This is a genomic window from Microbacterium sp. CFBP9023 (genome assembly GCF_034045055.1).
GTDB lineage: Bacteria > Actinomycetota > Actinomycetes > Actinomycetales > Microbacteriaceae > Microbacterium.
The window spans coordinates 681,618-904,118 of record NZ_JAXCWI010000001.1 but is presented as its reverse complement, the minus strand read 5'-3'; the positions used below and the strand labels follow the sequence as shown (position 1 = coordinate 904,118).

Here is a 222,501-nt window from a genome sequence, read left to right as displayed (position 1 = left end):
GGCAGCAGACATTCTCGGAGGTGCGCCCAACACAGAGATCAGGACGCTGCTAGCGCATGCCGACGGGCTTCCTTTGCGCGTGACGAGCTATGCGCGCGAGCTACGCGACGCCGGCGTAACGCAGCTTAGTGAGGGGGTCGTTTCTCTCGCGGTCGACTATGCGGGGGAGCACGATTATTTCGCGGACCCCGTCGAGCGACGTTTCGGGCTGCTTAGCTTGCCTGCACGTCAGCTCGCCCTGTCTGCGTCGGTCCTTGGGCTGCAGTTCACTATGACTGAGGTGCTCGCACTTACCGGTCTGCGGGCGGGGCAGATCCTCGAGCCAGTAGAAGAGCTCCTTCGATCGGGAATTCTGCATGATTCCGGTGGAGCTCTCGAGTTCGAGCATGAGATTGTGAGGAGTGCTGCGGAGGCGCAGCTGGACGAGGGGAAGCGCAACCTTCTGCGTCGTGCAGCGTATGCCCTGAGTAGGGACGACGGCGGTCGCCCCACCACCCTGGGTCAACGTGCGCTTCGCGCTGTCGAGCACACCGAGTTCGAGGAGGAAGGAGCGCCGTCGCGCGTCGACGCGCTTGCGATCGTCGAGGACGCGCTGACCATCGTCCTCGATGAAGATGCATCTCTGGCTGCAGATCTCATCGAACGGCGTCTGCAGCTGCTCGATGTATCGGGAGCTGGACTGCGGGCGGCGATGGCCGACGCGATCCCCGTGATGCTGCACGCTGGGCGAATGGCCGAGGCCCGTGAGCTCGCGCGTCGAGGGATCGCCGCGAATATGGACCCTGACGAAGAGGTAGCGGCCCGTCTCGCTCTTGCTCAGCTGACAACGCTGGATGAACCGCGCGCAACCCGCGAGAACCTCGATGTCGCCCTGCGGTTGCCGGTCAAGTCTCCAGTTTTGAAGGCGCGCCTGGCCGCGCTCAGCACCCGACCGTATACCACCGACTATCTCTACGATGCGCTGGAACTGGTGCTACCGGCGGTTCGCGAAACCGTGCTGGCAGCCAAAGACGATGTTGCGCTCTCGACGTTCGAGCATGTGGAAGCGATCGCGGCGTTCCACCGACACGAGTGGGCGTTCGCGCGTGAGGCGATCAGCAGAGCTGAAGAACGAGGCCAGCGCACCGGCGGATCAGAGACATGGTTCGCGAGTCTCATCAGGGTCTCGTTGTTGAGATCCGTGGGGCGTCCGCTAGATGCACTGCTTTCGATCGACCGAGAGATCCGAGCGGCGGATGAGCGGCGGCAAGCACTGGCACTTCTGCATCTGCAACTGGTGCGGGCGAACATCCTGCTGGACCTGGGCCGACTCGACGAGGCGGAGATTCAAGCTGAGGCGGTGCGCGAGCTCGCTGAAGACATCGGTGCCGAGTGGACGGTTGATGTGGGGGCAGTGTCGATACTTGCGCAGATCGCTGTGCACCGCGACACTCCAGATGTGAGGGACAGACTCGGTCCAGCGGCCGCGCGGTTCGCAGAGGACAAGGTAGCCCATCAACGCCTCGGGGGTGAGTGGACTGAGCTGCTCCTCGCGGATATCTCAGGGGATCGGACGACGATCGAGATGCGGACGCGCGGAGACCATTACCGGTCGCGTATCCTCGGGCCGCCAGTGGGCGGCGCGTCAGACATCCTCGACGACGTGTACTTCACGCGGCTGGTACTCGAGAACGGCATGCCGGAACGGGCGCGCAACGTCGAGAGCATGGCGCGCGAGCGCGCGCGCATCACTGAGGCTCCGATCGCGCACGGGGTGTTGGACCACGTCGTAGGACTGATTGATGGAAACCCGCGACGACTTGAGTCTGCTGCCAGGGTGTACAAGGAGATCAGTCGCCCGCTGGCGGAGGCTGCGGCATGGGAGGACCTCGCTGTTGCACAGAGCGTCGCCGATTCCGTAACCTCGGCCGACGCGCTGCGGCGCGCTCACACGCTGTTGTCGTCTTGTGACGCTACCCGATCGCTGGCTCGCGTCGAAGGGCGACTGAGAGATTTGGGGGAGCGCCCCCCGGTCCGTGTCAGTACACGGAATGCACTCGGTCTGACGGCCGCAGAGCAGCGAATCGTAGATCGCGCGGTAAGAAACGAAACCGCGGCTGAGATCGCGGCGTACCTATACCTCTCCAGGAATACGGTCACCGCGCACCTCCGTCGCATCTACGCCAAGCTCGATGTGAGATCACGACAGCAAATGATCGAGGTCGTCAGGGCCCATGGCGTCGCCCCGCGGTGACGCCGCCTCATGCCATTGACGTAACTCGTCGCGCGAACTGATCCCAAGTTTGATGTAGACGCTTCGCAGATGCGCCACGACTGTGTGGCGCGAGAGCAAAAGGTCTGCAGCGATCCGCGTCATGGAGGGCCCAAGGACGGCGCGTTCAACGATCTCCTCCTCCATCCAGGTCAGACCGCGGCCGCCGTGTGTCTCTCCGGTCGGAGACTGCCGGATCGTGCGCCCGCTCGCGCGCAGCTGTCGTCTCATTCGTGCCGCACGTCGGGTCGCGCCGGCGCGGTAGTACAACCGGTGCGCTGACTCCAGATCAGGTACGCCCGATCGTGCGGCAAGCGTCTCAGAGAGCTCGCCGGCGGAAGCGAGCGCATCCGCTTCCAGCAACGGGCGCGTGAGGCGTTGCCACAACGCAGCCGCTGTCCTCAGCTGATCGGGCCGACTGAACATAAGCCCCTCCACGTGCGCAGCGATCGCCCGGGCGATCGCTGCTTGCGGGTTTTGCCGTTTACGCTCTTTCGCTGAACGAAGGCATCGCTCAGCCAGATCTGAGTACTTCAGGTTCACGCAGGTCTGCATCAGGAACACGTCGTCCTCGGGATCAGTCCAGGGCAGCACCTCGTGTCCGTGCTCAAGGGAGGCCCTCAACTCTGACGCGGCGATCGTGATCGCGTGCTCCTGCTCGAGCTCCTCTGCTAGGAGAAGTCGCCACGTGGCGCGCCGAACCGCGGCGTCGTCGTTCCCCGCTGCAGGCGGGGCGAGGAGCTCGTCGACCTCTGCGAGCATCTCGCGATCTCCTCGGAATAGTGCGGCATGCAGCTTGGTCCGAATAGCGACAGACTGCATTCTGTCCTCGATGCGAGGCGCGTCAGAGTCCTGCGGGTGAAGAGGAAAAGAAGTTGCGTGATCCAACCGACCGAGCGACATCTCGACGGATGCCCGAAGAGCTGCGAGCGGGCGGAGTACGACCGTCTTGCCTTCGGTGTTCGCACGGGCAGTGACGTCGTCGTAAAGGGCGAGCGCTCCCGCCGAGTCGCCAAGAAGATGTTGCACGTGCCCCTGCCACAGAGCCGGAATCCCCCAGTAGCCGAGCGGTATGTCTGCGGACCGTAGCCGAGCGACAGCAACCCCAGCCAGGGCCCTGGCCTCATCGAAGTGTGAGGCCTGCATCCGGGCGGACGATAGCGCGAGGTGGAGAAGGCCCAGAGACTCAGAGTCCTCCAAGAAGGCCGCAGCCACAAGCGCTTCGGGAGCCTCAGCGGAGACTATCTCGTCGAATCCCAGACGGGCGAGGTAGAACATCCGAAGCGCGCGCAGCCTGATGTGCGTCGCCGAGTCCGCGGCCGCGAGTGTGAGGCCTTCTTCGGCCAGACGAAGGGCGTCCTTGGCGAGTGGCTCGATCCTCGCGAGCCACACCATGCCGTGTGCATCGAGTTCGTCATTCGTTCGACCGATGAATACGCGCGCTACAACCTCCACGGCCTTTTGTGTCTGCGAGGTCTGCCAAAGCAGCATCAGTAGGGAATCGGCTACCGGTCTCAGGCGGGGGTCGTCGTCGTCGGGGAACAGGGACATCGCGTGCTCCCCGAACTGAATCGCCTCACGCGGACTCACGTCTTTCAGTTCGTGCATGGCATCGACCGCCATCTCGCGTAGCCCGGTGTCGATGCTTCTGGTGCGGCTCAGAGAGAGATTGGTCCCCTCTGTAAGGGCTTCTCCGAGAAGGAGCGCTGCGGGTACACCTCGATCTCGCAACGCCCCGACAATCTCTCGACGCAGACCGATGCGGACGGCAGGAGAAAGGCTCTGCTCGGCTTCCTCTGATGTGAGTCGGCTGGCAGGTAGGATCAGCTCTCCTCTGTTCCACAACAGCCCCCGCTCGACCGCGGCGCGAACATTGACGCGAACCTCGGTTTCGCTGGTAGCTATCAACACACTGAGGACCTCCACCGAGAGCGCAACCGGTGCGACGGCGGCGAGGGCAACTAGCGCGTGAGAGTGGGCGGGCAGCTCGTGAGTCCCGGCCACTGGCTCGCGGCCATGCGCTCCGGACGCAGCCGCATCCGTCGGCGAAAGTCGCGTTGTCTCCATCACTGCCCAGACCGCGTGCCGGGGGCCCTGCCGTCGCGAGAGCGATCGGTACACCTCGGCGATGACAGGGTCCTCGTTCGAGCGGGGCGAGACGATCAGCACTGGCTGATCTCTGGCGAGATCATCGAGCGCCTCCACGATCATCCTCGACAAAAGACGCTGGTTATGGTCCAAGAGACGCCAAAGCGGAACGGCGGCAAGCGGGGTCGGCAGGAACCGGTTGATCGCGAGAAGAAGATTGCCGCCCGCGATGAGATGGCAGTCTGAATCGTCGTCCGCACGAACAACAATCGCACCCGAAGCAATCGCGGCGTCAACGAGCATCCCGGTATCTGTCAGGCCCGGGGGAGCGGTGAAGACCCCGCCTGCTCCCGAGATGAGCGCGCTCAGAACATCGCTCGTCCAGCGAGCGAGCCCATCCTCGGGTGCCATCATGCGTGTGTCAGCGGTCCGTCCCGACCGGCGCATCGATCCCGTCGCGGGACCCTACGATCTCCGCAGTCGGCAATGCCTCACGAAGCTGCCGGCGATCAGCGTCGCTCAGAACAATGGATGCCGCCTTGACGTTCTCCTCGAGTCGGCGGCGGTGGCGCGTACCAGGAATCGGCACAACGCCCTCGGAGATCACCCATGCGAGAGCGATCTGGGCGACGGATGCGCCGTACCCCTGCGCAATTGACTCGACCTTGTCGACAAGGCGCCTGTTCGCTTCGAACGCATCCGGTTGGAAGCGAGGAAGACCACGCCGCGCGTCACTCGGATCAAGGTCGTCCAAGGACTTGACTCCGTCAGTGAGAACTCCTCGACCGAGCGGAGAGAAAGCCACGACGCCGATACCCAGTTCGTCGGCGACGGCCTTCTCATCGTTCACGAGCATGTCGCGCGCGAACAGCGAGAACTCGGACTGCACGGCAGCAATCGGATGCACTGCCTGAGCGCGTCGAAGAGTGGGCGCTGATGCTTCGGAAAGCCCGATGTGGCGAACTTTCCCCTCTTTCACCAACTCAGCAAGACCCCCGACGCTCTCTTCGATTGGCACCGCTGGGTCGACGCGGTGGAGATAGTACAGATCGATGACGTCCATCCCCAGGTGACGTAGCGAGCGTTCGCATGCGCGACGGATGTATTCCGGGGTGCCGTTGCGACCGTGGATCGTGCCATCGTCGTCCGTCTCTGCTGATGCCTTTGTTGCGATGATGATCTCGTCGCGGCGGTTGCCGAGCGCCCGACCGATCAGCTTCTCGTTCTCAAAGGGGCCATAGGCTTCGGCAGTATCGATCAGAGTGACGCCGAGATCGACGGCGCGGTGCAAGGTGGCAATCGCCTCGGTTTCGTCCGTGGCGCCGTAGTAGGCGCTCATTCCCATGGCGCCCAGGCCGATCGTCGATACGCTCAGCCCGTCGCCGAGATTGAACTCCCTCATTTGATCCTCTTTTCATTCTGCAATGTGGCCCGGTGTTCGACCACGTCGCGGTAGGCGTCGATCTTCGTCTGCAGCGCTGCGAGGTGACGGTGGGTTCGGGTCAGCACGTCAAGGACGGACTGGCGATGCTCCTCGAGCACCCTCAGCCTCTCCGCCTCCGACCCTTCGCGACGAGAGAGATCGGCAAGCACCCGCATATCTCCGATCGACATGCCTGTCTCTCGGAGCATGAGAAGACCATTGATCCACTCCATGTCGTGTCGGCCGTAGCGTCGATGGCCGGAGGGGTCTCTGCGAGTCGGGTCAAGCATCAACCCTTCGCGCTCGTAAAAACGAAGCGCTTGAACGCTGAGTCCCGTCACCCGCGCAACCTGGCCGATCGTCAAGCCGGCATCGGGGATGTCGACATCGATCGTCGGCAAGGTGATCGCGTGCATGTTCCTATCCTGAAACCTATAGTGCGGTAGAGGTCAAGTCGTGAGACGCATCGAATGTCGGGTGAAGCGTGCGCCGCACACAAATAACGCGCGGCGCACGCCCCAGATCACCGTGTGGCGTGGAAGGCCGAGAGGATCGTCTTCGCCACAGCCGCCGGCTGAGACACGGCGAGTGCATGCGACGCGCCATCGATCACCGTCGCCTCGCGCGCCCCCGCACGCTCGGCGAGGAAGGCGATGGCTTCAGCGGGGATGTTCCGATCAGCGCCGGCGTAGATGAACCACGACGGCACGGACTTCCACCCGGGCTGCGCTGCGGGCAACGGTTCGTTGAGCGCTGTTTCGGTGATCGGCCTCTGAGTCTGGGCCATGAGTCGCGCGGTGGCATCGTCCACGTCAGCACAGAACTGTGCGTGGAAGACGTCCTCGCGGATCGTGAGGTCCACCTGCCCTGACGTCAGGACGTTCGGCTGCAGTGATTCTCCCAGGGTGCTCCCGGGGAACTTGCCGGCGAGATCGGCCGCGGATTCGCCGGTGTCAGGAGCGAAGGCTGCGACGTAGACGAGCGCGCGCACGTTGTCTACGAGCGACGATGCCTCCGTGGCGACGACTCCGCCGTAGGAGTGCCCGACGAGCACCACCGGGCCATCGATCGAGCGGATGACATCCGCCACGTACTCGCCGTCGGAGGTGACCGAGCGAAGCGGATTCGCAGCGGCGATCGCGTGGACTCCTTCAGCAGCGAGGAGCGAGATGACGTCGTTCCAGCTGGCGGATTCGGCGAAGGCGCCGTGGATGAGTACGACAGTTGCTTCCTGAGACATGGTTTCAGTCCTTCCGGTTGGTGCCGAGTGCTTTGCGGAGTACGTGGACGGCGACGCCCACGGCCGCGGTGGACGCTGCGCTTGTGCGCAGCGGGTTGAGCATCATGAAGTCGTGGATGATGCCGTTGAATCGAATCGACGTCGTGCGGACGCCTGCCTCGATGAGTCGGCGGGAGTACGCCTCACCTTCGTCCCGCAACACGTCGTTCTCATCGACGATGACCAGCGCTTCCGGCAGACCGCTCAGTTGCTCGATGCTCGCCCGCAGGGGCGATGCGGTCACCTCGTTGCGGACCTCGAGATCCGGAGCGTATGCGTCCCAGAACCACGCCATCGACTTGGCGGTGAGGAAGGGCCCGTCGGCGAACTCGGCGTAGCTGGCGGTGTCCTGTCCGGCATCCGTCACGGGGTAGTACAGCGACTGGTGCACGAAAGAGACCTCGCCGCGCTGTTTGGCGAGGATGGTCACTGCGGCCACCATGCATCCGCCAACGGAGTCTCCCGCGATCGCCATCCGCGAGGAGTCGATTCCGTGCGCATGACCCTCGGCAGTGAGCCACCGGGCCGTCGCGTACGCCTGCTCGATGGCGACGGGGTAACGAGCTTCCGGCGAGCGGTCGTATTCCACGAACGCGACGGCAGCATGGGCCCCGACCGCGAGCTCACGTACGAGCCGGTCGTGCGTTCCAGCGTTGCCCAGGATCCACCCGCCACCATGGATGTAAAGCACGACTGGGAGTTCGCCGGTCGCGCCTTTCGGGCGGACGAGGCGCACCCGAACGTCACCGACCTTCGCGAGAACGGTGACCCATTCCTCGTCGATCTCGTGCTTGTCGATCGGCGCCGACTGCACGTCGTCGAGAACTTTGCGTGCCCCCTCCGGACCGAGCTCGTACAGGAACGGAGGTTTCGATGTCGCGTCGGCAAAGGCTTGCGCTTCACTCTCAAGGACATGAGGTTTCATGACAGAACTCCTTCAGTCGGAATATCACTCTCTGAAACGAGGGCGTGAGGCGATCGTGCTCCTCACGGGGTCTTGGATGAGAGAGTCGAATGACTCAGGCGAGTCTGCTCAGAGTTCCATCCAGCCACTGCGCTTCCTCGGAACGGAGCGGATACCTAGGTACGAGGTCACTGCACCGGCGAACATCAGTGCAGCGGTGACGATTGCAGCGCGATGAAAACCGTCGAGGTCCAACGTTCCGCCGACGACAAGGGCGAGCAGCGCAACGACAATCAGTCCCGCCACGCGGGAGACGGCGTTGTTGACCGCTGATGCGATGCCGGATCGGTCCGGTCGGGCTGCGCCCAGGACTGCAGACGTAAGTGGCGTGACGGTGAGGGCGAGTCCCAATCCGGTCAGGATCATGCTGGGCAGCATCTGCCACCAGTACGAGAACTCCGAACCCACGGTGAGCAGAAGCAAGGCGCCGAACCCCATGAAGGCCGGCCCGACGGTCATGAAGATTCGTGGACCCCAGCGCCCGCTGAGGACGCCGATGCGTGAGCTGAGGAAGACGAGAAGTAGAGTCATCGGCAAGCTGGCAAGCCCGGCCAATGTTGCCGGAAAGCCTGCGTTCTGCTGCAGGTGAACAACGACCACGAATCCATTGAGTGAGATCCCCGCGTAGACGAAGGCCGTTGTCAGGTTCCCGGCCGTGAAGTTCCGCTTTCGGAACATGTCCAGCGGAAGGATCGGTTGCGGCGTGTGAGCCTGGCGGACGATGAAAGCGATGAACAAGATCGCACCGCCCGTAAGTGGTATCCAGATGGCGGGGGCGTTCCAACCGAGCGCAGGTTGCTCGATGAGCGCGAACACCAATGCGCCGAGGCCGAGAGTGCAAAGGGTGGCGCCGATCCAGTCGATTCCGGATCCTCGTTGCCGGGAGTCTCTCAGGCGACCGCGCGCGAGCAGAGCAAGCGTCGCAGCTATGGGAACAACGTTGACCACGAACGCCCAACGCCACGAGAGTAGATCCACGAAGACGCCTCCGATGACAGGGCCGACGATCATGGCGGCAGTGGTCATCGCAGTCCAGATTCCGATAGCCCTCCCGCGGTCCGTCCCGGAGAAGTTCGACGTGATGAGCGCCAGAGAACTCGGAACGAGAAATGCCCCGGCTGCGCCCTGAACAGCGCGCGCGACGATGAGGAACTCCGCGGTCGGCGCAAGCGCGATCCCGATCGACGCGACCCCGAAACCGAGAAGGCCGATGCGAAGAACAAGGACTCGGCCGAAGACATCACTGATCGAGCCAGCAACGAGTATGAGCGCGCCCAGAGTGATCAGGTAGGCGTCCACAACCCACTGCTGCGTACGCAGGCCTCCGCCGAGCTCTTCGCTGATTGATGGGAGCGCGACATTCACGATCGTGCCATCCAGGAAGGCCACGAACGAACCGAGTACTGCAACCCAGAGAACAAGCCGCTGAGTAGAGGTCAGCGGTCCTGAGGAGAGTGGGGTTGAGTCAGCGGAGGTGGCGGTCATGGCGATCACGGTAGTCCGACGCCGCCCGTGCGCGGTGCGTGTCAGCTACTCGGCTGAGTCGAATGACCTAACCCCGGATCGGAGCGGACCAACACACTTGCAAAGTGGATCGAATCATGAAGATCAAGAGCCTGGCGATGAACGCACTCATGCGCACGAGGTCGTCCTTGTGAACCCGCCGCTGAATGCGACAAACCGCATCCAGGCGGGAGAGCTTTCCATCGCATACGTCGATGAGGGCCGGCATGACGCGGAGCCGGTTGTTCTCCTCCACGGCTTCCCCTACGACATCCATAGTTACGACGACGTCGTTCCCCTGCTCGTCGAAGCCGGCTTCAGGGTCCTCGTACCGTACCTGCGCGGACACGGCCCGACGACGTTCCTGAGACCGGACGGCCCTCGTTCAGGCCAACAGGCTGCGCTCGGTGCCGACCTGCTCGCGTTCATGGACGCCCTGGGGCTGGAAAAGCCGATCCTCGCCGGGTACGACTGGGGCGCGCGTGCGGCCTGCGTCGTCTCGGCACTTTGGCCGGACAGAGTGCGCGGCCTCGTGTCGGTCAACGGGTATCTCATCCAGGACATCGCGACTTCTCAGTTGCCGATACGTCCGGACCTCGAGGCGGGGCTGTGGTACTTCTGGTACTTCAGCACAGATCGTGGACGCGCCGGACTATCAGAGAATCGCAAGGCGATCGCCGAGGTGATCTGGAAGCGGAACTCCCCGGAATGGCATTTCACCCGAGACCACCTCGACCTCGTCGCAGAGTCGTTCGAGAACGCCGCATACGTCGACGTCGTCATCCATTCGTACCGGCATCGGTTGGGGCTCGCTCCCGGAGATCCTCAATATGAGGAGATCGAATCGGAACTCAGCAAACGACCGGTGATCACGGTACCCACTGTCACCCTCGACGGGCAGGCAGACGGGAATTTCCCCGCGACCGATGGAAGTTCCACCGCTCACCTGTTCTCCGGGCCCCGCTTGCATCGTCAGGTCCCGCGGGCAGGCCATAACCTCCCGGCAGAATCCCCGCGTAGCTTCGCGGAAGCCATCCGCGATGTCGCCGACCCTTCCGGACTCGGCAAGGGAACCCCATGACTGTCGCAGAGCAATCACAAAGCAAGGAGCATGAAATGAAGATCGTCGTTTTCGGAGGCACGGGCCGCATCGGATCGCAAGTGGTGGAGTTGCTTCGTGATGAAGGTCACGAAGTTGTCGTCGCGGCCGTTCCAGAGGTGGACGCCCTGAAGGGCACGGGCATCGCAGCAGCGCTCGCGGGCGCAGATGTCGCCGTCGATGTGACGAACGCCATGATCTTCGACGAGGAAGAGATCGTCTCGTTCTTCACGACGACCAGCCGCAACATTCTTCAGGGAGAGATTATGGCCGGCGTCGGTCGCCACGTCGTGCTCTCCATCGTCGGTGTCGATCGTATGAATGCGACCTCGTACCTGGCCGGCAAGGTCGCTCAGGAGCGCACGGTGGCTGAAGGCGGAGTCCCATACACGATCGTCCGTGCCACTCAGTTCCAGGAGTTCCTTCCGGGGATCGCAGACATGAGCACCGTCGACGGTGTTGTGAGAGTGCCCCCGATCCTTCTCCAGCCCACGGCAGCAATCGACGTCGCACGAACAGTCGCAGACGTCGCGGTTCACGATCCCGGCACCACCGTCGTCGAGGTGGCGGGGCCGGAACGGGCACGGATGTCCGAGTTCATCGAAGAGGCGCTTCGTCGCGCAGATGACGAGCGCACGGTGGTTGAGGATCCGGAGGCGTTGTACTCCGGCGTCTTCCTCCCGGAGGACGGGTTGGTGCCGGTCGGCGACGCGCGGATCGGTGAGATCTCGTTCAACCTGCGCGGACAGAGCTGACCGATGAACGGGACTTCGAAAGTAGGCGCGCTTCAGTACTCCGCCTTGATCGCAACCGTGATCATCGCCGCGGTTGTGGGAGTCTGGTCCTTCGCGTTCCCGCAGTCGTTCTACGACCATTTTCCTTCCGTTCTCGGGGAGTGGATCTCGCAAGACGGCCCGTACAACGAGCACCTGGTGAGGGACCACGGGGCGATGTACCTCGCTCTCGGAGCAGCCAGCGTGGCGGGTTTCTTCTGGCGCGAGCAGGCTGTCTACCGGGTACTGGGCATCGCGTGGACCGTCTTCGGCGTTCTGCACTTCTCGTACCACGTCACCCACCTCGGCCACATGTCAGCTTCAGACGCGACCAGCCAGGTCATCGTTCTCATCGTCGCGGTGGTGCTCGGCGTCGGACTGTTCATCCCGCCCCGGGCGCGACGGTCGAAAACCGGTGGCTGAGCGATGAGGATCGCCATAGCCGGAGGAACAGGCACGGTCGGGAGTCACGTGTCACGAATCGCTGCGGAGCGGGGCCACGAAGTCGTGGTTCTCGCGCGCAGCCGAGGAATGGACTTCTTGACGGGCGCGGGGCTGACGAAAGCCCTCGAAGGAGTGGACTGCGTCATCGACGTTTCCAACATCACGACGCTTTCCGCTGTGACGGCGACACAGTTCTTCGTTGCCGTCACAGGAAACCTCGAAACGGCCGAGACGGAAGCTGGCGTGGGACACCACGTACTGCTCTCCGTGGCTGGTATCGATGCGATCAACTCTTCGTACTATGCGGGCAAGCTGGCACAGGAGCATGCCGTGCGTGCAGCTCGGACTCCTCACACGATCGTGCGGACTGCGCAGTTTCACGAGTTCGCCGAGCAAGTCGTCCGGCAGACATCATTCGCCGGTCTTGCCCTAGTCCCGAGGACTCTTACTCGGCCGGTCGCCGCTCGAGACGTCGCTCGCAGACTCGTGAATTCTGCAGAGGCGGGGCCGCGCGAGAGCCTTCCCGATCTTGTCGGCCCGAAGGACGACACGCTCATCAGTATGGTGCGGCGAATGATCGAGTTCGATGGCGCTTCAAGAAAAGCCATCGAACTGAGACTCCCCGGTCGCTATGCGCGCGGGCTCGCCTCTGGTTCCTTGCGCGGATCCGCTGATAGGGAACAGTCCGCTCTCACGTTCAACAAGTGGCTCACCACCCCAGACCACACCCGAATCGATTGAAGAGCTGAGCCGCACGGCAACGGGTCGATCGAACGGGCTGCGAACGAGGAAAGCAGAGGTGCGACCGATGGATCAGGTGGTTGTCGCTTTCGGTCTACTTCTCGCGGTGGTGGCCGCTTTCGTCACGAATCGCCTTCCACCGGTCCTCGTTGCAGCAGCCGTGCCGATCGCGCTGTGGGCAACCGGGCTGTTGACGCTGGAAGAGTCGTTCGCTGGTTTCGGAGATCCGCTCGTCATCTTCATCGCTGCCCTTTTCATCGTCGGGGAAGCACTCGTTGCCACCGGTGTGACGGCGTGGCTCGGGAAGCAGATTCTGAGGCGGGCGGGGAGACGTCGTGGTCGTCTCACCCTCGTGATCGGCTTCGCAGCCGCAGGCCTAGCTGCTTTGATCAGTATCAACGGCGCCGTCGCCGCGCTGCTCCCGATCGTGGTTGTCGTCGCGGTTCGAGCGGGCATCGTGCCCTCGAGGATGCTGATTCCACTTGCATTCGCCGCGAGCGCCGGCTCCCTCCTCACGCTTACCGGCACTCCCGTAAACGTCGTCGTATCTGACATCGCGGCACAATCCGGTGAACGCGAGTTCGGCTTCTTCGAGTTCGCGCTGGTGGGGGTTCCGCTCGTTGTTTTGACGATCGGCTTCACGGCTGCGCTGGGAGGGACCCTGCTGCCGCATCGAGTGGCAGAACGTCTCGACGAACAGGTGAGCGATCCCGAGGAGAGCGCTAGAGCATGGGGCGCAACGTATGACGTGGACGTGAGACCTGGTCATCATTTCGGCCCGGATGAGGGTGTCATCGAGATCCTGATCGCACCTCGATCAACACTCATCGGACGCCGCGTGAGCCCGGGTATGCGCACCCGGGATGAAAACTTGGTGGTCTTGGCCCACAGCAGGTTGGGCGACGGCAGGGCATCGGACCCTGATACTGACGGTGTCGTCCTCCGTGCTGGTGATTCGGTGCTTGTCCATGGGCCTTGGGAGTCGTTGCACCGTTATGCTGCATCGTCAGATGTCATCGCGGTGACGTCCCCGCGATCGCTTCAGCGTGGTGTCCCTCTCGGACATGGCGCTCGTCGCGTGCTGACCATTCTGGTGACGATGATCGTGCTTCTTGCAACCGGACTCATACCGGCCGTGATGGTCGGACTACTCGCCGTCGGCGCGCTGATCATCACTCGAGTCCTCACACCGCTTCAGGCGTTTCGCTCGGTGTCATGGGAGTCGGTCGTCCTCATCGCCTGCATGATTCCGTTGTCAACCGCGTTCATAACCACCGGGGCGGCCGATGTCGTCGCGACCGGTCTTCTGGCGCTGGTAGGGACCGCCGCCCCACAGCTCGCGTTGCTGGCGATCTGCATCGCGACGGTTCTGCTGGGAATGTTCATGTCGAACGTCGCGACGGTACTTGTCGTCGCGCCTGTGGCCGTCGCTGTCGCCGCCACACTTGAACTGAGCATCCTTCCGTTCATGATGGCGTTGACTGTCAGCGGCGCGGCGGCCTTCTTGACCCCGGTTTCTACGCCCGTAAACCTCATGGTCATGCAGCCGGGCGGGTACCGCTTCGGCGACTACTGGAGGGCAGGGCTGCCGCTGACGGTCCTGTACGTCGCTGTCGCCGTCCTCTACGTTCCGCTCGTCTGGCCGTTCTGACGCACCGTCCTCACATCTGCGGCCGCTGCGTCGTCACATATTTGAGAGAGAGAAGGTAGCACCGTGAAGGACATCGTGATTGTCGGCGGCGGGTATGCGGGCTTTTACACCGCCTGGAAGTTGGAGAAGAAGCTCCGCTCGAGCGAAGCACGCGTCACAGTCATCGACCCTCGGCCGTACATGACGTATCAGCCCTTTCTTCCCGAAGTAGCCGCGGGCTCAGTGGAAGCGCGTCATGTCGCAGTTCCGCTGCGACGGCACCTTCGACGCACGCGACTCATCGCCGGAGCCGTCACGCGAATCGATCATGCGTCTCGCACCGTGACCGTCACTCCCAAAGACGGCGGACCGTTTCCGATCAGTTACGACATCATCGCGGTAACCGCTGGTGCCGTCACTCGTACCTTCCCCATCCCCGGTCTTCTCGAGGAGGCGATTGGGTTGAAGCAGATCGAGGAGGCGGTCGCAATCCGTGACCACATCATGACTGCCTTCGATCGAGCGTCTGTTTTGCCGGCGGGACCAGAACGCAGCAAACTCCTCACCGTCACGTTCGTTGGCGGCGGCTTCTCCGGCGTCGAGGGCTTCGGGGAGACGCTGTCTTTGGCTACGGCTCTCCTGAAGTCTTACCCTGAGCTCGCCCCCACCGATATCTCCTTCCATCTCGTCGAAGCACAGGGCCGGATTCTCCCTGAGGTGACCGCAGGCCCGGGGCGTTGGGTAGTGCGTCACCTGGAGAAGCGCGGTGGCCGGATCCACTTGAACGCTCAACTGCAGTCTGCTGTAGGTGGGCACGTCGTGCTCTCCACCGGCGAGCAATACGACAGCGGACTCATCGTCTGGGTCGCAGGCAATGCAGCGAACCCGGTTGTCGCGACTCACACCGATCTGCCTCTCAACGAGCGCGGTCTCGTACGCGTTCGAGCCGACCTTCGCGTCGAGGACGCCGACGGTGTCGTCGTAACGGATGCGTGGGCGGCCGGGGATGATGCGGCTGTGCCCGACCTGGTGGCTCCGAGGGCAGGAGCGCTTGCTGTCCCGAACGCTCAGCACGCTGTGCGCCAGGGCAAACGTCTCGCCAAGAACCTCATCGCGACGCTCAGAGGGCAAGAGCCGGCCGACTACGTCCACCACAACCTTGGCGTTGTCGCCACGCTCGGGCTGGGGCGGGGAATCTTCCAGTACAAGAAGATCGTCATCACCGGATTTCCGGCATGGGTGATGCACCGCGGTTATCACGTGTTGGCGGTTCCGACGTGGGAGCGGAAGTTCCGCGTTCTTCTCATTTGGATCAGTGCCGTCTTCGCGGGTCGAGACATCACCTCTCTCGCGTCTGTGAAAGACCCTCGCCGCGCCTTCCTCACCGGTGGGAAGGTGGACGAGTGACGGCCAGTGGGGATCCTCATCGCATGTCCGAGCCAGATGGGCAGGACGAGAGTCTGCTCGATGTCTTCGCGGAGCGACGACGACTCGTAGCGATCGGCTACCGCATGCTCGGAACGATCGCCGAGGCAGAAGATGCCGTGCAGGAGACGTACATCCGCTGGTACCGGATGACTGATGCGGAACGAGCCGCGGTCGCCAACAAGCAAGGATGGCTGACACGGGTCATGAGCCGAGTCTGTCTCGACGTCCTCGGTTCCGCACGCGTTCGGCGGGAGAAGTACATCGGCGAATGGCTGCCGGAGCCTGTTCCCTCCGACTTGTTCTCGGGCCACGCGCTTGCGGCATCGAGCGCGAACGCGGATCCGCTGGACAAGGTGTCTCTCGATGAAGAAGTCAGCACGGCGCTGTTGATCGTCATGGAGAGTATGACTCCCGCGGAGAGGGTCGCCTTCGTGCTGCACGACGTCTTCGCCGTGCCGTTTGATGAGATCGCCACCATCGTCGGACGCAGCACTCCGGCCGTCCGGCAACTAGCCGCTTCAGCACGTCGACGTGCACGCGAGCACGATGTCGTTCCCGGTCGCACACGCGAGCACGACGAGGTCATCGTGGCTTTCGCGGCAGCATGCGCGGACGGGGACCTGGTGCCATTGATGGCGATGCTGGACCCGTCTGTCACCCTCCGGGCAGATGGCGGAGGGATTGTGAACTCTGCCCGCCGTCCGGTTCTCGGAGTGTCGAACGTGGCCCGCTTCATGATTGGGATGCTGCAGAAGCGGCCGTCGCTCGTCATGGATCAGCAGAGGACCGGTGACGGCATCGCTCTCGTGATGAGAGATCAAGGGCACCCCAGAGGCGTGATGAACATCAAGGTCAGAGGCGGCTTGGTTACCGACGTATGGCTCCAGGTCAATCCCGCGAAGCTCAGCGCGTGGCGAGCGAGGCACTGACCTCACAAAACCGCGCCCCGGATCGTCATGATGATGAGCCGACAGGTGTCGGACGGGAAGGGAACATCCAATGAAGATCCTGATCATCGGCGGCAACGGACATGTCGGCACACGCCTCACTGCGCGCCTCCGCGAACTCGGACACGAAGTCACGGCCGCCTCGCGCGGGAACGGTGTCGACGCTCTCACCGGTCGAGGCCTGGGAGAGGCGATGGAGAACGTTGACGCCGTCGTCGACGTCCTCAACACGATGGAGATGGATGCCGCGGCAGCGACTGCTTTCTTCCGTGGAACCACAGAACGCGTCCTCGCCGCCGAGCACTCTACCGGCGTACGCCACCACGTGCTGCTCTCCGTGGTGGGCGCCGACCGCGCGCTCGCGAACGGATACTACGCGGGCAAGGTCTCTCAGGAAGACGCTGTCCGCGACGGCGACATCCCGTTCACGATCGTCCGCGCAACTCAATTTCATGACTTCGTGCCGACGATCGCCGACTGGCTCACCGTCGACGGAGCGGTCAACGCGCCGCGGATGAAGCTTCAGCCGGTTGATGTGGACGACGTGGTCGAGCTGCTGGCTGAGATCGCTCAGGGCGCACCGCTCAATGGCACCGTCGATCTGGCCGGGCCAGAAGTTTTCACTCTCGACGAGCTCCTGCGCTCGTCGCTTTCGCTGGCAAACGATGAACGTCCGGTCGTGACGGTAGAGGGTACGGCTCTCGGCGCTGACGCTCTTGACTCCCTCGTGCCGCTCGGAGACCATCGCAGCGGCAAGACCCGCTACCCGTCCTCGACATCGCTGTGAGGCGAACGCCAGTTATCCGGAATAGATTCCGGATAACTGGCGTTTCCAGTTCATGTCCGCATGACGCGGCCACTGACAGGAAGAAGCAGCATGTACGACAACGACCACCAGTCCCCGCGCGACATCCTTGTGATCACGGGTGCGAATGGGTATCTGGGAAGCCACCTTGTGGCCCAAGCGCTAGACGCTGGATACCGAGTGCGCGCAACGGTTCGTGAGGATCGGCGCGGCGATGAACTACGTGAGGATCTGACACGCGCAGGACAGGCCTCGCTCGAGAACTTGGAGATCGTCCTCGCGGAGCTTGATGCAGACGCGGGGTGGGCCGGCGCAATGGAAGGGGCCAGATTCGTGCTGCACGCCGCGTCACCCTTCCCTGCATCCGCGCCCGCTCATGAGGATGAAGTCATCGCTCCAGCACGAGACGGAGCGATTCGTGTCCTTCGAGCTGCGCGAGACGCCGGTGTAGAGCGGACGGTTATGACTTCGTCGTTCGCTGCGGTCGGATATTCACCGAAGGAGTCTGCGTCTTACACGGAAGCTGATTGGACTGATCCCGAGGGGGATCTCCAGCCCTACATCAAATCGAAGGTTGTTGCGGAACGCGCGGCATGGGACTTCGCTACGACGAACCCCGGGTTCGATCTCGTCGTGATCAATCCGGTCGGAATCTTCGGGCCTGCGCTCGGGCCGAAGCTCTCGACGTCCGTGGGGTTCGTCAAGGCGATGCTCGATGGCGCCATGAAGAGCGTGCCGAGGCAGCACTTCGGTGTGGTGGATGTGCGTGACACAGCTGCGCTGCATCTGGCCGCGTTGACCCACCCCGCTGCCGCCGGCGAGCGATTCCTCGCTGTCGCCGATGGACCGTCCGTGAGCTTCTTGGACGTCGCAAGGATGCTCAAGGAGTCGCTCGGTGAGCGCGCATCTCGCGTCCCCGATTTGGAAGACAGCATGAGCAGCGACGGATCGGATGCCGCAACGATTCCGTTGATCAGCAACGCCAAGGCGAAGCAGCTTCTCGGATGGGTGCCGCGTCCGGTGCGAGAAACCATCGTCGCGACAGCGGATTCACTGACGGGACTCGGTCTCCTCGATCAGTGAGTCGCGGGCGAGCGGTGCTATAAACGGGCTACACCCTTTGCCCAGACGAAAGCGGACGCATGAGCTCGACCAGCCGACCACTTCGGGCGGACGCGCGTGCAAACCGAGCCCGTGTGCTCGAGGCCGCGCTCCGAGTGTTCGCGCAGCGTGGCGGCGACGCCAGCTTCACAGATATTGCTAAGGAAGCTGGCGTGGGGGTCGGCACGGTCTACCGTCATTTCCCGACGCGAGAGGATCTCATCGATGCCGCTTACGCGGACGAGATCCGATCACTGACCGATGCCGTCCCTCAATTACTCCTGCAGATGGAACCGCGGCAAGCCCTGAGACGCTGGATGGACCTGTTTGCCGCGTACCTCGGAGTGAAGAGCAACCTGATCGCGTCCGGAGGATCCAGCGCCTTCGCAAGTGGCACCCACGCACACAGCCGCGAGCAGAACATCGCGGCTGTGGCGATGATCCTTGACGCGCGAGACGATGCGACACCGAGGCTCACGGCCGAGGAGTTGCTGTTGTCGACAGGGGGCATCATCTTGACCACTGACTCCCCGGATCTGGTGACCCAGCGAGCAAGGATGCTGGACTTCTTGGCAGAGTCGGTCTGGACTAAGTCGCGCGCGTAAGTGCGGCCGACGGGTGGGCCCGCATCGGCGAGTGGCTCACTCCGGACATGGCTCGTTGCGATCAGGATGGACTTACAGCGGCGCGAGCGCCGTCAAAGCGAGTGAAGAGGAATGCATTGATGCCAGGCCTACCCGAGCACAGCTCCGACACTGCGGCGCGCATCCTTGCGGCCGCCAGCGATCTCCTTCTCCGACGAGGCGAACGTGCCGTAACCATCGCGGAAGTCGCCCAGCGCGCGAAAGTCGGCAAGGGCACGGTCTACCTCTACTGGGCGAGTCGAACGGACCTGATCTTTGGATTGATCGCTCGCGACTTCTTGGCTTTAGCTGAGGAGTTCACTCGGAAGTTCAGCGCCGATCCTGATCTCGCGCGCCCGTCTCGTCTTTTCCCGGAGTTGCTGAGAACTGCGCCGGGACGGCCTTTCGTTCGTGCCGTCCTGTTGGAAGACGAAGACCTTCTCGGGGTTCTGGCTGCCGACCCACGGTCGAAAGCCATCACGGATGCGCTCGGCCCGGAGAAGTTGATGATGGCCGTCCTGCCATCGTGGCGCGCAGGCTCTCTCGCGAGCGACGACTGGACATTGGAAGACCAGGCCTACGCTGTGCTGGCCGTGTTCCGAGGATTTCTCTTCAGTCACGAACTTGAGGCCGATGGTGACGCACAGGTTGATACACCGGAGATCTTCGGAAGAAGTATGGCGGCGGTTCTGGGGGAGAAGCGTGCGGCTCGCGGTGAGGTGACAGCGGCAAGTGAAACGATCATCCGCTACCTAGAAGAAGGTACGGATCTCGTGCTCAGCAAGATCGCCTCGTAGGCCAGAAGGAGAGTAAACTGACCATATGACCAAAACAGTCAGTTACTCAGAATCCATCCAACTTCCCCAACGTCGTGCTCTCGTGGTGGGAATGGGGGTGACTGGACTTGCTACCGCGGGGCGCCTGGCCGCCGCCGGGTGGGAGCCAGTCCTCATCGAACGCTCCGCGGATCGTAGGCGTGGCGGGTACTTCATCTGTCTCTTCGAAGCGGGACGGTACGCCGCCGAACGACTCGGCATCCTTCCGTTCCTCCATGACCGCAATCCGCAGGGGCGCACTTTTCTCACGGATCGGAAACTGCGGTCCCAGCGTGCGCTCGGACTCAAGGACCTTCCCGGTTCGCCTTGGATGCTGTTGCGCAGCGATGTCGAGGACGCGGCTTTCGAAGCGCTTCCTGACGACGTCGAGATCCGGTACTCGACCGTTCCGGTGTCTGTGGACGCCGATGGAGATGGGGTCGACGTCACTCTCCGCAACCTCGCGAACGGTACGGAGCGAACCGAGAGGTTCGACCTAGTGGTCGGAGCTGACGGCGTGAGGTCGTCCGTGAGACGGCTGGCGTTCGGACCCGACGAGGATTTCCTGCAATCGTTCGGGTACATGATCTACGCCTTCCAGTACGAGGGTCAACCTCGCGGGATGCGGACGGGTCAGAGCCTCACCCTCGTGGAACCGGACCGTGCCCTGTGGGGGTTCGGGTTCGCCGACCACGACCCGACCATGATGCTGAGCTATCGCACGGACGACCCCGCGGGAGAACGCGCCAAGATGCCTGCTGAACGGCTACGCGAGGTGTTCAGCGACAGCCCACTCGGCGAGACTCTCAGCGATGTGCTCGAAGCGGCGGAACACGCGCCTTCACCTCTGTGGGACACGGTCGAGCAAGTACACATGCCGAGCTGGCACCGCGGAAGAGTGGTTCTGGTCGGCGACGCCGCGTGGTGCGTGACTCTGTTTGCGGGGATGGGAGTGTCCGCGGGACTGATCGGGGCCGACGTCCTGGGATCTGCTCTAGAGCGGCACCCGGAGGATGTCGACCAAGCCCTCTCCCACTGGGAAGAAACGATGCGCCCGACGATCGAGAACTATCAGCAGATCGGCGTCACCCAGCAGGCTCTCTTCGTCCCGAGAAGCCGTCGCCAGATCGCCCTCCGGCACATGATCGCGTGGTTGTCGCGTCGACGCTACGGGCACCTCGTCCTCGATCGACTGCTGCACAGTGAAGCCGACTCGCGTACCACTGATGTCGTTCTCCCTCCGGCGCCCTCATCCAACAACGGAGAGCACATGCTCGTCGCCTGATCGTGCACATCGGCCTCATGTGGGGGTGAGGGCGAGCACACCTCACACCTGTGGTGCCTGTGTCGTCAATACTTCGAGGCACACCTCGATCGCCTCACCACGAAGGGAAATCCATGAAGATCGCAATCGCAGGTGGAACCGGCACGGTCGGGCGTCACGCCGTGAGCTCGGCGCAGCAGCGCGGCCACGAGGTCGTCGTCCTCTCGCGCAAGAACGGTGTCGATGTCATCGACGGCGCCGGCCTAGATCAAGCGCTCGTCGGAGTGGATGTCGTCGTCGATGTCCTCAACACGACCACGCTTTCCACCAAGAAGGCCGTGGACTTCTTCAGCACCGTTACGCGAAACCTTCTGGCCGCAGAAGCACGGGCCAGCGTCTCACATCACGTGGCGCTGTCGATCGTGGGCATCGATTCGATCGACACCTCGTACTACGCCGGAAAACTGGCTCAAGAGCGCCTCATCCTTGCGTCCGATGTGCCGCACACCATTGCTCGCGCGGCGCAATTTCACGAGTTCGCCCAGCAGATTGCCTCTCAGACGACAGTAGGACCCGTCACCCTCGTTCCGAGAACTCTTTCGCGTCCCGTGGCCGCGTTCGAGGTGGGCGCCCATCTCATCGAGGTCGCCGAGTCGACGCCTGCAGGGCGCGCGCAAGACCTGATCGGGCCTCAGAACGAGACGCTCGTTGGCATGGTGCGTCGTATGTATGCCCACGACGGCATCTCTCGTCGAGCACTGGACATTCGCTTCCCGGGCTCGTACGGCGCTGGTCTCGCATCGGGGGCGCTGCATGGTGACGAAAGCGTGTCGCGCATCAGCGCAACCACCTTCGACGACTGGCTGGGATCCGCCACCAGAGTCAGGTAAATCGCTACTCCTCTCGTCGCGGCCGACTTAGGCCGTACTCCCATCGGTCGGTGCGAAGCGCAGGCAGCGATTTCACGTGCTCTGTGAGTCGATTGACTCTCTCGCTGCACGAGTTCCGATCGGGATACTGGCGTCGGAGGTTGTGACTCATGGTGATACTGCTCTGGATATTGAACGGCGTGCTGGCGATAGTGTTCGCCAAGACTGGTTCTTTCAAGCTAAGTCGGTCAAGGGATGATCTTCGCGCTGCCGGTATGGGTTGGGTAGACAGTTTTCCGCGCGGATCCGAGAAGGTAATCGGGTTCGCGGAGATCTTTGGGGCGATCGGATTGGTTGCCCCGCTGGTCACTGGAATCGCGCGAGTTCTCGCTCCGATCTCGGCGCTCGCGCTCATGTTCTTGCTTCTCGGCGCGATCGGGACTCACCTGCGCCGCAAAGAACGCGCGACGTTCCCGCTCGTGCTGGCTGCGTTCTGTCTGCTCAGCGCCCTTCTTGGCTTCGTGGTGATACGCGACTAAGCAAGGCAGCAGAGAACAGAGCACGCGATCTCGAGGCCCGTCTACCGTGATCTGGCGGTAGACGGGCACTCGATATACCGACGAGCTCTAGAGCTCAGTCCGCGGTCGGGATGTCGCGAACCGGGTAGAGCACGCTCCCCATTCGATACTCGCCGCGAGGGACCATGGCATCGATCGGCCCGTCGCTCTCGACCGTGATCACCTCGCGTGTGTCACCGGATGCGGCGAGGGTTCCACGCAGCAGGTCGTCCATATGGAAACGCTCCGGCCCCGCGATCTCCACTTCGCCCAGCGGTGCTGCAGCCAGAGCGACCTCGCCCAGCAGCGCTACAAGTTCATCGAGTTCCACGGGCTGAATCAGATCGCGAGGCGCCATCACTTTGCCCTCCACCGTGTGCTGGTCGGCGAGGACCGGAACGTAGCTCTGGAACTGGGTAGAACGCACGATCGTGTAGGGAAGCGTTCCCTCCTTGAGTGCGCGCTCCTGCGCCACCTTGCCGAGGTAGTAGCCGATCTCCGACGCGTCACCTTCTCCGACACCGACGATGGAGAGAAGGATGTGATGCTTGACGCCAGCTCGCTCACCCGCCGCGGACAGTGCTTTAGTCGTCCCCTCGAAGAAGTCAACAGCACCTTCTTTATCGAAACGCCCGGTATTCAGGACGTTGATTATGGTGTCAACGCCTTCGAGCACTTCCGCGACCCCTGTGCCCTGGATGTAGTCCACGCCGTCGTCGAGTCCGCCGGAGACCACCTCCACGCCGTTCTGCTCCAACAGATCTGCGACCTTCGAGCCGACTCGTCCTCGCCCGCCCGCAATTAGCACCTTCACGACTTAATACTCCTTCCGTGAAGCGGTGGTTCCGCCCACAAAGGAGTGACGATTCACGTCGGGGTAATGTGAGGACGCCTCGCTCAGCTCGTCAGCGCTGCCGAGGTCAGTATCGACTGTGAGCGCGAGTTTACGTGTTCTGACGTGTCGACTCGTCGTGTCCGGCAGGCCCTAGGGAATGATTGAGTCGATGTAGCCGCCGTCGACGCGTACCGCGGCACCGGTCGTTGCGGACGCGAGTGGGGATGCGAGGTACGCGACCATGTTCGCGATCTCCTCGGGCTCGATGAGTCGCTGCAGCAGCGACTGCGGACGGTGCAACTTCATGAACTCGCGCTGCGCTTCGTCCCACGGCAGATCCCTGTCGACCAGCTCGTAGACGAAGTCCTCCACGCCGCCAGTGTGGGTCGGGCCGGCGAGCACGGAGTTGACCGTGACGCCGGTGCCCGCAGCGTCCTTCGCGAATCCGCGGGAGACGGCGAGCAACGCCGTCTTCGACATCCCGTAGTGGATCATCTCCGCCGGTATGACGACCGCCGAGTCGCTCGCGATGTTCAGCACCCGACCCCAGCCGCGCTCCTTCATCCCGGGAAGCGACGAGCGGATCAGCCGAACGGCTGCGAGCACGTTCACATCGAAGTAGCGCCGCCACTCGTCGTCAGTGATGTCGAGGGCGGGCGCCGAGCCGAAGATGCCGAGGTTGTTGACGAGGATGTCGACGCTGCCGACGGCAGCGAGCACTGCATCTGCACCATTCGGATCCGTGACGTCACCGGGAGCCGCGATCAGGTCACGATTCGGATCCTCGCTTTCGAGATCAGCGACGACGGACGCAACGGTTTCAGGTGAGCGCCCGTTGATGGCGACACGAGCTCCCGCGTCCGCCAATGTCGCTGCTATCGCTCGCCCAATGCCCTGGGTAGAGCCGGTGACCAGGGCGGCCTTGACTTCGAGGTCGATGCGCATTTTAGGGTCCCTTCCGCCATTGTGCTGTCTCGTCCGACAACTGGAGTAGCGCTCACGCATATCGGAGACGATTGATGAGCAACGTTACGCCGAAGGTCGTTGTGCGTGTGCCGTGCCGGTTCTGCTCTTCCGGTTAGGGACGAGGTGGCCCGGAACTGATTGCACCTCGACCGGTCTGCACATGGAGCAGCTTTCCGGCGTTCTCCACGGTCGTTGGGACGGCGGCAAAGCGTACTGATGGCGCACTCGTATGGTGTTTCGATGTCCGAGCCAGCCGAGACCAAGGATCTGAGCGAGAAGATGCTGACAGGCAGTCGTGACAGGGCACGCGGGTGAGGCGCGATCTGCGTCTTCTCCCCATCGCCGGGGCGGTATGGGTGGTCGCGCTGCTCGGCGTGTTCGTACCCCCCTCGGCGGGGTGGTGCGTGCTCGTCGGGGTCGTCGGGGCATGCGTGGTGCTGGGTGCGATGCTGCGGCGCCGTGCCGTTCGAGCATCGGCGGCGGGCGTGGGGCTCGTCGTGCTCGCAGCTGCGGCGGCGGTGTCGATCACAGTCATGGTCGCGACACCGGCGCGCGAGGGCGCCGCGTCGTGGGACGGACGTGTGGTCGAGGTGACGGGGGAGGTCAGCACCTCGGCGTCGGTCGGTCGGGATGGGCGCCTGTGGATGGAGGTGCAGCTCACGGGCATCGGGTCGCCGGGGTCGGTGCGGGCGGCATCGGCTCCGGTGCGGATTGGCATCGATCCGGCCGAGGGGTTCGATCTCGGTGCCACGGTCCGGGTGAAGGGCGAGGCGGCGGCGACGGATCCGGGGGAGAGGGCAGCGCTCGTCGTGTTCGCGAGCGAGGCGTCGGTCGAGGAGCCGGCATCCGGGGTCTTCGCGGTCGCGGCCGGATTGCGCAGCGCTTTCATCGATCGGGCGCAGCGACTTCCCGAGCCCGGAGCGGGTCTGCTTCCCGGACTCGCAGTCGGCGACACCCGCGCGGTGTCGACCGAGCTGAACGATGACATGCGCACCAGCGGTCTCAGCCACCTGACGGCGGTCTCCGGAGCGAACTGCGCCATCGTCGTCGGGGCGGTGTTCTGGCTGGCTGCGCTGTGCGGCGCCGGACGGGGGACTCGAGTCGTCGCGGCCGCTCTCGGTCTCGCGGGCTTCGTCGTCCTCGTGACGCCGGAACCCAGCGTGGTCAGGGCGGCGGTCATGGCGGGTGTCGCGATGCTGTCACTGCTTCTCGGGCGGCCGAGCGCGGGTGCGGGGATGCTGGCGCTCAGCGCGAGCAGCATCCTGATCGCCGACCCGTGGCTGGCCTCGACTGCGGGATTCGCGCTCTCGGTCGCCGCATCGGGTGCGCTGATCCTGCTCTCGCCGTCGCTCACCCGCGGACTCGCGCGATTCATGCCGCAACCTCTCGCTCTCGCGATCGCCGTGCCGACGTCCGCACAGCTCGTGTGCGGCCCCGTCATCGCCCTCTTCGCAGAGCAGCAGTCTCTCGTGGGGCTCGTGGCGAACCTGCTGGCTGCGCCCGCGGCGCCGATCGCCACTGTCATCGGCCTCCTCGCGTGTCTCGCCGCTCCGGTGGGCGTTCTCGCCGACCTTCTGGCGGCGTCGGCATGGTTGCCCGCCGCGTGGATCGCGCAAACGGCCAGCATCACGGCCAGGCTGCCGTTCGCTCAGATCGCCATGGTGCCCGGCATCGCCAGCGCCGTGCTGGTCGGCGTCGTGAGCGCGGCGATCGGGGTGATTCTCGCCGATGGGTACCGCGCGGTGCCGGTCGTCAGGGGTGTCGCAGCCGCCGTGCTGGCAGTCGCGCTCGGACTGGGCGGTGCGCATGTGGTGCTCAACGGTCCGCTGGCGAGCGCGACCACTCCCGACGAATGGTCGGTCGCCGCCTGCGATGTGGGCCAGGGAGACGCACTCGTCGTGCGCTCGAAGGGGGCGATCGCCCTGATCGATACCGGGCCGGAACCGGAGCCGCTCGCCTCGTGTCTGCGCGAACTGGGTGTCGAACGCGTGGATCTGCTCGTGCTCACGCACTTCGATCTGGATCACACCGGCGGGGTCGAGGCTGTTCAGGGGAGAGTCGGCGCGGTGCTGCACGGGCCACCGGGGGAGAGCGGTGACGAGCGGATGCTGCAGCACCTCGCCGACGGCGGTGCGACGGTCGGTCAGGCGGCAGCGGGCATGCGGGGTGACCTGGGCGCGGCGTCCTGGCAGGTGCTGTGGCCGCAACGTGGGTCGGAGGCGTTCCCGCCGGGCAACGACCAGAGCGTGGTTCTGGAGATAGGTGGCGGCGGCGTACCCCGCTCGCTTTTCCTGGGCGACCTATCGGGGGAGGCGCAGCGGATGCTGGAACGCACCGCGCATCTCCGAGGCGGCTACGCGGTGGTCAAAGTCGCCCATCACGGCAGCGCCGACCAGGACTTCCCGCTCTATCAGGACCTGCACCCGAGTGTCGCGCTGTTCAGCGCAGGCGTCGACAACGACTACGGGCATCCGCGAGCGGAGACTCTGGCATCGCTCGAAGCTGCCGGTGCGCGAGTGCTGCGGACCGACCAGCAGGGCCGTCTCCTCGTCGGCCTCGCGGGAGAGGAGCTTCAGCTGTGGGCCGAGAAGCAGCCACCCTGACGACGGGGTCGACGTCTGTGGCCCCCGGTAGTCTGGAGGCATGGCTGCTTCTCGTACTCCTTCCCGCGGTGGGACCAAGGCAGCCAAGGTCCCGCAGGTGTCGTGGCGCGATCCGCGTCCGGCGCCGGTGGTGCTCGTGTTCGGCCCGGAGGAGGTCTGCGCAGAGCGCGCGATCGCCGGAGTCCGCGACTACCTCCGCACCGAAGACCCCGCGCTCGAGGTGACCGATGTCCGCGCTGATGACTACGCGCCCGGGACTCTCCTCGCGCTGACCTCGCCGTCGTTGTTCGGGGAACCCCGGCTGGTGCGTGTGTCGGGGGTGGAGAAGTGCTCGGATGCCTTCTTGCAGGAGGCTGTGTCCTACCTCGACCACCCGCAGGAGGGTGCGACAGTGATCCTGCGCCACACCGGGGCCAGCGTCCGAGGCAAGAAGCTGCTCGATGCGGTGCGCGCCGGGACGGGCGACGGCATCGAGATTCCGTGCCCGGCCATCAAGCGCGACGGCGACCGCGTCGACTTCGCTGCCGGCGAGTTCTCTGCGGCGAAGAAGCGGATCGCCCCGCCTGCGTTGCGCGCTCTGGTCTCGGCCTTCGCCGATGATCTCACCGAGCTCGCGGCGGCATGCCAGCAGCTGATCGGCGACGTCGAGGGCGATGTCACCGAAGAGGTCGTCACCAAGTACTACGGCGGGCGGGTCGAAGTCTCTGCCTTCGTCGTCGCTGACACGGCGATCGCCGGACGCTATGGCGAGGCTCTCGTGGCCCTGCGCCATGCCCTCGCCTCCGGCGCCGACCCCGTGCCGATGGTCGCGGCGTTCGCCATGAAGCTGCGCACCATGGCGCGCGTCGCCGGAAACCGCGAGCCGAGCCGTCAGCTCGCGCAGCGACTGGGAATGAAGGACTGGCAGGTCGACCGTGCGCGACGCGACCTCGCCGGATGGAACGAGCGTTCGCTGGGAATGGCCATCCAGGCGACGGCGCGCGCCGATGCCGAAGTCAAGGGTGCCGCCCGCGACCCGATCTTCGCTCTCGAGCGGATGCTCACCGTCATCGCCACCCGCCAGCCGTTCGGCGAGTGAGCGCGGTCTGACGCGCGGCAGCTGCCTCGTCCGTCGAGATCGCTGGCACATACGGTTCCGAGCACGCGAAAGAGCCCGCCCCGCGAACGGGACGGGCTCTTGTCACACCGTCAGGCGTGGAATCGGCTCAGAGAGCGGAGACCTGCTTGGCGATGGAGGACTTGCGGTTCGCAGCCTGGTTCTGGTGGATGACACCCTTGCTGACGGCCTTGTCGAGCTTGCGGGAGGCAGCCTTCAGAGCAGCCTCGGCTGCAGCCTTGTCACCGGAGACGACAGCGGCGCGGGTCGCGCGGATGTGCGTCTTCAGCTCGCTCTTCACGGCCTTGTTGCGCTCGTGAGCCTTGTCGTTGGTCTTGTTGCGCTTGATCTGCGACTTGATGTTTGCCACGTGTGGACGCTTTCTGTACGGAGTTGTTAGGAAATGCCGGCAGAAGAAGAGGGCTTCCACTCGGCGGTCGTGAGGGAAGAACCCACACGCAAGCCAAGAAACAACTCTACCAGCATCCGGGCGGTTCACCCTAAACGAGCGAGGTGTCCTCGTCACTGATGCGGTGTCGGTGCGTGTGGGTGCACAATCATCAGTATCCCGACACTCGCGTCGCGACCCCGACGTCAAGGAGCGACATGAGCCCCGCCCTCCCATCCGGATCGCCGGTGTCCGCTCTGCGGAGAGTCGGACCGCCATGGATGACCGTCTTCACGCTCGCCTGGCTGGCGATCTGGACGGTGCAGCTCACTCCGGTCCAGTTGCTCCTCCCCTTGCAGTTGAACACGTCTGAGAAGGACTGGATACCCGGCGTCATCTCGTCCGGGCTGGTGCTCGGCATCGGCGGTCTCGCAGGGATCGTCGCGGGCCCGCTGGCCGGGACGCTGTCGGATCGCGCGGCCGTCGGACGGCGGCGTCGGCGACCATGGGCGATCGGTGGCGTGCTCGTCACCGCGCTGTTCCTCGTGGTGACCGGTTTCAGTGACGGGCCCTGGGCCGTGGGAGGAGCCTGGGTCGGGGTGTCGATCGGCGTCGCGGTGTCGTCGGCCGCCTTCACCGCACTGATAGCGGACCAGCTCCCGGCGACCCAGCGTGGCGCCGCGTCCGCCGCCGTGGGCTCCAGTCAGGCGGTGGGCATCGTGCTCGGCGTCGGGCTCGTGGTGCTCCTCGGGCTCGGTATCCGTGAGGGGTACCTGCTGCTCGCCGCGATCATCGCGACGGTGGGAATCGGCGCAGCGCTGCTTCTGCCCGATCCGCCCGCGGCTGTCGACGCGACTCCGGTGACGCGTGATCGTCATCTGCTGGCATCGCTGCGCGATCGGGATTTCGCCTGGATGCTGTCGGGCCGGCTCGTGACCAACATCGGCAACGCGCTCGGCACTGCACTGTTCCTCTTCTTCCTGCTCCATGGTCTGCACCAGGAGACGACGGTGGCGCAGGACAACCTGCTGCTCCTGATCGTGGTCTACACGCTGTTCGTGGTGCTCGCATCGGTGTTCACCGGTGTGCTCTCCGATCGCACGGGCAACCGGCGTTCCCTCACGATCCTGGCGACCCTGGTGCAGGCGGCCTCCGGCGTCGTGATCGCCGTCGTGCCGACCTTCGAGGCGACGATGGTCGCCGCCGCGCTCATGGGGCTCGGCTACGGTGCGTTCTCGACCGTCGGGCTCGCCTTCGCCGCCGACCTGCTGCCCGGCGAGAGGGACCACGCCCGTGACCTCGGCATCGTCTACGTCACGGCGGCACTCGGCCAGCTGATCGGCCCGGTGCTCGGGGCGGGGCTCGTCGCGCTCGTCGGGGGATTCTGGCTGGTGTTCGCAGCAGCCGCCGTGCTGTCGCTCGTGGGCGGTGCGCTCACGGCTCTGGCGAGGCAGCCGGCGCGGGAGCCGCGGCCTCACCCGTAGCCTCGGATTCGATGGTCGCGACGGCCAACCGCAGGACGGCGTTGAAGATCTGCGGACGCATCGCCGTGACGAGGTGCGTGGTGCGCGGCACGACGATGAGCTCTGCGTGAGGCGCGAGCCGTCGGAAGAGGGCCTCGTTGACTCGCAGCTGATCCCACTGTCCGTTCACGAACCACAGCGGCACGCGGATGCGGGCGACCGCTGTCGCGAGATCGAGCGTGGCGAGATTTCGCAGTGCCGTGTCCTGGGTGTCCAGCGCATAGCCGCCGGCGGCGAAATCGGAGCGCGTCTCTTCGGGGATCGTCGCTTCGAGGATGCGCTTCGTGATCCACATCCCGCGATCGGGCAGCCGATCGACGGCGCGCGCGATCGCGCGATACGCCGCGAGACCGGCGCCTCGGGGGAGCGACGTGCACGACGCGGCGACGAGCCCCGCGACCCTCGGTGCCTCCGCTCCGCCGACGTAGGCGAGTGTCAGCAGGCCGCCCATCGAGTGCCCGACGAGCAGCACGGGACCTCGCGTCGCTGCGTCGCGCACCGCGACGTCGATGGTGTGGAGCGCCTCGTGCAGGGTGAAGTCCTCCTCCATCCGGGTGCCATGCCCGGGAAGGTCGACAGCGACGGCCCCGATGCCCTGCTCCTCGAGGAAGGCGAGTTGCGACCGCCACATCGTCGCGGACGTACGGATGCCGTGCACGAAGACGATCTGGACGCTCACGCGTTCAGCATAGAGAAAAGCGGGGCCGGTGGATGGACCACCGACCCCGCTGCGAAGCTCTGACGAGTCAGGCTCCGAATGGATTACTTCTCGTATCCCACGTTCTCCACCGGCGTGATGCCGAAGAGGTCGAGACCCACGTAGGGCTCGGGCGTGAGGTTGGCGAGGCCTTCCTTGACGGTCCAGATCTCCGGGCCGTTGAGGACCGGGATGATGCCCCAGGTCTTCGCGAAGATCTCGGACTCCATCTCCATGGCCTTCTTGGTCTGCTCGACCGGGTCCGAGATCGTCTCGAGCTCCTCGTGGATCATCGTGTCGATCTCCTCGGTGCCGGTGCCCGACAGGTTCAGGCCGCTGTCCGAGCAGTACAGCTGGCAGAACCAGGCGGCACCGAACGGGTCGGACGACGTGAAGTTGAGGAAGAAGATGTCACCGTTCTGCGTGGTGTAGTCCTCGGCGAAGTCAGCGGACGGGCGGGTGTCGATCGTCACCTCGACGCCGACCTCCTTCAGCTGCGCCTGAACGGCGAGCGAACGCGCGCGTGCGGTCTCGGTGTCGGAGTGCACGGGGAAGACGAGCGACAAGCGCTGGCCGTCCTTCTCGCGGATGCCGTCGGCACCGGCGACCCAGCCGGCCTCATCGAGGAGCTTGTTGGCACCCTCGGTGTCGCCGTCCTTGCGGCCGGCCTCCTCCAGCGCGTTGACATAGTCAGGCTGGAACGAGAAGAGGGTCAGGGACCCTGCGGGCTCCTCGGTGTAGTTCAGACCGTTGAAGACGATGTCCTTGACCTGCTCGATGCTGATCGCCTCGAACACGGCCTTGCGGACCTCGAGGTCGGACAGCACCGGGTTGGTCGAGTTCAGCGTGAAGATCGCGTTCGCGGTCGCCTGACCCTTGTAGGTCTTGACGCCTTCGAGACCCTCGACCTGTGCGAGCAGCTCGGCGCTGCCGGTCTCGGCCATGTCGACCTCGCCGTTGCGCAGTGCGTTGACCGCCGCGGTCGGCTCCATCTGGATGAAGGAGACCTTGTCGAGCAGCGGGGCGTTGCCCCACCACTTCTCATTCGGGACGAGCGTGACGACGCCGCCGGTCTTGTCGAAGTTGTCGACCGTGTAAGGGCCTGCGGCCCATTCCGGGTGCCAGTCGCCGAGGAACGCCGTGTTGAACAGCTCAGGCGTGTTGACGGCCGGGTGCAGCAGCTGCGAGTAGACCATCTCGGGCCAGGCGAACTCGCCCTTGAAGGTCACGATGACGTCGCGGTCGTTCTCGCCGGCCTCGACGGACTCGATCTCCTTCCAGCCGTCGGTCGCGTTGGGCTGGTACTCCTCGTTCTCGCCGCTCTGGGCTTCCCAGGTGGCCTTGAACGCGGTGACGTCGATGGGCGTGCCGTCGTTCCAGACGGCCTTCTCGTTGACCTTGAAGTGCAGGACGGTCTTGCCGTCTTCGACACCGAAGGAGTAGTCGTCGAGGTATGCGTCGTTCTTCTTGACGGTGCCGTCAGGATCCATCAGCAGGATCTGGGGGCGGAACCACGTCCCGATCTGGGTGACGCGGGCGTCACCGTCGCTGTGGAAGTAGTTCAGCTGCTCGGCGATGTTCGAGACGGGGATGCGGAGTTCGCCGCCCTCTGCGAGGTTCTCACGGGGCTGCGGGTTGTAGTCCGCGCCCTCGACCGTCTGAGCTTCGCCTTCACCGCTGTTGCCGCCGCCGTTGCCTGCCGGTGCGCACCCGCTCATGACGAGGGCGAAGGCGGCGCCGAGAGCAGCGATGCCCATCAGCTTCTGATGCCGTTTCATGGTACTCCTTAGTGCCTGTCGGCCTTACTTGGGATAGGGGCAGACTAACCCCGCAACTCTCGGGCGAAACCCCAGTGACACGGAACCGTTATCGGACTGTGCACATCGGTACACAGGTCAGCTGACGGCGACGGCCTCTGCGTCGAAACCCTCGACGGGAAGGATGATCCGCTCGCGCGTGCGCTCGATGTCGGGGTCGGGGATCGGGATCGCCGAGAGCAGCGCCTTCGTGTAGGGGTGCTGCGGATCGTCGAACACCTGATCGACGTCTCCGTGCTCGACGAACGAGCCCTTGTACATCACCGCGACCCGGTCGGCGATGTGGCGTACGACGGCGAGGTCGTGCGCCACGAACAGGTAGGACAGCCCGAGCTTGGCCTTCAGCTCGTCGAGCAGGTTGATCACGCCGGCCTGGATCGAGACGTCGAGAGCCGAGACGGGCTCGTCGAGCACCACGATCTTGGGGTTGGTCGACAGCGCTCGTGCGATGCCGATGCGCTGACGCTGACCGCCCGAGAACGCCTGGGGGAACCGGTCGCTGTGCGCCGGGTCGAGACCCACGAGCCCCATGAGCTCCTCGACGCGATCGAACACGTCGTCCTTGCTCATGCCGATCGCGAGCATCGGCTCGGCGATGATGTCCCAGACCGTCATGCGAGGGTCCAGCGCCCCCATCGGGTCCTGGAAGACGATCTGAAGATCACGACGGAGCTTTCGCTCCTCCGCTCGGTTCTTGATGTCAGCGACGCTCGTGCCGCCGATGCGGATGTCGCCGTCCTCTTGGGCGACGAGATCCATGATCTGGAGGAGCGTCGTCGTCTTCCCGCTGCCCGACTCGCCGACGATCGCGAGGGTCTCGCCCTGGCGGATGTCGAAGCTGATCCCCTTGACGGCGTGCACCTCGCCGACCTTGCGCTTGAAGAGCGCACCCTTCATGAGGGGGAAGGTCTTGTTGAGGTTGACCGCCTCGAGGGTGATGGGACGATCCTCGCGGGGCACCTTCGCCAGCCCGCTCTCGGGGATCTCCGGGACGGGGAAGACGGGGAGCCCGCCGATGCGTCCGTCGTCGTCGATGTCGTTCGCGCGGATGCAGGCGACGGAGTGGTCGGAGTGACCCTCGGTGGAGATGGGGAGCAGATCGGGCTCGCGCTGCAGGCACGCGTCGATCGCGATGGGGCATCGCGCCGCGAACGGGCACGCATCCGGCAGATTGATCAGGAGCGGGGGGTTGCCCTTGATCGGGATCAGCGGCACCTTCTCGGTCTTGTCCACCCGCGGGATGGCACCCAGAAGGCCGATCGAGTACGGCATCCGGGTGCGGTAGAACAGCTCGCGCACCGGGGCCTGCTCGACGGGCTTGCCGGCGTACATCACCAGCACGTCGTCGGCGGTCTTGGCGACCACCCCCATGTCGTGCGTGATGATGATCATCGCGGCGCCGGTCTCCTGCTGCGCCTTCTCCATGAGCTCGAGGATCTGCGCCTGGATGGTGACGTCCAGCGCGGTCGTCGGCTCGTCCGCGATGATGAGCTTGGGATTGTTGGCCATCGCGATCGCGATCACGACACGCTGACGCATGCCGCCGGAGAACTCGTGCGGGAAGGCCTTCATGCGGCGCTCCGCCTCGGGGATCCCGACGAGCTTCAGCAGCTCGACGGAGCGATCCCAGGCGTCCTTCTTCGACAGCCGACGATGCACCGTGAGAGCCTCGATCAGCTGGTCGCCGATCGTGAACACGGGCGTGAGCGAGGTCAGCGGGTCCTGGAAGACCATGGCCATCCCGTTGCCGCGGATCACCGAGAGCTGCTTGTCGGACTTGCCGAGCAGTTCCTGGCCGTCATAGATGATCGACCCGGTGACCTTGGCGTTGTCGTCGAGCAGGCCCATGATCGCGAGCGAGGTGACGGACTTGCCCGAACCGGATTCGCCGACGATGCCGAGGGTGCGACCCTCTTCGAGGTCGAACGAGACGCCGCGCACGGCATCGACTCGACCGGCTTCCGACGGGAAGCTGACCTTGAGGTCTCGGACGGAAAGGACAGTACTCATGCGCGACCTCCAGCCGCAGAGGTCGGATCCAGGGCGTCGCGCAGACCGTCGGCGATGAGAGCCATCGAGACGGTGAGCAGGGTGAGCGCCGCTGCAGGGAAGTAGAAGAGCCACGGTGCGCTCACCAGAGTGCTGGAGCCGTAGCCGATCAGGGCCCCGAGCGAGACGTCGGGCAGCTTCACACCGAAGCCGAGGAACGAGAGCGCGGTCTCGGTGAGGACGGCCGACACGACGCCGAGCGTGAAGTTGATCACCAGCAGCGACCCGATGTTCGGGAGCATGTGACGCAGGACGATCCGCATCCCCGAGAGCCCGGCGTAGCGAGCGGCATGCACGTACTCGCGCTCGCGGATCGACAGCGACAGGGTCCAGATGATCCGGGCAGGGAAGAACCAGCCGACGACGAAGATCATGACGAGCGAGATCACCAGCCAGTTCCCGCCGGCGTCGTTCGAGATCATCGCGAGGATCAGGAAGTTCGGGACCACCATCATGAAGTGGATGATCGCGAGCATGATCCGCTCGTACCGGCCGCCGAAGTAGGCGGCGGTGGCACCGATGAGTGCAGAGACGACCGTGGTGCCGATGGCCACGAGGGCAGCGATCATCATGGAGCGCTGAAGACCGACGGCGACCTGGGCGAAGTTGTCGTTGCCCGAACCGTTCGTCCCGAACCAGTGCTCGGCCGAGGGAGCCTGGCGCAGCGCGAGGAAGTCGAGGTCGGTGTGCGAGTACGGCGCGATGAGCGGTCCCACGATCGCGAACACCACCAGAAGCGCGAGGATGACGACGCCGATCAGGGCACCGCGGTTGCGCAGGAACCGACGCGTGTACAGCGTCAGCATCGAGGTGCGCTTGCGGTTCTTCGGCTTCTCCGGCTCGGCGATCTCGGGGGACACCCCGATGGCTTCCAGGGACATCAGCTCACCCGCACTCTCGGATCGAGGACGACCACGGCGACGTCAGCGAGGATCGCGCCGATCGCCGTCATCAGGGCGCCGAACGCCGCGACTGCGACCACGCCGTGAATGTCGTTGTTGTTCAGGGTCTGGATGAAGTACCGACCCATTCCGTTCCAGTTGAAGATCGTCTCGGTCAGCACCGCTCCGGTGAAGACCGCGGGGATCGTGAACGCGACCTGCGTCGTGACGGGGATCAGCGACGTCCGCAGCGCGTGCTTGCGGATGGCCTGCTGCTTGGTGAGTCCCTTGGCACGGGCGGTGCGAACGTAGTCCGCCTTGATGTTGTCGAGCAGCAGCGAGCGCTGCAGGAAGTGGATGGACGCGTAGCCCGTGAGCACCAGGCCGAGTGTGGGGAGCGTCAGATGTTGGAGGACGTCTATGAGGACGGGGAAGAATCCCTCGACCCCCTGACTGGAGGATCCGACGACGTAGAAGACGGTCGTGCCGACCGCGTTGTTGAAGTTGATCGCGAGCAGAACCAGAGCGAATCCCGCAACGACCGTGGGGATGTTCATCGTGATGATGCTCGTGCCCTGACCGATGCGGTCGGCCAGTTTGTACTGACGGGATGCCGTGTAGACACCGAGTGCGATGCCCAGGATGGTCGTGATGATCGTCGCCCCGAGCACGAGCTCGGCGCTGATCCAGACGCGGTATGCGACCTGCTCGTTGACGGACTCGCCTGTGGGGCCGACTCCCCAGTCCCAGCGGAAGAGGATGCTGGAGAACCAGGTCCACCATCGTTCGATCAGGGGGACCGATTCGCTGAGGTTGCGAGGCTTCAGCAGCGCATCGATCTGATCGGGCGAAAGCGGAGGTCGACGTCCGACGTAGTTGTTCTCGGGATCGAGATACAGCCACGCGAGGAAGTAGGTGATGTTCGTCGCGATGACGATCATCAGCACCCATCCCAGCAGGCGGCGCAACAGATACTTGATCAAGGTGATGATTCTTTCTCTTTTACAGACGCGCGCGGGATCCGCCGACGCAACGCTGAGCCGGGAAGACAGTCAATCACCATCAGCCGATCTGCGCGACACGACGCCTGCACTTGGTCTGTGACGGAGTCTTATCGCTCACGGGATCCGGTGTCACGGATGGCTCCCGGGCAACCTCGGCAGAATATCACCGGATCGCACGAAGCGGGCATAAGCCTCACCTCACCGTAGAATCGTCAGGACATGTCACCACGCGCTCTCACTCCGCTTCAGCCTGCCGCGACGCCTTCGGCGCAGATCCGCAACTTCTGCATCATCGCGCACATCGACCACGGCAAGTCGACCCTCGCCGACCGCATGCTCCAGATCACCGGCGTGGTCTCGGATCGCGACATGCGCGCGCAGTACCTCGACCGCATGGACATCGAGCGTGAGCGCGGCATCACCATCAAGAGCCAGGCCGTGCGGATGCCGTGGGAGATCGACGGCGAGACATTCGCGCTCAACATGATCGACACCCCGGGGCACGTCGACTTCACCTACGAGGTGTCCCGGTCTCTCGCCGCCTGCGAGGGCGCGATCCTGCTCGTCGATGCCGCCCAGGGCATCGAGGCCCAGACTCTGGCGAACCTCTACCTCGCGCTCGAGAACGACCTGCACATCATCCCGGTGCTGAACAAGATCGACCTGCCGGCGGCCGACCCCGACAAGTACGCCAAGGAGCTGGCATCGCTCATCGGCGGCAAGCCCGAGGACGTGCTCCGTGTCTCGGGCAAGACCGGTGTCGGCGTCGAGGAGCTGCTCGACCGACTGGTCAAGGAGATCCCCGCACCCGTCGGAGACGCCGATGCTCCGGCCCGCGCCATGATCTTCGACTCCGTCTACGACGCCTACCGCGGGGTCGTCACCTACGTCCGCATGGTGGACGGCAGCCTGTCGCCCCGCGAGCGCATTCAGATGATGTCGACGGGTGCCAACCACGAGGCGCTCGAGGTCGGCGTGTCGAGCCCCGAACCGGTGCCGTCCAAGGGGCTCGGCGTCGGCGAGGTCGGCTACCTCATCACCGGTGTGAAGGACGTCCGTCTGTCGAAGGTCGGTGACACGATCACGACGGCACGCAGGCCCTCGACCCAGGCTCTGCCGGGCTACACCGACCCGAAGCCGATGGTCTTCTCGGGGATCTACCCGATCGACGGCAGCGATTACGCGGAGCTCCGGGAGGCGCTCGACAAGCTCAAGCTCTCCGACGCCTCGCTGCAGTACGAGCCTGAGACCTCCGTCGCCCTCGGTTTCGGCTTCCGCTGCGGGTTCCTGGGACTCCTGCATCTCGAGATCATCACCGAGCGTCTCGAGCGAGAATTCGGCCTCGATCTCATCACCACCGCACCCAGCGTGATCTACGAGGTGCTCACGAGCGACACGGGCGAGACCGTGACGGTGACGAACCCGAGCGAGTACCCCGACGGTCGCATCGGCTCGGTGTCGGAGCCGATGGTGAAGACCGCGATCCTGCTGCCCAAGGACTACGTGGGCACGGTCATGGAGCTCTGCCAGTCGCGTCGCGGAGCACTGCTGGGCATGGAGTACTTCTCCGAGGAGCGCGTGGAGCTCCGCTACATGATGCCGCTCGGTGAGATCGTCTTCGACTTCTTCGACCAGCTCAAGTCCAAGACCCAGGGCTATGCCTCGCTCGACTACGAACCCGCCGGACAGCAGGAGGCGGACCTGGTCAAGGTCGACATCCTGCTGCAGGGTGACAAGGTCGACGCGTTCAGCTCGATCGTGCACCGCGACAAGGCCTACGCCTACGGCACGCTGATGACGGAGCGACTGCGCAAGCTGATCCCTCGCCAGAACTTCGAGGTGCCGATCCAGGCCGCCATCGGCGCCAGGATCATCGCCCGCGAGACGATCAGGGCGCTGCGCAAGGATGTGCTCGCCAAATGCTACGGCGGTGACATCAGCCGCAAGCGCAAGCTCCTCGAGAAGCAGAAAGAGGGCAAGAAGCGCATGAAGATGGTCGGTCGTGTCGAGGTGCCGCAGGAGGCGTTCATCGCAGCGCTCTCCGGCGACGTCGAGGGCAAGGACAAGAAGTAGGACCTTCGGGCCGGGCTGTTCCCGGCGTGGAGGGTGATCGTCCAGGGAACGGGAAGTAGGCTGGAACGCATGCGGCGCGGGACTTTCCGAGACGACACGGTTGACTATGCGGCCGTGGGTGCGACCCACGCGCCCGATCTGATGCAGTACCCGCCGGAGCGCAGCATCCCGGCGGAGAACTCCTGGCGGATCGGCAGCGGTCATGACCGCTTCCAGTCCGCGGGCGAAGCGCTGCTGACCTGGACCGCGCAGCGCGCGGCGGGCCTCAGCATCGAGGATGTGCGTCCCGCGCCCGGTCCCGCCTACGCCGGTGTCAGCTTCGACGCCGAGGGCACTCCGATCGCACCGAGCAAGAACGACGTCGAACAGCGCTTCGACGCGGAAGGCACCCCGTTCGCCGGCCCGGGCATGACGTTGCGTCTGCATGGGCGGGTTGCCGGCATGCGGGCGGATGCCGAGCTGCGCGTGATCTCCGTGACCGAGGAGAAGCGCCGGATCGGATTCGTGTTGGGCACGGTCGGAAGCTCGGTGGTGCGCGGCGAGGAGTCCTTCGACATCGACTGGCGTGAGGACAACGACGAGGTGTGGTTCTCCGTCCGTGCCTTCGACGCGCCGAACTCCCTGCTCTACCGCGTCGTCCCGCCGCTGGTGAAGCGCCGTCGCCGGGAACTGTTCGCACGCTATCTGCGGGCGATCTCGCCGCTGTACGCGACTCCGGTCTGATGGTCGCACCTCTCTGATGGCCGGTCCGCTTCCACTCGGCGATCCGGCACCGGCAGACGGACATCTGCCCTCCGATCTGCCGATCGATTCGTCCGTGCCCTTCTCCGCATATCTGCACGTCCCCTTCTGCCGGGTGCGGTGCGGCTACTGCGACTTCAACACCTACACCTCGGGAGAGCTCCGCGGCGCGAAGCAGGAGGACTACGCCTCGACGCTCATCACCGAGATCGCCCTGGCGAGGCGCGTTCTCGCGGATGCGGGCGCGCTGCGTCCGATGGACACCGTGTTCTTCGGCGGCGGCACGCCGACTCTTCTGCCCGCGGGAGATCTCGCCCGGATGCTCGGTGCGGCGACCGACGCGTTCGGCCTCGTCGATGGCGCCGAGATCACGGTCGAGGCGAACCCCGACACGGTGACGCCCGAGGTCGCGCGGACCCTCGCGGATGCCGGCGTCACGCGACTGTCGATCGGCATGCAGTCGGCAGTGCCGCATGTGCTCGCCGCTCTCGACCGCACCCATCGCCCCGAGAATGTGACGACAGCGGTCGCCGCGGCGAAGGACGCAGGCCTCGCCGTGAGCGTGGACCTCATCTACGGCGCCCCCGGTGAGTCGATCGGTGATTGGGAGGCGTCGCTCGACGCGGCGCTCGCACTCGAGTCGGACCACATCTCGGCGTACGCGCTGATCATCGAGGACGGCACGAAGCTCGCGCGACAGATCCGCCGAGGCGAGGTGCCGGCGCCGGACGACGACCTGCAGGCCGACATGTACGAGCTCGCCGATGCGCGTCTCGCAGCGGCGGGCTTCGACTGGTACGAGATCAGCAACTGGTCTCGCTCGCCCGAGCAGCGTTCACGGCACAATCTCGCCTACTGGCGGGGGAGCGACTGGTGGGGATTCGGTCCCGGCGCGCACAGTCACGTCGCCGGCCTGCGGTGGTGGAACGTCAAGCATCCGGCCGCGTATGCACAGCGGCTCGCCGCAGCGGAGTCTCCCGCCGCCGGCACGGAGCGGCCGGACGAGCAGTCGACGACGCTCGAGCGCATCCTGCTGCTGAGTCGCATCCGCGAGGGCATCGCCGTCAGCGACCTCGCCGCGGACAAGAGGACACGCGTCGCGGGTCTGATCGCGGATGGGCTCGTCGACCCGGCCGCTGCCGTTCGCGGACGCGTGCAGCTCACACTGCGGGGGCGCCTGCTCGCCGATGCCGTCGTGCGTGAGCTCACCGACTGATCGGCGACCGCTGAGTCCGGACATCGTGCCGGATCAGCACGTGGTCGGCGTCGGCGGGTAGAATTGGCACTCGTAGCCAGTGAGTGCCAAGAGGGAGGGAGTTGCGATGGTCAGCGAAAGAGGCCTCCAGGTTCTCCGCGCGATCGTGCAGGACTACGTCGAGACCCATGAACCCGTCGGCAGCCGATCGATCGTCGACCGATACTCCTTCGGCGTGTCCGCGGCGACGATCCGCAACGACATGGCACTGCTCGAAGACGAAGAGCTGATCGCCGCCCCGCACACCTCCTCCGGTCGCGTTCCCACCGACAAGGGCTACCGCGTGTTCGTGGATCATCTCGCCCAGCTGCGGCCACTGTCGGTCGCGCAGCGCACGGCCATCGAGTCCTTCCTCACCGCTCCCTCCGACCTCGACGACCTGATGGTGCGCACGGTCCGAGTGCTGACGCAGCTCACGGGGCAGGTCGCGCTGGCGCAGTACCCGTCATTCGCGCGCGCGCATCTCACGCATCTCGAACTCGTGGCGCTGGCGCCGAATCGTCTGCTCATCGTGCTCGTCACCGACGCGGGCGGCGTCTCGCAGCGCATCGCCCCGCTGCCCGTCGACGTCGACGACGCCGACATGGCGCTGCTGCGTGCTCGTCTCTCCGCCCTGATCACGGGCCGGGCGGTGAGCGACGCCGCTGAGCGGCTGCAGGCGCTTCTCGCGGACGACGCACACAGTCATGACGTCGTACTGCGCGCTCTCGCGACGATCGTCATCGACGAGCTCGGCGCCTTCCGTCAGGAGCGCCTGGTGATGGCCGGAGCAGCGACTCTGGCTCGACGCGAGCAGGACTTCCGCGGCAGCATCCACCCTCTGCTCGAGGCGATCGAGGAGCAGGTGACGCTGCTGCGGCTGATGAGCGAGATGGAGGCGGACTCCCACGGTCTCGCCGCCAGCATCGGCACCGAGAACGCGTCCTTCGGCCTCGGCGAGGCATCGATCGTGGCCAGCAACTACGCCGCCCCCAGCGGCACGGCGCGAGTCGGCGTGATGGGGCCGACGCGCATGGACTATCCGAGCAATCTCGCGGCGGCGCGGGCCGTGGCCCGCTATCTGTCTCGGATGCTCGACGAAGACGAGGCGGCCCGCTGACGCGGCCGCCCAGAGAACAGCACACGCAGAAGGGCCATTGTGGCAGACCACTACGAGGTACTCGGCGTCTCTCGTGACGCCTCCACCGACGAGATCAAGAAGGCGTACCGACGCCTCGCTCGTCAGCTCCACCCCGATGTGAATCCGGGTGAGGACGCGGCCGAGCAGTTCAAGCTCGTCACGCATGCATATGACGTCCTGAGCGACGACGATTCGCGTCGCCGCTACGACATGGGCGGCGGAGACGGCGCCGCCGGCAACTTCCAGGGCTTCGGCGGCTTCGGGGACATCTTCGAGACCTTCTTCGGCGCGGGCCAAGGCGGTGGCAGGGGCGCGCGTCCGCGGTCACGCCGCGAACGTGGACAGGACGCCCTCGTCCGGGTGACCCTCGATCTCGGCGACGTCGTCTTCGGTGCGCACCGCGACATCGAGGTCGACACGGCCGTGCTGTGCGAGACGTGCAACGGCTCGTGCTGCCAGGAGGGCACGTCGCCCGTCACCTGCGACATCTGCGGCGGGTCCGGCCACGTTCAGCGTCAGGTGCGGAGCCTGCTCGGCAACGTCGTGACCTCCCAGCCCTGCGGCACCTGCGAGGGCTACGGCACGACGATCCCGTATCCGTGCGGCACCTGCGGCGGCCAGGGGCGGGTGCGCTCGCGTCGCACCGTCTCGCTCGACATCCCCGCCGGCGTCGAGACCGGGCTGCGCCTGCAGCTGCCGGGCTCTGGCGAGGTCGGCAAGGCGGGTGGCCCGAACGGCGATCTGTACGTCGAGGTCACCGTGAACCCGCACCCGTCTTTCAGCCGCGACGGCGACGACCTGCTGGCGACGCTGGAGGTGTCGATGCCGGATGCGATCCTCGGCACCGAGACCACGATCCAGGGTCTCGACGGCGAGGTCGATCTCGAGATCCGCTCGGGCGTCCAGTCCGGCGACGTGCTGACGATCAAGGGCCGCGGCATCACGCCGCTGCGGGGCAACCAGCGCGGCGACCTCCGCGTCGGCGTGCAGGTGGTCACCCCGACCCGGCTCGACTCCGCGCAGCGCGCGCTCATCGAGGACTTCGCGAAGAAGACCAAGGCACCGGGCCCGCAGCTGGCGCAGTTCCAGCAGGGGCTGTTCTCGAAGCTCCGCGACCGCTTCCGTTCGCACTGATCCGGGCGGCGCTCATGGCACTCCACTTCCTCGTCGAGAACTCCTCGGATGCAGCGGTCGGCGACCTCGTGTCGCTCACCGGCGCCGAGGCGAAGCACGCCGCCGTCGTCCGACGGCTCCGCGTCGGCGAGGCGGTGACGGTCGGCGACGGCTCGGGGGTGTGGCTGACCGGCGTCGCCGAAGAGGTGTCTCCGTCCCGCGTCGACGTGCGCGTGGCCGAGCGATCGGTCGACCCCGCGCCCAGCCCTCGCATCGTGCTCGTGCAGGCTCTCGCGAAGGGCGATCGCGACGAGCTCGCCGTGCAGGCGGCATGCGAGCTCGGCGTCGATGAGATCGTGCCGTGGCAGGCGAGCCGAAGCGTGTCCCGATGGGATGGTCCCAAGGCCCTCAAGGGGCGCGAGCGGTGGGCGACGATCGTCCGCGAGGCGGCGAAGCAGGCTCACCGGGCGTGGGTCCCGGAGGTGGCGCCTCCGGCGTCGACCGCCGACCTCGCGAGACGCGCCGCATCTCAGCGGGTGCTGCTTCTGGACCCGACCGCCCCCGTGCGGTTGTCCGAGCTCGAGCCGGACGGCAGGGACATCGTCCTCGTCGTCGGGCCCGAGGGCGGTATCTCCGACGACGAGCTCTCGAAGCTGTCGGACGCCGGCGCCGAGCGTGTGCTGCTCGGAGACACCGTGCTGCGCACGTCCACGGCGGGCCCGGCTGCGATCGCCGTGCTGTCGGTCGCACTCAGCCGCTGGTGATCAGGCTACGGACCCGGCAGTGCTGCGGTCAGTAGACTGGGAGCATGTCCGAGCCCTCGATCTTCACGCGCATCCTCAACGGCGACATCCCGGGTGAGATCCTGCTCGACACCGGCCGCGTGTTCGCGATCCGGGACATCAACCCGCAGGCACCGCTGCACGCGCTCGTGATCCCCAAGACCGAGGACTACCGCGACGTCACGGAGCTCGCCGAGGGCGACCCCGGTCTGCTCGCGGAGATCGTCGCGGCTGCGAAGCAGCTCGCCTCCGAGCATGCGAACGGCGAATACCGCCTCATCTTCAACAACGGCGCCAGCGCCGCCCAGTCCGTCTTCCACGTGCACGCCCATGTGCTCGGCAACATCGAGGAGAGCAAGCTCGTTGGCTTCTGACGAAAACGACCTGACCGCATCCGACACCGCCGTCGAGAAGATCTACGCCGACGGCGTCGCCATGGTGCAGCTCCTCGGTCCGCAGGATCGACTGCTCCGGATGCTCGAGAAGGAGCACCGCGACGTTCAGGTGCTCGTGCGCGGCAACGAGATCACGCTCACCGGCGCGCCGGAGGCAGTCGCGAAGGCGAAGACCCTGGTCGACGAGCTGATGACCATGACCAAGGCAGGCCACGACCTCGCCCCGAGCGACGTGACGAGCTCGGCCCGCCTGCTGCGCAACGACGGCGGCCCTCGCCCGAGCGAGGTGCTCGGAGAGGCGATCCTGTCGACCAGGGGCAAGGTCATCCGTCCCAAGACGCTGGGGCAGAAGGAGTACGTCGACGCGATCGAGGAGAACACGATCGTCTTCGGCATCGGCCCGGCCGGTACCGGAAAGACCTACCTCGCGATGGCCAAGGCCGTCCAGGCCCTGCAGCGCAAAGAGGTCACCCGCATCATCCTCACCCGCCCCGCGGTCGAGGCTGGAGAGCGGCTCGGATTCCTGCCCGGCACGCTCACCGACAAGATCGACCCGTACCTCCGCCCGCTCTATGACGCGCTGAACGAGATGATGGACCCCGAGATCGTCCCTCGTCTGATGGCGACGGGCACGATCGAGGTCGCCCCTCTCGCCTACATGCGCGGCCGCACGCTCAACGACTCGTTCGTGGTGCTCGACGAAGCGCAGAACACGACTCCCGAGCAGATGAAGATGTTCCTCACGCGTCTCGGCTTCGGGTCGAAGATGGTCGTCACCGGTGACATCACCCAGGTCGATCTCCCGCAGGGATCCTCGGGACTCCGGCTCGTCACCCGCGTGCTCGACGGCATCGACGACATCCATTTCGCGCGGCTCACGAGCGACGACGTGGTGCGTCACTCGCTGGTCGGACGGATCGTCGACGCCTACAGCGAGTATGACGAGCGGCGCACCGCCCAGCGCTACGAGCGCGAGCAGGCGGCGGAGTTCGCCAACCGTGCCGACCGGCGGGGCGCACAGCGACCAGGACCCCGAGACCGGATGCCGAAACGAGGCCTCTCCTGATGAAACGAGCACAGCCATGATCGAGATCAACAACGAGTCGGCCATCGACGTCGACGAGACCGTGCTGCAGCGCCTGACAGACTTCAACCTCGCGCAGATGCATGTCAGCCCGGACGCCGAGGTCGCGATCGTGCTCGTCGACGAGGCTGCCATGGAGGCCCTCCACGTGCAGTGGATGGATGAGCCCGGTCCGACCGACGTGCTCAGCTTCCCGATGGACGAGCTGCGCCCGGGCACCGAGGATCGCCCCACGGCCCCGGGGCTGCTGGGAGACATCGTGCTGTGTCCTCAGGTCGCCGAGGCTCAGGCCCAGGCCGCCGGCCACACCCTGATGGACGAGCTGATCCTGCTCACCACCCACGGTCTGCTGCACCTCCTCGGCTTCGATCACGCCGAGCCCGACGAGGAGCGCGAGATGTTCGGACTGCAGAAGGAGCTCATCCAGGGCTTCGCCGCGGCTGAACGTCGACGATGACCGCGGCCCTCCTGCTCGCAGGCGCTGTCCTGCTCGTCGCCTTCGGCGGCCTGATGGCGGCGATCGACGCCGCCTTCGGCGTCACGTCCCGGTCGGACATCGAGGAGATGGGCGCGGAGGGGCGCAACGGCCCCCAGCTGGTGCGCATCGCCGCCGACCCTGACGCACACGTCAACGCCGTCGCATTCATCCGCGTGCTCGCCGAGACGGCGGCCGCGGTGCTCGTCACGGTGGCGTTCAGCATCCTGTTCGACAACATCTGGTGGGCGATGCTGGCCGCAGCGCTGCTCATGACGGGTATCAGCTTCGTGCTGGTGGGGGCGAGCCCTCGATCCTTCGGGCGGCACCACGCCGAGGGCATGCTCCGGGCCAACGCACGCATCGTCCGCGGGCTGCGCATCATCCTGGGCCCACTCGCTCACGGACTCGTGGTGCTCGGCAACCGGGTGACCCCCGGGCGGGGACGCAGCTCGTTCACGTCCGAGGAGCAGCTGCTGAGCATGGTCGACGAGGCCGCCTCGAACGATCTGATCGAGGCTGACGACCGCGACCTCATCCACTCCGTGTTCGACTTCACCGACCAGTTCGTGCGTGCGGTGATGGTGCCGCGCACCGAGATGGTGACGGTCGATGCGACGGCGACCACGAGCGAGGCGATGACGCTGTTCCTGCAGCGGGGCGTCTCCCGAATGCCTGTGGTCGACGACGACGCCGATGACGTGGTCGGAGTGCTCTATCTGAAGGACCTGGTGCTGTTCGCCTTCCGCGACGAGAACGCCTGGCGAACCGCATCCATCCGTCCGATCTCGCGACCCGCGACCTTCGTGCCGGAGTCCATGCGCGCCGAGACCCTTCTGCAGCAGATGAAGCGGGACGCCGTGCACGTGTGCCTCGTGATCGACGAGCACGGCGGCATCTCGGGGCTCGTGACCCTGGAGGACCTCATCGAGGAACTCGTGGGCGAGATCTCCGACGAGTACGATCAGGTATCGGCAGAGGTCGTCGAACTCGGCGACGGACGCTATCGCGTGAGCTCCCGACTCTCGCTCGAGGATGTCGGCGATCTGTTCGGCCTCGAGCTCGAGGACGAGGACGTCGATTCCATCGGCGGTCTGCTGGGCAAGGCACTCGGACAGGTCCCGCAACCGGGATCCACAGCGACGGTCGAGGGATTGACCCTCACCGGCGGCGCGTCTCGAGGACGAGGGCGCGGGATCGCGACCGTCTTCGTGGAACGAGCGGCAGACGACGCGGGTCATGCCGCAGATGAGAGAGACGGAAACGATGACTGAGCAGACGCGGAGCGGGTTCGTGACCTTCGTGGGACGACCGAACGTCGGGAAGTCCACTCTCACGAATGCGCTGGTGGGCGAGAAGATCGCGATCACCAGTGAGAAGCCGCAGACGACGCGGCGGGCGATCCGCGGGATCGTGAACCGTCCGCAGGGGCAGCTCGTCATCGTCGACACCCCCGGCATCCACAAGCCCCGTACGCTCCTCGGCGAGCGCCTGAACGACCTCGTCGAACAGGTGCTCGGCGACGTCGATGTGATCGGCTTCTGCGTGCCGGCGACCGAGAAGGTCGGGCCCGGCGACCGCCGCATCGCGACGTCCCTCGACGGATACCGTCGTGCCAAGAAGATCGCCATCGTCACGAAGACGGACGCGGCCAGTCGCGACCAGATCACCGAGCGACTGATGGAGGTCGACGCGCTGCGCGAGGACTGGGACGCCGTGATTCCGATCTCCGCGCTCACGAACGACCAGCTGGAGGTGCTCGCCGACGAGGTGCTCGCACTGATGCCCGAGGGACCGGCTCTGTACGGCGAGGGTGTCACGACCGATGAGTCGGAAGAGGACCGGATCGCCGAGATGATCCGCGAGGCCGCGCTCGACGGGGTCCGCGACGAGCTTCCCCACTCGATCGCGGTCGTGATCGACGACATCGCCCCGCGTGAGGGAACCGACCTGACCGATGTGCATGCATCCATCGTTGTGGAGCGTGACAGCCAGAAGGCGATCATCATCGGCCACAAGGGCAAGCGTCTGGCCGATGTCGGACGCCGGGCACGTGTCGGGATCGAAGAGCTTCTCGGCACGAGGGTGTTCCTGGGCCTCCATGTGAAGGTCGCGAAGGAATGGCAGCGCGACCCGAAGCAACTCGGCCGCCTCGGCTTCTGACCCTCGACACGAGAGACGGCGAGGATCCGGCGCTCCAGCGGCACGGCCGCAGGACTCTCCCGCAGGGGTAGGGTCGCGATATGACACTCGCACAGCACTGGATCGCATCGTCGTGGGGCGCGCCTGAGACATGGGAGTTCGTCGACTACGAGGTGCCGTCTCCCGGCCGCGGTGAGGTGACGATCCGCGTGGAGGCCGCCGGGGTGAATCCCGCGGACGCCAAGCACGTCGCGTCTGCTCACCAGGGCGTGCAGCTGCCTGTGCCGATCGGCTACGAGGTCTCGGGCACGATCAGCGCGATCGGACCCGGCACGCGGATCGGCTCGGGGGATGCGAAAGAAGGGGACGAGGTCGTCGCCTTCCGCGTGCGCGGGGGATACGCGACCGAGCTGACCGTGCCCGCCGCGAAGGCCTTCGCGAAGCCGACCACACTCACGCACGCGGAGGCCGCGAATCTGCTGCTCGCCGGCACCACGGCCGCTGAGATGCTCTGGGTGACCGGCGCGGCACCGGGGGAGACGATCCTCCTGCACGGCGCGTCCGGAGCGGTGGGAGTGAGCGTGCTGCAGCAGGCCGCGCTGCGGGGGATCCGAGTGATCGGCACCGCGAGCGCCGAGCGGTTCGACGTCGTCCGTCGTCTCGGGGGAGTCCCCGTGCGATACGGGGCCGGCCTGGCGGAGCGGGTCCGGGAGGCCGCGGGCGAGGCGGGCGTCTCGGCAGCCCTCGACGCGGTGGGCACGGACGAGGCCGTGGACGTGTCCCTCGAGCTGGTCGCAGACCGCCAGCGCATCGTCACGATCGCAGCGATGGGCAGGGCCGCCTCCGACGGCATCCGGGTGATCGCCGGTTCGATGCCCGTCAGCGCCCGATTCCGGGACGAGGTGCGCGGGGAACTGATCGCTCTCGCTCAGAACGGAGATCTGATCGTTCCCGTGGCGCGGACGTTCGCCCTGGAGGAGGCTCCGGCGGCACTCGCTCTGCTCGCCGAAGGGCACCCCGGCGGAAAGCTCGCTCTGATCCCGTCGTCCTAATCGATCTCGCGCAGCGCCGAGGTCACGACCACGACCCCATCGCCGTAGGCCGCATCCATCGCGTTCTGCACCGACCCGTCGTCCCACACGACCTGCATCCAGACATAGCCGCGTTCGGTCCACAGGGTGAGCGCATCGCGTCCCACGGCTTTCGACAGCTCGTCGGACACCTGCGCCAGCTCAGCCTCGGAGCTCGCGCCTGGGACACCGCCCGTGGGATCCTCCGGTCGGACAGGGTCGTACAGGGCGAGCATGATCGGAGGATCGGTGACCGCATATCGCTCGCCGTCGAAGGTTCCGTACACCGCGTAGGTTCCCCACGTGGTGCCGCCGCTGGATTCGCTCCCGTCTACCCCGTCCCAGGTCCAGCCGTCGAGGGGAAGGCCCGAGCACTGCGGTGGATACGACTCGGCGACGATTCCGAGGCAGAGCCGAGGCTCACCGTCCACATCGAGCACCGTGCCGGTGCCGATCACCCGTCCTTCCGGCGGTGGGACGCTCGCGGCATCCCAGGTCGGTGAGGCCGAACTCGTCGGCGCGGATGCAGCTCCGGAACCGGACGAGCAGGCGGCGAGGCCGCACATCCCGATGACGGCGACGGCGGCGAGTAGCATGCGGCTGTGCGATGTGCTCATGCCTGACAGTGTCTCGTGACGGGTGATCGTCTCACGGCGGCTCTGAGCGGATCGGCATCCCTGCTACCATGGCCGCATGCCTTTCGGCGGTCTGCTTCTTCTTAGCTGCCGCGACGAGTCCTAAAGCTAGGGCCTTCCTCGTCGCGGCGCTTGTGTTGGCCCGTTCACAATTCTGACGAAGAGAAGAAGCCCCATCATGCAGAACACTCAGCGCCCGTCTGCGATGCCGATCCACAAGTATCGGCCGTACCACGAGCAGATCACGGTCAACCTGCCCGACCGCACCTGGCCGGACGCCCGCATCACCGAGGCGCCCCGTTGGTGCGCAGTCGACCTCCGCGACGGCAATCAGGCGCTCATCGACCCGATGTCGCCCGAGCGCAAGCGCGTCATGTTCGAACTCCTCGTCAGCATGGGGTACAAGGAGATCGAGGTCGGATTCCCCTCGGCGAGCCAGACCGATTTCGACTTCGTCCGTCAGCTCATCGAAGAGAACCTGATCCCGGATGACGTCACCATCCAGGTGCTGACCCAGGCGCGCGAGCATCTGATCGCCCGCACGTACGAGTCGATCTCCGGGGCCAAGCAGGCGATCGTGCACCTCTACAACTCGACCAGCGTGCTGCAGCGCGAGGTCGTCTTCCGCACCGACAAGCAGGGCATCATCGACATCGCGCTCGAGGGTGCTCGGCTGTGCCGTCAGTACGAGAAGACCATCCCCGACACGAAGGTCTACTACGAGTACTCGCCCGAGAGCTACACGGGAACCGAGCTCGAGTTCGCCGTCGACGTCTGCAACCAGGTGATCGAGGTCTTCGAGCCCACCCCCGACCGCAAGGTCATCGTCAACCTGCCGGCGACCGTCGAGATGGCCTCGCCGAACGTCTACGCCGACTCGATCGAGTGGATGAGCCGCAACCTGGCGCACCGCGAGAACGTGATCCTGTCGCTGCACCCGCACAACGACCGTGGCACGGCGATCGCGGCGGCCGAGCTCGGCTACATGGCCGGGGCCGACCGCATCGAGGGCTGCCTGTTCGGCAACGGCGAGCGCACCGGAAACGTCGACATCGTGGCGCTGGGCATCAACCTCTTCACGCAGGGCATCGATCCGCAGATCGACTTCAGCGACATCGACCAGGTCAAGCGCACCGTCGAGTACTGCAACCAGCTGCCGGTGCCCGAGCGGTCGCCGTGGGCGGGCGACCTGGTCTTCACCGCGTTCAGCGGGTCGCACCAGGATGCGATCAAGAAGGGCTTCGAGGCGATGGCTGCCCGTGCCGAGGCTGAAGGCGTCACGGTCGACGACATCGAATGGGCCGTCCCCTACCTGCCGGTCGACCCGAAGGATCTCGGACGCTCCTATGAGGCCGTGATCCGTGTGAACTCGCAGTCCGGCAAGGGCGGCGTCGCCTATCTGCTCAAGGCGGACCACGCGATCGACCTGCCGCGCAAGCTGCAGATCGAGTTCTCGGGCGTCGTCCAGAACAAGACCGACGCCGAGGGCGGCGAGGTCACGAGCGAGCAGATCTGGTCGATCTTCAACGACGAGTACCTGCCTGCCACTGACACCGAGGCCAAGTGGGGGCGGTTCGAGCTGCTCTCGACGCAGACCCGCAGCGACATGTCGGGTGACGTGGTGCTCGACGTGACACTGCGCGACGACGATCAGCAGGTGTCCGTCGCCGGTAACGGCAACGGACCGATCGCCGCGTTCATCGAGGTGCTGCGCGGTCAGGGCTTCGACATCACTCTCTACGACTACGTCGAGCACGCACTCAGTGCAGGTGGCGACGCGCAGGCTGCGGCGTACGTCGAGCTGCAGGTCGGCGATCAGCGCCTGTGGGGCGTCGGCATCGACGGAGACATCTCGACGGCATCCCTCAAGGCGATCGTCTCGGGCGTCAACCGCTCGATCCGCACGCGCCAGCTGGAGCTGGCAGCGGTCTGACGGTCGACGAGAACGCCCCCGCGGTCATCGACCGCGGGGGCGTTACGTCTGCCCCGTGCCGAGGATCGGTCACTCAGGGCTCGGCTTGACGACCTGGATCACTCCGGTCTCTGCGGCGACCTTGCGGCGATACAGACGACGTTGCTCCGGAAGAGAGACGTCGAAGCTCACGGCGAGCACTCGGATCACCGCGGTGACGACGATGCCGAGCACGGCGGCGAGCGTGATCGACATCCCGAGTCCGTTCGCGGTGGCGATGAAGACGCAGCCGGCACCGGCGGCGACGGCGTAGAGCGAGCCGACATGCATGATCGAGGTCGGCAGGCCCATCAGCATGTCGCGCAGCACGCCGCCGCCGACCGCTGCGCAGACGCCGATGAACACCGCGGGAACGGGAGGGATGCCGAAGGCGATCGCCTTGCTCGTGCCGAACGCGCCGAACATGCCGATCACCACGGCGTCGAGCACCACGATGACGGTGTTGAGACGGTTGAAGAGTCCCGCGAGCAGCATCCCGAGCAGCGAGGCGCCGGTGGCCGTGAGCAGGTACCAGTTGCTCTGCAGCGTGGCCGGCGTCTGGCCGAGCAGGATGTCTCGGATGAGACCGCCGCCCATGCCGATCATGATGCCGATGATCGCGACGCCGAGCCAGTCGAGTCGTCGCTGCCCCTGGAACCCCGACGCGAACATCGCGCCCTGAACGCCGCCGAGGCCGACGCCGAGGAGGTCCGCCCAGAGCGGAATGGTGAAGAGCGGTTCGGTCACGCCTCTATTCTCCCGCACGGAGGATAATCGAACGGTGCCCACCTACCGAGACGAAGCAGTGATCCTGCGCACCCACAAGCTGGGTGAGGCGGATCGCATCGTCACCATGCTGTCGCGTCAGCACGGCAAGATCCGTGCGGTGGCCAAAGGCGTCCGGCGCACGTCGTCGAAGTTCGGGTCGCGCCTCGAGCCGTTCATGGTGGCCGACGTGCAGCTGTATCAGGGACGCTCGCTCGACATCGTGCAGCAGGCGGAGTCGCTCGGCTCCTACGGTTCCGACATCGCGGCCCACTACGACCGGTTCACATCGGCGAACGCGATGGTCGAGACCGCCGATCGGCTGAGCGACTCCGAGGCGACGCCCGAGCAGTACCTGCTGCTGGTGGGCGGGCTGCGTGCGCTCTCGCGGGGCGAGCATTCCCCCAGGAGCATCCTCGACTCCTACCTTCTGCGCGTGATGGCGCTGTCGGGATGGGCGCCGTCTCTCGGCGACTGCGCACGATGCGCCGCCCCCGGCCCGCACGCGCACTTCGTCGGTCAGCTCGGAGGCGCCGTATGCGTGAACTGCGCGCCGGCCGGAAGTCCGAAGGTGGCAGAGAAGACCCTGTCGCTGCTGCGATCCCTCATGACCGGAGAGTGGGAGGCGATCGATGCCGCGCCTCACGCGGACAACGCCGCGGCATCAGGTCTCGTCGCTGCCTATGCGCAGTGGCACCTGGAGCGCGGCATCCGCTCGCTGGCCCACCTCGTGGCCGACATCCCTCGAGAAGGAGCACGGTGAGCCCCAAGCCCTACACCCACAAGGATGCCGTCGCCTATCGTCCGCTCGACTGGACGGGCGTCCACCCGCCGGCGTTCCGAGCGGTGCCCGAGCACGTCGCCATCGTCATGGACGGCAACGGCCGCTGGGCGAACCGCCGCGGACTGAACCGCGTCGAGGGGCACAAGGCGGGGGAGGAGGTGCTCCTCGACGTCGTCGCCGGTGCGATCCAGGCAGGGGTCAAGCATCTCTCCGTCTATGCGTTCTCGACTGAGAACTGGGCCCGGTCTCCCGAGGAGGTGCGCTTTCTCATGGGGTACAACCGCGACGTGCTGCACCGTCGACGTGATCAGCTCAACGAGTGGGGCGTGCGCGTGCGATGGGCTGGACGCAAGCCCCGGCTGTGGGGCAGCGTGATCAAAGAGCTGCAGTACGCGGAGCAGCTCACGAAGAACAATGACGCGCTCACCCTCACCATGTGCGTGAACTACGGCGGGCGTATCGAGTTGGTCGACGCGATGCGCGCGATCGCCGCCGATGTCGCGGCGGGACGGGTGAAACCGAACGCGATCACCGAGAAGATGATCCGTCGCAACCTCTACGTGCCGGACATGCCCGACGTCGACCTGTTCCTGCGCAGCTCCGGCGAGCAGCGCACCTCGAACTTCCTGCTCTGGCAGGCGGCGTATGCCGAGATGGTGTTCCTCGACACGCTCTGGCCCGATTTCTCTCGCGAGGAGCTCTGGCGCGCGATCGGGGTCTACCTGTCCCGCGATCGTCGTTTCGGCGGGGCGATCGACACCCCTGACGCTTCCGCCTGAGCCCGCAGCCATCGTTCCGTCTCTCGCGGGTGGCGCAGCCGGACGATGAGAAGATGGGGCTGTTCGCTCACGACGCCGGGCATCCGCTCGGTCCACTTGTGCAGCGTTAGCGTCTGCCAGGCGATGATGTTCTCCTCGGGATCTCCCGAGAACATCCGCCAGATCGGCTTCTCGACGTTGCCGTTCCACATGCGGGTGCGCAGGATGCTGCGCCCGAGCGTGCGCCGCAGCAGACGTCCCCGGACCACGCGATACGGGTAGTCCAGCCAGATCACGACCTTCGCACGAGGAGCGAGGATCTCATCGGTTCCCTTGCTCGTGTACTGCCACTCGGTGACCCAGCGGTCCTCCGCAGCGAAGGCGCGGACATCGTCGAGGAAGGACGGCCGTGGAGTCCAGTTCTCACCGTGGAAGAGTCCGTCGATCTCGACGTGACGCAGATCCCAGAGGTCGGCGATGCGTCGTGCGAGCGTCGTCTTGCCCGATCCTGTGACACCGGCGATCAGCACTCTCTCCGGCCGAAGCGGCAGCGGATCGTCGGCGGAGAGCATCTGAGAATCCTAACGACGGAATAGCCCATAGGTGCATACGGTTGGATGTCAATGTGAGTGAAGCCATCTCGATCGACATCTGGTCCGACATCGCCTGCCCGTGGTGCTACATCGGCAAGCGCAACCTCGAGAAGGGTCTCGAAGCCGTCTCCGGCGACGACGACGCGCCGCAGGTGAACATCACCTTCCATTCGTTCGAGCTCTCGCCCGACACCCCGGTCGACTTCGACGGGGATGAGATCGACTTCCTCGCCGGTCACAAGGGGATGCCGCGCGACCAGGTCGAGCAGATGCTGTCGCACGTCACCGGAGTCGCCGAGAACGCCGGGCTCGCGTACCGCTTCGACCTCCTCCAGCACACCAACACCGTGAAGGCGCACGAGCTCCTTCACTTCGCGAAGGCACAGGGTGTGCAGCACGCGATGGAGGAGCGGCTGATGTCCGCGTACTTCACCGAGGGCAAGCACGTCGGCCGTATCGACGACCTGGTCGACCTCGCGGTCGAGGTCGGACTCAACCCGGATGACACGAGAGAAGCACTGGTGTCCGCTCGTCACCTCGCCGACGTCCGCCAGGACCAGGCGCAGGCCCAGGCCTATGGGATCCAGGGCGTGCCATTCTTCGTGATCGACGGTCAGTACGGCATCAGCGGAGCGCAGCCGCCCGCAGCGTTCGAGAACGTCCTGCGTGACCTCTGGGCCAAGCGCGGTGAGACCGAGCCGGAAGCCGAAGCCGAGACGGCCGCGGTCTAGCGGGTCAGCGCGGCTTCGATCGCGCCGACGATCTCGGGGTCGTTCGGCTTCTGCTTCGGGCGGAAGCGGACGACCTCTCCGTCGGGAAGCACCAGGAACTTCTCGAAGTTCCACTCGACGCGACCCGCCTTGCCGCCGGCATCCGGGGTCTCCTTGAGCGTCTTGTAGAGATCGGTGGCGTTCTTGCCGTTGACCTTCACCTTGTCGTTGATCGGGAAGGTCACACCGTACGTGGTCGAGCAGAACTCGAGGATCTGATCGACCGATCCCGGCTCCTGCCCGAAGAACTGGTTGCAGGGGAACCCGACGACGCTGAACCCGCGGTCGCCGTACAGGCGCTGCAGCTCCTCGAGCTGCTCGTACTGCGGAGTGAGGCCGCACTTCGAGGCGACGTTCACCACGAGGACGACATCGGCACCCAGATCATCGAGTGTCTTCTCGTTGCCGTCGGCGTCTGTGAAGGGGATGGAACGGACTGCGGGATCGGTCATATTCACAGCTTAGGTCGATGCGCCGAGACCGGCTCCGTGTCTGGGAGAATGGAGGGGACATGACTCTCGCCACCGCCTCAGCTCGCACCCTCAACATCGGTCCGATCGCCCTCGACGTGCCGGTCGTCCTCGCACCCATGGCGGGTATCACGAACACCGCGTTCCGCAGGCTGTGCCGCGAATACGGTGCGGGGCTCTACGTGAGCGAGATGATCACCTCGCGCGCGCTGGTCGAGCGCAACGAGACCACGATGCGACTCATCCGCCACCACGAGTCCGAGACTCCGCGGTCGATCCAGCTCTACGGCGTCGACCCGCACACGATCTCCGAGGCCGTCCGCATCATCGTCGCCGAAGACCACGCCGACCACATCGACCTGAACTTCGGATGCCCGGTCCCCAAGGTCACGCGCAAGGGCGGGGGAGCGGCGCTGCCGTGGAAGAGCTCTCTCTTCTCGCAGATCGTCACCCAGGCGGTCAAGGCGGCGGGCGACGTGCCCCTGACCATCAAGATGCGCAAGGGCATCGATCCCGACCACCTCACGTTCCTCGACGCCGGGCGCGCTGCCGAAGACGCCGGTGTCTCGGCCATCGCGCTGCATGCGCGGACGGCGAGCGAGTTCTACTCCGGCTTCGCGGACTGGAACGCGATCGGCGAGCTCAAGCAGGCTGTCACCAGCGTCCCCGTGCTCGGCAACGGCGACATCTGGTCTGCCGACGACGCCGTGCGCATGATGCAGCAGACCGACTGCGACGGAGTCGTCGTCGGACGTGGATGCCTCGGTCGTCCCTGGCTCTTCGGCGAGCTCGCGGCGGCCTTCGGCGCGGAATCGCATCCGGTCGACGCGACCCTCGGGTTCGTGGCCGATGCCTTCCGTCGCCACGCCGAGCTGCTGGTCGAGTTCTTCGAGGATGAGGACCGCGGATGCCGCGATGTCCGCAAGCATGTCGCGTGGTACTTCAAGGGCTATCCGGTCGGCGGCGACATCCGGACGGGGCTCGCGACAGCATCCAGCCTCGCCGAGATCGACGAGCTGCTCGGCCAGCTCGATCATTCGGCGCCGTACCCCGGCGCCGATGCCGAAGGACAGCGCGGTCGGTCCGGTCGCCCGAAACGCCCGGCGCTGCCGGACAAGTGGCTGGAGTCGCGGGAACTCGCGGCGTCGGCCTCAGAGATGATGCGAGGGGCGGAGATCGAGAACAGTGGCGGCTGATCCTCAGGCATACCCGGCTCGCGGACGCTCGGACGGATACGACCCGCGCGATGCCGAGCGATTCTTCGCCGAGACCCATCGATCCGAACGAGACGACTTCGCCCGCGACCGTGCGCGTGTGCTGCACTCGGCGGCTCTGCGTCGACTGGCCGCGAAGACCCAGGTGCTCAGCCCGGCCAGCACAGCCGATTTCGCCCGCAATCGTCTGACCCACTCGCTCGAGGTCGCCCAGGTCGGACGCGAACTCGCCACCGCACTCGGAGTCTCGGCCGATGTGGTCGACACCGCGTGCCTCAGTCACGATCTCGGACACCCTCCCTTCGGGCACAACGGCGAGCGTGCGCTCAACGAGTGGGCCGAGCCGATCGGCGGGTTCGAAGGCAATGCGCAGTCGCTGCGCATCCTGAGCCGTCTCGAGGCCAAGGCGATCGACGACGACGGCCGCTCTGTCGGACTCAACCTGACGCGAGCCAGCCTCGACGCGACCTGCAAGTACCCGTGGACCGCCGACAGCCCCGTGCCCGACCCGGGAGGTCGACTCAAGTTCGGCGTGTATCCCGAGGACGAGGCGGTCTTCCGGTGGCTGCGCGAGGGAGTCCCCGGACGCCGACGCTGCATCGAGGCGGAGATCATGGATCTGTCCGATGACATCGCCTATTCGGTGCACGACTTCGAGGATGCGATCGTCAACGGCTACGTCGATGTCGCGCAGCTGTCCGATCCGCGTCAGCATGAGGCGCTCATCGACCGCATCCAGCAGTGGGTCGGGTACGACTTCACCCGCGACGACCTCGCCGATGCCCTGTATCGACTCGCCTCCCAGCCGATGTGGCTGCAGTCCTTCGACCGATCACGGCATGACCTCGCCCGGCTCAAGAACCTGACGAGCGACTTCATCGGCCGCTTCGCGAGAGCAGCCGTCTCGGCGACGCGTGAGGCATACTCCGGCCCCGCTCTCGTGCGCTACAACGCTCACGTCGTGGTGCCCCGGGTGATCGAGGCTGAGATCGCCGTGCTCAAGGGCATCATGGGCCAGGCGATCGTCACGATCGATGCCCGCAAGGGCGTGTACAAAGAGCAGCGGCGGGTGCTGAAGCGTCTGGCCGATGCCCTCTGGTCGACCGACGCGCTGTGGTCTGCCGGCGCGGACGTGCTCGAGCCCGCCTTCTCGGCGGACTTCCTCGCGGCGACGAGCGACGCCGAACGCGCCCGCGTGATCGTCGATCAGATCGCGAGCCTCACCGATCAGAGCGCGATCGACTGGCACAACAGGCTCGTCGGCGAGATCGACCCTGCAGAGGTCGGGATCTGGACTCCGAGACATGCGCGACCGGGTGCTCGTCAGCACACGCCGCGTCAGGCGGTCATCGAAGGGGTCGGCTGATGCCCCGCATCCGCCAGGCCGACGTCGACGAGGTCAAGGCCCGCACGAACATCGCCGACATCGTCGGGGAGCGCGTCGCACTCAAGTCCGCCGGAGTGGGTTCGCTGAAGGGCTTGTGCCCGTTCCATGACGAGAAGAGCCCCAGCTTCCACGTGCGGCCCCAGGTCGGCTACTACCACTGCTTCGGATGCGGTGAATCGGGCGACGTCTACTCGTTCCTGCGCGAGATGGACCACGTCAGCTTCACCGAGGCCGTAGAGCGACTGGCCGGCCGCCTCGGCTACGCGCTGCACTATGAAGACGGCGGGTCGGCACCGGAGACGAGCGGACGCAGTCGTCTCTATGCGGCCAACACCGCCGCCGCCGAGTACTTCCGCGGCCAGTTGCTCACCGCCGATGCGGAGGCGGGACGCCGGTTCCTCGGGGAGCGCGGCTTCGACGCCGGCGCTGCCGCGCACTTCGGCGTGGGGTTCGCGCCGCGCGGGTGGGACAAGATGTTGAAAGCCCTCACGGCTCAGGGGTTCACGCGCGAGGAACTGAGTGCTGCCGGTCTGGTGTCGACGGGTCAGCGCGGCGTCTACGACCGCTTCCGCGGCCGCCTCGTCTGGCCGATCCGCGACGTCTCCGGTCAGACGATCGGGTTCGGTGCGCGCAAGCTCTTCGACGACGACCAGGGGCCGAAGTACCTGAACACACCTGAGACGCCGATCTACAAGAAGGCCCAGGTCCTGTACGGCCTCGATCTCGCCAAGCGCGACATCTCGCGGGGCGATCCTCGCAGGGTCGTGGTGGTCGAGGGGTACACCGATGTCATGGCGTGTCACCTCGCCGGCCTCACGACCGCGATCGCGACGTGCGGCACGGCGTTCGGAACCGATCACATCAAGGTGCTCCGCCGGGTGATGGGCGACGACAACGCCTCCGGAGAGGTGGTCTTCACCTTCGACGGCGACGAGGCAGGTCAGAAGGCCGCGCTTCGCGCCTTCACCGAGGACGATCGCTTCAACGCGCAGACGTTCGTGGCTGTGGCGCCCGACGGCCTCGACCCGTGCGACCTCAGGCTGCAGCGCGGTGATGCCGCCGTGCGCTCCCTCATGGAGACCAAGCAGCCGATGTTCGAGTTCGCGATCGACAGGAAGCTCAGCGGCTTCGACCTCTCGACGGTCGAGGGCCGGGTGGGCGCGCTGCGCGCGGCAGCGCCGATCGTGGCGGAGATTCGCGATCGTCTGCTGCGACCCGGATACGAGCGGGTGCTCGCGCGAAGGCTGGGCATGGACCCCACCGAGGTGCGCAACGAGGTCGAACGTGCCGCACGTGGGGGAGCGCAGTCCGCGCGGCACGAGGCGGCCAGGCACGAGACCACGATCGACCCCGCCACCGGGGCGCCGGGCATGGCTCCGGTCACTCTTGCGAGCCTGCCGCGAACCGCGGATGTCGCGGTCGAACGCGACGCGCTGATGGGCGCCCTGCAGTACGGTCACCAGATCGATCAGGCGCTGCTCACCCGCGCCCTCAGCGCTCCGTTCCGCACCCCGGGGCTCGACGCCGTGCGCGAGGCCGTCGCGGCCGCGGCTGACCGCACCCGCGCCGGTTGGGTGACGGATGCCGTGAACTCGGTGCGCGAACCCTACCGATCGCTCGCGGGCGAGCTGCTGATGACGCCGTTCCCGGCTCGCAACGAAGACGGCGCCGTCGCCTCGACGACCGATCTCGCCAAGCGGCTCATCATGCGCATCCTCGAGCACGAGAAGCAGGAGCTCCTCGGTGCCGTGCAGCGGGTTCCCGCGGACTCGGACGGCGGGCGCGCCCTGCGGATGCGTCTTCGCGACATCGACGTCGAGCGTCAGCGGTTCGCCGAGTCGTAACGCCGGCTGTCAGGCGCGGCAAGGCAGGATGGAGGAATGTTCTCCCGGCCCGAATCGACCAACGCGATCGACAGCTCTGATCTGGTCATCGATCGAATCGGGCACAGCGGCCCCACCCGCGCGATCGACGGGGTGAGCTTCGCGCTCGCACCGGGCGAGCTCATCTGCGTCGCCGGCCCGACCGGCTCGGGCAAGTCGACGCTCGTCGCGGCGCTGGCAGGATCCACGGATCCGTCGGTCCGGGTCGTCGGAGGCAGCGCTCAGGTGTGCGGAGTCGACATCCGCCGGCCGGGACGCAAGCATCGCCTGCTGACCTACCGCACGGGATTCGTTCCGCAGGGCGCCGGTGCCGACCTCCCTCCCCAGCTCACGGTGAGCGAGATCATCTCAGAGCCGATCCTGATCCGCGAGAAGCGGGTCAATACCCAGGCGCTCTCCATCCGCGTCGCGACGCTGCTCGACGAGTTGCACCTGCCTCTCGGAACAGCAGCGAAGTTCCCGTACGAGTTGAGCGCAGGCATGCGTCAGCGTGTGGCGATCGCGCGATCGTTCGTGCTCGAGCCCTGGGTGCTCATCGCCGACGAGATCCTCGCCAACCTCGATCTCGAGGTGCGGCCTGTGGTGTTCGACGCGATCACCCGTCGGCGCAAGGAGCAGGGGATGGGCGCGCTGCTGGTGACGAACGACGCCGACTTCATCCGTGAGCTGAATGCGGAGACGCTGATGCTGCGCGGGGGTCACGTGGTCGCCCGCGGTGTCGGCAAGGACCTGCTGTGGGCGCCCAACGCCGAGGCGGATTCGGGCCACTGACAGGGGTGCCGACGACACGCCCGACCTGCGGCCCGTGTCACGAGCACGCTCCGGAGTTTGCTAGGATTGACGAGTTGCCCGCACAGCGGAGCACATTCCTCGGTAGCTCAATTGGCAGAGCAGCCGGCTGTTAACCGGCAGGTTCTTGGTTCGAGTCCAAGCCGGGGAGCCAATGAAAAGCCCCTCTTCGGAGGGGCTTTTCCCTTTCTGCGGTGCGAGTCCCCGCTACTGTCTCCTCGAGGTCATTCGATGGTGACCTCCGGATACGCGAACGAGGCCCCGTCGGATGACGGAGCCTCGTTCGGTGGATCAGAGCGAGATCAGCGCGCTGCGCCCTTGAGTGACCCGGTGGTCTGGCCGGCGGGGTCGGAGATCACGCACTGCACGACGCGGTCGTTCAGCTCGTCCCAGGTCTGCTGGGTCGGCGTGATCGGGTAGACCTCGAGCACCGAGGCCTCGAAGGCGACACCGACGAAGCTCGTGTAGGCGTCGCCGATGCACTCCTGCGACGCGGCGTCGATGTTCTCCTCGGAGAACTCGCCGTCGTCCATCGTGATCTCGTAGTAGACCTCTTCATCGTGCGGCTGGTCGCATGGGACGACGTCGGCGTCCTCGATGAGACCGCTTGCACTCGCCATCTTGCAGTCGCCGAGCTTCAGCGAGAAGATGTCGATGTTCGAGCTCTCGGTCACCTGTCCGGTGTCCTCGTCGCGGTCGGCGTCGCCCGAACCGCCCCCCAGGATGCCGTTCAGCGCGCTGCAGCCGGTCAGTGCGACCGACAGCGCCACAGCAGAACCTGCCAGCGCCAGTGCGCGTCGCGTGCGCATCTTCATCATTTCGTCCCCTCCAGAGCCTCTTGGTGAGTGGCATATTGAAATACCACCTCAAGCACGGTATCCGGGCCGGAGTCTGTGATGCAACTCCGAGAAGACTGTGAGCGGGCTGGGAGGGAAGGTCAGGCTTCCAGATCGTCGATGCCGGGGACCCAGCTCGCGCCGGGCTTGCCCCACCCGCGCTTCTTCGCGATCTTCTGGACGGTCTTCCAGTCGCCGTCCGAGAGGCGGTCGATGTAGAGGATGCCGTCGAGGTGGTCGAACTCGTGCTGCATGATGCGGGCGCGCCAGCCGTCGACCGCGATCTCCACAGGCGCCCCGTCGAGATCGACGCCTGAGACCCGCACCCGCTCCGAGCGCCGCAGCGGGAATCGCTCACCCGGGAACGAGAGGCAGCCTTCGGACTCCAGCTCGTCGTCCGGCTCGCCGGGCTCCAGCGGCACCATCCAGAGCTCAGGGTTGATGATCACGCCACGCCACGGCTGCTCGTCATCGTCGACGTACGCGTACGTGTAGATGCGCAGCGGCACACCGACCTGGGGTGCGGCGAGACCGACTCCCGGGGCCCGGTCCATCGTCTCGAACATGTCGGCGACGAGCGTGCGGATGTCGTCGGAGATCTCCTCGACGACGGAAGCGGGGGAGTGCAGGACGGGGTCGCCCATGATGCGAATAGGAAGAACAGCCACGCCATAACCCTACTCGGCGCACATCGCCGGGTAGGGTCGAAGGGTGAGCATCTCCGTATGGATGACTGGGGCGGAAGACGTCACCGAGCAGCTGGTCGGTGTCTTCCAGAACCCGAAACTGCTCCTCGGCATCCCCCTCGCGCTTGCGGGTGCCGTCTTCATGTCTCTCGGCGCGCAGTATCAGCATCGTGGCGTCGAGAAGGTGGAGCGGCTCAGCGGATCCGACGGAGCCAGCGGTCTGAGCATGAGCCAGATGAAGGGCCTGCTCACCCGGCCCTCCTGGATAGCCGGAACGCTGATGCTCGGCCTGGCGATCGTGTGTCAGCTCGCGGCGCTCTCTCAAGCGCCGCTGATGGTCGTGCAGCCGCTCGGCGCCATCGCGCTTGTCATCACCACGCTGCTCAACGCACGGATCTCGGGTCATTCGCCGACCAGGAAGTCGATCATCGCGATCGTCTGCTGTGTGGGCGGCATCTTCCTGTTCGTCTTCTTCGCGGCGATCTACGCCACGGAGAAGGAGATCACCGACACCGAGCTCTTCACGATCCTGGCGATCCTGCTGGTCGTCATCATCGTGCTCGGCGCCTGCTGGCTGGTGCTCCGCCACCGCATGCGCGCTCTGTTCTACGTCATCGGCGCCGGCATCCTCTACGGTTTCGTCGCCACTCTCGCCAAAGCCGTCATCAGCCGGATCAGCGCCGGCAACTTCGAGTGGATCACCCTCGTGTGCGTCATCGCGCTGATCGCGGCCGGCGCCGTCGGAGCGTACTTCGTCCAGTCCGCCTACAGCTCGGGGCCGCCGGATCTCGTCATCGCCGGACTGACGGTCGTCGACCCCATGGTCGCCGTGCTCATCGGCATGGTCGTGCTCGGAGAGGCCGCGGCGTCACCGCCGTGGGTCCTCGTGATCTTCGCCGTGGCCGGTGCCATCGCGATCTGGGGCGTCGTCAACCTCGCGCGGTACCACCCGCAGGTGCTGAGCGACAGCCAGGACCTCGGGATCACGCGCGGCAGTGACGACGCGACAAAAGACCCCGAGGCCTGAGTTCTCTCGACTTCAGTACGCCGGGTCGATGAGGTCGGGCGAGACCTCTGACGCAGCGGCCTCGTCGACGAAGAAGACGGTGCGCTTGCGGCCCTTGGCGCCCGCGGCTGGAACGTTGGTGTAGCTCGCTCCCGCGAGGGCGAGTCCGAGCGCCGACGCCTTGTCCGCGCCGGTGAGGACCAGCCAGACACGCTTCGACGCGTTGAGCACCGGGCGCGTCAGCGTGACACGCTCCGGCGGAGGCTTGGGAGAGTCGCGAACCGGCAGCGCGGCGGCGTCCGTCACGGTGACCTCGGGGCGATCGGGGAAGAGTGAGGCGATGTGGCCGTCGGGCCCCACGCCGAGGAAGCAGACCGCGAACGACGGCCACGGGTGCTCGTCGGTCCCGTAGCGCGCGAGATCCGCCGCGTACGCCGAAGCCGCCTCGTCGAGGGTCAGCCCCTCGTCCGCAGCAGCGACCTCGTGGATGTTCTCGGCGGGGACGGGAATGTGGTCGAGCAGGGCCTCACGCGACTGCACCGCATTGCGATCGGCGTCGTCGCGAGCGACGAACCGCTCATCGCCCCACCAGAAGTGAACCAGCGACCAGTCGATCTGACTCGACCTGGGGTCGTCGCGCGTCGCACGCAGAACCGCACCGCCCATCGAACCGCCGGTGAGGGCGATGTGGGCGATGCGGCCGTTGCGCGTGCGCGCACGAAGGCGCGTCAGGAATCTGTCGGCCACGCTCGCGGCAAGTGCTGCGGGCGTGGCTTCGACCACGACCCGCTTCTCTGCGGGCGCTGTCTTCGTCGACATCATTCTCCTGTCTGGGGCGGACCCAGTTTCTCCCAGCCCTCGGTGATCACTCGACCGTACAGGACGTCGGGGTCGAGGCGACGCAGCTCCTCGGCGAGGCACTCCCGCAGCGTGCGGCGCGGCAGGTGCAGGTCGTGGTCGGGCTGGTCGGGCTGCGTGAGCACGGCCACGCCGGGCGTGGGGCGCTCGAGCAGGATGTCGCCCGACGAGCGGCGCAGACGCACCGACTTGATGCCCTCCTGCCAGTGCTCGGGGTCTTCGTACGACCAGGTCACCGGGACGTCGAGGGCCATCTGCAGCCATGCGGCGAGAAGCGCGGTCGACGGCGAGGCCGATCCACCGCGCACCTCGACAGCGGTGACCTCTTCGAACGGCGGCTGATCGAGCACGGCGGCGAGCTGCTCGCGCCAGTGCGTGAGACGGGTCCACGCGAGGTCGGTGTCGCCGGGCGCGTGGGTCTCGCCGAGCAGTCCCAGGCGGTCGCGAACATCGGGTGCGGTCGCGGCATCCGTGATGCGGCGCTGCGCGATCTTGCCGAGGGGAGACGAGGCCGGCGATGTCGGCGCCTCTTCGGGCCACCAGGCGACGACGGGGGCGTCGGGCAGGAGCAGACCTGTGACCAGGCTCTCCTCGTTGCTGGCGGCGTCCCCGTAGGCCCGGAGGACGACGACCTCGGAGGCGCCGGCGTCACCGCCGACGCGGATCTGAGCGTCGAGACGCGACTCGCCCTCACCCGTGGTGAGAACGATGACACGCATGGGGTGCTCGCGGGACGCGTCGTTTGCCGCGTCGATCGCTGCCTCTGCGACGCCGTTGCGTGCAGAGATGATCAGCGTGAGCACACGGCCGAGTGCGACGGCGCCGCCCTCTTCGCGCACCTTGACGAGCTGCTTGGCGACCTGGCTGACGGTCGTGTCGGGAAGGTCGATGATCATGGGCGTCTCCACACTCGTCCATCACGGGCAAGGAGGTCGTCGGCGGATGCCGGACCCCACGAACCGGGTGCGTACTGGTCGACCGGGCCGCCCTCGGCTGCCCAGTACTTCTCCACCGGGTCGAGGATCTTCCAGGAGAGCTCGACCTCCTCATGGCGCGGGAACAGCGGCGGGTCGCCCAGGAGCACGTCGAGGATCAGACGTTCGTACGCCTCGGGGCTCGCCTCGGTGAACGCGTGGCCGTAACCGAAGTCCATGGTGACATCGCGCACGTTGGTGCCGTTTCCGGGCACCTTCGATCCGAAGCGGATCGTGACGCCCTCATCGGGCTGGACGCGGATGACGAGCGCGTTCTGGCCGAGCTCTGCCGTGTTCGAGCGGCCGAAGAGGTGCTCCGGTGCCTTCTTGAACACGACGGCGACCTCGGTCACACGACGCCCCAGACGCTTCCCGGTGCGAAGGTAGAACGGGACGCCGGACCAGCGCCGGGTGTCGATCTCCAGCTTGATCGCGGCATAGGTCTCGGTCGCGGACTCGGGGTTCATCCCGTCCTCGTCCAGGAATCCGGTCACCTGCTCGCCACCCTGCCAGCCGCCCGCGTACTGCCCGCGGGCGGTCGCGAGCGAGAGATCCTCCGGCACGTGGACCGCAGCGAGAACCTTCTCCTTCTCGGCACGCAGGTGCTCGGCGGACAGGCTGATCGGCTCTTCCATGGCGGTGAGCGCGAGCAGCTGCAGCAGGTGGTTCTGGATGACATCGCGCGCCGCGCCGACGCCGTCGTAGTAGCCCGCACGGCCACCGACGCCGATGTCCTCGGCCATCGTGATCTGCACGTGGTCGACGTAGTTGCGGTTCCAGATCGGTTCGTACAGCTCGTTCGCGAAGCGCAGGGCCAGGATGTTCTGGACCGTCTCCTTGCCGAGGTAGTGGTCGATGCGGAAGATCGAGTCGGCGGAGAACGCCACCTCGAGGGCGGCATTGAGTTCGCGCGCCGACTCGAGGTCGTGGCCGAACGGCTTCTCGATCACGACACGTCGCCAGCGCTCATCGTCGTCGTCATTCGCTCCGACGAGGCCGGAGTCCTTGAGCTGCTTCGCGACGAGGGGGAAATCCTTCGGCGGGATCGACAGGTAGAACGCGTGGTTGCCCATCGTGCCGCGTTCGACGTCGAGCTGATCGACCGTGTCGCGCAGCTTGCGGAAGGACTCGGGGTTGTCGAACTCGCCCGAGACGAAGCGGATGCCCTGCAGCAGCTGGGCCCACGTCTCTTCGCGGAAGGGCGTGCGTGCATGCTGCTTCACGGCGTCGTACACGACCTGGGCGAAGTCCTGGTCCTCCCAGTCTCGACGGGCGAAGCCCACGAGGGCGAATCCGGGAGGCAGGAGTCCGCGGTTGGCGAGATCGTAGACGGCGGGCATGAGCTTCTTGCGTGACAGATCTCCGGTCACACCGAAGATCACGAGGGCGCTGGGCCCGGCGATCCGGTTGAGGCGGCGATCATCGGGGTCACGCAGCGGGTTGTGCCCGCGCGAGATGGGAACAGACATCGGTGGGGGATTCTCCTGGCTGTTACTTCTGTGCGGCTTCGAAGAGGGTGAGGACGTCGGCCGACGAATCGGTGATCGTCAGGGAGACGACCGGACGGCCGTGCTCGGCGAGGACACCGGCATCGCCGGCGGCCTGTGCCTCGATGAGCTGTCCGAACGTGAACGGGCGCTCGGGGATCTCGAGGTCGACATCCGTGCGCTCCAGGATCTGCAGGAACACGCCCTGCGCCGGCCCGCCCTTGTGATACTGGCCGGTGGAGTGCAGGAATCGGGGTCCCCATCCGAACGTCGTCGGCCGACCGGAGTCGGCGGCGACGAGCTCGCGGAGACCCTGCAGCTGCGGGACGTCGAGCCTGTTGACGTATGCCTGGATCGACACGTAGCCGTCTTCCGGCAGCGCAGCCCACAGCGCGTCGAGCACGCCCTCGACGGTGCCCGACGCCGCGAGAGCGGGGTCGGAGACGCGGACCTCGACGCCGTTCTCGACGAACGCCGGTGCCGTCGGAGCGGGACGTGCATCCAGCAGTCCACGGGCGGCGACCTTCGCCGACTCGACGTCGGGCTGGTCGAACGGGTTGATGCCGAGCAGATACCCGGCGATGGCGGTCGCGTACTCCCAGACGATGAGCTGCGCACCCAGCGAACCGCTGACGAGGATCTCGCCCTCGTGACGTTCGCGCAGGTGGAACTCGTTCGCGTCGTCGACGAGCCGCACGATCTGGAGATCGGCGGGTCGGGAGTCGAGCTCCGGCGACACGGGCAGCAGGACGACGGGAAGGATGCCGGTGCCGTCCTTGCCGGTGGACTCCGCGATGAGCTGCTCGATCCAGTCGGGGAGCCCGTTGATGTGCGTGCCGTCGGTGATGAGACCGAGCTTGTCGCGTCGCGGCGTGGTGGCGGAGATCGCCGCGGCCAGCCGGAGTGCCGGGTTGTCGGCCGAGTCGATGGCGACCTCGAGGAGCGAGGCCTCGGCCTCGTCGAGGAGCTCGGCGATGTCAGCGCCCGCGAGCCCCGACGGTACGAGGCCGAAGGCGGTGAGGGCCGAGTACCGTCCGCCGACGTGCGGGTCGGCGTTGAACACGCGGTAGCCGGCTTCACGGGCGGAGACGTCGAGCGGCGAGCCCGGGTCGGTCACGACGATGATGCGCTCGAGCGGGTCGATGCCCACGTCGCGGAACGCGGCCTCGAAAGTGCGACGCTGCGAGTCGGTCTCGACGGTCGAGCCTGACTTCGAGGAGACGACCAGCACGGTGTTCTCCAGGCCCTCGTCGAGCGCGGCGAGCACCTGGCTCGGCGCGGTCGAGTCGAGAATCGTCAGCGGGACACCGGCGGTCTGGGCGATCACCTCGGGGGCGAGCGATGACCCGCCCATGCCGGCGAGCACCACCCGATTCACACCCTTCGCGTGCAGATCGGCGCGGAGGGCGACGATCTCGGCGACGAGGGGGCGCGAGACGGATACCGCCTCGACCCAGCCCAGGCGGATCGACGCCTCGGACTCGGCGGCGGGACCCCACAGGGCTGCGTCACCGCCGGTCACCCGCGAGGCGACCAGGTCGTGGACGAGAGCGGGAACCGTCTCGTCGATCGCGACCCGAGCCGCGCCCGAGGCGTGGATCGCAAACGTCATCGCTGCGCCTCGAGGCCCTCAGCCACCTGCGTCAGCAGATCGTGCCAGGAGTCGATGAACTTGGCGACGCCCTCGTCCTCGAGCACCTGGGTGACGTCGGTGAAGTCGATGCCGAGGTCGGCGAGACCGGCGAACACGGCGCGAGCCTCGTCGTAGCCGCCCGTGATCGTGTCACCGGTGACGACGCCGTGGTCGAAGGTGGCCTCGAGCGTCTTCTCCGGCATCGTGTTGACGACGTCCTTCGCCACGAGCTCGGTGACGTAGAGCGTGTCGGGCAGGGCCGGGTCCTTGACGCCGGTCGACGCCCACAGCGGACGCTGCGGGTTGGCGCCCAGCTTGATCAGGTCCTGCGCACGCTTCTCGGCGAACTTCTGCTCGTAGAGCTCGTAGGCGAGACGCGCGTTCGCGAGGCCTGCCTTGCTCTTGAGCGCCTCGGCCTCGTCGGTGCCGATCGCCGAGAGGCGCTTGTCGGTCTCGGTGTCGACGCGCGACACGAAGAACGAGGCCACGGAGTGGATGCTCGACAGATCGAAGTCGGCGCTGTGCGCGCGCTCGAGACCGGTGAGGTAGGCGTCGATGACCTCGGCGTAGCGCTCGAGGCTGAAGATCAGGGTGACGTTGACGCTGATGCCCGATGCGATCGCCTCGGTGATGGCAGGCAGGCCCGCCTTCGTCGCGGGGATCTTCACGAGCAGGTTCGGACGGTCGACCTTTGCCCACAGCTGCTTGGCCTGTGCGACGGTGCCCTCGGTGTCATGCGCGAGGTCGGGGGAGACCTCGATGGAGACGCGGCCGTCGACGTGGCCCGACTTCTCCCACACGGGGCGGAAGACGTCGAGAGCGGCGGCGACGTCCTGCGTGGTCGCGGCGAACACGGCCTCTTCCGCCGTGGCGCCCGACGCTGCGAGCTCGGTGACCTGAGCGTCGTACGAGGTGTTGTTCTTGTCGGTGATCGCGTTCGCGAAGATCGTCGGGTTGGTGGTCACGCCGACCACGTTGCGCGACTCGATCAGCTCGGCGAGGTTGCCGGACGAGATGCGGGTGCGGGACAGGTCGTCGAGCCAGATGCTGACACCGGCTGCTGCGAGGTCTGCGGTGGGGGTGCTCATGCGTTCTCCTTGATGGTCTCGCGTGCGGCCGCGATGACGGCCTCGGTGGTGATGCCGAACTTCTGGAACAGGGTCTTGTAGTCGGCGGAGGCGCCGAAGTGGTCGATGCCGACCGAACGGCCGCGGTCGCCCACGATGCCGCGCCAGCTGAGGACGGAGCCGGCCTCGACCGAGACGCGGGCGGTGACGGCCTTCGGCAGGACCGACTCGCGGTATGCCTCGTCCTGCTCGTCGAACCACTCGAGCGACGGAGCCGACACGACGCGGACGTTGACGCCCTCGTCGGCCAGGGCCGCACGGGCATCGACCGCCAGCTGGACCTCGGACCCGGTCGCGATGATGATCACGTCGGGGGTGCCGTTCGGCGCCTCGGCGAGCACATATGCACCCTTCGAGACACCGTCTGTCGAGGCGAAGAGGTCGCCGTCGGCTGCACCCTGGCCGCGCTCGAACACCGGGATGTTCTGACGGGTCAGCGCGATGCCGGTGGGGCCCTCGTGGCGTCGGAGGATCTCGAGCCAGGCAGCCGAGGTCTCGTTGGCGTCAGCCGGACGCACCAGGGTGAAGTTCGGGATGGCGCGGAGCGTCGCGATCTGCTCGACGGGCTGGTGCGTCGGGCCGTCCTCTCCGAGTGCGACGGAGTCGTGGGTCCAGACGAAGATGCTGGGGACGTTCATCAGCGCGGCCAGACGCACCGGCGGGCGCATGTAGTCGCTGAAGATGAGGAAGGTGCCGCCGAAGGCGCGCGTCGGGCCGTGCAGCACGATGCCGTTGACGATGGCGCCCATGGCGTGCTCGCGGATGCCGAAGTGCAGCACGCGGCCGTAGGGGTCGCCCGACCACTCGTGGGTCGACCACTCGGCGGGGATGAAGGACTTCGAGTCCTTGATCGTGGTGAGGTTCGACTCGGCGAGGTCGGCCGATCCGCCCCAGAGCTCGGGAAGCTCGGCGGCGAGGGCGTTGATGACCTGACCGGAGGCCGCACGCGTCGAGACGTCCTTGCCGCCTTCGAAGACGGGGAGCGCCGAGGTGATGTCGGCCGGCAGCTCCTTCGCCTCGAGGCGGTCGAGCAGCGCCTTGCGCTCAGGGTTGGCCGCCGCCCACGCGTCGAACGACTTCTGCCACTCGGCGCGGGTCTCCGCGGCGCGATCCGCGAGTGCGCGGGTGTGGGCGATGACGTCGTCGGCGATGGCGAAGTGCTCTTCGGGGTCGAAGCCCAGGACCTTCTTCGTTGCGGCGAGTTCGTCGCCGCCGAGCGCGGAGCCGTGGATCTTGCCGGAGTTCTGCTTGCCGGGCGAGGGCCAGCCGATGATCGTCTTCAGGATGATGAGCGACGGCTTCGAGGTCTCGCCCTTCGCGGCCTCGATGGCCGCGTTGAGCTCGGCGACGTCCTCGACGTACTCGCCGGTCTTCTTCCAGTCGACGACCTGGACCTGCCAGCCGTAGGCCTCGTAGCGCTTGGCGACGTCTTCGGTGAAGGCGACGTTCGTGTCGTCCTCGATCGAGATCTGGTTGGAGTCGTAGATCGCGATGAGGTTGCCGAGCTCCTGGTGGCCCGCGAGCGAGGAGGCCTCGCTGGTGACGCCTTCCTGGAGGTCGCCGTCACCGGCGATCACGTAGACGAAGTGATCGAACGGGCTGGTGCCCGCCTCTGCCTCGGGGTCGAACAGGCCGCGCTCGTAGCGGGCGGCGTAGGCGAAGCCGACGGCGGAAGCGAGTCCCTGTCCCAGCGGGCCGGTGGTGATCTCGACGCCCTTGGTGTGACCGTATTCGGGGTGGCCCGGGGTGAGGGAACCCCACGTGCGCAGCGCCTTGAGGTCGTCGAGCTCGAGGCCGAAGCCGCCGAGGTAGAGCTGCACGTACTGGGTGAGAGAGGAGTGTCCGACCGAGAGGATGAAACGGTCACGACCCAGCCAGTCGGTGTCGGTCGGGTCGTGACGAAGCACCCGCTGATAGAGGAGATACGCGGCCGGAGCCAGGCTCATCGCGGTGCCGGGGTGGCCGTTGCCGACCTTCTCCACGGCATCCGCAGCCAGAAGACGCGCGGTGTCCACCGCGCGTCGGTCGATCTCATCCCACTGCAATTCCGACACTGTGAAGCCCTTCTGCAACTGTTCGAGAGCGCCGGATTGCACGATCGCAGTCCGCAACGATACGGAGGGGTTTGTGATGTGCGCCGGACGCGCGAGTCATTTCAGCATAGCGCCGAGGTTCGACTCGTTACCCCCCTTTACAACGCTCCACCCGTCCAGTAATTCCATGCCTTCGTCGAGGCTTGCGATGAGCGGTGGAACTGCGGATCAGGAGTCCTGGAACGCGATCCCGTCGCGTCCCGGGAGCCCGGATGCGAGGGTCGGTGGAGCGATGATCATCGGGGCGGGCGAGCCCTGCGCCCGGCGTGCCCTAGACTGGGAAACGCTGTCGTGACGCGTGTGGAGGAGGCGATCGAGATCTCGACGATGTCTGATCAGACCGTTGTGAAGAAGTCCATCGGTCGCACCGTGAAGGCGTACGTCGCCCTCACCAAGCCGCGCGTCCTCGAACTGCTGCTGGTGTCGACCGTCCCGGTGATGTTCCTCGCTCAGGGCGGTCTCCCCGACATGTGGCTGGTGCTGGCCACCGTGATCGGCGGCTCGCTGAGCGCCGGCTCGGCTGCGGCGTTCAACATGTACCTCGACCGCGACATCGATGCCCACATGCATCGCACGGAGAACCGTCCGCTGGTGACCGGCGAGATCAGCCCGCGAGGCGCGCTGATCTTCTCCTGGACGCTCGCCGTCGTCTCGACCGTATGGCTGTGGTTCACCACGAACTGGCTGGCGGCCACGCTGTCGGCATCCGCCATCTTCTTCTACGTCGTCATCTACACGATGATCCTCAAGCGACGCACCGAGCAGAACATCATCTGGGGCGGCATCGCCGGGTGCTTCCCGGTGCTCATCGGCTGGGCTGCCGTCACCGGCTCGCTCGACTGGCCCGCGTTCATCCTGTTCGCGCTCATCTTCCTCTGGACGCCGCCGCATTACTGGCCGCTGTCGATGAAGTACAAGGACGACTACGACGACGTCGACGTGCCCATGCTCGGTGTCACCCGCAACGCCTCACAGGTCGGCCTCCAGGTCATTCTCTATGCCTGGGCGACCGTCGCCTGCTCGCTGCTGCTGATCCCGATCGCGAACATGGGCCTCGTCTACGGCGTCTCCGCCGCGGTGTTCGGCGGCTGGTTCATCTATGAGTCGCACCGCCTGTACAACCAGGCGGTGCGGGGCAACGAGGCGCGGCCGATGCGAGTCTTCCACGCCTCGATCACCTATCTGACGCTGATCTTCGTGGCCGTCGCGGTCGACCCGCTGCTGCCGTTCTGATCCTGCTCGGCGTCGCCGACCAGCTCGTCGTCCGCCGCTGTCGCGGGGATCTCGGAGTCGATGGGTTCGGCCTCATCGGCCTCAGCTGACTCGTTCGTCCCATCGATCGGCCCGACGACTGCGGGTGCAGGAGAAGGCAGGAGCGCCTGCACCGCACTCAGACCGACGGCGATCAGCACGCCGATGACGCCGGCGCCCAGAAGCGCGGCTCCGACGACGACGAGCGACTGCCCCACGTAGACCTCGATGCCGGTCGCCGTGCCGTCGAGCAGAGTGCTCGTCATGGTGCCGACCTGGCCGGCGATCAGCCACCCGCCCACTCCCGCTGAAGCGAGCGAGAGCACGAGGAGGAGCCAGAAGCCGATGCTGCGTGTCAATGACTTGTTCATGTCCGCAACGGTGCACGACGAACTGATGAGCCGCTGATGCCCGGGCTATGCGTCCCCTGTGCGCAGCCGGGGTCAGGCCTTCGCAGCGGCCGGCTTCTTCAGGTTCAGCACCACCACGGTGTACGCAGCCGCCGACAGCGAGGCGAGCACCATGTGGATGCCCACGAGCACCGGCGGGAGGCCTTCGCGCGCCTGCCACACGCCCACGCCGACCTGCACCAGGATCGCCAGCACGAGCACGAGCAGCCATCTGCGCGGTCGTAGGTGCAGCACCCACGCGGCGATCGTCAAGGTGACGACGAGCGCGGCAAGGATGTATCCCGGCCAGGAGTGCACGTGGGCGAGCACCGTGGCGTCGAATCCCTGGCGCTCGACGGCCGCGTCGCCGGAGTGCGGCCCGGAACCGGTGGTCAGCACGCCGAACAGGATCGTCACGGCGAGGGCGAGACCGGTGATGTGGCTCAGTGCCGCGAACCAGGTCGGCACCGCGCGCTCACGCGGTCCGGGCGCGGCGTAGAGCCTGACCAGGAAGGCCGCGGTCACGCACACAAGGAGGAGGGACGACACGTAGTGGAATCCGACGATGAAGGGGTTCAGTCCCGTGAGCACCGTGATGCCGCCCACAAGAGCCTGCGCGACGACGCCGATCAGCACGACCCAGGCGAGGATGACGAGATCCCGCCTTTCGGTCGTCACCCTGACCGATCTGACCGTGGCGGCGATGACCGTCACGAGCAGAGCCGCCATCGCGAAGGGCGTGGCGGGGAGGTCGACGAGCGTGAAGATGAAGAACACGACCCCGGCCGCCAGGATTCCGGCGGCGGCGAAGCGGAGGGCCGAGAACACCGTGGCCTTCCCCCCGGTGCGCGCCAGCACGAGCAGCAGGACGGCGAGGGCGATGACGCCGACCACACCCGTCATGACGCGGTTGCCGAACTCGATGATGCCGTGGATTCCCTGATCGGCATAGATCGGGACGAGCGACTCCGGCGTGCAGAGCGGCCACTCGGAGCATCCGAGGCCTGATCCGGTCAGCCGCACGGCGCCGCCGGTGCCGATGATGATGGTCTGTGCGAGGAATGAGAGCCAGGCGAAGACGCGAAGCGCTCGCCCCCAGAGGATCGCATGCGTCGACGCTGCCGCGTTCGTGGGGGAGGAGATCGTCGTCTCGGGCATAAGTCTCTCCGAACCGCGCCGGACACGGCGAGCGGCCCTGTCTTCAGGCGGAACCTGTAGAATCGGATTGTTGTGATGAGCGCTGACCGCGCTGAAGCATCGCTAACAGTTTAGGCGCGATGGATGCGCCGGTGATGAGGGCCCACCAACGGCACCCGCTCCCGCAGACTCGACGGGGATCAGGTGTGTCGGGGCGGATGACACCGTTTGGGACCTGTGAGGAGAGTGTGTGATGTCGGATGTGCTGATCGACCGCCCGGAGCTTGACGGCCTGGGGGTGTACGAATTCGGGTGGCATGACGAAGATGCCGCCGGAGCCATCGCCAAGCGCGGTATCTCCGAAGAGGTGGTCCGCGGGATCTCGGCGCTCAAGCACGAGCCCGAATGGATGCTGAAGACCCGACTCAAGGGCTATCAGCTCTTCGGTCGCAAGCCGATGCCGACCTGGGGTGCAGACCTCAGCGAGATCGACTTCGACAACATCAAGTACTTCGTGCGCTCGACCGAGAAGCAGGCCCAGTCCTGGGAGGATCTCCCGGCTGAGATCCGCGAGACGTACGAGCGCCTCGGCATCCCCGAGGCCGAGCGTCAGCGCCTCGTCGCCGGCGTCGCAGCGCAGTACGAGTCCGAGGTCGTCTACCACCAGATCCGCGAGGATCTGGAGGAGCAGGGCGTCATCTTCATGGACACCGACACCGCGCTCCGCGAGCACCCCGAGTTCTTCGAGGAGTACTTCGGCACCGTGATCCCGGCCGGCGACAACAAGTTCGCCGCGCTCAACACGGCCGTGTGGTCGGGAGGTTCGTTCGTCTACGTCCCCAAGGGCGTGCACGTCGAGATCCCGCTGCAGGCGTACTTCCGCATCAACACCGAGAACATGGGCCAGTTCGAGCGGACCCTGATCATCGCCGACGAGGACAGCTACGTCCACTACATCGAGGGCTGCACCGCTCCGATCTACAAGTCGGACTCGCTGCACTCGGCCGTCGTCGAGATCATCGTGAAGAAGAACGCCCGCGTTCGGTACACGACGATCCAGAACTGGTCGAACAACGTCTACAACCTCGTCACCAAGCGAGCCGTCGCCCATGAGGGCGCGACGATGGAGTGGGTCGACGGCAACATCGGCTCCAAGGTGACGATGAAGTACCCGTCGATCTACCTGATGGGCGAGCACGCCAAGGGCGAGACCCTCTCGGTCGCCTTCGCGGGCCCCGGCCAGCACCAGGATGCCGGCGCGAAGATGATCCACATGGCTCCGTACACGCAGTCGTCGATCGTCTCCAAGTCGATCGCCCGCGGCGGTGGACGTGCGGGATACCGCGGCGAGGTGAGGGTGGACGCGAACGCGCACCACTCCGCGAACACCGTGCGCTGCGACGCGCTGCTGGTGGACACGAAATCGCGCTCCGACACATACCCGGCCATCGACATCCGGGTCGACGACGTGCAGCTGGGCCACGAGGCCACCGTCTCGAAGGTCAGCGAGGAGCAGCTCTTCTACCTGCAGTCCCGCGGCATGCCCGAGGACGAGGCGATGGCGATGATCGTGCGCGGCTTCATCGAGCCGATCGCGCGCGAACTGCCCATGGAGTACGCGATGGAATTGAACAAGCTCATCGAAATGGGCATGGAAGGATCGGTCGGCTAAATGGCGGCCTCGACGACAGCGCCCAGCGAGGCGCAGCACACGAACGCGCACATCGACCCCGCAGCTCAGGTCTCGGATGCCGGATTCGTCCCGGTGCAGACCCGCTCGGAGCGTCCGCACTCCTTCGAACCCGCGGACTTCGGTTCGCCGACCGGCCGCGAGGTCAACTGGAAGCACACTCCGGTGGCCAAGCTCTCCGCCCTCTTCGAGGTGGCAGGTCTGACCGAGGGCGTGCGCTACTCGTTCGGTGACGGCGAGAAGTACGTGGCGGCACCGCTCGCCGCGGGTGATGCCCCGCGCGGGGAGGTCTTCCTGGCCGAGGACATCACGGCGGCCGTCGCCTGGCAGGGCTCGTCCGAGGCGCTGCACATCCGCATCCCGCGCGAAGAAGAGGTCGCTGAGCCGATCCTCGTCTCGATCGAGGGCCTCGGCGCCGAACTGCGCGCCGATGCCCACATCGTGATCGAGGCCCTCGAGCACAGCTCGGCCACCGTCGTGCTCCAGCACACCGGAGCCGCGCAGTACTCGCAGAACGTCGAGATCATCGTCCGCGATGGCGCGAAGCTCACTGTCATCAGCCTGCAGCAGTGGCAGGACGAGGCCGTGCACACCTCTGCGCATCAGGCCAGGGTCGATGCGGATGCCACGCTCAAGCACTTCGTGATCAGCTTCGGCGGCGGAGTCGTGCGCGTGAACCCGAGCGTCGAGCTCGCCGGCGGCGGATCCGAGGGGTACCTCTACGGACTGTCCTACGCCGATGCCGGGCAGCACCTCGAGAGCCAGGTCTACCTGCACCACAAGGGCCCGCACACCAAGGGCGACGTGCTCTACAAGGGTGCGCTCCAGGGGCAGGGAGCGCACAGCGTCTGGATCGGCGACGTGCTCATCGGCGCCGACGCGACGGGCACCGACTCCTACGAGGCGAACCGTAACCTGGTGCTCACCGAGGGTGCACGCGCCGACTCGATCCCGAACCTCGAGATCGAGACCGGGGACATCCTCGGCGCCGGCCACGCCAGCGCCACGGGGCGCTTCGATGACGAGCAGCTGTTCTACCTGCAGGCCCGCGGCATCAGCGAAGAGGAAGCGCGCCGACTCGTCGTGCTCGGATTCCTCACCGACATCGTTCAGCGCCTGGGAATCCCGGCACTGGAGACCGAGCTGCTCGACGCGATCGAGACGGAGCTCGCCGAGGTGAACGCATGAGCGCCGAGCGCGTGTGCGGCGTCGCGGAACTCGAGCAGGACATGCCGATCCGCGTCGAGCCGAACGGCGTCCCGATCACCGTGATCAAGGACTCCGAAGGCGTGATCCACGCCATCGGGGACACCTGCACGCATGGCGACATCTCTCTCGCCGAAGGCTTCGTCGAAGGTGACACGGTGGAGTGCTGGGCCCACGGCTCCGCGTTCTCGCTGCTCACCGGCAAGCCCCAGAACCTCCCTGCTTATGAGCCCGTTCCGGTCTACGTCGTCGAGATCGACGGCGACGACGTGCTCATCGACCCGACTGTGACGAAGGAAGTCTGAATGTCTGTTCTCGAAATCCGCGACCTGCACGTGACGGTCGAGACCGAGGCGGGTACCACCCCGATCCTCAACGGAATCACCCTCACCATGAACACCGGTGAGACGCACGCGATCATGGGCCCCAACGGCTCGGGCAAGTCGACGCTCGCGTACACGATCGCCGGCCACCCGAAGTACACCGTGACCTCCGGCTCGATCACCTTCGACGGCCAGGATGTGCTCGCGATGAGCGTCGACGAGCGCGCGCGCGCCGGCCTGTTCCTCGCGATGCAGTACCCGGTCGAGATCCCCGGCGTGACGGTGACGAACTTCCTCCGCACCGCCAAGACGGCACTCGACGGCGAAGCTCCGGCGATCCGCGGCTGGACCAAGGACGTCAAGGCGGCCATGGCGAACCTCCGCATGGACCCGAAGTTCGCTCAGCGCAACGTCAACGAAGGCTTCTCCGGTGGCGAGAAGAAGCGTCACGAGATCCTGCAGCTCGAGGTCCTCAAGCCGCAGTTCGCGATTCTCGACGAGACCGACTCGGGCCTCGACGTCGACGCGCTGAAGATCGTCTCGGAAGGCGTCAATCGCGCCAAGGAGTCGACCGGACTCGGCGTGCTGCTGATCACGCACTACACCCGTATCCTCCGCTACATCCGTCCGGACTTCGTGCATGTGGTCGTCGCGGGCAAGATCGTCGAAGAGGGCGGCCCTGAGCTCGCAGACCGGCTCGAGGAAGAGGGATACGACCGTTTCCTCGACCCCGCAGCCCCCATCGAGGCGTAGGCTGATTCGCATGACAGCCACCCTCACGGACGCGAAGTACGACGAGGTCACCGAGGCGCTCAAAGACGTCATGGACCCGGAACTCGGGATCAACGTCGTCGACCTCGGCCTCATCTACGACCTCGCCTGGGATGACGAGAACGATGCTCTCGTCATCCACATGACGCTGACCAGCGCCGGCTGCCCCCTGACGGACGTGCTCGAGGACCAGACCGCGCAGGCTCTGGACAACGTCGTCGACCGCTTCCGCATCAACTGGGTGTGGATGCCGCCGTGGGGTCCGGAGAAGATCACAGACGACGGGCGCGACATGATGCGCGCCCTCGGCTTCGCCATCTGAGAATGCTCGAAGTCACGGCTCTGCCTCTGGCGGAGCTCAGACGACGTAGCAGCGAGAAGTGGCGGGAGTATCCCGCCGACGTGCTTCCGCTCTTCGTCGCGGAGACCGATTTCCCGCTCGCACCGGAGGTCTCGAACGCGTTGCGTCGCGCCGTCGAGCTCGGAGACACGGGGTACATCGCCTCGCGGACACCATTGCCCGACACCTACGCGGCGTTCGCACGCCGTCGCTTCGGCTGGGAGGCGGATCCGACGCGGATGCGCACCACGGCCGATGTGAGCATGGGCATCGTCGAGATACTCCGCCGCGTGACGCAGCCGGGAGAGCGCGTGGTCGTCACCCCTCCCGTGTACCCGCCGTTCTTCGACCTGGTGTCCGAGGCCGGCGCCGAGGTGGAACGGGTGCCTCTCATCGACACGGGGATGGGGTGGGAACTCGATCTCGACGGCGTCCGTGCAGCGTTCGAGGACGGCGCGACCGCGATCCTGCTCTGCAATCCTCACAACCCGACGGGCACCGTCCACAGTCGCTACGCGCTCGCGGCGCTGGCCGAGATCGCCGACGAGTTCGGCGCGGCGGTGGTCTCCGACGAGATCCACGCACCGCTCGCCCAGCCGGAAACCGGCTTCACGCCGTTCCTCGACACGGGCGAGGCCGCCGAGCGCGTGGGGTATGCGGTCGTCAGCGCGAGCAAGGCTTTCAATCTGGCCGGCCTCAAGTGCGCCCTCATGGTGACCGCTTCCGAATCGACGAGCGCGGTCGTGCGCGGGTTGCCGATCGAGGTCGAGTGGCGCACCGGTCAGTTCGGTCTGCTCGCGGCTGTTGCCGCCTTCTCGGAGGAGAGCGATGAGTGGCTGGACGGGCTGCTCGCGACACTCGACGCGAACCGCGTACTCCTCGAGGACCTGCTCGCATCGAAGCTCCCCGGTGCCCGCTACCGGATGCCCGATGCCGGCTACCTCGCCTGGATCGATCTCTCGGCTCTCGGATGGGGCGACAACCCCGCGCGTCGGATCCTCAAGGAGGCGAAGGTGGCCCTGCACTTCGGCCCCGCCTTCGGCGAGCAGGGCAGGGGATTCGTGCGGCTGAACTTCGGGACGAGTCCGGAGATCATCACCGAGGCCATCGAGCGCATCGCGACGCTCGTGGATCGATGACGGTCGATCGCGCGACATCGTCGATCTGGGACCGAGAACGCCTCTGGGTCACCGCCGGCGCGGTCGCGTTGATCTTCCTGGCGGCGATCGAGGCTCTGGCGGTGACGACCGTCATGCCGATCGTCAGCGAGGCGCTCGACGGCCAGGCGCTGTATGCGGTGGCCTTCGCGGGGACACTGGCGACGAGCGTGATCGGGATGGTCGCCGCGGGTGCCTGGTCGGACGCGCGCGGGCCCCGGGGTGCGCTGTACGCCGCCGTGTCGCTGTTCATCGCCGGCCTTCTGCTGTCGGGGTTCGCGGTGACGATGGATCAGTTCCTCATCGGCCGCCTGGTGCAGGGGCTCGGTGCGGGCGGACAGACGGTGGCCCTGTACGTCGTGGTGGCCCGCCTGTATCCGCCCCACCTGCACGGAAGGGTCTTCGCGGCGTTCGCCGCGGCCTGGGTGGTGCCGTCGATGATCGGCCCGTTCCTCGCGGGTGCCGTCGCCGAGTACCTCGACTGGCGGTGGGCATTCCTCGGGGTGGCCGTGCTGACGACGGCCGCCTTTCTCATGATCGCGATCCGGTTGCGCGGCGTCGACCTCGGGCATGGCGAACCACAGGACCGTCGAGCTCTCGTGACTCGTCTGATGCTCGCCGTCGTCGTCGCGGTGTTCGCCGTGCTGATCGGCTTCACGGCCGAGATGACCGCGCAGATCGGATGGTCGGTCGCACTGGGCTCGGTGGCCGTCATCGCCGTGGCCGTGCTGCCGCTGCTGCCTCGACACACTCTGCGCGCCGGCCGGGGCCTGCCGAGCGTAGTACTCATGCGGGGCGTCGTCGCCGGCGCGTTCTTCGCCGCGGAAGCGTACATCCCGTACCTGCTCATGGAGAGGTTCGGGTTCACGGCGACGTGGGCGGGCATCGCCTTGATGTTCGCCGCCTTCGCCTGGGCCGGCGCGTCCGCGCTGCAGGGGAGGTTCGGTGAACGCCTCGGCAACACGAGGATCACCGTCATCAGTCTCTCTCTGCTGGTCTGTGCGCTGGTGTTCGTGCTCCTCGCAGCGCTCTGGGGGTTCTCGCCGCTCTTCGTGGTGGTGGGATGGGCCTTCGCCGGCGGCGGCATGGGGCTGCTCTATCCCCGCCTCACCGTGCTCACGCTCGCGTACTCGGATGCCGGCAACCAGGGCTTCAACTCGTCAGCTCTGTCGATCTCGGACTCCACGGGCGCCGCGGTCGTCATCGCTCTCGCAGGTCTCGCCGTCGCCAGCCTCGGCGGTGGTGCGAGCGCCTTCGGCGTCGTCTTCGCGTTCTGTCTCGGTCTGGTGCTCCTGGCGTTCGTGCCAGGACTCAGGCTGGGTCACGCCGCGGAGCTGACGGACGCGGAGTCGCCCGAGCGGTGAGGTCGGCGCCGGATGACTCTCCGGCGAGCGCGGCCACACCGAGGTCGAAGATGCGGTCGAGTCCCGCTGTGACGTCGATCGTGTGGTCGTCGAGCGCTGCTCCGTGGCTGTCGGCGTGCATCCGCTGCTGAACGAGAGTCGCATGGCCGAGCACGAAGTGCAGGAGTGCGGCTGCTCGCTCCGGTGCGTCCGACCGGCCGTGGCGCGTCAGCGCGGCTTCCAGTGCGGTGTGCGCATACGACGAGCCGAGACGCAGGGCATACGTGCTGAGCACGAGTTCGGCCCCGTCGCGATAGGTGAAGAGCGCGTCGCGGATGCTGCGGGCGGTGGTCAACACGTCCGCATCGTCGCGCGGGATGCCCGCGGTGATGCGATCGGCCAACTCCGCCAGCAGCTCCTGCTTGCTCGAGAAGTGCCAATAGAGAGCACTCGGCTGCACATCGAGCCTGCCGGCGATCCGCCGCATCGAGAGGTCGGCGAGGCCGACCTCGTCGAGGAGCGCGAGTGCAGCGCGCGCGACGCCGTCGCGGTCGTGACGGGTCGAGTTGTGCTCCGGGGTCATCCCGTCAGTATAGTGAACACCGTTCAAGTGAACGGTGTTCAGGAAGGTGATGGATGATGGCTCGGCACGCAGACGACCTCGGTCGCGAACTCGCGAGGGTGGCGATCTTCGCCGCGCTCATCATCGTCCTCGGACTGGTGACGATCCCGATCCCCGGCGGGGTGCCCATCACCGCGCAGACCCTGGGGGTGATGCTCGCCGGCGCTGTACTCGGCCCGCGGTCGGCCCCGCTCTCGGTGCTCCTCGTGCTGGTGCTGGCAGCGGTCGGGCTCCCCGTCCTCGCCGGTGGCCGTGGCGGTCTCGGCGTCTTCGTCGGTCCGACAGCCGGCTACCTGCTCGGGTGGCTCCTGGGCGTCATCGTCATCGGACTGATCGTGCGCAGCGGTCGGCCCAGCTGGTGGCGGATCGCCCTCGGGGTCGTCGTCGGCGGCATCGTGGTCGTGTACGTCTGCGGGGTGCCCGTCACCGCGCTCGTACTCGGGCTCGACCTGGGACCCACCGCACTGGCGAGTCTCGTCTTCCTCCCCGGCGATCTGCTCAAGGCGGCAGCGGCCACAGCGCTGGTCCTCGCGCTACGGCGCGCGTACCCTCGAGCTTTCGGCACGAGTGCCTCATCCGTGCCGGCATCCGTCCGTGCGGTCTGAGACCACGACCGGATCGATCTCGGTCGACGATGTCACCGTCGAGCGGGAGGGGCAGCCGATCCTGCGCGATGTGAGCATCGAGCTCACGACGGCGAGGATCGCGGTCATCGGCGCGAACGGTTCAGGAAAGTCGACTTTCGCGCGTCTGCTGAACGGCCTCGTGCTCCCGGATGCAGGGCGCGTCACGGTGCACGGTCTCGATTCTCGTCGGGATGTGAAGGCTCTGCGGCGGCGCGTGGGTTTCGTCTTCACCGATCCGCAGGCGCAGATCCTCATGCCGACGCCAGCCGAGGACCTCGCGCTGTCGCTTCGCGGATCCTCTCGTGCGGACGTCGACAGACGCGTGGCCGCGGCACTCGCCGAGCACGGCTTGACCGATCGGGCGGACGTGCCGGCGTCGGAGCTGTCCGGCGGTCAGAAGCAGATGCTGGCTCTCGCGTCTGTCCTGATCACCGAACCGCAGCTGATCGTCGCCGACGAGCCGACGACCCTGCTGGACCTGCGCAACTCCCGACGGATCTCGGATCTGCTGCTGGCGCTTCCCGCCCAGGTCGTCATCGTCACCCACGACCTCGAGCTCGCAGCGAGGTGCGACCACGCGGTCCTCTTCGAGGCGGGCTCGATCATCGCGTCGGGCGCCCCGCCGGACGTGGTCGCCGAGTATCGCGAGCTGGCCGCGTGATCCAGTCCTATCGGCCGGGGGCGAGTATCGTCCACCGGATGCCGGCGGGCCCCAAGCTCGCCGTCTTCGCCGTGCTCGCGCTCGTCTCGTCCGGCTATCCGCACGATCGATGGAGCGTCACAGCCGCGCTTCTCGTCGTCTGCCTGCTCTATCTCGCCGCCGGCCTTCCGGTGACGACCCTGCTCGTCGAGGCGTGGCGGCTGCGGTGGCTCGTACTGGTTCTCGGGGCCGCACTGTGGATCTTCGCCTCACCGCTCACGGCATGGGTCAGCACGGCCAGGGTGGCATCACTGCTGCTGCTGGCGTCGCTTCTCACGATCACCACCCGGATGGGCGATCTGCTCGCGGTGCTGCATCGGATGCTGAGACCGCTGCGCCGACTGGGCATCGATGCGGATGCCGTCGCGATGACGATCTCACTGACCCTCACGATGATTCCGGTGGTCGCAGGCTTCGCCCATGCGGTCACCGAGGCCCACCTCGCACGCGGCATCCGTCGCGGCGTGCGAGGCGCGGTGCCGCTCATGGTCAGGACACTACGCCACGCGGACGACGTCGGCGACGCTCTCGCCGCTCGCGGTCTCGTGTGATCGGCGGGCGATGCGCAGGGACAGCAGCATCCCGCCGGCGGCGACCGAGGCAGTGAGCACGGTCGTCCCCGCGACGAGGAGCAGGACGACGGAGGCGATGCCCAGGACGGCGGCGATCACGACCCGGTGCGTCCTGTCAGCGGATCGCGGCGACGGCTGCGTCTCGATGCGGGTGAGGGAGGTCGCGATCGCCGCTGTCAGAGTCAGGGCGACGGCGAGCCAGATCGGACGCGACACCCACCAGGAGACGGAACTCGGATCCGGCAGCGCGATTCCGCTGACGAGTGAGGCGACGGCCGAGATCCCCGCCATGGCGAGCAGTACCGGCATGTGCCACAGGTAGATCGTCATGGTGCGGCGATTGACGAAGGCGCCGAACGCGGCGGGGACCGGCCGGTGGCTGAGCGCGTCGATGCGATCGCGCAGAAGCGAGACGGCGCTCAGGTGCACGACGCCGACGAGCAGCAGCGCGGCGGTCGGGGGATTGATGTTCGCGATGAGGTCGGGGGAGTAGATCCCGGTCGCGAACGCTGCGATGAGGGCGGTCAGAGCCGCTGCTCCCACCAGGGCCCGCGTCGCTCGAGGCAGCCGGTCGATCGTGCCGTCGGCGAGGAAGAACCCGATCTGCTGGAGTGCGAGCCACACGAAGGCGAGATTCAGGAACCCCAGTCCCTCGACCCCGGTGCTCGCCCGGGCCACATCGACGCAGACCGATGCCCACACGAGGGCTGCGACGGTGATCAGGGGCCTGCGCGCGTGGGCTCTCGAGAGTGCCGGGAGGAGCGCCTGGCAGCCCAGGAAGACTCCGAGGAACCACAGCGGCTGGCTGTAGCGGAAGCCGGCGGTGGCGATGATCTCGGCGGGAACACCTGCGACGCGAAGAGCGGCGAGCGCGACGCCGACGACGGCGATGGCGAACAGTGCGGGCCGGAGCAGGCGATGCACGCGGGCTGCGATGAAGTCGGATGCGGTGCCGCCGCGCGCCTGCGACCGCCGGAAGGCGATGTGACCGGCGAAGCCTCCGATGATGAAGAACAGCGGCATGACCTGGAGGACCCAGCTCACGGGGATGATCCACGAGGTGCCCTCGCTCGCGTTCGCGAAGACCGGGCTGCCGTCGGCGATCGTGACGCCCACCATGATGGCGTGAAGCAGCACGACTCCTGCGACGCAGATCGCTCGCAGCAGGTCGATCGCGGCATCACGACCGGCCGGCAGCGGGGGGCGGGGAGCGATGCGGGGCGGCGCTTCGACGATGGCCATGGAGTCCTCCTCGGATGGGTGTCCGAGGAGCGTATGGACGCGGTGCCGGTCGGGGGATCACCCTCCGGGCTGGTTCGCACCCCTACTGCGGTGTGACCCGGAGCAGCGGCTCAGGAGGGCTCGACGAGACCCGTGTCGTAGGCGAGGATCACGGCGTGCACGCGGTCGCGGAGTCGGAGCTTGGCGAGCACCTTGCCGACATGCGTCTTCACGGTCTGCTCGGCGATGAAGAGGTCGGACGCGATCTCGCTGTTCGACCGTCCGCGACCGATGAGCACCAGCACCTCCCGCTCCCGATCGGTCAGGTCCGCGAGCGAGGTCGCCGCCTTCGCAGTGCGGGGCCGACGTCCGGCGAACTGCTCGATCATGCGCCGCGTCACACTGGGGGCGAGCAGGGCATCGCCGCCGGCGACGACGCGCACGGCGTGCACGAGCTCCTCGGGAAGAGCGTCCTTCAACAGGAATCCGCTCGCGCCGGCCTCGAGCGCGTCGTAGACGTAGTCGTCGATGTCGAAGGTCGTGAGCATGAGGATCCTCGGCACATGAGCCGCAGGGTAGGCGGGTCCGAGGATGCGCCGAGTGGCCTCGATGCCGTCGACCTGCGGCATCCGCACGTCCATCAGGATGACGTCCGGATCGAGGCGGGCAGCGAGGGTGATGGCTTCGGCTCCGTCGGCCGCCTGACCCGCGACACGGATGCCCTCGTGCGCATCGAGCAGAGCGGCGAATCCGGCGCGCACCATCGCCTGGTCGTCGGCGATGAGGACGCTGATCGTCACGGGTTCTCCTGGGTGATCGGAGCGGTGGTCTCGCTCGATGGACGCTCGTGCAGCGGGAGGGAGGCGATGACCTCCCACCCGCCCTCGGCGGTGGGGCCGGCGGTGAAGGACCCGCCGAGCAGTTCGACGCGCTCACGCATGCCGCGAAGTCCATAGCCTCCGCTGGGGTGAGCCGGTGGGGTGGTGGCGCGGCCGTTGCTGACGCGGATGCCGATGGCGTGGAGATGCGCCTGCAGGCGCACCGTGACGGCGGCGCCGGACGCGTGCCGTACCGCGTTGCTGAGCGCCTCCTGCGCGATGCGGAAGGCGGCGATCTGCACGGCCTGCGGGGCGTCGGTGAACGCGCCCGTCATCTCGAGCCCCACCGTCACGCCGGCGCGCCGGATCGTGTCGACGAGGGCCGGGATGTCGTCGATGCTCTGCTGCGGCGCCAGCTCGGCCGCCTGGTCCTCGGTGCGCAGCACGCCCAGCATCCGCCGCATCTCGGTGAGCGATCCCCGCGCTGTGGCCGCGATGCTCTCGAACTCCGACGTCGCCGCGTCGCCGATCTCGGGCAGTCGGTATCGAGCAGTGGACGCCTGCACCTGGATGACCGACATGCTGTGGGCGATGACGTCGTGCAGTTCGCGAGCGATACGGGTGCGCTCCTCGACGAGCGCGCGGCGGGACTCTTCGAGGGCTGAATGCTCCCGTTCCTTCGTGAGCTCGGCAGATACCCTCACGCGTCCTGCGACCAGTATGGCGACCAGGAACACGGCTGCGGCCACAGACGTGGTCACGATGAGATCTGCCGTGGCGCTGCCTGCCGTCGCCGGAGTGGCGACGATCTCGGGGCGCAGCAGCGGGGCCGTGAGGGAGAGCAGCGCGCCGACGCCGAGCGGGACGACGCCCAGGCGCGCGCCGTGGACGAAGGTCACGACGCCCACGAAGAGGACGAAGGTGACGAGCGCGGGCACCGACCACGGCCACGGCGCCTCGGTCGCCTGATCGGGCACGACCAGCAGCGGGAGCGCGAACGCCGCAGAGCAGAACATCGCGATCGCCCACCGCGGATACCGCAGGGAGAGCAGCGGTGCCGAGCAGAGTGCGGCGCCGAGGATGAACGTCAGCGGCAACGCGGTGCCGTACAGCACGGTCTGCAGCGACACGAGCACCGCGAAGAGCGCCAGGCTCGCCACGGTGAGCGCGGCGAGCGCGGCCGTTCGACGACTGATGCGGGGAGTCCGCGGTGTGCGGGGTGTGCGGGGCAGGCGACGTGCCATGAGTGTCATCCTGCCAGTTGCGAGATGGGGGCGCGTCGACGCCGGGCAGCGGTGACGCGGTCGATGACCAGTCCGATGATGAGAGCGACCCCGATACCGATCCCGGCGCTGGCGAGGGGCTGATCTTCGATCCATGATCCGGCGAGCAGCCCGATCGCCAGGCTCAGCGCGCTCCAGCTGAGACCGGCCACGACGCTCAGGGGAAGGAAACGCCTCCAGGGGAATTGCAGCGCGCCCGCCGACATGTTCACAGCGACACGGCCGACAGGGATGTATCGAGCGCCGAGGATCAGAGCCGCACTGCGCTGGTCGAGGGCGCGTTCCGCGTGGGCGAAGGCCGAGGCGATCCGCGGTCGACGCATCCACGCCCAGCGGGTCGTGCCGAGTCGACGACCGAGCACGAATGCGATGTTGTCGCCGATGGTCGCGCCGACGGCGGCGACGAGCCCGAGCGGGATCAGCGCCCATGGCTCTCCTGAGGATGCCAGCACGGCGGCTGCCGCCACGAGCACGGTCTCACTCGGAACAGGCGGGAAGAAGCCGTCGATGATCGTCACCGCGAGCAGCACGGCATACAGCCAGGGGGAGGCGACGGTCTGCAGGATGAGCTCGTTGATGACGTCCACCTCAGCAGGCTAGAAAGCGGAGGGCACGCAGGGCATCACCCTGAGGTATCGATCGCATCCACCCGCAGAGGTAGATCTGTGCACAGGCCGACGACTGCACCACGATCCGTACGTCGACTGAACACCCAGCCGAGCGATCTATACTGGGAGTTTGGCCCCTCGGCCTGAACCCCCTTGAAAGAACGGACATCCCACCTGTGCTTGCCGTGCACGAACTCGAGATCCGCGTGGGCGCACGCCTCCTGATGGAGAACGTGTCGTTCCGTGTGAGCGACGGAGACAAGATCGGTCTCGTCGGCCGCAACGGTGCAGGCAAGACCACGCTCACCAAGGTGCTCGCCGGCGACGTCCTTCCCTCTGGGGGCACGGTGACGCGCTCCGGAGAGCTCGGCTACCTGCCCCAGGATCCCCGTTCGGGCAACCCGGAGGATCTGGCGCGCACGAGGATCCTCGATGCCCGCGGACTCGGACAGCTGAATCTCGGCATGACCGAGGCCTCGCTGGCCATGGGCTCGGAAGACCCCGCCGTGGCCGAGAAGGCGATGAAGCGCTATGCGCGCCTCACCGAGCAGTTCGAGGCACAGGGCGGATACGCCGCAGAAGCCGAGGCGGCATCCATCGCCAACAACCTCTCGCTGCCCGACCGCATCCTCGATCAGCCGCTCTCGACGCTCTCGGGCGGACAGCGTCGTCGCATCGAGCTCGCGCGCATCCTGTTCTCGGATGCGGAGACGATGATCCTCGACGAGCCGACCAACCACCTCGACGCCGACAGCGTCGTGTGGCTGCGCGAGTTCCTCAAGAACTACAAGGGCGGGCTGATCGTGATCAGCCACGACGTCGAGCTCGTCGGCGAGACCGTCAACCGCGTCTTCTACCTCGACGCGAACCGCCAGATCATCGACACCTACAACATGAACTGGAAGAACTACCTGCGCCAGCGGGTGGCCGACGAGGAGCGCCGCAAGAAGGAGCGAGCCAACGCCGAGAAGAAGGCCACCACGCTGCAGCAGCAGGCGGCCCGCTTCGGTGCGAAGGCGTCGAAGGCCGCTGCCGCTCACCAGATGATCGCGCGTGCCGAGAAGCTCCTCGCGGGTCTCGACGAGGTCCGCCAGGAAGACCGGGTGGCGAAGCTCCGCTTCCCCAAGCCCGCCGCCTGCGGCAAGACCCCGATGATGGCGACGGGGCTGTCGAAGTCGTACGGATCGCTCGAGATCTTCACGGATGTCGACCTCGCGATCGACCGCGGATCGAAGGTCGTCGTGCTCGGCCTCAACGGTGCGGGCAAGACCACGCTGCTGAGGATGCTCGCCGGAGTCGACGAGCCGGACACGGGTCAGCTCGAGCCGGGCCACGGACTCAAGGTCGGTTACTACGCGCAGGAGCACGAGAACCTCGACGTGAACCGCTCGGTGCTCGAGAACATGGTCTCGGCCGCTCCGCACATCACGGAGATGGAAGCGCGCAAGGTGCTCGGATCCTTCCTCTTCACCGGCGACGATGTGCTCAAGCCCGCCGGGGTTCTCTCGGGCGGCGAGAAGACGCGTCTCTCGCTGGCGACCCTCGTGGTCTCCTCGGCCAACCTGCTGCTGCTCGATGAGCCCACCAACAACCTCGATCCCGCGTCTCGCGAGGAGATCCTCGGCGCTCTCGCGCACTACGAGGGTGCAGTGGTCCTCGTCTCGCACGACCCCGGTGCGGTGCAGTCGCTCAACCCGGAGCGCGTGCTGATCCTTCCCGACGGTGTCGAGGACCTCTGGAGCCAGGAGTACCAGGACCTCATCGAGCTCGCGTAACGCGTCCGGGGTGGGCCACGTCCGACGGGAGTGGCATAGTCGACAGGGTGACCCATGACGACTCCGACCTCGCCCTCGATCCGCTCAACGACTGGCTGAGAGGACGCCACGCTCTCACCGGCGTCGCGCCGGACTGGGACATCCGCGACCTGCCGGATGACCCGGCGGTCCTGTTCGCCGAGTGGTTGCGCGCCGCCGCCGCAGCCGGGGTGGCGGAACCGCACACGGTGACGCTGGCGACGGTCGACGAGGACGGGATCCCCGATGCGCGCACGCTCATCCTGAAGCGGATCGACGAACGAGGGTGGGCCTTCGCGAGCACGCGGTCGTCCCGTAAGGGTGCGCAGCTCGGCGCAGTGCCGGCCGCGGCTCTGAACTTCTGGTGGCAGCCGCAGGTCCGTGCAGTCCGCGTGCGCGGCCGCGTGGAGGAGGCGACGCCGGAGGAGAGCGCTGCCGACCTCGCCGCTCGCTCGGCGGCAGCACAGGCCGGCATCGCCGACGGGGACTGGGTGCTCTGGCGCATCGTCCCGAGCCGCATCGAGTTCTGGCAGGGGGAGACCGATCGGAACCACACCCGTCTCGTGTACGAGGCATCCGCGGATGGCTGGAGCCGGGCGCTCTCCGGTCGCGCCGCTGACCGCATCGAGGAGGAGGCTCGCGCATGAGCGACTTCCAGGTCATCGAGATCGGTGCGCTGGACGAGTGGCGTGAGCACCACGGCGGCTTCGATGCCGCGCGCTCCCGCGACGGGCGCCGCGTCGTCGACCACGAGCTGACGATGCAGTTCATCGGACTCACCGCGAACGCCCTCGCTCCGGGTGAGGAGGCGGGGTACTGGCACGTTCATTCACGCATCGAGGAGCTCTACGTCTTCCTCGAGGGGCGCGGGCAGATGGGTCTCGACGACGAGATCGTCGAGGTCGGCCCCGGCACCGTGATCCGAGTCGGTCAGGGGGTCGCCCGCACCTGGCGGTCTCACCCTGGCAGTGCGGGGGAGCTCCGCTGGCTGTGCATCCGGGCCGGAGGCCAGGAGCTGCCGCATCTTCCCGATGACAGCGCGCGCCTGCCTGACCGGCCGCTGCCCTGGTCCGACTGAACGATGAGCGAGGTTCTCCCGCCTCCGCCGTCAGGGGTCCCGAGCTTCGCTGACGACTTCTCGGCGGGGCTCGACGACGAGAAATGGGTCGCCCACTACCTCCCGCATTGGACGGTTCCCGAGAGGTCGGCGGCGCGATATGAGATCGTCGACTCGGTGCTGCGCCTGCGTATCGACAGCGATCAGCTCGATTGGCGGAAGGAGGATGCCCCGCTCCGTGTGTCGAATGTGCAGACCGCGGTGTTCTCCGGATCCGTCGGGTCGGCGCGCGGCACGCACCGACATCGTCCGGACGGTCTGGAGGTGCGAACGGAGACGCCTCTGCACTTGCTGTTCGCTCCCGCCCGCGGACGCATCGATGTGACCGTCGCCGCGAGCGCCGACGAAGGATGCATGCTCGCCGCCTGGCTCGTCGGGATCGAACACCTCTCGGAGAGGGATGCCGGCGAGATCTGCATCTTCGAGATCGACGCGGATGCGGTCTCGAATACGACTCGAGCGCGGACCGGCATCAAGGCGCACGGTGATCCGCGTCTGCAGACCGACATGGCCGAGGTGGTGCTCCCGTTCGACGCGAGTGAGCAGCACACCTGGACAGTCGTCTGGGGTGACGGCGAGACGGTGATCGGCTGCGAGGGGAGGGTGCTGCGGCGGATCCCGCAGTCGCCCGACTATCCGCTGATGCTCCTGATCGATCTCTTCGAGATCGGGACGCCCTCGGGCCGCTACCCCAAGACCGCCCTCGTCGTGGACGTGCGGGCCTGGGGCTGACGCGCCTCAGCGAGCGTCGAGGAGCTCGTCCTCGACGTCGGCATCGCTGTCACGGCGCCGGGACTTCTTGACGGGTGCCGGCATCCCCTCCACCTCTTCGCGGTGCTTCACGATCTCGGTGCGGATGATGTAGCCGATGAACACGAAGCCCATCAGCGCGAACAGGATCCACTGGATCGCATACGACAGATGCGGGCCGGGGTCGTCGGTGGGGGAGTCGAAGCGGCCCAGGGTGCCTTCGCCCGCCGGTTCCTCGCTCACGATCTGCCCGTACGCGCTCGTGATCACGTCTCCGTCGACCAGCTCGGCGATCGAGGGGAGGTTGATCGTCGGCACCTGGCCCTCGGGAGCGCCGCGTCCCGAGGCCGGCAGCTGCTCTCCGGGACGCAGACGCACGATGACCTCGATTTCTCCGCTCGGAGGCGCAGGAACGGCATCCGGGGAATCACCGTCGCCGGGCGGCACCCATCCGCGGTCGACGATGAACACACGTCCGTCGACATCGCGGAACGGCACCAGAACCTCGAACGCACTCGTGCCGCCATGGGGCCGATTGCGCACGAGGAGCTGGTCATCGGCGATGTACTCGCCGTTCAGAACGACAGGATGCCAGACGTCGCCGGGCTCGAGGGCTCCGTCGGCGCCGATGAGGTCGGAGAGCGGGACGGGATCCGCGTCATAGTTCTTCTCGACGAGAGCGATCTGCTCGGATCTCGTCTCGTTGCGCTCGAACTGCCAATTCGACAGGAAGGCGCACCCGACCGCGAAGCCGATCGCGATCAGCACGTACACGGTCCATCGACCCATCCGGGCACTCACGAGGGCATACCATCTCTCACTGTCACGGGGAAGTCTCTGGCAGCCAGATAGTCGTGGAGGAACGCGACATGCTCGTCGCACGCGAGCCAGATCTTCTCACGGTCGGCGGCATGGATACGCGGATTGCGCCACACCACCTGCGTGGTCGCCGCGCTCCGGCATCCGGCACGCGAGCACTCCAGTCCACTCACTCGCGATCCTGGCGGCTTTCGTGGATGGTGATGACGTGAGGCGGCGGATCCTGTTCGACCGGAAGCGTCGGGGCCGGGGCAGGTGCCTCCAGCTGCTGCACGGGAGATTCCGCCGTCGTCTCGGTGCTGTCGCTTCCTGCGTTCGCGAACACCACCGCGATGTAGGGAAGGAGCGCGGCCGCGAGCGCGAAGACCCATGTGTACCAGCCGTAGGGCTGCACGAACATCATGAGCGCGAAGCAGACGATGCGGATCGTCATCGTGAGCGCGTATCGGCGCACGCGGTGGTCCGCCTCGTCTTTCGGCGACTGCGGAAGCGAGGTGACAGCAGGGACCAGTGGCTTGCTCTTCACGATGAGTCCAGCCTACGCCGGTGCGGGCACCACGGCGCGCCCGTCTGCCGCTCAGGTCGAGAAGAGGAAGGGCAGAGTGAAGGCGCCGAAGAACAGGAACCCGATGACCGTCATGACGATGCCGATTACGAGCACCGCGACCATGATGTACCCCATGATGAGGCCGGCGAAGGCCATGCCGCGTCCGCCGATCGAGGGGTTCGCCTTCGTCTGCCGGAGCGCCATGTGGCCGGTGATCACGGCGACGATCGAGGCGAGCAGAGGCACCACGGCCCAGAAGAGCACGACTCCGGCGATTCCGCAGATCAGCGACGTGACCGCGAGTCCGCTCGCCGGGCGAGGTGCGGGATAGTTCGGTGCCGTGTAGTTCGGTGCCGCGTAGTTCGGGTATCCGGTGGCGGGTTGGCCGGGAGCGGACGTCGGGTAGGGCGACGCTGCAGGCGCTGAGCCGTAGGGGTGCATCGATCCGCCGTCGTGGACAGGTTGGCTCGGCGCGAAGGAAGGAGCGGCGCCCGGGTACGCCTGGGTGGGCGACGCCGGAGGGGCAGTCGGGTACGACGGCGGCTGCGCCGCCGGAGAAGCTGCCTGGTAAGGCTGTGCGGGTGGTGCCGGCGCTGCGGGCGGCGGGGGAGTCGGCTGCGGTCCGCCCGAAGGGGTGGGGATGCTGTTGTCGCTCACGGTGGCGCCTTTCGTCGGGTTCAGCGTTCCAGTCGCGGCGTCCGTCTGTCAAACGACGCCGGTCGGACGGCGGCATCCTCGGTAGGATCGAGGACGACCAGGCCCCGACCCCAGCGGCCAGATCAGGAGTGGAAATGAGTTCTCGCGTCGTCCTCGTCACCGGCGGCAACCGCGGCATCGGCCGCGCCATCGCAGAGCGATTCGTCCGTGACGGATACCGCGTCGCAGTGACGGCGCGGAGCGGGGAAGGCCCCGACGGCACGTTGACGGTCCGCGCGGACGTCACGGACGCCGCGGCTCTCGACGCGGCATTCACCGAGGTCGAGCAGCAGCTCGGGCCGGTGGAGATCGTGGTCGCCAACGCGGGGATCACCAAGGACACTCTCCTCCTTCGCATGAGCGAGGACGATTTCGACAGCGTCGTCGCCACCAACCTCGGCGGAACGTTCCGTGTCGTCAAGCGCGCGTCCAAGGGCATGCTGCGGGCTCGTTTCGGACGCGTCATCCTCATCTCGAGCGTCGTGGGCCTGTACGGCTCGGCGGGGCAGGTGAACTACTCTGCATCGAAGAGCGCACTGGTGGGCTTCGCGCGATCGCTGACCCGCGAACTCGGCGGACGCGGCATCACCGCGAACGTCGTCGCGCCGGGCTTCATCGAGACCGACATGACAGCAGAGCTGCCCGAGGAGACTCAGAAGCAGTACAAGGCGAACATTCCCGCCGGACGCTTCGCCACTCCTGACGAGGTCGCGGGCGTGGTCACCTGGCTCGCGGGCGACGACGCCGGCTACATCTCGGGCGCGGTCATCCCCGTCGACGGCGGCCTCGGGATGGGGCACTGAGCCGAGGCCGACGCCCTGTCGTCACCGACGGGAGACCGCCGCGTCGATGAGCTCGGCCAAGCGGCCCGGAACCGAGAACTGCGGCCAGTGTCCTGAGCCGATGCGGATGACCTCGGCGTCGCCGATCGCTCGGAATTCGTCCGCGTACGGGCCCCACTGCTCGAGCTCCGACTCGAGAGTCTCCTGATCCATCGCGCCCATCAGCAGTGTCACGGGGACCCCGTGGCGCTGCTCCGAGCGCAGCTCGATCGGATCGGTGGGCACCCGCGCGGGAACGCTCCGAGCGAGCGGAGCGGTGCGGGCGCGGGTCGAGTCGTCGAGGTCGTCGACGTCTTCGGCGGGGAAGTAGTCCCACCCCGGGAACGGGACGACGCCGTCGACGACCTCGAATTCGCTGATGCCGAACCCGGAGGGCGGCGGCACCGTGTCGACGAAGACGACCCGCGAGACGAGGTCGGGCCGTGCGTCGGCGACGCCCCAGGCGACGTTGCCGCCGCCGCTGTGACCGACGACGGCCACGGGTGCCCCGATGTCGTCGACCGCGGCCACGGCGGCATCGACCCACTCGGCGATTCCGATGTCGGAGGAAGCGGCGGCGGGGAGACCGACGCCGGGCATCGTCAGGGGATGCACCGAGTGCCCCGCGCGTTCGAGGTCGGCGGTCACCTCGCTCCAACTGGACGCGTCGAGCCAGAGACCGGGGATGAGGATGATGTCCATGCCTCGACGCTAGACGGGGCCTCGGACATCCGCTAGGGCAGCAGCGCGATGACCTCGGAGAGGTCCTGCGGGCCGATCACGAGACTCGCCGCCGCGCGTACGGCAGGCTTCGCATTGAACGCCAGTCCGAGACCGGCGACGGCCATCATCTGCAGGTCGTTGGCTCCGTCTCCGATCGCGATGGTGGCGTGACGGGGGACCCCGAGCTCGTCGGCCCATTGCTGCAGTGAGGCGGCTTTCACGGCGGCATCCACGATCTCGCCATCGACGCGGCCGGCCAGGGCGCCGTCCACGATCTCGAGGCGGTTGGCGCGCCACCGGTCGACGCCGAGCCCGGGGGCGACGTCGTCGAGGATCTCGTGAAACCCTCCGGACACGACTCCCACGACACCGCCGCGCTCATGGACGGCCGCAGTGAGCTCGCGCACCCCAGGGGTCGGTTCTATGCGCGCCAGCACGCGCGCGAACCCCGACACCGGTACGCCTTCGAGCGCAGCGACGCGGGAGCGCAGGCTGGTGGCGAAGTCGATCTCGCCGCGCATCGCGGCTTCCGTGGCCGCCTGCACCTCGGGGCCCCGCCCGACCTCATCGGCGATCAGTTCGATCACCTCGTTGCGGATGAGGGTGGAATCGGCATCGAGGACGACGAGGAAACGCGCGGCAGTCACGCCTTCGAGCCTATCGACAGCAGAACGGCCCGCTGTGCAGCCGCGTATCGCGGCGACACCGTCACCTCTCGATGAACAGGCCCTTGCCCACCACGGTGATGCCCGACTCGGTCACGGTGAACCCGCGAGCCAGATCTCGCTCGCGGTCGACGCCGACGGTCGCACCGTCCGCCAGGACTACGTTCTTGTCGAGGATGGCTCGATGGACTCTCGATCCCGCTCCCACCCGCACACCGTCGAAGACGACGGAGTCGGTGATGGTGGATCCTCCTCCGGCGAGTGTCCACGGACCCACGACGCTGCGCTCCAGATGAGTGCCCGAGAGCACGGATCCGAGCGACACGATCGAGTCGATCGCATTGCCGATGCGCCCGACGGAGTCGCGCACGAACTTCGCGGGCGGCGAGTTCACGGCCTGCGAATGGATCGGCCACTCCATGTTGTAGAGGTTGAAGATCGGAAGCGTGGAGATCAGGTCCATGTGCGCGTCGAAGAAGGAGTCGATCGTACCCACGTCGCGCCAGTACGAGCGGTCGCGCGGCGATGAGCCCGGGACATCGTTCCGCTTCATGTCGTAGTAGCCGGCCTCGCCCCGATCGACGAAATACGGCACGATGTCGCCGCCCATGTCATGCCCGGAGGTCGGCGACTCGCCGTCTGCCTCGACCGCGGCGATCAGCGCATCCGCGTCGAAGATGTAGTTGCCCATCGAGGCGAGCACTTCGTGGGGCGAGTCCTCGAGGCCGGCGATGTCGGTCGGCTTCTCGAGGAACTGCTTGATGCGGCCGGACTCGGTGTCGGCGTCGATGACCCCGAACTGGGACGCCATGGCGAGCGGTTGGCGGATGCCCGCGACGGTGGCCTTCGCGCCGGACTCGATGTGGGCGTCGAGCATCTGTCGGAAGTCCATGCGGTAGACGTGGTCGGCGCCGATCACGACGACGATGTCGGGCTTCTCGTCGTTGATGAGGTTCAGGCTCTGCAGGATCGCATCGGCCGAGCCCGAGAACCAGCGCTTTCCGAGACGCTGCTGCGCGGGCACCGAGGTCACGTACGAGTCGAGGAGAGCCGACATGCGCCACGTCTGCGAGATGTGGCGATCGAGACTGTGCGACTTGTACTGCGTGAGCACGACGATCTGGCGCAGACCCGAGTTGATGAGGTTCGAGATCGCGAAATCGATCAATCGGTACTGTCCGCCGAAAGGCACTGCAGGTTTGGCCCGATCGGCCGTGAGGGGCATGAGACGCTTTCCCTCGCCGCCGGCGAGGATGATGCCGAAGATCTTCTTTGGTGCGGACATGCACCAACCATAGATGCGATTCGGCTCGGCTAACTAGCATCTGGACAACTGAGTCACTACCGTCTAGACATGCGCGTCGAGATGATCACGAAGGAATACCCGCCGGAGATCTACGGAGGTGCCGGTGTGCACGTCGCCGAGCTCGTCACGGCCCTGCGGCAGAATATCGATGTACAGGTCAGAGCCTTCGGAGCTCCTCGTGACGAGGAGGGAACTTTCGCCTACCGGACACCTGCAGGACTGGCCTCCGCGAACCCCGCGCTGCAGACGCTCGGGACGGACCTCGAGATCGTCGCGGCGATCTCGGACGCCGATCTCGTGCACAGTCACACCTGGTACGCGAACTTCGCCGGGCACATCGCCTCGCAGCTTCACGGCATCCCGCACGTCCTCACCGCGCACAGCCTGGAACCGCTCCGCCCGTGGAAGGCCGAGCAGCTCGGCGGGGGATACGCGGTGTCGAGCGGAATCGAGAAGCTCGCGTACGAGAACGCGGCGGCGGTGATCGCGGTCAGCGCCGGCATGCGCGAGGACATCCTGCGGAGCTACCCGTCGGTCGACCCGACCCGGGTGCGCGTGATCCACAACGGCATCGACGTGGATCGCTGGCGGCCGGTGCAGAACCCGGCGTTCCTCGAGTCGGTCGGTATGGATCCGACCAGGCCGTCCGTCGTGTTCGTCGGCCGGATCACCCGGCAGAAGGGCCTGCCGTACCTCCTTCAGGCCGCTCGTCTGCTGCCCCCGGAGGTCCAGCTCATCCTCTGCGCCGGCGCGCCGGACACCCCCGAGATCATGGCGGAGGTGCAGGAGGGCGTACGACTTCTCCAGCAGACCCGCGAGGGCGTCGTCTGGATCGATCGGATGCTGCCGCGCGACGAGCTGTCGGCCATCCTCACCGCGGCGACGACATTCGTGTGCCCGTCCGTCTACGAGCCGCTGGGAATCGTGAACCTCGAGGCCATGGCCTGCGGCGCTGCCGTCGTCGGCACGGCGACCGGCGGCATCCCCGAAGTCGTCGACGACGGGGTCACCGGCCGCCTGGTGCCGATCGAGCAGCTCCAGGACGGCACGGGGACGCCGGTCGATCCGGAGCGCTACGTCGCCGACCTCGCTGACGTGCTCACCGAGGTGACGTCCGATCCCGAGCGAGCCCGTGCCTATGGTGCGGCCGGCCGGGAGCGGGCTCGCGACGAGTTCAGCTGGGGCGCGATCGCCGACACCACGCGCGCGCTGTACGCGGAGCTGACCGCCTGAGCCGATAGGCTGGAGGCATGTCGAGCGCTCTGGAATTCACCGACGTCGTCGTGCGCCGCGAGGGGCGCAACATCATCGATCACGTGACCTGGCAGGTCGACGATGATCAGCGGTGGGTGATCCTCGGACCCAACGGCGCAGGCAAGACGACGCTGCTCCAGCTGGCTGACACGCTGATGCACCCGACGTCCGGAACCGTCACGGTGCTGGGAGAGACCCTCGGACGCACGGATGTGTTCGAGCTGCGCCCGCGCATCGGCTTCGCGTCCTCCGCGATGGCGAAGCGCGTGCCGCGCGAAGAGACGGTTCTGAACACGGTGCTCACAGCGGCATACTCGGTGCTCGGGCGATGGAACGAGAGCTATGAGGACATCGACGAGCGTCGTGCGCTGCGCGTCCTCGGCGATTGGCGACTCGACCACCTCGCCGACCGGACCTTCGGAACGCTGAGCGACGGCGAGCAGAAGCGCGTGCAGATCGCCCGCGCCGTGATGACCGATCCCGAGCTGCTGCTGCTCGACGAGCCGACCGCGTCTCTCGACCTCGGCTCTCGCGAGGAGCTCCTTTCACTCCTGAGCGGCTATGCGTCGTCGCCGACGACGCCGGCGATGCTGATGGTCACGCACCACGTCGAGGAGATCCCGGTCGGATTCACTCATGTGCTGCTGATGCGCGAGGGGCGCATCGTCGCCGCCGGGCCCGTCGCCGAGACTCTGACGGCCGAGGCTCTGACCGAGACGTTCGGCATGCCGATCGTCCTCAGCAGCGAAGAGGGTCGATATGCGGCCCGCGCGGCATCCTGATGCGCATCTGATAGAATCGATCCTTGGTGCTCTCTGCACCGCAGACTTCCCTCGTCCCTGGCACAATCCAGGGCAGCAACTAAGGAATCCCATGAAGACTGACATTCACCCCGTGTACAAGGCTGTCGTGTTCCGCGACCTCGGCTCGGGCGAGACGTTCCTCACCCGTTCGACTGTCTCGAGCGACAAGACCATCGAGCTCGACGGTGTCGAGTACCCGGTGATCGACGTCGAGATCTCCTCGGCATCGCACCCGTTCTACACGGGCAAGCAGCGCATCATGGACTCGGCCGGTCGCGTCGAGAAGTTCAACCAGCGCTTCAAGGGCTTCGGCGGATCGTCCAAGTAACGACCCCCCGCGATCGAAGGCCCCGTGTTCCTCGGAACACGGGGCCTTCGTCGTCTGCAGTGGGTTCGTCTTCTGCGGTCGGATCGCGCGCGAGTCGTCAGACGTCGATGACGATGCGCTCTCCGTCGATGCGGCCCAGCGGGTCGCCAGGGGCCGGTGCGGGGGCGGTGCGCTGAGTCTGACGGTCTCGCTCGGCACCGGCTTCGTGCGCCGACGGCATCCACACCGCGTCGAACGATCCGCCCAGGCCGCCGCCCGCGCTCTCGTACTTCTTCTCGAGCGGAGTACGGGAGTAGACCGCCACGATCACCACCACGACCGCGGTCGCGGCCAGGAGGAGGAGCGCGATCGTCAGCAGGGTCCCGAGAATGTCGGCCATGACTCCAGGCTAGGCGGGACGACTCCGATCGGCATCCGTCTGCAGGAGGATCCTCAGCGGATGCGTCGGCCCTGGGCGAGATCGATGAGATGCGTCAGCACGGGACCCGACCGCAGGCCGTTGTGCTCGTGTTCGCTCGTCACCCAGAGCTTCACGCCCGGCAGCAGGCGCGCGGTCTCGAGGGAGTACTCCAGCGGCACGTAGACGTCGTTCACGTACACGGCGGCCGCGCCCGTCGCACCCGAGGTGGCGATGGCGACCTCGTCGTAGATGCGCGGCCACTCGAACTCGGCCAGCGCGAGCGTCACATCGCGCCACGGCCGGAAGGCCGGCACGGTCTCGGTCCAGTCGCGGCGGATGTGCTCTCCGGTGAACAGCGTGACGTCGTCCCGGAAGTCCTGGGGCTCCGCCCGCTCGGCGGACCAGCGGGTCGCGTGTCCGCTGGCGTAGCTCGACTCGTGGAAGACGAAGTAGAGCGGGTTGCGACCGCTGTAGGGCAGCGCGTGCATGAGGTCGTGGCGGAACGCGTTCGATGCGGCATCTCGCTCCAGGAGCGACCACAGGGTCTGCCAGCCCTCGTTCGTGCCGAGCGCCGAGCCCACAGAGCGCAGTCGAGACGGCGACACCACCTCGCCGTCGGGGAGCACGATGTCGCCGGCTGCTGCCCGGTCGACCAGACCCCGCATGACGTCGCGATGCTGCGGGAATCGCCGGTAGTACTGCTCGGAGGCCGCGCGCATCTTGTCATAGCAGAGCGCGTACACCTCATCGGGATGACGATCGACGGTGCTCAGGCCGCCCGTGATGAAGACGTCCGCCAGCGAGTCCGCGTCGGTGGAGAGATAGGCCAAGGTCGTGAACCCGCCGAACGACTGGCCGAGCACGCTCCACGTCTCAGCGCTGAGGTGCTCGCGCATCGCCTCGCAGTCCCGGACGATCGAGTCCGCGCGGAGATGGGTCAGATACTCGGCCACTGCCTCGGAGCCTCGTGCGAGGTCGCCGTCGCCCACGGGCGTGGACAGGCCGGTGCCGCGCTGGTCGAGCATCACGACGCGGTAGTGCGCGAGGGCCTCGTCGAGCCAGGCGGGGGAGGATGAGGCGTGGAAGGGTCGCGGCGCTTCGTGACCGGGGCCGCCCTGGAGGTAGACGAGGAAGGGGAGTCGCTCGCCTCCCTCGCGGGTGACGACGCGGGCGAAGATGTCGATCGTGCGGGTGTCTGAGGCGTCGCCCCAGACGAGCGGCACGGTCAGCGTGTGCTCCTCGATCGTGAGGTCGAAGAGGCGGTGGATGGTGGTGGTCATGTCACATCACATTCCCGATGAAGGAGTACTTGACGAAGACCTCCGAGGCGATGTCGGCCTCGTGGAGCACGCCCTGCACTGCGTTCATCATGTAGTTCGAATCCCACCCCATGTAGAGGTGGTGCGTCTCGTCCAGCTGGTCCCACTGACCCTTCCAGGCCATGGTGTCGTAGATCGGACCGCCGTGAGCGGCGCAGTACGACACGGCCGCCGCGCGGGTGTCGGTCCAGGCGCGGCGGAAGACGCGGTTGAAGAGGTGCTTGACGTCGAAGACCTCCCAGCGCTCTCCGCGGTATTCGACGTACTCGAACTCGCGTTCCCACCCGGCGGGCCATCCACGGCGGCGGACGGCATCGAGGATGGGAGTGAGGCCGTCGTCATCGATCTCCGGCAGTGCGGGGCGGGCCCAGATCCGCAGCAGGTCCGCGGTCAGGCGGATCGTGCGCTGCGAGATGGCCGCGGTGCCCCAGGTGTCGGTGGCCGCGAGCGCCTTGGTCTCGGCGATCGTGCTGCGGGCGTACGCGGAGTCGCGCTTGACGGAATAGGACTCTCCGAAGACCCGCTCCGCCAGTCGCTGCTCGAGAAGCGTGAGGTTGCCGAGCGTGGGGGCGAGAGCGCGATGCGCGTTGCGTTCGTCGTCCGAGTACTCGATCCACTGGCGCACGCCGTCGCCGGACCAGCTGTCGCTGGGCACCGTGGGCACGATGTGCTCGACATCGAAGTCGATCGGGTCGTCGACCCCCTCGATGCGGCCCAGCACGTATGCCGGGTGCGCGAGCTCGCTGTACTTCACCACCGCACTCACCCGCTCGTCAGACGGGGTGATGCGGGCGAAGGCGCGAGCCAGGGCGTCGCGCCCATGCGCACGTGCGCGGCAGAGACGGGCGACCAGGCGCTCGTTCGGAAGATTGACGAGTGTCCGCCGCAGGTACATCGCCTGGATCCACTCGAGAGTCTCGACGAGCTCATCCCGCTCGATCAGACCTCGGGCGTGGTCGCTGTAGACGCTGAGGACGAGAGGGTAGGACGCCCGACCGAAGGTGTTGACGTAGCGCAACTGCCGGGCGATCTCCGGGTCCTGCTCGCGCGAAGGATCGAGCAGGATGCCGTAGATCTCCGCGTAGTGGCGCCAGACCTCGGCATCCGCCTGCAGATGGTCCAGGTCGACGCGAGGGAACGACTGCCGGAACGCGCTGTAGACGCCGTGCTCGCCGTTGGCGGCGACCTCCCGTCCCGTCGTCATCACCAGATAGTGCCGCCAGAAGGCTCCGATCGCCTCTCCGGTGTGCCGTTCGATCGGAAGCCAGAACCGCTCCTCGACCTCGAGCTGCTCCGTGTGGGTCAGGCCCATGAGCATGTAGTTGTGGATGAGCTCGTGGTCGCGCAGCGGCTCGCCCGTCGAGTTCAGGCTCGCGAAGATCTGCTGGGCGTTCGCGTCGGCACCGAGCGTGATCGACACGTGCTCGAGCTTCTGCAGGCCCGCCCAGATGAGCGGGGCTTCATCGGCGTGCACCTGGCTGCGGAAGAACGCGTAGTTGTCATCGAACCGCGACTCGCGGTCGGCGTGACCGTCGCGTTCGAGCACCACGGATTCGTAGAGCTCGGCCCATGCGTCGTGCGGGCGCAGCTTCGTGCGGGTGGGGTCGTCGGGGCGCACGAGCACGCGGTCGAGGTCGGCGGCGAGCCGAGGGTCGGAGTCCTGGACGGCATGCCGAAGGGCCGCGACCAGCAGCATCAGCGTGGTGATGCGCTGCTGCCCGTCGATCAGGACGAGGTCGGTGTCGGCATCGCTGTCGTCGGCCGCCGACAGGATCGACCCGATGAAGTGGCGGTGGGATGAGTCCTCGCGGGCGACCGCACGGACGTCCGAGAGAAGCTGCTCGCACCCGCCGATGTCCCACCGGTACTGGCGCTGGTACACCGGCACGACGATGGTCGTGGAGTCCTCTGCGAGCCACTCGATCGTGTTGACAGCTGTCGCCTCGACGTTGGTCGCAGTGCTCATGCTGGTGTCTCGTCCTCCCGTAACGCCCGGCGCCGAGGAGTCGCCAGGCGCCCGATTCAGTCTATTCGCTTATTCACGGCGGCCCTCGGCGGCGCTCCAGAGGTGCCCTGTTAGGCTTGCCTTATCAGGGCCTGTTAAAACGTGCTGGCCCCCGATGAAGGGACATGACCTAGATCATGGGATACATCAAATCGAAGGCGCTCGAAGACAAGGGCTTCGTCGTGCTCGACAGCTACGACCAGGAGCTCGACCCCAAGGAGTGGCTCGACATCGAGTACAACGACTGGAAGTCGTCGGGCGACACCCGCTTCGCGCCGCTCGCCAGCGCCAAGGGCGAGATCGAGTGCAACGGCTTCTGGAACCACAAGCCGCCGCGCACCGACAAGGACGGCGTCTGGATCGACTCGCAGACGGCGAAGGCTCCGAACCTCACGCGTCGTGCACAGGAGCCCGGCGCGAACGTCGGTCGCTGCCGCGTCATCGAGCTGCAGCCGACCCCGTACGGCGAGTGCCTGTACAACCTCCACCAGGACGACAACAACCGTCTGAACCCCGACGGCACCGGATGGGTCGTGCGCGGATTCTTCAACCTCAGCGACGACAAGGACAGCTTCTTCGTCCTGCGCGAGAACCGTACGGACCCGAGCATCGAGTACCGCATCGCCCTGCCCGCCGGTGCACAGCTCATCGTCGACACGCAGCGTCTGTGGCACGCCGCGACGCACGTGGGCACCGAGCCCCGCTACTGCCTCATCACGTCGTGGACGTCCGGCCCTGAGCTCGACGCCTACATCGAGAAGTACCACGGCACCCAGGACGTGCCGAACGTCGAGGTCCCGCAGGAGGTCCTCGAGGCGGGCTACGCCGAGCAGGCTCGCCGTGACGCCGCCCGTGCCGCGTACTACGCCGCCAAGGGGCAGCAGGTCAAGCAGGCCATGAGCGAGGCCTGAGCCTCATCCGAATCAGGACCGGCGACGGTCCGAAGGCCCCGGTCCTCGCGACCGGGGCCTTCTTCGTGGAATCACATGCTTGTGATTTCGCCTGGTCTGGGCGAGAATAGCCCCATAACCGCATATTCACGCCAGTTCTCGGTGTTTCAGGTCGTTGGGGAAGACGCACCTGATGAAACGGAGAGATCATGGCGACGGCTTACGCACGCGGAGTGGTGTTCATCCACTCTGCACCTCGCGCGCTCTGCCCGCACCTGGAATGGGCGGTAGGACGCGCCATCGGTCGTGCGGTGAACTTCGACTGGAGCGACCAGCCCGTGCTCGATGGCGCACGCCGTGCCGAGTTCTACTGGGATGGTCCGGTCGGCACGGGCGCTGCTCTCGCGACCGCGATCCGCGGCTGGGAGCATCTCCGCTTCGAGGTGACCGAGGATCCGACGCCTCGCAGTGACGGCGGGCGCTGGCTGCACACTCCCGACCTCGGGATCCACTACGCCCAGACGGATGCGGCCGGCAACATCGTCATCGGCGAGGACCGCATCCGCTACGCGATGGAGATCGCGGCCGGGAGCGCGACCGAGCTGCAGCGTGAACTCGACATCGCACTCGGCTCGGCCTGGGACGAGGAGCTGGAGCCGTTCCGCCACGCGAGCGATGACGCGCGTGTCGTGTGGCTGCACAAGGTCGGCTAGGTAGCCGCCCACAGACCTGGAAGGGGAAGGCGCGAGTATCGGATGCCGGTGAGCGATCCCGGACGCTGAGAAGGCGAATTCCCTTTCCATACATGACGAGGACCCCGCCCCTGGACAGCAGGGACGGGGTCCTCGTCCGTCAGATGACGGCTGACCGGGCCATGTCGGTGCGGGCGGTGGTTCCGCCGGACATCACGTCGTCCCACGCGAGCCGCAGTCGCTGCATCGCCTCGGCGGTGCGCTCCGGGGGCAGCGTGATCGGGATGCGCAGGCGCCGCTCGAGCACGCCACCCGTGGAGAAGCGAGGTCCGGGCGGGAGGATCAGCCCGTGATCACGTGCGGCCAGCGACAACTCCGTCGAGACGGGAGCGCCGAGATCGAGCCAGGCGGACAGTCCGCCGTTCGTCTGAGGCATCGAGAGGCTCTCGATCGATTCGAGTCCCGCCGCCACGGCATCCCGACCCGCGTGCAGGCGTGACGCGACGTGCGCGGTGAGAGCGGGCATCTCGCGCAGCAGCTCGACGGCGATGCACTGCTCGAGCAGCGCCGTGCCGAGCTCGAACGAGGGGCGGACGGCGAGCAGGCGGGTGATCATCGCGCGGTCGGCACGGATCCAGCCGATGCGCATGCCGCCCCAGGCGATCTTCGACATCGAGCCGACGGTGATGACGCGCGGGCCGAACGCCGCGAGAGGACGTGGAGTCCAGCCTCGATCGATGTCGAGCTCCGCGGTCGTCTCGTCGACGACGAGATGCGTCCCGACGCTCTGCGCCGTCGCCGCTATGCGTGACCGGGCCGTGTCGGGCAGCGTCGCGCCGGTGGGATTGTGGAAGTCGGGGATCAGATACGCCAGGTGGGGGCGACTGCGAAGAAGCGTGTCGGCGATGTGGCGCTCATCCCACCCGGTGACATCCACCGGAGTCGGCACCAGTCGGTAGCCATGGCGGTGGAGCGCCTCGAGAGCGTGCGGGAAGGTCGGCTGCTCGACGAGTGCACGCTCTCCGCGTCGGCCGATCGTCGCGAGCACCAGGTTGAACGCGTGGAGAGCGCCGGACGTGATCATGATCTCGTCGGCATCCGTCGGGAGCCCCCGCTGCGTGAAGCGCTCGGCGACTGCGTCACGCAGCTCGGGGAGGCCCTGCAGCGAGTATCCGCTCGTGCCGCGCAGCGCGGCCAGGCGGGGGAGCGATCGTACCGTCGCGTCGTACAGCCCCGGCGTCGAATCCATCGAGGCGATCGACAGATCGATCGCCGAGGCGTCAGCCACAGGACCGACACGTGCTGCGGTGTGCGGAAGTGTGACACGGGTGCTGCCTCCGTGCCGACGCGAGACGTAGCCGTCGACCTCGAGGAGCCCGTACACGCGGGTCGTGGTGGAGCGGGACCGTCGCAGCTCGAGGGCGAGCGCTCGCTCGGACGGCAGACGCTCGCCCACCGTCAGTCGACCGTCGAGGATCAGCGCACGGATCTGTTCGGCCAGGGCCTTCGCTGTACCGCCGGCGACGTTCTGTGCGCCGAGCTGCTGGACGAGTCGTGAGGTCATCTCTCCAGCATGCCGCAAAGTGGCCTGAGGAAAGCAGGCCACTTCTCGTCGAGTGGACGTCTGGCGCGCATCCTCGGCGGGTGCACGATGGAGGGATGCAGCTCCGTTCCGTCTTCCTCCCCATCGCAGCCACCAGTCGTCGTGACGTCGTCGAGCGCATCGTCCAGCTGCTCGTCGGCCTGTTCCTCTACGGTGTGGCACTCGGTCTGATGGTGCGCGGAGGCATCGGCGTCGCGCCCTGGGATGTCCTCGCTCTCGGCATCGCCGGAAACGCAGGCATCGGCTACGGGGTGGTGACGGTGCTCGTCTCCGTGCTGGTGCTGCTCCTGTGGATCCCCCTGCGGCAGCGCGTCGGTCTCGGCACGCTGCTCAATGCACTGCTCGTCGGACCGAGTGCAGATCTCGCACTGTTCGTCCTCCCCGTGCCCCCGTCGGTGTGGGTGGGTGCCCCGATGTTCGTTGCGGGGCTGCTGCTCCTCGCGTTCGCCACCGGGCTCTATATCGCCGCGGACTTCGGTCCCGGCCCGCGCGACGGCCTCATGACGGGTCTCGTCGGGCGAACGGGCTGGCCGGTCTGGCTCGTCCGCACTCTGATCGAGGGCAGCGTGCTGCTGATCGGGTTCCTGCTCGGCGGACCTGTGGGCGTGGGAACCGTGCTCTTCGCGTTCGGGGTGGGGCCGCTGATCGGGTGGTTCCTGCCCTGGACGACGCGGGTGCGGGCGGCTCGCTCACGGCAGCTCGCCCGCGCGTAGTCCCACCGCTGTCGACGACAACGGCCCCCGGGATCACCCGGGGGCCGTTCTCTCTTCCACCTCAGTCAGTCGGCGCTTGCGAACACGGCGACGGCGTTGTGCCCGCCGAAGCCGAACGAGTTGCTGATCGCGTAGAGCTGACCGTCGCCGAGGGGCTGCGGTTCGCCCGAGAGCTTGAACGGCACAGCCGGGTCGGGCTCGGTCATGTTGATGGTCGGCGGAGCGACGCGGTCCCGCAGGGCGAGCAGCGAGAAGATCGCCTCGAGGGCTCCGGTGCCGCCGAGCAGGTGCCCCGTCGACGCCTTCGTGGCCGACACGGGGATCTCATCGATCCGGTCGCCGAAGACCTTCTTGAGTGCGACGTACTCGTTGGGGTCGCCGACCGGGGTCGACGTCGCGTGGGCGTTGATGTGGGCCACCTGGTCGGCGCTGATGCCGGCCTCGTCGAGAGCCTGGGTGACGGCGCGGGCCGCACCGTTGCCCTCGGGGTCATTGCCCGTGATGTGATAGGCGTCTGCCGTGACGCCACCGCCGAGCACGTAGCCGTAGATCTTGGCGCCGCGCGCCCGGGCGTGCTCCTCGGTTTCGAGGATCAGCGCCGCAGCGCCCTCTCCCATCACGAAGCCGTCACGGTCGATCGCGCCGGGGCGCGAGGCGGTCGCCGGGTCGTCATTGCGCCGCGACAGGGCCTGAGCCGAGGCGAAGGACGCCATCGTGATCGGGTGGATGGCGGATTCGGTGCCACCCGCGATCACGACGTCGGCGAGACCGTCCTGCAGGTGGTGGAAGGCGTGGATGATCGACTCGGTGCTCGATGCGCAGGCACTCACGACGGTCTGCGCGTAGGCGCGAGCCTGGAACTGCAGCGACAGGTTGCCGGCAGCGGCGTTCGGCATCAGCATCGGAACGGTCAGGGGCATCACCCGGCGCGGTCCCTTCTCGCGCAGAGTGTCCCAGGCGTCGAGGAGGGTCCAGAGGCCGCCGATGCCGGTGGCGAAGTCGACACCGAGGCGCTCGGGTGCGACCTCGGGCGAGCCGGCATCCGCCCATGCCTCGCGCGCCGCGATGAGCGCGAACTGCGACGACGGGTCGAGACGCTTCGCCTCGTGGCGGGGAAGGACCTCTTCGGGGCGGACGATCGCCTCAGCGGCGAAGGTCACGGGGAGTTCGTACTGCTGCACCCAGTCGTGCTCGAGAGTGCGGGTGCCGGACTGGCCTGCGAGCAGGTTCGTCCAGTTCTCGGGAGCTGTCCCGCCGATGGCGGACGTGGCGCCGATGCCGGTGACGACGATGCGCTTGGTCATGTGTGGTTCCTTGTCAGGCGGGTCGAGCAGAGGGCGGGCAAGGCGGAGGATGCCACGCCCCGCAGATGCGGGGGTGGCATCCTGCGTGGATTACTCCTGGCCTGCGACGATGAAGTTGACGGCGTCGCCGACGGTCTTGAGGTTCTTGACCTCGTCGTCGGGGATGGTGACGCCGAACTTCTCCTCGGCGTTGACGACGATCGTCATCATCGAGATCGAGTCGATGTCGAGGTCGTCGGTGAACGACTTCTCGAGGGCGACCTCGGAGGCGTTGATGCCGGTCTCGTCGGTGATCAGCTCTGCGAGGCCAGCGAGGACCTCATCGTTGGTGAAAGCCATGTGGTCTTCCTCTTTCTTACGGGTTGTATTCGGAACCGTGGAACAGTCTAGGGAAAGTCGGCGCGTTGTCAGGGAAGGACGACGACCTGAGCGGCGAACACGAGACCCGCGCCGAAGCCGATCTGCAGTGCGAGGCCGCCGGAGAGCTCGGGATGCTCGGCCATCAGACGGTGACTCGCGAGCGGGATGGAGGCCGCCGACGTGTTGCCGGTGGTCTCGATGTCGCGGGCGATCACGGTGCTCTCCGGAAGCTTGAGCTGCTTCGCGAACTCGTCGATGATGCGCATGTTCGCCTGGTGCGGGATGAACGCGGCGATGTCCGTCGGCTCGACGCCGGCCCGGTCGAGCGCCTCGCGCGCGACCTTCGCCATCTCCCAGACCGCCCAGCGGAAGACCGTCTGGCCCTCCTGACGAAGGGTGGGCCACGGCACCTCGCCGTCGCGGAACTCGGTGAGCGTCGCATTCATGCCGACAGCGTCGGCCTTCGACCCGTCCGATCCCCACACTGCGGGCGCGATGCCCGGCGTGTCGCTCGGGCCGATGAGCGCGGCTCCGGCACCGTCGCCCAGAAGGAAGGAGATGCTGCGGTCGGTCGGATCGACGACGTCGGACAGCTTCTCGGTTCCGATCACGAGCGCGTAGCGGGCGGCGCCGGACCTGATCAGCGCATCCGCCTGGGTGATCGCATAGGCATAGCCGGCACAGGCGGCGTTCACGTCGTAGGCCGCGGCGGGGCTCGCACCGACGCGGTCGGCGACGATCGCGGACACCGACGGCGACTGCTTGGGGTTGCTGATGGTGGCGACGATCACGAGGTCGACCTGGTCAGCGGGGATGCCCGACTTCTCGATGGCCTCAGCGCCGGCGATCGCGGCGAGATCGATCGCGTCCGTGTCCTTGTCCGCGCGGACACGCGTGACGATGCCGGTGCGCTGGCGGATCCACTCGTCGCTCGAGTCGATCGGTCCGATGAGGTCCTCGTTCGGCACGGCGTTCTCGCCCCGGGCAGCACCGAAGGAATAGATGCGGGTGTAGGCGGGACCGGTGATCTGGTTCAGGGTGGGGCTCATGCGGCTTCTCCGTTCAGCAGCGCGACGGCCGCATCGAGATCATCGGGGGTCTTCACGGCGACGGTCGGCACGCCGCGCAGGCCACGCTTGGCGAGACCGGTCAGCGCGCCCGCCGGGGCGAGCTCGATCAGGCCGGTGATGCCCTGGTCGGCGAACGAGGCCATGCACAGGTCCCAGCGCACGGGCGAGGAGACCTGGTCGACGAGATAGGTCAAGGCCTGCGAACCGTCACTGACGACCGAGCCGTCGCGGTTGGTCCACAGTGTGATGTCGGGATCTGCGGGAGTCACGGTCGACACGGCGTCACGCAGTGCGGCGACGGCCGACCCCATGAACGAGGTGTGGAACGCGCCCGCCACCTGCAGAGGGATGACGCGGGTGCCCTTGACGGGCTCGGTGGCGAGAGCGTCGAGCCCGGCGAGCTCACCGGCCACGACGAGCTGGCCGCCGCCGTTGTAGTTGGCGGGGGAGAGGCCGAGCTCGCTCAGACGGGTGAGGATGGCCTCCTCGTCTCCGCCGAGCACGGCGCTCATGCCGGTCGGAGTCTGGGCGGCGGCATCGGCCATCGCGCGGCCGCGGATGCCGACGAGGCGCATGCCGGTCTCGGCATCGATCACTCCGCTGCCGACGAGTGCGGCGATCTCGCCGACGGAGTGTCCGGCGACGCCGTCTGCTCGGCGTCCCGCGCGAGCGGTGAGTGCGGCGGCGGCGATGAGGGACGCGGCGACGATCAGCGGCTGGGCGATGCGCGTGTCGCGGATCGTGTCAGCATCCGACACCGTTCCGTGCTGCCGGAGGTCGACCTCGGAGGCCTCGGAGTACGAGGCGAGAGTCTCCGTCACGCCGTCCAGCTCGAGCCAGGGGGAGAGGAAACCGGGGGTCTGCGAGCCCTGTCCAGGGCATACGACGACAATCACCACCCCAGTCTGCCAACGATCTGACAGAAGTGGTGGATGATCCATCACAAGATTCCGAAGAACCCTTGTGTGTGGCGTACAGCTGAAGGGCGTCTGGTGCGGCGATCAGCGTGAGGGACGCCGCAGCGGAGGGCGACGTCGCACCTGCTCGGCGGCGCCGATCGAACCGAGGATGAGCGCCGTCTGCAGGATCAGAGCCTCGCGTGGGCCCGTGGCGTCCCAGCCGATGACCTCGCTGACGCGCTTCAGGCGATAGCGCACGGTGTTCGGGTGCACGAACAGCTCGCGGGCGGTCGCCTCGAGGGAGCGACCGTTGTCGAGGTAGCTCCACAGCGTCGTCACGAGGTCGGTCGAATGGGCCTGCAGCGGTCGGTAGATGCGCTCGATCAGCGTCTGCTTGGCGAGCGGATCACCGGCGAGGGCGCGCTCGGGAAGCAGGTCGTCGGCGTCGACGGGCCGCGGAGCGCTCCGCCACGCCCGCGCCACGGCGAACCCGGCGAGGGCGGCTCGTGCGCTCTGGCTCGCGTCGACGAGCGCGGCGACCGCGGGGCCGAGCACGACGTAGCCCGGACCGAAGGAGGGCTCGAGGCGCGTCGCGATCTCTTCGAAGCCGAGTTCCTCCTCTTCGCCCTCCGCGAGCTCCTGGCCGGCGACGCGTGCGCGCCCGATGACGAGAACGAGGCGCGAGCCCTGCACGCCGATCAGCACATCGACCGCGAGCTTGCGCGCCGTGCGACGCACCAGATCGACATCGAACTGCGGGGGAGTCGTGCCCACCAGCACCGCGACCTCGCCGTGTCCGTGCCAGCCCAGCGCGGCGATGCGACTCGGCAGCTCTTCGTCGGCTTCGCCGGTCAGGATCGAGTCGACGACGAGCGCCTCGAGCCTGGCATCCCAGAGGCCGCGGGCCTCAGCAGCGCGGGCGTAGACGTCGGCCGCGGCGAAGGCCACGTCGCGAGAGTAGAGGAGGATCGCCTCGCGGAGATCTGCACCCCGACCGGCGACCCTCTCTTCCGTCACCTCGACGGTGACGCGGATCAACTGGAGGGTCTGCTGCAGGCTGACGCTGCGGAGCAGCTCGCGCGGTGCCGCCGCGAAGATGTCGGCGGCGATCCACGGCGTCGACGTCGGGTCCTCGTACCACTGGATGAACGAGGTGATGCCCGCCTGGGCCACCAGCCCGACCGCAGAGCGGCGGGCTGGTGGCATGTCGGCGTACCACGGGAGGGTGTCCTCGAGGCGCTTGATCGTCACCGAGGCGATGTCACCGGAGATCCGGCGCAGCCAGGTGAGCGTGGCGGACTTGTCCATGCCGCGCGAAGAGGAACCCGTCACCGATGACTCAGCTTTCGCCGCCCGCGTTGCCGCTGGTGCCGGCGTTCACGTCGAGCAGGCTGTACTTCTGGATGGCCTGCGCGGCGAGAGAGCGGTCGACGACCCCGTCTTCGGCGAGCGACTGCAGCGTGCGGACGACGATCGACGGACCGTCGATCTTGAAGAAGCGACGAGCGGCCGCACGCGTGTCGGAGAAGCCGAAGCCGTCGGCACCGAGCGTCGCGAACCGCTGCGGGACCCAGGGGCGGATCTGGTCCTGCACGGCGTGCATGTAGTCGCTCACTGCGACGACGGGACCCTCGGCACCCTGCAGCTTCTGCGTGAGGTACGCGGTGCGGGGCTCTTCTTCGGGGTGCAGGAAGTTGTGCTCGTCGGCGGCGAGGCCGTCGCGGCGCAGCTCGGTCCACGAGGTGACCGACCAGACATCGGCGATCACGCCCCAGTCGTTCTTCAGCAGCTCCTGTGCTTCGAGAGCCCAGGGGAGTCCGACGCCCGAGGCGAAGAGCTGGGCACGCGGGCCCTCGCCCTCGCCGACGGAGATGCGGTGGATGCCGCGCACGATGCCGTCGACGTCCACGTTCTCCGGCTCGGCCGGCATCACCATCGGCTCGTTGTAGAGCGTGATGTAGTACATGACGTTCGGGTCTTCGTGGTTGCCGCCGTACATCCGCTCGAGACCGGAGCGCATGATGTGCGCGATCTCATAGCCGTAGGCCGGGTCGTACGAGACCGTCGCCGGGTTGGTGGCGGCGAGCAGGTGCGAGTGGCCGTCGGCGTGCTGCAGGCCTTCACCCGTGAGGGTGGTGCGGCCGGCCGTCGCCCCCATGATGAAGCCGCGCGCCATCTGGTCACCGGCGGCCCACTGGGCGTCACCGGTGCGCTGGAAGCCGAACATCGAGTAGAAGAGGTAGATCGGGATCAGCGGCTCGCCGTGCGTGGCGTACGACGTGCCGGCCGCAGTGAACGCCGCGAGGGCGCCCGCCTCGTTGATGCCGACGTGCACGATCTGTCCCTGAGGGCTCTCCTTGTAGGCGAGGAGGAGCTCGCGGTCGACCGAGGTGTAGTGCTGGCCGTTCGGGTTGTAGATCTTCGCCGAGGGGAAGTACGCGTCCATGCCGAACGTGCGGGCCTCGTCCGGGATGATCGGGACGATGCGGTGCCCGAAGTCCTTCGAGCGCAGCAGGTCCTTCAGCAGACGGACGAACGCCATGGTCGTGGCGATCTCCTGCGTGCCGGAGCCCTTCTTCGGAAGCGCATAGGCCGTGTCGTCGGGGAGCGAGAGTCCCACGTGAGTGGAACGGCGCTCGGGCAGGTAGCCGCCGAGAGCCTGGCGACGCTCGAGCATGTACTGGATCGTCTCGTCCTGCGGGCCCGGGTTGTAGTACGGGGGCAGGTAGGGGTTCTCCTCGAGCTGCGCATCCGTGATCGGGATGTGCATCGCGTCGCGGAACGTCTTGAGGTTGTCCAGCGTCATCTTCTTCATCTGGTGGGTCGCGTTGCGGCCCTCGAAGTGCGGACCGAGGCCGTAGCCCTTGACGGTCTTCGCGAGGATGACGGTGGGCTTGCCCTTGTGCTCGGTCGCGGCCTTGAACGCGGCGTAGACCTTGCGGTAGTCGTGGCCACCGCGCTTCAGGTTCCAGATGTCGTCGTCGGAGTAGTCCTTGACGAGGGCCGCTGCACGCTCGTCGCGGCCGAAGAAGTGCTCGCGGACGTACGCACCGGACTCGGCCTTGTAGGTCTGGTAGTCGCCGTCGGGGGTGACGTTCATCAGGTTGAGCAGCGCACCCTCGGTGTCGCGGGCGAGCAGGTCGTCCCATTCGCGACCCCAGACGACCTTGATGACGTTCCAGCCCGCGCCGCGGAAGAACGACTCGAGCTCCTGGACGATCTTCCCGTTGCCGCGCACCGGACCGTCGAGACGCTGGAGGTTGCAGTTGACGATGAACGTCAGGTTGTCGAGCCCCTCGTTGGCTGCGACCTGCAGCTGTCCGCGGCTCTCGACCTCGTCCATCTCACCGTCGCCGAGGAAGGCCCAGACGTGGGACTGCGAGGTGTCCTTGATGCCGCGGTTCTCGAGGTACTTGTTCGACATCGCCTGGTAGATGGCGTTGATCGGACCGAGTCCCATGGAGACGGTGGGGAACTGCCAGTACTCCGGCATCAGACGCGGGTGCGGGTACGACGGGATGCCGTGCGGTGCGTGCGACTTCTCCTGGCGGAAGCCGTCGAGCTGGTCTTCGCTCAGGCGACCCTCGAGGTACGAGCGCGCGTAGGTGCCGGGGGAGGCGTGGCCCTGGATGAAGATCTGGTCGGCGCCACCGGGGTGGTCTGCGCCCTTGAAGAAGTGGTTGAAGCCGACCTCGTACAGAGCGGCCGACGATGCGTACGTCGAGATGTGGCCGCCGACGCCGATGCCGGGGCGCTGCGCGCGGTGCACGGTGATCGCGGCGTTCCAGCGGATCCACGCACGGTAGCGGCGCTCGATCTCCTCGTCACCCGGGAACTCGGGCTCGTTCTCCGGCGCGATCGTGTTGATGTAGTCGGTGGTCGGGACCATCGGCACGCCCAGGTGCAGCTCCTTCGAGCGCTTGAGCAGGCTGAGCATGATCTCGCGGCCACGACCGTGGCCCTTCGCGTCGACGAGCTCGTCGAGAGACTGCTGCCACTCGCCCGTCTCTTCCGGATCGCTGTCGAGGGGGCCCTGGGAATACGGATCCTGGTCGTGCACAGTCACGGGGAGCCTTTCGTCAAGCTGGCAGGTCATGCCAATGAAACGGGAAGCGACGCGGGCAGCCTTGTCGGCTGTGCACAACGCGTGCCGCCCTCAGCCTATCCCTCTTCCACGACATCAGCGCGCATCGGGTCATCTGTAGACTGGGACGCACCAGGGCCTTTAGCTCAGCTGGTAGAGCGCCACGTTTACACCGTGGATGTCGTCGGTTCGATCCCGGCAGGGCCCACCGCATCGATCATCTGCTGAAGGCGGACGCTCCTCCACCTCGTGTCTCCGACGGGGCGCAGAACTCTACTCCGCAGGGTCGAGAATGGCCAGGGTCGGCTGATTTCTTCCTGCGGCGTCGCGCCGCTCGTAGAGTTCTCCGTGGACTCTGAGCGGCTTGCGGACGTCGAGGCGATGCCGGAAAGGAGGCCACGTGGACATCTGTCGAGAGTGTCGGTTCATCGTGGTCAATCCGGTGGGCCGACTCACCGTCTCGCGTGTGGGACTGCTCTCCGACGCCCGGTTCCCCGGCCGGAGCATCCTGAGCCTCCGCGATCACTACGACGACATCGCCGACGCGCCGGCGGAGATCGCCGAGCTCTTCCTGGTCGACATCCAGTTCGCCTCTCGCATCATCCGCCGAGCGACCGGAGCCGATCGGGTCGACGTCGTGCTCTCCGGAGCTGCAGGGCCGCATGTGCATGCGCACCTCGTCCCGCGCCGCCGAGACCGCGACCCTCGTCCTGACCACGGCCCCGACGAGGACCCGAGGGCGTGCCGGCCGCTCGAGCCGCTTCCCGAAGCGATGGCCGTCGGACTGCTCGCCGCGGCCTTCGACGTGGCCGGGGCCGGTCTCGCCGGGACATAGCGATGGCGCACCCGGACTCTCGGTTCGGATGCGCCATCGTGTGCCGCGTGGGCGGCTACTGCTGGATGAAGGCGAGGATGTCGGGATTGATCACATCGGCGTGCGTCGTCAGCATGCCGTGGGGGAACCCGGGATAGATCCTCAGGGTCGAGTCGCTCAGGAGCTCCGCCTGCTTCAGAGCGGCATCCTTGTACGGCACGACCTGGTCGTCGTCGCCCTGGATCACGAGGACCGGAACGGTGATCGCCGTGAGGTCTTCGGTCTGGTCCGTCTCGGAGAAGGCCTTGATCCCCTCGTAGTGAGCGAGGGCGCTGCCCGTCATGCCCTGTCGCCACCAGTTGTCGACCACGGGCTGCGACAGCGTGACACCATCGCGGTTGAAGCCGTAGAAGGGCCCGGAGGCGACAGCCTGGAAGAACTCGGCGCGATTCGCGGCGAGTGCCTCGCGGAAGCCGTCGAAGACCGAGATCGGGGTGCCCTCGGGGTTGCTGTCGGTCTGCACCATCAGCGGCGGCACCGACGAGACGAGCACCGCCTTGGCGACGCGGCCCTGAGGCTGTCCGTACTGCGCGACGTAGCGCGCGACCTGGCCGCCGCCCGTCGAGTGCCCGATGTGGATGGCATTGCGGAGGTCGAGGTGCTCGACGACGGCCGAGGCATCGCTGGCGTAGTGGTCCATGTCATGGCCGGTGCCGATCTGCGACGACCTTCCGTGGCCCCGGCGGTCGCTCGCGATGACGCGGTAGCCCTTGTCGAGGAAGAACAGCATCTGCGCGTCCCAGTCGTCGGACGAGAGCGGCCAGCCGTGGTGGAACATGATGGGCTGCGCGTCGGGGCTGCCCCAGTCCTTGTAGTAGATCTCTGCGCCATCATCCGTGGTCACGAACGCCATGATCAGCCTCCAGGTTTCCGCCGTCCCGAGAGAGATCCCGGACGACTGTCGAACGCCCCACGTCAGCTTCGTGGGAGCGCGACCACGCTAACCCGTCCGTCCTCACGGCGCGCTCGACATCTGTCCAGAATCCGTCCCCGCCGTTTTCGACATCTGTCCGGTGCGGCGTCGAGGCCGCATCGATAGCGTCTCGACCATGTCGAACTCCCGGATCTCGCACGGGGCGGGATTCTGGGTGGTCGCCTCCGCCTTCCTGCTCGTGATGGCGTACGCGACCGTGCCGACCCCTCTGTACCCGCTGTACCAGGAGGTCGACGGGTTCCCGGTCTCGGTGATCACCCTGATCTTCGCGGCCTTCGCCGTCGGCGTCGTGCTCAGCCTCTTCCTGCTCGGGCATGTCAGCGACTGGATGGGGCGACGGCGGATGCTGGTGATCGCGATCCTCATCGCGGCTCTCAGCGCCGTCCTGTTCCTCACATGGCACGAGGTGCCGGGACTGCTCGCCGCGAGGCTGGTGAACGGCGCGAGCGTCGGCATCCTCACCGCCACCGCCACCGCGCATCTGGGTGAGCTGCGGGCCCAGGCGCGCCCCAGCGAGAACGCGATCGTGGCCGCATCCGTGGCGGGTGCCGCCAATCTCGGCGGACTGGCGCTCGGACCGCTGATCGGCGGTCTGTTCGCCGAGTTCCTGCCCGCGCCGCTGGTGCTGCCGCACGCGGTCTTCCTCGTGGTGCTCGTCGCGGCCGCGATCGCGGTGTCCGGTGTCCCGGAGACGGTGACACCACCCGGCGAGCCGAGACGGTACAGGCCGCAACGCATAGCCGCACCGCCGCGATCGAGGGCGGCATTCATCGCCGCGGGCTTCGGAGCATTCGCCGGATTCGCCCTGTTCGGCCTGTTCACCTCTCTCGCGCCCACCATCCTCATCAGCACGTTCGGCGAGCATGACCACCTTCTCGCCGGGATCACCGCGTGCTCGGTGTTCGCTGCCGCGGCAACCGGCCAGGTGGCTCTCGCTCGGGTGCCGCTGCGCATCCAGCTGACGGTCGCGGCTGTCTGCTGCGCATGCGGGCTCGTCGCCGTCGCCGCAGGAACGCTGGTGCCGTCGCTCGCGGTGTTCCTCATCGGAGGCGTCGTCGCAGGCGTCGGCGTCGGGCTGCTGTTCAAGTCGTCGGTCGCGACGGCCGCGGGCCTCGCCGAGCCGGGACGACGGGGGGAGACGCTCGCGCTGGTCTTCCTCATCGCCTACTGCGGCCTCGCGCTTCCGGTGCTCGCGATCGGAGTGATCCTCGCGTTCGCATCGCAGACCACGGTGCTCCTCGTCTTCATCTCGATCGTGTCGGTCGCGACCGTCTCGGCGGCGGTCGTCATGCGTCGCGCGCTCGTCGGCCAGGAGCCCGGCGCGAGGGCCGGACGTGCAGTGTCCGGTCCCGACGAAACCGCCCCGTAACCGGCGCGCCATCATCCCGCCGACGAGACCTGCCAAGCTGAGATCAGCGAAAGGCGGACGTCGTGACACAACCCTCACCCTTCGGGCTGATGCTGCGCTCGTTGCGCGTGGGCCAGAACCTGACTCTCGAAGCGCTCGCGTCTCGATCCGGGGTGAGCGTGCGCACGATCGGCGACCTCGAGCGCGGAGCGAGCGCCTCGCCGCAACGGCGCACCGTCGATGCGCTCGCCGACGGACTCGGACTCGATGTGGCCGATCAGCATGCGTTCCTCCGCGCTGCGCGTGCCCGGCCCCGTGCCGCCGTCGCGACAGAGCCCGCGGGGGCCATAGCCCCGCACCGGGTGTTCGACTTCTCGGGCCGGCAGGCCGAGATCGATGAAGCACTTCGCATCCTGCACGGCCCTCCGCCCGCAGATCGGCAGCGACCGGCGCTGGTCATCAGCGGCGCGCCGGGAATCGGCAAGACGACCGGCGCCGTCGAGATCCTGTCGCGTGGAGGAGAGGCCGACCGCCGTCCGCTGGTCTTCGTGGGGCTGGACGGCTTCAGCTCGTCTCCGCTGACACCGCTCCAGGTGGTCACCGCCATGCTGCGGCAGCTCCCCGGAGCGGAGCAGAAGCCGCCTGCTGATCTGGCGACGGCGCGGACCCAATGGCAGGCAGCGGTCGCGGAGGCTCCCGTCCAGGTGCTGCTCGACAACGTCGCGAACGAGGCGCAGATCCGTCCGATCCTGTCGATCTGCGCGGGAGATGTCGTGGTCGTGACGTCGCGCCGCAGTCTCGCAGGCCTCGAAGGGGTGCGGCGCCTGCGGCTCGGGCCCCTGCAGCGGGACGAGAGCATCGCGTTCCTCGGTCGTCTCATCCCGCATGACGATGCCTCCGACCTTGATGCGCTGAGTGAGATCGCGGCCCTGTGCGACGACGTGCCCCTCGCGCTTCGAGTGGTCGGCAATCGCATCGCCAGTCGCCCCTCATGGACGGCCGCCGATCTCCTGAGCCGACTGCGCACGTCGGAGGACAGGCTGCGCATGCTCGTCGCCGGTGACCTGGCCGTGGAAGCGGCCATCTCTCTCTCCTACGAGGAGCTGGACCCGCGCACTGCCGCGCTGTTCCGGTGGATCTCGCTCATCGACGGTCGCACCTTCGGGGCCCATCTCGCAGCGGCTGCCGTGCGATCGTCAGATGTGGCCGAGGTGGAGCGACGGCTGGACGACCTCACGGACCTGGGAATGCTCGAGGCGCGCGGTGGCGACCGCTACCGTCTGCACGACCTGATGCGTCTCTTCGGGCTGGGCAAGCTGCGCGATGCTGTCGGATCCGACGAGATCGCGCGGCGGCACGCCCATATCCGCGCGTGGCTGCTGGGGAGTCTGGAGCGCGCCGGCGCCTGGTACGAACCGGGAAGGGATGCGAGCGCAGTCTCACGCAACGGCCGCAGCTTCATCGATGCCGAGGCCGCCGCGGTGTGGATCCGCGAGGAGGTCGAGCACTGGTGGCCGGCGTATGCGGAGGCAGCGGAGCTCGGCGAGGACGCGATGGTCTGCGACGTCGCGGATGCGCTGCACTGGTACTCCGACATCTGGATCACGTGGGGACACTGGCATCGATTCTTCTCTCTCGCGGCTGCGGCGGCGAAGAGGCTGGGCGACCCGAGAGCAGAAGCCGCGCAGCTGGGGTACGTCGCGTGGGCGGAGATCGTCGAGGTCGGTGACCGGGCGCACGCGGTGCTCACCGGGCATGCCGCGCTGGAGGCGGCCACCCGCGCGGGTGATGCCGCACAGCAGGGCTGGGCGCACTACTACATCGGGTGGGCGAGCTGGACGCTGGATCGTCTCATCGAGGCCGACGCGGCGGCCGCGGCCGCCATGGTCGCCTTTCGCGCGGCTCAGGAGACGACAGGGGCGGAGAACGCGCAGGTGCTCTCGTCGATGGTCAAGGCCCGACGCGGCAAGTACCTCGAGTCGATCCCCGAGACGGAGGCGACGCTCGCACGCGTCCGATCCGCCGAGACCACGGACAGTCTGACCAGCATCGTCACGCAGTTCGCGGCGTGCCTCGACCTCGTCGACGCCTACGTCGCCGTCGGACGACACGAGGACGCGGTCCGAGTCGGCGCGCTGGGCATCGAGATCGCACGATCGCTCAAGGACGACACCCGTGTGCTGCTGATGATGCGCCGACACATCCGTGCGCTGATCCACGCGGGCGACGGCGAGGCTGCGATCGCCGAGGCGGATGAGGCGCTGGCCATGCTGGGGCCGGGGAGCAGCGAGGCGTTCATCTTCGACAGAGTGCGCCGGGAGGTGTCGCTCATCGGCACGTCTCGCGCACCCGGTTCGGAGGGCGATGCAGCGTGATCGTCCGGCGGGGTCACGCGGTCACAGGCGGCCGGTCGACTCCCAGAGCCTGATGAGCTTGAGCGCAAGATGGAGAGTGCTGCGCGCGACGCCGTCGTCGAGCGCCTCTCTGACCACCTCGGGCAGACGCTCGAGCCGGTAGTAGAGCGTCGTGCGATGGACGAACAGGATGCGGCACGCCGCGACGACGTTCGCCCCCACGTCGAGATACGTCTCGACGGTCACCCGCTGGCTGTCGTCTCGCTGGGAGTAGAGCGCATGCGCGGCGGGCGAGATGATCCGGAGTGCTGCCGGATCGGCTGACGCCGAGGCGAGCAGCCGCCATCCGCCGAGAGCGCTCGAGTCGACCGAGGGGTGGAACTGCGGGAGGGCGGCCGCGAGAGAGGCGGCGATGACGGCCTCATCGGCGGCGCTGCGCAGGTCCGACGCGCCCTGCGCAGGGGACGCGGTGCCGATTCCGAGAATGCGGATGCCGCGTCTCGCCGCCTCGTCGAGGAGGAGGTCGGTGAGGCCGCTGTCGGACGGCTGTCCCACGAGCAGGACGACACCGCGCTCCAGCCCGATGAAGTGAGCCGGCACGGGCCGGAGGTGCGTCAGGTGACGTCCGAAGGCGATGCGGTCGACATCGCTCACCGTCGCATCGATGAGGACGGCGCGAGCGACCGTCCCGGGGCCCGGCCGGAGCCACCGCTGCTGGACGGCGTGCGCGAAGGCGCCGCGACGCACGGACTCGTCGGCGTGCAGCAGATCGACCAGGATCGACTCTCGATCGACACGCGACGAACCAGGGGCCCTGCGCAGGGCGATACGGGTGAGGGCGACGGCCGCATCGATCGCCTCGAACTCGCTCGCCGTGAGCTGCGGCCCATCTCCGAGGTCGATCTCGATGACGGCGACCGGGACACCGTCGTCATGCACCGGAACAGAGAGGAGCGAGGCGGATGCCTGAGGTGATGCGGACAGCCCGCCGTCGGACGCCGCCGGACCGAACTCGTGCACGACCACTCGGCGGTGCAGGGATGCTGCGAGTTGGAGGGCGATCTCCGGCAGCGCCGTCGAGGCTGCGGGGGTCGTCGTATCGCTGATCGTCATGGGTCGCTCCTGTGCGGGGGATGGGCTCACCGTGTCGCTCTGCGTCGATGGACGCGGACGTCACATCCACCGAACTCGAGTACGCCCCATAGAAGCGTCTTCCGAGCAGCCGCACCAGGCGGAAAGCAGGCAGAAGTGAGGAACGACCGTCTTCGACTCCTGTCGCATGGTCGTGAGTCTGACGGTTCATAGATTCGTATTCAGCGGACGAAGGGACACGAGGTGACGCGATGATGAGCAGCAGCACGGTCGTCCTCGTGCACGGAGCCTTCCTCGACGCATCCGGTTGGTGGCCGGTCGTGCTCCGCCTGCTAGACGGCGGACACCGGGTGCTCGCTCCTCCGGTGACCGGCCGCAGCTTCCGCGGCGACTGCGACTACATCCGCACGATCGTCGAGCACGTCGACGGAGAGGTGCTGCTCGTCGGACACGGGTATGGCGCGGCCGTCATCACGGTCGTCGGCGAGGCGACGAACGTCTCAGGGCTGCTCTTCATCGCGGGCTATGCGCTGGAACGGGGCGAGAGCATCGCCGAGATGCGAGACCTCTTCGCGCCGGCAGAGGCATCCGCGTATCTCGTGGCCACCGTGTTCGCGGGTGAAGACGGCGCACGGCGAACGGAGCTGACCGTCGCACCCGACCAATTCGCGCGCCTTCTCGCGCAGGGCCTTCCCGCCGACGAATCGGGAGTCCTCGCGGTCTCACAGCGCCCGATCTCCGACTCCGTGTTCGCCGAGCGGGCGTCCGGCGCGGGCTGGAGCGTGACGCCGAGCTGGGGCGTCGTGGCGACTCACGACCGTCTCATCAGCCCGCACCTCCAGCGCTTCGGATATCGGCGAGCGGGATGTCGAGCGGTGAGGGAGCTGGACGCACCGCACCTGGTCACGCAGACGCACGCCGCGGAGATCGTGCGGTTCATCGACAGCATCCTCGACGAGATCGAGACCCGTGGCTGAGCAGCAGGGGAGTGCTGTCGACACCCGCCCCGGTTGGACGGCGGGGTTCGCGCCGCTCGCCGTCCCGATCTTCCGCCTGGTGTGGCTGGCATCGATCGTCAGCAACATCGGGAGCTGGATGCAGACCGTCGGCGCTCAATGGCTCCTGGTGCAGAACGACAGCTCGCCGCTGCTCGTCGCGCTCGTGCAGACGGCATCGGCAGCGCCCGTGCTCCTGTTCGCGATCCCGGCCGGCGTCATCGGCGAGTTCCTCAACCGTCGGCGCGTCCTTCTCTGGTCGCAGACGGTCCAACTCGCCGTCGTGCTGGGTCTCACGTATCTGACCGCGGTCGGCCAGACGACCACGACCATCCTGCTGGCGTCGACGTTCGTGCTGGGGACGGTCTCGGCCATCCAGCTGCCGGCGTTCCAGGCACTCGTGCCGGACATCGTGCCGCCGAAGCTCCTGATCGATGCGGCGAGCCTCTCCTCGATCGGCGTGAACATCGCCCGCGCGGTGGGACCGGCGATCGCCGGGCTCGTGGTCGCCCAGTTCGGCGTCGCGGCGGTCTTCCTGCTCAATGCGCTCTCCTTCCTGGTGTTCCTGGGCGTGCTGCTCTTCTGGAAGACCTACAGTCCGCCGGTGGCTCGGCCCGAGCCCTTCGTCGATGCGACGCGGGCCGGCATCCGCTACATCCGCCACTCGCGGATCGTCCGCCGCATCCTGCTGCGGCTCGCCGTCTTCCTGATACCGGCGAACGCGCTCTGGGCGCTGCTGCCGACCATCGCCAAGAACTCGCTCGGGTTCTCTGCGAGTGGCTACGGCCTTCTGCTGGCAGCGCTGGGAGCAGGATCGATCGTCGGCGCGTTCGTGCTTCCGTGGGCGCGGCGCGTCGCAGCGGTCAACGGTGTGGTGCTGGTCTCGTCCGTGGTCTTCGGGGCAGGACTCGTGATTCTCGTGACCTCGCCGACCCTGTGGATCACCTTTCCGGCGCTCGTGGCCACCGGTCTCGCCTGGATCGGGGTCATCGCGACCATCAACGGCACGGTGCAGGCGTTCCTGCCCGTCTGGGTGCGTACGCGCGGCCTGTCGTTCTACCAGCTCGTCCTCTTCGGCTGCACGGCCGCCGGGTCTGCGGGCGCGGGCGTGCTCGGGTCCGTGTGGGATCCCGGGCTCGTGGTCATCGGGGCCGGGATCCTCTGCGGCCTGGGCGGACTCTCCCTGCTCGTGTGGCCCATGCCGGCGACGAGCGGCATCGGCCGCGGCATCGTGGAGGTGCCGGGGGTCGAGGACCGGCCCCGCCTGGACGGTGCTGACGACGCGCCCGTTCTGGTGGTCATCCGGTATCGCATTCCGGTCGAGCGGAGACAGGAGTTCCTCGACACGATGACCGGCGTGCAGCAGACCCGTCTGCGGACGGGGGCGCGGGGGTGGCAGGTGTACGTCGACGCCGACGACCCGGGGTCGGTCATCGAGGCGTACTCCGTCGGCTCGTGGCGCGAGCACGTGAGTCAACACGAAGGTCGCACCACCGAGTTCGACGCCCAGCAGATCGCCCGTGCGCGCGCGATGAGCACCCAGGAGCTCGAGGTGACGCACCTGCTCGCCATCCCCCTGCCTCACCACCGCGGCGTCGAGAAGCGCCGCACCCGCGACAAGAGACGGAGCATCCCGCGTGGAACGTGACGACAACCCCACCACTCACCCCGAGATCCCGTCGCTGGGCGACCCCGATCTGCCGCAGGAGGGGGAGGTGAACATCGCCGACCGCCCGCAGAGCAACACGATGACCGGTCCGCAGAACGAGGTCATCGAGTCGCAGTTCCCGAACCAGATGCACGCGCCGGCGACGGACATCAGCACGCAGCCGTTCTTCTGGTCCTCGTTCAACATCTCACCCCGCCGGGTGCAGCGCGGCGGCTGGGCGCGGGAGCTCACGAAGCAGGACTTCCACATCCCCGACGAGATCGCCGGGGTCAACATGTACCTCGAGCCCGGCGGCATCCGCGAACTGCACTGGCACCAGACCGCCGAATGGGCGGTCATGACCCGCGGCAAGGCGCGCGTGACGACTCTCAGCAGGTCGGGTCTGCCCGCGGTGGAGGATGTGGAAGAGGGCGACCTGTGGTTCTTCCCGGCGGGCACCCCGCACTCCCTGCAGGGGCTCGGGCCCGACGGGGCGGAGTTCGTGCTCGCGTTCGATGACGGCGACCAGTCCGAGTCGAACACACTGCTGCTGACCGACTGGTTCGCCCACACCCCGCCCGAGGTCCTCGCGAAGAACTTCGGCGTCGCGCAGTCGGTCTTCTCCGACATCCCGCTGCACAGCCTCTGGATCTTCCCCGGCGAAGAGCCACCCCCGCTCGACATCGACCAGGCCGCCGCGGGTGTGGAATGGGGCATGGAGCCGGTGATCTTCCGGCTGTCGCGCTCGAAGCCCCTGTATGAGAACTCCGGTGGATCCATCCAGATCGCCGACTCCACCAACTACGCCTACTCGAGCACCGTCGCTGCAGCGCTCGTGACGGTCGAGCCGGGGTCGATGCGGGAACTGCACTGGCACCCGAATGCCGACGAGTGGCAGTACTACCTGCGCGGCTCCGCCCGCATGACCGTGTTCAACACCGGCCCGCACGCGAACACGACCGACTTCCGCGCCGGAGACGTGGGTGTGGTGCGCAAGAATCTCGGCCACTACATCCAGAACACCGGCGACGGCGTGCTGCAGTTCCTCGAGGTGTTCCGCACCGACAAGTACGAGGAGATCTCCCTCGCGAACTGGCTCTCCCACGTGCCCCCGCAGCTCGTCTCCGCGCACCTGAACATCGACCCCGCGGTGCTGGCCACGTTCCCCCGCGGAGCACAGGGCATCACACCACTGCGCTGATCAGCGCCCTCCGAGCGCGATCAGCGTTGAGCGCCTTCGGCGAGGTATCGGTGGATGAGGGTGACGGCCATCGCGCCCTCGCCGACGGCGGATGCGACGCGCTTGACGGAGTTCGCACGGACGTCGCCGGCCGCGAAGATCCCGGGGACGGATGTCTCGAGGTAGTAGGGCGAGCGTGCCCGCGGCCACTTCTGCAGGTCGTCGGCGGAGAGGTCCACGCCGGTGAGCAGGAACCCGCGACTGTCGAGCTGCACATCCGTCGTCGCCGCCCACTCGGTGTTGGGAGCCCCGCCGATGCAGACGAACAGGTGGGTCGCGGGCACGCGTGTGGTCGTGCCCGCCTGGTCGAGGGTGATCTCTCGCAGATGCTCGTCTCCGTCGACCGCGACGACGCGGGTGTGGACGAGGATGGTGACGTTGCTCTGCGCGGCGAGCCGGTCGAGCAGATAGGCCGACATGGTCGACGAGAGCGAGGGGCCGCGGACGACGACAGTGACGTGCGCCGCGTGGGCCGCGAGGTTCATGGCCGCCTGTCCTGCGGAGTTGGCGCCGCCGACGACGTACACGTGCTGACCGATGCAGGCGGAGGCTTCGCTGGTGCCCGCGCCGTAGTAGATGCCGGCACCGCGGAAGCCCTGCTCGCCGTCGAGGCCGAGTCTGCGCCACTGCACGCCGGTGGCGCAGAGCGCCGCGCGTGCATGGATCTCCGACCCGTCGGCGAGCCGAGCCCGCACGTCGTGGTCCCTGAACGTGCGGGCGATGCCGTACCTCATGACGATGAGTTCGGCGCCGAAGGAGAGCGCCTGCCGGCGGGCGCGCTCGGCGAGCTCCGCCCCGGAGATCCCCCCGGGGAAACCGAGGTAGTTCTCGATGAGGCTGCTGAAACCGGCCTGCCCGCCGACGGCGTCGCGCTCTACGACGGCGACGCTGAGACCCTCGGATGCCGCGTAGACGGCGGCCGAGAGTCCGGCGGGTCCTGCTCCGTAGATGATGAGGTCGTACGTCGACTGCGCCGGAGGCTTCACCCAGCCGAGAGCCGCAGCGACCTGCTCGGGATTCGGGTCCTCCAACACGGCGCCTTCGGGAAGGACGACCAGCGGTAGCCGCCTGCCGGTCAGGTCGATTCCTGCCGCCGCGGCGGCACCTCGGGGAACCATGATCGGCAGGAACGGAACCTCGCTGCGGGTCAGATAGTCGCGCAACGCGAAAGCCTGCGGCCCGTCGGCGTCGGCGATGAGACGCAGGGGCGACCGCTGGTCGGGTGCCTCGGTCACGCGTCGCCTGCGAGCTGCTCCTGCCAGTCCGCAGGCACGCGCTCAGCCGGGCCGGGGGTGGTCTGCGACCGCGGATGGCTGTGCGGGGGAGCGAGGACGGGACCGTCGAAGGCTGTCTCGGTGCCGAAGTCCCAGAACCAGTCCTCACCGGGCTCGAAGCTCTGGATCACTCGATGGCCGCTCGTGTGCGCGTGCTTCGTCGCATGCTTGTGCAAGGAGTCGTCGCAGCATCCGATGTGCCCGCAGTAGGCGCACCGGCGCAGATGCAGCCACCACGAGCCGATCGCCTCGCAGTCCAGACACCCCGGGCCGGAGGGGGGAACGTCCGCCCGGATGAAGTCGCTGACGTCGCTCATGGGTGCATCTCCTGTCGTCGGTATGCCGTCGGGGTCATGATGTCGGGATTCCGTGTCGTACTCAAGGGTGCCCGCGGGAGTCCTCATGTTCCTTCGACACCCGTCGAAGCCGTGCTCGTCGACATCCTCTAGGTTCGGGGAGGTGAGCACCTCTTCCTCCCGCCGGGTCCCGATCGAATCGCAGAAGGTCGATGCGCCGCTGACGTCCAGCGCGACGTTCCTCGTGTTGCAGATCGCTGACGGAGCGGATGCCGCGTCGACCGCGCGCGACGCGATCGCCGGTATCGACGACCTCGTGAAGAACGTCGGATTCCGTGATCTCGACGCGATGCTGTCGTGCACGGTCGGCATCGGAGCCGCGGCGTGGCCGCGCCTCACCGCGCGCCGGGTTCCGGCCGAGCTGCACCCCTTCGCACCGGTCGTGGGCCCGGTGCACACCGCGCCGGGCACGCCCGGGGATCTCCTCTTCCATATCCGTGCGAACCGCCAGGATCTCGTGTTCGAGTTCGAGCGCCAGTTGCTCGACGTGCTGGGCGACGCCGTGACCGTGGTCGACGAGACCTCGGGATTCCGGTATTTCGACGTGCGCGACCTGCTCGGCTTCGTCGACGGGACCGCGAACCCGGTGGGGAACGCCGTCGCCGAGTCGACGCTGGTGGGCGCAGAGGACGGTGATCACGTCGGGGGCAGCTACGTCGTCGTCCAGCGATATCTGCACGACCTCGGTCAGTGGCAGGCGCTGACGACCGAGCAGCAGGAGGCCGTGATCGGCCGCAAGAAGGCCGACAACGTCGAGCTCGACGATGCGGCCGTCGGGCAGAAGTCCTACAAGACCCTCGCCACGATCATGGTCGACGGTGTCGAGCACGACATCCTTCGTGACAACATGCCTTTCGGCAGCCCGGGCTCGTCGTCCTTCGGCACCTACTTCATCGGATACTCGCGCTACCTGTGGGTCATCGAGAAGATGCTCGAGAACATGTTCATCGGTGACCCGCCCGGCGCCTACGACCGACTCCTGGACTTCTCCCGCGCCACGACCGGCAGCACCTTCTTCGCGCCGTCCGCGGACTTCCTCAGCGGGCTCGCCGACGAGCCGATGCCCGAGCAGCGCATCTGACGGCAGACGAGCGGACAAGAGTCACCTCCCATCTCGCGCCGCACGCGCGTAGCGTTGATATATGGGAAGACTCTTCTACGGAGCCGCTCAGCCGCCGATCCTCATCGAGGACCGAGCGTTGGCTCACCTCAAGATCGTCGTCACGACGAAGCTGCGCCGCAACGAGAGCTTCACCCTGTCGTGGATCCACAAGGACGGCGAGGCCCCCGGTCGATCGACCATCTGGCTGCATCCATCGATCCCGCTGCGCTTCGTGTTCGACGAGACGGAGGCGCCGACGCTGAACCGTCGGTGGATCGAGGAGCTCTCTCAGACACTCAGCAGCACGGGCGGCGTCTGCCTGACTGCGGAGATCATCGATCCCACCGAAGGCGGGGAATCGGAACGCGCAGGCGGAGGGCGGTGACCGACTCGCTCACAGGGTGAGGCGGCGGTCGACGATCTGCTGCGCGACATCGTGCAGTCGCCCACCGACAGAGCGCGCGTGTCGTCGAAGGATGGTGAAGGCATCGTCGATGGAGACGCTGCGCTGAAACGACAGCGCGCCCTTCGCCTGCTCGATCACGATCCTGCTGTCGAGCGCGTGCTGAAGCTGCGCGGTGCGGTCGGCGTGCGCGCGGAGCGTGCGATGCTGCACCAGACCGATCGTGGCGAACTCGCCGAGTGCCTGAGCGACGGCCGCATCCTGGTCGGTGAGCACACCGACCCGGTCGAAGAACAGGTTCAGCGCACCGAGGTGCTGACCGCGCAGAGAGAGCGGTACCGCGTAGCCGGCGCGAAGGCCGCGTCGTACCGCGAGAGGAGCGAACTGGGGCCACCGATCGGCACTCGACCGCAGATCAGGTGTCTCGACCACGCGCCCGGACCGGAAGCTGTCGAGGCAGGGCCCCTGCTCGATGCCCAGCTCTGCCTCCTCCACATCGCTCGCACGTTCACTCGTCGAGCCCAGCACGTGGAGCCGCCCTCCGGCATCGGCCAGGACGATGCCGGCGTCGACCGCAGGGGTGAAGCGCGTCGCTGCCTCGACGAGGAGGTCCATGGTGTCGATGACGTCATAGTCCGGATCCAGAGCGTCAGCCAGGCGCCGGAAGACACCGGTCAGGTCGTTCGGCGAGTGCGGGTCGCGGGTCACATCGAGCGGCATTCGGATCCGATCCTCAACTCACGCCCACGGCATGGCCCTGCTCTGCGCCCACGTTCTCGGGTTCGTGAACCAGATACAGTCCGGACGGCGCATTCGCGGTGAACGCGAGCGCCTCGATCCAGTGCCGATTGAGCTCGGGGACTTTGCCCCCGCTGTACTTGAAGACGAGGTTGCAGCCGGGGTGCATCCAGACCGAGCTCCGACCGCCGCCGATGCTGGCGTCCTCCCTCCAGGTGAAGAGGAACGGCTCGCCGCGGCGCAGCTTCGTCGTCATCACGACCTGCAGATGATGGAGCGCGCGGTCGTCGATCTCCACCTTCTGATTTCCCTCGTACACGAACTTGCCCATGATGGGATGTCCCTTCGTAGATCTCCTTCTGTGCCCAGACCTACAGGGGTGGGGTGCCCCCCGCAAGGCCCTTGCAGACCGATCGAGAGTGTTCCTGCGCCGTTCGCAGGCGTCTCGGTCGGACGCCTTTTACACCCGAGACCTCGATTTCGGCAAGGGTGCTGGAACGGCTTTCTCACCCCGTTAGACCAGTGCTCACCAATCCAGCGGATCGGTCGACGAAGTCGTTCGATCCGAGACGACCCCGCACGAAGGAGCACTGATGTCGGACACTTATGGCACGACGAGCCTGAGCGGCTCGGACGCGCATCACGAGCAGGATTCAGGGAAGGCGGAGGCTGCCAAGAACGAGGCGGCCGGTCTTGCCGACACGGCCGGCGCTCAGGCGAAGGACGTGATGGGCACCGCCAAGGCAGAGGCGGCGAGCGTCGTCGGCGAGGCCAAGACGCAGGCGAAGGACCTGTACGCGCAGACCACCCGTGAGCTGAAGGAGCAGGCGCACACGCAGCAGCAGCGCCTCGCCGGTGGGCTTCGGTCGGTCAGCGACGAACTCGGTTCGATGGCTGCGAACTCGGAGGGCAGCGGTGTCGCGAGCGATCTGGTGCAGCAGGTCGCCGGACGGCTGTCGGGCGCGGCGAGCTGGCTCGGGGACCGGGATCCGGCCTCCGTGCTCACGGAGGTGAAGCGGTATGCGAGACGCAAGCCCGGAACCTTCATCCTCGGGGCGGCGATCGTCGGCGTCGCCGTCGGCAGGCTCACCCGAGCGCTGGCATCGAACGCCTCGGCAGATGACACGCATACATCTTCACGGCCGGTGACGCCGCCCCGTGAGGTCCACCCGGACCCGGCCGTACCGGTGCCGGTCGGCTCACCCGCGGGCCGTGCCGCCGACAGCGGCGGGGCGACGGCTGCAGACCTCACCGGCGCTCCGACACGCACGGAGACAGAAGGTCTCACACCTCCGACCCGTCGCGGCGGCGCACAGACCGCCTGGACCGGATCGGGCGCACTCGGGGAGGGTGGCGATGAGCGACCCCACACCCTCTGAGACGAAGGCCGCGTCGAGCTCGCTCGGTGATCTGCTGGGTGAGGTCTCGCGAGACCTGTCGACGTTGATGCGTCAGGAGCTCGCACTCGCTCGCGCGGAGCTGCGGGAGACCGCGACGAAGTCCGCGAAGGGCGCGGGCATCATGGGTGCCGCCGGCTATGCGGCGCTGATGGCGGTGTTCTTCCTGTCCGTCGCACTGTGGTGGGCGCTGGGCTCGCTCATGGGGCGCGGCTGGTCGGGCGTCGTCGTGGCCGTGATCTGGGCGATCGTCGCGCTGATCCTGTTCGTGGTCGGCCGAAGCCAGCTGAAGCAGGTCGAGGGCATGCCGCAGACCGTCGACACGGTCAAGGAGATTCCGGAAGCACTGAAGAGAAATGAGGAGAACCGATGAGTGATTCACCCGATGAGATCCGCGCGAACATCGAGCGGACGCGACAGGAGCTGGGGTCGGATGTCGACGCGCTCGCCGACAAGGTGACGCCGTCGAAGATCGTGGACCGGCAGATGGGGAAAGTGCGCGGTGCCTTCACCTCGGTGCGCGAGCGCGTCATGGGGTCGGCGGACGATGCGGGATCCACGCTCTCGGACGCCGGTGACCGCGTGACCGAGGTCAAGGACCGCGCCATCGCGAAAGCCGAGGGCAATCCGCTCGCGGTCGGCCTGATGGCCTTCGGGGCGGGGCTGCTGATCGCATCGCTCGTTCCGGCGTCGTCGAAGGAGCAGCAGCTCGCGAAGACGGTCAAGGACCAGGCCCAGCCGCTCCTCGATGAGGTCACGGACGTGGCCAAGGAGGTCGGCGAGCATCTGAAGGAACCGGCGCAGGCGTCGGTCGAGTCCGTGAGGGAAACGGCGCAGGAATCCGTGGCTGTCGTGAAGGACGAAGCGCAGACCGCGGCCGGTGAAGTGACCGATCAGGCGCAGCAGGCGCGCGAGAACATCGCGGGCAGCTGACCGCCATCGACCGGACGGACCCGTCGCACGCGGGTAGGCGACGGGTCCGTCCGTCATGAGAGGAATGAAGATGTCGCAGCCGCACACGGAGGCCCGAGACGGGAATGTCGATCCCGAGGCCTCGAGCAAGCCCGACTCCCCGGACGATCTCCACGGACGATCATGGAAGTACGTGGCGAAGAAGGCCTTCCGTGAGTTCTCGTCCGACCAGTGCACCGATATAGCTGCCGCGCTGACGTACTACGCGGTGCTGTCGATCTTTCCCGGTCTGATAGCGATCTTCTCCCTCCTCGGCGTCGTCGGTCAGGGACAGGCCGCCGGGGAAGCGGTGATCGGCATCGTCGAGCAGGTCGCCCCGGGCGACACGGCGGACGCCCTCCGGGGCCCGATCGAACAGGTCGCGGACTCGCCGGCCGCCGGGTTCGCACTGATCAGCGGCATCCTGCTCGCGATCTGGTCGGCGTCCGGGTACGTCGGCGCCTTCAGCCGAGCGATGAACCGCATCTACGAGATCGACGAGGGGCGACCGTTCTGGAAGCTCAAGCCTGCACAGCTGCTCGTGACGGTGATCACCATCGTGCTGTTCGTCATCGCGGCGATCATCCTGGTGGTGTCGGGGCCGGTCACGCGAGCCATCGGCGACTCACTCGGACTCGGCACCGTGCCTCAGGCCATCTGGTCGATCGCGAAGTGGCCTCTGTTGGGGTTCATCGTCGTCCTCGCCGTCGCGATCCTCTACTACGCCACTCCCAACGCGAAGCAGCCGCGCTTCCGGTGGATCAGCCTCGGGGCGCTTCTCGCGATCATCGTGCTGGCTGTCGCCACGGCGGGCTTCGCCTTCTATGTGGCGAACTTCTCGAACTACGACCGCACTTACGGCTCCCTCGCGGGCATCGTGGTGTTCCTGCTGTGGCTGTGGATCGCCAACCTGGCGCTTCTCGTCGGAGCGGAGTTCGACGCCGAACTCGAGCGAGGTCGCCAACTGCAGGCGGGCATCGCCGCATCCGCGAGCATGCCGATGCAGAATCGGGGCACCGCGAATCCGACGGGTCCGACCGTCGATGACCGATCAGCGTGCGGTCGGCGGAAGCTTGTCCACGCCGTGCCGGTTCGGCTTGTCGGGCTCCGCGGCGGTATCGGGAGACGCGTGCGCGGGTCCGGTCGGCCCCGCTTCGGACGTCGGATAGTGCGGCTCGTCGATCTCGACAGCCTTGTCTCGCTCGTCGAGAGGAGGCAGATGGTCGAGCGGTTGCTTGATGTCGTCTGGGTGGCTCATGCAGACAGGCTCCGCCACCGGTGACGTGGGCGAACAGGGGCTTGTCATCGAAAGGATGATGTGGTGGGCGACTGCTCTCCGGTGAGGCGTAGGGTCGATTCCATGCACGCCCGGCCACTTCTCGTCTATGACGGCGATTGCGCGTTCTGCACCACGTGGGTGCAGCGACTCGAACGCTGGCTCGGCAGGTTTCCCGAGGCTCAGCCGTGGCAATGGCTCGACCTCGATGAAATCGGACTGAGCTCCGCGGATGTCACCCGCTACGCGTGGCTGCTGGTCGGCGCGCGTCGGATGCGCGGACATGCTGCCTTCGCAGGATTGCTCCGCATGCAGCGATCCCGGCTGCTGCGCTTCGCCGGCGTGCTCCTCGTGACGCCCCCGTTCTCCTGGGTCGCTGCGCTGGGCTATTCGCTGATCGCGCGCTTCCGACACCGTCTTCCCGGCGGCACGGCCGCCTGTGCGCTTCCGCGGGCCTGAGACAGCACCCGACGATCCTCCGGTTGTCAACGCCCCTTCACCCGGGCGGGCGCTCACCTAGCATCGCCGGATGGGACGCCTCAGGTATGACAGCACACTCGACCCGATCGTCATCGACGATGTGACGCTCGCGCACATGAAGATCGTCGTCGGCACGAAGCTCAGGCGGCAGGAGAGCTTCATGATGTCCTGGATCCCGGGAGACGATTCCCGCGACGGCCGACTGACCGCATGGATCCATCCGAGCATTCCGCTCGTCCTGGCGTTCGACAGCGTCGAGCCGATTCACGTGGATGCCGAGCGCGTGTCACGGATGATGAACAGCCTCAACGCTCACGGAGAACTGCTGATCGAGGATATGTAGGCCGCTCACACCACTTACATCGGGATCCCGTCGGCTGTCAAGAGAGGCGAAGTTCGGGCCGCGCGGTCCAGAGAATGAACCGCATGAACCCATCCCCGCACCTCCTCACCGCCCACGCATCCTCCGACGCGAGACTCGCACGGACTCTCCGGAGCATCGACTACCCGGCAACGAAGGATGACCTGCTGAGAATCGCCGTCGTCGATCATCTCGAGGTGAGGACCATCGACGCCATCCACGACCTGCCTGCTCGCGACTACCACGGAGTCGCCGAAGTGCTGAAGACGCTCGACGGGGCCTGACTCTGCCGCCGGCGCACTCTGCAGGGTGAACGCAGACTTGTCAATACCCTGCGAGAGGCCTCGCGGTCTTCCTACCCTGGCACCATGTCCGACCTCACCGGCGCGCCACTGACGCTCACGTGGCCGCACGAATCCGATACATCGTCGCCGTCGCGACTCCCCGTGCACGCGCCGCAGGGAGGTGCATGATGGGCAGATTCATCTATGAGGGCTCGATCAGGATCGAGATCGAGGATCGTGCGCTCAGTCACCTGCAGCTCGTGATCACCGCGAAGCTCCGACGAGCCGAGCCCTTCAACTTCAGCTGGCGCGAGGATCAGAGCATCGGGAGAGGCCGCACCACTGTCTGGCTGCACCCGGGGAGTGCGCTGGTCTATCGGTTCCTCGGCAGCAGGCAGCCATCGATCAACCGGCGGTGGGTCGATGCGCTCGCATTCACCGCGAATGCCCCGACCGGGCTGTACCTGGTCGCAGAGCCCGACGACATGTCGGCAGGGGAGAAGCTCGGAGTGCCCGCCGACCTGTAGCCGAGCGGCGCCGCGATCCTCAGGGTGGAGATGCGTTCCGCGCATCTTGTCAATACCCGAGAGGGGGCGAGCGAACCCGATCTATCGTGCCGCCATGAACGGCGCTCCACTCCTGGACATCGAATATGTCCTCCCGCTGCGATGGGGGAGTGACGAGACGATGGACGATCTCACGGCCTACCTCACGCGTCTGCGCGCGTGGGCCGACGTGACGGTGGTCGATGGATCCGACCCCGACCGCTTCGCCTCGCACGCGTCGGCCTGGTCGAATCTCGTCCGGCACATCCCGTGCGACGAGACCACGGGCGCGAACGGCAAGGTGCGGGGCGTGCTCACGGGCATCGCATCCGCTCGGCACGAGCGTGTCGTCATCGCCGACGACGACGTGCGGTACGACTATCGCGCGCTTGCCGCGGTGGTCTCCGAGCTCGAACGCGCGACCCTCGTGAAGCCGCAGAACCATTTCGCTCCGCTGCCCTGGCATGCCCGGTGGGACACCGCTCGCAGCCTCCTCAACCGCGCCCTCTCGGACGACTACCCCGGAACCTATGCTCTGCGGCGCTCGGCACTGCTCTCGGCAGGTGGATACGATGCGGACACGCTCTTCGAGAATCTCGAGATGGAGCGCACCATCCGCGCGACCGGCGGTCGAATCCACTCCCGACCCGACATCTACGTCATGCGGCGCCCGCCCACCGCCCGGCACTTCCTGTCGCAGCGGGTCAGACAGGCGTACGACAGCTGGGCGCAGCCGCTGCGCCTCGCGATCGAGGCGGCGATCCTTCCCACGGTGTGGATCCTGCGCCACCGACCGGGCTCGCTGGCGCTCGTGCTGCTCATGATCGTCGTGCTCGCCGAGCGCGGCCGACGACGGCTCGACGGCCGTTCGGTGTTCCCGGCGACCAGTGCATTGTGGGCGCCGCTGTGGGTTGCCGAGCGTGCGGTGTGCTCGTGGCTCGCCATCGCCGCGCGGCTGCGCGGAGGGGTGCGGTACGGGGGAGCGCGTCTGAGTGTTGCCGCCCATAGTCGGCGCCGCATCCTGATGACGATCCGAGAGCGGAGAGATCGGCACGAGAATCGCCACGTCTCGTCACGCTGACTCCGGTAACCTCATGCGCATGGCCACCGCAACGACGCAGACCCCGAAACGCGAGGCCTTCGGCTCGCGCAACGTCTTCATCCTCTCTGCGATCGGCTCTGCCGTCGGGCTGGGGAACATCTGGAGATTCCCCTACGTGGCGTACGAGGGCGGAGGCGGGGCGTTCCTCATCCCGTATCTGTGTGCGCTTCTCACTGCCGGAATCCCGCTCCTCTTCTTCGACTACGCGATCGGCCACCGATTCCGCGGGTCCGCGCCGTTGGCCTTCCGACGGATGCACCGCAGGGCCGAGCCGCTCGGCTGGTGGCAGGTGCTCATCTGCGTGGTGATCGCGGTCTACTACGCGGTGATCATCGCGTGGGCTGCGATGTACACCTGGTTCTCGGCGCAGCTGACCTGGGGGCCGGGCAACGAGAACGACTTCTTCTTCATCGACTTCCTCCGCTCGGCCGATGTCGCCGAGGTGGGCATCTCGACGGACTTCGTGCCGCAGGTCGGCCTCCCGCTCGTGGCGGTCTGGCTGATCGTCATCGTCATCATGGCGCTGGGTGTGAAGCGCGGAATCGGCCGGGCGAACATGATCCTGATGCCTCTGCTCACGGTGATGTTCGCGATCCTCGTGGTGCAGTCGCTGTTCCTGCCGGGCGCCATGGACGGGCTGAACGCGTTCTTCACCCCCAACTGGGAAGCGCTGGGCGACCCGGCCGTCTGGGCATCCGCCTACGGCCACATCTTCTTCTCGCTGTCGGTGGCCTTCGGCATCATGGTGACCTACTCGTCGTACCTGAAGCGCAAGACCGACCTCACCGGTTCCGGTCTGGTCGTGGCGTTCGCGAACTCCGGCTTCGAGATCCTCGCGGGAATCGGCGTGTTCGCGGCCCTCGGCTTCATGGCGCAGGCGCAGGGGACCGAGGTGGCCGGTGTCGCGTCGTCGGGTATCGGCCTGGCCTTCATCGCCTTCCCCACGATCGTCTCTCAGGCGGCGGGCGGCTCGATCATCGGCGTCCTCTTCTTCGGAGCGCTGGTCTTCGCGGGGGTGACCTCGCTCATCTCGATCCTCGAGGTGATCGTCGCGGCGCTGCAGGACAAGCTGGGCTGGGCGCGCATCCGCACGACCCTCACGGTGTCCATCCCGCTCGCGATCGTCTCGTTGGCACTGTTCTCGACGACCACCGCGCTGTCGGTGCTCGATACCGCTGACGCCTTCGTCAATGCCTTCGGCATCATGGCCGTCGCCCTGGTCGCGGTGATCGTGGTCGCATGGCTGCTGCACAAGCTGCCGGCACTCGTCGACCACCTCGATCGTCGGTCGAGCTTCCGGGTCGGGCGAGTGTGGATGCTGCTCGTCGGCGCGCTCGCGCCCCTCGTGCTCGGGTACCTGCTCGTCACCGAGCTGATCTCGAAGATCTCCGAGCCGTACGGCGGCTATCCGGGATGGTTCCTCGCCGTCTTCGGGTGGGGCATGGTCATCGCACTCGTCGTGATCGCACTGCTGCTGTCGGCGCTGCCATGGAGCGGTCGCTCCCACGCCAAGGATGATCCCGAGTACGACGAGTTCCTCACCGAGGAAGACTACGAACCGGATGCCGAGACCTCGTCGATCCCGCTGATCGCGACCTCGGAACCGCACGCGACGGAGAAGGGAGCGGGCGCATGACCACGACAGCGATCGTCATGATGATCATCGCGATGGTCACGATCTGGGGCGGCCTCATCGCCGCCGTCGTGAACCTCGCTCGTCACCCCGAGGCAGCGGATTCGGAGCCGGCGCCGCCCGTCGAGCTCTGACCGTCTTACCCGCACGGGGAGCGGGAATCAACCCGCTCCCCACGTTCCTCGATCCTGACTACTTTCTCTTCCAGAAGCACTGTCGACGGAAGAGGAGCCCATGAGCAGGACGCGGCCGAGATTCGATATCGACGAGTGGAGCATCGGTGCCGACGGCATCGACGTCGAGAACCTCGCCCATGAGGAGTCCGTCTTCGGCCTCTCGAACGGTCATGTGGGCTGGCGGGGGAACCTCGACGAAGGCGACCCGCGCGGCGTCGCGGGAAGCTATCTGAACGGCCTCTTCGAAGAGCACCCGATGCCGTATGCCGAAGAGGGATACGGCTACCCCGAGTGCGGGCAGAGCGTCATCAACGCGGCCAACGGCCAGCTCATCCGGCTGATCGTCGGGGACGAGCCGTTCGACGTCCGTCGTGGATCGCTCACGTCGCACACCCGTCGTCTCGACTTCCGCGCGGGAACTCTCGAACGCGAGGTCGAGTGGACCAGTCCGACCGGCCAGCGGGTGCGGATCCGGTCGACGAGGATCGTCTCCTTCGCGCACCGCTCCATCGCAGCGGTGCACTACCGTGTGCAGGCGCTCGGCGGTCCGGCGGACGTCACCGTCATCTCCGAACTGCTGGCGAACGAGCCGCTGCCGATCACGCACGACGACCCCCGGGTGCAGGAGCTGCTGAGCGAGCCGCTCGAGGGGGTGGCCTCGGCCGCCGACGCGGGTGCCGCCACCCTCGTGCACCGCACGAGGATGAGCGGGCTCACGACCGCTGTCGCGATGGACCATCGCGTGAGCGGTTCTCCCCGGAACGAGCCGAGCGTCGAGACGGATGTCGATGCGACGGGCGACCGTGCGCGTACCACGGTGCGCGCATCCCTGGCTGCCGGAGAGACGCTCGAGATCGTCAAGCTCGTCGGTCATGAGTTCTCGTCCGACCTCTCGACCGCCGCCCTGCGGGACCGGGCCGAGACGGCGGTCGGCGACGCGCTGCGGGCCGGATGGGACGCACTGGTCGCCGATCAACGGGCACGGCTGGACGACTTCTGGGAGTGCGCCGACGTGCGGGTCGACGGACCGGCACGGCTGCAGCAGGCCGTGCGCTTCGCGCTCTTCCAGGTGTTCCAGGCCTCCACCCGCATGGAATTGCGATCCGTTCCGGGCAAGGGGCTGACCGGCTCCGGATACGAGGGGCACACCTTCTGGGACTTCGAGGCGTTCGTGCTCCCCGTCCTCACCTCGACCCTCCCGCACGCCGCCGAACAGGCGCTGCGATGGCGACATTCCGTGCTCGACCGCGCTCGTGACAGGGCGGCGCAACTGCATCTGCAGGGTGCCGCATTGCCGTGGCGAACCATCGACGGCAGAGAGTCGTCGGGGTACTGGCCTGCCAGCACGGCCGCGTTCCACATCAACGCCGATGTGGCCGGAGCGGTTCTGCACTACGTGCGGGCGACGGGCGATGTCGACTTCGAACGGGAGGCCGGCCTCGAGATCCTGGTCGAGACCGCTCGCCTCTGGGCCTCGCTCGGTCGGTGGGACCCGCACGGCGGCTTCCACATCGACGGCGTCACGGGGCCGGACGAGTACTCGGCCATCGCGAACGACAACGTCTTCACGAACCTGGCGGCTCAGAAGAACCTTCGAGGGGCGGCGGCCGCTGCCCGACGGCATCCGGAGGTCGCGTCGGAGCTCGAGGTCGTAGACGACGAGATCGCGAGGTGGGAACTCGCTGCCGCGGCGATGACGGTGCCCTTCGATGACGAACGGGGCGTGCACCCGCAGTCCGGCGGCTACACCGACCTCGAACGGTGGAACTTCGAGTCGACGGCGCCGGACGAATACCTGCTGCACGACCACTTCCCGTACTTCGACCTCTACCGCAAGCAGGTCGTGAAGCAGGCCGATCTGGTGCTCGCCCTGTTCTTCTCGCATGAGTCGTTCACCGCGGAGCAGAAGGAGCGTGCGTTCGAGTATTACGAGGCGATCACCGTGCGGGACTCGTCGCTGTCGGCGGCGGCGCAGGCCGTGGTCGCCGCAGAGGTCGGTCACCTGGATCTCGCGCTCGACTATCTCGCCGAGGTCGCGACTCTCGATCTCGACGACCTTCATGGCAACACCGGTCAGGGGCTTCATGTCGCCGCTCTCGCGGGGGTCTGGACGGCCATCACCGCGGGCTTCGGCGGGATGCGCGACAGCGACAGCGGTCTGCGGTTCTGCCCGCGTCTTCCGTCCGAGATCGACGGGCTCGAGTTCGGGGTGCGCATCCACGGCTGCGTCCTGCGTGTCGATGTCCGCCAGGCGGAGGCCACCTATCGGCTCGCCTCGGGCGACCCGCTCACCATCACTCACTACGACGAGCAGGTGACGCTCGACGCCGGACATCCCGTCACCAGAGGGATTCCACCACTGCAGTCGCGGGGGCCGCAGCCACGGCAGCCTCGAGGACGAGCGCCCCGACCGGCGCTCGAAGCGTTCAGTGGCTGACGTGGCACAGAGAGAGGAGACAGTCATGTCGGATCGAACCATCGGTCGCGCATCGATGCGAATGGCCTTCTGGTCATGGACGCTCATCATCGTGGTCGGGCTGGCGACCATGATCGCCCTGCCTCTGACGGGGAGGTGAACGAGATGCGTCGCTTCGTCAGAGACGGGGGACTCAGCCTCGTCTTCCTCGCGATCTTCGCGCTCAGCCTGATTGGGCAGTCGATCGCGGGACAGGCCTACAACAACCAGGAGCTGGCTCAGCACGGTCAGCCGCCCACTCCGTATCTGGAATTCGTCACATCCTCCGACTTCCTCGTCGATGTGGCGGAGAACTGGCAGTCGGAGTTCCTGCAGTTCTTCCTCTTCATCCTCGCGACCATCTGGTTCATCCAGCGAGGATCACCTGAGTCCAAGAAGCCGGGCGACGAGGGAGTGGGGTCGGACGCCGATCAGCTCGTCGGAGAGCACGCGCATGTCGACTCTCCGCGTTGGGCGAAGGTGCACGGAGTGCGCGGGTGGATCTACTCCAACTCGCTTCTGCTCGCGATGGGAACGATCTTCGTGCTCTCGTGGCTCGCCCAGTCGCTCGCCGGGCAGGTCGTCGCCAACGAGCAGAACGCGCAGCACGGCCTGCCACCGGAGACCTGGATCGACTATGTCGTCTCGGCGGAGTTCTGGAACCGCACGCTGCAGAACTGGCAATCGGAGTTCCTGGCCGTCGGCGCGATGGTCGCCTTCTCGATCTATCTGCGGCAGCGCGGCTCGAGCGAGTCGAAGCCGGTCGGCGTGCCGCATCACGTGAGCAGCGTCGAGTCCGAGTAGCGAGGACCTTCTCGCGTCGATCGTCAAGCCCCTGTCTGCAGCGAAGTCGGAAGGGTTTCCTGGCACGAAACCGATCGACAGGAGCGGATGATGAAGCACGTGAAGTATGCCGAGAAGTCGGTTCTCGTGGGTGATGACGCGGCGGACACGCTGATGGACTACGCCCGGGTGCTGGCGAGTGAGGGGAGCGCCGACACGGTGACGCTGCGGGTCGTCAGCCCGGACGGGAACATCGTCGACGCGTCCTTCCTGCTCACGCCGAGCACTGAGCTCATGGTCGAGTCGACCAACTCCCAGCTCGAGGAGCCGGACAACGGGGAGCCCGTGCAGGAGATGCGCGATCGCATCGCGTCGTCGCGCTCCACCGTCGTGACCGAGACGGAGCCCCCGTGGATCCTCGAGAGCACTGAGGAGATCTAGCCGCGCGTGGGGCTCAGGCCTTGCGCCACTCGTGCGACTCGATGCTCGCGCCGGCCTGCGGCCCCATCTGCAGCATCCCTCCGTCGATCACCACCGATGCTCCGGAGATGTAGGCGGCCGGCGGCGACGCGAGGAAGGCGATCAGCGCGGCGACCTCGCGTGCGTCCCCCGGGCGTCCCAGCGGGATGCCGGGGCGGTCCTGCGTGTGCGGATCCACATCCGTCTGCCCGGTCATCGGGGTCGCGATCTCGCCGGGGGCGACGCTGACCGCGCTGATCCCCGCCGAGCCCAGCTCGAGGGCGAGGTTCTTCATCAGTCCATCGAGTCCGTGCTTCGCGGCGTCGTACGCGCTCGAACCGACCATCGGCTGATGCGCATGCACGCTGGTCACGGCGATCAGGCGGCCGCCGTTGCCCGCCGCGACCATCGCGCGCGCGGCGCGCTGCAGGCAGACGAAGGCGCCGGTGAGGTCGGTGTCGATGACGTGCTTCCAGTCATCCAACGAGAGGTCGAGGAACGGAGTCGACGTCCCGGTCCCCGCGTTGTTCACGAAGACGTCGAGGCCGCCCAGTTCCGCGATCAGGCCGTCGATCACGTCGCCGCACGCGGGGATGTCGGCGACGTCGAGCTGCCCCGTGATCGCCCGCGCTCCGTGGGTGCGCACCTCTTCGGCGGTCTGCTCGGCGCCCGCCTGATCGGAATGCCACGTGATCGCCACGTCCATCCCGGCGGTGGCGAGCGCCACCGCCGTGGCGCGGCCGATTCCCGAATCGCCGGCCGTGACGATCGCCCTACGGGGTGTGTGTGCGTGGTCGGTCATGCCGTTCTCCTCATCGTCGGGTCTTCTCATCCACCGGGCCTGGCGATCAGCTGGCCGTCTTCTCGTATGCGCGCATCGCCGCGTCCTGAGCGTCAGCCAGGGCATCCTCGATGGACTTGTCGCCGAGCAGCGCCGCAGTGATGGCGTTGTTGAGCTCGTTCTGGATCTCCTGACCGGCGGGCGACGAGCCGAACGACTCTCCGTACTCGACGACGTCGTAGTAGGTCGAGATCACCTGATCGAATTCGGCGTTGCCGCTCTCGGTGACCCACTGATCGCGGATCTCCTGGTCAGATGCCGGCGACCCGGTGAAGAGGCCGGTGTTGATGCCGCCGTCCTGCTCGCGGACCTCGGCGCGCGCCTCGCCGGCCGCGTTCCAGGCCTCGTCGGAGGTGAGTTCCACCATCCATGCGCAGGCAGCTGCGGGGTTCTCCGCACCGACCGGGATCACGAACGCCGTGCCTGACGCGACCGAGAAAGGCTCGCCGTCCGATGAGCGGAACGGGACCGCTTCGAGCTCGAGCTGGTCGACATACGGGGAGAGCACGTTGGGGTACCACTGGGCGTTGACCTGCCCGCCGACCTGTCCCGCCACGTACTGGTTGTTGTCGCCGAAGGTGTCGAAGGAGTCGGTGAAGCTCTTCACCGACGCGAATCCGCCCTGGGCGTCCGTGATCTCCTTCAGCATCTCCAGCCCGGCGACGTTGCTCGGATCGTCGAGCGTGGGAGCCCCTTCTTCATCGTTGAGCTGCCCGCCCATCGCCAGCACCCAGAGCCCGCCCTGGCCGGTCGCGACCGGGTCGAAGCCCAGGCGGGTCGGCACTCCTCCCGACTCCTGGTAGATCTTCTCGATCGCTCCCATCAGGGCATCCGGCTTCGACGTGTCGAACTCCTCAGCCGAGACACCGGCCTCGGCGAGCACCGCCTTGTTCAGCAGGATCGCCGGCGGCTGGTAGAACTGCGGCACGGCCCACACGCCGTCCTCGTACGTCACATCGTCGACGACGAAGGGATACCAGTGATCGCGCGGCGAGACGTCGTGCGCCTCGAAGCACGCGTCCAACGGCATGATCAGATCCTGTGCCGCATACGTCGTGACGTAGCGTCGGTCCATCTGCACGACATCGGGCACATCGCCGCTCGCGATGCGGGTGGTGAACTTCTGCGCGTCGAACGCCGTGGCGTCGAGGTCGACCTCGACATCCGAGAGCTGCTCGGCGGCATGGTCCATGCGCGAGGTGCCGACATCATCGGCGTTCTCGAAACCCCAGGCCTTCAGGGTTCCGGTGGCGTCCGCGCCGAAGTCGACCGACTCTGCGGCGCTCTCGCCGCTTCCCCCACCGCACCCGCTGAGCAGCAGAGCGGATGCCGTCACGGCGGCGGCGGCTCCGAGGATTCGTGTCTTCATGTCGTTCTCCATTCATGTGGGGGCGGATACCCGCCCTGCGAGATAGGGATCAGCCCTTGCGCCCCTGCGTCGCGACGCCCTCGATGAAATACCGCTGGCCGAAGGCGAAGAGCAGCAGCATCGGCAGGGTCACGATGAGCGATGCCACCATCACGTATTGGTAGTCGCCGTGACCACCGGCCGTCGGGCTGTACTTCGTCATCGCGTAGGCGATGCCGAGAGGCGCGGTGAACTCGTCGACGGACCCGGCGTTGAGGTAGATCAGCGAAGCCTGCAGGTTGTTCCAGCTGGCCTGGAACTCGAAGAGGAACACGATCACGAACGACGGGATCGAGAGCGGCATCGCGATGCGCCAGAACAGGCCCCAGGCGCTCGCTCCGTCGAGTCGCGCGGCCTCGAACAGCTCTCGGGGAAGTCCGAGGAAGAACTGGCGCTGCAGGAAGATGTAGAAGGCGGAGCCGAACAGGTTCATACCCCACAGCGGAACCCAGGTGCCGAGCATGCCGGTCTGCTTCCAGATGAGGTAGACCGGGATCATCGTCACCGCTCCCGGCAGCATCATCGTCGCCAGCACCAGTCCGAACAGCAGCTTGCGGCCCGGGAATCGGAAGTAGGCGAACCCGAAGGCCACGATCGAGCTCGAGATGGCGACGGTGCCCGCAGCGAGCAGGGCGATGGCGACGCTGTTCCACACCCAGCTCAGCAACGGCAGCTGATTCCACACCTCGATGTAGTTCTCGGGAACGAAGGTGCGCGGGAAGAGACTGTTGTCGAACACCTCTCCCCGGGGCTTCAGGCTCGCGGCGATCAACCAGACGAAGGGGTAGAGGAACAGCAGGCCGAAGCCGATCAGAACGATCGTGAGCAGGATGCGTGCGACCAGACTCTTCGGTCGAGCGAGGCGTCGACGTCTGCGCGGCTGCCCCGGGGTCGTGACGGAGACCGTGTCGGTGCGGGGTTCCGGTCCGGGAGGCGGGGTGAGCGGGACAGGTCGGATCGTCGTCGACATCAGCGGTCTCCCTCGTAGTAGACGAAGCGGTTGCCGACCTTCACCTGGATGAGCGTGATCAGCATGATGATCACGAACAGCAGCCAGGCCATCGCGGCCGCGAAGCCGAAGTCGAACTGGCGGAAGGCCTGCTGGAACAGGTAGATGGCATAGAACAGCGACGCCTCGGGGGAGGCGTTGCTCTGATCTCGCCAGAACAGCAGATAGGCCTGGTCGAAGATCTGGAAGGCCGCGATCGAGAGGACGATGACGTTGAAGAACATCGCTCCCGAGATCATCGGCAGAGTGATCGAGAAGAACCGGCGGATGGGCCCCGCGCCGTCGAGCGACGCCACCTCGTAGAGTTCGGTCGGCACGTTCTTGAGCGCGGCGAGGAAGATCACCATCGTTCCGGCGACCGTCCAGAGCGTCATGATGACGATGCTCGGTTTGACCCATGCCGGGTCGACCAGCCACTGCGGCCCCGAGATGCCGAACACGCGGAGGAACTGGTTGATCGCCCCCGAGTTGCCGTTGAGCAGGAGGAAGAAGACGGCGGCCGTGGCGACGGCGGGGGTCATCTTGGGCAGGTAGTAGAGCACGCGGAAGAAGCCGGCGCCGCGGCCCACCCGATTGAGCAAGAGTGCGAGGACGAGCGCGAAGATGATCTCGAGAGGCACGGCCATCACGACGTAGAACAGCGTGTTGGCGAGCGAGAGCCCCACCCGAGGGTCGTCGAAGAGCTCGGCGTAGTTGGCGATGCCGATCGGACGCGCCGAGTTGGTGGCGAGGTTGTAGTTGCTGAACGAGATGTAGAGGCTGTACGCCATCGCACCCGCCGTGAAGATCAGGAATCCCAGGATCCATGGCGAGATGAACAGGTATCCGGCCAGGACCTCACGCCTGTTGTACGGATCGCGCTGCCGTCGCTGCCGGTGTGCCGTCTTCATGAGAGGAGAAGCTAGACGCGCGGGGAGAAACAGGCGCGGGGCTTGTCACCGAACGGTTGTTGTGCAACTCTCGGACTTCATAGGTGCCTCCATCGCGCCGCCCGTCGGCTGGCGGTATCGTGAAGAGCACTATGAGTGAGTCATTCGACGATGCGCTGAACGATCTGGAGCGCTCCGGTCGTCAGCTGGACGCGCTCAGTGGTTTCTTCATCGATCGGTTCCCGGTCACGGGTGCCGCGGTCTCGACCGTAGGGGACGTGCTCGGGAGCGAGACGATCTCCGCGACCGACGACGTGGCGGCACGCCTGGATGAGCTCCAGTTCGACCTCGGCGAAGGCCCGTGCTGGGAGGCCATGCGCACCTCTGCCGCTGTCCTCGAGCCCGACTTCCGGCACCGCGGCGTCTCTCGGTGGCCCGCCTTCGCCTCGGCTGTGGAGGACGACGCGGAGGTCGCGTCGATGTTCGCCTTCCCGCTGTCGGTCGGCGAGATCAAGATGGGGGCGGTCGACCTCTACTCGACAGCACCCGTGGCGCTCACTCCGAGCGAGTGCACGCAGGCGCGCGCCATGGCGGATGTGGTGAGCCGGCATGTGCTGAGGGACGCGCTGTCGGACTTCGCGGACAACGACGCGCAGACGGGCATCTACTCTCGACGAACCGTGCACCAGGCGACCGGCATCGTTCTCGCGCAACTCGACATCGGTCCGGACGACGCGCTGCTCATGCTTCAGGCGCGGGCATTCTCGACCGGGCAGCGCGTCATGGAGGTCGCGCAGGCGGTGGTGGACGGTTCTCTCCGCTTCTCGCGCACGTCAGGCGGAATCGAGGCGGGGTCATGACCGCGCCCACGCGCGAAGCTCGGTTGCTGGAGCTCTTCGCCACGCTCGCGGACACGATGGTCGACGACTACGACGTCGTGGACCTGCTGCAGACACTCGTGGATGCGTGCCAGGAGCTGCTGGACGCGAGTGACGCCGGCATCCTTCTCGCCGACCCCGCGGGTGATCTCGAACTCGTCGCATCCACGAGCGAGGCGACGGAACTCGTCGAGGTGATCCAACTCGGTGCGGAGGCAGGGCCCTGCATCGAGTGCTTCGTGACAGGGACGGCGGTGTCGGTTCCCGACATAGCCGCCGGTTCAGGGAAGTGGCCGATGTTCCGCCAGGCGGCGCTGGAGAACGGCTTCGCGGCCATCGAGGCGATACCGATGCGGCTGCGGAACACGACGATCGGCACCCTCAACCTTCTCCGATCCGACACCGGGTCGCCGCCCGCGGAAGACCTCTCCGCGGCGCGAGCGTTCGCCGATGTGGCAACGATCGGGATCCTGCACGAGCGCAGCCTCCGAGAGCAGGAATCGCTGTCGTCGCAACTGCAGACCGCACTGAACAGCCGGGTGATGATCGAGCAGGCCAAGGGTGTGGTCTCGTTCACGGCGGGAGTGCCGATCCCCGATGCCTTCACGCTCATGCGCACCTTCGCCCGTGATCGCGGCCTGCGTCTGAGCGAGGTGGCTGAACGCATCGTGCGGCGGGACATCAGGCTTGAATCACCTGAATCCTGAAAGCGCAAGGGGGGTCGACCTCGCACACGATCGGGCCTAGCGTGAAATCGCTGCCCCGGACCCGGTAGCGGAAATGCAACCGTCGAGAGTTCCGGGAGTGATCATGAAGTCCCTCATCACCCAGGTCGGCACCTACCTGACGGGTGACGCGACCGCAGACGCGGTGCTGGAGTACTGGAAGGCGTTGGCGGAGGAGCGGCGCTCGGATGTCGTGGAGATCCCCGTCGTCGGCCCCGCGGGCGGTCGGTCGAGTGTGCGGGTGACGCTCGGTGCCATGCTGCCGATCGCGGTGGCGCACGCGGAGTTGTCGCCGCAGATCGAGGACGATGATGGCGCAGCTGAGGGGATCCGGGCTCGTGCTCTGGCGCTTGTGCCGACGGCGACCACGGCATTCGAGCCTGACGACGTCCGTGAGGTGTTCGACGCCGAATGCGACTCGGGCCCCGTCTGAGCGCCGGTCGCCGACGAGCGAGCTAGTCGCCGTCGGAGGCCCACTCCAGGCGGGACAGAGCCCCGACATCGAGCGAGTACCGCCCGTCGATCTGAAGACAGGTCAGCAGGGTGTGTCCGCATCCGCGACACAAGAGGATCACGCCGGCCGGATCCAGTTCTGCGACGGCGTCGCCGAGCACGGCCTTGCGATCGCAGCGCGTGCAGGTGGCCCGAGCACCGGTCATGTCCCTGCCGAACACTTCGATCAGGATCCCGCCAGCGGCGTTGCCGTCGACTCTCGTGCGATGGCCGGGGTGGGCAGCGTCCATCAGGCACCTCCGAAACGCTCGGTACGGATGCGGTCGGGCGGATGCCCCGCCGCGACGAGCAGATCGGCGACCGCCTCGACGAAGTTGGTCGGCCCGCAGACGTATACCGAGGGGCGCTGGGCGGCGGGGATGGTCGAGGCCTCGAGCGTCGCGGCATCCACCCTGCCCGCGGGGCGAGCGAAGCCGACCGGTGCCGAGCGGCTGTACGCCCAGTCGACGCTGAAGGCGTCGTCGGCGAGATCGCCCAGTTCGGCCGCGTAGAAAGCGTCGTCCGCGGAACGCACCGCGTACAGGAGCCGCATCGGTGCGGAGCTGGCCGAGCGCGCATGCTCCCGGGCCATCGCGAGGAGCGGCACTATCCCTGAACCGCCGGCGATGAGCTGAACGGGCTCGGGCTGGGCTGGGGTCCACACGAAGTAGGCGCCGATCGGACCGCGGACCTCCAGCTCGTCGCCGGGCCGGACGTCCTCGACGAGATACGGAGAGACCTCGCCATCCGGCACCTCGTCGACGGCCAGCTCGAGCACGTCACCCTCTCCGGACGATGCGAGCGAGTACGACCGCACGGCCTGATAGCCGTCCTCAGCGGTCAAACGCACATCGACGTGCTGTCCGGCGAGATTCCCCGGCCACCCCTCGACCCGGAGGGAGAGCACGCGGCCATGGGGTGTGGCTCGTCTGACCTCGATGACACTGGCGACAAACCACAGCGACGACGAGGTCACCAGTAACGCTCCTCTTTCCACGGATCGCCGTACATGTTGTATCCGTTCTGCTCCCAGAACCCCGGTTCGTCGTTCTCGAGAAGATCCAGGCCGTGGACCCACTTCGCGGATTTCCAGAAGTAGAGGTGGGGGACGAGGAGCCGGGCGGGGCCGCCGTGCTCTGCGGCGAGCGGCTCGCCCTCGAACTCGAATGCGATCCACGCCTTGCCGCCGGTCAGGTCGGCGCGGGGAACATTCGTCGTGTACCCGCCGTAGGAGAAGACCCGGGTGAAGTCGCCGTCTCCGGCATCCTGCAGCAGATGATCGAGCGAGACTCCGCGCCACTGCGTGCCCAGCTTCGACCACCGCGTCACGCAGTGGATGTCGGTGGTGATCGTATCGATCGGGAGCGCCTGCAGCTCATCCCACGACCAGGTGCGGCGAATGCCGTCGAGCCCGACGACCGCGAACTCCCAGGTGTCGGTCGCGACTCGGGGTGTCGGTCCGGCCGAGAGCACCGGGAAGTCCTCGGTGAGGTACTGACCCGGGGGGAGCCGGTCATCCGACTCGCGTCGCCGGGCGCCGAAGCCGCGGGAGATCACAGCCATGATCGCCTTCTTTCGTTGGTCCCACTCATTCCACCCGATTGAACGGGCGGACGCCTCCTGCAGGTGTCGAACGCGGCACGCGCGGGTCGCCCCGATTCTAGGACCGTGGGGCGCGGTGTCGCACCATTCGAGGGCGGAGAGCGCCGGACGGCGTCTCCGCCCTCGAGAGGTCAGACGACCTCGGCAGCCGCCTCGACGATGAACTGGATGACGTCCTGGGGGAGGGCGCGCATCACGAGGTGCGGTGCGTCGAGTTCGATGACGCGACGGAAGTTGCCGCGGGTGTAGCCGAAGCGCTCGACGTCCGGGTTGATGGTGTGGTCGGCAGCGGACACGATGCCGAAGGCAGGCTTGGTCTTCCACGCAGCGACCGGTGCGGCCTCGCTGAACGCAAGGGCTGCGAGGGGGCGCTGTGCGACGGCGAGGACCTCGGAGATGGCGGGGTCGATGCCGGCAGCGAAGACCTGCGGGAAAGCCTCGACCTTGACCGAGACGTCCGTGCCGTCCTCAGCGCCGGGGCTCGGGAACGGAGTGTAGACGAGGTTGGCGGCCAGCTCGGAGTCGGGGAACCCGCCCTGCAGCTGGCCGAGGCTCTCGCCTTCTTCGAGTGCGTAGCCCGAGAGGTAGACCAGCCCCACGACGTTGTCCGCAGCACCGGCGACCGTGATCACTGCGCCACCGTACGAGTGGCCGACCAGGAGGACGGGCCCCTCGATCTTCTCGACGACAGAGCGGATGTACGCCGAGTCGCCGAGCAGACTGCGGTTAGGGACGGCGGGGACGACGACCTCATGGCCGAGATCGAGAAGACCGCGAGTGACGGGCTCGAAGCTCGCGGCGTCGGCGAATGCGCCGTGGACGAGGACGATGGTGAGGTTCGACATGATTTCCTTTCGGGGGTGGTGGTTATGACGCTAGGTTCGGCGGCCGATCCTGTGGTGTCCCTCCCAGGGTCCCCATCCGGCGGGCGTGCTGCGTCCTACTATTTGAGCGAGAGTGCGGGATGACACCAGCGGGAGAGCATGAACGAACAGCGGACGCCGGTGTCGGAGTATCTGCGGGCTCGGCGCAATGTGCTGCAACCCGAGGACGTCGGCCTGCCCCGTACCCCGGGACGACGCGTCGTCGGGCTTCGCCGCGAAGAAGTGGCGGCACTCGCAAGGATCAGCCCGGAGTACTACGTGCGGCTCGAACGCGGCCATGACCACCAGCCGTCTGCGCAGGTGCTGCTGGCGCTCGCCCAGGCGCTGAAGCTGGACGACGCCGCCACGACGTATCTGCTGCGGTTGAACAGTGGGTGGAGTCCGTCTGCGATGGAGCGATCACCTGCCTCCCAGAAGATCCCGGAGTCCGTCACAGCGCTTCTGAAAACACTGCAGGACGTGCCCGCAGTCGTCGTCGACGGCAACCAGGACGTACTCGCTGCCAACCCCCTCGCGCAGGCTCTCCAGCCGGCTTCGATGCAGCCGGGACGGAATCTCCTCCTGGCGACTTTCAGTGCCGGCGCGCGGGACCGGGTCGGTGAGACATGGAGGAGTCTGGCCGAAAGGCTTGTGGCGTCATTCCGTCTGCGGAGCAATCCGAACGATCCTCGTTTTCGGGAACTCCTCGCGAACCTGCTTATTCAGGATGCCGACTTTCCGGGGATCTGGGCACGGCACGAGGTCGCGGATCTCAGCTTCGACACCACCCAGCACAGGATCGAGCCGTTCGGAGTGGTGACGGTCACCTGGCAGCACTTCCAGGTGCCCGGTACTGACACCTATCTCGTGCTGTTCGCGGATCCACCGGGCTCGCCTGCCGCGGCGGCCATCCGCTACCTCGCCGAGTCGATCCGCTGAGCGGGCACATGTCGGGTGCGTGACCACAGTTCGCGCACTGCGGCCGCCGAAGAGTCGTCGGCGGGAGTCCACAGCAGCACTCTGTGGTCGCTGCCATCCGCCGATATCCGTGCCTCGTACTGCTGCCGTCCTGTCATCGGGTGGAACACGTCGATGAGCTGCGAGGCGGGGCACTCATCGAGCTCGGTCCGCGCCCACTGCTCCCGGAATTCCTGGCTGTGCGCCCCGAGCTCGCCGATCAGGTGCGCGAAGCGGGGGTCCTGTCCGAATTCGACGAGGTTCGCGCGCAGCAGGCCGGCGACCTGTCCGGCGATCTCACTCCAGCGCCCCAGCGTCTCGGCTGCTTCGGGATTCAGGAAGAATGACCGCGCGAGGTTGTTTCCGACGGTGAACGCGGCCGTCAGGGCCATCGCCAGAGGCGTCGTCGACACGACATCCAGATGACGGTTCACGACCACCGTGATCTGGGGTGATGGTGATCCGGAGTGCTCCATTGCTGTCTCGCGATCCATGACGGCCACGATACCTTCGGCCTCGGGCCCCACAGGGTCCCTCTCGAGGCCTGCCACGGGGGCGTCCAGACGTGCACAATGCCCTGCAGGGCCCGCCGAGTCAGGGGCTGCGATTATCGTGTCTTCTCATAGTCCGCTGCCAGCCAGTCGTGTCGCATGGGAAAGGTGTCGAGTGAGCCGTCATACTCCACTCGGATCCGAACGCACGCTGACCGTGCGCGGGATGCGGTTCCGCGTGATCGAGAGCCGGGCGGACGACGCGACCGAGACGATCGTGCTGATCCACGGCATCGGGATGTCTCACCGCTACTTCGCGCGACTGCACCACGTGCTCGCTCGGTCGGTTCGCGTCGTGTCCCTCGACCTGCCGGGGTTCGGGGGGCTCCCCAAGCCCGGTCACGACATCACGATCGAAGAGATGGCCGACGCCATCGGAGAGCTGGTGGTCGCAGTGAGCAGCCGCCCGGTGGTTCTCGTCGGCCACTCGATGGGAGTCCAGTGGGCAGTCGAGACCGCGGTTCGCCATCCGGCGCGGATCGCCCGAGTGGTCGCGATCGGGCCGGTCGTCGACGACGCGCATCGCAGCCTCGGCGCACAGGCGCGTGCGCTGGCTGTCGACACGTTGGGGGAGACCCCGGCCACGAACGTCATCGTCTTCAGCGACTACGTGAGGTGCGGCCCGCGCTGGTATCTGCGACAGGCTGCCCATATGCTGCGTTATCCCACCGAGGATCGGGTTGGGAGTCTCACCATGCAGCTGCTCGTCCTCCGCGGAGCGAAGGACCCGATCGCCGGTGCCGCGTGGTGCGATCGCCTCGTGTCGAGCGCCCGCGACGCGGACATCGTCGCGATTCCCGGCAGACATCACGTCGTACAGCGATCTGCGCCGGATGCGGTTGCAGACAGCATTCTGGAACCGACTCCGGGATCGCGATCGGGGTGACCGCCGGAGTCGCCGCGCCGATAGTGCTCCTTCGATCAGCGCGATGTCAAGACCGTCTCCGACAAGAGTCGGGATTCGTAGCGTGGCCGCATGAATCGCACTCGATCCTTCACGGAGGTGGCACCCGGCTTCTTCTGCGTATCGGTCGCCGAGGTGAACTGCTACCTGATCAAGACAGTCGATGGGCTCACGCTCGTCGACGCCGGACTGCCCGGCAGTCGACGACCGCTGCACGCGCTGCTCGAACACCTGGGCGCCCGCGAGTCGGACATCGACGCGGTCATCCTCACCCACGGGCACTTCGATCACGTCGGAGTCGCCTCGAGCATCCGCGCTCACGGGGCGACGGTGCTCGTGCATTCCGCGGACGCGCGCCTCGCCCGGCATCCGTACAGCTATCGACCCGCGAGTCCGCGGGTGCCGTATCTGCTCTCGCACCCGCGCGGCATCCCCGTGATCGCTCGGATGGCGGCGCACGGGGCGCTCGGCGTGCGCGGCGTCGACGCCCTCGGTCGGATCCACCACGGGCAGCCCGTCGACGCCCCCGGTGCGCCGACCGCGCTCTGGACTCCCGGTCACACGGCAGGGCACTGCGCCGTGTTCTTCGAGGACCAGGGGATCCTGCTCTCGGGCGACGCGCTCGTGACCCTCGACCCCTACACCGGCGAGGCAGGTCCCCAGATCATCGCGCGCGCCGCGACCGCCGACACCGCACGGGCGCTCGCCTCGCTCGACACACTCGCCGAGACGTCGGCTCAGCTCGTGCTGCCCGGACACGGCGGCCCCTGGCGAGACGGGATCGCGGCGGCGGTCGCGGAAGCCGCACGACGCGGCGCCCACTGAAGACGGGCACCGCGCCATCAGCGCTCAGCGCGATCGACGGGCGCGCTGCACCGCTGCCGCCGCCGCCGCGACGGTGAGGATCCACGGCCCCGCGACGATGATGGGGTCGAGCCAGGCGTGCCGCAGATCGCGGCGTCCGCGTCCGAATCGAGATGCGATCGGGCGGTGGCGCGGTTCGGAGGTCACACCGGTCAGGGTCACGGGATCGTCCGGCCGGGTCGTGAGGAAGGACCTGGCGTGAGCGGTGACGGCATCGATCCGGTCGCCGAGCACGAGCAGCAGCCACCGGGTGTTCTTCGTCTCACTGAACCGGTCGTACGCGAATCGACGGACCACGCCGGAGACCCCGTGCAGCGGCTGGGCGGTGCCGAACACGGGAGGGAGCATCGAATGCTCGATCGACTTCTCGCGCCGGGGGTCTTCGTCCTGACGCTCGGGGAACGTCCACCGAGCCCCCGTGTCCGGAAGGTCATCCCGCTGGTCCCAGGTTCTGCGGTGCTCAGGGTCGAGATCGGCGCCCCACCCGGGGATCCGCTCGCGCAGCTCGTCCGCGGAGGGCGCGAGGCCCGGACGATCGGCCGTGTAAGGCATGATCACTCCTCTCCGACGACCACGAGCGGTTTGACGCAGTCGTCCAGCTTGGCGGAGAACACGTGATAGGCCTCCGCGATGTGCTCTAACGGGAACCGATGGGTGAGAAGCTCCGACGGGCGCACATGGCCGTCCCGGATGTGTTCGAGCAGCCGTGGCCACTGGCGCTTGACCGGAGCCTGATTCGCGCGGAGGGTGAGCCCCTTGTTCACGACATCGCCCATGCGTACAGCCGAGGTGAGCGGGCCGTAGGCACCGATGACCGAGACGGTGCCGCCCTTGCGCACGGAGTCGATGGCCCAGTTGAGTGCGACGGGTGACCCGCCTTGGAGCTTCAGCTTCGCGCCGGTGACGTGCTGGACGACGCTGCCGTCCGCTTCTGCGCCCACGGCGTCGATCACGACGTCGGCCCCCAGATAGCCCGTCGCCTTCTTCAGCGCGAGCACGATATCTCGCGCCTCGGCGAGATGGATGGTCTCGGCGTGGGCGAACGTGCGCGCTTTCTCGAGTCGGTAATCGATGTGGTCGACGACGATCACGCGTCCCGCGCCGAGGAACCACGCCGAACGCGCGGCCGCCAGGCCGACTGGACCCGCGCCGAAGACGACGACCGTGTCGAGCGGAGCGATCTCGCCGAGCTGGGCACCGAAGTACCCGGTCGAGAACGCGTCGGTCAGCAGGAGGGCGTCCTCCGAACTCAGCCATTCGGGGATGACGGACGGGCCCACGTCGGCGAACGGGACGCGCACGAACTCCGCCTGACCGCCGTCGTATCCGCCCGTGCTGTGCGAGTAGCCGTAGATCCCGCCGACCGCGGTCGCGTTCGGATTCACGTTGTGGCAGTTCGAGAAGAGCCCGCGACTGCAGAAGAAGCACGAGCCGCAGTAGATGTTGAAGGGAACCATGACCCGATCGCCGCGCTGCAGCGTCTGGACCGAGGAGCCCACCTCTTCGACGACGCCGACGATCTCATGCCCGAAGGTGTGACCGATGCGCGTGTCCGGCATCATGCCGTGGAACAGGTGCAGGTCGGAACCGCAGATGGCCGCCCTCGTCACCCGGACGATCGCGTCGTTCGGGTGCTGGATGCGTGGCTCCGGTTTCTCTTCGACCCGCACCTTGTACGGGCCGCGGTAGGCCATCGCCTTCATCTCGGTGCCTCCGTCTGTCGGTGCAGTGTGGTCATGGTCGTGCGCTCCTTCGACTCGCTTATCGGGTTATCCGTCGGCTCCCCGCCGGTCGGGTCGGCCCCCAGCGCCGACCCCGACCGGACGTCGTGGCCTCACTCCTTGTTCGTCATGTCCTGAACCGCTCCCGCCACCTTCTCGACGACGTTGGGCAGCTCCGTCGTGCCGTAGAAGCGCGAGTCGGGGTGCGTGGGCGGAGGCATCGGCGCGGTGGTCGTCGGACCCTCGTGATAGCTGAACTCGCCGTGGCCGTCAGGAGTGGGTCCGCTCGCCCAGCTGCCCTCTGCGGCGGCGGGGCCGTCGCTGAAGTTCAAGTACTGGTACGAGACGTCGCGGTGCTCCTTCGACAGCGGGAAGTTGCTCGGGACGGGAAGGGTCTCGGCGCCTTCGGCCTTGAGCTCCTCGACGGCGGCGAGCCACTGGTTCTGGTGCATGGTGTCCCTCGCGAGCAGGAAGCTCAGAAGATCGCGCACTCCGTGATCGTCGGTCATGTGGTACAGCCGGGCGACCTGCACGCGGCCCTGCATCTCGGCGTTCGCGTTGGCGGTGAAGTCGGCGAGCAGATTCCCGCTCGATGTGATGTACGAGCCCTGCCACGGGTTGCCGTTGCTGTCGACGGGTCGCGCTCCGGCGCCCGCGACGATGCCCTGCTGGACGTCGGTGCCTCCGATGATCGCGGCGACCGTCGGGTCGTCCTGGACGGCATCCTCGGCGATTCCGAGCGGCGACTTCTCGAGCAGCTGCGCGATCATGATCGCGAGCATCTCGACGTGACCCATCTCTTCGGCACCGATGCCGAAGACCAGGTCGCGGTACTTGCCGGGGATGTGCATGTTCCACGCCTGGAACTGGTACTGCATGGCGACCGTGATCTCGCCGTACTGGCCGCCCAGGACCTCCTGGAGCTTTCGGGCGTAGACGGCATCCGGGGCTTCGGGGGTGGCGGTGAACTGAAGTTCCTGACGATGGAAGAACATGGCTGCCTTTCTGGTCGGATCGTGATGGGTGCCCATGAGACCGGTTCTCGCTGCGACGGGATAAGGGCTTCACAGACCGCCGGGCGACGAGGATAATCCGCGAACCGGATCCGGAGAACCGAGCGACTCGAGGATTGAGTTCCGCGTTTTCTGCTCATAAACGTGTTGTTCGTGCTAGCTTCACTCGTAAAACAGTTGTTCTAGCCACGGAGTCACATTGCTGAGTAGTTCTGCTGTTTCCGCTGATTCCACTCAGCCCCCGGAAGCCCCCGCTTCGCCCGAGAAACTCGCACGCGACAACATGCCGCTCGCCACCTTCCTGGCTGTGGAGAAGGCGCGGTCGGCGACGCACGTCGATCTTGACGACCTTCTCTCCGCCGCCCGCCTGGGCCTCGCCCGCGCGGCCATGTCGTATGACGCCGCGCGGGGCATTCCTTTCGGTGCGTTCGCGAGCAGCCAGATCAACTGGGCGATGCTGTCCGAGATGCGTCGCGCCGACCCCGCCGGCGAGCGAGGACGCGACAAGATCGAGCGCGTGAGAGTCGCCGCCGAGACGGTGCTCGCCCGCACCGGCCGAGCCGCGAGCACGGCGGAGCTCGTGCGGGAGTCGGGGCTCACCGCCGAGGTCGTCTCGGAGATGATGAAGCTCGACGAGATGGTGCGCACCGCGATCAGCTTCGAGGAGCACTTCGACGCCGAGACCGGCCGACAGGCGGTCGACCTCACCGACAGCGTCATCCTCCCCGAGCACGCCGTCGAGCAGTCCGAGACGCGAGCGATGATGAACCGAGTGGTCGACGCTCTGCCCACGGCGATGCAGCAGGTCGTGCGCGGCATCTATCTCGAAGACCGCATGGTGAAGGACATCGCCGAAGAGCTCGCCGTCAGTCATGCCTATGTGTCGAAGCTGCGCTCGCGTGGTCTCGAACTGATGCGCGAGGCCATGGAGGCCTGGGAGAACGGCACGACGGGTGACCGATCGACCAAGGCCAGGGCCGAGTTCTTCGAGGCGCTCTTCGGGCCCGTCCGCGCCGAGTTCCGCGACCGGTCGAGCGAGCTCCTCGCCGCCGTGTGACGCGACCCGTGGAATCTTCCGGATCCGTGGTTACGCCGGCGGTCGATGTCGCGAATATCGGTTGTGCAGGCCCACGGATGGGCCCGCGTCCAGCCCCATAACCACGGAGGAATTCTCATGGGTCTTCAGATCGCAACCAACGTCGGTGCACTCAACGCGTACCGCAACCTCTCTGTCAACCAGAACGACGTCTCGAAGTCGCTCGAGAAGCTCTCGAGCGGTCTGCGCATCAACCGTGCAGCCGATGACGCCGCCGGCCTCGCCATCTCCGAGGGCCTGCGTTCGCAGGTCAACGGTCTGAACGTCGCAGCCCGCAACGCTCAGGACGGCATCTCGGTCATCCAGACCGCAGAAGGCGCGCTCACCGAGGTCCACTCGATCCTGCAGCGTGTCCGCGACCTCGCGGTCCAGGCCGGCAACGACTCGAACAACACCGAGTCGCGCGACGCCATCAAGACCGAGATCGACTCGCTGGGCGAGGAGCTCACCCGCGTCGCCGCCAGCACGAACTTCAACGGGATCAAGCTGCTCGACAGCGCGAACACCCTGACGTTCCAGGTCGGCGCAGGCTCCGAGGCCGCCGAGGACCAGATCGGCGTCACGCTGACCGACTTCTCGGGCCTGGGCGCCACGATCGGCGCTCTGACGGTCGACACCGCGGCCAACGCACTCACCTCGATCGGCGCGATCGATGACGAGATCACGGCCGTCTCGACCGCTCGTGCGGGTCTCGGTGCGGTGCAGAACCGCTTCGAGTCGACGATCAACTCGCTGCAGGTCTCGGCCGAGAACCTCGCCGCAGCGAAGAGCCGCATCGCGGACACCGACATGGCCGCCGAGATGGTCAAGTACACCGCCTCGAACATCCTGCAGCAGGCCGGCACCGCCATGCTCGCTCAGGCGAACCAGTCGGGCCAGGGCGTCCTGCAGCTTCTCCGTTGAGTCGCTGCGCCTGAGGCGCACAGGGCGCCCGGGCGGAGTCACCTCCGCCCGGGCGCCTTCCTGTAGGACACCTTGACCGCAACGCACGGAAGACGACCGGGATGAAACTCGACGGACTGGTATCAGGGCTCAAGACCGAAGAGCTCATCAAGGCGCTCATGGACGTCTCGGCGATCCCGAAGACGCTCATCACGAACAAGATCACCGACCGCAACTCGGTCATCACCAACCTGCAGTCGCTGAACAAGACGCTGCAGGAGCTCGTCGACAAGGCCAAGACCGCCGCGGGACCCAGCTCTCTGGCATCCTTCACCGCGTCCTCGTCGTCCGAGACGGTCACGATCACCGCCGGCAGCAAGGCGACCGCATTCTCGACCGCCATCGTGGTGGATGCCGTCGCCACAGCGCACTCCGTCGTCACCGCTGCCGCAGGAGGAACAGCGTGGGGCGGCACCTTCACCCTCGTGGGATCCGACGGCGAAGCCGTCGAGGTCACTCCGCTGGGCACCGGTCCGCAGGACCTCGCGAAGGCGATCAACGCGTCGAAGGCCGGCGTGAGCGCGACCGTCGTGCCCGCGGGAACGGATGCCGACGGCAAGCCGCTCTCGCGCATCCAGCTCACCTCCGCCGAGACGGGCGCGGCTGGTGCCTTCACCCTGCACCGCGGAACCGCGGCGGAGGTCACCGCCGGAACCGCGGTCGATCTCGGTGCCGCCCCCGGCGCCGCACTGCTCACCCAGGGCGCGGATGCCCGCATCCGCCTCTTCGCCGGCACCGACGCCGAGCAGACCCTGAACAGCGCGAGCAACACCATCACCGTCGGAGAGGGCATCGAGGTCACCGTCACGAAGGCCAGTGCCGACCCCGTCACCGTGACCGTCGCACGCGATGCGAAGAAGCAGAGCTCGACGGCGGAGGCGTTCGTCAAGGAGATCGCCGCGCTGCTGGTGCGCATCGACAACGGCTCGAAGGCGACCATCGGCGAGGTCGGCGAGACCACGACCCTCGGCGTCTTCACCGGCGACAGCACGGTGCGAAACCTCCGCGGCGCGCTGGCGACCGCCGTGCAGCATCCGATCGACGGCATCTCGCCCTCGACGATCGGCATCACCGTCAGCGACAAGGGCGTGCTCTCGTTCGACGCCGAGAAGTTCGCCGCAGCTCTCGCAGAAGACCCGGAGGGCACGCAGGAGCTGTTCTCGGCGGTCTCGGCGCGGGTGCAGGACGTGACGACCCAGTACTCCGACAAGTACGACGGCCTCCTGACCAAGCGCATCACCGGCCAGGAGGACGAGGTCAAGACGCTCAAGACCCAGGTCGAGCGCTGGGACATCCGGCTCGAACAGCGCCGCGCCACCCTCGAACGCACGTACGCGCAGCTCGAGGTGCAGCTCTCGAAGCTGCAGTCGCAATCGTCGTGGCTGACCAGCCAGCTCGCCGGACTCACCCCGTCGGATTCCTGACCTCGTCCTCGTGACATCGCATCGCATCGGAGCACGTACTCATGGCACTCACCTCACTCGACCGGGCCAAGCAGCAGTATCTGGAGCAGCAGGTGGCCTCCGCCACGCCTGAGCGCCTTCTCGTGTTGCTCTACGACCGCCTCCTGGTCGACATCGAGCGCGCGGACGCCTGCCAGGAAGCGGGGGATTGGGCGGCTGCGGGGAACCACCTCGTGCACGCGCAGCAGATCGTCGCCGAGCTCAACGGCTCGCTCACCGATGAGTGGGACGGCTCCGCAGAGCTGCACGGCGTGTACACCTACCTCACGGGGCGCCTGATCACCGCCAACATCGCTCGAGACCGCGCGGCCACCGCAGAATGCCGAGCTCTCGTCGTGCCGCTCCGCGAAGCGTGGCATGCGGCGGCTGCCGCGGTCTCGTCGACCGCGCAGACCCCCATCACGGCCCTGGCCTGAGCGACCGTGCCCGATACTCTCTCGGCCTGGCTGACGGTGCTCGACCAGTTCGAGCGCGCCCTCGACGCCGCCGACGAGCACCTCGACGAGCAGTCCTTCGAGGCGCCGGACGGCCCGGTCCCCGAGGAGCTGCGCGAGCGTGCCGAAGCCGTGCTCGCGCGGCAGCAGCTCATGATCGGCGGACTCGTCACATCGCGCGCCAATGTGGCTCGCGAGATCGCCGCACTGCGGCGCGTGCCGACCTCCACCCAGAATGTGCCGGCATATCTCGACGTCGAGGGTTGAGCACAGCGGTTACATGGATGCCCGGGTGTCGCGATAGTCGGCACAGAGCACGGATCGCTCGACGATTGGCCAGGGATCGGCCTCTCCACCAACATCCCGGAGTGCCCCCGTGCTCGAATCCGTCACGTCCTCTGCGCTCATCAGCGCGCTCGACGGGCTGGCCCTGCGCCAACGCTCGATCGCCGAGAACATCGCCAACGTTAACACGCCGGGCTACCAGGCCCAGCGCGTGCGGTTCGAGGATGAACTCCGTTCTGCCGTCCAGGGCGGCTCCGGAAGCGTCGCCGCGACGGTCGAGCGGTCGCTCGAGCCGACCAGGCTGAACGGCAACAACGTCAACCTCGACACCGAGACGCTCTCGAACATCGACACCGTGCTGCGTTTCCAGTTCGCGAGTCAGGCGATCGGCGGTCAGGCGGCCTCGATCACCAAGGCGATCGGGCAGGCCTCCGCATGACCTTCGACGCGATCGGCATCGCCGGCACCGGCCTGACCGCGCACCGCAAGTGGCTCGACGCGCTCAGCGACAACATCGCCAACGTGAACACCGCGACACCCGCAGGCCAGGAGGCGTTCCGGGAGAAGTTCGTGACCGTGCAGGCCGGCACCGACAGCCCCGGCGTGTACGTCGCCGGCGTGGTCGAATCCGAGGCCGACGCGAAGCTCGTGTACGACCCCGAGCACCCCTACGCGAACGAGGACGGCTACGTGCAGTACCCGAACGTCGAGCTCGGCGACCAGATGAGCATGCTGATCCTCGCCCAGCGCGGATACGAGGCGAACGCCGCTGTCGTCGACCGGGCGAAGACGACCTACGAGGCAGCGCTGCAGATCGGCCGCAACTGATGTCGGGCATCGAGGCCATCGGCGCCTCCGGTGTCGCGCCGCTCTCGGCGCTCAGCTTCGAGACGGGCCCGGACGCGACCAGCGCTCCTGCCTCCGGAAACGCCTTCGCCACGACGCTCTCGGGGGCGATGGAGAACCTGCAGCAGCTGCAGTCGACGTCGAACGAGCTCGCCGTGCAGGCGGTCACGGGAGACCTGCAGGACATCCATCAGGCGATGATCGCGTCGACGCGCGCCTCGGTGACGCTCGACCTGGTGGTGGCCGTGCGTGACCGCAGCGTCTCGGCGTTCAACGAGATCATGAGGATGCAGGCCTGACGATGCCCAAGATGCTCACGACCTACTACGACCGCGCCAAGCAGGTCGTCTCAGGATTCTCCCTCGCACAGCGCACGATCGCCATCATCGGTGTCGCGCTGCTCGTGATGGGCGCCATCGCCCTCGGCGCGTGGCTCACCAAGCCGCAGATGAGCCCGCTCTTCACCGGCCTGAGCGCCGGCGACGCGTCGGCCGTCGTCGAGCAGCTGAAGTCGGCAGGCGTGAGCTACGAGCTCGCCGAGGGAGGCGCGACGATCCTCGTGCCCGACGACCAGGTCTATCCGCAGCGTCTCGCGGCGGCATCCGCCGGGCTGCCCGGCGACACCAGCGAGGGCTACACCCTGCTCGACGAGATGGGTGTGACGGCGAGTGAATTCCAGCAGTCGGTGACCTACAAGCGTGCCATCGAGGGCGAGCTGGCCAGCACGATCGGCGCGATGGAGGGCATCTCGACGGCGTCGGTGCAGCTGGCGATCCCGGAGGAGAGCGTCTTCGTCTCGGAGCAGCAGAGCCCGACCGCATCCGTGTTCGTGAAGACCCGCAACGGCTCAGGGCTCAGCGACGAGAAGATCGAGGCGATCGTGCACCTCACGAGCGCCGCCGTGCCGGGGATGACGCCGGAGGACGTCGCGGTGACCGATCAGGACGGCCGCGTGCTCTCGGCGGTCGGCACCGGGCTCACCGGGAACTCCTCGAAGCAGGCGACGGAGCATGAGGCCAAGGTCGCGGCATCCGTCAGCAAGATGCTCGAGACGATCGTCGGGCCCGGCAACGCGACGGTGACGGTATCGGCCGATGTCGCGAACTCCACATCCGAGCGCATGGACGAGACGTACTCGGCCCCCGAGGGCGAGCTGAGCGCATCGGAGCAGACCAAGACCGAGACGTACAACGGCGGCGAGGGTGGAGGTGCCGGCGTGCTCGGCCCCGACAACATCGCGGTTCCCAACGGCGCCGAGGGGACCGGCGCCTATGAGTTCGAGGAGACCTCTCGCAACAACGCCGTCAACAAGTCGACGGAGAAGACCATCACCCCCGCCGGAGAGGTGACGCGGCAGACCGTCAGCATCGCGCTCAACCGAGGGACGGTCACCGGAGTGACGGCGAACCAGATCGAATCGCTCGTGGCATCTGCGGCCGGGATCGATGTCGAGCGCGGTGACGAGATCGCCGTCGAGTTCGTCGAGTTCAACCAGGCGGGTGCGACGGCGGCGCAGACAGCGCTGCAGGCGGCGGAGGCCGAGCGCGACGCGCAGTTCCAGCAGGAGCTGCTGCGCTCTGCGATCATCGGCGGCGCGATCCTGCTCGCGGCGATCATCCTGATCGTCTTCCTCGTCGTGCGCCGCAAGATGAAGCGTCGGGTGATGTACACCGAAGACGGACCGATCGAGTACTTCGCGACGGTGACCGAGAGCGAGGAGCAGAAGCTCCGCTCGCTCAGAGGGCTGAAGGAGGCCGAGGCGATCATCGCCCCGGCGCCGACCAAGCTGCTGCCGTCCGCGTCGGCCGATCTCGACGACGAGCCCGAGCCCGACAAGGTGCTGGTCGAGCGCCGTCGCCAGGAGATCGACGACCTCGCCAAGCGCGAACCCGACACGATCGCCAGCGCACTGGCAGACCTGATGGATGAGGCGACCGTATGAGCGCGCTGACCGAGCTGCTGGACGCGCAGGCCGACACGGTCGAGGTGTCGGCCGTCGAGGCGCCGGCGCCCGTGGCTGCGCCGGAGATGAGCGGACTGCGCAAGGCCGCGATCGTGCTGATGAACATGGATCGCGCCGCCAGCGCCGAAGTGCTCCGCCACCTCGGCGAGGAGCGGTCCGAGATGCTCGCGGCCGAGCTGACACAGCTCGGGGGAGTGGACGTGGCCTCGACGGCCCGTGCTCTCGGCGAGTTCCGGCGCATCGCCACCGGCGGCTCGGTGCCGTCGCGCGGCGGACAGGAGCTCGCCACCGGACTGCTCGAGACGGCATTCGGCCGCGAGAAGGCGGTCGGGATGGTCGGTCGAGTCATGTCGCAGGGGTCGGTCTCGTTCGACTTCCTCAATGCGGCGGACCCGGCCCAGCTCGCCACGATCATCGAGGGTGAGCTTCCGACCACCGTCGCCGTCGTACTGGCCAACCTCAGAGCCGATCGTGCGGCGGCGGTTCTCGCAGCCCTGCAGGATCCCCTGCGCACGGACGTCGCTCAGGCGATCGCGACGATGGGCACCGCCACGCAGGAGGCGATCTCGATCGTGGCCGACTCGCTGCGCTCGCGCACCGGCGTCTTCGCGATGCGCGACAACCATGAGTCCATCGGAGGCGTGCAGCCTCTCGTCGAGATCATCAACCGCTCGGACACCGCGCTCGAGAAGTCGCTCCTCGCAAGCCTCGAAGGCCGTGATCTCGCCCTGGCCGAGGACATCCGCAGCCGCATGGTCACGTTCGCCGACATCGCGCGCCTCGAGGATCGCGACGTCCAGCGGGTGATGCGCGGTATCGACCTGCGCATGCTCGCCCTCGCGCTGAAGGGCGCGGACGACCAGATCACCGACAAGGTGAAGAGCAACATGACGGAGCGCAACCAGGAGAACCTCGCTGAGGAGACCCGAGTCCTCGGTCCCGTGCGCATGCGTCAGGTCGATGAGGCCAGAGCCGAGATCGTGCGCATCATCCGCGACCTGGAAGCCGCGGAGGAGATCACGATCTCGCGCGAAGACGAGGATGAGCTCATCGAGTGATCCCTCTGACGGCAGGTGAGTCGGCCGATCCGGTTACGGACGCAGCCGGGTGTCGCGATAGTGGGTCTGGAGCACGGATCGCTCGACCTACGGGCCACGGACAGGCCTCGCCCTTCGATTCCGAGGTGTCCGCCGTGCTCGATTCCGCCTTCACGCCACTGGTCGTGCCGCGCGTCGGCGAGACGCCCATGGACCTCCGCGGCGAGGCCGACAGGGCCCGCACCCGTGGCTATGCCGACGGCTTCGCCGAGGGCCGCAGGCTCGCCCTCGACGAGGGAGAGGTGCAGCACGCCGCGCAGCAGCAGCGGATGCACGAACTCCAGGAGCTGTACCTGCATGAGCGCGGCTCGGGTCTGCGCGCGTTGGAGAGCGCGCACGCGGCCCTCGACCGCCGCATCGACGAGCTGAGCATGCTCGCCGCCGATCGCATCGAAGAGCTCGCCGTCGCCCTCGCCACCACGATCCTCGGAGCAGAGCTGTCGGATCCGGCACGTTCGGCGGCGCATGCGCTGCGCCGGGCGCTCACGGAGATGCCGGCGGAGCGCTGGACAGGGGTCGCCTTCAGCGAGCAGGACGTCGCAGTCCTGCAGGACGAGATGTCATCGATCGACGCGTTGCGCGGCATCCGGATCTCCGCCTCTCCGGCCGTGGACAACGGCGGCGCCATCGTCGAGATCGAGAACGGGGCCGTCGACACGCGCATCACGTCGGCGCTCGCGCGCGCGGCCGCAGCACTCGACGGAGACGAAGAGGATGCCGAGGTGATCGTGTGATCACCGCGACGCGGTCGTGGAACCGTGCGCTCCTGGCAGCGCGCCCGGAGCGCTCAGGAACCGTGAAGGCCGTGCGAGGGCTCGGCGTCGAGGTGCTGGGCATCGACGGCGCGGTCGGCGACCGCATCCGCATCGACGCGACCGACGGCCGTGTGGTGGATGCCGAGATCGTCGCCGTCGACGGAGCCGCCGCCCGCTGCATGCCGCTGGGCAGGCTCGACGGGATCACCGCCCGTGCCCGCGTGCGGCACGGGGGAGCGCCGCTGCAGGTGCCGACCGGACGAGCGCTGCTCGGACGCGTGCTCGACGGACTCGGGCGGCCGATCGACGGCAAGGGGCCGCTCGACCGGGGTGTCGCTCCCGTCTCGCTCGACCACGATGCGCCGAGCGTCATGGATCGCCAGCGCATCGATCGTCAGCTCGGCCTCGGCGTCCGCGTGCTCGACACGATGACGCCGGTGGGCTCGGGGCAGCGTCTCGGGCTCTTCGCCGGCTCCGGCGTCGGCAAGTCGTCGCTGATGTCGATGATCGCCCGTGGCTCCACTGCCGATGTGAACGTCATCGCCCTCGTCGGGGAGCGCGGTCGTGAGGTGCGCGAGTTCCTCGAGGACGACCTGGGCCCCGAGGGTCTGGCACGGTCGGTCGTGGTCGTCGCGACCTCGGATCAGCCCGCGATGGCGCGCCTGCGCTCGGCATTCGTCGCGACCAGGATCGCCGAGGCGTTCCGCGACGACGGCCTCGACGTGGTGCTGATGATGGACTCCCTCACGCGCGTCGCCATGGCTCAGCGCGAGATCGGGCTCAGCGCCGGCGAACCGCCCGCCACCCGCGGGTATCCGCCGTCGACGTTCTCGGTGCTGGCCCGCCTGCTCGAGCGCGCAGGAACCGGACCCGTCGGATCGATCACCGGCCTGTACACGGTGCTCGTCGACGGCGACGACCACAACGAGCCGATCGCGGACGCCGCGAGAGGAATCCTCGACGGCCATGTGGTGCTCGACCGCGCGCTGGCGATCCGCGGACACTTCCCCGCGATCGACGTGCTCGGCTCGGTGTCTCGCGTCGTGTCGAAGATCACCACTCCTGAGCAGCGTCAGGACGCGGTGATGCTGCGCAGCGTCCTGGCGGCTCGTCGCAGCGCGAACGACCTCATCGAGATCGGCGCCTACCGCCAGGGAGCGAACCCGATGGTCGACGCCGCCCTCGCGCACGAAGGCGCGATCTCGCGCTTCCTCACCCAGCGGATGGACGATCTTGCGGCGTCCGACGACTCCTGGCAGCGGCTCGCCGCCCTCACCACCGACTTCGGAGGACTCACCCCATGACCTTCCCACTGGCTGGCCTGCTGCGCGTGCGCGGCGCCCAGGAGCGTGTCGCCGCCGAGCAGCTGTCGCGTGCGAGCGCGGAACGGGCGCAGGCCGAGCTCGACGAGCAGACCGCGATCTCGAGCCTCGCCGACATCAGCGCGCAGATCGACGATCCACGAACGCTGATGGCCATGGCCGCCGCTCGCGCAGCGGGACGCAGCACGCTCAGCGATCTGCAGGCGCTCGTCGAGATGAGGCGCGGCACGGAGTCGGAGGCGAAGTCGGCCCACGTCGAAGCGCGGCGCGACCTGAAGGGACTCGAGCGGCTCGAGAGCACTCACCGCGTGGAGGCGACCAAGGCCGAGCTCGCTGCGGAGCAGTCGGCGCTCGATGAGATCGCTGTGGTCCGCACCTCGCGACGTGAGGGGAGCGCCGCATGACCGGGCTCGCGGCGGTGATCGCCCGCGTCGACGCGATCGAGACGCAGATCGTGTCGCTGGATCCGGCAGGCCGCGCGGCGGCGGCGTCGGCTGCAGCGACCGCGACCGCGGCGACCGCCGAGACGTCGGCGGCGAGCGCGACGACGTTCGCTGGAGTCCTCGAAGCGGCGAAGGCGGCCTCGACCCCGGAAGCACCCGCTGCCGGCCAGACCCCGCAGACTGCGGCGGCGGCAGCCGGCACGGGAGCGGGCGGCGAAGCGAGCGCTGAGGTCATCTCGGCGCTGCAGACGCTGTTCTCGGCCAATGCCACCGGCGCAGACAGCTCGACGGCGTCGATGCAGAAGATCATCGAGATGCTCCGATGACCGCCGTGGGGCTGCTCGCGACGGTGGCGGGTTCAGGAACCGGCGAAACGGAGACAGGTGGACGATCTTCGGCCGTTTCGGGCTCTCTGTTCGGCGACGCGCTGATCGCCGCTGGACGGGTGCTCGACGGTGCGACGGATCAGGACGCAGCGACGCTCACGCCGGACGGACAGGACGCGCCGACTGCCGAGGAGACTGCGGCATCCGACGACGCGAGCGGGGCAGAGGCGCCGATCGCGACCGTGATGCACCTCACCGCGCAGTTCGCTCCGGCCGTGGCTGCGGCGGCCCCTGCACCCACGTCGGCGCCTGCGCAGAGGGCGCCGGACGCGACGACGCCGGATGCGACGACGCTCGTGCAGACGGCGCCGGAGGCAGCGGGGAGCGCCCGCAGCGCTCTCCCCGCTCCCGCCGCAGCGTCGGGCGAGGCGCGCCCTGCCGAGCTCCCCGCAGGCCAGGCCGCGGCAGCCGTCGAGACGGGCGCGACGGTGACCTCCCCGCCTGTCGCCGTGTCGGCGGCGGAACGGACTCCTGCGCCCGAGATTTCATCGGCGTCGGCATCGGCATCGGCATCGGCGTCGGCATCGGCGAGCGGCGCTGACGGGGCGCCTCCGGTGGCCGGCGCCCGAGTGCGCCCGGAGACCCTGTCGAGCGACGCTGCCCGTGACGCTCGGGTGACGGGTCAGCAGAACCCGGCGGAGGGCGTTGCCGACCCGGCGACATCCTCCGCTGCCGCTGCGGCTCCGCGGTCCGAGTCCCCGCGGAACGCGGCACCGTCGACTCCGATCCCGACCACCGTCGGCGTCTCCGCTGCGTCAATGATGGGCGGCCAGGCAGAGCCGCTGCCGGCGAGCGACTCCGTCGATCCGCTGCCGGGTCCGCAGCCCGGGTCGCCTTCTATGACTCTCGCTCCGGTCGCATCTCCGGCCGCGGCGACGGCCATGCCCGTGTCCTCGCCCGAAGCGGCCGCGTCGACCAACCGGGCCGTCGCCGCGCAGGTCGCACCCGTGGTGGTGAGCATCGCGCAGCGCCCGATGGGCACCCATCAGCTCACGATGACGGTGAACCCGGACAGCCTCGGCCCCGTCACCGTGCGCGCGCACATCAGCGCAGCGGGCGAGGTGCAGGTCGAGGTCAGCGGCGCCACCGATGCAGGGCGCGACGCGCTGCGGACCATGCTCGTCGACCTTCGCCGTGATCTCGCCGCGGTGATGCCGCACGCGACTCTCAACGTCTCCCACGGGGCATCGGCGGACACCGCCGGAGACCGCGGCCAGCAGGGAGCGGGCGATGCGTCACCGGAGCAGGGCTCCGGTGATCGCGACGCGCAGCGCGGACGCTCCGACCAGCGCCGCGGGGCCGAGCAGAGCCCCGATCTTTCCCGCATCATCCCGACGACGTCCTCTGCCGCATCCGGTGCAGGGCTCGACATCTTCGCCTGAGAGGACGACCGAATGACTGTCGACGCAGTGACCGCACCGAGCTCCATCCACACGGGAGGCACGACCGATCCCGCAGCCCGCAAGCAGGTGCTCGACGGCGAGGTGTTCCTCAAGCTGCTGGTGACGCAGCTGACCCATCAGGACCCCTCGAGCCCGATGGACACGAACGAGATGATCTCGCAGACGACCCAGCTCGCGATGATGGAGCAGCTCACCACGCTCGCCGACAACGGCGCCGAGGCCTTCGCCCTGAACATGCGTCAGGCGGCGAGCGCCCTGATCGGACAGGAGGCGAGCTACAAGGACGCCGACGGCAAGACCGTCTCGGGCATCGTGACCAAGGTCTCGTTCGACGGACCGATCCCGCAGGTGACCATCGGCGACAAGACGGTCGCGCTCGACGTCATCACCGGAGTCGCGACCGCACAGACCACCCCCGCACCGACCACCCCCGCACCGACCACCCCCGCTGCGCCCACCCCCGCCGCAGTCTGACCCCGTCTCACCCAGGAAGAGAGAAACCCCATGCTTCGCTCGCTCTACTCCGGAATCTCCGGTCTCCGCTCGCACCAGACCATGCTCGACGTCACGGGCAACAACATCGCCAACGTCAACACGGCAGGGTTCAAGGGCTCGTCCGTGCTGTTCCAGGACTCGCTGTCCCAGCTCATCGGCAACCCGGGCATCCCCGACGACGAGGTCGGCGGTCGCAACCCCGCCCAGGTCGGTCTGGGCGTGCAGGTCGCCGGCGTGCGCACCAACTTCGCTCAGGGTTCGGCCCAGGCGACAGGCCGCGGTGGCGACCTGATGATCTCGGGCGACGGCTTCTTCGCGGTCCGAGCCGGCGGAGAGACCCTCTACACGCGGGCGGGCGGCTTCTCGTTCGACCCCACCGGCAAGATGGTGACCGCCGACGGCTCGATCGTGCAGGGCTGGTCGGCGCAGGACGGCGTGGTGAACACGGGGCAGGCGACGGGCAACATCGTGCTGCCGCTCGAGGCGGTGTCACCTGCGAAGGCGACGACCTCGGCGACGGTGACCGGCAACCTGCCCTCGACCGCCGCGGTCGGTGACGAGCTGGTGCGCGACGTGACCGTCTACGACGCCCAGGGCACGCCGTCGACCCTCAGCCTGACCTTCACGAAGACGGCGGCCGGATGGGACGTGACCGAGCCGACCAGTGGCGCGACGGGGGCGCTGACCTTCACCGACGGCAAGCAGGCCGGCGCAGGCCTCACGCTCGCAGCCGGCGCCGTCAGCGTCGACCTGGGTGCGGTCACGGGCTACGCGAACATGTCGACGGTCGCCGTGACGGAGCAGGACGGATCGGCTGCCGGCACGTTGAAGTCCTACAGCATCACCGGCGACGGATCCATCGTCGGCACGTTCAGCAACGGCGCGACGCAGACGCTCGGCAAGATCGCCATGGCGACGTTCGCGAACCCCGAGGGGCTGGAGAAGGCGGGCGGCACGGCCTACCGCGCATCCGTGAACTCCGGAGCTGTGCGCATCGGGGAGCCGGGCCAGGCCGGTTTCGGAAACCTCGTCTCGGGTGCGCTGGAGATGAGCAACGTCGACCTCTCGCAGGAGTTCACCAACCTCATCGTCGCCCAGCGCGGGTTCCAGGCCAACGCGCGCATCATCACCACGAGCGACGAGGTCCTGCAGGAGCTCACGCAGCTCAAGCGCTGATCGCCTGCGCCGACTCGGTCGGACACGCGCGACGAGGCCCGCCCCTGGTTACCGGGGGCGGGCCTCGTCGCGATAGTCGGAGCAGACTTCCCCCTCTCATCCGAAGCCCGGAGAACCCCCGATGATCATCGTCACCCGCCTCGACCGCACCCGGTTCGCGGTGAACCCCGACCTGATCGAACGCATCCACGCCTCGCCGGACACCACTCTGCACATGGTCGACGGTCATGTGTACGTGGTCGAGGAGGAGCTCGACGCCCTGATCGATCTGATCGTCGCGTACCGGGCGCGCGTGCTCGGTGCAGCCCAGGCGCTGACCTCGCAGACGGGGGCATGACGGTGGATCCCGCATTCATCATCGGGGTGGTCCTGGCGTTCGGCGCGCTGGTGGCGATGATCACGATGGAGGGGGCGAGCTTCGAGGCTCTGCTCATTCCGGCGCCGATGATCCTCGTGCTCGGCTCGACGATCGGCGTCGGCATCGCCAGCCACACCCTCCGCGACACGATCCTCGCTGTGAAGAGCCTCGGGCGCATGGTCAGGGGCCCGAAGATGACGCCGGAGGCGGTCATCCCCTTCCTCGTGGGGTATGCCGAGAAGGCCAGGGGCGAAGGTCTGCTGGCACTGGAGCAGGAGCTCGACTCGGCACCCGATGCCTTCACCCGACAGGCGCTGCAGGCTCTCGCCGACGGAACGGATGCCGAGGATCTGCGCACGGTGATGGACGACGAGATCGCCGCGACGTCGTCGCGCAACCGCGTGGCGTCGAAGTTCTTCGGCTCGCTGGGCGGATATGCGCCCACGATCGGGATCGTCGGCACCGTCGTCTCGCTGACGCACGTGCTCGAGAAGCTCGACGAACCCGACCACCTCGGGCCGATGATCGCCGCGGCCTTCGTCGCCACGCTGTGGGGTCTGCTCTCGGCCAACTTCATCTGGAACCCGATCGCCGGTCGCCTCGGACGTATCGGAGCCGTCGAGCTCGAGCGGATGACCCTGGTCTCGGAGGGCATGCTCGCCATCCAGGCCGGAAGCGCACCGCACCTGCTCCAGGAGCGACTCGAGGCGCTGTCGACCGTGAAGCCCAAGGCCGCCAAGAAGAAGCGCGAGCCCGAACGGCCAGAGGGCGTGCAATGAGCGCAGCCCGTCGAGCTCGCGGTCGCGGGCATGAAGATGACTCGCACGATGAGCCGGACGAGCGTTGGGCCGTCTCGTACGCCGACATGGTCACGGTTCTGATGTGCCTGTTCATCGTGCTCTTCGCCGTGTCGAACGTCGACAAGACGAAGTTCGAACTGCTCGCGAACAGCCTCGCCACGGGCTTCGGGCAGGAGAGCACCGAGGGCGGTGCCGACACGGCCGAGGGCGTGATCGTGCCGCCTGAACTGCAGGACGATGACGGGGTGGTCGACCTCGCGGCGCGTGCCGAGATCGAGTTCGAGTCGCTCGAGGGACTGCGCGATCGCATGAGCACCTCGCTGGCGGCACAGGGCCTGCAGGACACGGTGCAGTTCGTCATCGACGACCGGGGGCTCCAGGTGGGGCTGGTCGGCGCAGAGACGTTCTTCGCCGACAACAGCACCGACCTCTCGGCGAAGGCGGACGCCGTGCTCGACACGATCGGAGACGTGCTCGTCACGGTCGACAACCAGGTGAGTGTCGAGGGGCACGCCGACCACCGCGTCTCCGCCGCACCCTTCGCCACCAACTGGGAGCTCTCCGGCGGGCGTGCGACCCAGGTGGCGCGGTTCCTCGTCGAGCACGAAGGCGTCGGAGGACCCCGTGTGAAGGCGACGGCGTTCTCGGACACCCGACCCATCGTGCCGGGCGACACCCCTCAGGCGCTGGCCAGCAACAGACGCGTCGACATCATCGTCGAATCGAACGAAGAAGAGCAGGTGAGAGCGCTGATACCCGCTCTCGCGGCTGCTGCGAACAACTGAGCTCACGTGAACACCACCGTCGAGGAGACCGTCATGACCGCATCCGCCGTGCTCGATGACCCCGCCCTGCGCCATCCGGCGTACGATTTCGGACGCCCCGCCCAGCTCGGACGCGAGAGCACCCGCCATCTCGAAGCGGCCTTCGAGTCGTTCGCCCGCCTGTGGTCGTCCCAGCTCACGGCGAAGATCCGCGTGCGCGCCCACCTCGCACTCGAGACCGTCGAGCTCGTGTCCTACGAGGAGTACGCCGACACCCTGCCCGGCACGACGGCCATGGTCGCCGGCTCGTTCGCCGACCGCGACGAGCCGTGCGTCGTGCAGTTCGGTCTCGACAGCGCCCTGCTGTGGGTGGTGCAGATGATGGGCGGCAGGAGCACGTCGCTTCCCGAAGCCCGCACATTCACGCCGATAGAGCTCGCCCTCGTCCGCAACCTGATGGAGGGCACCTTCGAGCACCTCCACGCCAGCCTCGGCGCCCTGCTCCCTGGTGCACCGCGCTTCACCGCGGTGCACTACAACCCCCAGTACATGCAGGTCATCTCCGCGACGGCGGCGGTGATCGTCGCCCGATACACCATGCGTCTCGGCGATTCCGAGTCGACCGCGACGGTGATGCTGCCGGCGACCGCGGTCGTCGACCGCCTCGCGGCCACGGGATCGGACGCGGCATCGGCGCATTCGACGGATCAGACCCTGGAGCAGGTGCGCAGCACGCCGTTGGAGCTGACGCTGCGCCTCGCGCCCATCACGATCGGCACCGGAGAGATCCTCGATCTCGCACCGGGCGACCTGCTGCGCCTGCCTCACCCCGAGACCCGGCCGTACGAGCTCATGGCCGGGCAGACCCGGATAGCTCTCGCGACACCGGGCAGCAGAGGCTCGCGCCTCACCTGCAAGATCACGACCACCCATGAGGAGACCCACTGATGAGCACCTTCCACGAGACCGCCATCGCCGCGGCGATCGCCGGCAAGCTGCCGTTCGGCTACCCCGTGATCCCCGCACCGTCCACCGACCCCGGCGCGTCGGGCGACGCGGTGGTCGTCACCTTCACGGGCAGCCCCGGGGCCCGCATCGCGATCCAGGTCGTCGACCCGTCGCAGCTCGAGGACGGCTCCAAGAACGCTCAGCTGCCCGATCGCCTGCACCCGATCTTCGAGGCGGCCGCCGCCGTGCTCGGCAGCGGCTCGCTCGGCGACGGAGCCGTGGTCGACGCCGCCGAGGTCTTCACCGACTCGGGGACCCAGGTGTTCGACATGGTCGACGCCGACGGCAGCGTCGTGGCGCGTGCATCCGTGCGCATCGACGGAGCCAGGGCGGCATCCGCGTCGGGTCCGCAGCGGCTCAACCGCATCGCGGGCGTCGAGATGGAGCTCGTCGTCGAGATCGGGCGCACGCGGATGCCGGTGCGCGACGTGCTCTCGCTCGAGCCGGGCCGTGTGGTCGAGCTCGACCGCGCCGCCGGGTCGCCCGCCGACATCAAGCTCAACGGCCGACTGATCGGGCACGGCACGGTCGTCGTCGCCGAGGGCGACTTCGCGATCCGCGTCGAGCGCATCCTCGACAGCGCCGAGACGGTCTGAGCGTGGACGACATCCTCGTCGCACTCCGTGCGATCGTCGCGCTGGGAGCGGTGCTCGGGCTGCTGCTCTTCCTCAGCCGCCGCCTGCAGAAGTCGCAGGCGAAGGGCGTGAGTCCGCTGGCAGGGCTGATGCCGAAGAAGCTCGCCAAGCTGACCGAGCTCGTGCCGACGCGGCCCGCCGCGGCGCCGCGTGCGCGCCCGGAGAAGATCACCGTGGTGGCGAGGTCGGGCATCGGCGGCAAGGCACAGCTCGTCGTGGCGGAGTTCGGCGGCATCCGCTACGTGCTCGGCGTGACGGAGCACGGGATCAACGTCGTCGACACCCAGGAGGCTCCTCCTCTCGAGCAGGAGGAGGACGTCTCCTCGGACGTACGATCCGCCTCCGTCGAGATGCCCGATGACATCGTCGACCGCGCGCTGCGCTCGGTCGCCTGATACGCGGTCAGCGCATCGGTCGACGCGGTTACGTGCACCTCGTGATGTCGCGATAGTCGACTGCGAGCACGGATCGCTCGACCCCCTGGCTACGGATCGGCCACGCCACCCATCTTCGGAGTGCCGCCGTGCCCGCATCCGCCGCAGTCGCCGCGCCGCCGTCTGCGCGCGCACCGCGTCTGCCTCGCCGCGTGTGGGTGCTGCTCGCCGCGGTGCTCGTCGTCGTGACGGCACTCGTGCTGCTGCAGGCCACAGGGGCGCACGCAGCGGCGATGCACGTCCCGACTCAGGTCGGTGACGGCGAGGGCGACGGCGTGACGATCAACGGCATCAACGGGGCGCCGTCCGACAGCATCATGACGTTGCTGGGCATCACCGTGCTCAGCGTCGCTCCGGCGCTGCTGCTGATGATGTCGAGCTTCACCAAGATCTTCGTCGTGCTGGCCCTCACCCGGAACGCGCTCTCGCTGCCGTCGATCCCGCCGAACCAGGTGCTGGCCGGTCTCAGCCTGTTCCTGACGCTGTTCATCATGTGGCCGGTGCTCACCGACATCAACACCGTCGCCGTCGCGCCGTTCACCGACGGCCAGATCGACTTCGGCAGGGCGTTCGAGCTCGCCCAGGAGCCCCTGCGGCAGTGGATGCTCTCGTACACGCGCGAAGAGGACATCGCGCTGATGCATCGCGCAGCGCAGATGGAGAACCCCACCGACGCCGCGAGCATCCCGCTGCAGACGCTCGTCCCGGCCTTCATGATCAGCGAACTGCGCGCGGCGTTCCTGATCGGGTTCATCATCTTCGTGCCGTTCCTCGTCATCGACCTGGTGGTCGCGAGCGCACTCATGTCGATGGGCATGATGATGCTGCCGCCCGTCATGATCTCGTTGCCGTTCAAGATCCTCCTGTTCCTGCTCATCGACGGATGGGGCATGGTCATCACCGCGCTCGTCCAGTCCTACAACGGGGGTGGCGGGTGAACCCCGAAGCGGTCATCGACATCGGTCAGGCGGCGCTCATCGTCGGTGCGAAGCTCTGCGCGCCCCTGCTCATCACCGCCCTGGTGGTGGGCTTCGCGATCTCGCTGCTGCAGTCCATCACCCAGGTGCAGGAGATGACGATCTCGTTCGTGCCGAAGCTCGTCGCCGTCGGCATCGCGCTCCTCGTCACGGGGCACTGGATGATCGCCGAGATGATCGCGTTCACGAACGAGATGTTCGCGCGGATACCGTCGCTGCTGAACGGCGGCTGATGAACATCCCGATCGATTTCACCTGGCTGGAGGCGACCTCGCTCGCCTGCGTGCGGATCACGGCATTCCTGGTCCTCGCCCCGCCGTTCAGCCACGGCACGATCCCGATGCGGATCCGCGCGATGCTCGGCGTCGGTCTCGCTCTCGCCGTGTCGCCGGTCGTGACCGCTGGATATGAGCGCCTCGACACCGGGGCCTTCATGCTCGCACTGGCAGGGCAGGCCCTCACGGGGGCGCTCCTCGGCTTCCTCGTGATGGTGCTCTTCAGCGCGATCCAGGGCGCCGGCCACCTCGTCGACACCTTCGGCGGGTTCCAGCTGGCTCAGGCCTTCGATCCCGGCATGGCGATCAACGGCGCACAGTTCACCCGACTGTTCCAGATGACCGCGATCATGCTGCTGTTCGCCTCCGACGGATACCAGCTCGTGCTCGGCGGTCTGTTCCGATCGTTCGACGCGGTGCCGGTCACCGGCATGATCGATCTCGCCAAGCCCGCCGAGGCGCTCGTCGGCGCTGCGGGACAGATGATGCTCAGCGCGGTGCAGATCGCGGGACCGCTGCTCATCGTGCTCTTCCTCGCCGACGTCGGACTCGGTCTGGTCAGCCGCGTCGCACCCGCCCTGAACGCCTTCGCGATGGGCTTCCCGATCAAGATCGGTCTCACCCTCCTGCTCGTCGGATTCGTCTACGCGGCGCTCCCGAGCGTGGTCGCCGTGATCGCCGAGGAGGCTGCGCGACTGCTCCTGGGGGTGACCCGATGAGCGAGACCGACACCGGCGAACGCACCGAGAAGGCGACCGAGCGTCGCCTGAAGGAAGCGCGGAAGAAGGGCCAGATCGGCCGCAGCCAGGACTTCACGGCCTGGGTCTGCATCGCCGCCGCGGCCGTCATGATGGTGCCGACGATCGCCTCGGGCACGCAGGTGGTCACCGAGCTCTTCCTCGCCGTGACGCCCGTCGCGATGAACCCCACCGACGGCGCCGCCATGGATGTGCTGAGCTCGGCCATCACCTCGCTCGGGGGCATCCTGCTTCCGATGCTGGTGGTGGTGCTGCTCGCCACCACGGCCACCGCGGTCGCGCAGGGCGGCATCCACCTGCGCGGCGTGACCATGCGCACCGAGCAGTTCAACATCGTGTCGGGCGTCAAGCGCGTCTTCGGCCGGCAGGCGCTCTGGGAGGGCGCCAAGGCGCTGCTGAAGACCGTGGCCATCGGGCTCGCACTGTGGATCGTCGTCTCGGGTCTCGTCCCGGTACTGATGGCCAGCGGCAGCCACAACATCACCTGGCTGCTCGAGCAGGCGGCCGGGGGAGCGGTCGCGCTGCTGCAGGTCGCCGTGGCGGTGGGCATCCTGCTCGCAGCGATCGACGTGGCGGTGGTCATGCGGCGCAACCGCAAGCACACGCACATGACGAAGAACGAAGCCAAGGACGAGCACAAGAAGACCGAGGGCGACCCGCTCGTGCGCTCCCAGCGCCGCTCGCGGCAGCTCGCCATGAGCCGCAACAGGATGATCGCCGCGGTGGGCGACAGCGACGTCGTGCTCGTGAACCCCACGCACGTGGCGGTGGCGCTGCGCTACGAGCCGGGCAAGTCGGCGCCACGGGTCGTGGCGAAGGGCGCGGGGATCGTCGCGCAGAAGATCCGCGAGAAGGCGGAGGAGAACGGCGTGTCGATGATCAGGGACATCCCCCTCGCACGCGCGCTGCACTCGGCCTGCGAGATCGGGCGGGAGATCCCCGAAGAGCTCTACACCGCGGTCGCCCAGGTGCTCGCCTTCATCGAGCACCTCAAACGTCGAGGCTCGGCCAGGGGAACGCACACGATGCCCTTCGCCAGCACCAGGGACCGCGGCCTGTGAGTCCGGCCGCGAGCACATCAGAACGAGCAGAGAGAATCAGAAGGCGAGACGCATGATCGGTCAGCTGTTGTCCAAGGGGGCTGTTCCCGTCGGTGTGGTGGGGATCATCCTCCTGCTCATCGTGCCCATCCCGACCGGTCTGCTCGACGTGCTCATCGTCCTGAACATCTCGTTCGCGCTGCTGATCCTCCTGACCGCGATGTTCGTGAAGAAGCCTTTGGACTTCTCGGTGTTCCCGAGTCTGCTGCTCGTCGCGACCCTCTTCCGGCTCGGCCTCAACGTCGCGTCGACCCGCCTCGTGCTCAGCGAGGCCCACGCGGGTCAGGTGATCCAGGCGTTCGGTCAGATCACCATCAGCGGCTCACTCGTGATCGGTGCCGTGATCTTCCTCATCCTCACCGTCATCCAGTTCGTCGTGGTCACCAAGGGTGCCGAGCGCGTCGCCGAGGTGGGCGCGCGCTTCACGCTCGACGCCATGCCGGGCAAGCAGATGGCGATCGACGCCGACCTGAACGCCGGTCTGATCACGGATGACGAGGCGCGCAGGCGACGCGCAGAGGTCGCCGCGGAGGCGGACTTCTACGGTGCGATGGACGGTGCGTCGAAGTTCGTCAAGGGAGATGCGATCGCGGGCATCGTGATCGTGGTCATCAACTTCGTCGGCGGCATCATCATCGGCATGGTGCAGCACGGCATGGACGTGGGCGAGGCGCTCGAGACGTACAGCATCCTCACCATCGGCGACGGGCTGGTGACCCAGATCCCCGCACTGCTCATGGCGGTGTCGACCGGCATGATCGTCACGCGTGAGAACGCGGAGGCCGAGATGGGTCAGGCCGCCGGCCGTCAGCTCATGCAGTCCCGCAACGCCCTGGTGATCACCGGACTCGCCGCCATCGCCATGGGGTTCATCCCCGGGATGCCGCTCGTGATCTTCCTGGCGATCGGTGCAGTCCTGCTGTTCGCGGCATCCCGCGTGAAGGCGAACGAGGACCGCGATGCCGCACGTGAGGCGGATGCCCTGCAGCAGGAGGCCGTCGAGGCCGGCACCGAGGGCCCGGAGGACCTCATGGACCGGATGCGCGTGCACGCCCTCGAGATCTCGCTGTCTCCCGACATCGTCGATCTCGCCTCAGGGGGAGCGGGAGATCTGCTCACCCGGGTGAAGTCCCTCCGCCGCAAGCTCGCCCTCGACATCGGCATCCTCATGCCGCCGGTGCGCACGCGGGACAACATCGAGCTGCCCGCGCAGACGTACTCGATCCTCATCGCCGGGGTCGAGGCCGGACGCGGGTCGGTTCCTCGGGGCCACGTTCTCGCGATCGGCACGGGACTCGAGCAGCTTCCGGGCACGGCCGTGGTCGACCCGGTGTTCGGTCTCGAGGGCAAGTGGGTCCCCGCCGAGATGTCGCACGCCGCCGACATGGCCGGCGCGACGGTGATCGATCGGGCGAGCGTCATCATCACCCACCTCTCCGACATCGTGCAGAGCCAGGCCGACCGCCTGCTCTCCCTCGAAGACGTCCGCCAGCTGACCGAGCACTTGAAGCAGTCCAGCCCCGCGACGGTCGAGGAACTCACCCCGGCCGTGCTGTCGCTCGCCGCGATCCAGCGCGTGCTGGCGGGGCTCCTCTCCGAGCGTGTGCCGATCAACGACCTGGCGCGTATCTACGAGGCGCTCGCACTCCGAGGCAAGACGTCGACGGAGACGGCGGGTCTCATCGACGCGGCCAGGGCGGCGCTCGGGCCGGCGATCGCCTCGCGCTTCGCCGAGGACGGACGCATCCGGGTCGTCATGTTCGAGCCGATCCTCGAGCAGCAGATGCTCGAGGGCATGCGCGTCGTCGACGGTCACCCGCAGATCGTGCTGACGCCGGAGGCGACGATGCAGGTGCTCGAGAACGTGCGTCGCACGGTCGCCGAACTCGACCAGGTCGGTCCGGAGCCCGTTCTCGTCTGCGCGCCGTCACTGCGACAGGCGGTGCGTCGGATGGTGTCATCGCAGGTCAGCGGCCTTCCGGTGCTCTCCTACGACGAGGCTGCGGCGGGCGGTCTCGCGACCGACGTGGTCGGTGTCGTCCGCATGACGCAGTCGGCTCTTCCCAGCGGCGCGTTGTAGCGTTCGATTCTGCTCATTTATGAGTTGAGTGCGATACGTTTGTGAGCAGAGGGCGCACCGGCGCTCACGCCATGGAAGGCAGACGACGCATGCTGGTACTGACGAGACGCGCCAACGAGAGCATCGTGATCGGCGACGACATCACCGTCACGATCCTCGCCGTGACGCCGAGCGGTGTCCGTGTCGGCATCGACGCCCCTCGCGACAAGCGCATCAACCGCGCCGAGATCGTCATCGCCGTGAGCGATGCGAATCAGGAGGCCGTGCAGACCTCCTCCGACGACTCCGCCGAATCGCTCATTCTCGGCGCCCTGGGCAGAACCACCCCTGCTCCATGATCGGACGCTCGGAGTGTCATCTCCGGGACTCCGAGTTACTGCGTCGAGCGTTGTCGCGATAGTCGTTCATGTGACGGGCGATCCCGTCATGGAAACCGCGACATGACGAGGTGACGAATCGTGGCCGCTCACGACCTGAGCATGCAACTGATGCGAGAGCGCGATCTGCTGGAGGTGCTGCTGTTCAAGCTCGACGAGCAGCAGATGCTGCTCGCGACCGGACGCAACCGGTGGATCCACCATGCGGCGAACGAGATCGAGCGGGTCCTCGCGGCCATGCCGACCGTCGCACTGTCGCGCGACACGCTGGTCATCGCGGTGGCTGACGAGTGGGGCGTGCCCGAGGCGACGACGCTCCGCGATCTGATCGAGGCTGCGCCGACCGACGCGTGGCGCGAGATCCTGTCGGGGCATCTCGAGGCCATGACCACTCTGGCCGACGAGATCGGCGACATGAAGAAGGTCAACGAGCAGCGTCTGCGCACGGCGATCCGGGTGACGCAGGAGACGATCGCCGGCCTCGGGGTGCCGACCGGCGAATACGACACGCACGGCGACGTCGTCCGCGGCGCGGACGCCCGACTTCTCGACACCAGGGTCTGAGGTAACCATGTCTTCCTTCGCAGGGCTCCGCCTCGCAGAATCCGCGCTCTCGGCCGCACGCGCGGGGATGACCGTCACGGGTCAGAACATCGCCAACCAGACGACTCCGGGCTACACGCGCCAGCGGGTGGAGCAGACCTCGCTCTCGGCGCCGGGGCAGACGGGGCTCTGGCCATCCGGCATCGCCATCGGCGGGGGAGTGGGCGTGACCGGGATCGCGAGGCTCGGCGACGACATCCTCGATGCCCGTGTGCGCGACGCGCTGTCGACCTCCGGCTTCTGGTCGGCTCGTGCGACGGCAGCGAGCCGCGCAGAGGACGTGCTGGCCGAACCCACGAAGGACGGTCTCGCCGCGAACCTCAACAGGTTCTGGTCGGGCTGGTCCGACCTCGCCAACACGCCGGATCCGGCAGCGGCGCAGGTCGTGCTCTCGAATGCCGACGTGCTCATCGGACAGATCGCGGAGGGCTACCAGACCATTGCGGGGCAGTGGAACGACCTGCGCAGTCAGGTCGACGGTCAGCTCGCCGACGTCAACGCCGCTGCGAGCCAGGTGGCCACTCTCAACGGACAGATCAGGGAGGCGCTGCAATCGGGGCGCAACGCCAACGAGCTCATGGACCAGCGCAGCGTCCTCGCCCAGCAGCTCTCGTCGGCCGTCGGTGCGAAGGGCATCGTCGAGCCGGACGGCACACTGACTCTTCGCGTCGACGGCAATGCGCTCGTGTCGGGCGACAGCAGCCGAGCGCTCGTCGCGAGCGGACCGCGTGACATCGCGGACGCAGGTCGGATCACCGTCTCATGGGCGGATCGACCGAACCTCGCGGTGCCGATCACGGGTGGCGTCGTCGGCGGCACGATCAGCGCTCTGGCCCCCGCGTCCGACGGGGGGACGCTCGCCGGTGTCGCGGCCGCCTACAACGAGACGGCGACCGCGCTCGCGACCGCCGTGAACGACGTGCACCGCACCGGCGTCACCTCGTCGGGAGCGGCCGGAGGCGACTTCTTCGCGCTCGACGGTTCGGGTCCGGCGGCGCTGGGACTCCGTGTCGTCCCGACGGGACTCGATCAGCTGGCACTGGCAGCGCCGGGTGCGGGCGCGAAGGACACCACCATCGCCGACCGCATCAGTGCGCTCGGGACATCTGCGACGGGGCCCAGCAAGACGTGGTCGACGTTCGTCACCGGCTTCGCAGTCGCCGTCGCCGGGGACCTGCAACGCGCGGACATCGCCGATATGGGCGCGGTCGCGGCGGTCACCGCGCAGCAGTCGAACGCCTCGGTGGACGGCGACGAGGAGACGATCAACCTCCTGACCTACCAGACCGCATACCAGGCGGCGGCTCGCGTTCTGACGGCCGTCGATGAGGCACTGGATCTGTTGATCAACCGCACCGGCCTCGTCGGCCGCTGACTCTGGGGAGAGTGAAATGATCGGTCGAATCACGACCAGCACCATGACGCAGCAGTCGCTGCGCACACTGCAGACCAACCTCGCGGATCGCGCACGGCTGCAGGATCAGGCCGCGTCGCAGCGCGCCTTCCGCTCGCCGAGCGACGATCCGGCCGCCGCGGCCACGGCGCTCGGTGTGCACGGTGATCAGGCGCGCGTCGCTCAGTTCGCCCGCAACCTCAGCGACGGGATGGCGTGGGTGACCACGGTCGACACCGCTCTCGGCGCGAGCGCCGATCTGCTCAACCGCGCGCGTGATCTCACCGCACAGGGAGCGAACTCGGGCGCGCTGAGCCCGACCGCTCGCGAGTCGATCGCCCAGGAGCTCGAGTCGATCAGCGCAGAGCTGCTCGCCAAGGCGAACACGAGGGTGCTCGGCCGCAGCGTCTTCGCGGGAACGAGCGATGCGGGAGCCGCGTTCGATCCCACCACCTTCAGCTTCAACGGCGGCGCGGGCGACGGCGTGCATCGCCGCATCAGCGAGAACGAGACCGTGCGCGTGGACTTCGACGGCGCTCAGGCGTTCGGCGAAGGGGCCGACAGCGCCTTCGCCCTGCTGAACGACATCGCGGCGGAACTGCGCAGCGGTGCCGAGGTCGGCTCGCGTCTCGGCGACATCGATGCGCGGCTGAAGGACGTCACCGCGGCTCGCGGATCCACGGGCGCTCGTCAGGTGCAGATCGAGCGGGCGTCGGCGCAGAATCTCTCCTCGTCGATCGACCTCGAAGCGCGCCGTGCCGAGGTCGAGAACGTCGACAGTCTCGAGGTGCTCGTGCACCTGCAGTCGGCCGAGCTCGTGTTCCAATCCGCCCTGCAGGTGACGGCCCGCTCGCTGCAGACCAATCTGATGGAGTTCCTGCGATGAGCGCACCCACTGACCGGACGACGGCGACGCTCGACGTCGAGTTCGCTTCGCCGATGCCCGGACTCGCTCCGCACACCTCTTTCACCCTCGAGCAGATCGACGGAGCGGAGGGCCTGCACGCGCTGCGCGCGACGGATGCCGACGTCCGCCTGTTCCTGCTCGACCCGCGATCCGGGGACTACGGCTACGAGCCGAGCATCCCCGCGGACGTGCGGTCCGAGATCGGCGCCGCCGACGAGTCGGAGATCCGGGTGTTCGTCGTGGCGAACCCGTCTGCCGACGGCGTGTACATCAACCTGCGTGCGCCGATCCTGATCCACACCGGATCCGGCCGTGCCGCACAGGCGATCCTCGAGGATCAGCGCTACCCGATCCGCGCCCTGCTGAGTGCCTGAGCAGGGCGTGACGTTCGACGGCTCTTTCGACATGGTGGGCTCCCGGCACGGGGAGAATTCCGAGATTCACCGCATATACCAAGGAAGAGCATCTATCCTCTAAGAGCACAGGCTGGGGTACTGGCGGGATCCCGGCGTCGTCGCAGGAGATCGGGACCTGGGGCACGTCATGGATGCGGTTGGTAGGGGTACAGCGCACGACGCTCGGTGACGAGCGACATTCCATGGGACGGAAGACGACATGAGCACATCAAGGACGCTCGAGACGAATCGGGTGAGCAAGCGGGAGTTCGTGCAGAGATTCGCACGACGCGGTGGCATCTCGGTTCAGGCCGCACAGACGGCGTACAACGCGATGATCGACGAGCTCCTCGACCTCGTGGGCCGCGGGAACACGGTCACACTCACCAACTTCGGCAAGTTCTATCCGCAGACGCACAAGGGGCACCGGGTGCAGTTCGCGAAGGACGACGGAGACGCCGAAGTCAACGACTACACCGTGCTGAAGTTCTCCGCGACGCGCGAGGTGAACCGCCGCGTCAAGGTGAACGATTAGTCATCGTTATCTGAACGTAAACGAGAATCCCCGGAGGTTTTTGCCTCCGGGGATATTTCTTGCCCGTCGCACCCCTAGTCTGTAGTCAGATGTAGTTCTGGCCACTGGGGAGAGGCCGCGCTGTGAGTCGCTGGGGAGGGCTTGCACTTACAGTGAAAGAGGCGAATCCGATGCCTATGCGTGCCCGCAACCAGCTCGTGGTCGATCACCTGCACATCGTCGGTGCGGCGACGGCATATGTGGCGTCTCGACTCACGCATGTCTCCCGTGACGACCTCGCCTCTGCCGGTGCGTTCGCGCTGGTCCGCGCCGCCGAGAAGTTCGACGCGACCCTCGGCGTGCCCTTCGGCGCGTTCGCTCGAGGACGCGTCAACTGGGCGCTGAAAGACGAGCTGCGGTCGATGGACTGGGCGCCTCGAGATGTTCGGGTGCGAGCCAAGCAGACGACGAAGGTCCGACAGACACTCACGGCCGCCCTCGGTCGCACGCCCACTGTGGCGGAGATCGCGGCAGCCATGGGCGTCGACACCGCCGTCGCGCGCGAAGGGCTCGCCGACGCCGAGCGTCTGCTGACGAGTCTCGATGCGCCGGACGCGCCGGAGATCGTGTGGACCGGCTACCTGCCCGAGGAGCTCGCGATCGCCTCCGAGCGCGACGAGTTCCTGCGGCGCGCCGTCGACGCGCTGCCGGAGCGCAAGCGGGCGATCATCACGGCGATCTATTTCGAGGACCGCACGGTCAAGGATCTCGCGGAGCAGCTCGGCGTCTCCCACGCCGCCGTCTCGCAGCAGCGTGCGGAAGCGGTGCGCATGCTGCGAAATGCGCTGGATCGGCACTACGCCGACACCCCTCAGCGTGAGGCAGTACCGGCAGCGCGGTCCTCCGCGTCGGCGCTGGACGCGTACTTCGAGCGCCTCGCGGCCGGCGGTCAGCGGTTCACGCGCGCGATACTGTCGCACGCGGTCGGCGTCTGATCCGTCGCGCGCACGCGCGTGGCCGCAGGGCCGTCAGAGACCGAAGCCGTAGCTGGGCTGACCCACCAGGATGAGACTGACCGTCGTCGGGTAGACCTCGGGCTCTTCATCCTCATCGTCGAGCAGCTCGAGCTTGTGGATCGGCACGAAGATGCCGCCGTCCGGCTCGAAGATCAGATCCTTCGGCACGAACGAGGCGAAGATCGACCGTGTCGCGTGGCGCAGCTCGAACGTGCGACCGACGTCGCCGCGCTCGAAGAGGTTCATCTCGACCTCATCCGACCACACCTTGCCGTCGGGGAAGCGAGCCTCGATGCGATAGGTGCTCGGTTCGACCGCCTTGATGTTGAGATCCTCCACGACGTCCGCGAACAGTGCGTCCGGCTGCTCGAGTTCGAAGGCGATGGCGCGGAGGTGGTCGTAGTTGAGGCGAGCGCGACGCGAGAACAGCGCGACGTTCTCGATCTCGTCCGGGTCCGCGTGGGGGGCCTGATCGATGAGGTACTGGCGCACCTCGTCGGGACCGGGGTACTCGAATCGCATGTGGTAGTGGAACCGGCCGGGGCGGTTGACGATGTACGTGCTGACGTCGCTGATGTCGTTCACCGTGAGGCAGTAGATGCGCTTCGCGGACGAGAGGCCGTCGAACAGGGACAGGAACTGGTTCTGTCGATTGCCTCCCTCTGCGCCCCCGCGGCGGCCAGCGGGGAAGATCTTCTCGAACTCGTCGAAGATGATCAGACACTCGTCGAGGGTGTCCAGGAACTCCACGATGCCGTCGTTGTCCTCTGAGACGATCACGACGGGCAGGCACTGCTCGAGGGCCTCCTCGGCGACCATGCGAAGGAACAGCGTCTTGCCGATCCCCTTGTCGCCGGAGAGCATCACGCCCAGGCTGCGGTCCGAGAGGGCGTAGGACCGGAAGATCTTGTCGACCTTCCTGTCTCGGCCGCCGTAGACGCGCTCGGTGCCGACGGTGAGGTCGTCGATCTTGATCAGGCTGAAGCCCTCTTTCGAGGTGAAGTGCACCCGATAGGTGCCGAGAGGGAACTCATGATGCGTGCGGACGGCGTCGTCGTAGACGCGGACGTGTCCGCCCGTCTCGATGTAGGTGCTGGTCAAGATCCTTCTCCTTCGCTCCCCGTGTTGATATATCGGTTGAGATCGGACTGCCGTAAGGCGTTCGGCGAGATATTTTCGCAGTACTCTGAGCGGACAGCGGGCGTGGGGACGCCCGGGTCAGGGGAACCGCTATGGGGACGAACGCAGGCGAGCAGCCGATCGCGGGGTCGATCGTCATCGTGGTCGAGGCCGCGCCGCAGGGGCTGCTGCAGTACACGCTGGATCCTGACGAACGTCAGCCCGAATGGCAGGTGATCCTCATCGCCCACGACGATGCCGTGATGGGCGCCGCGACGACACCGGAGCAGACGGCGGAGCTGCTGGTGCGCGGCAGCGTCGAGTGCATCAGGCAGAGCATCCCGAGCCTCGAGGTCGGCGGACTCACCATGCGGCCGGAGCTCGGGCCGAACGACAACGCCCAGGTCGTCGCCGCCGGCGAGGCCATCTTCCTGCAGTCCGAGTGGGATGCGGTCGTGAAGCAGGCGGGCGATCTCCCCGAGGTCTGACTGCGAGCGTGCCGCTCCCGACGGCACCGTCAGTCCGGCGTCAGGAACGCATCGACGATCAGCGCCCCGCGGATCTCGCGAAGCTCGTCGATGATGCGATCGATTCCCCGCGCGGTCACCGAAGGCATCTGCAGATCGTGGGGTCCCAGTGGTTCGAGCCGTCCGGTGCGAACCCGGATGACCTCCCAGCCGGCGGAGCGCAGCGCGCGATCCTTGCGGAGATCGGTCTGCTCGCGGGTGCCGACATGCTCGAGTCCGTGGCGCCCGACCGTGTCGTACTCGATCGCGACACGGAGCTCCGGCAGCAGGATGTCCGGCCACACCTCGGTATGGCGGAAGAACGGGCGAGAGACTTTGACCGCGTTGACACCGGTCGTGACGGAGATGCGGGCGGCGAGCATCGCGCGGAGTCTGGCCTCGGCGGCGGATGCCGGTGCCGGGGCGCAGACGCTGGAGAAGGCTTCGCCGGAGGGGAGATCGGGCGTCTTGCTGCAGAGGGTGAGCGGGCGTTTCGGCCGCCGGGGTATCGCGCGGGCTTCGCCCAGCACGACCGGCTGGGGCCTGGCGAGCGTCGAGCATTCCGGGCACCACGCCGACTGGCGGCGCACCCGACCGGGGCGTTCGCGCTGCTCAGCGGGGGTGGCGGCGAAACGATGGCCCACTCGGCATTCCCAGCACAACAGCACATCGGCCGCCAACGGCACCTGCGAGAGTGCGATGCCGTGATTGAGTTCGGGGTGGTACTGGCGGATCAGTTCGGGGTAGGCGGCCCACTGCGAACGATAGGTGCCGATCTCGTAGGGCACCTCCCGTCCTCGCGAGAACTGGCGTCTCGCCCACCACGACTGCACGGGTTCGGTCACGTCGGGCAACCTACCGGGCACTCCGGACATCGCCAGGAGGGGCTGGACGTGACAGACTCGCGGAGAGCAATGAGTCCGATGAACGGACAGAGGGAGTCGTCATGCCGCAGCGGATCGTGATCAGTGGCGCATCGGGCCTGATCGGCACGGCGCTCGCCTCGTCGCTGCGGTCGGACGGTGTGGAGGTGACGACCCTCGTGCGTCGCCCTCCGCGTGATCCGTCTGAGGTGCAGTGGATGCCGGGGGAGCGCGAGCTCGACCCCGATGTGCTGGCGGGCGCTGTCGCCGTGGTCGCGCTGGGTGGTGCGAGCGTCGGGCGTCTGCCTTGGACGCGACGGTATCGCCGCGAACTGGTCGAGTCCCGACTGACGGGCACCCGCACGCTCGCGACGGCGGTGCGCACCCTGCGAGACGATGCTCCGGCGTTCGTGTCGGCATCCGCTGTCGGCTACTACGGCTCGGCGCCGGGCGAGGTGCTGACCGAGGCGTCGCTCGCGGGCGACACGTTCCTGGCGCAGCTGTGCGTCCGATGGGAGCAGGAGGCGCTGCGCGCGGGGGAGCAGACGACGGTCGCGCTGCTGCGCACCGCTCCGATCATCCATCGCAAGGGTGTGCTGAAGCCGCTCATCCAGCTCACTCGCTTCGGGGTCGCCGGTCCGATCGGGCCCGGCACCCAGATCTGGCCATGGATCTCTCTCGACGATGAGGTGCGCGGCATCCGACACGTGATCGACCAGCGCCTCGAGGGGCCCGTCAACTTCACCGGGCCGACGCGTGCCTCGGCGAACGACATCGGTCGCGCCCTCGCGAAGAGGATGCGCCGACCGTTCTGGATCCCGGCTCCCGCCTGGGCTCTCCGGCTCGCGCTGAGTCGGTCGGCCGCCGATTCGCTGCTGCTCTCCGATGCGGACGTCAGACCCGGCGCGCTCGAAGGCTCGGGCTTCGAGTTTCGGCACACGACAGCCCAGCAGGCCGTCGACGCCGCGCTGTGATCGGGCGACGACGACTGCCGTGCAGGCTCAGTGCCCGTGCGGGTCGCGCCGATTGAGTGTCTCGACCACCTGCGCATAGTCTCCCCGTGCTTCGCCGTAGCGCAGGAACTTCACGTTCTCGACCTGGATCTCGGTCGCATCCGGCTGGGTCTCGATCAGGTCGACGACCTCGCTGACGAACTCGTCGAGCGGCATCGCGAACTCGCTGGTCTCCTGCCCCGGCATGAGCGAGGTGCGGACGGAGGGCGGTTCGAGCTCGAGCACGCTCACACTCGTGTCGGCGAGCTGCAGACGCAGAGATTCGCTGAGCATGTGGATGGCCGCTTTCGTCGCGTTGTATGTGGGTGTCACGCGGAGCGGCGCGAAGGCCAGACCGGACGACACGGTCATGATCGTCGCGTCCGGCATGGTGCGCAGGTGCTCGATGAAGGCCGCGATCAGCCGGATCGGACCCAGGAGGTTGGTGGTAACGGTGGCCTCGGCGTCGTCGAGGAACCCTTCGGGCGACGTCCAGTCCTCGACCCGCATGATCCCGGCCATCGGGATGACCACGTTGAGCGAGGGGTGGGCGGCCATGACCGTCTGCGCGGCCGCCCGGATGCTGTCGGCGTCCGTCGTGTCGATCCGGACGGTGTGGATGCCCGGGTTCGCCGCGGCGATCTCGTCGAGCAGTTCGGCGCGACGCCCGCCCACGATCACGCTGTTGCCCCGATCGCTGAGCCGCAGAGCGAGGGCGAGGCCGATACCGCTCGTGGCACCGGGGATGAAGATGGTGTTTCCGCTGATGTTCATACGTCCACTCTTCGTGCTCTCGCCCAGGCCCTCCAGAGATGGCGCATCCAGGGATCGGGCGTCCCTGGATGCGCGAGGCAGAGCACGAGATACTGCTGAGGTGGACAGAGAAGCACTGGCCGAGTTCCTCGTGCGTCGCAGGGAGCAGCTGAAGCCGTCCGACGTCGGCCTCGGTGCGGGGGCGCGTCGACGCACCCCCGGGCTTCGACGCGAGGAGGTCGCGCAGCTCGCCGCCATGTCGACCGACTACTACGCGCGGCTCGAGCAGCAGCGCGGGCCGCAGCCCAGCGTGCAGATCCTCGGCTCGCTCGCACGGGCGCTGCGTCTGACCCCCGACGAGCGTGACTACCTGCATCGGGTCTGCGGACACAGCGCACCGGACCGCACGATCTTCACCGACTACGTGCATCCGGGGATGCTCCGCGTGCTCGACCGGCTTCACGACACGCCCGCATTCGTCGTCTCCGCGCTCGACGAGGTGCTGATCCAGAATGACGCAGCACGCGCTCTGCTCGGCGACGCGAGCGGTCTGGAGGGGATCGAGCGCAGTGGGATCTACCGCTGGTTCGCGCACCCGGACGACGAGCGCCGGCGGTACCCGGAGGAGGATCATCCGCGTCACAGTCGTGTGCTCGTGGCCTCCCTCCGATCCGCCTATGGCGCCCTGGGCGAGCGGTCTCGCGCCGGCGAGATCGTCCGCGAGCTCGCGTCGCTCAGCCCGGAGTTCGCACAGCTGTGGGAGGTGCACGAGGTCAGGCGGCGCTTCGAGGACCACAAGGTCCTGATCCATCCCGAGATCGGTCCGATCGAAGTCGACTGCCAGGCGCTTTTCACCGAGGACGAATCCCAGGCGCTCATCGTCCTGACAGCGGCGCCGGGCAGCGACGCCGAGAGCAAGCTCGAGCTGCTCAGAGTGCTCGGGACGCAGCGCGTCTGAGAGCCGTGACGCGCCGTCGTCCGAGGCTCTACGACCGAGACGCCTCAGGACGCCTCAGGACGCCTCAGGACGCCTCAGGACTCCTCGTGCGATGCGGGATCCGCGTCGAACAGTCGCCCATCGGGGCGTCCGAGCGCCGTGATCGCCTCGACCTCCGCATCCGACAGCGCGATCGCTCCGGCCGCGAGGTTCGACACCTGATGCTCGAGCGACGACGCCTTCGGGATCGCGACGGTCTCGCGTGCCACATGCCAGGCGAGCACGGTCTGCGCGGGGGAGATCCCATGGGCGGCAGCCACCTCGCCGATCACCCTCTCCTCGATGAGTTGCTTCGCCCGACCGAGAGGACTCCACGCTTCGGTGAGGATGCCGTGCTCCCGGTGGTAGGCGAGCTGATCGGTCTGCGGGAAGTACGGGTGCACCTCGATCTGGTTCACGACGGGCCTCACCCCGGTCTCCCGCTCGATGCGCTCGAGGTGCTCCGGCAGGAAGTTCGAGACGCCGATCTGCCTCACGACGCCGCGCTGCTGAGCGTCGACAAGCGCCTCCCAGGCCTGCACGTACTCGTCCTGCTGCGGGTTCGGCCAGTGGATCAGATGCAGATCGATCGCGTCGACCCCGAGCCGCGACCGGCTCTCCTCGATGCTCGTCCGCGCCTTCGCGCGCGGGTGATGGCGTCCGGGCAGCTTGGTCGTGACGATGAGCTCTGCGGCGTCCACGTCGGATGCGCGCACGCCGCGACCGACTGACCCCTCGTTCTCGTAGTTGAAGGCCGAGTCGATCAGGCGGTATCCGGCCCCGATCGCCGTGGTGACCGCATCCGCACCCGCGTCGCCGTCGAGCGCGTATGTTCCGAGTCCGAGAGCCGGAAGAGCGAAGCCGTTGTGTGCCGTGAAGTGAGGAAGAGCCGTCATGGCGCCAGCGTACGCTGGAGCGATGAGCGTGGTGCAGAGGATGGCGTCGGATGACGGTGTCCCCGATAATGCCGAGCGGTGTCCCTGTGGCTCCGGAGATCTCTTCGGCGGATGCTGCGGCCCGCTGCTCGGCGGCGCCGCTGCGCCGACGGCCGAACGCCTGATGCGCTCCCGGTTCACGGCGTTCGCGATCGGGGATGCCGCGTACCTCCTGGCGTCCTGGCATCCGTCGACCCGTCCGACCGACCTCGACCTCGACCTCGACGTGGTGTGGCGGCGGCTCGTGATCATCGATCGGGTCGACGGCGGACCCTTCGACCGAGAGGGCGTGGTCGAGTTCGAGGCGTTCTGGCGGCAGGATGCCGAGCGCGGTTCGCTGCGTGAACGTAGCCGCTTCGTGCGGGAGGAGCGCAGTTGGCTGTACCTCGACGGACAGGTCGGGTGATGGACGGGGCTGGGCAGCGACTAGATTTGAGAGCGTGAACGCCAGCCCAGAACACCAGCGCATCCTGCTCGACGTCGCCGACCTGGACCGGCGCATCGCGCAAGCTGAGCGCGCGCGCACCAAGCCGCCGCAGGCCGCTCGCATCGCCGAGCTCGTCGCCATCCGTCAGGAGCAGCTCCGAGAGCTGACGACTCTGACGGGTGTGCGCGATGACGTTCGCACCGAGCTCACGCGTCTCGAAGCCGATGTGAAGCTCGTCGAACAGCGTCGCGCCCGTGACGCCGATCGACTGGCCACGGCGACGAACTCGAAGGAGGCGCAGGCTCTCGAGCACGAGATCGCCAGTCTCGCCAAGCGCCAGAGCGATCTCGAGGATATCGAGCTCGACGTCATGGGGCGCGTGGAGGACGCAGACGCGGCGGTCGCCGCTCAGCAGGCACTGCTCGGGACGACCACCGCGGAGGGCACCGCGCTCACCGCTCAGGCCAAGGCCGACGTCGCCACTGCGACCGATCTGATCGCGCAGCTGACTCGCGACCGTGAGGCGGTCACGGCGACCCTTCCGGCGCCGCTCCTCGCCGAGTACACGCGTCGCGCTGCGAACAGTGCCGGTGCGGCGCTGCTCACCCGCGGAACGTGCGAGGGATGTCGGATCCTGCTCCCCGGCACCGACCTGAACGACATCCGCAATGCGGCAGACGACCTCGTGGTGTCCTGCCCCGAGTGCGGGTGCATCCTGGTGCGCACCGAGGAATCCGGGCTGTGATCCGCGCGCCGCGAGCGCGACGGCGGTGAGCTCGCGGCTCCAGACCGAACGTCGGATCGCCCTGGTCAAGGGCGCGACCGGTGCATACATCGCCGTGGAGCTCGACTCGGACGATGTCGAGGTCGCGCGCACAGAGCTCTCTCCGACCGAGATGCCGGTGTGGGTGGCCGAGCAGGAACGCGTCGATCCGCCCCGGTGGGTGATCCGCAGCGCCCGGGAGATCTACCCCGTGCTGCTCGCCTCGGGTGTTCTTCTCGGCCGATCGCACGATCTGGTGCTCTGCCACGCGATCCTCCGCGACACCGACACCGTCGCTCGTCCGCTCGCACCGTCCGCATCGTGGGTGCGACGCGAACCCGTCGACGACGCACCGGCATTGTTCGAGGTCGCCGAGCACAGCGATTCGCACGACCCCGTGGCGGATGCGCTCGATCAGTACCGCGAGCAGCGCCGAGTCCTGCGCGACAGCAAGGACGGGCGGCTGACCCTGCTCACGTCGGCCGAGTCGGCGGGTGGCCTCATCGCGGAGGAGATGCGCGCTGCCGGTCTGCCGTGGAACGAGTCCGTGCACGACGGCATCCTCACCGAGATCCTGGGCACTCGACCGATCGCGGGTGGCCTTCCCAGCCGCATGGTGGCTCAGGGCGAGAGGGTGCGCTCGATCCTCAGCGACCCCACGCTCAACCTCGAGAGCCAGCCGAAGCTGCTGCGCGCTCTGCACCGCGTCGGCGTGCAGGTCGAGTCGACGAGCCGGTGGGAGCTCGCCCAGCACAGCCACGCCGTGGTCGAACCGCTCCTGGCCTATAAGAAGCTGTCTCGGCTGCTGAGCGCGAACGGGTGGGCCTGGCTCGCCGAGTGGGTGCACGACGGCCGGTTCCGACCGATCTACATCACGGGCGGCGTCGTGACGGGACGATGGGCATCGGCGGGTGGCGGCGCCCTCCAGCTGCCGCGCAATCTGCGCGCCGCCGTGCGCGCTGACGACGGATGGACGCTCGTCGTCGCGGATGTCGCGCAGCTCGAGCCGCGGATGCTGGCCGGCATGGCCGGTGACCGCGCGATGGCCCGGGCGGCCCAGGGCAAGGACCTCTATGAGGGAGTCGTCGAGTCCGGCGCGGTCGCCACGCGAGAGGAGGCCAAGTACGCCGTCCTCGGGGCGATGTACGGCGCGACCACCGGTGACAGCGGCAGGCTGGTCCCTCGACTGCGCAAGGTGTACCCGCGCGCGATGGCCCTCGTCGACCGCGCCGCCCGTTTCGGAGAGGACGGGGGAGTCGTCTCGACGTGGTTGGGGCGATCGTCTCCTCGCCCGTCGACGGAGTGGGAGGCGATGCAGGCTGCGGCTACGGGCGCGGATGCCGACCCTGCGGAGGTCGCCCTCGCCCGGCGTCGGGCCCGCGACTGGGGCCGCTTCACCCGCAACTTCGTAGTGCAGGGGACCGCGGCCGAGTGGTCGTTGATCTGGCTGGCGGAGATCAGGCATCGCCTGCAACTGCTCCCCGTCGCGGGGCGCGAAGCGCCGGCATCCGGGATCTTCGGCTCGCGCGCACACCTGGCCTTCTTCCTGCACGACGAGGTGATCCTGCATGTCCCCCAGGAGCAGGCGGATGCTGCGGCCGACGCGGTGCGCGAGGCCGCGGCTGTGGCCACCCGCCGCCTCTTCGGCAACTTCCCGATCGACGTGCCGCTCGATCTCCGCATCGCGGAGTCGGCGGAGAAGTAGCGCAGCCTGGTCGTAGACTGGAGCTGTGAATGGGTCGACTGGACGGCCGCGTGGCGGGCAACCGCACCGAGGAACGTCCGGGCTCCTCAGGGCAGGACGGTGGGTAACGCCCACCCGGAGCAATCCGCGAGAAAGTGCCACAGAGAGCAGACCGCCCCGCAAGGGGTAAGGGTGAAAGGGTGGTGTAAGAGACCACCGGGGGCCATGGTGACATGGCCCGCCAGGTAAACCTCGTCCGGAGCAAGGTCAGACAGAGGATGTTGACGCGGCTCGCCGAGTCCTCGGGTAGACCGCTAGAGTGCCACGGCAACGTGTCGCCGAGAGAGATGGCCGTCGAAGGGGCGACGAACCCCGGAACAGAACCCGGCGTACAGGTCGGCCCATTCGCACCCACCTCCTGAGCAGGGCCGCGCTGGCTTCCTGGCCGGATGCTCGATAGCGTTCGGGCATGTCGAACCGTCCTGCCGCCACGGCGCTCCTCGCGGCTCTGTCACTCGCAGCGCTCAGCGGGTGCACCGCCACGATGCCTGAGGTCGCAGCGACCACGGCAGCCGTTCAGCCCGCGGCTGTGCCGACGCCGAGCGACACGCCCGCGCCGACACCGACCCCACCCGCAGAGGCGAGTCGCTGCACGGTGCTGTCGATGATCTCGATCCCGGGATACAGCGAGGGAGACGAGGAACCCACCTTCTACGCGACATGGAACGGTGTCGCACCGGTGGACAACGGCGAGACCGACTTCGCTCGCGGCACGGTCACGCATACGTCAGACGGGCTCATCTCGACTTACACGGTCGCGGCGGGGGATGCGCCATCCGCCGTGAGGGAGCGGCTGTGCACGGACGTCTATGCGGCGATGACCTACAGCCGTCTGGGTTCGATGCTGTACCCCGGTGATGTGCTCACGCTGGGACCGGGAGCCATGGAGCCGCTCGTGACGGAGCCGTTCGTGACGGAGCCGCAGCGTCGGTGAGAGCGGGGAGCGTGGCGATCGCAGTTGCATTGCCGGGCAAGTCTTTTGCTTAGCTAGTTATCTTGATATGTTGTGCGCGTGACCGCGACTTCTGGGTCACCTGCCAGCAGGTCCCCAGCATGCTGGCGAGCGCCCCGCGAATTCCCCAGGTTCCCCGGGGCGCTCTTTTCTCTCGCTCACAGCATCGGCGTGGTCGTCACGCCAGACGGTCCTGCCCCGGCTGATCCTCCCTAGGCGTGGAATCTTCGAGCTTCCTGCGCGCGAGGTTACGTCGCACCAGCGGCCAGAACAGCACGAGCACGCCGGTGGCGACGAGGCTCGTCCAGACCTGGGTGCGACCCGCTTCGCTGAACATCATCACGACGATCACCGCGGCGATGCACGCGATCAGGAGCACGTTCAGCCAGGGGTGCAGCCACATCCTGAGTTTCAGGTTCGCCACCTCTTCCGGCGTCATCTTCTGGCGGAGTCGCCACTGTGTGACGGCGATGAAGACGTAGACGAACAGTGCGACCAGGCCCGCGGAGTTCATGATGAAGTCGAAGATGCCCGATCCCGGGGTGAAGAAGTTCACGAGCGTCGCGATCAGGCCGCCGCTGGTCGAGGCGAGCAGCGCCATCACCGGGACGCCGCTCTTCGACCGCTTCGCCACGATCTTCGGCGCGAAGCCCTGCTCGGCGAGGGCCGCGAACATGCGCGACGCCGAGTACAGGCCAGAGTTGAGCACCGAGATCACCGCCGTGAAGATGACGAGCTGCATGATGATGCTCGCGCCCGGGATGCCGAACTGCTCGAGGGCGTAGGTGAAGGGCGCGTTGGCGACGTCGGTCGGCACAGGCAGTTCGTTCCAGGGCACCACGGTGACGATGATGAGCACCGAGCCGACGAAGAACAGCAGGATGCGCCAGATGATCGTGCTCGTCGCCTGACGGATGCCCTTGGCGGGATCCTCCGATTCGGCGGAGGCCATGACGGCGATCTCGGTGCCGAAGTACGAGAAGATCACCAGGGCCACACCCGTGAACGCGACTCCGAAGCCGTTCGGGGCGAATCCGCCGTGTTCCCAGAGGTTGGAGATCGACACCTCCGAGTTCGGCCACAGGCCGAAGGCGAACAGCAGACCCGCGCCGAGGAAGACGACGATCGCGAGCACCTTGACGCTGGCGAGCCAGAACTCCACCTCGCCGAACGCGCGCACCGAGATGATGTTCGTGCCGACGAAGATGCCGATGAGGATCAGCGACCAGGCCCATGACGGCACGGCGGGGAACCAGCTCGCCATCGTCTCGCCGCCCAGCACCGCCTCATACGCGAGGACTCCGACCCAGAAGTACCAGTACAGCCATCCCACGAGGTAGGCGGCCCAGTTGCCGAGGCCCACTCGCGCATATTCCATGAACGAGCCGATCGCCGGGCGCGACGCCGCCATCTCGCCCAGCATGCGCATGGCGAGGAAGACGAGCAGGCCGCCGATGAGGTACGACAGCACGGCGGCCGGACCCACGGCGCGGATGACATTCCCGGATCCGACGAACAGGCTCGCTCCGATGATGCCGCCGAGGGTGATCATGGTGACGTGACGCGACCGCAGCTTCTTCGCCTGTGGTCTGTCGACGGGCACCATCCCGGCTGTCGTCTCCGGCGATACCGGCCGGTCCCATGATGATTCGGATGGTTCGTTCATCTCGACGCTGCCTTTCGTTGCCGTCCGGTCTCACCGTCGAGGCGCAGACGGGCGGGGTGCCATGGTGTCACGTCGCCGGGCCGCCGCGCGGGTGATCCGGTGAGACGCGCCGCAATCCCGGACGCGACGAAGGCCCCGCCGGATCGGCGGGGCCTTCGTCGTCTCTGTGGTCGGGGAATCAGTCGCCGGCGAGCGAAGCCGCGCCGATGATGCCGGAGTTGTTGCGGTGGATCGCCGGGACGATCGGTGTCTTGAGGTCGAGAAGCGGGAGGAAGTCACCGGCGTTCTTCGACACTCCGCCGCCGACCACGAACAGGTCGGGGCTGAAGAGGAACTCGATGTGCGAGTAGAACTTCTGCAGACGTTCCGCCCACTCCGCCCAGCTGAGTCCCTCGCGCTCGCGCGCCGAGGTGGCTGCATACGTCTCGACCGACTCGTACTCGCCGAAGTTCAGGTGGCCGAGCTCGGTGTTCGGCAGCAGGACTCCGTCGTACAGGAATGCCGAGCCGATGCCCGTGCCGAGGGTCGTGAGCAGCGTGAAGCCGCGCACATCCCGCGCCGCGCCGTGGCGGGCCTCCGCGACGCCGGCGGCATCCGCATCGTTGACGAAGACGATGTTGCGCCCGAGCCCGTCGCGGAAGAACCGCTCGGCGTCGAAGTCGATCCATTCCTTCGAGACGTTGGCGGCCGAGAGCGTCTTGCCGCGCTTGACGATCGCCGGGAACGCCACGCCGAGGGGAAGAGTCGTGTCCTTGACGTCGAGCGTCTTCAGAACCGTCTGCACGGCCTGCAGGACGTCCTGCGGTGATGCGCCCTCAGGAGTGGGTACGCGTACCCTGTCCGAGGCCATGGTGCCGTGCTCGAGGTCGACCAGACCTGCCTTGATACCCGTGCCGCCGATGTCGACGCCGATCGCTTTTGCCATGCTGGTTAGCTTAGCGACCACGCTCAGCGCCAGTAGGATCGATGACACCACGTGAAGAAGGGGATCGGCCATGTCGAACGGCGATGAGAAGTACTGGTACAACCTGGAGACCGGCCAGGTGGAATTCGGCATGATCTCCGCGTCGGCCGACCGCGTCGGCCCCTTCGACACCGAGGCTGAGGCGTCTCGGGCTCCGGAGAAGCTCAAGGAGCGTTCGCGCGCCTGGGCTGAGGAGGAAGCAGCCGAGAGCGGCTGGGACGCCGGTATCGGCAAGGCCGAGTGACCGTGGACAAGCAGAGGGATTTCGTCCTCCGGACGATCGAAGAGCGCGGCGTCAAGTTCGTCCGCCTGTGGTTCACCGATGTCATCGGCACGCTCAAGTCCGTCGCCATCGCGCCGGCCGAGGTCGAGGGTGCGTTCGCCGAGGGCATCGGATTCGACGGCTCGGCCATCGAGGGCCTGACCCGCAGCTACGAGTCCGACCTGCTCGCCCAGCCCGACCCCACCACCTTCCAGACCCTGCCGTGGCGCGGCGAGATCGACCCGACCGCGCGCATGTTCTGCGACATCACGACGCCGGACGGCCGTCCGGCCGTCTCCGACCCCCGCCATGTGCTCAAGCGCACGCTCGCCAAGGCGGCGGATGCCGGATTCACGTTCTACACGCACCCCGAGATCGAGTTCTACCTCCTCAAGTCGTCGTCGTTCGGCCCTGAGGGTCCGGTTCCGGTCGACTCCGCTGGCTACTTCGACAACGTTCCCGGCGGCACGGCACACGACTTCCGCCGCCGTTCCGTGCGGATGCTCGAGGATCTCGGCATCTCCGTCGAGTTCAGCCACCACGAGGGCGGCCCGGGTCAGAACGAGATCGACCTGCGCTACGCGGACGCGCTGACGATGGCCGACAACGTCATGACCTTCCGCACCGTCATCAAAGAGGTCGCGATCGAGCAGGGCGTCTACGCCACCTTCATGCCGAAGCCGCTGAGCGGTCACCCCGGAAGCGGCATGCACACGCACATGTCGCTCTTCGAGGGCGAGCGCAACGCGTTCTATGAAGAGGGCGCCAAGTACCAGCTCTCCAAGACCGGACGACACTTCATCGCCGGCCTGCTGCGACACGCCAACGAGATGGCGGCGGTGACCAACCAGTTCGTGAACTCCTACAAGCGGCTCTGGGGCGGCGACGAGGCTCCGAGCTTCGTCACCTGGGGCCACAACAACCGCTCCGCTCTGGTGCGCGTGCCGATGTACAAGCCCAACAAGGGCGGTTCGTCGCGTGTCGAGTACCGCGCGCTCGACTCGGCAGCCAACCCGTATCTCGCGTACGCCCTCATGCTCGCGGCCGGCCTCAAGGGCATCGAGGAGGAGTACGAGCTGCCTCCCGAGGCCGAGGACAACGTGTGGTCGCTCAGCGACGCCGAGCGCCGCGCGCTCGGCTATTCTGCGCTTCCGGCGAGCCTCGACCACGCGCTCGAGTACATGGAGAGCTCCGAGCTCGTCGCCGAGACCCTCGGCGAATCGGTCTTCAACTACGTGCTGCTCAACAAGCGCAAGGAGTGGGAGGCCTACCGCGGCCAGGTCACTCCGCTGGAGCTGAAGAACAACCTCGAGCTGCTCTGAGCGTCGTCGATGGCCCGTTCGGACGATTCCGTCTCTCTCTCCGCGCTGGCCAGGCTGGGGTTCGCCGAGCTCAGTGAGGCGGCGGCGAACCTCACCGAGCTCGCGGCCCTGATCGGAGTCGAGCGCTCACTTCTGCTCAGCGAGGCGGACGCGGCCGACCCCGATGCGGCGGTCGAGGGGATGCTGCGCGTGGCACGGCGCGATGCGGCACCCATCGCCGCCCTGTTCACCGACCAGCGGGCGCGCCGACGTGCGTGGCGGGTGTTCGGGGCGTCGCAGGGCTTCGCCGACTTCTTCCTGCGGCATCCGACCGAGATCTCGGTGCTCGGCGACACGTCCACCGAACTGCCGTCTGCGCACGAGCTGCGCGATCGGATGCTCGAGGCCGTCGGAGCGCGCGACGGATTCGCCGAGTCGGGCGATGACAGCGCGGTGGTCACGCTGCGTGTGGCGTATCGCCGCAACCTCGCTCTGATCGCCGCGATCGACCTGACGGCGCACAATCCTGTGCGCATCGTCGCGGATGTCGCCGCCGCGCTGGCCGATATCGCGGGCGCGGCGCTGGAGGCATCTCTGGCGATCGCGCGCCGGCGGCTGGTCGACACGATGAGTCGCGAGCAGGTCGCGGCCACGCAGCTGGCGATCATCGGCATGGGCAAGGCGGGTGCACGCGAGCTGAACTACGTCAGCGATGTCGATGTGATCTTCGTCGGCGGAACCGCAGACGAGGACGCCGTCCCGGAGTCGCGCGCGATCGACATCGCGACCCGTCTCGCGAGGGAGACGATGCGAGGACTGAGCGGCATCGAGGTCGAGCCCCCGCTGTGGGAGGTCGACGCCGCGCTCCGTCCCGAAGGCAAGCAGGGCGCGCTCGTCCGGTCGCTCGGCTCGCACCTGGCCTACTACGACCGCTGGGCGAAGAGCTGGGAGTTCCAGGCGCTACTGAAGGCGCGACCCCTCGCGGGCGATGCGGAGCTCGGCGCCGAGTACATCGCCGCCGTGCAGCCGAAGGTCTTCTCCAGTGCCGCGCGTGAGAACTTCGTCGACAGCGTGCAGCGCATGCGCGAGCGGGTCATGGAGCACATCGACCCCGAGGATGCCCCGTACCAGCTCAAACTCGGCTCGGGCGGCCTGCGGGACATCGAGTTCACCGTGCAGTTGCTGCAGCTCGTGCACGGCCTCACAGACCCCCGTCTGCGCACGCGTGGCACACTCGAGAGCCTCGACGCCCTGGTGGAGGGCGGCTACATCGGCCGGGCCGAGGCTGCGTCTTTCGCCGATGACTACTGCGTGCTGCGGTTGATGGAGCACAGGTTGCAGCTCCGCGAGCTCAGCCGCACCCACCTGATGCCCCGCACACCGGCGGGCCTCCGGGTGCTCGCGCGCAGCACCGGCCTGGGCGAGTCCGGTGAAGCGATCTGGGCGCGCTGGGAGAGCGTGCGGCGGGAGGTGCGCGACATCCACACCCGCCTGTTCTACCGGCCTCTCCTGAGCGCTGTGGCGGCGCTGCCGGAAGAGGAGCGCACGCTGTCCACGGCACAGGCGCACGACCGGCTCATGGCGATCGGCTTCCGGGATCCGGCCGGCGCCCTGCGCCACATCGGTGCACTCACCACCGGATTGAGCCGCAAGGCGACCATCCAGCGGCATCTCATGCCCGTGATGGTGCGCTGGTTCGCCGACGGCAGCGACCCCGACTATGCGTTGATCGCGTTCCGTCGCATCAGCGAACGCCTCGGCGACACTCCCTGGTTCCTCCGGATGCTGCGTGATTCCTCGGGCGCTGCCGAGAGCCTGACGCGCCTCCTCTCGTCGTCGCGCTACGTCGGCGAGCTCATGGAGTGGATACCCGAGTCCGTCGCCTGGCTCGACAGCAGCGAGCTGCTGCGGCCCCGCAGCGGGGCCGCTCTCGACGAGGAGGCCAGGGCCATCCAGACGCGGCACAGGAACGTCGGCGACGCGCTGCAGGCGGTGCGAGCGCTGCGGCGGCGCGAGCTGCTGCGAACGGCGATGGGCGGCGTCCTCGACGTGCTCTCGATCGAGCAGATCGCGACGTCCCTGACTGAGATCACCGACGCGACGATCCAGGCGGCGCTGCGCGCGGTCCGCCGCGAGATCGTCCCGCTCGACGATGAGGCGCTCGACTTCGCGGTGATCGGCATGGGGCGGTTCGGGGGAGCGGAGCTGGGCTTCGGCTCCGATGCCGACATCCTCTACGTGTACGACGCGAACGGCGTCGATCCGCAACGCGCGCAGACGCTCGCCACGCGCATCGTCGCTGGCCTCCGAGAGCACCTCACCGACCACCGTGTGCCGTTGGACCTCGATGCCGATCTCCGTCCGGAGGGACGCAACGGACCCGTCGTCCGATCGATCGACGCGTATGCGGAGTACTACCGGCGCTGGTCGCTCTCCTGGGAGGCTCAGGCACTCCTGCGGGCGAGAGGCGTGGCGGGCAGCGCGACTCTCATCGAGAAGTTCACCGCCCTCGCCGACAGCATCCGCTACCCCGCCGAGATCGACCTGCAGGGAACCCGCGAGATCAAGCGCATCAAGGCGCGAGTCGAGGGGGAGCGGCTGCCTCAGGGAGTCGATCCGCGTCGACACCTGAAGCTCGGTCCGGGCACGCTGAGCGACGTCGAGTGGCTGGTGCAGCTGCTCCAGCTGCAGCACGCCCATGACGTACCGGCCCTGCGCACCACGTCGACGCTCACGGCGCTCCAGGCGGCCGTCGACGCAGGCCACGTTCCCGCTGAATCCGCCGATCTCCTCCGGGCCGCGTGGCTGCTGTCGAGCCGTCTGCGATCCGCGATCACCCTCTACACGGGCAAGACGAGCGACGTGCTCCCGACGGATCCGCGCGACCTCGACGCCATCGGTCGGCTGCTCGGGTACCCCGACCGTTCGGCGAGCATTCTCGACGACGACTACCTCGGCGTGACCCGGCGTGCGCGCCGGGCATTCGAGCAGCTCTTCTACGGCTAGCCTGGCTCCATGACGATCTCGAAGCTCGGTGTGATCTGGAACCCCTCGAAGGTCGATGGGGACTCGCTGCGCGCAGCCGTCGCCGAGACCTTCGTCTCCGACGGTGTCGGCACTCCTGTCGAGTGGTGGGAGACCAGCATCGAGGACCCGGGGCGGGGAATGGCCGCCGAAGCTGTGGCCGCAGGCTGCGACGTGGTGATCGCCGTCGGCGGCGACGGCACCGTCCGGGCGGTCGCTGAATCGTTGGCGGGCACGGACGCCGCGCTGGGCATCGTGCCGCAGGGCACGGGCAACCTGCTCGCGCGGAACCTCGAGATCCCCCTCAACGACATCCCCGCTGCGTTGGTTCGGGTGCGCGACGGCGAGCCGCAGCGGATCGACATGGGCTGGGTCGACCACGACGGCACCGAGCACGCGTTCGTGGTGATGGTCGGTTTCGGCATCGACGCGCAGATGCTGGTCGAGACCGACGAGGACCTGAAGAACCGAGCCGGATGGATCGCCTACGTCGAGGCGATGGGACGTGCTCTCGCCGGCACCGAGATGACCGACATCACCCTGACGCTCGACGATCAGGAGCCGCAGGGGCTTCGCGGTCACACCATGCTGATCGGCAACTGCGGCATGCTGCAGGGCGGCATCCGTCTCCTGCCGGATGCGGTGCTCGACGACGGACTGCTCGACATGCTGCTCGTGAGCGCCGAAGGGCCCCTCCAGTGGCTCGACACCGTCCGTGCCTTCGTGTGGGAGAACGGCATCCGTCGCATGATGGGCAATGTCGACACCGCTGTGAGCACCGACTCGACGACGCACATCTCCGCGGAGCGGGTGCGCGTGCAGCTCGCGTCACCGCAGATGTTCGAGATCGATGGCGAAGAGGTCGGACACGTCTCCGACTTCACCGTGCGGGTCCAGCCCGCCGCCCTCACCGTTCGCTGAGGGTTCCCGGTGGGACGACCTTGCTGTCCTGCGTCGGGAAGACGACCTTCTGCACGATGATGATGATGCTCGCGGCGACGGGGATGGCGACGAGTGCGCCGAGGATCCCGCCGAGTGCGCCACCGGCGACGGCCGCGATCACCACGAGCGCTCCGGGAACGGCGACCGCCTTGTTCATGATTCGCGGGGACAGGACGTATGCCTCGATCTGCATGTAGACGAGGTAGTAGCCGAACGCGATGAGAGCGGTCACCGGGCTCACGATGAGGCAGATCAGCGCATTGATGATCGAGGCGCTCAGCGTTCCGACGAGCGGGATCATCGAGCCGATGAAGGCGATCAGCGCGAGCAGCGCCGGCACGGGGGCTCCGATGATGCTCAGCACGATCAGGCTCAGGATGCCGTTGATGAGCGCCAGGCTGGCCTGCCCCATCACGTATCGCCCGACGGCGCCGGAGACGTCTTCGAGGAGCCCTCCGAAGGTGTCGCGCTGGTAGGACGGGACGAAGCGCACCGCGACGCGCTTCATGCTGCGCAGCGAGGCCATGAAGTACAGGGTCAGGATGAGCACGATGGTGACGCCGGTGAAGCCGCCGGCGATGCCGGCGCCGACCGCGAAGACTCCGCCGCTGATGTTGAGGATGTTGCCCGGATCCTGGACGAAGCTCAGCACGCCCTGCGCCGCGTCGTCGAAGGTGGAGCCGAACTGCTCGCTCACGTCCTTGAACCAGGCGCTGGCCATGAAGTCCTCGACCATCTTCGGGCCGTCCTGGATCAGGTTGGTCACCTGCTCGATGAGAAGAGGCACGATGGCCAGGATGATGCCGGCGAAGACCAGGATCACGACGGACACGACGATGGCGACGGCGGCCGGGCGAGGGAGCTTGCGTTCGATGAACGAGACGATCGGGTCGAGCCCGAGTGCGAGGAAGATCGCCACCCCGATGTAGACCAGCACCGTGGCGAGCTGGTTGACGATTCCGCCGAGCATCAGCGCGACGAGCACACCCAGAGCACCGAGGAGGCCGAACATGAACGGGTTGATCCGGGCGATCGCCGCGGCCGCTGTCTTCGGCTGCGCGGGAGGAGTCTCGGTGGTGTGGACCCTCTTCGGCTGCAGCCTGTCGTACTTGCGGCGCATGATGGCCCCCCACTTGTGTTCATTCGGACCCCTCAGTTGACCAGTAGGGGCGGGTGAAAGCAAGCGCGACACGGTCGTGCGGGCGGCGGATCCCCCATGCGGGGGATGCGGTGACCGCCAGGCGTTCGTACGGTGGATGACATGACGGATGCAGAGAAGGATTCGCAGAAGAAGCCGCAGAACGGTCTTGCAGTCGGCCTCGGCCTGGGCATCGCCGTCGGTGCGGGGCTCGGACTCACCGTGTTCGACAACCTCGCACTCGGAATGGGCCTCGGCCTCTCGATCGGCGTCGCGATCGGCGTCGCTGTGGATTCGCGCGCCGGCGAGTGAGAACTTCCGCGACCGGGGGGATGCCGCGGGCTCGCGTAGTCTTCAGAACATGGCGAAGCGGGGTGGACGGGGTGCACGGTGGCGGTACCGCCGCGAGTGGCTGCTGACTGCGGTGTCGGCGCTGCTCTTCGCCTACATGGTCGGGCTCGTGCTGGTCACGCTGACCTGGAGCGTCGCATATTCCCTCCCGCAGTGGATCCTCATCGGAGTCATGGTGACCGGGTCGGCCGTGCTGCTCGCATGGCAGGTGCGCAAGGTCCGCGGGCTTCGACGCAGCCGCGACCGGTGAGCTCGGCGACGCCGTCCGTCGCCCAGAGCTACACCGTAGCGGGCGCGTAGGCCCATCCCGGCCCGGCTCGAACGGGCAGCCTCCCTCTCCGAAAAACTGGACGCGGAGCCGGGGCGAGCTCACGCGCCTAGGGCGGGACCGGGAAAGACTCTACGCGAGACGCACAGAGAGCCCGCCAGGCATGGCCTGACGGGCTCTCTGTGCGATTCGGCGGACCTACCCCCGGAATCCCGCGGGATCTGGTTACACCCCGAAGTACAGCTCGTACTCGAACGGGTGCGGGCGCTGAGCCATCGGCAGGATCTCGTTCTCGTACTTGTACGAGATCCAGGTCTCGATGAGCTCCTCGGTGAAGACGCCACCCTCGAGGAGGAACTGGTGGTCCTCCTTCAGTGCGTCGAGCGAGTCGAGCAGCGAGTTCGGGACCTGCGGGATGTTCTTCGCCTCCTCGGGGGGAAGCTCGTAGAGGTCCTTGTCGACGGGCTCGTGCGGCTCGATGCGGTTCTTGATGCCGTCGAGGCCGGCCATGAGCTGCGCGGCGAAGGCGAGGTACGGGTTGCCCGATGCGTCAGGCGCGCGGAACTCGATGCGCTTGGCCTTCGGGTTGGAGCCCGTGATCGGGATGCGGATGGCAGCCGAGCGGTTTCCGGCCGAGTAGACCAGGTTGACCGGAGCCTCGAAGCCCTTGACCAGACGGTGGTAGCTGTTCAGGGTCGGGTTCGTGAAGGCGAGCAGCGCCGGAGCGTGCGCCAGGATGCCGCCGATGTACCAGCGAGCGATGTCGCTGAGCTGACCGTAGCCGGCCTCGTCGTAGAAGAGCGGCTTGCCGTCGTTCCACAGCGACTGGTGCGTGTGCATTCCCGATCCGTTGTCGCCGTACAGCGGCTTCGGCATGAAGGTGGCGACCTTGCCCCACTCTTCGGCGGTGTTCTTGACGATGTACTTGAACTTCAGGATGTCGTCCGCCGAGTGCACCATGGTGTCGAAGCGGTAGTTGATCTCCTGCTGGCCCGCGGTGCCGACCTCGTGGTGCGAGCGCTCGAGGATGAACCCGGCGTCGATCAGCTTCAGGGTGATGTCGTCGCGCAGGTCAGCGGTCTTGTCGACCGGGCTGACGGGGAAGTAGCCACCCTTGTACGGGGTCTTGTTGGCGAGGTTTCCGCCCTCTTCCTCACGACCGGTGTTCCACGCGGCCTCTTCGGAATCGACCTTGTAGAAGCTCTCGCCGGCGGTGACCGAGTAGCGCACGTCGTCGAAGATGTAGAACTCGGCCTCGGGGGCGAAGAACGCCGTGTCGGCGATGCCGGTGGAGGCGAGGTACTTCTCGGCCTTCTTCGCGACCTGGCGCGGGTCCTTCGAGTAGATCTCTCCCGTGCGCGGGTTGTAGATGTCGAAGATCATCACGAGGGTGCTCGCCTCGCGGAACGGGTCCATGTATGCCGTCGTGACGTCAGGGATGAGCTGCATGTCGGACTCGTGGATGCTGGCGAAGCCACGGATCGAAGAGCCGTCGAACAGCTGTCCGTCCACGAAGAAGTCCTCGTCGACAGTGGCCGCAGGGATGTTGAAGTGCTGCTGAACACCAGGGAGATCAGTGAATCGGATGTCAAGGAACTTGACGTCGTTCTCCTTGATGTAGGTCAGCACCTCGGACGAATCTTTGAACATGTACGACTCCTGGATTGCGGATCGATGGCTTCACGGCCATTGTGCACAGTACGTGCGGGGCGTTACCCCACGGTATCCGCTTTGTTTCGAGCATGTTACGCGCCGGTAGGCTGGATACGTGACGGACGCTGTGAACACGTACCCCGGAGAACGACTCGGAATGCCGCAGACGGGGACGGGCAGCATCGCCCGCCCTGGACGGCGAATCGGGGCCCTTCTCATCGACTATGTGGCTGCGACGATCATCGCCACCGGGTTCCTCGGCTACGACCAGTTCGCACTGCCCGCCGAGGCCGGCCTCACCATGTTCGCGCCGATGGCGGTCTTCGCCCTGCTGCAGATCCTCTTCATCCCGACGGCCGGCGGAAGCCCCGGGCACCGTATCCTCGGCATGCGCGTGGTACGTCTGGGCGGCGGCTGGGTGGGGATCTGGCGTCCGATCGTCCGCACCCTGCTGATCATCGTCGTGATCCCGGCGGTCATCTGGGACGCCGATCAGCGAGGAATCCACGACAAGGTGACGGGACTCGTGCTCATCCGCGCCTGATCGGGCTCACTCCTTGCCGCGATTGCGGCGTCTGGCCTCGCGCGGAGCGCGACCGCCGAGGAACGAACGGGCAGGGTCGACGATATAACCCTGTCGCAGCGCCTCGCGACCGATGAGCATGCGGAAACCCATCTCGTCCCGGTTGCTCAGCGTGACCTCCGCGAGCACCTCCCGGTCATGCAGACGGATCAGCATCTCGACGACGAGTCGCTCCTGGGCATGGCCCGATGAGCTGCGCACGGCGCGGCGATCATGCACAGGGGACTCGACGATGACGGCATCCTCCTGGCTGTCCTGCCAGGGCTTCACACGGAACCGAACCCACGACACGCCGTCGCGCTCGAACTCCTGGATCTGGAATGCGTGCAGCGAAGAGGTGCGCGCGCCCGTGTCGATCTTGGCTTTGAGCCAGTCGACTCCGAGATCAGGCAGGCTCACCCATTCTCGCCACCCGATAAGGGTGTTTGAATGGGATGACTTACTCACCCGACCATCCTGGCAGGAAATCCCCCGTGAAGATCGCAGTGCTCTCCCGCGCGCCGCAGGCGTACTCCACCCAAAGGCTGCGCGCCGCTGCGCTCCAGCGAGGTCACAACGTCAAGGTGCTCAACACGCTGCGATTCGCGATCGACCTCACCGCAGACGAGCCGGACCTGCACTACCGGGGCCGTCAGCTCAGCGACTACGACGCGATCCTGCCTCGCATCGGCAACTCGATCACCTACTTCGGCACCGCCGTCGTGCGCCAGTTCGAGCAGATGGACGTCTACACGCCGAACACGGCGAACGGGATCTCGAGCGCGCGGGACAAGCTCCGCGCGAATCAGATCCTCTCGCGCCACAACATCGCGATGCCTCCCACGGCCTTCGTCCGCAACCGTGCGGACGTCCGTCCGGCGATCGAACGCGTCGGGGGTGCTCCTGTCGTCATCAAGCTCCTCGAGGGCACGCAGGGGATCGGTGTGATCCTCGCGCCGCAGGTGAAGGTGGCCGAGGCCATCATCGAGACGCTGCACTCGACCAAGCAGAACGTGCTGATCCAGAAGTTCATCTCCGAGAGCCGCGGGCGCGACATCCGCGCTCTGGTCGTGGGCGACCGCGTGGTCGCCGCGATGCGGCGATCGGCGGCGGGTGACGAGTTCCGCTCGAACGTCCACCGTGGAGGCTCGGTGGAAGCCGTCGAGCTCGATCCGATCTACGAGCGCGCAGCCGTGCGCTCAGCCCAGATCATGGGGCTCCGCGTCGCCGGAGTCGACATGCTCGAAGGCGACGACGGCCCGCTCGTCATGGAGGTCAACTCGTCGCCTGGCCTGCAGGGCATCGAGACGGCCACGAAGCTCGACGTCGCAGGCGCCATCATCGACTACATCGCCGGCCAGGTCGCATTCCCCGAGATCGATGTGCGTCAGCGCCTGACCGTCTCCACGGGATACGGGGTCGCCGAGCTGATGGTGCACGGAGCTGTCGACCTCGTCGGCAAGACACTCGGCGAAGCCGGACTGTGGGAGCGCGACATCACCGTGCTCACGCTGCACCGCGGCGTCTCCGTCATCCCGAACCCGCGCAAGCACGTCGTCCTCGAGGCCGAGGATCGGCTCTTCTGCTTCGGCAAGCTCGACGAGATGCGGTCGATGGTTCCGGAACGTCGCCGTCGCCGCGCGAAGGTCCGTCGCCTTCCGCGTCAGCCGCTGTCGGAGTGAACGACGAAGCGCGGCCGACCTCGCGATGAGGTGCGGCCGCGCTTCTGCGTGTGCGGGGGTCAGCTCAACGCGGACGCTGCGCCCTGACCTTGGTGGGGTCGATGCCCTTCGGGATAGGGAGCGACGAGATCGACTGCGACACGGACTCGATGCGTCGGATGACGGCACCCATGGTGGCCTTGTCGATGACCTTCGGAAGCTTCTTGATGGTCTTTGCGAGATCGGCGATCGCGACGTCGTCGTCGCCGTGGCCGACGTAGAGCACCGTGACCGGCACGCCGTGGGCCACACGGGCTGCCTTGCTGCGCTCATCGTTGACCAGTCGGGTGAGGCGGCCGCGGGAGCCCTCTCCGACGACCACGACGCCGCCGCGACCCACGGTGCGGTAGACGGCATCCTGCGTCTTCGGGTTGATGCCGACCGGCGTCTCGGATCCTTGCCAGTTGCGTCCGAGGCTCGTGCTCAGCACGTGGCCCGTGGCGCCCGGCATACCGTCGATCTTCTGGTACATCGCAGAAGTAGATAGGCGCGTCATCAGGAACATCGCGCCGAGCAGGCCGAGCATCAGACCGGAGATGCCCCAGAGGATGAGAGTCCAGACCTGGAACGGCGGGATCAGGTAGCCCACGATGAGGCCGATGAGGACACCGATGACCAGCAGCGCGATCTGGGCCCAGGGCAGCCAGGGGTAGATCTCCCTCGTGAACTTGAAGAGGGACTTGATCTGGGAGAAGAATCCCGGACGCTTCTCGGGCGCGGACGTGCGGTTTGCCATGTGCATAAGAATACCGACTCCGGGGTGCGCTGATGGCGTCGTTCGCGTCGGGCGGATTCGGGCGCCTCGTCTTCTCCTGCACACGCGGCCGATTCGTGCGCATGCGTGCACATCATGCGATGTCTGCGTGGGAGCGCCGTGCGATGCGATGACATGGGGGAATGGCGGAGAAGGAAACGAAGGCGAGCGGTGCGGCACTGGTGCCCGGTGCGCATCGGACGATCAGGAGGATCGACGCGGACGAGGGGCCGTACGCGGGAACGCTGGTCACCCGAGGCGCGGCGATGGCCGTTCTGGTGGACTCCGCCTCGATCAGCGGGTGGGCTGGGTGGGACCACGCCGGTGACGACCACGTCGCGGGGCCGCTCGACATCGTGCGGCGCGCCGACGGGCACGACGCGCTGCTCCCATGGTGCACCGAGAGGGTCGCGACGTTCGTCGGTCGTCGCGCGGCAGCCGGCGTCGCGCTCGGCTCCGGGGAGATGACGACCCTGGTCGCCAGCATCCTGCGAGGTCTCGGTGAGCTCGGACGGACCGACGAGCACGAACATACGGGTGGCTGGTGGCTCACGGATGACGGGCGACCGACTTTCGTGATCGGCGTAGGCGAGACGGCACGGACGGCAGCGGCGGGTCTCGTCGCGCGGATTCGCGAGGACTGCATCGACCGCGCACTCGGTCGCCTGCTCGTCACGATCGAGGAAGGGCTGAGCGCTGCCACAGGACGGCCGGGGATGCCGATGCGACAGCTCGAGGGGTGGGAGGCAGAGCTGTTCGATACCGCGGCGCCGAAACCGCTGAGACGCGATGTGCATGCGCCTGAGCTGGCGAGAAGTGCGGACGCAGCGATCCGCGCAGCGGTCGTGCGACCCGACGAGCGAAGTCGGATGAGAACCCGTGCCACTCGACCTATGGCGGATAGCCGCGTGCGCGCTGTGACGTCTCGCGTCGTCGCGCCCTTGCTGCGTCGCCTCGACCTCTGGCGGGGTGCGATGCTCCTCGTGGTCGCGCGCCGGCATCGGAGAGACGCGGATCGAGCACGCGCCGCTCGCGTCGACAGGAGGATGGAGGCCCCCACAGGGGGCGTCCGAACCCCCGTGCGACGTGGGCGGAGGGCGATCGTCGCTGCGGCTGCGGCCGTAGCGGTGCTCGCCGGCGGACTTCTCTGGCCTGGGGGAGCGACAGGGGAACCGGGCGACGGGGGTACCACGGCGGTGCCGACGAGCGGTCGGGACGCGGAGCAGATCGACTCTGCGTCTGCCGATCCGTCACCGGCGGCGACGCCGACGGCACCCGAACCGAAGCCGGACGAGTCCCCGAAGGGATCACCGCCCGAGCGAGCCGATCCGGAGGATCCGGTCGAGGCGGCGCACCACCTCATCGACGCGATCAGGACCTGTGCGGCGAACGACGACGCGGTCTGTGCCGAAGCGGTCGCTCAGGGGTCCATCGGGGTCGCGGACGCATTGGCGGAAGGTGAGGAAGCATTACAGCTCGAACCCGTGGACGAGTACGGGGATGTCGCCGTGATCCGAGCTTCTGCGTCGGGAGGGGAAGAGGACGGGGCGGAGTCCGCCGCTGGGGAGCGGATGGTCGTACTCGTCCGGGTGGCAGAGAAATGGCTGGTCCGCGACGTGTACGACGTCGCGGACCAGCCAGGATGATGCGGTGGTCAGGCTCCGAGCTGAGCGGCGAACTGCGCCGACTCGAGGCGGGCCTTCACAGCACCGAGGAAGCGAGCGGCGTCTGCTCCGTCGATGATGCGGTGGTCGTACGAGAGAGCGAGGTACACGTACGAGCGGACGGCGATCGCGTCTGCGCCGCCGACCTTGACGAGACCGGGGCGCTTGACGACCGTTCCGGTGCCGAGGATCGCCGACTGCGGCAGGAAGACGACCGGAGTGTCGAACAGCGCGCCACGCGAACCCGTGTTGGTCAGCGTGAACGTGCCGCCGGCGAGCTCGTCGGGCTTCAGCTTGTTGTCGCGCGTGCGTGCCGCGAGGTCGGCGATCTCATGCGCGATCTCGGCGATGTTCTTCGACGCGGCGTCGCGCAGCACCGGCGTGAGCAGACCGCGCTCGGTGTCCACGGCGATCGAGACGTTCTCGGACTCGGGGTAGACGATCTGCTCGCCGTCGACCGTGGCGTTCACGATCGGGAAGGCACGCAGAGCCTCTGCGGCAGCGAGGGCGAAGAACGGCAGGAACGACAGCTTGTCGCCCGTCTTCTCGAGGAAAGACGCCTTGACGCTGTCGCGGTACTCCGCCAGAGCGGTCACATCGACCTCGACGACCGTCGTGAGCTGTGCGGTCTGCTGCATCGACTCGACGGCGCGCTTGGCCAGAACCTTGCGCAGGCGCGACATCGGCTGCGTGGTGCCACGCAACGGCGAGACCTCGAGCGGAGCGGGCGCAGCAGGGGCGGCCGCAGCGGCGGGTGCCGCCGACGCGCTCTCTGCGGCCTTGAGCACATCTTCCTTACGGATGCGTCCGCCGACGCCGGTACCGGTGACACTGGCCAGGTCGACGCCCTGCTGCGAAGCCAGACGGCGCACGAGCGGGGTCACGTACAGGTTGTCGCTCTCGGTCGGGAGGGACAGCTTCTGCTCGGCCGGAGCCGGAGCCGGAGCCGGAGCCGATGCCGCCGCGGGCGCGGGCTCGGACGGCGCTGCCGCCGGGGCGGGGGCGACAGGTGCGGACGCACCCTCGCTTGCCGGAGCCTGCTGCACGGGGGCTTCTGCCGCGGGAGCAGCAGGTGCCTCTGCCGCAGATGCGGGAGTCTCGGTGGGAGCGGCAGGAGCCTCGGCGGCCGGAGCCTCCGCAGCCGGTGCGGCGGCGGGAGCTGCTCCAGAACCGACACGAGCAAGCACAGCGCCGACCTCGACGGTCTCGTCTTCGGCGGCGACGATCTCCTGCAGCACGCCGGCGACGGGCGAGGGGATCTCGGTGTCGACCTTGTCGGTCGAGATCTCCAGCAGTGCCTCGTCGACCTCGACGGTGTCGCCGATCTGCTTGAGCCAGCGGGTGACGGTGCCTTCGGTCACACTCTCGCCGAGTTCGGGGAGGACGATGTCCGTGGCGTCGCCTGCGGGGGCAGCGGCCGGAGCAGCCGCGGCAGCGGGCGCAGCTTCGGCAGCAGGAGCGGGCTCCGAGGGGGCCTCGGCCTGCGGTGCGGCAGCCTGAGGCGCCTCCTCCGCGGCCGGCGCTGCGGCTGCAGGAGCATCCTCGGCAGGAGCAGCGGCGCTGCCGTCGCCGATACGCGCGAGGAGCGCGCCGACCTCGACGGTCTCGTCCTCGGCGACGAGGATCTCCTCGATCACACCGGTGACGGGCGAGGGGATCTCGGTGTCGACCTTGTCGGTCGAGATCTCGAGCAGGCCCTCATCCGCCTGAACGGTGTCTCCCACCTGCTTGAGCCAGCGGGTGACGGTACCCTCTGTGACGCTCTCGCCGAGAGGGGGGAGGACGACGGATGTGCTCATGACTGAGTCTCCTTCAGGAAGTTAAATGACGCGTGTCTAGCTTAGTGAACTGTTCACCGGTTGGTGTTCAGAGGGCGTGCAGCGGCTTTCCGGCGAGGGCGAGGAAGGCTTCACCGAGCGCCTCGCTCTGTGTGGGATGCGCATGGATCAGGGGGGCGATGTCCTCGGGGTGGGCCTCCCACGCGACGGCCAGCTGGCCCTCGGTGATGAGCTCGCCCACTCGGTCGCCGAGCAGATGGACACCGATGACGGGCCCGTCCTTGAGTCGGACCACCTTCACGAGGCCGGCTGTGCCGATGATCTCGCTCTTGCCGTTGCCGGCGAGGTTGTACTCGTACGCCACGACAGCATCGGCGCCGTGCTCGGTGACGGCAGCCTCCTCCGTGACGCCGACCGAGGCGACCTCGGGGCTCGAGTACGTGACCTTCGGGATCTGGATGTCGGGGACGTGCGCGGGGGAGAGACCGGCGATGCGTTCCGCGACGGCGATGCCCTGCTGGAAACCGCGGTGAGCGAGCTGCAGACCGGGCGTGATGTCTCCGACGGCCCAGAGCCCGGGCACACCGGTGCGCAGGTCCTGATCGACCGTGACGAAACCACGATCGAGAGTCACGCCGGCCTCTTCGAAGCCGAGGTCGGCCGTGACCGGACCTCGTCCGACCGCCACGAGAAGGTAGTCGGCGGTGAACTCCTTGCCGTCCTCCAGCGTGACGGTCACCGAGCTGTCGTCCTGCGTGGCGCTCTGGTAGCGGATGCCGAGGGAGTACTGGATGCCGCGGCGGCGGAACGCCCGTTCGAGGCCCTTGCTCATCGCGATGTCCTCGTTGGGCACCAGGTGCGGCAGCGCTTCGATGATGGTGACCTCGGTGCCGAACGAACGCCAGACGCTGGCGAACTCCACGCCGATCACGCCGCCGCCGAGCACGAGCACGCGCTCGGGGATCACGTCGAGCGACAGCGCCTGTTCGCTGGTGAGGATCCGCCCGCCGATCTCGAGGCCCGGGAGGGTCCGGCTGTACGAGCCGGTGGCGAGGACGACATCGGCGCCGACGTAGACGTCGTCGCCCACGCTCACCGTCCGGTCGGCGTTCAGGCGACCGAAGCCGGCGACGGTCGTGATGCCGCGGGCCTTCACCAGGCCCTCGAGGCCCTTGTACTTCTTCGCGACGATCCCCTCGCGGTATGCGCGCACTCCGGCGGGGTCGATTCCGTCGAGGGTCGCGGAGATGCCGACGTGGGCGGCGTCTCGCACATGCTCGGCGACCTCGGCCGCGTGCAGCAGCGCCTTCGTCGGGATGCAGCCGCGGTGCAGGCAGGTGCCGCCGACCTTGTCCTTCTCGATGAGCGCGACGGACTTGCCGAGCTCGCTCGCACGCAGAGCAGCGGCGTACCCGCCGCTGCCTCCGCCCAGGACGACGATGTCGAAGGTGTGCGTGGTCATGGTCATGCCTCCTTGTGGGATGCTTCGGCGAACGCGATGATCGACCGGACCATCGCTCCGGTGGGGCCCTTGTCGGTGAAGCCGTACGGTGCGCCGTTGTGCTCGCCGGAGCCGGCGATGTCGAGGTGCACCCACGGGATGCGCGGGGCGTCCCTCTCGTCGGAGACCCGGCCGACGAAGCGGCGCAGGAAGAGGCCGGCGTACGACGCCCCACCCATCCGATCGCTCATGTTGGCGTTCTGCATGTCGGCGATGGGGGAGTCCAGCGAGTCCTCCATGTAGGCCGGGAGCGGCATGTGCCACGCGAGCTCATCGGCGGCGTCGGCGGCGGCGAGGAACTCCGCGACGGCGTCGTCGTCACCGAACACGCCGGTGTGGCGGTGCCCGAGAGCCATCACGATCGCTCCGGTGAGAGTCGCGACGTCGATGATGACGTCGGGGTTCTCGCGGCTGGCCGCGACGAGGCCGTCGGCCATGACCAGGCGCCCCTCTGCATCCGTGTTCGGAACCTCGACGGTCGTGCCGTCGAGGATGCGGATGACGTCTCCCGGACGCAATGCACGACCTGACGGCATGTTGTCGGTGATGCAGAGCCAAGCGGTGACGTGCACGGGCAGGGCGAGAGCGGCGATCGCCCGCAGTGCTGCGACGCTCGTCGCGGCACCGGCCATGTCGAACTTCATGCCGACCATCGAGGCCGCCGGCTTGAGCGACAGCCCACCGGTGTCGAACGTGATCCCCTTGCCGACGAGTGCGATGTGACGTGTGGCGTTCGCGGGTGCGTAGTCGAGACGGACGAGGCGCGGCGGCCTGTCGGAGCCCTGCGCGACGCCGAGGATACCGCCGAAGCCCTGTTCGGCGAGCGACTTCTCGTCGAGGATCTCCACCGAGACATCCGCCAGCCCGTCGACGCTGTCGGCTGCGCTCTGTGCGAGCTGGGCCGGGCTCTGCCACTCGGCCGGGACGAACACGAGATCCTTGATGAGGGCCATCGCCTCGCCGACGGCGATGGACCTGGAGAGTGCGGACTCGTCGAGGTCGGCATGCAGCAGGACGGAAGACGCGCGGGTCTTGCCCGACTCCTTGCGGTAGCCGTCGAACCGGTAGCCGCCGAGCACGGCGCCCTCTGCGGCGGCGGCCGCGAACTGCTCGAGACCGGGAGCCAGGGCCACCGAGACCGTCTCGAAGCCGGTCAGAGACCGGAGGGCTGTGCCTACGGCGTTGCGCACGGCGGAGGCATCGGGCTCACGGCCTACGCCGACGACGGCGAACGGCAGGGTCGTGACCTCGGGGGCGTAGGCCCGCGTGAACGACGAGGCCGAGCCGGTGTGGCCGACGGCCTGCAGGGAATCGGCGAGTCCGGGGTAGCCGGTCAGCGACTCTGCGGAGTCCGAGATCTCGGGGATGACGAGCACTGCGGCGTCTGCAGCGCTTCCTGGGAACTGATCTGAGGTGCGCGAGAGCGCGGGAAGCGTCATACCTCCATCCTAGGAGGGTCGCGCGCCCGGGCGCCGAGCGGGTGTTCGCTCTCAGCTTGAAGGTCACCGCCCGGCCGTCCGAAGCTGCTCGTAGCATTGACTCATGCCCTTCTCCGGAGAGATCCATGAACGTGTAGCGAACGCACCGGTCGTGCCGCGCGGACTGCCCCTTGTCCTGCTCCTGACGGGTTTCACCGACGCAGGCAGCGCCGTCTCCGGGCTCATCGAGCACCTTCGCGAGACGACGTCGCCCGAGCCGATCGCCGTCTTCGACAACGACGTGCTGCTGGACTACCGCGCCCGCCGCCCGGTGATCTCCTTCGACCAGGATCACCTGACCGAGTTCCGTCCTGCCCGGCTGGAGCTCTCGCTGGCGACCGACGCCCTCGGCCAGAAGTTCCTCCTCCTCGCCGGTTACGAGCCGGACTTCGCCTGGAACGAGTTCGCGCGCACCGTGCTCGAGTTCGCCGACGAATTCGAGGTCTCCGGACTCAACTGGGTGCACTCGATCGCGATGCCGGTCCCGCACACCCGCCCCATCGGCACGACGGTGAGCGGCAACCGCCGTGAGCTCACCGTGGCTCACTCGGTATGGCGCCCGCGCACCCAGGTGCCGGCCACTGCGGGGCATCTCCTCGAATTCCGCTTCGCGGAGCACGGTGAGCGCGTCGTCGGGTTCGTGCTGCTCGTACCGCACTACCTCGCCGAGACCGAGAACCCCGACGCCGTGATCGCGGCAGCCGAAAAGCTGATGGCCGCCACGGGCCTGGTCATCCTGCTCGACGAGGTGCAGGAGCGCCGCCAGGACTACCTCACGCGCGTCGACGACCAGGTGCTGGGCAACGATGAGCTGCAGCAGATGGTGCAGGGGCTCGAGCGCCGCTACGACGCGTATATGGCCGGTCGTGATCCTGAGGACGGGTCGTACGACGAGGGCGGATTCAACGAGCGCGACCTGCCGAGCGCGGACGAGCTCGCCGCAGAACTCGAGCGCTACCTCGCCTCGCGCCCCAGCGGCGACGAGGACAAGCCGGGTCGCGGCTGACATCGAGCGAGCGAACTTGGGCGGATTGCACCTGCATGCCCACACGTGTGCGATACTAGGACTCTGACCCGTTGTCAATCGATCTTTCCGGAGATCGGACTTGACAAGGGTCTTACTAGTGTCCGAAATGCTCCGGGGCCTGCGAGCGGCCCCGTGAAAGGCGAAACGTGACTCCTGCCACGACGAAGAAGACCCGGACGAAGAAGACCGCCGACGCTCCCGAGGTCGATGCTCCGGTCGAGGAGGCCGCTGAGAAGCCGGCGCCCAAGACCGCCGCGCAGCGTGCCGCTGCCAAGCGCGCGCCCGCGAAGAAGAAGAAGGCCGATGACATCGTCGAAGACGACGAGACTCCTCCCGCCGCAGAGCCCGATGAGGACGACGAGGACTCCAAGCCGAAGTTCACCGAGCCTCTGCCCACGGGAGCGATCGTCATCTCGTCGAACGACGACGAAGACGTGCCCGTCTACTCCACGCAGATCACCGGTGCGACCGCCGACCCTGTCAAGGACTACCTGAAGCAGATCGGAAAGGTCGCCCTGCTGAACGCGGCCGAAGAGGTCGAGCTCGCGATGCGCATCGAGGCCGGCCTGTTCGCCGAGGAGAAGCTCTCCACGATGACGGCCGCCGAGAAGGCCAGCCAGCTCGGGCTCGACCTGCAGTGGGTCGCCCGCGACGGTCAGCGCGCGAAGAGCCACCTGCTCGGCGCGAACCTCCGTCTCGTCGTCTCGCTCGCCAAGCGCTACACCGGCCGCGGCATGCAGTTCCTGGACCTGATCCAGGAGGGCAACCTCGGTCTGATCCGCGCCGTCGAGAAATTCGACTACACCAAGGGCTTCAAGTTCTCGACGTACGCCACCTGGTGGATCCGTCAGGCGATCACCCGCGCGATGGCAGACCAGGCCCGCACCATCCGCATCCCCGTGCACATGGTCGAGGTCATCAACAAGCTCGCCCGAGTGCAGCGCCAGATGCTGCAGGACCTGGGCCGTGAGCCCACGCCCGAAGAGCTCAGCCGCGAGCTGGACATGACGCCCGAGAAGGTCGTCGAGGTGCAGAAGTACGGCCGCGAGCCGATCTCCCTGCACACGCCTCTCGGTGAGGACGGCGACAGCGAGTTCGGTGACCTCATCGAGGACACCGAGGCAGTGGTCCCCGCGGATGCCGTGGGCTTCACGATGCTGCAGCGTCAGCTGGAGCAGCTGCTCGACTCGCTCTCCGAGCGTGAGGCCGGTGTCATCCGGATGCGCTTCGGACTCGGCGACGGACAGCCCAAGACCCTCGACCAGATCGGTGACACGTTCGGCGTGACGCGTGAGCGCATCCGTCAGATCGAGTCGAAGACGATGGCGAAGCTCCGCCACCCGAGCCGCTCGCAGTCGCTGCGGGACTACCTCGAGTGATGCAGGCGAACGAAGGCAAGGCGCTCGAGGCGAGCGTCGACGGCAAGAACTACGCGCGCATCCCGCTGCGGACGCGCGTCGTCATGCCGAACGACGACCTCGACTCCGTCGTCCTGGAGTACGCGAAGGAAGCTGTTCAGCCCGGTGACCTGCTGTTCGTGACCGAGAAGATCGTGGCGATCACGCAGGGCCGGTCGTACCGGCTCGACGAGATCACGCCCCGTCCGCTTGCGCGCTTCCTGTCGCGATACGTCGTCCGCACCTCCTACGGCATCGGTCTCGGAATGCCCGAGACGATGGAGATGGCCCTGCGCGAATGCGGCACCCTGCGGATCCTCTTCGCAGCCGGCGTCTCGGTGATCACCAAGGCCTTCGGGCGTCGCGGTGACTTCTACCGCATCGCAGGTGACAAGGCACGCGCCATCGACGGCCCGACGAAGAACACGATCCCGCCGTACAACCAGGCGGTCGTCCTCGGACCGAAGAACCCGCGTGAGGTGGCCCTCCGTCTGAAGAAGATGCTCGGCGGCGACCTCGAGGTCGCCGTCGTCGATATCAACGACATCGGCGGCAACATCCTCGGCTCGACGCTCGACAAGGCGGGGGAGCGTCGGCTCGTCCAGATCCTGGGCGACAATCCTCTCGGCCAGGCGACGCAGTCGACCCCGATGGGGATCGTCCGCGAGGTCTGACCTCCGCGTGATCGACGCCTCAGCAAGAAGGGCCCGGATGCTCAGCATCCGGGCCCTTCTTCATGCCTGCTGCGGTCAGAACCCGATCGCGGCCTGGTAGCGCGGCTTGTGCCCTGTGCGGATCCCGGTGACGCTCGGCTTGTTCTCGTACACGCCGGCGCCCCAGTTGCCCTCGACGAGCACCGGACCGTCAGGCGTGACCACGACATCCCAGCCGACGTACTGGATCTGCGGTACGACGCGCGCGACCTGGTCGACGAACTCGCGGACCTCGTCCATCATCGGCAGCTGGAAGTCGGCGATCGGGAAGCCGGAGTCCGGGTGCGTGACGTGCACGTGGCCGTGAGAGTCGTATCCGGATCCCACAGAGTGACCGTTCTCGTCGAGCATCGTGTAGAAGCCGCCGAAGCTCATCTGGTCGCTCACCGCTCCGCGTCCGAACTTCTGGGCCATCGCGAGGATGTGCGTCTTCTCGCCATCGAAGAATGCGGTGATGCGGGTGGTGTTCACGGTGCCGGGGCACACGGCCGCGAGGTCGGCGTGCTGGCGGATGACCTCTTCGACGAGGACCTGCTTCTTCGAGAGGAGCTCGGCGTGGAACGCATCCCAGTCGGTCACGTCGGCGGCGTGGTAGCGGTGGACACCCGTGCCCGCCTGGCCGTGCGTCTCCTTCACGACGATCGTGCCCTGGCGCTCGGTGAATGAACGCAGCTCGTCTGCGTTGCCCTGCGTGATGAGCATCCACTCCCTCTTGAGGAAGGCATCGAAGACGGCGTTGAACTCTGCCTTGTCATGGAACAGGTGCCGATAGTCGGGGTGGTCGTACTTCTGCGAGATCTCGTTCGACACGGGGTGGGTCATGAACGTGTCGCGCTCCGCCTTGGTGAGGATCGCGAAGTCGTAGTCGATGTAGTCCTGGAATCCGACGTTATGGCGGCCCGCTGACCACAGCATGTCGACGACCACGAGGGGAACGGCCTTGCCGTGCTGAGAAGACGCCTCTTTGGCCCTCTCGATGACCGAGGCGACGTCGATGCGGCGAGCACGCGCCAGCAGATAGCGGACGCGGGGCGCGAGGGAAAAGCGTGACATGGATCTCCAAGTTCGGGGTCCCCTCCAGTCTACGGTGGGTGCGTGGAGCATCCTGAGAAGGCGGAGCTAGGCTGGAAACGTGTGTGAGAAGACATCCAGCTCCCGCCCGCGCGCGATGATCTCGCGGTCGGCGCTCGCGGTCGCATCCGCTGCCGCCGTCGATGCAGGGGGACGCGTCGCCGACCTCCGCCGCGATGCCTGGGGGCATGGGGTGCTCTCCGTCGCACACGCGGTGGTCGCCGCCGGTGCGGAGGCCGTGCTGGTCGACCATGCCGAGGAGGTCGAGGCCCTGGCTCTCGAAGGCATCGACGCCGTGACGACCGGCGCACCGGATATCGACCCCTTCCTGCTCTACGGGCTCCCCGATGCGGAGGGAGCACTGAGCGCGAGGCCGGTCATGCGGCTCGTCGGCAGAGTGCTTTCCACGAAGCCGCTCAGGGCCGGAGACGCGGTCTCCTACGGCTACACCCATCGAGTGGCCCATGACACGACGGCCGCACTCATCACCGGCGGCTACGCCCAGGGGATCGTGCGCGCGCTGGGCAATGCCGCCCACGTGGAGATCGACGGTGTGCAGCGCCCGATCATCGGGCGTGTCGCGATGGATGTGTGCGTGATAGATCTGCAGGGATCCGCCGCCGTCACCGTGGGCGCCGAGGCCACCTACTTCGGAGGTCGCGGGCCGGCCGCTCCCGGGCTCGCCCGATGGAGCGCCGTCACCGGACTCACGATCGCCGAGCTCGTAACCGTCGCGGGTGCACACGCGGAGCGGGGGTGGGAGGCATGAGTCGGCCGGAGCTGCGGATCGACACCGACCTGTTCCGAGCGAACATCCGCGCGGTCCGCGATCGCATCGCCCCGTCGGAGCTCATGGTCGTCCTCAAGGACGACGCGTACGGTCACGGACTCCGGTGGGCCGTCGAGGCGGCGAAAGACACGGGCGTCGAGTGGTACGGGTCATACGACGTCCGAAGCGGGGTCGAAGCACGACGCGTGCTCGGCGACACCGGTCGGATCTTCGCGTGGGTCACCTCGACGGACGAGGAGATCGACGACGCGCTGCGCGCCGACATCGACCTCGGCGTCGGATCGGCGGAGTACCTGGCGCGCATCACCGCCAGGGCTGCGCATGCCGGCGCGCGGGCACGTATCCACCTCAAGATCGACACGGGGCTGCATCGCAACGGTCTGCTCCCGGCCGAGTGGGAGCGCACCGTCGCCGATGTGCGCGCGGGTGAAGCGGCGGGACACCTCGAGCTCGCCGGGATCTGGAGCCATCTCGCCGAGGCGAGCGACGACGAGGACGACGATGCTCAGGCCCTGTTCCTCGATGCCGTCCGTGTCGTGGAGCAGTCCGGACCGACGCCCGAGGCGCTGCACCTGACGGCATCCGCTGCGTCCTGGTGGCGGCCGGAGCTCCGCGGCTCGCTGTCTCGGATCGGGGCGTTCTGCTACGGCGTCCGCTCGGCGGAGGGACCCGACCTGCCGGGTGTCACGCCGGTGGCCGAGCTCACGGCGACGGTCCGGAAGATCTCGGACGGGAACGCTCAGGTCGGCGTCGGGTCGTTCGACGGCATCCCGTCCACTCTCGCAGGAGCAGACGTGGGCACCCCGGGCGGATCTCGCGAGCTGCTGCGGATCGACGAGACGACGTCGCTGGTCCAGGGGTGGCCGGGGATGCAGATCGGCGACTCGGTCTGGCTGTTCGGCGCGGGCGAGCACGGAGAAGCGAGTGCGACGACCCTCGCCGAGCGCGTCGACACCGTCGGCGAGGAGATCCTCACCCGGCTCACGAGCCGCGTGCGCCGGGTCACCACCCCTTAACGAAGGCGGAGCCCGTCTGATGACGGGCTCCGAGGCGGATCGAACCGCGATCGATCAGTCGATCAGTCGTGCGGTCTCGTCGTGCCAGCTCGTTGCGATGCTGCGGAGCTTCTCTTCGTACTTGCGACCGTGGTGGGCGCAGAACAGGAGCTCGGATCCGTTGACCTCGGCGGCGATGTAGGCCTGAGCGCCACATGAATCACAGCGATCCATGGCGGTCAGGCGGAACTCGACGGCGGAGGTCTCACGTTCGGTCGTTGCGTTCATCTCGGGGCCTCCTTGAGTGTCGGGTTCGCTGGCTGGGCGTGTTCAATACAACCACGCTGGGGCTGTGTGCATGCCCGGTTTGCGGCGTGTTTCGCTCAGCGCGTACGCGCGGGTGCCGTACTGAGGGCTCCCGGGGAGTGTCTGCGGCTGGTGGAGAGGCATCGCGAATAGACTCGGAGATTGTGACCGCCGAGTATTCCGCCCATCATCTCCAGGTGCTCGAAGGGCTCGAGGCCGTCCGCAAGCGCCCAGGTATGTACATCGGCTCGAACGGATCCCCGGGCCTGATGCACTGCCTCTGGGAGATCATCGACAACGCCGTCGACGAGGCCGTCGCGGGCAACGGCTCGAAGATCGACATCATCCTGCATGAGGACGGCAGTGTCGAGGTCCACGACCGCGGTCGCGGCATCCCCGTCGACGTCGAGCCGCGCACCGGTCTCACCGGCGTCGAGGTCGTCTTCACGAAGCTGCATGCCGGCGGAAAGTTCGGCGGAGGCTCTTACGCGGCATCCGGTGGTCTGCACGGTGTGGGCGCCTCTGTGGTGAACGCCCTCTCGGAGCGGCTCGACGTCGAGGTAGACCGAGGTGGCAAGACCTATGCCATGTCGTTCCATCGCGGCGAGCCCGGACTCTTCGCCGACAAGGGTGAGAAGCGGCCGGACGCTCCGTTCACCCCGTTCCAGGACAAGAGCGAGCTGCGGGTCGTCGGCAAGGCGCCGCGCGGCACGAGCGGAACACGTATCCGCTATTGGGCGGATCACCAGATCTTCACGAAGGATGCCGCGTTCCAGCTCAACGACCTGGTGACTCGCGCACGTCAGACGGCGTTCCTCGTCCCAGGGCTGGAACTCGTGATCCGCGACGAGCGCGCGGCCAACGGCGCCGAGGTCGAGGGCCAGCCGATCGAGACGTCCTACCGGTACGACGGCGGCATCTCGGAGTTCGTCGAGTACCTCGCGAACGACGCTCCCGTCACCGACACCTGGCGTATCCAGGGCGAAGGCACGTTCAAAGAGACAGTGCCGGTGCTGCAGGCCGACGGCCACATGATCGCCACAGAGGTCGAGCGCGTCTGCGCCGTCGACATCGCGATGCGGTGGGGCACCGGCTACGACACGACCACGCGGTCGTTCGTCAACATCATCGCGACCCCCAAGGGCGGCACCCACCAGCAGGGCTTCGAGCAGGAGCTGCTCAAGGTGCTGCGCTCGCAGGTCGAGCAGAACGCACGTCGATTGAAGGTCGGCAGCAACGACAAGCTCGAGAAGGACGA

General features: G+C 67.3%; 229 protein-coding genes, 2 tRNA genes and 1 other RNA gene (2 of these 232 running past the window's edge). 149 read left to right on the top strand and 83 right to left on the bottom strand.

What is annotated here, in order from left to right; translation table 11 throughout:
- On the top strand, positions 1-2,233 hold the 3' portion of the coding sequence (locus SOM10_RS04455; RefSeq protein ID WP_320488621.1) for an AAA family ATPase. It extends 611 nt beyond the left edge of the window; the window shows 2,233 of its 2,844 coding nt (coding positions 612-2,844); the start codon falls outside the window, past its left edge; it ends in the stop codon at positions 2,231-2,233.
- On the opposite strand, the gene SOM10_RS04450 is transcribed toward SOM10_RS04455, so the two are convergent.
- The 6 genes from SOM10_RS04450 to SOM10_RS04425 form a co-directional block, all read right to left on the bottom strand.
- Positions 2,180-4,750 carry a helix-turn-helix transcriptional regulator gene (locus SOM10_RS04450; RefSeq protein ID WP_320488619.1) on the bottom strand — a complete coding sequence of 857 codons (2,571 nt, stop codon included), beginning with the start codon at positions 4,748-4,750 and terminating at the stop codon, positions 2,180-2,182. The genes SOM10_RS04455 and SOM10_RS04450 overlap by 54 nt on opposite strands.
- A gap of 10 nt (positions 4,751-4,760) precedes the next feature.
- Positions 4,761-5,741 (bottom strand): aldo/keto reductase, encoded by a 981-nt coding sequence (locus tag SOM10_RS04445; protein ID WP_320488618.1) that lies wholly within the window; start codon positions 5,739-5,741, stop codon positions 4,761-4,763.
- Positions 5,738-6,178, bottom strand: a complete 441-nt coding sequence (locus tag SOM10_RS04440; RefSeq protein WP_320488616.1) for a MerR family transcriptional regulator — start codon at positions 6,176-6,178, stop codon at positions 5,738-5,740. The genes SOM10_RS04445 and SOM10_RS04440 overlap by 4 nt, the downstream gene beginning before the upstream one ends.
- A gap of 107 nt (positions 6,179-6,285) precedes the next feature.
- Positions 6,286-7,002 carry an alpha/beta fold hydrolase gene (locus tag SOM10_RS04435; RefSeq protein ID WP_320488615.1) on the bottom strand — a complete coding sequence of 239 codons (717 nt, stop codon included), beginning with the start codon at positions 7,000-7,002 and terminating at the stop codon, positions 6,286-6,288.
- A gap of 4 nt (positions 7,003-7,006) precedes the next feature.
- On the bottom strand, positions 7,007-7,966 hold the full coding sequence (locus tag SOM10_RS04430; protein ID WP_320488613.1) for an alpha/beta hydrolase: 960 nt from the start codon (positions 7,964-7,966) through the stop codon (positions 7,007-7,009).
- Between the two features lie 108 nt (positions 7,967-8,074).
- On the bottom strand, positions 8,075-9,490 hold the full coding sequence (locus SOM10_RS04425; protein ID WP_320488612.1) for an MFS transporter: 1,416 nt from the start codon (positions 9,488-9,490) through the stop codon (positions 8,075-8,077).
- On the opposite strand from SOM10_RS04425, the gene SOM10_RS04420 reads away from it, so the two are divergent.
- From SOM10_RS04420 to SOM10_RS04355, 14 genes are all read left to right on the top strand, one after another.
- Positions 9,489-10,589: an alpha/beta hydrolase gene (locus tag SOM10_RS04420; RefSeq protein ID WP_320488611.1), complete on the top strand. Its 1,101-nt coding sequence runs from the start codon at positions 9,489-9,491 to the stop codon at positions 10,587-10,589. The genes SOM10_RS04425 and SOM10_RS04420 overlap by 2 nt on opposite strands.
- A gap of 35 nt (positions 10,590-10,624) precedes the next feature.
- Entirely contained in the window at positions 10,625-11,362 is a 738-nt protein-coding gene (locus SOM10_RS04415) for an SDR family oxidoreductase (protein ID WP_320488610.1), read from the top strand.
- Positions 11,363-11,407: 45 nt separating this feature from the next.
- Positions 11,408-11,803, top strand: a complete 396-nt coding sequence (locus SOM10_RS04410; RefSeq protein ID WP_320488608.1) for a hypothetical protein — start codon at positions 11,408-11,410, stop codon at positions 11,801-11,803.
- Positions 11,804-11,806: 3 nt separating this feature from the next.
- Positions 11,807-12,565, top strand: coding sequence for an SDR family oxidoreductase (locus SOM10_RS04405; protein WP_341850234.1), 759 nt, complete (start codon positions 11,807-11,809; stop codon positions 12,563-12,565).
- 67 nt (positions 12,566-12,632) lie between these two features.
- Positions 12,633-14,216: an SLC13 family permease gene (locus SOM10_RS04400; RefSeq protein WP_320488605.1), complete on the top strand. Its 1,584-nt coding sequence runs from the start codon at positions 12,633-12,635 to the stop codon at positions 14,214-14,216.
- A 63-nt stretch (positions 14,217-14,279) separates the two neighbouring features.
- A complete protein-coding gene (locus SOM10_RS04395) occupies positions 14,280-15,602 on the top strand; it encodes an NAD(P)/FAD-dependent oxidoreductase (protein ID WP_320488604.1) in 1,323 nt (440 codons plus the stop codon).
- A gap of 23 nt (positions 15,603-15,625) precedes the next feature.
- Complete coding sequence (sigJ, locus tag SOM10_RS04390; RefSeq protein WP_320488602.1) at positions 15,626-16,552, top strand: RNA polymerase sigma factor SigJ; 927 nt, start codon at positions 15,626-15,628, stop codon at positions 16,550-16,552.
- 70 nt (positions 16,553-16,622) lie between these two features.
- Positions 16,623-17,357 carry an SDR family oxidoreductase gene (locus SOM10_RS04385; RefSeq protein WP_285363244.1) on the top strand — a complete coding sequence of 245 codons (735 nt, stop codon included), beginning with the start codon at positions 16,623-16,625 and terminating at the stop codon, positions 17,355-17,357.
- Positions 17,358-17,447: 90 nt separating this feature from the next.
- Entirely contained in the window at positions 17,448-18,458 is a 1,011-nt protein-coding gene (locus SOM10_RS04380) for an NAD-dependent epimerase/dehydratase family protein (protein WP_320488600.1), read from the top strand.
- A gap of 59 nt (positions 18,459-18,517) precedes the next feature.
- Positions 18,518-19,081 (top strand): TetR/AcrR family transcriptional regulator, encoded by a 564-nt coding sequence (locus SOM10_RS04375; protein ID WP_285363242.1) that lies wholly within the window; start codon positions 18,518-18,520, stop codon positions 19,079-19,081.
- Positions 19,082-19,200: 119 nt separating this feature from the next.
- A complete protein-coding gene (locus tag SOM10_RS04370; protein WP_320488597.1) occupies positions 19,201-19,896 on the top strand; it encodes a helix-turn-helix domain-containing protein in 696 nt (231 codons plus the stop codon).
- Between the two features lie 25 nt (positions 19,897-19,921).
- Positions 19,922-21,199 carry an FAD-dependent monooxygenase gene (locus SOM10_RS04365; RefSeq protein WP_341850233.1) on the top strand — a complete coding sequence of 426 codons (1,278 nt, stop codon included), beginning with the start codon at positions 19,922-19,924 and terminating at the stop codon, positions 21,197-21,199.
- Between the two features lie 113 nt (positions 21,200-21,312).
- Positions 21,313-22,068 carry an SDR family oxidoreductase gene (locus SOM10_RS04360; protein ID WP_320488593.1) on the top strand — a complete coding sequence of 252 codons (756 nt, stop codon included), beginning with the start codon at positions 21,313-21,315 and terminating at the stop codon, positions 22,066-22,068.
- A 149-nt stretch (positions 22,069-22,217) separates the two neighbouring features.
- A complete protein-coding gene (locus tag SOM10_RS04355; RefSeq protein WP_320488591.1) occupies positions 22,218-22,586 on the top strand; it encodes a DoxX family protein in 369 nt (122 codons plus the stop codon).
- A 94-nt stretch (positions 22,587-22,680) separates the two neighbouring features.
- Here SOM10_RS04355 and SOM10_RS04350 read toward each other — a convergent pair whose 3' ends face one another.
- Complete coding sequence (locus tag SOM10_RS04350) at positions 22,681-23,418, bottom strand: SDR family oxidoreductase (protein ID WP_320488589.1); 738 nt, start codon at positions 23,416-23,418, stop codon at positions 22,681-22,683.
- Between the two features lie 171 nt (positions 23,419-23,589).
- Positions 23,590-24,384, bottom strand: a complete 795-nt coding sequence (locus SOM10_RS04345) for an SDR family oxidoreductase (RefSeq protein WP_320488588.1) — start codon at positions 24,382-24,384, stop codon at positions 23,590-23,592.
- Positions 24,385-24,716: 332 nt separating this feature from the next.
- On the opposite strand from SOM10_RS04345, the gene SOM10_RS04340 reads away from it, so the two are divergent.
- Together SOM10_RS04340 and holA are read left to right on the top strand one after the other, a co-directional pair.
- Positions 24,717-27,008 (top strand): ComEC/Rec2 family competence protein, encoded by a 2,292-nt coding sequence (locus SOM10_RS04340; RefSeq protein ID WP_320488587.1) that lies wholly within the window; start codon positions 24,717-24,719, stop codon positions 27,006-27,008.
- Positions 27,009-27,048: 40 nt separating this feature from the next.
- Positions 27,049-28,086: a DNA polymerase III subunit delta gene (holA, locus tag SOM10_RS04335; protein ID WP_053096547.1), complete on the top strand. Its 1,038-nt coding sequence runs from the start codon at positions 27,049-27,051 to the stop codon at positions 28,084-28,086.
- A gap of 127 nt (positions 28,087-28,213) precedes the next feature.
- Here the strand turns inward: holA and rpsT are convergent, their stop codons facing one another.
- Positions 28,214-28,474 (bottom strand): 30S ribosomal protein S20, encoded by a 261-nt coding sequence (rpsT, locus tag SOM10_RS04330; RefSeq protein WP_053096545.1) that lies wholly within the window; start codon positions 28,472-28,474, stop codon positions 28,214-28,216.
- A gap of 236 nt (positions 28,475-28,710) precedes the next feature.
- Between rpsT and SOM10_RS04325 the strand changes: the two genes are divergently transcribed.
- The gene (locus tag SOM10_RS04325; protein WP_320488586.1) at positions 28,711-29,976 is read left to right on the top strand and encodes an MFS transporter; all 1,266 of its coding nucleotides are present in this window, start codon (positions 28,711-28,713) and stop codon (positions 29,974-29,976) included.
- On the opposite strand, the gene SOM10_RS04320 is transcribed toward SOM10_RS04325, so the two are convergent.
- The 5 genes from SOM10_RS04320 to SOM10_RS04300 form a co-directional block, all read right to left on the bottom strand.
- The gene (locus SOM10_RS04320; RefSeq protein ID WP_072591399.1) at positions 29,927-30,694 is read right to left on the bottom strand and encodes an alpha/beta fold hydrolase; all 768 of its coding nucleotides are present in this window, start codon (positions 30,692-30,694) and stop codon (positions 29,927-29,929) included. The two genes, SOM10_RS04325 and SOM10_RS04320, sit on opposite strands and share 50 nt — an antisense overlap.
- An 83-nt stretch (positions 30,695-30,777) precedes the next feature.
- A complete protein-coding gene (locus SOM10_RS04315) occupies positions 30,778-32,490 on the bottom strand; it encodes an ABC transporter family substrate-binding protein (RefSeq protein WP_053096539.1) in 1,713 nt (570 codons plus the stop codon).
- Between the two features lie 117 nt (positions 32,491-32,607).
- A complete protein-coding gene (locus tag SOM10_RS04310; RefSeq protein WP_320488585.1) occupies positions 32,608-34,539 on the bottom strand; it encodes an ABC transporter ATP-binding protein in 1,932 nt (643 codons plus the stop codon).
- Positions 34,536-35,459 (bottom strand): ABC transporter permease, encoded by a 924-nt coding sequence (locus SOM10_RS04305; protein WP_053096534.1) that lies wholly within the window; start codon positions 35,457-35,459, stop codon positions 34,536-34,538. Before SOM10_RS04305 ends, SOM10_RS04310 begins: the two co-directional genes overlap by 4 nt.
- Positions 35,459-36,442 carry an ABC transporter permease gene (locus SOM10_RS04300; RefSeq protein WP_053096532.1) on the bottom strand — a complete coding sequence of 328 codons (984 nt, stop codon included), beginning with the start codon at positions 36,440-36,442 and terminating at the stop codon, positions 35,459-35,461. The genes SOM10_RS04305 and SOM10_RS04300 overlap by 1 nt, the downstream gene beginning before the upstream one ends.
- Positions 36,443-36,682: 240 nt before the next feature.
- On the opposite strand from SOM10_RS04300, the gene lepA reads away from it, so the two are divergent.
- The 12 genes from lepA to SOM10_RS04240 all read left to right on the top strand — a co-directional run bounded on the left by lepA (position 36,683) and on the right by SOM10_RS04240 (position 48,695).
- Entirely contained in the window at positions 36,683-38,536 is a 1,854-nt protein-coding gene (gene lepA / locus SOM10_RS04295) for a translation elongation factor 4 (RefSeq protein ID WP_053096530.1), read from the top strand.
- Positions 38,537-38,605: 69 nt separating this feature from the next.
- Positions 38,606-39,259: a DUF1990 family protein gene (locus SOM10_RS04290; RefSeq protein WP_320488581.1), complete on the top strand. Its 654-nt coding sequence runs from the start codon at positions 38,606-38,608 to the stop codon at positions 39,257-39,259.
- Positions 39,260-39,275: 16 nt separating this feature from the next.
- A complete protein-coding gene (hemW, locus tag SOM10_RS04285; protein WP_320488579.1) occupies positions 39,276-40,493 on the top strand; it encodes a radical SAM family heme chaperone HemW in 1,218 nt (405 codons plus the stop codon).
- Between the two features lie 106 nt (positions 40,494-40,599).
- A complete protein-coding gene (gene hrcA / locus SOM10_RS04280; protein WP_053096524.1) occupies positions 40,600-41,631 on the top strand; it encodes a heat-inducible transcriptional repressor HrcA in 1,032 nt (343 codons plus the stop codon).
- 39 nt (positions 41,632-41,670) lie between these two features.
- Positions 41,671-42,786, top strand: a complete 1,116-nt coding sequence (gene dnaJ / locus SOM10_RS04275) for a molecular chaperone DnaJ (RefSeq protein WP_053096522.1) — start codon at positions 41,671-41,673, stop codon at positions 42,784-42,786.
- Positions 42,787-42,800: 14 nt separating this feature from the next.
- The gene (locus tag SOM10_RS04270) at positions 42,801-43,529 is read left to right on the top strand and encodes a 16S rRNA (uracil(1498)-N(3))-methyltransferase (protein WP_320488577.1); all 729 of its coding nucleotides are present in this window, start codon (positions 42,801-42,803) and stop codon (positions 43,527-43,529) included.
- 44 nt (positions 43,530-43,573) lie between these two features.
- Positions 43,574-43,921, top strand: coding sequence for an HIT domain-containing protein (locus SOM10_RS04265; RefSeq protein WP_053096519.1), 348 nt, complete (start codon positions 43,574-43,576; stop codon positions 43,919-43,921).
- A 61-nt stretch (positions 43,922-43,982) separates the two neighbouring features.
- Positions 43,983-45,008 (top strand): PhoH family protein, encoded by a 1,026-nt coding sequence (locus SOM10_RS04260; RefSeq protein WP_230100781.1) that lies wholly within the window; start codon positions 43,983-43,985, stop codon positions 45,006-45,008.
- 16 nt (positions 45,009-45,024) lie between these two features.
- Complete coding sequence (gene ybeY, locus SOM10_RS04255) at positions 45,025-45,483, top strand: rRNA maturation RNase YbeY (RefSeq protein ID WP_053096515.1); 459 nt, start codon at positions 45,025-45,027, stop codon at positions 45,481-45,483.
- A complete protein-coding gene (locus SOM10_RS04250; protein ID WP_053096513.1) occupies positions 45,480-46,775 on the top strand; it encodes a hemolysin family protein in 1,296 nt (431 codons plus the stop codon). The genes ybeY and SOM10_RS04250 overlap by 4 nt, the downstream gene beginning before the upstream one ends.
- Complete coding sequence (gene era / locus SOM10_RS04245; protein ID WP_053096511.1) at positions 46,768-47,664, top strand: GTPase Era; 897 nt, start codon at positions 46,768-46,770, stop codon at positions 47,662-47,664. The genes SOM10_RS04250 and era overlap by 8 nt, the downstream gene beginning before the upstream one ends.
- A gap of 80 nt (positions 47,665-47,744) precedes the next feature.
- Positions 47,745-48,695 carry an NADP-dependent oxidoreductase gene (locus SOM10_RS04240; protein ID WP_320488572.1) on the top strand — a complete coding sequence of 317 codons (951 nt, stop codon included), beginning with the start codon at positions 47,745-47,747 and terminating at the stop codon, positions 48,693-48,695.
- On the opposite strand, the gene SOM10_RS04235 is transcribed toward SOM10_RS04240, so the two are convergent.
- The gene (locus SOM10_RS04235; RefSeq protein ID WP_295102843.1) at positions 48,692-49,330 is read right to left on the bottom strand and encodes a hypothetical protein; all 639 of its coding nucleotides are present in this window, start codon (positions 49,328-49,330) and stop codon (positions 48,692-48,694) included. The two genes, SOM10_RS04240 and SOM10_RS04235, sit on opposite strands and share 4 nt — an antisense overlap.
- A gap of 196 nt (positions 49,331-49,526) precedes the next feature.
- Between SOM10_RS04235 and leuA the strand changes: the two genes are divergently transcribed.
- Entirely contained in the window at positions 49,527-51,281 is a 1,755-nt protein-coding gene (leuA, locus tag SOM10_RS04230) for a 2-isopropylmalate synthase (protein WP_053096506.1), read from the top strand.
- Between the two features lie 69 nt (positions 51,282-51,350).
- Here the strand turns inward: leuA and SOM10_RS04225 are convergent, their stop codons facing one another.
- Entirely contained in the window at positions 51,351-52,046 is a 696-nt protein-coding gene (locus SOM10_RS04225; RefSeq protein WP_053096504.1) for a trimeric intracellular cation channel family protein, read from the bottom strand.
- Between the two features lie 34 nt (positions 52,047-52,080).
- Between SOM10_RS04225 and recO the strand changes: the two genes are divergently transcribed.
- Both recO and SOM10_RS04215 read left to right on the top strand, forming a co-directional pair.
- A complete protein-coding gene (gene recO, locus SOM10_RS04220) occupies positions 52,081-52,827 on the top strand; it encodes a DNA repair protein RecO (protein WP_053096502.1) in 747 nt (248 codons plus the stop codon).
- Positions 52,824-53,627 carry an isoprenyl transferase gene (locus tag SOM10_RS04215; protein ID WP_320488568.1) on the top strand — a complete coding sequence of 268 codons (804 nt, stop codon included), beginning with the start codon at positions 52,824-52,826 and terminating at the stop codon, positions 53,625-53,627. Before recO ends, SOM10_RS04215 begins: the two co-directional genes overlap by 4 nt.
- On the opposite strand, the gene SOM10_RS04210 is transcribed toward SOM10_RS04215, so the two are convergent.
- On the bottom strand, positions 53,567-54,178 hold the full coding sequence (locus tag SOM10_RS04210) for an AAA family ATPase (RefSeq protein ID WP_320488566.1): 612 nt from the start codon (positions 54,176-54,178) through the stop codon (positions 53,567-53,569). The genes SOM10_RS04215 and SOM10_RS04210 overlap by 61 nt on opposite strands.
- Before the next feature lie 53 nt (positions 54,179-54,231).
- Here SOM10_RS04210 and SOM10_RS04205 point away from each other — a divergent pair, with 53 nt between their 5' ends.
- Complete coding sequence (locus tag SOM10_RS04205) at positions 54,232-54,930, top strand: DsbA family oxidoreductase (RefSeq protein ID WP_320488564.1); 699 nt, start codon at positions 54,232-54,234, stop codon at positions 54,928-54,930.
- Here SOM10_RS04205 and SOM10_RS04200 read toward each other — a convergent pair.
- Positions 54,927-55,421 (bottom strand): glutathione peroxidase, encoded by a 495-nt coding sequence (locus SOM10_RS04200; RefSeq protein WP_053096494.1) that lies wholly within the window; start codon positions 55,419-55,421, stop codon positions 54,927-54,929. The two genes, SOM10_RS04205 and SOM10_RS04200, sit on opposite strands and share 4 nt — an antisense overlap.
- Positions 55,422-55,480: 59 nt before the next feature.
- Here SOM10_RS04200 and dusB point away from each other — a divergent pair, with 59 nt between their 5' ends.
- The 5 genes from dusB (at position 55,481) to SOM10_RS04175 (ending at position 60,866) form a co-directional block, all read left to right on the top strand.
- On the top strand, positions 55,481-56,635 hold the full coding sequence (dusB, locus tag SOM10_RS04195) for a tRNA dihydrouridine synthase DusB (protein WP_053096491.1): 1,155 nt from the start codon (positions 55,481-55,483) through the stop codon (positions 56,633-56,635).
- A complete protein-coding gene (locus SOM10_RS04190) occupies positions 56,625-58,019 on the top strand; it encodes a deoxyguanosinetriphosphate triphosphohydrolase (RefSeq protein WP_187249759.1) in 1,395 nt (464 codons plus the stop codon). Before dusB ends, SOM10_RS04190 begins: the two co-directional genes overlap by 11 nt.
- A complete protein-coding gene (gene dnaG, locus SOM10_RS04185; RefSeq protein ID WP_320488560.1) occupies positions 58,019-59,884 on the top strand; it encodes a DNA primase in 1,866 nt (621 codons plus the stop codon). The genes SOM10_RS04190 and dnaG overlap by 1 nt, the downstream gene beginning before the upstream one ends.
- Positions 59,885-59,920: 36 nt before the next feature.
- Positions 59,921-60,694, top strand: a complete 774-nt coding sequence (locus SOM10_RS04180) for an ATP-binding cassette domain-containing protein (RefSeq protein ID WP_320488558.1) — start codon at positions 59,921-59,923, stop codon at positions 60,692-60,694.
- A 96-nt stretch (positions 60,695-60,790) separates the two neighbouring features.
- Positions 60,791-60,866: transfer RNA gene (locus tag SOM10_RS04175), tRNA-Asn, on the top strand.
- A gap of 148 nt (positions 60,867-61,014) precedes the next feature.
- Here SOM10_RS04175 and SOM10_RS04170 read toward each other — a convergent pair.
- A complete protein-coding gene (locus SOM10_RS04170; RefSeq protein WP_233277329.1) occupies positions 61,015-61,527 on the bottom strand; it encodes a septum formation family protein in 513 nt (170 codons plus the stop codon).
- Between the two features lie 122 nt (positions 61,528-61,649).
- A complete protein-coding gene (def, locus tag SOM10_RS04165) occupies positions 61,650-62,216 on the bottom strand; it encodes a peptide deformylase (RefSeq protein WP_072591388.1) in 567 nt (188 codons plus the stop codon).
- A 61-nt stretch (positions 62,217-62,277) separates the two neighbouring features.
- On the opposite strand from def, the gene SOM10_RS04160 reads away from it, so the two are divergent.
- Positions 62,278-63,261 (top strand): DMT family transporter, encoded by a 984-nt coding sequence (locus SOM10_RS04160; protein WP_053096472.1) that lies wholly within the window; start codon positions 62,278-62,280, stop codon positions 63,259-63,261.
- Positions 63,262-63,273: 12 nt separating this feature from the next.
- Here the strand turns inward: SOM10_RS04160 and pgl are convergent, their stop codons facing one another.
- From pgl to tkt, 6 genes are read right to left on the bottom strand one after another with little or no spacing between them, the layout of a single operon-like run.
- On the bottom strand, positions 63,274-64,059 hold the full coding sequence (pgl, locus tag SOM10_RS04155; protein ID WP_320488554.1) for a 6-phosphogluconolactonase: 786 nt from the start codon (positions 64,057-64,059) through the stop codon (positions 63,274-63,276).
- On the bottom strand, positions 64,059-64,994 hold the full coding sequence (locus SOM10_RS04150; protein ID WP_187249754.1) for a glucose-6-phosphate dehydrogenase assembly protein OpcA: 936 nt from the start codon (positions 64,992-64,994) through the stop codon (positions 64,059-64,061). The genes pgl and SOM10_RS04150 overlap by 1 nt, the downstream gene beginning before the upstream one ends.
- Entirely contained in the window at positions 64,991-66,541 is a 1,551-nt protein-coding gene (gene zwf / locus SOM10_RS04145) for a glucose-6-phosphate dehydrogenase (RefSeq protein ID WP_053096466.1), read from the bottom strand. Before zwf ends, SOM10_RS04150 begins: the two co-directional genes overlap by 4 nt.
- Before the next feature lie 22 nt (positions 66,542-66,563).
- Positions 66,564-68,171, bottom strand: a complete 1,608-nt coding sequence (locus SOM10_RS04140; protein ID WP_295101028.1) for a glucose-6-phosphate isomerase — start codon at positions 68,169-68,171, stop codon at positions 66,564-66,566.
- Positions 68,168-69,280, bottom strand: coding sequence for a transaldolase (gene tal, locus SOM10_RS04135; RefSeq protein ID WP_053096462.1), 1,113 nt, complete (start codon positions 69,278-69,280; stop codon positions 68,168-68,170). Before tal ends, SOM10_RS04140 begins: the two co-directional genes overlap by 4 nt.
- Positions 69,277-71,373 carry a transketolase gene (gene tkt / locus SOM10_RS04130; RefSeq protein WP_320488549.1) on the bottom strand — a complete coding sequence of 699 codons (2,097 nt, stop codon included), beginning with the start codon at positions 71,371-71,373 and terminating at the stop codon, positions 69,277-69,279. Before tkt ends, tal begins: the two co-directional genes overlap by 4 nt.
- Positions 71,374-71,739: 366 nt before the next feature.
- Here tkt and SOM10_RS04125 point away from each other — a divergent pair, with 366 nt between their 5' ends.
- Positions 71,740-72,645 carry a heme o synthase gene (locus tag SOM10_RS04125; RefSeq protein WP_053099149.1) on the top strand — a complete coding sequence of 302 codons (906 nt, stop codon included), beginning with the start codon at positions 71,740-71,742 and terminating at the stop codon, positions 72,643-72,645.
- Here the strand turns inward: SOM10_RS04125 and SOM10_RS04120 are convergent.
- Positions 72,591-73,034, bottom strand: a complete 444-nt coding sequence (locus SOM10_RS04120; protein WP_320488548.1) for a hypothetical protein — start codon at positions 73,032-73,034, stop codon at positions 72,591-72,593. The two genes, SOM10_RS04125 and SOM10_RS04120, sit on opposite strands and share 55 nt — an antisense overlap.
- A gap of 72 nt (positions 73,035-73,106) precedes the next feature.
- The gene (locus SOM10_RS04115; RefSeq protein WP_320488547.1) at positions 73,107-74,210 is read right to left on the bottom strand and encodes a COX15/CtaA family protein; all 1,104 of its coding nucleotides are present in this window, start codon (positions 74,208-74,210) and stop codon (positions 73,107-73,109) included.
- A 232-nt stretch (positions 74,211-74,442) separates the two neighbouring features.
- Here SOM10_RS04115 and sufB point away from each other — a divergent pair, with 232 nt between their 5' ends.
- Genes sufB through SOM10_RS04080 form a run of 7 tightly spaced genes read left to right on the top strand, consistent with a single transcriptional unit; the run spans position 74,443 to position 81,040 of the window.
- Positions 74,443-75,861, top strand: a complete 1,419-nt coding sequence (gene sufB, locus SOM10_RS04110; RefSeq protein WP_053096457.1) for a Fe-S cluster assembly protein SufB — start codon at positions 74,443-74,445, stop codon at positions 75,859-75,861.
- Complete coding sequence (gene sufD / locus SOM10_RS04105) at positions 75,862-77,067, top strand: Fe-S cluster assembly protein SufD (RefSeq protein WP_320488546.1); 1,206 nt, start codon at positions 75,862-75,864, stop codon at positions 77,065-77,067.
- Positions 77,064-77,390: a non-heme iron oxygenase ferredoxin subunit gene (locus SOM10_RS04100; protein WP_053096453.1), complete on the top strand. Its 327-nt coding sequence runs from the start codon at positions 77,064-77,066 to the stop codon at positions 77,388-77,390. Before sufD ends, SOM10_RS04100 begins: the two co-directional genes overlap by 4 nt.
- Complete coding sequence (gene sufC, locus SOM10_RS04095) at positions 77,391-78,161, top strand: Fe-S cluster assembly ATPase SufC (protein ID WP_053096451.1); 771 nt, start codon at positions 77,391-77,393, stop codon at positions 78,159-78,161.
- Positions 78,162-78,171: 10 nt separating this feature from the next.
- Positions 78,172-78,501, top strand: a complete 330-nt coding sequence (locus SOM10_RS04090) for a metal-sulfur cluster assembly factor (RefSeq protein WP_053096448.1) — start codon at positions 78,172-78,174, stop codon at positions 78,499-78,501.
- Positions 78,502-78,503: 2 nt separating this feature from the next.
- Positions 78,504-79,658, top strand: a complete 1,155-nt coding sequence (locus SOM10_RS04085; protein ID WP_320488544.1) for a MalY/PatB family protein — start codon at positions 78,504-78,506, stop codon at positions 79,656-79,658.
- Entirely contained in the window at positions 79,655-81,040 is a 1,386-nt protein-coding gene (locus tag SOM10_RS04080) for an MFS transporter (protein WP_320488543.1), read from the top strand. Before SOM10_RS04085 ends, SOM10_RS04080 begins: the two co-directional genes overlap by 4 nt.
- Here the strand turns inward: SOM10_RS04080 and SOM10_RS04075 are convergent.
- On the bottom strand, positions 80,988-81,602 hold the full coding sequence (locus SOM10_RS04075) for a TetR family transcriptional regulator (protein ID WP_320488541.1): 615 nt from the start codon (positions 81,600-81,602) through the stop codon (positions 80,988-80,990). The two genes, SOM10_RS04080 and SOM10_RS04075, sit on opposite strands and share 53 nt — an antisense overlap.
- Positions 81,603-81,655: 53 nt before the next feature.
- On the opposite strand from SOM10_RS04075, the gene SOM10_RS04070 reads away from it, so the two are divergent.
- Genes SOM10_RS04070 through SOM10_RS04060 form a run of 3 tightly spaced genes read left to right on the top strand, consistent with a single transcriptional unit; the run spans position 81,656 to position 83,518 of the window.
- Positions 81,656-82,246 (top strand): biotin transporter BioY, encoded by a 591-nt coding sequence (locus SOM10_RS04070; protein WP_414683564.1) that lies wholly within the window; start codon positions 81,656-81,658, stop codon positions 82,244-82,246.
- A complete protein-coding gene (locus tag SOM10_RS04065) occupies positions 82,236-82,928 on the top strand; it encodes an energy-coupling factor ABC transporter ATP-binding protein (RefSeq protein ID WP_320488537.1) in 693 nt (230 codons plus the stop codon). Before SOM10_RS04070 ends, SOM10_RS04065 begins: the two co-directional genes overlap by 11 nt.
- Positions 82,929-82,966: 38 nt before the next feature.
- Positions 82,967-83,518 carry an energy-coupling factor transporter transmembrane component T gene (locus SOM10_RS04060; RefSeq protein WP_320488535.1) on the top strand — a complete coding sequence of 184 codons (552 nt, stop codon included), beginning with the start codon at positions 82,967-82,969 and terminating at the stop codon, positions 83,516-83,518.
- Here the strand turns inward: SOM10_RS04060 and SOM10_RS04055 are convergent.
- From SOM10_RS04055 to SOM10_RS04040, 4 genes are all read right to left on the bottom strand, one after another.
- Complete coding sequence (locus tag SOM10_RS04055) at positions 83,465-84,781, bottom strand: acyltransferase (RefSeq protein ID WP_320488534.1); 1,317 nt, start codon at positions 84,779-84,781, stop codon at positions 83,465-83,467. The two genes, SOM10_RS04060 and SOM10_RS04055, sit on opposite strands and share 54 nt — an antisense overlap.
- A gap of 110 nt (positions 84,782-84,891) precedes the next feature.
- Positions 84,892-85,560, bottom strand: a complete 669-nt coding sequence (locus tag SOM10_RS04050) for a response regulator (RefSeq protein WP_053096436.1) — start codon at positions 85,558-85,560, stop codon at positions 84,892-84,894.
- Positions 85,557-86,822, bottom strand: a complete 1,266-nt coding sequence (locus tag SOM10_RS04045) for a sensor histidine kinase (RefSeq protein WP_320488533.1) — start codon at positions 86,820-86,822, stop codon at positions 85,557-85,559. The genes SOM10_RS04050 and SOM10_RS04045 overlap by 4 nt, the downstream gene beginning before the upstream one ends.
- A gap of 5 nt (positions 86,823-86,827) precedes the next feature.
- Complete coding sequence (locus tag SOM10_RS04040) at positions 86,828-87,448, bottom strand: DedA family protein (RefSeq protein WP_320488532.1); 621 nt, start codon at positions 87,446-87,448, stop codon at positions 86,828-86,830.
- Positions 87,449-87,645: 197 nt separating this feature from the next.
- Between SOM10_RS04040 and SOM10_RS04035 the strand changes: the two genes are divergently transcribed.
- The 4 genes from SOM10_RS04035 to SOM10_RS04020 are packed head-to-tail and all read left to right on the top strand — an operon-like array spanning position 87,646 to position 91,111.
- Positions 87,646-89,244 (top strand): ABC-F family ATP-binding cassette domain-containing protein, encoded by a 1,599-nt coding sequence (locus SOM10_RS04035; protein ID WP_053096429.1) that lies wholly within the window; start codon positions 87,646-87,648, stop codon positions 89,242-89,244.
- Between the two features lie 47 nt (positions 89,245-89,291).
- Positions 89,292-89,909: a pyridoxamine 5'-phosphate oxidase family protein gene (locus tag SOM10_RS04030; protein ID WP_056278879.1), complete on the top strand. Its 618-nt coding sequence runs from the start codon at positions 89,292-89,294 to the stop codon at positions 89,907-89,909.
- Positions 89,906-90,340, top strand: a complete 435-nt coding sequence (locus SOM10_RS04025; protein ID WP_320488527.1) for a cupin domain-containing protein — start codon at positions 89,906-89,908, stop codon at positions 90,338-90,340. The genes SOM10_RS04030 and SOM10_RS04025 overlap by 4 nt, the downstream gene beginning before the upstream one ends.
- A gap of 3 nt (positions 90,341-90,343) precedes the next feature.
- A complete protein-coding gene (locus tag SOM10_RS04020; protein ID WP_320488526.1) occupies positions 90,344-91,111 on the top strand; it encodes a hypothetical protein in 768 nt (255 codons plus the stop codon).
- A gap of 6 nt (positions 91,112-91,117) precedes the next feature.
- Here SOM10_RS04020 and SOM10_RS04015 read toward each other — a convergent pair whose 3' ends face one another.
- From SOM10_RS04015 to SOM10_RS04000, 4 genes are read right to left on the bottom strand one after another with little or no spacing between them, the layout of a single operon-like run.
- Positions 91,118-91,918, bottom strand: coding sequence for an SURF1 family protein (locus SOM10_RS04015; RefSeq protein WP_320488525.1), 801 nt, complete (start codon positions 91,916-91,918; stop codon positions 91,118-91,120).
- Positions 91,919-91,926: 8 nt separating this feature from the next.
- A complete protein-coding gene (locus SOM10_RS04010) occupies positions 91,927-92,121 on the bottom strand; it encodes a hypothetical protein (protein WP_320488524.1) in 195 nt (64 codons plus the stop codon).
- Positions 92,118-92,474 (bottom strand): DUF3099 domain-containing protein, encoded by a 357-nt coding sequence (locus SOM10_RS04005; protein ID WP_072591374.1) that lies wholly within the window; start codon positions 92,472-92,474, stop codon positions 92,118-92,120. The genes SOM10_RS04010 and SOM10_RS04005 overlap by 4 nt, the downstream gene beginning before the upstream one ends.
- 51 nt (positions 92,475-92,525) lie before the next feature.
- Positions 92,526-93,152: a DUF4190 domain-containing protein gene (locus tag SOM10_RS04000; RefSeq protein ID WP_320488523.1), complete on the bottom strand. Its 627-nt coding sequence runs from the start codon at positions 93,150-93,152 to the stop codon at positions 92,526-92,528.
- A gap of 134 nt (positions 93,153-93,286) precedes the next feature.
- Between SOM10_RS04000 and SOM10_RS03995 the strand changes: the two genes are divergently transcribed.
- Positions 93,287-93,994, top strand: a complete 708-nt coding sequence (locus SOM10_RS03995) for a beta-ketoacyl-ACP reductase (RefSeq protein WP_053096412.1) — start codon at positions 93,287-93,289, stop codon at positions 93,992-93,994.
- 21 nt (positions 93,995-94,015) lie between these two features.
- Here SOM10_RS03995 and SOM10_RS03990 read toward each other — a convergent pair whose 3' ends face one another.
- The 3 genes from SOM10_RS03990 to glgC all read right to left on the bottom strand — a co-directional run bounded on the left by SOM10_RS03990 (position 94,016) and on the right by glgC (position 96,685).
- A complete protein-coding gene (locus SOM10_RS03990) occupies positions 94,016-94,714 on the bottom strand; it encodes an alpha/beta fold hydrolase (RefSeq protein ID WP_056278873.1) in 699 nt (232 codons plus the stop codon).
- A 32-nt stretch (positions 94,715-94,746) separates the two neighbouring features.
- Positions 94,747-95,382 (bottom strand): phosphoserine phosphatase SerB, encoded by a 636-nt coding sequence (gene serB / locus SOM10_RS03985; RefSeq protein ID WP_320488521.1) that lies wholly within the window; start codon positions 95,380-95,382, stop codon positions 94,747-94,749.
- Between the two features lie 61 nt (positions 95,383-95,443).
- Positions 95,444-96,685 (bottom strand): glucose-1-phosphate adenylyltransferase, encoded by a 1,242-nt coding sequence (gene glgC, locus SOM10_RS03980; RefSeq protein ID WP_053096406.1) that lies wholly within the window; start codon positions 96,683-96,685, stop codon positions 95,444-95,446.
- Between the two features lie 69 nt (positions 96,686-96,754).
- On the opposite strand from glgC, the gene glgA reads away from it, so the two are divergent.
- The 3 genes from glgA (at position 96,755) to SOM10_RS03965 (ending at position 99,091) form a co-directional block, all read left to right on the top strand.
- Positions 96,755-97,939, top strand: a complete 1,185-nt coding sequence (gene glgA, locus SOM10_RS03975) for a glycogen synthase (protein WP_320488520.1) — start codon at positions 96,755-96,757, stop codon at positions 97,937-97,939.
- A gap of 17 nt (positions 97,940-97,956) precedes the next feature.
- Positions 97,957-98,742 (top strand): ABC transporter ATP-binding protein, encoded by a 786-nt coding sequence (locus tag SOM10_RS03970; RefSeq protein ID WP_320488519.1) that lies wholly within the window; start codon positions 97,957-97,959, stop codon positions 98,740-98,742.
- Positions 98,743-98,833: 91 nt separating this feature from the next.
- On the top strand, positions 98,834-99,091 hold the full coding sequence (locus SOM10_RS03965) for a type B 50S ribosomal protein L31 (RefSeq protein ID WP_042537536.1): 258 nt from the start codon (positions 98,834-98,836) through the stop codon (positions 99,089-99,091).
- Positions 99,092-99,188: 97 nt separating this feature from the next.
- Here the strand turns inward: SOM10_RS03965 and SOM10_RS03960 are convergent, their stop codons facing one another.
- From SOM10_RS03960 to SOM10_RS03950, 3 genes are read right to left on the bottom strand one after another with little or no spacing between them, the layout of a single operon-like run.
- A complete protein-coding gene (locus SOM10_RS03960; protein WP_320488517.1) occupies positions 99,189-99,470 on the bottom strand; it encodes a hypothetical protein in 282 nt (93 codons plus the stop codon).
- Positions 99,471-99,523: 53 nt separating this feature from the next.
- Complete coding sequence (locus tag SOM10_RS03955; protein ID WP_320488515.1) at positions 99,524-100,771, bottom strand: alpha/beta fold hydrolase; 1,248 nt, start codon at positions 100,769-100,771, stop codon at positions 99,524-99,526.
- 1 nt (position 100,772) lies between these two features.
- Entirely contained in the window at positions 100,773-102,776 is a 2,004-nt protein-coding gene (locus SOM10_RS03950; protein ID WP_320488513.1) for a DUF262 domain-containing protein, read from the bottom strand.
- 176 nt (positions 102,777-102,952) lie between these two features.
- Between SOM10_RS03950 and SOM10_RS03945 the strand changes: the two genes are divergently transcribed.
- Together SOM10_RS03945 and SOM10_RS03940 are read left to right on the top strand one after the other, a co-directional pair.
- A complete protein-coding gene (locus tag SOM10_RS03945; protein WP_053096395.1) occupies positions 102,953-103,726 on the top strand; it encodes a hypothetical protein in 774 nt (257 codons plus the stop codon).
- A gap of 188 nt (positions 103,727-103,914) precedes the next feature.
- Positions 103,915-104,418 carry a DUF3145 domain-containing protein gene (locus tag SOM10_RS03940; RefSeq protein ID WP_053096393.1) on the top strand — a complete coding sequence of 168 codons (504 nt, stop codon included), beginning with the start codon at positions 103,915-103,917 and terminating at the stop codon, positions 104,416-104,418.
- Between the two features lie 139 nt (positions 104,419-104,557).
- On the opposite strand, the gene SOM10_RS03935 is transcribed toward SOM10_RS03940, so the two are convergent.
- Positions 104,558-105,961 carry a PLP-dependent aminotransferase family protein gene (locus SOM10_RS03935; protein ID WP_320488512.1) on the bottom strand — a complete coding sequence of 468 codons (1,404 nt, stop codon included), beginning with the start codon at positions 105,959-105,961 and terminating at the stop codon, positions 104,558-104,560.
- 95 nt (positions 105,962-106,056) lie between these two features.
- Here SOM10_RS03935 and SOM10_RS03930 point away from each other — a divergent pair, with 95 nt between their 5' ends.
- The gene (locus SOM10_RS03930; RefSeq protein ID WP_285363205.1) at positions 106,057-106,713 is read left to right on the top strand and encodes a YczE/YyaS/YitT family protein; all 657 of its coding nucleotides are present in this window, start codon (positions 106,057-106,059) and stop codon (positions 106,711-106,713) included.
- Positions 106,714-106,778: 65 nt separating this feature from the next.
- Here SOM10_RS03930 and SOM10_RS03925 read toward each other — a convergent pair whose 3' ends face one another.
- From SOM10_RS03925 to aceE, 6 genes are all read right to left on the bottom strand, one after another.
- Positions 106,779-108,017 carry a beta-ketoacyl-[acyl-carrier-protein] synthase family protein gene (locus tag SOM10_RS03925; protein WP_053096389.1) on the bottom strand — a complete coding sequence of 413 codons (1,239 nt, stop codon included), beginning with the start codon at positions 108,015-108,017 and terminating at the stop codon, positions 106,779-106,781.
- Between the two features lie 90 nt (positions 108,018-108,107).
- Positions 108,108-108,356, bottom strand: a complete 249-nt coding sequence (locus SOM10_RS03920; protein ID WP_017202249.1) for an acyl carrier protein — start codon at positions 108,354-108,356, stop codon at positions 108,108-108,110.
- 68 nt (positions 108,357-108,424) lie between these two features.
- Positions 108,425-109,426 (bottom strand): beta-ketoacyl-ACP synthase III, encoded by a 1,002-nt coding sequence (locus SOM10_RS03915; RefSeq protein WP_320488486.1) that lies wholly within the window; start codon positions 109,424-109,426, stop codon positions 108,425-108,427.
- Positions 109,423-110,343 (bottom strand): ACP S-malonyltransferase, encoded by a 921-nt coding sequence (locus SOM10_RS03910; protein WP_072592302.1) that lies wholly within the window; start codon positions 110,341-110,343, stop codon positions 109,423-109,425. The genes SOM10_RS03915 and SOM10_RS03910 overlap by 4 nt, the downstream gene beginning before the upstream one ends.
- A 105-nt stretch (positions 110,344-110,448) precedes the next feature.
- Positions 110,449-111,654, bottom strand: a complete 1,206-nt coding sequence (locus SOM10_RS03905; protein WP_056278864.1) for a PucR family transcriptional regulator — start codon at positions 111,652-111,654, stop codon at positions 110,449-110,451.
- A 31-nt stretch (positions 111,655-111,685) separates the two neighbouring features.
- On the bottom strand, positions 111,686-114,412 hold the full coding sequence (gene aceE, locus SOM10_RS03900) for a pyruvate dehydrogenase (acetyl-transferring), homodimeric type (RefSeq protein ID WP_053096386.1): 2,727 nt from the start codon (positions 114,410-114,412) through the stop codon (positions 111,686-111,688).
- Between the two features lie 153 nt (positions 114,413-114,565).
- Here aceE and SOM10_RS03895 point away from each other — a divergent pair.
- Both SOM10_RS03895 and SOM10_RS03890 read left to right on the top strand, forming a co-directional pair.
- Positions 114,566-114,638 (top strand) — tRNA-Val (locus SOM10_RS03895).
- 192 nt (positions 114,639-114,830) lie between these two features.
- On the top strand, positions 114,831-115,265 hold the full coding sequence (locus tag SOM10_RS03890) for a hypothetical protein (protein WP_056278863.1): 435 nt from the start codon (positions 114,831-114,833) through the stop codon (positions 115,263-115,265).
- 55 nt (positions 115,266-115,320) lie between these two features.
- On the opposite strand, the gene SOM10_RS03885 is transcribed toward SOM10_RS03890, so the two are convergent.
- Positions 115,321-116,157: an alpha/beta hydrolase gene (locus SOM10_RS03885; protein ID WP_320488484.1), complete on the bottom strand. Its 837-nt coding sequence runs from the start codon at positions 116,155-116,157 to the stop codon at positions 115,321-115,323.
- A 196-nt stretch (positions 116,158-116,353) separates the two neighbouring features.
- Between SOM10_RS03885 and SOM10_RS03880 the strand changes: the two genes are divergently transcribed.
- Both SOM10_RS03880 and SOM10_RS03875 read left to right on the top strand, forming a co-directional pair.
- Complete coding sequence (locus SOM10_RS03880) at positions 116,354-117,607, top strand: MFS transporter (RefSeq protein WP_320488483.1); 1,254 nt, start codon at positions 116,354-116,356, stop codon at positions 117,605-117,607.
- Positions 117,608-117,669: 62 nt separating this feature from the next.
- Positions 117,670-119,961, top strand: coding sequence for a helix-turn-helix domain-containing protein (locus SOM10_RS03875; protein ID WP_320488482.1), 2,292 nt, complete (start codon positions 117,670-117,672; stop codon positions 119,959-119,961).
- Between the two features lie 21 nt (positions 119,962-119,982).
- Here SOM10_RS03875 and SOM10_RS03870 read toward each other — a convergent pair whose 3' ends face one another.
- Positions 119,983-121,053 (bottom strand): helix-turn-helix domain-containing protein, encoded by a 1,071-nt coding sequence (locus tag SOM10_RS03870; RefSeq protein ID WP_320488481.1) that lies wholly within the window; start codon positions 121,051-121,053, stop codon positions 119,983-119,985.
- Positions 121,054-121,286: 233 nt separating this feature from the next.
- Here SOM10_RS03870 and SOM10_RS03865 point away from each other — a divergent pair, with 233 nt between their 5' ends.
- The 3 genes from SOM10_RS03865 to SOM10_RS03855 are packed head-to-tail and all read left to right on the top strand — an operon-like array spanning position 121,287 to position 124,876.
- Positions 121,287-122,009, top strand: coding sequence for an alpha/beta hydrolase (locus SOM10_RS03865; protein ID WP_320488479.1), 723 nt, complete (start codon positions 121,287-121,289; stop codon positions 122,007-122,009).
- Complete coding sequence (locus tag SOM10_RS03860; RefSeq protein WP_320488478.1) at positions 122,002-123,675, top strand: MFS transporter; 1,674 nt, start codon at positions 122,002-122,004, stop codon at positions 123,673-123,675. Before SOM10_RS03865 ends, SOM10_RS03860 begins: the two co-directional genes overlap by 8 nt.
- Positions 123,665-124,876: a cupin domain-containing protein gene (locus tag SOM10_RS03855; protein ID WP_320488476.1), complete on the top strand. Its 1,212-nt coding sequence runs from the start codon at positions 123,665-123,667 to the stop codon at positions 124,874-124,876. The genes SOM10_RS03860 and SOM10_RS03855 overlap by 11 nt, the downstream gene beginning before the upstream one ends.
- A 20-nt stretch (positions 124,877-124,896) precedes the next feature.
- Here SOM10_RS03855 and SOM10_RS03850 read toward each other — a convergent pair whose 3' ends face one another.
- Positions 124,897-126,150 (bottom strand): NAD(P)/FAD-dependent oxidoreductase, encoded by a 1,254-nt coding sequence (locus tag SOM10_RS03850; RefSeq protein WP_320488474.1) that lies wholly within the window; start codon positions 126,148-126,150, stop codon positions 124,897-124,899.
- The gene (locus SOM10_RS03845) at positions 126,147-126,506 is read right to left on the bottom strand and encodes a UBP-type zinc finger domain-containing protein (RefSeq protein WP_053096379.1); all 360 of its coding nucleotides are present in this window, start codon (positions 126,504-126,506) and stop codon (positions 126,147-126,149) included. Before SOM10_RS03845 ends, SOM10_RS03850 begins: the two co-directional genes overlap by 4 nt.
- 142 nt (positions 126,507-126,648) lie before the next feature.
- Between SOM10_RS03845 and SOM10_RS03840 the strand changes: the two genes are divergently transcribed.
- Positions 126,649-127,626 (top strand): Dyp-type peroxidase, encoded by a 978-nt coding sequence (locus tag SOM10_RS03840; RefSeq protein WP_320488472.1) that lies wholly within the window; start codon positions 126,649-126,651, stop codon positions 127,624-127,626.
- Between the two features lie 61 nt (positions 127,627-127,687).
- A complete protein-coding gene (locus SOM10_RS03835) occupies positions 127,688-128,032 on the top strand; it encodes a hypothetical protein (RefSeq protein WP_072591357.1) in 345 nt (114 codons plus the stop codon).
- A gap of 9 nt (positions 128,033-128,041) precedes the next feature.
- On the opposite strand, the gene SOM10_RS03830 is transcribed toward SOM10_RS03835, so the two are convergent.
- On the bottom strand, positions 128,042-128,770 hold the full coding sequence (locus SOM10_RS03830) for a GAF and ANTAR domain-containing protein (protein ID WP_320488469.1): 729 nt from the start codon (positions 128,768-128,770) through the stop codon (positions 128,042-128,044).
- Between the two features lie 13 nt (positions 128,771-128,783).
- On the bottom strand, positions 128,784-129,119 hold the full coding sequence (locus SOM10_RS03825; RefSeq protein WP_320488468.1) for an ATP-dependent DNA ligase: 336 nt from the start codon (positions 129,117-129,119) through the stop codon (positions 128,784-128,786).
- A 262-nt stretch (positions 129,120-129,381) separates the two neighbouring features.
- Here SOM10_RS03825 and SOM10_RS03820 point away from each other — a divergent pair, with 262 nt between their 5' ends.
- From SOM10_RS03820 to SOM10_RS03755, 14 genes are all read left to right on the top strand, one after another.
- Entirely contained in the window at positions 129,382-130,167 is a 786-nt protein-coding gene (locus tag SOM10_RS03820; RefSeq protein WP_320488467.1) for a hypothetical protein, read from the top strand.
- Positions 130,145-130,558 (top strand): phage holin family protein, encoded by a 414-nt coding sequence (locus SOM10_RS03815; RefSeq protein ID WP_320488466.1) that lies wholly within the window; start codon positions 130,145-130,147, stop codon positions 130,556-130,558. Before SOM10_RS03820 ends, SOM10_RS03815 begins: the two co-directional genes overlap by 23 nt.
- Positions 130,555-131,118, top strand: a complete 564-nt coding sequence (locus SOM10_RS03810; RefSeq protein ID WP_320488465.1) for a DUF3618 domain-containing protein — start codon at positions 130,555-130,557, stop codon at positions 131,116-131,118. Before SOM10_RS03815 ends, SOM10_RS03810 begins: the two co-directional genes overlap by 4 nt.
- 64 nt (positions 131,119-131,182) lie before the next feature.
- The gene (locus SOM10_RS03805; protein ID WP_414683563.1) at positions 131,183-132,418 is read left to right on the top strand and encodes a YihY/virulence factor BrkB family protein; all 1,236 of its coding nucleotides are present in this window, start codon (positions 131,183-131,185) and stop codon (positions 132,416-132,418) included.
- Positions 132,419-132,496: 78 nt separating this feature from the next.
- Positions 132,497-132,871, top strand: a complete 375-nt coding sequence (locus SOM10_RS03800; protein ID WP_056278854.1) for a thiol-disulfide oxidoreductase DCC family protein — start codon at positions 132,497-132,499, stop codon at positions 132,869-132,871.
- A 70-nt stretch (positions 132,872-132,941) separates the two neighbouring features.
- Entirely contained in the window at positions 132,942-133,235 is a 294-nt protein-coding gene (locus SOM10_RS03795; protein WP_056278853.1) for a hypothetical protein, read from the top strand.
- 83 nt (positions 133,236-133,318) lie between these two features.
- Entirely contained in the window at positions 133,319-133,537 is a 219-nt protein-coding gene (locus SOM10_RS03790; RefSeq protein ID WP_320488462.1) for a DUF2795 domain-containing protein, read from the top strand.
- A gap of 188 nt (positions 133,538-133,725) precedes the next feature.
- On the top strand, positions 133,726-134,064 hold the full coding sequence (locus SOM10_RS03785) for an ATP-dependent DNA ligase (protein WP_320488461.1): 339 nt from the start codon (positions 133,726-133,728) through the stop codon (positions 134,062-134,064).
- A 94-nt stretch (positions 134,065-134,158) separates the two neighbouring features.
- On the top strand, positions 134,159-135,163 hold the full coding sequence (locus SOM10_RS03780) for a glycosyltransferase family 2 protein (RefSeq protein WP_320488459.1): 1,005 nt from the start codon (positions 134,159-134,161) through the stop codon (positions 135,161-135,163).
- Between the two features lie 19 nt (positions 135,164-135,182).
- Entirely contained in the window at positions 135,183-136,820 is a 1,638-nt protein-coding gene (locus SOM10_RS03775; RefSeq protein ID WP_053099140.1) for a sodium-dependent transporter, read from the top strand.
- Positions 136,817-136,951 carry a methionine/alanine import family NSS transporter small subunit gene (locus SOM10_RS03770; protein WP_082297825.1) on the top strand — a complete coding sequence of 45 codons (135 nt, stop codon included), beginning with the start codon at positions 136,817-136,819 and terminating at the stop codon, positions 136,949-136,951. Before SOM10_RS03775 ends, SOM10_RS03770 begins: the two co-directional genes overlap by 4 nt.
- A 100-nt stretch (positions 136,952-137,051) precedes the next feature.
- A complete protein-coding gene (locus SOM10_RS03765; protein ID WP_320488458.1) occupies positions 137,052-139,430 on the top strand; it encodes a glycoside hydrolase family 65 protein in 2,379 nt (792 codons plus the stop codon).
- Between the two features lie 144 nt (positions 139,431-139,574).
- A complete protein-coding gene (locus SOM10_RS03760) occupies positions 139,575-140,252 on the top strand; it encodes a DUF6766 family protein (RefSeq protein ID WP_320488457.1) in 678 nt (225 codons plus the stop codon).
- A gap of 90 nt (positions 140,253-140,342) precedes the next feature.
- Entirely contained in the window at positions 140,343-140,672 is a 330-nt protein-coding gene (locus SOM10_RS03755; RefSeq protein ID WP_320488456.1) for a hypothetical protein, read from the top strand.
- Between the two features lie 13 nt (positions 140,673-140,685).
- Here SOM10_RS03755 and SOM10_RS03750 read toward each other — a convergent pair whose 3' ends face one another.
- The 4 genes from SOM10_RS03750 to SOM10_RS03735 are packed head-to-tail and all read right to left on the bottom strand — an operon-like array spanning position 140,686 to position 144,838.
- Positions 140,686-141,492: an SDR family oxidoreductase gene (locus tag SOM10_RS03750; RefSeq protein ID WP_320488455.1), complete on the bottom strand. Its 807-nt coding sequence runs from the start codon at positions 141,490-141,492 to the stop codon at positions 140,686-140,688.
- Positions 141,493-141,538: 46 nt separating this feature from the next.
- Positions 141,539-142,900, bottom strand: coding sequence for an ABC transporter substrate-binding protein (locus tag SOM10_RS03745; RefSeq protein WP_320488454.1), 1,362 nt, complete (start codon positions 142,898-142,900; stop codon positions 141,539-141,541).
- A 49-nt stretch (positions 142,901-142,949) separates the two neighbouring features.
- Positions 142,950-143,909 (bottom strand): carbohydrate ABC transporter permease, encoded by a 960-nt coding sequence (locus SOM10_RS03740; protein ID WP_295101371.1) that lies wholly within the window; start codon positions 143,907-143,909, stop codon positions 142,950-142,952.
- On the bottom strand, positions 143,909-144,838 hold the full coding sequence (locus SOM10_RS03735; protein ID WP_320488453.1) for a sugar ABC transporter permease: 930 nt from the start codon (positions 144,836-144,838) through the stop codon (positions 143,909-143,911). The genes SOM10_RS03740 and SOM10_RS03735 overlap by 1 nt, the downstream gene beginning before the upstream one ends.
- A gap of 131 nt (positions 144,839-144,969) precedes the next feature.
- Here SOM10_RS03735 and SOM10_RS03730 point away from each other — a divergent pair, with 131 nt between their 5' ends.
- From SOM10_RS03730 to SOM10_RS03720, 3 genes are all read left to right on the top strand, one after another.
- A complete protein-coding gene (locus SOM10_RS03730) occupies positions 144,970-145,677 on the top strand; it encodes a GAF and ANTAR domain-containing protein (protein ID WP_320488452.1) in 708 nt (235 codons plus the stop codon).
- Positions 145,674-146,402: a GAF and ANTAR domain-containing protein gene (locus SOM10_RS03725; RefSeq protein WP_320488451.1), complete on the top strand. Its 729-nt coding sequence runs from the start codon at positions 145,674-145,676 to the stop codon at positions 146,400-146,402. Before SOM10_RS03730 ends, SOM10_RS03725 begins: the two co-directional genes overlap by 4 nt.
- A gap of 103 nt (positions 146,403-146,505) precedes the next feature.
- On the top strand, positions 146,506-146,853 hold the full coding sequence (locus SOM10_RS03720; RefSeq protein WP_072591346.1) for a hypothetical protein: 348 nt from the start codon (positions 146,506-146,508) through the stop codon (positions 146,851-146,853).
- Between the two features lie 22 nt (positions 146,854-146,875).
- Here the strand turns inward: SOM10_RS03720 and SOM10_RS03715 are convergent, their stop codons facing one another.
- From SOM10_RS03715 to SOM10_RS03700, 4 genes are all read right to left on the bottom strand, one after another.
- Complete coding sequence (locus tag SOM10_RS03715; RefSeq protein ID WP_320488450.1) at positions 146,876-147,163, bottom strand: DUF6510 family protein; 288 nt, start codon at positions 147,161-147,163, stop codon at positions 146,876-146,878.
- Positions 147,163-147,888, bottom strand: coding sequence for a ferredoxin reductase (locus tag SOM10_RS03710; RefSeq protein ID WP_320488449.1), 726 nt, complete (start codon positions 147,886-147,888; stop codon positions 147,163-147,165). The genes SOM10_RS03715 and SOM10_RS03710 overlap by 1 nt, the downstream gene beginning before the upstream one ends.
- Complete coding sequence (locus tag SOM10_RS03705) at positions 147,885-148,475, bottom strand: sulfite oxidase-like oxidoreductase (RefSeq protein WP_053096353.1); 591 nt, start codon at positions 148,473-148,475, stop codon at positions 147,885-147,887. The genes SOM10_RS03710 and SOM10_RS03705 overlap by 4 nt, the downstream gene beginning before the upstream one ends.
- A gap of 170 nt (positions 148,476-148,645) precedes the next feature.
- A complete protein-coding gene (locus SOM10_RS03700; protein WP_320488447.1) occupies positions 148,646-149,359 on the bottom strand; it encodes an alpha/beta hydrolase in 714 nt (237 codons plus the stop codon).
- Between the two features lie 138 nt (positions 149,360-149,497).
- Between SOM10_RS03700 and SOM10_RS03695 the strand changes: the two genes are divergently transcribed.
- The gene (locus SOM10_RS03695; RefSeq protein ID WP_320488446.1) at positions 149,498-150,316 is read left to right on the top strand and encodes a helix-turn-helix domain-containing protein; all 819 of its coding nucleotides are present in this window, start codon (positions 149,498-149,500) and stop codon (positions 150,314-150,316) included.
- Here SOM10_RS03695 and SOM10_RS03690 read toward each other — a convergent pair.
- Complete coding sequence (locus SOM10_RS03690; RefSeq protein ID WP_320488445.1) at positions 150,292-150,828, bottom strand: hypothetical protein; 537 nt, start codon at positions 150,826-150,828, stop codon at positions 150,292-150,294. The genes SOM10_RS03695 and SOM10_RS03690 overlap by 25 nt on opposite strands.
- Before the next feature lie 223 nt (positions 150,829-151,051).
- Between SOM10_RS03690 and SOM10_RS03685 the strand changes: the two genes are divergently transcribed.
- Together SOM10_RS03685 and SOM10_RS03680 are read left to right on the top strand one after the other, a co-directional pair.
- Positions 151,052-151,771 carry an alpha/beta hydrolase gene (locus SOM10_RS03685; protein ID WP_320488444.1) on the top strand — a complete coding sequence of 240 codons (720 nt, stop codon included), beginning with the start codon at positions 151,052-151,054 and terminating at the stop codon, positions 151,769-151,771.
- Between the two features lie 90 nt (positions 151,772-151,861).
- Positions 151,862-152,614, top strand: coding sequence for an MBL fold metallo-hydrolase (locus tag SOM10_RS03680; protein WP_320488443.1), 753 nt, complete (start codon positions 151,862-151,864; stop codon positions 152,612-152,614).
- A gap of 24 nt (positions 152,615-152,638) precedes the next feature.
- On the opposite strand, the gene SOM10_RS03675 is transcribed toward SOM10_RS03680, so the two are convergent.
- The 3 genes from SOM10_RS03675 to SOM10_RS03665 form a co-directional block, all read right to left on the bottom strand.
- Positions 152,639-153,205, bottom strand: a complete 567-nt coding sequence (locus SOM10_RS03675; protein WP_320488442.1) for a hypothetical protein — start codon at positions 153,203-153,205, stop codon at positions 152,639-152,641.
- A gap of 2 nt (positions 153,206-153,207) precedes the next feature.
- A complete protein-coding gene (locus SOM10_RS03670; RefSeq protein ID WP_320488441.1) occupies positions 153,208-154,356 on the bottom strand; it encodes a zinc-dependent alcohol dehydrogenase in 1,149 nt (382 codons plus the stop codon).
- 131 nt (positions 154,357-154,487) lie between these two features.
- Positions 154,488-155,369 carry a manganese catalase family protein gene (locus SOM10_RS03665; RefSeq protein WP_320488440.1) on the bottom strand — a complete coding sequence of 294 codons (882 nt, stop codon included), beginning with the start codon at positions 155,367-155,369 and terminating at the stop codon, positions 154,488-154,490.
- 217 nt (positions 155,370-155,586) lie between these two features.
- Between SOM10_RS03665 and SOM10_RS03660 the strand changes: the two genes are divergently transcribed.
- From SOM10_RS03660 to SOM10_RS03490, 35 genes are all read left to right on the top strand, one after another.
- Positions 155,587-156,444, top strand: coding sequence for a sigma-70 family RNA polymerase sigma factor (locus SOM10_RS03660; protein WP_320488439.1), 858 nt, complete (start codon positions 155,587-155,589; stop codon positions 156,442-156,444).
- Positions 156,445-156,561: 117 nt separating this feature from the next.
- Positions 156,562-157,386, top strand: coding sequence for a flagellin (locus SOM10_RS03655; RefSeq protein ID WP_053096345.1), 825 nt, complete (start codon positions 156,562-156,564; stop codon positions 157,384-157,386).
- A 101-nt stretch (positions 157,387-157,487) separates the two neighbouring features.
- Positions 157,488-158,849, top strand: coding sequence for a flagellar filament capping protein FliD (gene fliD / locus SOM10_RS03650; protein WP_053096344.1), 1,362 nt, complete (start codon positions 157,488-157,490; stop codon positions 158,847-158,849).
- A gap of 41 nt (positions 158,850-158,890) precedes the next feature.
- On the top strand, positions 158,891-159,304 hold the full coding sequence (fliS, locus tag SOM10_RS03645) for a flagellar export chaperone FliS (RefSeq protein WP_053096343.1): 414 nt from the start codon (positions 158,891-158,893) through the stop codon (positions 159,302-159,304).
- A 6-nt stretch (positions 159,305-159,310) separates the two neighbouring features.
- Positions 159,311-159,589, top strand: a complete 279-nt coding sequence (locus SOM10_RS03640) for a hypothetical protein (protein WP_056278839.1) — start codon at positions 159,311-159,313, stop codon at positions 159,587-159,589.
- Between the two features lie 109 nt (positions 159,590-159,698).
- Positions 159,699-160,046, top strand: coding sequence for a flagellar basal body rod protein FlgB (flgB, locus tag SOM10_RS03635; protein WP_053096341.1), 348 nt, complete (start codon positions 159,699-159,701; stop codon positions 160,044-160,046).
- The gene (flgC, locus tag SOM10_RS03630) at positions 160,043-160,435 is read left to right on the top strand and encodes a flagellar basal body rod protein FlgC (protein WP_053096340.1); all 393 of its coding nucleotides are present in this window, start codon (positions 160,043-160,045) and stop codon (positions 160,433-160,435) included. Before flgB ends, flgC begins: the two co-directional genes overlap by 4 nt.
- The gene (gene fliE / locus SOM10_RS03625) at positions 160,435-160,752 is read left to right on the top strand and encodes a flagellar hook-basal body complex protein FliE (protein ID WP_056278838.1); all 318 of its coding nucleotides are present in this window, start codon (positions 160,435-160,437) and stop codon (positions 160,750-160,752) included. Before flgC ends, fliE begins: the two co-directional genes overlap by 1 nt.
- 2 nt (positions 160,753-160,754) lie before the next feature.
- Complete coding sequence (gene fliF, locus SOM10_RS03620) at positions 160,755-162,395, top strand: flagellar basal-body MS-ring/collar protein FliF (protein WP_320488438.1); 1,641 nt, start codon at positions 160,755-160,757, stop codon at positions 162,393-162,395.
- On the top strand, positions 162,392-163,474 hold the full coding sequence (fliG, locus tag SOM10_RS03615) for a flagellar motor switch protein FliG (RefSeq protein ID WP_230100771.1): 1,083 nt from the start codon (positions 162,392-162,394) through the stop codon (positions 163,472-163,474). Before fliF ends, fliG begins: the two co-directional genes overlap by 4 nt.
- 134 nt (positions 163,475-163,608) lie before the next feature.
- Positions 163,609-164,247 carry a FliH/SctL family protein gene (locus tag SOM10_RS03610; RefSeq protein WP_320488437.1) on the top strand — a complete coding sequence of 213 codons (639 nt, stop codon included), beginning with the start codon at positions 163,609-163,611 and terminating at the stop codon, positions 164,245-164,247.
- A complete protein-coding gene (locus tag SOM10_RS03605) occupies positions 164,247-165,572 on the top strand; it encodes a FliI/YscN family ATPase (RefSeq protein WP_056279097.1) in 1,326 nt (441 codons plus the stop codon). Before SOM10_RS03610 ends, SOM10_RS03605 begins: the two co-directional genes overlap by 1 nt.
- Positions 165,569-165,994, top strand: coding sequence for a hypothetical protein (locus tag SOM10_RS03600; protein ID WP_320488436.1), 426 nt, complete (start codon positions 165,569-165,571; stop codon positions 165,992-165,994). Before SOM10_RS03605 ends, SOM10_RS03600 begins: the two co-directional genes overlap by 4 nt.
- The gene (locus tag SOM10_RS03595) at positions 165,991-166,359 is read left to right on the top strand and encodes a hypothetical protein (protein WP_320488435.1); all 369 of its coding nucleotides are present in this window, start codon (positions 165,991-165,993) and stop codon (positions 166,357-166,359) included. Before SOM10_RS03600 ends, SOM10_RS03595 begins: the two co-directional genes overlap by 4 nt.
- The gene (locus tag SOM10_RS03590) at positions 166,356-167,801 is read left to right on the top strand and encodes a hypothetical protein (RefSeq protein WP_320488433.1); all 1,446 of its coding nucleotides are present in this window, start codon (positions 166,356-166,358) and stop codon (positions 167,799-167,801) included. The genes SOM10_RS03595 and SOM10_RS03590 overlap by 4 nt, the downstream gene beginning before the upstream one ends.
- Positions 167,802-167,813: 12 nt before the next feature.
- Positions 167,814-168,296, top strand: coding sequence for a flagellar hook capping FlgD N-terminal domain-containing protein (locus tag SOM10_RS03585; protein ID WP_320488432.1), 483 nt, complete (start codon positions 167,814-167,816; stop codon positions 168,294-168,296).
- 30 nt (positions 168,297-168,326) lie between these two features.
- Complete coding sequence (locus tag SOM10_RS03580; protein ID WP_053096332.1) at positions 168,327-169,493, top strand: flagellar hook protein FlgE; 1,167 nt, start codon at positions 168,327-168,329, stop codon at positions 169,491-169,493.
- 121 nt (positions 169,494-169,614) lie between these two features.
- Entirely contained in the window at positions 169,615-169,830 is a 216-nt protein-coding gene (locus tag SOM10_RS03575; RefSeq protein WP_320488430.1) for a flagellar FlbD family protein, read from the top strand.
- Entirely contained in the window at positions 169,827-170,630 is an 804-nt protein-coding gene (locus SOM10_RS03570) for a motility protein A (protein WP_414683562.1), read from the top strand. The genes SOM10_RS03575 and SOM10_RS03570 overlap by 4 nt, the downstream gene beginning before the upstream one ends.
- Entirely contained in the window at positions 170,627-171,436 is an 810-nt protein-coding gene (locus tag SOM10_RS03565) for a flagellar motor protein MotB (protein WP_320488428.1), read from the top strand. The genes SOM10_RS03570 and SOM10_RS03565 overlap by 4 nt, the downstream gene beginning before the upstream one ends.
- A 33-nt stretch (positions 171,437-171,469) precedes the next feature.
- On the top strand, positions 171,470-172,363 hold the full coding sequence (locus SOM10_RS03560) for a flagellar motor switch protein FliM (protein ID WP_285365411.1): 894 nt from the start codon (positions 171,470-171,472) through the stop codon (positions 172,361-172,363).
- Positions 172,363-173,019 (top strand): FliM/FliN family flagellar motor switch protein, encoded by a 657-nt coding sequence (locus SOM10_RS03555; protein ID WP_320488426.1) that lies wholly within the window; start codon positions 172,363-172,365, stop codon positions 173,017-173,019. Before SOM10_RS03560 ends, SOM10_RS03555 begins: the two co-directional genes overlap by 1 nt.
- 2 nt (positions 173,020-173,021) lie before the next feature.
- Entirely contained in the window at positions 173,022-173,453 is a 432-nt protein-coding gene (locus SOM10_RS03550) for a flagellar biosynthetic protein FliO (protein WP_320488425.1), read from the top strand.
- A 128-nt stretch (positions 173,454-173,581) separates the two neighbouring features.
- Entirely contained in the window at positions 173,582-174,430 is an 849-nt protein-coding gene (fliP, locus tag SOM10_RS03545; RefSeq protein WP_232224443.1) for a flagellar type III secretion system pore protein FliP, read from the top strand.
- A complete protein-coding gene (fliQ, locus tag SOM10_RS03540; RefSeq protein WP_042541106.1) occupies positions 174,427-174,702 on the top strand; it encodes a flagellar biosynthesis protein FliQ in 276 nt (91 codons plus the stop codon). The genes fliP and fliQ overlap by 4 nt, the downstream gene beginning before the upstream one ends.
- Entirely contained in the window at positions 174,702-175,463 is a 762-nt protein-coding gene (locus SOM10_RS03535; RefSeq protein ID WP_042541108.1) for a flagellar biosynthetic protein FliR, read from the top strand. The genes fliQ and SOM10_RS03535 overlap by 1 nt, the downstream gene beginning before the upstream one ends.
- Positions 175,460-176,563 carry an EscU/YscU/HrcU family type III secretion system export apparatus switch protein gene (locus SOM10_RS03530; RefSeq protein ID WP_320488421.1) on the top strand — a complete coding sequence of 368 codons (1,104 nt, stop codon included), beginning with the start codon at positions 175,460-175,462 and terminating at the stop codon, positions 176,561-176,563. The genes SOM10_RS03535 and SOM10_RS03530 overlap by 4 nt, the downstream gene beginning before the upstream one ends.
- Positions 176,564-176,615: 52 nt before the next feature.
- Positions 176,616-178,682, top strand: coding sequence for a flagellar biosynthesis protein FlhA (locus tag SOM10_RS03525; RefSeq protein ID WP_053096325.1), 2,067 nt, complete (start codon positions 176,616-176,618; stop codon positions 178,680-178,682).
- Between the two features lie 89 nt (positions 178,683-178,771).
- The gene (gene csrA / locus SOM10_RS03520) at positions 178,772-179,020 is read left to right on the top strand and encodes a carbon storage regulator CsrA (protein ID WP_053096324.1); all 249 of its coding nucleotides are present in this window, start codon (positions 178,772-178,774) and stop codon (positions 179,018-179,020) included.
- Between the two features lie 141 nt (positions 179,021-179,161).
- A complete protein-coding gene (gene flgN, locus SOM10_RS03515; protein ID WP_222839304.1) occupies positions 179,162-179,623 on the top strand; it encodes a flagellar export chaperone FlgN in 462 nt (153 codons plus the stop codon).
- Between the two features lie 7 nt (positions 179,624-179,630).
- A complete protein-coding gene (flgK, locus tag SOM10_RS03510; RefSeq protein ID WP_285365416.1) occupies positions 179,631-181,037 on the top strand; it encodes a flagellar hook-associated protein FlgK in 1,407 nt (468 codons plus the stop codon).
- Between the two features lie 16 nt (positions 181,038-181,053).
- Complete coding sequence (gene flgL / locus SOM10_RS03505) at positions 181,054-181,941, top strand: flagellar hook-associated protein FlgL (RefSeq protein ID WP_072591334.1); 888 nt, start codon at positions 181,054-181,056, stop codon at positions 181,939-181,941.
- Positions 181,938-182,336: a flagellar assembly protein FliW gene (locus tag SOM10_RS03500; protein ID WP_320488418.1), complete on the top strand. Its 399-nt coding sequence runs from the start codon at positions 181,938-181,940 to the stop codon at positions 182,334-182,336. Before flgL ends, SOM10_RS03500 begins: the two co-directional genes overlap by 4 nt.
- 241 nt (positions 182,337-182,577) lie before the next feature.
- A complete protein-coding gene (locus SOM10_RS03495) occupies positions 182,578-182,892 on the top strand; it encodes an HU family DNA-binding protein (protein ID WP_053096320.1) in 315 nt (104 codons plus the stop codon).
- A 170-nt stretch (positions 182,893-183,062) separates the two neighbouring features.
- Positions 183,063-183,866 carry a sigma-70 family RNA polymerase sigma factor gene (locus SOM10_RS03490; protein ID WP_320488415.1) on the top strand — a complete coding sequence of 268 codons (804 nt, stop codon included), beginning with the start codon at positions 183,063-183,065 and terminating at the stop codon, positions 183,864-183,866.
- Between the two features lie 33 nt (positions 183,867-183,899).
- Here SOM10_RS03490 and SOM10_RS03485 read toward each other — a convergent pair whose 3' ends face one another.
- The gene (locus tag SOM10_RS03485; RefSeq protein ID WP_320488414.1) at positions 183,900-184,988 is read right to left on the bottom strand and encodes an AAA family ATPase; all 1,089 of its coding nucleotides are present in this window, start codon (positions 184,986-184,988) and stop codon (positions 183,900-183,902) included.
- Positions 184,989-185,119: 131 nt separating this feature from the next.
- On the opposite strand from SOM10_RS03485, the gene SOM10_RS03480 reads away from it, so the two are divergent.
- On the top strand, positions 185,120-185,494 hold the full coding sequence (locus SOM10_RS03480) for a hypothetical protein (protein ID WP_320488412.1): 375 nt from the start codon (positions 185,120-185,122) through the stop codon (positions 185,492-185,494).
- Between the two features lie 29 nt (positions 185,495-185,523).
- On the opposite strand, the gene SOM10_RS03475 is transcribed toward SOM10_RS03480, so the two are convergent.
- Entirely contained in the window at positions 185,524-186,357 is an 834-nt protein-coding gene (locus tag SOM10_RS03475; protein ID WP_320488411.1) for a zinc-ribbon domain-containing protein, read from the bottom strand.
- A 101-nt stretch (positions 186,358-186,458) separates the two neighbouring features.
- Here SOM10_RS03475 and SOM10_RS03470 point away from each other — a divergent pair, with 101 nt between their 5' ends.
- Positions 186,459-187,349, top strand: coding sequence for a TIGR01777 family oxidoreductase (locus SOM10_RS03470; protein WP_053096309.1), 891 nt, complete (start codon positions 186,459-186,461; stop codon positions 187,347-187,349).
- Positions 187,350-187,376: 27 nt separating this feature from the next.
- On the opposite strand, the gene SOM10_RS03465 is transcribed toward SOM10_RS03470, so the two are convergent.
- On the bottom strand, positions 187,377-188,141 hold the full coding sequence (locus tag SOM10_RS03465) for an SDR family oxidoreductase (protein ID WP_053096307.1): 765 nt from the start codon (positions 188,139-188,141) through the stop codon (positions 187,377-187,379).
- 100 nt (positions 188,142-188,241) lie between these two features.
- On the opposite strand from SOM10_RS03465, the gene SOM10_RS03460 reads away from it, so the two are divergent.
- Positions 188,242-189,078 (top strand): helix-turn-helix transcriptional regulator, encoded by an 837-nt coding sequence (locus tag SOM10_RS03460; protein ID WP_053096305.1) that lies wholly within the window; start codon positions 188,242-188,244, stop codon positions 189,076-189,078.
- A gap of 74 nt (positions 189,079-189,152) precedes the next feature.
- Here SOM10_RS03460 and SOM10_RS03455 read toward each other — a convergent pair whose 3' ends face one another.
- Complete coding sequence (locus SOM10_RS03455) at positions 189,153-189,992, bottom strand: aldo/keto reductase (RefSeq protein ID WP_320488409.1); 840 nt, start codon at positions 189,990-189,992, stop codon at positions 189,153-189,155.
- Positions 189,993-190,014: 22 nt separating this feature from the next.
- Between SOM10_RS03455 and SOM10_RS03450 the strand changes: the two genes are divergently transcribed.
- The 5 genes from SOM10_RS03450 (at position 190,015) to SOM10_RS03430 (ending at position 193,899) form a co-directional block, all read left to right on the top strand.
- Positions 190,015-190,437 (top strand): YchJ family protein, encoded by a 423-nt coding sequence (locus SOM10_RS03450; protein WP_053096300.1) that lies wholly within the window; start codon positions 190,015-190,017, stop codon positions 190,435-190,437.
- A 34-nt stretch (positions 190,438-190,471) separates the two neighbouring features.
- Positions 190,472-191,203, top strand: a complete 732-nt coding sequence (locus SOM10_RS03445) for a zinc ribbon domain-containing protein (RefSeq protein ID WP_053096298.1) — start codon at positions 190,472-190,474, stop codon at positions 191,201-191,203.
- Between the two features lie 25 nt (positions 191,204-191,228).
- Positions 191,229-192,926, top strand: a complete 1,698-nt coding sequence (locus SOM10_RS03440) for a bifunctional 3'-5' exonuclease/DNA polymerase (protein ID WP_320488408.1) — start codon at positions 191,229-191,231, stop codon at positions 192,924-192,926.
- 30 nt (positions 192,927-192,956) lie between these two features.
- Positions 192,957-193,313, top strand: an RNA gene (gene rnpB, locus SOM10_RS03435) — RNase P RNA component class A.
- A 61-nt stretch (positions 193,314-193,374) separates the two neighbouring features.
- Complete coding sequence (locus tag SOM10_RS03430) at positions 193,375-193,899, top strand: hypothetical protein (RefSeq protein WP_320488407.1); 525 nt, start codon at positions 193,375-193,377, stop codon at positions 193,897-193,899.
- 196 nt (positions 193,900-194,095) lie between these two features.
- Here SOM10_RS03430 and SOM10_RS03425 read toward each other — a convergent pair whose 3' ends face one another.
- Positions 194,096-195,583 (bottom strand): amino acid permease, encoded by a 1,488-nt coding sequence (locus SOM10_RS03425; protein WP_320488406.1) that lies wholly within the window; start codon positions 195,581-195,583, stop codon positions 194,096-194,098.
- Positions 195,584-195,761: 178 nt separating this feature from the next.
- Positions 195,762-196,508 (bottom strand): polyphosphate--glucose phosphotransferase, encoded by a 747-nt coding sequence (gene ppgK, locus SOM10_RS03420; RefSeq protein WP_053096292.1) that lies wholly within the window; start codon positions 196,506-196,508, stop codon positions 195,762-195,764.
- A gap of 70 nt (positions 196,509-196,578) precedes the next feature.
- Between ppgK and SOM10_RS03415 the strand changes: the two genes are divergently transcribed.
- From SOM10_RS03415 to SOM10_RS03400, 4 genes are read left to right on the top strand one after another with little or no spacing between them, the layout of a single operon-like run.
- Positions 196,579-196,791, top strand: coding sequence for a hypothetical protein (locus SOM10_RS03415; RefSeq protein WP_053096290.1), 213 nt, complete (start codon positions 196,579-196,581; stop codon positions 196,789-196,791).
- Between the two features lie 2 nt (positions 196,792-196,793).
- Positions 196,794-198,131, top strand: coding sequence for a type I glutamate--ammonia ligase (gene glnA, locus SOM10_RS03410; RefSeq protein WP_042541155.1), 1,338 nt, complete (start codon positions 196,794-196,796; stop codon positions 198,129-198,131).
- 9 nt (positions 198,132-198,140) lie between these two features.
- Positions 198,141-201,116, top strand: coding sequence for a bifunctional [glutamine synthetase] adenylyltransferase/[glutamine synthetase]-adenylyl-L-tyrosine phosphorylase (locus SOM10_RS03405; protein WP_320488404.1), 2,976 nt, complete (start codon positions 198,141-198,143; stop codon positions 201,114-201,116).
- Positions 201,117-201,125: 9 nt separating this feature from the next.
- Positions 201,126-202,055, top strand: a complete 930-nt coding sequence (locus tag SOM10_RS03400) for a diacylglycerol/lipid kinase family protein (protein ID WP_320488402.1) — start codon at positions 201,126-201,128, stop codon at positions 202,053-202,055.
- On the opposite strand, the gene SOM10_RS03395 is transcribed toward SOM10_RS03400, so the two are convergent.
- The gene (locus SOM10_RS03395; RefSeq protein WP_082586596.1) at positions 202,042-203,196 is read right to left on the bottom strand and encodes an AI-2E family transporter; all 1,155 of its coding nucleotides are present in this window, start codon (positions 203,194-203,196) and stop codon (positions 202,042-202,044) included. The two genes, SOM10_RS03400 and SOM10_RS03395, sit on opposite strands and share 14 nt — an antisense overlap.
- Positions 203,197-203,337: 141 nt before the next feature.
- Between SOM10_RS03395 and SOM10_RS03390 the strand changes: the two genes are divergently transcribed.
- Together SOM10_RS03390 and SOM10_RS03385 are read left to right on the top strand one after the other, a co-directional pair.
- Entirely contained in the window at positions 203,338-203,526 is a 189-nt protein-coding gene (locus SOM10_RS03390) for a hypothetical protein (protein WP_053096284.1), read from the top strand.
- Between the two features lie 49 nt (positions 203,527-203,575).
- Positions 203,576-203,815 (top strand): hypothetical protein, encoded by a 240-nt coding sequence (locus SOM10_RS03385; RefSeq protein ID WP_053096281.1) that lies wholly within the window; start codon positions 203,576-203,578, stop codon positions 203,813-203,815.
- Positions 203,816-204,058: 243 nt separating this feature from the next.
- On the opposite strand, the gene glnA (SOM10_RS03380) is transcribed toward SOM10_RS03385, so the two are convergent.
- Entirely contained in the window at positions 204,059-205,483 is a 1,425-nt protein-coding gene (gene glnA, locus SOM10_RS03380; RefSeq protein ID WP_053096279.1) for a type I glutamate--ammonia ligase, read from the bottom strand.
- Between the two features lie 160 nt (positions 205,484-205,643).
- Here glnA (SOM10_RS03380) and SOM10_RS03375 point away from each other — a divergent pair, with 160 nt between their 5' ends.
- Entirely contained in the window at positions 205,644-206,030 is a 387-nt protein-coding gene (locus tag SOM10_RS03375) for an RDD family protein (RefSeq protein WP_157557472.1), read from the top strand.
- Between the two features lie 6 nt (positions 206,031-206,036).
- Here the strand turns inward: SOM10_RS03375 and SOM10_RS03370 are convergent, their stop codons facing one another.
- Positions 206,037-206,516 carry an ATP-dependent zinc protease gene (locus tag SOM10_RS03370; protein WP_053096276.1) on the bottom strand — a complete coding sequence of 160 codons (480 nt, stop codon included), beginning with the start codon at positions 206,514-206,516 and terminating at the stop codon, positions 206,037-206,039.
- A 26-nt stretch (positions 206,517-206,542) separates the two neighbouring features.
- Here SOM10_RS03370 and SOM10_RS03365 point away from each other — a divergent pair, with 26 nt between their 5' ends.
- Entirely contained in the window at positions 206,543-207,730 is a 1,188-nt protein-coding gene (locus tag SOM10_RS03365) for a RimK family alpha-L-glutamate ligase (RefSeq protein ID WP_053096274.1), read from the top strand.
- Between the two features lie 64 nt (positions 207,731-207,794).
- Here SOM10_RS03365 and SOM10_RS03360 read toward each other — a convergent pair whose 3' ends face one another.
- The gene (locus SOM10_RS03360; RefSeq protein WP_053099128.1) at positions 207,795-208,505 is read right to left on the bottom strand and encodes a DUF4191 family protein; all 711 of its coding nucleotides are present in this window, start codon (positions 208,503-208,505) and stop codon (positions 207,795-207,797) included.
- Positions 208,506-208,666: 161 nt separating this feature from the next.
- Between SOM10_RS03360 and SOM10_RS03355 the strand changes: the two genes are divergently transcribed.
- Positions 208,667-210,169 (top strand): hypothetical protein, encoded by a 1,503-nt coding sequence (locus SOM10_RS03355; protein ID WP_320488397.1) that lies wholly within the window; start codon positions 208,667-208,669, stop codon positions 210,167-210,169.
- 8 nt (positions 210,170-210,177) lie between these two features.
- Here SOM10_RS03355 and sucB read toward each other — a convergent pair whose 3' ends face one another.
- The 3 genes from sucB to SOM10_RS03340 all read right to left on the bottom strand — a co-directional run bounded on the left by sucB (position 210,178) and on the right by SOM10_RS03340 (position 214,905).
- Positions 210,178-211,986: a 2-oxoglutarate dehydrogenase, E2 component, dihydrolipoamide succinyltransferase gene (sucB, locus tag SOM10_RS03350; protein WP_320488395.1), complete on the bottom strand. Its 1,809-nt coding sequence runs from the start codon at positions 211,984-211,986 to the stop codon at positions 210,178-210,180.
- Positions 211,987-212,053: 67 nt separating this feature from the next.
- Entirely contained in the window at positions 212,054-213,427 is a 1,374-nt protein-coding gene (lpdA, locus tag SOM10_RS03345; RefSeq protein ID WP_320488394.1) for a dihydrolipoyl dehydrogenase, read from the bottom strand.
- Positions 213,428-213,429: 2 nt separating this feature from the next.
- A complete protein-coding gene (locus SOM10_RS03340) occupies positions 213,430-214,905 on the bottom strand; it encodes a leucyl aminopeptidase (protein ID WP_320488393.1) in 1,476 nt (491 codons plus the stop codon).
- Positions 214,906-215,008: 103 nt separating this feature from the next.
- Here SOM10_RS03340 and SOM10_RS03335 point away from each other — a divergent pair, with 103 nt between their 5' ends.
- From SOM10_RS03335 to SOM10_RS03325, 3 genes are all read left to right on the top strand, one after another.
- On the top strand, positions 215,009-215,950 hold the full coding sequence (locus SOM10_RS03335; RefSeq protein ID WP_320488392.1) for a PAC2 family protein: 942 nt from the start codon (positions 215,009-215,011) through the stop codon (positions 215,948-215,950).
- A 167-nt stretch (positions 215,951-216,117) separates the two neighbouring features.
- Positions 216,118-217,350 carry an RNA polymerase sigma factor gene (locus SOM10_RS03330; RefSeq protein WP_053096261.1) on the top strand — a complete coding sequence of 411 codons (1,233 nt, stop codon included), beginning with the start codon at positions 216,118-216,120 and terminating at the stop codon, positions 217,348-217,350.
- Complete coding sequence (locus SOM10_RS03325; protein WP_053096259.1) at positions 217,350-218,042, top strand: coenzyme F420-0:L-glutamate ligase; 693 nt, start codon at positions 217,350-217,352, stop codon at positions 218,040-218,042. The genes SOM10_RS03330 and SOM10_RS03325 overlap by 1 nt, the downstream gene beginning before the upstream one ends.
- Positions 218,043-218,117: 75 nt before the next feature.
- Here SOM10_RS03325 and SOM10_RS03320 read toward each other — a convergent pair whose 3' ends face one another.
- The gene (locus tag SOM10_RS03320) at positions 218,118-219,134 is read right to left on the bottom strand and encodes a sugar-transfer associated ATP-grasp domain-containing protein (RefSeq protein ID WP_053096256.1); all 1,017 of its coding nucleotides are present in this window, start codon (positions 219,132-219,134) and stop codon (positions 218,118-218,120) included.
- A gap of 79 nt (positions 219,135-219,213) precedes the next feature.
- Between SOM10_RS03320 and SOM10_RS03315 the strand changes: the two genes are divergently transcribed.
- Entirely contained in the window at positions 219,214-219,921 is a 708-nt protein-coding gene (locus tag SOM10_RS03315) for an alanine racemase (protein ID WP_230101208.1), read from the top strand.
- Entirely contained in the window at positions 219,918-220,958 is a 1,041-nt protein-coding gene (locus SOM10_RS03310) for an alanine racemase (RefSeq protein ID WP_295102724.1), read from the top strand. The genes SOM10_RS03315 and SOM10_RS03310 overlap by 4 nt, the downstream gene beginning before the upstream one ends.
- A gap of 54 nt (positions 220,959-221,012) precedes the next feature.
- Here SOM10_RS03310 and SOM10_RS03305 read toward each other — a convergent pair whose 3' ends face one another.
- Positions 221,013-221,225, bottom strand: a complete 213-nt coding sequence (locus SOM10_RS03305; RefSeq protein WP_042540282.1) for a DUF7455 domain-containing protein — start codon at positions 221,223-221,225, stop codon at positions 221,013-221,015.
- Between the two features lie 182 nt (positions 221,226-221,407).
- Between SOM10_RS03305 and SOM10_RS03300 the strand changes: the two genes are divergently transcribed.
- Positions 221,408-222,501, top strand: the 5' portion of a protein-coding gene (locus SOM10_RS03300) for a DNA gyrase/topoisomerase IV subunit B (RefSeq protein ID WP_082297819.1). The gene runs 1,009 nt beyond the window's last position; only the first 1,094 of its 2,103 coding nucleotides appear in the window; the start codon lies at positions 221,408-221,410; the stop codon falls past the right edge of the window.

What these genes read in the sequence shown, in the direction of transcription:
- SOM10_RS04450 (WP_320488619.1), bottom strand. Translation starts at nt 4,750, where the DNA reads ATGGCACCCGAGGATGGGCTCGCTCGCTGGACGAGCGATGTTCTGAGC.
- SOM10_RS04445 (WP_320488618.1), bottom strand. Translation starts at nt 5,741, where the DNA reads ATGAGGGAGTTCAATCTCGGCGACGGGCTGAGCGTATCGACGATCGGC.
- SOM10_RS04440 (WP_320488616.1), bottom strand. Translation starts at nt 6,178, where the DNA reads ATGCACGCGATCACCTTGCCGACGATCGATGTCGACATCCCCGATGCC.
- SOM10_RS04435 (WP_320488615.1), bottom strand. Translation starts at nt 7,002, where the DNA reads ATGTCTCAGGAAGCAACTGTCGTACTCATCCACGGCGCCTTCGCCGAA.
- SOM10_RS04430 (WP_320488613.1), bottom strand. Translation starts at nt 7,966, where the DNA reads ATGAAACCTCATGTCCTTGAGAGTGAAGCGCAAGCCTTTGCCGACGCG.
- SOM10_RS04420 (WP_320488611.1), top strand. Translation starts at nt 9,489, where the DNA reads ATGGCGATCACGGTAGTCCGACGCCGCCCGTGCGCGGTGCGTGTCAGC.
- SOM10_RS04425 (WP_320488612.1), bottom strand. Translation starts at nt 9,490, where the DNA reads ATGACCGCCACCTCCGCTGACTCAACCCCACTCTCCTCAGGACCGCTG.
- SOM10_RS04415 (WP_320488610.1), top strand. Translation starts at nt 10,625, where the DNA reads ATGAAGATCGTCGTTTTCGGAGGCACGGGCCGCATCGGATCGCAAGTG.
- SOM10_RS04405 (WP_341850234.1), top strand. Translation starts at nt 11,807, where the DNA reads ATGAGGATCGCCATAGCCGGAGGAACAGGCACGGTCGGGAGTCACGTG.
- SOM10_RS04400 (WP_320488605.1), top strand. Translation starts at nt 12,633, where the DNA reads ATGGATCAGGTGGTTGTCGCTTTCGGTCTACTTCTCGCGGTGGTGGCC.
- sigJ (WP_320488602.1), top strand. Translation starts at nt 15,626, where the DNA reads ATGTCCGAGCCAGATGGGCAGGACGAGAGTCTGCTCGATGTCTTCGCG.
- SOM10_RS04385 (WP_285363244.1), top strand. Translation starts at nt 16,623, where the DNA reads ATGAAGATCCTGATCATCGGCGGCAACGGACATGTCGGCACACGCCTC.
- SOM10_RS04380 (WP_320488600.1), top strand. Translation starts at nt 17,448, where the DNA reads ATGTACGACAACGACCACCAGTCCCCGCGCGACATCCTTGTGATCACG.
- SOM10_RS04375 (WP_285363242.1), top strand. Translation starts at nt 18,518, where the DNA reads ATGAGCTCGACCAGCCGACCACTTCGGGCGGACGCGCGTGCAAACCGA.
- SOM10_RS04370 (WP_320488597.1), top strand. Translation starts at nt 19,201, where the DNA reads ATGCCAGGCCTACCCGAGCACAGCTCCGACACTGCGGCGCGCATCCTT.
- SOM10_RS04365 (WP_341850233.1), top strand. Translation starts at nt 19,922, where the DNA reads ATGACCAAAACAGTCAGTTACTCAGAATCCATCCAACTTCCCCAACGT.
- SOM10_RS04360 (WP_320488593.1), top strand. Translation starts at nt 21,313, where the DNA reads ATGAAGATCGCAATCGCAGGTGGAACCGGCACGGTCGGGCGTCACGCC.
- SOM10_RS04355 (WP_320488591.1), top strand. Translation starts at nt 22,218, where the DNA reads ATGGTGATACTGCTCTGGATATTGAACGGCGTGCTGGCGATAGTGTTC.
- SOM10_RS04345 (WP_320488588.1), bottom strand. Translation starts at nt 24,384, where the DNA reads ATGCGCATCGACCTCGAAGTCAAGGCCGCCCTGGTCACCGGCTCTACC.
- holA (WP_053096547.1), top strand. Translation starts at nt 27,049, where the DNA reads ATGGCTGCTTCTCGTACTCCTTCCCGCGGTGGGACCAAGGCAGCCAAG.
- SOM10_RS04325 (WP_320488586.1), top strand. Translation starts at nt 28,711, where the DNA reads ATGAGCCCCGCCCTCCCATCCGGATCGCCGGTGTCCGCTCTGCGGAGA.
- SOM10_RS04315 (WP_053096539.1), bottom strand. Translation starts at nt 32,490, where the DNA reads ATGAAACGGCATCAGAAGCTGATGGGCATCGCTGCTCTCGGCGCCGCC.
- SOM10_RS04310 (WP_320488585.1), bottom strand. Translation starts at nt 34,539, where the DNA reads ATGAGTACTGTCCTTTCCGTCCGAGACCTCAAGGTCAGCTTCCCGTCG.
- SOM10_RS04305 (WP_053096534.1), bottom strand. Translation starts at nt 35,459, where the DNA reads ATGTCCCTGGAAGCCATCGGGGTGTCCCCCGAGATCGCCGAGCCGGAG.
- lepA (WP_053096530.1), top strand. Translation starts at nt 36,683, where the DNA reads ATGTCACCACGCGCTCTCACTCCGCTTCAGCCTGCCGCGACGCCTTCG.
- SOM10_RS04290 (WP_320488581.1), top strand. Translation starts at nt 38,606, where the DNA reads ATGCGGCGCGGGACTTTCCGAGACGACACGGTTGACTATGCGGCCGTG.
- hemW (WP_320488579.1), top strand. Translation starts at nt 39,276, where the DNA reads ATGGCCGGTCCGCTTCCACTCGGCGATCCGGCACCGGCAGACGGACAT.
- hrcA (WP_053096524.1), top strand. Translation starts at nt 40,600, where the DNA reads ATGGTCAGCGAAAGAGGCCTCCAGGTTCTCCGCGCGATCGTGCAGGAC.
- SOM10_RS04270 (WP_320488577.1), top strand. Translation starts at nt 42,801, where the DNA reads ATGGCACTCCACTTCCTCGTCGAGAACTCCTCGGATGCAGCGGTCGGC.
- SOM10_RS04265 (WP_053096519.1), top strand. Translation starts at nt 43,574, where the DNA reads ATGTCCGAGCCCTCGATCTTCACGCGCATCCTCAACGGCGACATCCCG.
- SOM10_RS04260 (WP_230100781.1), top strand. Translation starts at nt 43,983, where the DNA reads ATGGTGCAGCTCCTCGGTCCGCAGGATCGACTGCTCCGGATGCTCGAG.
- ybeY (WP_053096515.1), top strand. Translation starts at nt 45,025, where the DNA reads ATGATCGAGATCAACAACGAGTCGGCCATCGACGTCGACGAGACCGTG.
- SOM10_RS04250 (WP_053096513.1), top strand. Translation starts at nt 45,480, where the DNA reads ATGACCGCGGCCCTCCTGCTCGCAGGCGCTGTCCTGCTCGTCGCCTTC.
- era (WP_053096511.1), top strand. Translation starts at nt 46,768, where the DNA reads ATGACTGAGCAGACGCGGAGCGGGTTCGTGACCTTCGTGGGACGACCG.
- SOM10_RS04240 (WP_320488572.1), top strand. Translation starts at nt 47,745, where the DNA reads ATGACACTCGCACAGCACTGGATCGCATCGTCGTGGGGCGCGCCTGAG.
- SOM10_RS04235 (WP_295102843.1), bottom strand. Translation starts at nt 49,330, where the DNA reads ATGAGCACATCGCACAGCCGCATGCTACTCGCCGCCGTCGCCGTCATC.
- leuA (WP_053096506.1), top strand. Translation starts at nt 49,527, where the DNA reads ATGCAGAACACTCAGCGCCCGTCTGCGATGCCGATCCACAAGTATCGG.
- SOM10_RS04210 (WP_320488566.1), bottom strand. Translation starts at nt 54,178, where the DNA reads ATGCTCTCCGCCGACGATCCGCTGCCGCTTCGGCCGGAGAGAGTGCTG.
- SOM10_RS04200 (WP_053096494.1), bottom strand. Translation starts at nt 55,421, where the DNA reads ATGACCGATCCCGCAGTCCGTTCCATCCCCTTCACAGACGCCGACGGC.
- dusB (WP_053096491.1), top strand. Translation starts at nt 55,481, where the DNA reads ATGACTCTCGCCACCGCCTCAGCTCGCACCCTCAACATCGGTCCGATC.
- dnaG (WP_320488560.1), top strand. Translation starts at nt 58,019, where the DNA reads ATGCCCCGCATCCGCCAGGCCGACGTCGACGAGGTCAAGGCCCGCACG.
- SOM10_RS04180 (WP_320488558.1), top strand. Translation starts at nt 59,921, where the DNA reads ATGTTCTCCCGGCCCGAATCGACCAACGCGATCGACAGCTCTGATCTG.
- SOM10_RS04170 (WP_233277329.1), bottom strand. Translation starts at nt 61,527, where the DNA reads ATGAAGATGCGCACGCGACGCGCACTGGCGCTGGCAGGTTCTGCTGTG.
- SOM10_RS04160 (WP_053096472.1), top strand. Translation starts at nt 62,278, where the DNA reads ATGACTGGGGCGGAAGACGTCACCGAGCAGCTGGTCGGTGTCTTCCAG.
- pgl (WP_320488554.1), bottom strand. Translation starts at nt 64,059, where the DNA reads ATGTCGACGAAGACAGCGCCCGCAGAGAAGCGGGTCGTGGTCGAAGCC.
- SOM10_RS04150 (WP_187249754.1), bottom strand. Translation starts at nt 64,994, where the DNA reads ATGATCATCGACCTTCCCGACACGACCGTCAGCCAGGTCGCCAAGCAG.
- zwf (WP_053096466.1), bottom strand. Translation starts at nt 66,541, where the DNA reads ATGTCTGTTCCCATCTCGCGCGGGCACAACCCGCTGCGTGACCCCGAT.
- SOM10_RS04140 (WP_295101028.1), bottom strand. Translation starts at nt 68,171, where the DNA reads ATGACGTTTGCGATCCACGCCTCGGGCGCGGCTCGGGTCGCGATCGAC.
- tal (WP_053096462.1), bottom strand. Translation starts at nt 69,280, where the DNA reads ATGAGCACCCCCACCGCAGACCTCGCAGCAGCCGGTGTCAGCATCTGG.
- SOM10_RS04125 (WP_053099149.1), top strand. Translation starts at nt 71,740, where the DNA reads ATGTCTGATCAGACCGTTGTGAAGAAGTCCATCGGTCGCACCGTGAAG.
- SOM10_RS04120 (WP_320488548.1), bottom strand. Translation starts at nt 73,034, where the DNA reads ATGAACAAGTCATTGACACGCAGCATCGGCTTCTGGCTCCTCCTCGTG.
- SOM10_RS04115 (WP_320488547.1), bottom strand. Translation starts at nt 74,210, where the DNA reads ATGCCCGAGACGACGATCTCCTCCCCCACGAACGCGGCAGCGTCGACG.
- sufB (WP_053096457.1), top strand. Translation starts at nt 74,443, where the DNA reads ATGTCGGATGTGCTGATCGACCGCCCGGAGCTTGACGGCCTGGGGGTG.
- sufD (WP_320488546.1), top strand. Translation starts at nt 75,862, where the DNA reads ATGGCGGCCTCGACGACAGCGCCCAGCGAGGCGCAGCACACGAACGCG.
- SOM10_RS04100 (WP_053096453.1), top strand. Translation starts at nt 77,064, where the DNA reads ATGAGCGCCGAGCGCGTGTGCGGCGTCGCGGAACTCGAGCAGGACATG.
- sufC (WP_053096451.1), top strand. Translation starts at nt 77,391, where the DNA reads ATGTCTGTTCTCGAAATCCGCGACCTGCACGTGACGGTCGAGACCGAG.
- SOM10_RS04090 (WP_053096448.1), top strand. Translation starts at nt 78,172, where the DNA reads ATGACAGCCACCCTCACGGACGCGAAGTACGACGAGGTCACCGAGGCG.
- SOM10_RS04085 (WP_320488544.1), top strand. Translation starts at nt 78,504, where the DNA reads ATGCTCGAAGTCACGGCTCTGCCTCTGGCGGAGCTCAGACGACGTAGC.
- SOM10_RS04080 (WP_320488543.1), top strand. Translation starts at nt 79,655, where the DNA reads ATGACGGTCGATCGCGCGACATCGTCGATCTGGGACCGAGAACGCCTC.
- SOM10_RS04075 (WP_320488541.1), bottom strand. Translation starts at nt 81,602, where the DNA reads ATGACCCCGGAGCACAACTCGACCCGTCACGACCGCGACGGCGTCGCG.
- SOM10_RS04070 (WP_414683564.1), top strand. Translation starts at nt 81,656, where the DNA reads ATGATGGCTCGGCACGCAGACGACCTCGGTCGCGAACTCGCGAGGGTG.
- SOM10_RS04060 (WP_320488535.1), top strand. Translation starts at nt 82,967, where the DNA reads ATGCCGGCGGGCCCCAAGCTCGCCGTCTTCGCCGTGCTCGCGCTCGTC.
- SOM10_RS04055 (WP_320488534.1), bottom strand. Translation starts at nt 84,781, where the DNA reads ATGGCCATCGTCGAAGCGCCGCCCCGCATCGCTCCCCGCCCCCCGCTG.
- SOM10_RS04045 (WP_320488533.1), bottom strand. Translation starts at nt 86,822, where the DNA reads ATGGCACGTCGCCTGCCCCGCACACCCCGCACACCGCGGACTCCCCGC.
- SOM10_RS04025 (WP_320488527.1), top strand. Translation starts at nt 89,906, where the DNA reads ATGAGCGACTTCCAGGTCATCGAGATCGGTGCGCTGGACGAGTGGCGT.
- SOM10_RS04020 (WP_320488526.1), top strand. Translation starts at nt 90,344, where the DNA reads ATGAGCGAGGTTCTCCCGCCTCCGCCGTCAGGGGTCCCGAGCTTCGCT.
- SOM10_RS04015 (WP_320488525.1), bottom strand. Translation starts at nt 91,918, where the DNA reads ATGGGTCGATGGACCGTGTACGTGCTGATCGCGATCGGCTTCGCGGTC.
- SOM10_RS03995 (WP_053096412.1), top strand. Translation starts at nt 93,287, where the DNA reads ATGAGTTCTCGCGTCGTCCTCGTCACCGGCGGCAACCGCGGCATCGGC.
- SOM10_RS03990 (WP_056278873.1), bottom strand. Translation starts at nt 94,714, where the DNA reads ATGGACATCATCCTCATCCCCGGTCTCTGGCTCGACGCGTCCAGTTGG.
- glgC (WP_053096406.1), bottom strand. Translation starts at nt 96,685, where the DNA reads ATGTCCGCACCAAAGAAGATCTTCGGCATCATCCTCGCCGGCGGCGAG.
- glgA (WP_320488520.1), top strand. Translation starts at nt 96,755, where the DNA reads ATGCGCGTCGAGATGATCACGAAGGAATACCCGCCGGAGATCTACGGA.
- SOM10_RS03970 (WP_320488519.1), top strand. Translation starts at nt 97,957, where the DNA reads ATGTCGAGCGCTCTGGAATTCACCGACGTCGTCGTGCGCCGCGAGGGG.
- SOM10_RS03965 (WP_042537536.1), top strand. Translation starts at nt 98,834, where the DNA reads ATGAAGACTGACATTCACCCCGTGTACAAGGCTGTCGTGTTCCGCGAC.
- SOM10_RS03960 (WP_320488517.1), bottom strand. Translation starts at nt 99,470, where the DNA reads ATGGCCGACATTCTCGGGACCCTGCTGACGATCGCGCTCCTCCTCCTG.
- SOM10_RS03955 (WP_320488515.1), bottom strand. Translation starts at nt 100,771, where the DNA reads ATGACCACCACCATCCACCGCCTCTTCGACCTCACGATCGAGGAGCAC.
- SOM10_RS03950 (WP_320488513.1), bottom strand. Translation starts at nt 102,776, where the DNA reads ATGAGCACTGCGACCAACGTCGAGGCGACAGCTGTCAACACGATCGAG.
- SOM10_RS03945 (WP_053096395.1), top strand. Translation starts at nt 102,953, where the DNA reads ATGGGATACATCAAATCGAAGGCGCTCGAAGACAAGGGCTTCGTCGTG.
- SOM10_RS03940 (WP_053096393.1), top strand. Translation starts at nt 103,915, where the DNA reads ATGGCGACGGCTTACGCACGCGGAGTGGTGTTCATCCACTCTGCACCT.
- SOM10_RS03935 (WP_320488512.1), bottom strand. Translation starts at nt 105,961, where the DNA reads ATGACCTCACGACTCGTCCAGCAGCTCGGCGCACAGAACGTCGCCGGC.
- SOM10_RS03930 (WP_285363205.1), top strand. Translation starts at nt 106,057, where the DNA reads ATGCAGCTCCGTTCCGTCTTCCTCCCCATCGCAGCCACCAGTCGTCGT.
- SOM10_RS03925 (WP_053096389.1), bottom strand. Translation starts at nt 108,017, where the DNA reads ATGACCAAGCGCATCGTCGTCACCGGCATCGGCGCCACGTCCGCCATC.
- SOM10_RS03920 (WP_017202249.1), bottom strand. Translation starts at nt 108,356, where the DNA reads ATGGCTTTCACCAACGATGAGGTCCTCGCTGGCCTCGCAGAGCTGATC.
- SOM10_RS03915 (WP_320488486.1), bottom strand. Translation starts at nt 109,426, where the DNA reads ATGAGCCCCACCCTGAACCAGATCACCGGTCCCGCCTACACCCGCATC.
- SOM10_RS03905 (WP_056278864.1), bottom strand. Translation starts at nt 111,654, where the DNA reads ATGGACAAGTCCGCCACGCTCACCTGGCTGCGCCGGATCTCCGGTGAC.
- SOM10_RS03885 (WP_320488484.1), bottom strand. Translation starts at nt 116,157, where the DNA reads ATGGCGTTCGTGACCACGGATGATGGCGCAGAGATCTACTACAAGGAC.
- SOM10_RS03880 (WP_320488483.1), top strand. Translation starts at nt 116,354, where the DNA reads ATGTCGAACTCCCGGATCTCGCACGGGGCGGGATTCTGGGTGGTCGCC.
- SOM10_RS03870 (WP_320488481.1), bottom strand. Translation starts at nt 121,053, where the DNA reads ATGACGATCAGCGATACGACGACCCCCGCAGCCTCGACGGCGCTGCCG.
- SOM10_RS03865 (WP_320488479.1), top strand. Translation starts at nt 121,287, where the DNA reads ATGAGCAGCAGCACGGTCGTCCTCGTGCACGGAGCCTTCCTCGACGCA.
- SOM10_RS03845 (WP_053096379.1), bottom strand. Translation starts at nt 126,506, where the DNA reads ATGAGCGACGTCAGCGACTTCATCCGGGCGGACGTTCCCCCCTCCGGC.
- SOM10_RS03835 (WP_072591357.1), top strand. Translation starts at nt 127,688, where the DNA reads ATGGGAAGACTCTTCTACGGAGCCGCTCAGCCGCCGATCCTCATCGAG.
- SOM10_RS03830 (WP_320488469.1), bottom strand. Translation starts at nt 128,770, where the DNA reads ATGCCGCTCGATGTGACCCGCGACCCGCACTCGCCGAACGACCTGACC.
- SOM10_RS03825 (WP_320488468.1), bottom strand. Translation starts at nt 129,119, where the DNA reads ATGGGCAAGTTCGTGTACGAGGGAAATCAGAAGGTGGAGATCGACGAC.
- SOM10_RS03820 (WP_320488467.1), top strand. Translation starts at nt 129,382, where the DNA reads ATGTCGGACACTTATGGCACGACGAGCCTGAGCGGCTCGGACGCGCAT.
- SOM10_RS03815 (WP_320488466.1), top strand. Translation starts at nt 130,145, where the DNA reads ATGAGCGACCCCACACCCTCTGAGACGAAGGCCGCGTCGAGCTCGCTC.
- SOM10_RS03810 (WP_320488465.1), top strand. Translation starts at nt 130,555, where the DNA reads ATGAGTGATTCACCCGATGAGATCCGCGCGAACATCGAGCGGACGCGA.
- SOM10_RS03805 (WP_414683563.1), top strand. Translation starts at nt 131,183, where the DNA reads ATGAAGATGTCGCAGCCGCACACGGAGGCCCGAGACGGGAATGTCGAT.
- SOM10_RS03800 (WP_056278854.1), top strand. Translation starts at nt 132,497, where the DNA reads ATGCACGCCCGGCCACTTCTCGTCTATGACGGCGATTGCGCGTTCTGC.
- SOM10_RS03795 (WP_056278853.1), top strand. Translation starts at nt 132,942, where the DNA reads ATGGGACGCCTCAGGTATGACAGCACACTCGACCCGATCGTCATCGAC.
- SOM10_RS03790 (WP_320488462.1), top strand. Translation starts at nt 133,319, where the DNA reads ATGAACCCATCCCCGCACCTCCTCACCGCCCACGCATCCTCCGACGCG.
- SOM10_RS03785 (WP_320488461.1), top strand. Translation starts at nt 133,726, where the DNA reads ATGGGCAGATTCATCTATGAGGGCTCGATCAGGATCGAGATCGAGGAT.
- SOM10_RS03780 (WP_320488459.1), top strand. Translation starts at nt 134,159, where the DNA reads ATGAACGGCGCTCCACTCCTGGACATCGAATATGTCCTCCCGCTGCGA.
- SOM10_RS03775 (WP_053099140.1), top strand. Translation starts at nt 135,183, where the DNA reads ATGGCCACCGCAACGACGCAGACCCCGAAACGCGAGGCCTTCGGCTCG.
- SOM10_RS03770 (WP_082297825.1), top strand. Translation starts at nt 136,817, where the DNA reads ATGACCACGACAGCGATCGTCATGATGATCATCGCGATGGTCACGATC.
- SOM10_RS03765 (WP_320488458.1), top strand. Translation starts at nt 137,052, where the DNA reads ATGAGCAGGACGCGGCCGAGATTCGATATCGACGAGTGGAGCATCGGT.
- SOM10_RS03760 (WP_320488457.1), top strand. Translation starts at nt 139,575, where the DNA reads ATGCGTCGCTTCGTCAGAGACGGGGGACTCAGCCTCGTCTTCCTCGCG.
- SOM10_RS03755 (WP_320488456.1), top strand. Translation starts at nt 140,343, where the DNA reads ATGAAGCACGTGAAGTATGCCGAGAAGTCGGTTCTCGTGGGTGATGAC.
- SOM10_RS03750 (WP_320488455.1), bottom strand. Translation starts at nt 141,492, where the DNA reads ATGACCGACCACGCACACACACCCCGTAGGGCGATCGTCACGGCCGGC.
- SOM10_RS03745 (WP_320488454.1), bottom strand. Translation starts at nt 142,900, where the DNA reads ATGAAGACACGAATCCTCGGAGCCGCCGCCGCCGTGACGGCATCCGCT.
- SOM10_RS03740 (WP_295101371.1), bottom strand. Translation starts at nt 143,909, where the DNA reads ATGTCGACGACGATCCGACCTGTCCCGCTCACCCCGCCTCCCGGACCG.
- SOM10_RS03735 (WP_320488453.1), bottom strand. Translation starts at nt 144,838, where the DNA reads ATGAAGACGGCACACCGGCAGCGACGGCAGCGCGATCCGTACAACAGG.
- SOM10_RS03730 (WP_320488452.1), top strand. Translation starts at nt 144,970, where the DNA reads ATGAGTGAGTCATTCGACGATGCGCTGAACGATCTGGAGCGCTCCGGT.
- SOM10_RS03725 (WP_320488451.1), top strand. Translation starts at nt 145,674, where the DNA reads ATGACCGCGCCCACGCGCGAAGCTCGGTTGCTGGAGCTCTTCGCCACG.
- SOM10_RS03720 (WP_072591346.1), top strand. Translation starts at nt 146,506, where the DNA reads ATGAAGTCCCTCATCACCCAGGTCGGCACCTACCTGACGGGTGACGCG.
- SOM10_RS03715 (WP_320488450.1), bottom strand. Translation starts at nt 147,163, where the DNA reads ATGGACGCTGCCCACCCCGGCCATCGCACGAGAGTCGACGGCAACGCC.
- SOM10_RS03705 (WP_053096353.1), bottom strand. Translation starts at nt 148,475, where the DNA reads ATGGCTGTGATCTCCCGCGGCTTCGGCGCCCGGCGACGCGAGTCGGAT.
- SOM10_RS03700 (WP_320488447.1), bottom strand. Translation starts at nt 149,359, where the DNA reads ATGTCGAACCTCACCATCGTCCTCGTCCACGGCGCATTCGCCGACGCC.
- SOM10_RS03695 (WP_320488446.1), top strand. Translation starts at nt 149,498, where the DNA reads ATGAACGAACAGCGGACGCCGGTGTCGGAGTATCTGCGGGCTCGGCGC.
- SOM10_RS03690 (WP_320488445.1), bottom strand. Translation starts at nt 150,828, where the DNA reads ATGGATCGCGAGACAGCAATGGAGCACTCCGGATCACCATCACCCCAG.
- SOM10_RS03685 (WP_320488444.1), top strand. Translation starts at nt 151,052, where the DNA reads ATGCGGTTCCGCGTGATCGAGAGCCGGGCGGACGACGCGACCGAGACG.
- SOM10_RS03680 (WP_320488443.1), top strand. Translation starts at nt 151,862, where the DNA reads ATGAATCGCACTCGATCCTTCACGGAGGTGGCACCCGGCTTCTTCTGC.
- SOM10_RS03675 (WP_320488442.1), bottom strand. Translation starts at nt 153,205, where the DNA reads ATGCCTTACACGGCCGATCGTCCGGGCCTCGCGCCCTCCGCGGACGAG.
- SOM10_RS03670 (WP_320488441.1), bottom strand. Translation starts at nt 154,356, where the DNA reads ATGAAGGCGATGGCCTACCGCGGCCCGTACAAGGTGCGGGTCGAAGAG.
- SOM10_RS03665 (WP_320488440.1), bottom strand. Translation starts at nt 155,369, where the DNA reads ATGTTCTTCCATCGTCAGGAACTTCAGTTCACCGCCACCCCCGAAGCC.
- SOM10_RS03655 (WP_053096345.1), top strand. Translation starts at nt 156,562, where the DNA reads ATGGGTCTTCAGATCGCAACCAACGTCGGTGCACTCAACGCGTACCGC.
- fliD (WP_053096344.1), top strand. Translation starts at nt 157,488, where the DNA reads ATGAAACTCGACGGACTGGTATCAGGGCTCAAGACCGAAGAGCTCATC.
- fliS (WP_053096343.1), top strand. Translation starts at nt 158,891, where the DNA reads ATGGCACTCACCTCACTCGACCGGGCCAAGCAGCAGTATCTGGAGCAG.
- flgC (WP_053096340.1), top strand. Translation starts at nt 160,043, where the DNA reads ATGACCTTCGACGCGATCGGCATCGCCGGCACCGGCCTGACCGCGCAC.
- fliE (WP_056278838.1), top strand. Translation starts at nt 160,435, where the DNA reads ATGTCGGGCATCGAGGCCATCGGCGCCTCCGGTGTCGCGCCGCTCTCG.
- fliF (WP_320488438.1), top strand. Translation starts at nt 160,755, where the DNA reads ATGCCCAAGATGCTCACGACCTACTACGACCGCGCCAAGCAGGTCGTC.
- fliG (WP_230100771.1), top strand. Translation starts at nt 162,392, where the DNA reads ATGAGCGCGCTGACCGAGCTGCTGGACGCGCAGGCCGACACGGTCGAG.
- SOM10_RS03600 (WP_320488436.1), top strand. Translation starts at nt 165,569, where the DNA reads ATGACCTTCCCACTGGCTGGCCTGCTGCGCGTGCGCGGCGCCCAGGAG.
- SOM10_RS03595 (WP_320488435.1), top strand. Translation starts at nt 165,991, where the DNA reads ATGACCGGGCTCGCGGCGGTGATCGCCCGCGTCGACGCGATCGAGACG.
- SOM10_RS03590 (WP_320488433.1), top strand. Translation starts at nt 166,356, where the DNA reads ATGACCGCCGTGGGGCTGCTCGCGACGGTGGCGGGTTCAGGAACCGGC.
- SOM10_RS03585 (WP_320488432.1), top strand. Translation starts at nt 167,814, where the DNA reads ATGACTGTCGACGCAGTGACCGCACCGAGCTCCATCCACACGGGAGGC.
- SOM10_RS03580 (WP_053096332.1), top strand. Translation starts at nt 168,327, where the DNA reads ATGCTTCGCTCGCTCTACTCCGGAATCTCCGGTCTCCGCTCGCACCAG.
- SOM10_RS03575 (WP_320488430.1), top strand. Translation starts at nt 169,615, where the DNA reads ATGATCATCGTCACCCGCCTCGACCGCACCCGGTTCGCGGTGAACCCC.
- SOM10_RS03570 (WP_414683562.1), top strand. Translation starts at nt 169,827, where the DNA reads ATGACGGTGGATCCCGCATTCATCATCGGGGTGGTCCTGGCGTTCGGC.
- SOM10_RS03565 (WP_320488428.1), top strand. Translation starts at nt 170,627, where the DNA reads ATGAGCGCAGCCCGTCGAGCTCGCGGTCGCGGGCATGAAGATGACTCG.
- SOM10_RS03560 (WP_285365411.1), top strand. Translation starts at nt 171,470, where the DNA reads ATGACCGCATCCGCCGTGCTCGATGACCCCGCCCTGCGCCATCCGGCG.
- SOM10_RS03555 (WP_320488426.1), top strand. Translation starts at nt 172,363, where the DNA reads ATGAGCACCTTCCACGAGACCGCCATCGCCGCGGCGATCGCCGGCAAG.
- SOM10_RS03535 (WP_042541108.1), top strand. Translation starts at nt 174,702, where the DNA reads ATGAACATCCCGATCGATTTCACCTGGCTGGAGGCGACCTCGCTCGCC.
- SOM10_RS03530 (WP_320488421.1), top strand. Translation starts at nt 175,460, where the DNA reads ATGAGCGAGACCGACACCGGCGAACGCACCGAGAAGGCGACCGAGCGT.
- SOM10_RS03525 (WP_053096325.1), top strand. Translation starts at nt 176,616, where the DNA reads ATGATCGGTCAGCTGTTGTCCAAGGGGGCTGTTCCCGTCGGTGTGGTG.
- csrA (WP_053096324.1), top strand. Translation starts at nt 178,772, where the DNA reads ATGCTGGTACTGACGAGACGCGCCAACGAGAGCATCGTGATCGGCGAC.
- flgN (WP_222839304.1), top strand. Translation starts at nt 179,162, where the DNA reads ATGCAACTGATGCGAGAGCGCGATCTGCTGGAGGTGCTGCTGTTCAAG.
- flgK (WP_285365416.1), top strand. Translation starts at nt 179,631, where the DNA reads ATGTCTTCCTTCGCAGGGCTCCGCCTCGCAGAATCCGCGCTCTCGGCC.
- flgL (WP_072591334.1), top strand. Translation starts at nt 181,054, where the DNA reads ATGATCGGTCGAATCACGACCAGCACCATGACGCAGCAGTCGCTGCGC.
- SOM10_RS03500 (WP_320488418.1), top strand. Translation starts at nt 181,938, where the DNA reads ATGAGCGCACCCACTGACCGGACGACGGCGACGCTCGACGTCGAGTTC.
- SOM10_RS03495 (WP_053096320.1), top strand. Translation starts at nt 182,578, where the DNA reads ATGAGCACATCAAGGACGCTCGAGACGAATCGGGTGAGCAAGCGGGAG.
- SOM10_RS03490 (WP_320488415.1), top strand. Translation starts at nt 183,063, where the DNA reads ATGCCTATGCGTGCCCGCAACCAGCTCGTGGTCGATCACCTGCACATC.
- SOM10_RS03480 (WP_320488412.1), top strand. Translation starts at nt 185,120, where the DNA reads ATGGGGACGAACGCAGGCGAGCAGCCGATCGCGGGGTCGATCGTCATC.
- SOM10_RS03470 (WP_053096309.1), top strand. Translation starts at nt 186,459, where the DNA reads ATGCCGCAGCGGATCGTGATCAGTGGCGCATCGGGCCTGATCGGCACG.
- SOM10_RS03465 (WP_053096307.1), bottom strand. Translation starts at nt 188,141, where the DNA reads ATGAACATCAGCGGAAACACCATCTTCATCCCCGGTGCCACGAGCGGT.
- SOM10_RS03455 (WP_320488409.1), bottom strand. Translation starts at nt 189,992, where the DNA reads ATGACGGCTCTTCCTCACTTCACGGCACACAACGGCTTCGCTCTTCCG.
- SOM10_RS03450 (WP_053096300.1), top strand. Translation starts at nt 190,015, where the DNA reads ATGAGCGTGGTGCAGAGGATGGCGTCGGATGACGGTGTCCCCGATAAT.
- SOM10_RS03430 (WP_320488407.1), top strand. Translation starts at nt 193,375, where the DNA reads ATGTCGAACCGTCCTGCCGCCACGGCGCTCCTCGCGGCTCTGTCACTC.
- SOM10_RS03425 (WP_320488406.1), bottom strand. Translation starts at nt 195,583, where the DNA reads ATGAACGAACCATCCGAATCATCATGGGACCGGCCGGTATCGCCGGAG.
- ppgK (WP_053096292.1), bottom strand. Translation starts at nt 196,508, where the DNA reads ATGGCAAAAGCGATCGGCGTCGACATCGGCGGCACGGGTATCAAGGCA.
- SOM10_RS03415 (WP_053096290.1), top strand. Translation starts at nt 196,579, where the DNA reads ATGTCGAACGGCGATGAGAAGTACTGGTACAACCTGGAGACCGGCCAG.
- SOM10_RS03405 (WP_320488404.1), top strand. Translation starts at nt 198,141, where the DNA reads ATGGCCCGTTCGGACGATTCCGTCTCTCTCTCCGCGCTGGCCAGGCTG.
- SOM10_RS03400 (WP_320488402.1), top strand. Translation starts at nt 201,126, where the DNA reads ATGACGATCTCGAAGCTCGGTGTGATCTGGAACCCCTCGAAGGTCGAT.
- SOM10_RS03395 (WP_082586596.1), bottom strand. Translation starts at nt 203,196, where the DNA reads ATGCGCCGCAAGTACGACAGGCTGCAGCCGAAGAGGGTCCACACCACC.
- SOM10_RS03390 (WP_053096284.1), top strand. Translation starts at nt 203,338, where the DNA reads ATGACGGATGCAGAGAAGGATTCGCAGAAGAAGCCGCAGAACGGTCTT.
- SOM10_RS03385 (WP_053096281.1), top strand. Translation starts at nt 203,576, where the DNA reads ATGGCGAAGCGGGGTGGACGGGGTGCACGGTGGCGGTACCGCCGCGAG.
- glnA (WP_053096279.1), bottom strand. Translation starts at nt 205,483, where the DNA reads ATGTTCAAAGATTCGTCCGAGGTGCTGACCTACATCAAGGAGAACGAC.
- SOM10_RS03375 (WP_157557472.1), top strand. Translation starts at nt 205,644, where the DNA reads ATGCCGCAGACGGGGACGGGCAGCATCGCCCGCCCTGGACGGCGAATC.
- SOM10_RS03360 (WP_053099128.1), bottom strand. Translation starts at nt 208,505, where the DNA reads ATGGCAAACCGCACGTCCGCGCCCGAGAAGCGTCCGGGATTCTTCTCC.
- SOM10_RS03355 (WP_320488397.1), top strand. Translation starts at nt 208,667, where the DNA reads ATGGCGGAGAAGGAAACGAAGGCGAGCGGTGCGGCACTGGTGCCCGGT.
- sucB (WP_320488395.1), bottom strand. Translation starts at nt 211,986, where the DNA reads ATGAGCACATCCGTCGTCCTCCCCCCTCTCGGCGAGAGCGTCACAGAG.
- lpdA (WP_320488394.1), bottom strand. Translation starts at nt 213,427, where the DNA reads ATGACCACGCACACCTTCGACATCGTCGTCCTGGGCGGAGGCAGCGGC.
- SOM10_RS03340 (WP_320488393.1), bottom strand. Translation starts at nt 214,905, where the DNA reads ATGACGCTTCCCGCGCTCTCGCGCACCTCAGATCAGTTCCCAGGAAGC.
- SOM10_RS03335 (WP_320488392.1), top strand. Translation starts at nt 215,009, where the DNA reads ATGCCCTTCTCCGGAGAGATCCATGAACGTGTAGCGAACGCACCGGTC.
- SOM10_RS03325 (WP_053096259.1), top strand. Translation starts at nt 217,350, where the DNA reads ATGCAGGCGAACGAAGGCAAGGCGCTCGAGGCGAGCGTCGACGGCAAG.
- SOM10_RS03320 (WP_053096256.1), bottom strand. Translation starts at nt 219,134, where the DNA reads ATGTCACGCTTTTCCCTCGCGCCCCGCGTCCGCTATCTGCTGGCGCGT.
- SOM10_RS03310 (WP_295102724.1), top strand. Translation starts at nt 219,918, where the DNA reads ATGAGTCGGCCGGAGCTGCGGATCGACACCGACCTGTTCCGAGCGAAC.
- SOM10_RS03305 (WP_042540282.1), bottom strand. Translation starts at nt 221,225, where the DNA reads ATGAACGCAACGACCGAACGTGAGACCTCCGCCGTCGAGTTCCGCCTG.